The sequence below is a fragment of the Nocardia sp. bgisy134 genome, assembly GCF_057708325.1.
The window spans coordinates 1-227,339 of record NZ_JBYIRW010000012.1 but is presented as its reverse complement, the minus strand read 5'-3'; the positions used below and the strand labels follow the sequence as shown (position 1 = coordinate 227,339).

Here is a 227,339-nt window from a genome sequence, read left to right as displayed (position 1 = left end):
GGCGACCGTCCGGTCGGTTCGGTACTGGGACTGGCTTGTATCACTGTGACGAATGTGACTGGTGGTTCGGCGCGCCTCCACCATTGGTCGAGGGTTTGCGCCCATCATCGGGCCATGAGGATGCTGGCGTTGTTGTCGAAGAACACCGAAACGCTGCCCGGTCTCACCGGGACGGCCCGGGTGGATCGCAACACCCGGCGTCTGCTGCGGCGGGTCGGTCCCGGTGATGTCGTCGTGCTCGACGAGATGGACCTGGACCGGATCACCGCCGATCGGCTGGTCGAGGCGGGTGTGGTTGCCGTGATCAACACCTCGCCCTCGATCTCGGGGCGCTATCCGAATCTGGGTCCGGAGGTGTTGGTGGCCAACGGCATCGTGCTGCTGGACACCGTCAGTTCCGACGCCTTCACCAAGATCAAGGACGGCAGCAAGGTCCGCATCGTCGAGGGCGTGGTCTACGCGGACAAGCTGACCAAGAAGGAGCCGGAGGTCCTGGTCGAGGGCATCGAGCTCACCGAGACCGCGGTCGCGGAGCGGATGATCGAGGCGCGTAACGGCCTGGCCGACCACCTCGAGGCCTTCGCGGGGAACACCATCGAGTTCGTCCGCACCGAGAGCGCGCTGCTCATCGACGGCATCGGCGTTCCCGAGCTGGAACTCGACATGAAGCGCAGACACGTGGTCGTGGTGGCCGACGGTCCCGACCACGTCGACGATCTCAAGCGGCTCAAGCCGTTCATCAAGGAGTACGCGCCGATCATGGTCGGCGTCGGCCGCGGTGCGGACACTCTGCGCAAGCAGGGCTACCGGCCCGACCTCATCGTCGGCGATCCGGAGGAGATCACCTCCGCGACCATGAAGTGCGGCGCCGAGGTCATCCTGCCCGCCGACACCGACGGCCACGCCAAGGGCCTGGAACGGATCCAGGACCTGGGCATCGGCGCGACCACCTTCCCGTCCTCCGGCTCGCCGTCCGATCTCGCGCTGCTGCTCGCCCACCACCACGGCGCCGCGCTGATCGTGACCGCGGGCGCGGCCGCCTCGCTCGACGACTTCTTCGACCGCGGCCGCCGCGACAGCAACCCGGCCACCTTCCTCACCCGGCTCAAGCTCGGCACCAAGCTGATGGACGCCAAGGCCGTCGCCACCCTGTACCGCAACCGGGTGTCGGGAGTGGCGATCGCGCTGGTGGTGCTCGCCGCGCTGATCGCGGTCATCGTGGTGCTGCTGGCCTCGCACTCCGGCACCGAGATGCTCGACTGGGCCGCGGACACCTGGAACCGGTTCGCGGTCTGGTTCAAAGACCTACTCGAAGCCCGTGCGAAGTAGCCGGGGGAGATCATGATTCCACTACGCCAGCACGCCGTCTCCCTGGTGGCCGTCTTCCTGGCGCTCGCGCTCGGCGTGGTGCTCGGCTCGCAGACCCTGGCAGCCGACCTGCTCTCCGCGCTGCGCGCGGACAAGTCCGACCTGCGTGAGCAGGTCGACGCACTCGGCGAACAGCACCGCCGCTCCACCGGCGAGTTCGACGCCGCCGACCGGTTCATCGCGGGCTCGGCGAACCGCATCCTCGGCGGCGCCCTCGACGGTCGTTCGGTGGTGGTCTTCACCACGCCGGACGCGGACGCGGCCGACGTGGAAGCGGTGTCGAGGGGTCTGGCGACGGCGGGTGCGCCGGTGGTGGGCCGGATCGCGCTCACCGACGCCTTCACCGACGCGACCGAAGGCGACCGGTTGCGCACCGCGATCACCAACGTCATCCCCGCGGGCGCGCAGTTGCGCACCGGCGGGGTCGACCAGGGCAGCATGGCGGGCGACCTGCTCGGCACGGTGCTGCTGCTCGATCCGGCCAACGCGCAACCCCGCAGCACCCCGCAGGAGCTCGGCCTGGTGCTGGAGACCCTGCGCGGCAGTGGCTTCCTGGCCTACGGCGACACCCCGGTGCAACCCGCTCAGCTCGCGGTGGTGGTGACCGGCGAGGGCGCGAAAGCCGCTGAGCACGGCCAGGGTTCGAACCTGGCCCGATTCGCGGGCGGACTGCGCGGCCGCGGCGCGGGCATCGTGCTCGCGGGCCGTTCCGGCGCGGCCGAAGGCGCGGGACCGATCGCGTCCGTCCGCTCCGACGCGGCCCTGGCCACCACGGTTACCACCGTCGACAACGTCGATCGGGAGATCGGCAGGGTCACCGCCGTGCTCGGCCTCACCGAACAGCTCAACGGCGGCGCGGGCCGATACGGCACCGGCGACAAGGCGACCTCGCTCACCATGGCCGCGCTGCCGGGCTGAGCGTGGAGGCTGCCCGCTCGGCGCGGCGATCCGCTCGCACCTGCGGCCGCTGCCGAGCGATACGGCTCACAGTCCGCGGCCCGGCGCTCTGACCGGCTCCCGGCGATCGATCAGCAAACGTGCGTGGCGTTCGTTTTACCGGGTGCCGACGTGTTACCGTGAAGACCCGTGGGTCAAACACGGATTCAGGCGCGAACCGCTACCAAACACATCTTCGTCAGCGGTGGTGTCGCCTCCTCATTGGGTAAAGGCCTTACCGCTTCCAGCCTCGGTCAGCTGCTGACGGCGCGCGGTCTGCGCGTCACCATGCAGAAACTCGACCCTTATCTCAACGTCGATCCGGGCACCATGAATCCGTTCCAGCACGGAGAGGTGTTCGTGACGGAGGACGGCGCCGAGACCGATCTCGACGTCGGTCACTACGAGCGGTTCCTCGACCGGGACCTGTCCAGGGACGCGAATGTGACCACGGGGCAAATCTATTCGTCGGTGATCGCCAAGGAGCGCCGCGGCGAGTACCTCGGCGACACGGTGCAGGTGATCCCGCACATCACCGACGAGATCAAGAGCCGCATCCTCGCGATGAGCGGCCCCGATCTGCAGGGTCAGACCCCCGACGTGGTGATCACCGAGATCGGCGGCACCGTCGGCGACATCGAGTCGCAGCCGTTCCTGGAGGCCGCCCGGCAGATCCGCCACGACGTCGGCCGCGACAACGTCTTCTTCCTGCACGTCTCGCTGGTGCCGTACCTGGCGCCCTCGGGTGAGCTGAAGACCAAGCCGACCCAGCACTCGGTGGCCGCGCTGCGCAATATCGGTATCCAGCCCGACGCGCTGATCCTGCGCTGCGACCGCGAGGTGCCGCAGGCGCTCAAGAGCAAGATCGCGCTCATGTGCGACGTCGATGTGGACGCCTGCATCTCCACCCCCGATGCGCCCTCCATCTACGACATCCCGAAGGTGCTGCACCGCGAGGGCCTGGACGCCTACGTGGTGCGCAGGCTCGGCCTGCCGTTCCGCGACGTGGACTGGACCGTGTGGGGCGATCTGCTCGACCGCGTGCACCAGCCGCGCGAGGAGGTCGAGGTCGCGCTGGTCGGCAAGTACGTCGACCTGCCCGACGCGTACCTGTCGGTCACCGAGGCGCTGCGCGCCGGCGGGTTCGCCTCGCGCGCCAAGGTGAAGATCCGCTGGGTGCCCTCCGACGAGTGCGAGACCGAATCCGGCGCTGCGGCCGCGCTGCGCGACGTGGACGCGGTGCTGATCCCCGGCGGCTTCGGCATCCGCGGCATCGAGGGCAAGGTCGGCGCCATCCGCTTCGCCAAGAGCAGGAAGATCCCGCTGCTCGGCCTGTGCCTCGGGCTGCAGTGCGTGGTGATCGAGGCGGCCCGCTCGGTCGGCCTGGCCGAGGCCAACTCGGCCGAGTTCGAACCCGACACCCCGCACCCGGTGATCTCCACCATGGCCGACCAGGAACAGGCCGTGGCGGGCGAGGCCGATCTCGGCGGCACCATGCGCCTCGGCGCGTACCCGGCCACGCTGCAGAAGGGCTCGGTCGTCGCGCACGCCTACGGCGCCGAGCAGGTGTCCGAGCGGCACCGGCACCGCTACGAGGTGAACAACGCCTACCGCGACAAGATCGCCGCCAGCGGTCTGCGGTTCAGCGGCGTCTCGCCCGACGGGCACTTGGTCGAATTCGTCGAGCTGCCCGCCGACGTGCACCCGTTCTTCGTCGCGACCCAGGCGCACCCCGAGCTCAAGAGCCGCCCGACCCGCCCGCATCCGCTGTTCGCGGCGCTCATCGCGGCGGCGCTGAAATACAAGCTGGCCGAACGGCTACCGGTGGACATCCCCGGCGAAGAACTGGCGAGCGCGGACCAGGGAGCGTAATGAGTCACGCAGGGGGAGACGCGCCGGGCCGTCACGAATTCGAGACCGTCGCGAGCAAGACGCTGTACACCGGCGCGATCCTGGCGCTGCGCCAGGATCAGGTCGCGATGCCGGGCGGCAAGGTGGTCGAACGCGAGGTCGTCGAGCACCACGCCGCCGTCGCGGTGGCCGCGATCGATGACGACGACAATGTCGTGCTGATCCGGCAGTACCGGCATCCGCTCGGCACCCGTCTGCTCGAGCTGCCCGCGGGCCTGCTCGACATTCCCGGCGAGGACCCGCTCGCCGCGGCCAAACGGGAGCTCGCCGAGGAGACCGGGCTGGCGGCGCGGGAATGGGCGGTGCTCGTCGACGTGGCGCTCTCACCGGGTTTCACCGACGAGGCGCTGCGGGTCTACCTGGCCAGTGGGCTCTACGAGACCGAGCGGCCGGATCCGGAATTCGAAGAGGCCGACCTGGAGCTGGTCCGCATGCCGGTCACCGAGGCGGTGCGCGCCGCGCTGGCCGGCGAGATCACCAACGCCACCGCGGTGGCGGGCGTGCTGGCCGTCGTCGCGGCACGGGCAGGCGACACGCCGCTACGACCCGCCGATGCGCCGTGGCCTGGGCAACCCACCGCACTGCTGCGGCGTAAAGCCGCGACGCCACAGGAAACCTGACAGGATGCGAGGGTGCTTGCGCGCGAGATCGACTCCTACCTCGACCATCTCGCGGTCGAGCGTGGGGCCGCGCGCAACACCCTCGGCGCCTATCGCCGCGATCTGGATCGCTACCGTGATTTCCTGATCGGCCGCGGCGTCGCCGAATTGGACCGGGTCGCCGAATCCGACGTCGCCGAGTTCACCGTCGCGCTGCGCGCGGGTGGCGAGCAGCATCCGCCGCTGGCCGCGAGCTCGGTGGCGCGTGCGTTGATCGCGGTGCGCGGACTGCACCGCTTCGCGGCGGCCGAGGGACTCACCAGAACCGATGTCGCGCATGCCGTGAAGCCGCCCGCGCCGGGCAGGCGGCTGCCCAAAGCGCTGCCCTACGACAAAGTGCTGCGCCTGCTGGAGGCAGCGGGCGGCGGCACCGGCGAGGAACAGGACGCGGTTGACGGCGGCCCGCGCGGACTCCGCGATCGCGCACTGCTGGAACTGCTCTACTCCACGGGCGCACGTATCTCCGAAATGGTCGGCCTCGACGTCGACGATCTCGACGCCGACGACCGCGCCGTCGTGCTGCGTGGCAAGGGTGGCAAACAACGCATGGTGCCGATCGGCCGGCCCGCGCTGGCCGCGGTGGACGCCTACCTGGTGCGCGGGCGACCGGCCCTGGCCGCCGCGGGCAAGAACGCGGCGGGCGCGCTGTTCCTGAACGCGCGCGGCGGGCGGCTGTCGCGGCAGAGTGCCTGGCAGGTCTTGCAGGACGCGGCCGAGCGCGCTGGTATCGGCGCCGCCGTCTCGCCGCACACGCTGCGGCACTCCTTCGCGACACACCTGCTCGACGGCGGCGCCGATGTTCGTGTCGTGCAAGAACTTCTCGGCCACGCCTCGGTGACGACCACCCAGATCTACACGCTGGTCACCGTGAACACCCTGCGCGAAGTGTGGGCGACCGCCCACCCGCGCGCCCGCTGAGTCTCGCGCGCGTCGGCAACGATTGCTCGTCGCCGACCCGGACAGCGGGTATCGTCCGACATCGAAGTGCTTCCGGCAGCTCGCTCGTGACACCCGCGGCGAGTCGGGGGTGGGAAAGCACCGCGACAGCAATGCGGGTGTCGCGTGTCCGAGCGCGGGTCTCGCGCGGTCAAGCGGTAGCGTCTACCGAGAGCTGGACCGTACGAAAGCGAGGTCGGGCCCGATCGGCCTCGCTAGGCTCGGCGAGGCAACGGGCAGGAACTTCTAAGGAGCAGCGGATCGTGACGACAGCCGGAGCGGCGGAGCCGCCGATGGGTGCTGGGGCGCAGCCGCTTACGGGGCCCCGGTCGGATGGTTACTCGGATAACACAGCGGAGACGCTGTGGGGCGACGGGGCCGAGCCCGTTCCCGAGGGGGCGGAACTGGGACCCACGGGACGCCCGCTACGCCTGGTGCCCGACCCGCCGCCGGTGGCCAGGCACGGCGAGGCGCTCATCGTGGCCATGTGCAACCAGAAGGGCGGGGTCGGCAAGACGACCTCGACCATCAATCTCGGCGCGGCACTGGCCGAATACGGACGCCGCGTGCTGCTGGTCGATCTGGATCCGCAGGGTGCGCTGTCGGCTGGACTCGGCGTCGCTCACCACGATCTCGATCTCACGGTGCACAACCTGCTGGTCGGTAGCCGCACCTCCATCGATGACGTGCTGATGCGGACCAAGGTCGAGAACATGGACCTGCTGCCGAGCAACATCGACCTCTCGGCCGCGGAGATCCAGCTGGTCAACGAGGTCGGCAGGGAGCAGACCCTCGGCCGCGCACTGGAACCCGTGCGCGACCGCTACGACTACATCCTCATCGACTGCCAGCCGTCGCTCGGCCTGCTCACCGTCAACGCGCTGGCCTGCTCCGACGGCGTCATCATTCCGATGGAGTGCGAATACTTCTCGCTGCGCGGGCTCGCGCTGCTCAACGACACCGTGGAGAAGGTGCGCGACCGGCTGAACCCGCGGCTGAGCCTGTACGGCATCGTGGTCACCATGTTCGATGCCCGCCTACTACATTCGCGCCAGGTGATGGCGCGCGTCGTCGAGGTGTTCGGCGAACTGGTCTACGACACCGCCATCGCGCGCACCGTTCGTTTCCCCGACGCCAGTGTCGCCGGTGAACCCATCACCACCTGGGCGCCGAAATCCGGTGGCGCCGAAGCGTATCGGTCGATGGCGCGGGAAGTCATCCACCGGTCCGGCCGGTGATCGGGGCGCCGAACCCCGCGCGAGAGACGACAACCGAGGAGCAGACCGGCCCGCACGTTGTACCGCCGCCGGGCAACTCCGTGACACCGGGCAACTCCACGACGCCGGGCGATGGTGTGGCGCCCGGCGATACCGAGCCGAACGAGCAGGGCGGATCCGTATTCCGGCTCAAGCTCAGCAATTTCGAGGGTCCGTTCGACCTGCTGCTCACCCTGATCAGCTCGCGCAAGCTGGACGTCACCGAGGTCGCGCTGCATCAGGTCACCGACGAGTTCATCGCCTACACCAAGGCCATGACCGCGAGCATGAACGAACAGAGCGGGCTGCGCGCGGACAAGATCCTGGATCAGACCACCGAATTCCTGGTCGTCGCCGCGACCTTGCTGGATCTGAAGGCCGCGCGGCTGCTGCCCTCGGGCGAGGTCACCGACGCCGAGGATCTCGAGCTGCTCGAGGCGCGCGACCTGTTGTTCGCCCGCCTGCTCCAGTACCGCGCGTTCAAGCAGGTCGCCGCGCTGCTCGGGGAACTCGAAGCGGTCGCGCTGCGGCGCTATCCGCGCTCGGTCGGCCTCGAGGAGCGATTCGCCGGTCTGCTGCCCGAGGTTACTCTGGGAGTCGACGCGGCCGGATTCGCCGAGATCGCCGCCGCGGCGTTCCGTCCGCGCCCGACGCCGAAGGTCGGGCTCGACCACCTGCACGCGCACGCCATCTCGGTCGCCGAGCAGGCCGCGCTGGTGCTGGAACGGCTGAAGGCGCGCGGTGCGGGCGGGTGGACGACGTTCGCCGAGCTGGTCGCCGACTGCGAGGTGCCGGTACAGATCGTGGCGCGCTTCCTCGCGCTGCTCGAGCTGTACCGGGGCAAGACCATCGAGTTCGACCAGCCCGATCCGTTGGGCCCGCTCGCGATCAGCTGGATCGGCGACCCCGAGGACGGAACGCCTGCGCCGACCGTGACGATCGAGGAGGACTACGGGTGACGGACGCGACCACCGACACCGCGGCCGAGGACGCGGTGGCAACCGCCGCGGCGAACGTGGCGGAGAACACCACGGCGCCCAGCCGCCGCGACACAGTGGCGGGCTTCACTCCCGAGCCGCTGGACGACGCCGAATTTCGCTCCGCGCTGGAGGCGATGCTGCTCGTCGTGGACGCTCCCGCCCCGGTAGAACAGCTGGCCGCGGCCCTGGACGACACCACCGAACGGGTGGAGGCGGCGCTGCGCGCGATGTCGGCCGAGCTGACCGCGCGCGGCAGCGGCATCGATCTGCGTTTCGTCGGCGACGGGTGGCGCTTCTATACTCGCAGCGAGTACGCACCGTATGTGGAGCGCGTACTGCTCGACGGCGCTCGGACCAAATTGACGAGGGCGGCGTTGGAGACATTGGCGGTGGTGGCCTACCGCCAACCGGTGACCAGGACCAGGGTGAGCGCGGTCCGCGGCGTGAACGTCGACGGTGTGATGCGCACACTGCTCGCCCGCGGGCTGATCGCCGAGGCCGGGGTCGACCCGGAGACGAACGGCACGCAGTACTGCACGACCGAACTGTTCCTGGAACGGATCGGACTTGCCTCGCTGTCCGATCTGCCACCGCTGGCGCCCTTGCTCCCGGGCGTCGACCTGATCGACGAGATCAACGAGAGCCTGGAAACGGATCCCCGTTACACCAGGTTGAGGAAACCCGCCGAGGCCGATTTGGATCTCGGCACCGAGGATTGACAGGACAGATGAATACGCCCGCTCGCCGAGATGGCACACCGGATCGTAAGAAGAACAGCGCCCAGCCCGCCAGAGGCGGCACGGGTCGCGCCGTCGGCGCCCGCGGCGCCAGAGCAGCCCAGCGCGGCGGAACAGCGCGCGGCGCCGCACCGTGGGGGTCGGACGACAGGGGCGGCGCACGGCGCGGCGCGGGGGGTGCGGGCCAGGGCGGTTCCGCCCAGCGCGGCGCGGGCCAGCGCGGTTCCGGCCAGCGTGGATCGGACCAGCACGGATCGAGCCAGGGCGGTTCTGCCCAGCGCGGCTCCGGCCGCGGCGGCTCCGGCCAGGGCGCTCCGGCGCAGCGGTCCTCGTGGGGCCAGGGCCCGGCCAAGGCTCCGGCCGCGCGCAAGTCGAAGAACCCCAAGCCGCAGCGCCAGATCCCCGCGCAGCCGCTGCTGAGCAATGCCAAACCGGCACGCCGCCAGAACGTCGAGCCCGCGCAGACCGAGGGTCCGGCCAAGCTGCCGTGGGGCGAGGGCGAGCGGTTGCAGAAGGTGCTCGCGAAGGCCGGTGTCGCCTCGCGGCGCGCGGCCGAGGAGATGATCGATCAGGGCCGAGTCGAGGTCGACGGTGCGATCGTGCGCGAGCAGGGTCTGCGCATCGACCCGCAGACGGCCGTGGTCCGCGTCGACGGAACGCGCGTCGTGGTCCGCGACGAGCTGGTGCACGTCGCGCTCAACAAGCCCAAGGGCTGGCAGTCCACCATGTCCGACGACCTGGGCAGGCCCTGCGTCGGTGACATCGTCGCCGAGCGCATCGCGGCCGGGCAGCGGCTGTTCCACGTCGGTCGGCTGGACGCCGACACCGAGGGGCTGCTGCTGCTCACCAACGACGGCGATCTCGCGCACCGGCTGATGCACCCGTCGTTCGAGGTGTCCAAGACCTACCTGGCCACCGTGCAGGGAGAGGTCAACAACAAGATCATCGGCAAGCGGCTGCGCGACGGCGTCGAGCTGGAGGACGGCCCCGCCAAGGTGGACCGCTTCCAGGTGCTCGAGCTCGGCGAGGGACGCTCGCTGGTGAAAGTGGTGTTGCACGAGGGGCGCAAGCACATCGTGCGCCGCCTGCTCGACGCGGTCGGCCATCCGGTGACCCGGCTGGTGCGCACCCATATCGGCCCGGTGGCGCTGGGCGATCAACGGCCCGGCACCCTGCGTGTGCTCGGTCGCGATGAAATCGGCAAACTCTACGAGGCGGTGTCGTTGTGAACGGTGTGGAGATTCCGGTCGAGGTTCCCGGCCCGGTGGCGGGCCAGGCTTCGCTGGTGGTCGCCATGGACGGGCCTTCGGGCACCGGTAAGTCCAGCGTCTCCCGGCGCCTCGCCACCCGGCTCGGCGCCCGCTATCTCGACACCGGCGCCATGTACCGCGTCGCCACGCTGCGGGTGCTGCGGACGGGCATCGAGCTCACCGACAGCGCGGCCATCGGCGCCGCTGTCAAGGAGCTGCCGCTGACGATCGGCACCGATCCCAGCCACGAGGTGATCGAGCTCGACGGCGAGGACGTGTCCGCCGAGATCCGCGGCGACGCGGTCACGAAAGCGGTCTCGGCCGTGTCGGCGGTGGCCGAGGTGCGTGAGCTGCTCGTCGCGATGCAGCGCGAGCTCACCGCGTCGGCCCGGCGCATCGTCGTCGAGGGCCGTGACATCGGCACCGTGGTGCTGCCCGCCGCGGACGCCAAGATCTACCTGACCGCCTCCGCGGAGGCGCGCGCCGAACGGCGCAACCAGCAGAACATCCGGGAAGGCCGCGGCGACGACTACGCGGCCGTGCTCGCCGACGTGCAGCGTCGCGACAACCTCGACTCCACCCGCAAGGTGTCCCCGCTGCGTCCCGCCGAGGACGCGATGCTCGTCGACACCAGCGAGCTGAACATGGACGAGGTCATCGACGAGCTGTATCGCGTCGTCGCGCAGCAGATTTCGACTATCGGAGGGGACCGGTGACCGAAGACGTCCTAGCCGGCGACGGCGTATGGAGCGACGAAACCGACTGGGAGATTGCCGATCTCGAAGGTGAACAGGAGGGCGAGGAACATCTCGCCATGCCCACCCTCGCGGTGGTCGGCCGCCCGAACGTCGGCAAGTCCACCCTGGTGAACCGGATCCTCGGCCGCCGCGAGGCCGTCGTCGAGGACATCCCCGGCGTCACCCGCGACCGCATCTCCTACGAGGCGAGCTGGGCGGGCAGGCGATTCATGGTGCAGGACACCGGCGGGTGGGAGCCCGACGCCAAGGGCTTGCAGCAGCACGTGGCCCGTCAGGCCGAGGTGGCCATGGCGACCGCCGACGCGATCCTGCTCGTGGTCGACGCGACCGTCGGGGGGACCGCCACCGACGAGGCCGCGGTCAAGAAGCTGCGCCGGTCGAAGATCCCGGTCATCCTGGTCGCCAACAAGGTCGACGACCAGCGCCTCGAGGCCGAGGCGGCGTCGCTGTGGTCGCTCGGGCTCGGCGAGCCGCGCATGGTCTCCGCCTCGCACGGCCGCGGCACCGGCGACCTGCTCGACGACGTGCTCGAGGTGCTGCCCGAGACCCCGCGCGAGGGCACCGGCGGCGTCGGGCCGCGCCGTGTCTCTCTGGTCGGCAAGCCGAACGTCGGCAAGTCAAGCCTGCTCAACAAGCTGGCCGGCGACGAGCGCTCGGTGGTGCACGATGTCGCGGGCACCACCGTCGATCCGGTCGACTCGCTCGTCGACTTGGGCGGCAAGATCTGGAAATTCGTCGACACCGCGGGCCTGCGTCGCAAGGTCTCCACCGCCAGCGGCACCGAGTTCTACGCCTCGCTGCGCACCAAGTCGGCGCTGGAGGCCTCCGAGGTGGCGATCATGCTGATCGACGCCTCGCAGCCGATCACCGAGCAGGACCTGCGGGTGATCAGCCTGGTCGCCGACTCCGGCCGGGCGCTGGTGCTGGCCTTCAACAAGTGGGACCTGGTCGACGAGGACCGCCGCCTCCAGCTGGAGAAGGAGGTCGACCGCGAACTGGTCCGGGTGCCGTGGGCCCAGCGGGTCAACATCTCCGCCCACACCGGCCGCGCCGTGCAGAAGCTGGTGCCCGCCATGGAGACCGCGCTGGAATCCTGGGACAAGCGCATTGCCACGGGCCGTCTCAACACCTGGCTCAAGGAAGTGGTCGCGGCCACGCCGCCGCCGATGCGCGGCGGCCGCCTGCCCCGCATCCTCTTCGCGACGCAGGCCTCCACCCGTCCGCCCACCTTCGTGCTGTTCACCACCGGATTCCTGGAGGCCGGCTACCGCCGCTTCCTGGAACGCCGCCTGCGCGAGGAATTCGGATTCGACGGGTCGCCGGTGCGCATCTCGGTGCGGGTGCGCGAGAAGCGGGATCGGAAGAAGTAGTTCGGAGCTGACGCGGGCCCCGGGAGGACATCGTCCACCCGGGGCCCGCGAACCTCCCTGGCCTACTCGGTCTGCCCCCGGATCAGAGCGGAATCGGTCAGGCCGACTGCTCGGCGTGCTCGATGAGCCCCGCCACGACCTCGGGGAAGTCGGCGGTGATCTGCGGGCCGATCTCGGGGCCTGCGGTATCCGCCGCGGGGCCGGTGATCTCGGTCCGGTAGATCACCCGAGTCAGCCCCGACGGCAACGACTCCAGACGGTGCACGGTGAGGATGTCGAAACCGTCACCGGTGAAGACGTCGCTCCACAGTTCGCCCGGCACGATCTCCACGAAGCGGAGTTCGACCGTATCCCCGTCCGGGGACGTCATGCGGAAGCTGGTGCCCGGCGCGAAAGGACCATCCAGCTCGAAGGTTTCGATGCCCGGATTCCACTCCGGCCAGCGGTTCGGATCGGACCAGCTGCGCCACAGCGCCTCCGGGCTCACGGCCGTCTCGGCGCTGTGCTCGTACTTCCACATGACCGTTGTTGTATCACCGATGCACCGGTCGAGCCACGAGGACCAGGAGGTCGAGGTGTTCGAGAAATCCGGCGCTCAGCGCTTACCGACACCGCGCGCCTGCGTCGACCCGATGCGGTCGATCGCGGAGTCCAGGTGACACTGAGAACATGGTGGACGGTGGCGACACGAGACGGTGGCGGGGTGTGGCCGCGCTGCGGCCGGGGCGGCTGGTGATCCTCGGGCAGATCGGGACCGCCGCGTTGCACGCCCATCACACGGTGCAGATCATCGTCGCCGACGAGGACATGGTGCTGTCGGACCAATCGGGGGAGCGGGTGGTCTGCCGCGCGGCCGTCGTTCCGCCGGACGTGGCGCACGCGGTCGTGCGCGGTGCTTCACATGGTGCACTGGTGCATTTGGATCCTGAGTCGGCGCCGGGCAGGCGATGGGCAACGCTGGCGCGTCCGCGCGACTCCGCCCACGGATGGGCCTGCGCCGCAGCGGAATTGCGGCTCGACGCGCTCGGCGAATGGCTACGCGCCGGGCAGCGCGTGAGCGATCCGTCACCCGACGAACTATCCACCGGTGCACCGTCGTACGCCCTCACTGCCGAGGCGGCCGCCTTCGTCGACTGGGTGTGCTCGGCGCTCGCCTCGGAATCGGAGGCGGAGGCGGAGTGGGTGCGGGTCGGTGCGGCGGGGGAGACGGTGCGCCATCCAGCGGTCGCCGAGGTGCTGCGGTTGCTGCCGGAGCGAATGTCCACCGGTCCCGTCCGGCTCGCCGAACTGGCCCGTGCCGTACATCTCTCGGAAAGCCGTCTGGCCCACGTCTTCTCGGCCGAACTCGGGCTGCCGTTCCGGCCGTATCTGCGCTGGCTACGGATGCAGCGCGCCGCGGAACTGCTCGCGGCGGGCCTCTCGCTCACCGAGGTGGCGCACGAGGCAGGCTTCGCCGACAGCGCCCACCTGACCCGCGTCTGCCGCAGCATGTTCGGCGCTCCGCCTTCGGAATTCAACAATCTCGCCTGGCGCGGCACCCTCCACCCCCGGCCCGCGCACCCGTGACAGCGGCGCGGCGTCGCCACACAGCTTCCACCCGCCGCGAAGCTCGACCGGTCACTTGCCCGCGATAAACCCGGCGACGTGGGTGATCATCCCCGCGATAATGGCCGAGGTGGAACAAGTCGAGGTCGTCGTCGCCCATCACGAGCGCGCGACCGTGCGCGTTGGCGAGGTGTTCCTGAAGATCGACGCTGATCAGACGCGCACCGACGTCGAGGTCGAGGCGATGGCCATGGCGCCGATCCCGACTCCGGAGGTCTTGTGGCGCAAGCCGCCCGTGCTCGCGCTCGACGCCCTGCCCGGCACGGCACTCGGCCGCCTCGGCGAACCGTCGACAGCGTCGGCGGCGGCGTGGGCCGCGGCGGGTGCCGCCGCACGGATACTGCACGACGCGCCGCTGCCGCCATGGCCCGGTCGCAGCCTCGACGAGATCGCCTCGCAGCTCGACGGCGAATGCGAGTGGCTCGTCGACAACAGTGTCCTTCCCGCCGACGTGGTCACGCGCAACCGCCGGATTGCCGAGGCGGCGCTGCGGCCGTGGACACCGGTGTTCACCCACGGCGACCTGCAGGTCACCCACGTGTTCGTCGACGGTGACGAGATCACCGGCGTGCTCGACTGGTCCGAGGCGGCCCGGGGCGATGCCTTGTACGACCTCGCCACCTTGACGCTCGGGCACCCGGAGCGCCTCGACGACGTCCTCGCCGGCTACGGCACCGACGTCGACCCCGACGTGATCCGCGCGTGGTGGTCGTTGCGCAGCCTGCTGGGGGTCCGCTGGCTGGTCGAGCACGGCTTCGACCCGGCCTCGCCGGGCTGCGAGGTCGACGTGCTGAGAGCCCAGGCGCGGGACCGACAACAACGAGACATCCAGTCGTGCCGCGTTCCCGGCGGTAGCGCGCGATGGTGAAAGACCAACGCGCCGAGTTCATTTCCGTATGCCGAACCCCTTTTACCTGGTGGGATCGGTAGCCTTGGGCGACTTTCGACCACGCGGCGCCGGGGGCGGTCGACTCCACACGGCCAGCGATATCGACTTCGTCGTCGTGACCGACCATCGCCTCGAGAGAGAGTCTCCGGCGATGGTGGCGTTGGCCGAGGCACACGCCCGAACCGTGGCCGCCTTCCCACGGCCGAACTTCGACGGGGTGGTTCTCACATGGGCCGACCTCGCAGCTGGGCCCAGCGGTTGCCCCGAAGTCCCCTGCGCCCAGGAGAGCCGGTTCACACCGGCTGGACGGTCCGGCATCAACCCGGTGACGTTTTGCGAGCTGGCCTGGCACGGGATTGCCGTGCGCGGGCCACAGCCGACCGACCTCGACCTGTGGGCGGACCAGAAAGCCTTGCGCGAGTTCACCGTCGACAACCTCCGCGCCTACTGGCGGCCGTGGTGGCAACAGCATCGACAGCGGCGCCCGATGCCTCTCATCGTGGGGGTCAGTCCGTGGTTCCCGGTCTGGGCCGTTCTCGGCGTGAGCCGACTGCACCACCTTCTCGCCACCGGATCGATGACTTCCAAATCCGGCGCCGGCCGCTACGCCCAGAGGATGTTCGATCCGTGCTGGCAGCGCATCATCGCCGAAAGCCTGCACCTGCGGACCAACGGCGCCGAGGGCCACCGCAGCTACCGCAACCCACTGGCCCGCCGCCGCGACACTCTCGCCTTCCTCGATGCCACCATCGACGCGGCGCTGGCCTTGCCCGCCAAGCCCTGACACCGCCACACCCTGGAGACGCCGGAACGGGGCTCGCACGCGATGCTCTTCTAGAACAACTCCACCGCAGGTGCGTCGGCACGATCTCCGTCCTACACGCGGATCAGTGGTGGATCACCTCACCGAGCCGCGGTAGGACCCGTCGTTTCCAACTGCGCTCCACGGCGTTGCGCACCATCTTCTGTCGACGATCTTCGATGTCGAAACCCGTCTGCGTCAGCAGAAGTCGTGTGCCACGACCCTGCGGATGCAGCGTCCAGTCGACAATCCACCGAGCGGGATACTCGGCCTGCGGATATATCCAGCGGTAGGTCAGCTGCTCGTACGGCCGGGCCGTCAGCACCTCGCAGATGATCTCGTTGATCGATGCGTCCGGGATGGTGAATCGGAAGTGGGTTCCGGCCGAGGCGGCGAACCCGGTCGGTCGAAGCAACCACCGCTGCAGCAGATCCGGCTCCGTCAACGCGCACCATACCGCGTACGGTGGCTGCCGGAAGAAGCTGCCGAGCTCGACTGCGGCGGGATTCAACTGCGGATCAGCGATCACCGGCTCACCACCTCCACCGCGGGGCCGGACTGCCCGGGGCCGCTCAATTCTCCTGGCCTTCCTTGTATTTCGCTTCCATCTCCGCGGCGAGCTGAGGCTTCTCGGCCTCCATCTTCTGGACGTACGCCACCGCGTCGCCGACGGTTCGCAGGCTCGCAAGGTCCTCGTCGGGGACCTTCACGCTGTACTTGTCCTCGAGCTGCACGGCGATCTCCACCAGTGACAACGAGTCGATGTCCAGATCATCGACGAAGGACTTCTCGATCACCACCTCTGCGGCGTCGATACCCGTTACCTCCTCGACGATCTCCGCGATGCCTGCGACGATTTCTTGTTGCGTGGTAGCCACGAAACACCCTCCTCGGTGTGACGACATATACGTAGGTCTCCACCGTCCTCCGCCACCGCTTCGGTTTCCGCTGTCGGTGGCGGACGGCGGTGCCAGTACGCTATGAGCTCCAGTGGGGTGGAGGTTCAACAGGTTGTGACGGACAACACACGATCGCTGGTGAGCATCGGGGAGTTGGCGCGCAGGACCGGGCTCGCAGTGCGAACGATCCGGTTCTACTGCGACGAAGGCATTCTGGAGTCCCAGCGCAGCGCAGGCGGGCATCGGAAGTTCGACGCTGGCAGCGCCACCGAACGACTGCTGTTGGTGCGGCGGTTGCGCGCTCTCGGTCTCGGGCTGGACTCGATCACCGACGTGCTGCAGGAAGAGCGGTCGATGACAGAGGCCATCGCTGCCGAAAGTGAGCGGCTCGATATCGAATTGAGGTCGCTGGCGTGGCGGCGGGCGTCACTGCGGGCTATCGAGACGGTTGCTCCGGCGGAGCGGGGCGAGCGACTCGCGTTGCTGGCTGCCGCGCAGGATGGTGGTGCGGTGCACGAGTACCTCGTACGGTTCTGGCGGCACATTCTCGCACCGCTACCGCGGTGCGACAGCGATCCGTGGGTGTGCTGGAATGTCCCGGAGCCGCCTGCTGATCCGTCCGTCGACGAGGTTGTCGCGTATGCCGAATTGGCCGCTCTTGTCGCCGACCCCCAGATGAATGGTGCTGTGCGGCAGCAATACTGGCGGAATCAGCCGGAGCTGATCCGCGACCCGCGAGCGCTGTACGCCGACGTGGGTGACGTGATGGTGGACGTTGTGCCACTCGTAGCGGAAGGCGTGCGACCGCAGGCCGGAAGCGAACTCGATCGGTTCGTCGACGCCCATGCTCACGCGCGCGGGAAGCGTGATTCCCCGCGTTTCCGCGAACAGTTGCTGATCGACGCCACCGATTCCGACCACCGGATTCACCGTTACTGGGCGCTGACAGAACGGTTCTTCGGACCTCGTGTCACTGTCGGACGAGCCCACGACTGGGTCTACAATGCGCTGGCTCACTCCACCGACCTCGCCGATGCATAGGTGCCCGACCAGTGTTCGGGGGCGAGGCGCAGCAGGTTTGTTCAAGACTTCGAGCGGGCCGATCGGCGAGGGTCGAGGGCGAAGACATTCGACGAGTCCAGGAGTAACCATGGCCCCCATGCCGCCCACCGTTCGCAGCGCCTTCGAAGAGGAACTGCGTGCCGCGAGTGCCGCCACCGATCTCGGCGACATGTGGCGCGCGTTGGAGCGCGCACACATCCTGTCGCAGCCGTGGCCGTGGCCGCACACTCGCTCGCACTGGCACATGCTGCGGCTGGCGCTGCGGTGCCGCGACCGGAAGGAGGCGTTGGGCCAAGTGGTTCGGCTGTCGGGCGCGGGTCTCGGTTCGTCGCTGGGCCGGGTACCGATCGGCAACACCGGCCGCACCGCCGTGGGCATCATGACGCCCATGCCGATTCCCGCCGACCTGGCCGCGATCCTCGAAGCAGGGCGCGGCGAGACCGCCCGCACCTAGCCCCGAATCTCTACTACAGGCCGTCGTTTCGAGCGTAGGATGGCGTCGACCGGAAATACTCGCGACGAGCGAAGGGGAGTCCGGAGAATGCGAACTGTTCAACGTATTCGGAGCCATGTTGGGGCGTTCCGGCGGGCCCGCCGGAACCGCACCGATCTCGTCGGGTGGCTGGGGCGCAGGCCGCAGCTGCTGGTGAGCACGGCGGTCTACGAGACGATGTCGATCTTCGCCAACCGCCTCGACCCGCATCTCAAAGACTTGGCCGAGCTGAAGACCGCGGGCCTGGTGAACTGCGAATTCTGCCTCGATATCGGCTCGGCCATCGCCCAGTCCGCCGGGGTCACCGAGCGGCAGATCACCGAGCTGCCGCGCTATCGGACCAGCGATGCCTATACCGAGCTGGAGAAACTGGTCATCGCCTACGCCGAGGCCGTCACGGCGACGCCCGCGGTCGAACTGGACGACCTGCGCGATCGACTGCTGGTCCATCTCACCAAGGCGCAGCTCGCCGAGCTCGCCGCCGCGATCTCCTGGGAGAACCAGCGCGCCCGGCTCAACCAGGCGCTCGGCGTGCGACCCACCGGCATGGCCGAGGGCATGGCGTGCGCGCTTCCGGAGTCTCGGATCGGCTGAGCGGTCTCGAATCGGCTGAAAGGGACGCTCGAATCGGCAACGAGACGTTCGAATCAGCGACGCTCGAATCGGCTCGGCGGGACGCTCGACTGAACGCAGCGCCGTCCCGGACAAGCTGACCGGCGGACGTCCTGGCATCATCCGACCATGGTCATTCCCAGCGTATTGCCGGAGCGTCCGCCCGCAGGAACCCTTTTTCAGACGGGGTGGCCGGTCCGCCTCGCCGACATCGACAGGGAACACCGGCTCCGCCTCGACGCGATCGCCCGCTACCTGCAGGACATCGCCTTCGAACATCTCGAGGCGGTGGAGGATGGCGACACGCATCGGGGCTGGGTGGTGCGCCGCACGGTGATCGACGTGCTCGAGCCCGTGGTGTGGGGCGAGCGGGTCACCCTGCACCGCTGGTGCTCGGCCCTGTCGAACCGCTGGTGCACCATGCGGGTGCAGATCTTGGGCAGCGAAGGCGGCCACATCGAGACCGAGGCCTTCGTGATCCACTTCGGTATCGAGAGCGGCGTGCCGACCAGGATGAGCGACCGCTTCATGGCGCCGATGCTGGCCGGTACCAGCGAGCATCGCCTGCGTTGGCGGGCCGCCCTCACCGAATCCATGCCCGACGCGGCGTCGGCCGACGTCGAGGTGCTGCCGTTCCCGCTGCGGGTGGCCGACATCGACGTGCTCGACCACGTCAACAACGCGGTATACCTCGGTGCGCTCGAGGAACTGCTGGCCGGGCACGCCGACCTGCTCGCGGCCCCGTACCGGGTGATCATCGAGTACGCCAAGCCGCTCGAATCCGGCGAGCAGGTCCGGGTGGTCGGCCGTCGCGCCGGCGACACCCTGGACGCCTGGCTCGCCGTCGGCGACGAAGCGCGCGCGGTCGCCCGCATCACCCCGCTCTGACCGAGCGGGAGTGACGATGCGGTCTCGGGCTTCGAGGAACCCGTGACCGAGATCCTTAGTTGAGCTAACGTGTCGGGTGGGGATGGCTCATCGTGGAGGCGGACCAATGGCGGACGAAGCACAGGTCGCGCGACAAACCGAGCGGATCGCGCGGTTGTATGCCGAGCATCGGCAGATCCGGGACGCGGCGCCGACCCGGGAGATCAGTGCACTGATCCGGCAGCCGGGAACGCGGCTGCCGCGGATCGTGGAGACCGTCATGACCGGCTACGCCGAGCGCCCCGCGCTCGGGCAGCGAGCGGTGGAGCTGAGCACCGACCCGCGGACCGGCCGCCGGACGACGCGGCTGCTGCCGACCTTCGACACCGTGACCTACGGCGAGGTGTGGGCGCGGGTGGGCGCGGTCGCCGCCCACTGGCATCACGAGATCTCGGTGCGCGCGGGCGATTTCGTCGCCATCCTCGGCTTCACCAGCGCCGAGTACACCGTCCTGGATCTCGCCTGCGTGCATCTCGGCGCCGTCGCGGTGCCGCTGCAATCCGGTGCCTCCGTCGCGCAGTTGCGGCCCATCCTCGCCGAGACAGCACCTCGGGTGCTCGCCACCAGCCTCGACCTGCTCGACCACGCCGTGACCGGTGTGCTCGAAGGTCACCCGCCCGAGCGCCTGATCGTGTTCGACTACCACCCTGGCGACGACGATCACCGGGAGGCGCTGGAATCGGCCCGCCGCCGCCTGTCCGCCTCCTCGATCGTGATCGACACCCTGGACGACATCGTCGCGCGTGGCCGCGGACTCCCGCCCGCGCCGCTGCACGATCCCGACGACGACGAGCTCGCCCTGCTCATCTACACTTCGGGCAGCACCGGAACGCCCAAGGGCGCGATGTACACGGGAGCCTTGGTGACCGCGATGTGGCTGGCCCAGCCGCTGGTCGCGTCGATCAACCTCAACTACATGCCGATGAGTCACGTGGCGGGCCGGATGAGCCTGTACGGGGTGCTCGCCCGCGGCGGCACGGCGTATTTCACCGCGGCGAGCGATATGTCGACGTTGTTCGAGGACATCGCCCTGGTGCGGCCCACCGAGCTGTTCTTCGTGCCGCGCGTGTGCGACATGGTCTTTCAGCGCTATCAGAGCGAGCTCGACCGCAGGGCGGATGGAGACATCCCGTCCGCCGACCTCGAGGAAGCGGTGAGAACCGAACTCCGGGAAGACTTCTTCGGCGGTCGCTACATGACCGCGATGTGCGGCAGTGCGCCGCTGGCCGCCGAGATGAAGACTTTCGTGGAGTCCGTGCTCGACATGGAACTGCACGACGGCTACGGCTCGACCGAGGCGGGCGGCGGACTGGTCATCGACACGATCGTGCGCAGGCCCCCCGTGCTCGACTACAAGCTCGTCGACGTGCCGGAACTCGGCTATTTCCATACCGATTCGCCGCATCCGCGCGGCGAGCTGCTGCTGAAGACGACCGCGATGATCGCCGGGTACTACCGGCGCCCCGAGCTCGATGCCGAGATCTTCGACGACGACGGCTTCTACCGCACCGGCGACATCGTCGCCGAGCTCGGTCCGGATCGCCTAATCTACGTCGATCGCCGCAACAATGTGCTGAAGCTGTCCCAGGGCGAATTCGTGACGGTCGCCAAGCTGGAGGCGGTGTTCGCGGGCAGCCCGCTGGTGCGGCAGATCTTCGTGCACGGCAGCAGCGAGCGCGCCTATCTGCTCGCGGTGATCGTGCCGACCGCTGACGCGCTGGCCCGCTGGGAGGGCGCGGAACTCGCGGCGGCGCTGAGTGAATCGTTGCAGCAGGTCGCCAAGGACGCGGAACTGAACTCCTATGAGATCCCGCGCGATTTCCTCATCGAGACCGAACCGTTCAGCACCGCGAACGGGCTGCTCTCCGGTATCGGAAAGCTGTTGCGCCCCAAGCTGAAGCAGCGATACGGCGAACGCCTGGAACAGCTCTACGCCGATCTCGCCGCCGCCCAGAACGAGGAACTGCTCATGCTGCGCCACGAGGCCGCGACGCGACCGGTGCTGGAGATCGTCGGCCGGGCGACCCGCGCCCTGCTCGGCTGCGCGGGCGCGGACATCCGCCCGGACGCGCACTTCACCGATCTCGGCGGCGATTCGCTGTCGGCCCTGTCGCTGTCGAACCTGCTCGGCGAGGTTTTCGGCGTCGAGGTGCCGGTCGGCGTGGTCACCAGCCCGGCGAACGATCTGCGCGGACTTGCCGAATACATCGACACCGCCCGATCCGGCGCCGCGCAGCGGCCGAGCTTCGTCGACGTGCACGGTGACACCGGCCGGGTCACCGCCGCGCAACTCACGCTGGAAGCGTTCCTCGATCCGGCGACGCTGTCCACCGCGGGGGACCTGCCCCTCGCCACCGGTCCGGCCAGGACGGTGCTGCTCACCGGAGCCAACGGCTACCTCGGCCGCTTCCTCTGTCTGGAATGGCTGGAACGGCTGAATGCCGTTGGCGGCAAACTGATCTGCCTGGTGCGCGGCGCCGACGGGTACGCCGCGCGCAAACGGCTCGACGAGGTCTTCGACACCGGCGACGCCGAACTGCTCGATCGCTTCCACGAGCTGGCCGAACGCGGCCTCGAGGTGCTCGCGGGCGATATCGGCGAACCGAATCTCGGTGTGGACGAGGCGACTTGGCGGCGGCTCGCCGCGGAAGTCGACCTCGTCGTGCATCCCGCCGCGCTGGTCAATCACGTCCTGCCCTACCGGCAGCTGTTCGGCCCCAACGTGGTCGGCACGGCCGAACTGATCCGGCTGGCGCTGACCACGCGCCGCAAGCCGGTCAACTACCTCTCCACGGTGGCGGTCGCCGCGCAGATCGATCCGTCGAAGTTCGCCGAGGACGGCGACATTCGCGAGATGAGCCCGGTCCGGGTGATCGACGAGAGCTACGCCAACGGGTACGGCACCAGCAAATGGGCGGGCGAAGTGCTACTGCGCGAAGCCAATTCCCGGTTCGGGCTGCCGGTCGCGGTCTTCCGCTCGGACATGATCCTGGCGCACAGCCGGTACGCAGGTCAGCTCAACGTGCCCGACATGTTCACCCGGCTGCTGCTCAGCCTGCTCGCCACCGGCATCGCCCCCCGATCCTTCTACCGGACCGACACCGACGGGAAGCGCCCGCGCGCCCACTACGACGGCTTGCCCGCGGATTTCACCGCCGCCACCATCGCCGGGCTCGGCGCCGCGGCCACCGACGGCTTCCACAGCTACGACGTGCTCAACCCGCACGACGACGGGATCTCCCTGGACACCTTCGTCGACTGGCTGATCGAGGCGGGGCACCCGATCCACCGCATCGCCGACTACGACGACTGGCTCACCCGTTTCGAGTCCGCCTTGCGCGCCCTTCCCGAGCGTCAGCGCACCCACACCCTGCTGCCGCTGCTGCACGCGTACCGGCGGCCTGCGCCGCCCCTGCGCGGCGCGGCCCTGCCCGCCGAGAACTTCCGCGCCGCGGTTCGATCGCTCGAACTTCCCGGCGCCGAGGACATCCCGCACCAGTCGCCGGCGCTGATCGAGAAGTACGTCGGCGATCTGCGGCGGCGCGGGCTGCTCTGATGGCGGCGAAAGCCCGAGGCCCCGCGCATCGGAGGTCCGGTGCGCGGGGCCTCGCGGCTCGGGATCAGGCCCCGACGAACTTGTCGCCCGCGATCGAGGTCGACGGCGCGCCGTCGATACCGACCGGGATGTCGCCTTCGAGCGTGGTGCGGTAGAGCACCCGCGTGACGTCGAGGTGCGCGAGGTCGCCCGGGGCGAGGTGGGCGGTGGCCCGGTTGTCCCAGAACGCCAGACTGCCCTTCTCCCAACGGAATCGGACGGTGTAGGCGGGATCGGACAGCTCGTCGAACAGCAGCTTCAGCAGCGCGTCGCTCTGGCGCGGGCTGAGTCCGACGATCCGGGTGGTGAAGCCGGGATTGACGAACAGGATGCGTTCGCCGGTCACCGGATGCACCCGCACCACAGGGTGTTCGGTCACCAGCGGCGCCTTGGCCACCTTCTTCGCGTAGTCGCTGTCCTCCTGCCAGGCGGGCTGCTTGCCGCCGAACCGGTGCTCGGCGCGCAGGCCGTCGACGAAGGTACGGAGCGACTCGGGTAGGCCCGCGTAGGCGGCGGCCAGATTGGTCCAGCTGGTGTCACCGCCGCGCTCGGGTGCGATCTCCGCACGCAGCAGCGAGGCGGCGGGCGGGTTGATCAGCGGCGAGACATCGGTGTGCCAGTGGTTGGTGTAACTGAATTTGCGCACGCCGAACCGCTTTTCGTACAGGCGGCTGTCCACGGCGAGGATCTCCGGGAACTCGGTGGGCGCGTCGTCGTCGTAGGGGTGCGAGGGCGTCACGGAGCCGAAGCGCCGGGAGAACGCGATCTGTTCGGCGTGGCCGATGTGCTGGTCGCGGAAGAACAGCACCTTGTGCGCGTGCAGCGCGGCGGTGAGGTCGGCGACCTGCTGGTCGGTGAGATCGGCGCGCAGATCGACGCCGGTGACCTCGGCGCCGATGTGCCCGGCGACAGGGGCGATGTGGACGGTGGTCGGGGCTTCGCTGACGGTGGTCATGATCGTGTCTTTCGGGAGGTGATCGGCGATGGGCGGCGGTCAGGGCGACAGTTGCTGCTGCCCATGCGCATGTAGTCGACCTCGAGTCGTCGGATCAGCGGCATGGCATCGGTGATTCGCTGCGAGCTCAGGCGGTCGCCCGCGCGGTTTCCCGCGCGAATTGGCTTTCCACCGGCTCCAGCCCGTAGTGCCCGCGCAGCGTGGTCGCCGTGTACTCCGTGCGGAACAGCCCGCGTTCCTGGAGGATCGGCACCACCCGGTCGACGAAGTCGGTGAGTCCGCCGGGCAGGTACGGGGGCATGATGTTGAACCCGTCGGCGGCGCCGTTCTCGAACCAGGTCTGCAGCTCGTCGGCGATCTGCTCCGGGGTCCCGGCGAACGTGCGGTGCCCGCGCCCACCGCCGAGCTTGCCGATGAGCTGGCGCACCGTGAGGTCCTCCTGCTCGGCGAGTTCCTTGACGAGCGTGAATCGGCTCTTGCCGCCCTCGATCTCGCTCTCCTCGGGCAGCGGGGGCAGCGGCGCGTCCAGCGCGTGCGCGGTCAGGTCGACGCCGAGCAGGCTGGACAGCTGGCGCAGCGCGTAGTCGGGGGAGATGAGCTCGGTGAATTCCTGCTCGAGTGCGCGCGCCCGCTCGGGGGTGTCGGCGATGAACGGCACCAGACCGGGCAGCACCTTCAACTCGTCGGCGGAGCGCCCGTACTTGGGCAGCCGCGACTTCAGGTCGCGATAGAACCGCTGTCCTTCCTCGAGCGTGCGCTGTGCGGTGAACACCGCCTCGGCGTACCGGGCGGCGAACTCCTTGCCGCTCTCCGACGAACCGGCCTGCACCAGCAGCGGACGCCCTTGCGGGCTGCGCGGCGAGTTGAGCGGGCCGCGGACGCGGAACCGCTCGCCCGCGTAATCGATGGTGTGCACCCGGTCCGGGTCGGCGAACAACCCGGTTTCCTCGTCGAGCACGATCGCGCCCGATTCCCAGCTGTCCCACAGCTGAACGGCGACGTCGACGAACTCCTGGGCGCGTTCGTAGCGGCGCGCGTGCTCGGGGATGCCGTCGTACCCGAAGTTGAAGGCCTCCTGCTCGTTACCCGAGGTGACGATGTTCCAGCCGGCGCGGCCGCCGCTAAGGTGATCCAGCGAGGCGAAGACGCGGGCCAGGTTGAACGGCTCGTTGTAGGTCGTCGACGCGGTCGCGATGAGCCCGATCCGCTCGGTCGCCGTGGCGATCGCCGACAGCAGGGTCACCGGCTCGAAAACGGCCAGCGTGTTGCGCTTGATCTGCGGACCGACCGCGAGTCCGTCGGCGAAGAATACGGAATCGAGCTTGCCGCGCTCGGCGATGCGCCCGAGCTCCTGGAAGTGCGCGACGTCGAGCACCCGGCGCGCGTCGGTGCGCGGGTGCCGCCACGCGGCTTCGTGATGGCCGACGCCCATCAGGAAGGCATTGAGGTGAAAGGTCTTACGAGGTTCGGACATGGTGGGGTTCTGCGTTCTTTCGGAAGAGCACGATCAGGAGTGGTTGCGCCAGCGGGAGAAGCGGCGCTCGAGTGCGACGAGGATCCAGTTGAAGGTCAGGCCGAGCAGCGAGATGGCGAGGATGCCCGCGTACATGTTCGGGATCTGGAAGTTCTGCTGCGCGGCGGTGATGAGATAGCCGAGTCCCGCGCGCGCGCCGACCATTTCGGCGGCGATGAGCACCAGGATCGAGGACGCCGCGGCCATCCGGACACCGGTGAAGATCGACGGCACCGCAGCGGGCAGCACCACCTTCTGGAACAGCCGCAGCGGTCCGAAGCCGAGCGAGACCGCCGACTTGATCAGCAGCGGGTCGACGGTGCGCACGCCGGTGATGGTGTTCAGCAGGATCGGGAAGAAGCTCGCGTAGAGCACCAGCGCGACCTTCGACGTCTCGCCGATGCCGAGGATCAGCACGAAGACCGGAAGCAGGGCCAGCGCAGCGGTATTGCGGAACAGTTCGAGGATCGGATTCAGGAACTCGGCTACCGGCCGGTACCAGGCGATGCCGATGCCGACCGGGATGGCGACCAGCAGCGCCAAGGTGAAACCGCTGAGCGAGCGGGTCAGGCTGGTGGAGACGTGCTCCCACATCTCGCCGCTGGCCACCAGATCGGCGAACGCCTGCACCACGACCGAGAAGGGCGGCAGGAAGACCTCGTCGACGAGCCCGACCCGCGGCGCGCTCTCCCACAGCGCGAGGAACAGCGCGATGACGATCGTCGGTTTCAGCAGGCGCCAGCCGAGCCGCACGGCGGCGGCGAGCAACCGGGACGCTTGTGCGGGACGCACGCGCGCCGGTCGGGCGGGCGTGGATGTCTTCGGTTCGGCCCTGTGGCCTGCGGTCTTCTCCAAGACCGGCACTGCGCTAGACATGGGCGTGCCTCCTCTCGTTGCCCGCGGAGCCGATCTCCGCGCGTTCGATTCCCTGCGCGCGACTCACTTCGGTCTGCAACAGCTCCCAGATCGCGTGCCGGTATTCGCGGAAACGCTCGCCGGAACGGATGTCGGCTCCGGATTCGCGGTCGATGTCGATCTCGAGGATCGACTTGACCCGCCCCGGCCGCGAGGTCAGCACCGCGACCCGCTGTCCGAGGTAGACCGCCTCGTCGATGCCGTGGGTGATGAACAAGATCGTCTTCCCGGTCGCCTTCCAGATGCGTAACAGCTCGTCCTGCAACGATTCCCGGGTCTGCGCGTCCAACGCGGCGAACGGCTCGTCCATCAGCAGCACCTCGGGGTCGAAGGCGAGGCTGCGCGCGATGGCCACGCGCTGTTTCATGCCGCCGGACAGCTCGTGCGGGTAGCGGTCGCCGAACCCGGCCAGTCCGACCAGTTCCAGGTAGTGCTCGGCCAGTTCCCGGCGCTGCGCCCGGCGCAGTCCCTTGGCCTCGAGCCCGAACTCGATGTTCGTCCGCGCGGTGCGCCACGGCAGCAGCGCGTACTGCTGGAACACGATGCCGCGGTCGAGGCCGGGTTTGGTGATCGGCTTGCCGTCCAGCAGCAGCTGTCCCGAAGTGGGCTTGCTCAACCCGCCGAGCAGATCCAGCAGCGTCGACTTGCCCGACCCGCTGGGGCCGACGAGCACGAGGAACTCGCCCTCGCGCAGGTCGAGCGAGATGTCCTCCAGCGCGGTGAACTGTTCCTGCGAGCCGCGGATCGCGAACTGCTTGCTCACCCCGCTGAGGCGGAGTTTGACTGCGGTGCCGGTCATTTCGCTGCCACCACCTCTCCGGTCGGGCCCGTGGTCGGTCCGTAGGTGCCGTTCGCGTACGGGTTGTCCTTGTTGGTGAACAGGTCCTTCGCCGAGAGCTTGCCCTGGGCCAGGTCGCCGTTGCGGACCAGCCAGTCGATCCAGATCTGCAGCTCCTTCTCCGCGATCACCGCGCCGGGCACCGGAATGCCGGGGCTGCGCCAGTACTTCAGCAGTGCGGTGTTCTCGTTGCGCCCGCGCTTGGTGATGATGGATTCGAAGCGGGCGAGTACCTGGTCGCGCGGCGTCACCTGGAGCCAGCGGGTGGCGCGGGCCGTGCCCTGCACGAAGTCGCGCACCGCCGCCGGGTGCTGCTGGATGTAGTCGTTGCGGAAAACGTAGGTGCCGTAGTCGAACTCGCCGAAGATCGCCTTGTCGGCGAAGAGCGGGTGGATGCCGCCGCGCTCGACCGCGGTCTCCCGGAACACGCCGCCGAGCGCGGCCACGTCGATCTGCTTGTTGCGCAGCGCTTCCTCGGTGTTCACCGGTGGCACCACCACGAGCTCGACCTGCTTGATCTCCTGATCGCTCAGCCCCTCGCGATGCAGCCATTCGCGCGTGACGAACTCGTGGTGCGCGCCGAGGGTGTTGATTCCGACCTTCTTGCCGATCAGATCCCGGGCAGAGGTGATGCCGGAATCGTCGCGCACGAAGTAGCCGGTGTAGGAGAGTTCGTCGGCGCCATAGGAACTCAGCACGGAGGTGACCGGCGCGCCGCCTGACACCAGCTTCACGACGGCGCCGTTGAAGGCGCTGCCGAATTCGATCTGCTTGGTGGCCGCGGCCTGGATGTTGGCGGGCCCGCTGGTGGTGTCGCCTTCCCAGTGCAGCTCGATTTCCGAGAAGTAGCCGAGATCGGCCGCCAATTCGAAGGCCGAGACCTGGCCGGTGGACCCCTGGTAGCGGAGCACGGTTTTGCCGTCGGCGGTGGTGGCGGGTTCGGACGAGCCGCACCCGGCCAGGACCGCCACGGCGGTGGGGATCGCGAAGACGGCGGCGAGCGCGCGGATCACCCGCGGTCGTCGATTCAGGGACAACATCTTTCGGTTCTTTCTGAATGCGCTCACCACCGGACGAGGGCATGCCGGTACGGCAGGTGAGCGTGGGAAGGGCTACCTGATCGAGGGGCGTGGCGCGGCGAAGCGCCACCGTTCAGCGGCGACAGACTCCGTGCGGGACGCGCATGAGATCCACCGTGCGGCGACGCGTCAGCGGCAGGGAGACGATCATTGCCCGCGACGAATAGGGCTCACCCATGGGGAACCTCCCGTGTGTCGGCGGCAAATCGGACGTGCAAGCACTATCGCGTGGCCGACGCGGCGCGACAATGATTCCGCGCAGGTCGCGCCTAATCCTTGGGGTGCGCTCAGAGGTGGTACCGCACGACGGGACTCCACAGCACGAAGCTGTCGATCCCGGCGGCCGCGGTCGCGTCGATCTGGGCCTGGACCTCGGCGGGACCGTAGGTGACGCCCAGGCTGAAGTCCTGTAGCCACGGCACGACCTTCGCGCCGGTGCCCTCGGTGATCCGGCGGAAATCCTCCAGCGAGCGCAGCACGATGTCGTACGGCTGCCCATTCGGGTTCGCGACCCCGTACTCGCCCGAGTTCCAGTGCGAGGGATAGACCATCGGCGCCACGTAGTCGAGGTGCGCGGCCATCATCGGAATGTCCTGGGCGATCTGATCCGGCCGGGTGGCGGCGATGCCGAACACCGCGGCGCTCTGGAAAGCGCCCGCGTCGTGCACCGGATCCCGGCTCTCGCGCAGGAACTCCGCGATCGAGACGATCGGGTCGACCGTCGCGCCGGGAAACGCCATGCTCGACAGGCTGCCGTCCGGACGCCGGATGTAGTCGTACATGATCTCGTCGAACCCGAGCGCCGCCGCTTCGGCCGCGAGATCGATGTTGTACTTGCGCACCTCCGGGTGCGCGAAATTGGTGAAGGCGATCGCCCCGTACTTGCTGGAATACGGCTGGCCCCCGGGATTCTGCACGACCCAATCCGTCCGTCCCGCGTGCCAGGCCCATTCGGCCAGTGTCGGGTCGCGGAACGCCACGATCCGGCCGATCACCCGCAGGCCCATCTCGTGCAACCGGGTCAGCGCGGCGCGCGCGTCGTATATCGCCGTGGCGGCGCCGGATTCCCTGGCCAGCGGCACCTGGGAGTCGTAGCCGACGACGCCGTCCTCGTCCTTGATGTCGAGCTGGACAGTATCGATGCGTCCGGCGCGGGCCAGGTCGAGCACGCCCTCGCGCAGCCCTTCGTGCGACCACGCGTGCGCGGTGACGTGCACCGCCCTGATCCTCGGCAGCTCGACGATCGCCGTGAGGGGCGTTCGCGTCGTGTTGCCCGCGGCGTCGACCGCGACGAGCTCGGCGCCGCTCGGCGCGCGCGGCAGGGTGATCTCGAAGGCGCCGTCGTCACCGGTCGGCGCCGAGACGTCGCCGACCGAGACCCGCTGCGCGCCGATCGCCTTGCCGCGCAGCGTGACCGGCTCGCGGTAGGAGCGCACGGGCTCGGTCCGGTCCAGCTGTACCGTGGGCGGCGTCGAATCCACCGTGAACGACTCGGTGGCGCCGGGATCGGAGCGCAGGAAGCCGAGCGGGCCGCCCACGGGGATCTTCGCGGTGAATTCGTGTGGGCCGTCCGGCAATACACCCGGGCGGTAGACCACGTCGTCGCCCTCGACCACGCCCTCGACCGGTGTGCCGTCGAGCTCGAGACGGACCGCGTTCGGGTCGTGGCCCGCCACGTCGACGCGCAGCGCCAGCTCCGGCGCGGCCGCGGCGCCGACGACGCCGGCGGGCAGCCCCGTCACGGTGAACCGTTCGGCGGCAGGCCGGAACGCCGCGACAAGGACCGCGGCGGCGAGCATCGACCCGACGACGGCCACCGCGATCGCAGCGAGCCGCCGAGCGCGGGTATCCGGAACACGTCTGAGCAACGCGCGCACCAACTTTCGACTCGAGTTGCCCTACTATCCACGGCGGCGCGGCCCGATGTCGGGCATTTCGCCCATAAGTCGCTGATTCGGCACATTGCCCGCGTACGGTGAGCCGATGGCGAGCTTTGGCGCGTTGGCGTATCGATGCGCACTGTCGGTGCTGACGTTCGCGCTGCTGCTCGGGTGCGGCGCGGCCGAATCCACCACGCCCGCCGTGGTTTCCAGCCCGGCCCCCGCCGCACCCACGCCCCCGCCGGTGGACCCGGCCGCCGTCGGCGCGAACGAGCTCGGGCTCGTCCCGGTGCTGATGTACCACCAGGTGACTGCGCACCCCGCCGGCGAATACGACCAGACGCCCGAGGAATTCCGCGCGGAACTCGAGCGGCTGTACCGCGAGGGCTACCGCCCGGTCACCGCCGCGGACTACGTCTCCGGCGCCATCGACATCCCGGCGGGCACGCACCCGGTGGTGCTCACCTTCGACGATTCGCCGGTCAGTCAGCTCACCCTGACCGGCGATGGACGCCCCGCGCCGGACAGCGCCATCGGCATACTCGAGGAATTCGGTGCCGCGCACCCGGATTTCCGCCCGACCGCGACGTTCTACGTGAACAACGAGGCATTCGGCGACGACCGCCGCGCGCTGGCCTGGCTCGCCGGACACGGCTACGACCTCGGCGCGCACACCGCATCGCACGCCAACCTGTCCCGCTTGGACGCGGCCGGAGTGCAGCGCGAATTGGTGCAGAACCTGCGCGCCGTCGCCGCGGCCGCACCGGGTGCCCCGGTACGCACCATGGCCTTGCCGCTGGGCATCTTTCCCGCCGACCGGCGGCTCGCCGCCGCGGGCGAATGGGACGGCACGCCCTACTCCTTCGCGGCCGTCATGCTGGTGGGCGCCGAACCCGCGCCCTCGCCCTACGGTGCGATCGATCCCGCCGGTGTTCCGCGGATCAGGTCAGGGCGCGGAGAGGTTCCGTTCGATTCGGCGCACTGGCTGGACCGGCTCGCCCGGGACCCGAGCCTGCGCTATACGTCCGACGGTGATCCCGGCCGTGTCTCGTTCCCGCGCGGTCTCGCGCCGGAAATCGCTGCGGCGTGGGCGGATCGGGCGCGCGCCTACTGAATGCCCCACCGGCCAAGGCCGCTCAGCGGTGCGTCCGGTACTCGGCGAGCAGTCGTCGCACGCCGTCGACGGGTTCGCCGTGCCAGGGGAAACCGAGCCGGGCGGCGACTTCGGCGGCGACCTCCGCGAACAGGTCGACCGTGGCATCCAGCGCCCGCCGCGCGTCGTCGGCGTCGAAGCGGCCGAAGGTCTCGTGCACCCGCCGCCACAGGTCGGCGGGCAGCCACTCGTCCATGTGGTGGCCGATGTACCAGGTGTAGCGCGGACGGTCCGGGTCGCTCGCCCCGTACCACTCGAGCATGAGGAGCAGGCACTCCTTCATGGTGTTGTCCCGGAACTTCGCCACCCACAGCTCGCCACGGTTCAGGTAGATCGGCACCTGCGTGGCCTCGAAGAGGAATTCGTCGGTGACCGCGGTGAATTCGGCGAGATCGGGCAGCGCGGGCTTCGGGGTTTCCCCGGTGGGCGCAGGCAGCCGCGCGGCGAGGCCCGCGCGGTCCAGATGGACGCGGAAGCCGCGCTGGTACAACTCGTCGAGTCCGTGCTCGATCATGCCGGTGAGGCGTTCCTCGCCCGCGATCGTGACATCCATCTTGCGACCACCCGCGTAGACGACAACCAGGGGAGCGGGCCACGGGTGGTCCATCGCCTCGTCCTCGTTCTCGTCCTCGAAGGACACGGCCAGCAGGACGTCGCCGAAGCGGTGCAGCCAGCTCCGGTCGGCGAAGAATTCCGGCCAGTGCGGAGTGATGATCTCCAGATCGAGATCGGAGTATCGGTCGATTCGGTCGCCGCGGCCGCGCGATCCGGTCTGCACGAGTGCGGTGATCCGGTCGTCCTGCCGTGCCCAGGTGACGACGGCGGCGAGGAGTTCCTCGGCATCCTCCATCGGACGACCGTATCAAGAGCGGAATTCCGGCGGGCCAGATGGGATTCGGGCTGAAGCCGGGACCCTGGTCCCAGCTGACCTGCACGGCGATGGTGGGCGCTTTGGGGGCATTGCGACCCACCCTGCAACCTCGGGGCTACCAAGGCTGTTCCAGCGTAAGCCAATAATTTGCTGCACCAGCCCGTTTCGGGTGAAAGACATCGTGTCGTTACCGAATTTACGCAGACAGAAGGTGTTGCAGGTCGTAATTCCGCCGAGGTCACGCTGTGTTGCGCGGTGCGCGCGAAGCGGTCACGGTCGTGCCACGAGCCGACGCGTTCGACGCCACGACGGGCAAGAGATGGATCGATCGGCTATGACAAGGCACACTTCGCCGTGAGTAATCGCGGATTCGAGGTATCCCTCACCAGTCGTATTTCGTCGCTCCGCCCGCGGGCGGACGCAGGAAGGTCGTGGTCGATGATCCGGGAACGGGTGGACAAGATCGTGCTGTCGGCGATCGACAAGAGCGCGAGAGCGCAGACGCCGCTGGTCGAACGGTACGAAGACTGGCTGCGCGGCGCGTATCCAGACGAGACGCCGGAGCAGGTTCTCGAACGCGTGCGGCGGCACTATCTCCTCGCGGTGACCGCGAGCGGCGCCGCGGTGGGCGTCTGCGCTGCCGTGCCGGGGATCGGCGTGGTCACCGGCCTGGCGGCGATGGGTGTGGAGACGGTCTTCTTCGTCGAGGCGTCGCTGCTCTACGCGCTCACCGCCGCCGCGATCCACGGTGTCGAACCCGATGAGATCGCGCGCGAGACCGCGCTGGTGTCCGGCATCGTGTTCGGACCCGGCGGCGTCCAGTTCGTCGGCAAGAACACCGCGAACGCGGCCAAGAACTGGGCCACCGAGCTCGCGAACCGGATTCCCGGTGTGTCGAGCCTGAACGAGGACGTGCTCGAGCGAATCGTCGTGCCGGCCATCGCCAAACGCAGTGTGCTCGCGTTCGGGCGGGTGATCCCGGCGGGCATCGGCGCGATCGTCGGCGCGACCGGCAACCGGGTGCTGGCCGAGACGGTGATCTCCAACGCGCGCAACGCATTCGGTCCCGCTCGGGCGAGCTGGATGGTGCTCGACGACTCGATGACGGACGCGACGTACCCCGAAGAACCGCTCGTCGACGTCTCTGAGCCGAGCTGAGCGACGCTCCGGGCGCGGAGCGGTCGAAATGCGTGGAAAAGGCTACTGCCGCGTGGTGCCGTACCGTGACTCGCGCGGGGTGGCCGGCCGAGCGCTCGATCCGAACATGACGCGCTGCCACCAGGCGTCGAGCCGACTGGGTTCGGGCCAGATGACGACGGCGGGATCGGGTTCGGACTGCTCGGTTGCGGCGTTGTCGACCATGCGTGCCTCCTCGGCAGGTGGGCCGGGCGCATACGTGGTCGGGCCGCGAGCCATCGCGGCGTGCTCCATTGCACAGGACCGACGGGAGAACCCCTTGGACTTCCTGCCCCCGAACGAGATCACGCGGTCAGGACGTCGACCCACTTCTGATTCCAGGTAGCCACAATTTTAGCGGACGTCAGCATTTCGGGAGGGAAACTTTTCGGAGGCACGTCCCGTACGGCGCCTGGTTTGCGAACGCCGAGAGAGGTGGCACTCCTGATTCCGCCGGTCGGTGGCGCATTACCCGCTCGTGGTGGGAGTGTGGGCTGATGGCTACGAAGGCGGCTGCGCCGAGGCGGGCGCTTCGGTCCTCGGTGGCGCTCGTGTCGGCGCTGGTCCTGCTGCTGGCCGGGCTGGTGGCGTGCGGTGCGCAGCGCGGCGGCGTCGCGGGGTCGCCCGGCGAGGTCGTCTCGGTGACGCCGGTGCTCGGCACGACGACCGAGCAGACGGCCGCGTACCTGGACGAATGGGCGATCGAGACCCCGGTCCGCAACGGCGTCGACGCCTACCGGGTCGTCTATCGCACCTCGGCGCCCGACGGCGCCGACACCACCGCGAGCGGCCTCGTGGTCCTGCCGCGCACCGAGGCGCGCAGGCTGCCGGTCGTCAGCTATGCGCACGGCACGATCGTGCGCAAGGACGAAGCGCCCTCCGCCGACGCCGAGACGGACCGGGCACGCACCGCCCTGTTCGCGGCCGCCGGGTACGCAGCGGTCGCCCCGGACTATCTCGGCCTCGGCGAGGGGCCTGGCGTGCACCCGTACGCGCACGCGCCGACCGAGGCCAGCGCGTCGGTGGATCTGCTGCGCGCCGCGCGGACGGTGGCCGAGCGGGAGGGGCGCGAGCTCGACGACACGCTGCTGGTCACCGGGTTCTCCCAGGGCGGCCAGGCCGCGATGGCCCTGGCCGAGCGGGTGGCCGCCGCGCCGGACCTCGGTTTCACGCTGGCGGGAGTCGCCGCCGTGAGCGGTCCGTACGCCGTCCGCGAGGTGCAGGCGCCCGCCGCGCTGGACGGCCGCATGACCTCGCGCGCCGCGGTGCTGTACATCGCCTACTGGCTCACCGCGATGAATCGGATCTACCACCTCTACGACGAACCGGGCGAGGCGTTCCAGCAGCCCTACGCCGAGCGTGTGGAACAGCTCTTCGACGGTCGTCACGACGTTCTCACGGTCTCCACCGCACTGCCCGCCACCCCGCGCGAACTGCTGACCCCGCGCTTCCAGGCCCTCGCGCTCGACCCGACCGGCGCGGCGCTGCGCGCGATGACCGACAGCGACCGTGCCTGCGACTGGACGCCCCGCGCGCCGGTGCGGCTCTACGTTTCCTCGGCCGACCGCGCCGTGCCCGCGGCGAACGCCGAACTGTGCCTCGCGACACTCGGCGGCGACCGGGCGAGCGTGGTCGATCTCGGGCCCGTCGACCACTCGGCGACCGTTCGCCTCGCGCTGCCCCAGATCCTCGCGTGGTTCGGCGAGCTGGCTCCGGCCGTGTGACGCCCCGCGCGGAATTCCAAATCTCCTGCCGGGCAACGCCGCTGGTGAAAGGCGGGCACGGTGCGCACACGGCGATCGTCGGTATATTGGCCGTCGGGTCGGGGCCCTTCGATAGGAGTGATTCACTGATGCGTCAAAGGTTGACGTTCGGCCTCGGCCTCGCGTCCTTCGTCATGGCGGCGGCCGGGGTGCTGGCGCCGCAGGCGGTCGCGCAGGAGCTGGCGCCCGGCGTCTCGTGCAAGCAATTCAGCTGTCGCAACGACACCGACGACACCTACCGGGTGCGGTCCGTCGTGACGTGTTCGGATGGGGCGGGCCAGGTTTCGGTCGTGACGTACGCGCGGCCGCAGGCGACGACCCCGGTCCTCGCCGGGTGCCCGCACGTCACCGTTCCCGGCAAACTGGAGCATCACCCGCCGGTCATGAACCCGGACGGCCGTGGCTACGACTACCCGCCGCCCACCATCGGGCCGCCCGAGGTCGTGATCACCTACCCGGTGCTGATCGAGCACCGCAGCGCCGAGATCGACAACACTCCGCGGCGGCAGTCGACCGGTTCGGCCGGCTGATCGTTTCTCGAGTCAGGCCCGAGGCGGGCGTCGCCGTCGGCTGCTCGGAGCCGACGGGCTAGGCAGCGATCGCGGCGGTGCCGGTCGCTCAGGGCCCGGATCGCGAGCGGCGCGCCGGGCGACTCGTCCGGCGCGGCGGGCCGCCGATGGTCCGGGCTCCCACTGCACTGCGCCGGTCACACCTGGTAGGCGCGATCGGCGATGGGTGACCGCGGCGACGCCCGCGCCGAGGGCGATCAACAGCGCCAGCACGGCGGCGAACCGGTTCCGGCGCGATCGGCCGCGGTTCCGGCGAGCGGACGCCGGACCGACGGCGCAGTCGAGCGCCCGCATCAATCGGTGCTCCAGACCGGCGGGCGGGGTCCGCGCGTCGAGAACGCTCAACGCCGCCAACGTTTCTCGCACCTGGTCGACCGTCTCGTCGAACTCCGCGGCGCTCACCCGGTCGGCGGCCGCACGTCGTTCTTCGATGAGCCGGCGCTCGACCTCGGTCACGGCATGCAACGCGTACGGGTAGGCCAGCTCGAGCAGGTCCGCCTCGGAGTGTTCCAGCGGGTTCTTCATTGTCATCGCTGCTTGGTGCTTCCGTCGTACGAGCCGAGCGTGGCCCTCGCTGATTGGACGGTATGGACTTCGGTGCCCTCCGGCGCGCGGATGGGGTTTCGGCGACGAATTGTGTGAAATTCTCTCGTTTCACCTCGGGTGGGCGGCCTTCATTGATGAAATAGGTTGGCGATTTTCGGGACTCGGCCTGGGCCCGAGCGGCAGGAGGTGCTCAGGTGAATCGATCCGGACCTACCGGCGCGGTCTCGAACGGGATGCGTGCGGCGCCGCTGCTGCTGATCGCGGCGGTGGTCGCGGTGGTCACCGCCGTCGTACCCGGTGCGGTCGGCGGGCGCGCCGAGGCGGACCCGGGCTGCCCTGCGGTCGCCGGGGTCTTCCTGCCCGGAACCTGGGAGACGAATCCGTGGGCGGACGAGACCGCGCCGGTGGGCATGCTGGCGCCGCTGGCCACCGGGTTGTCGGCCGGTCTCGGCGACTCGTTCGCCTTCCGGTTCCCGGCCTACGAGGCCGCGGCGTTCGATCGAATGCCCTACGGCGACAGCAAGGCGACCGGCGTCGCGGCGGCCTCGCGCGCTGTCACCGACTTCGGGCGTGACTGCCCCGCAACGAGATTCGTCCTCGCCGGATACAGCCAGGGCGCCGACGCGATGGGTGACCTGGCCGCGGAGATCGGCTGCACCGGCGCGCCGATCGCCGCGGACCGTGTGCTCGCGGTGGGCCTGATCGCCGACCCGCGCCAGGGCACCGGAGGCGCGACCCTGATCGGCCCGCCCGTCCCCGGCCAGGGCATCGCGGGCCCGCGTCCGAGCGGCTTCTGCGCGGTGTCGGCCGTGACGGCCCAGATCTGCGCGACCAAAGACCGGTACTGCTCGACCGACGTGGCTGCCCACCCGCTGCTCGCGTCCCTCGGACGGTTGCTCGCCCAACCGAGCGACGCCGACCCGGCGACCGCGAACGACTCGTCGACCGCCGCGCTGAACACCCTGCTCGCCTCCGATTTCGGCGACGTGCGACTGGCGGAGCTGCCCGCCGCGATCGACCGCCTCGGTGGATACGGCGCGGTGGGGACGAACGCCGCCGCCCGGCTCGCGGCCGCGGCGGGCGAGCTGAGCGCGACGCTGCGCCCGCTGCGTGAGCTGGATCGCTGGATGAACGAACATCCCGCGGCGCGAGTCGATCTCGCGGCGGGCGCGGCGGGCTCGCCGGAGCGCCTCGCCGCGGCGGTGCTGGACGGCGTCGCACGATCCGATATCGGCGCCGCGTTGGACGCGCTCGACGTGATCGCGGAGCCAGGTCCCGAATCTTTCCCTGCGCCAGGCGATGTCGTCGCTGTGGTCGTCGACGCGACCGGGCCGCTGCTCGAGCTGGTGCGCACCGAATCCGAGGAGGCGTTGCGCGCGGCGTGGCGGGTGCTCGCCGAGCGGTGGCCCTCGGTGCTGATCGGGCGGATCGCGGCGGTGGCCGCCGACAGCGTCCAGTTCGCCGCGCGGCTGCCCGCGATGGGCGAAGCGCTGGTGCGCCTCGCCACCATGATCGGCGCGGGCGTGGACTTCTCGGCCGTCGTGCGCGAACTGTACGACCTTGTCGCGCGACTCAATTCGGCGTTCGCCCCGCTGGTGTGGACGGTGCGCGACGACCTGCGTGAGGTGTCGCGGCTGCTCGGCCTGATCCCGGACGACAGCGGCGCGGTCCACCTCGCCGCGCAACTGGTGCGGGCGCTCGCCGAGATCGATACCCCCGCGCTGGTCGGTCAGGTGAGTCTGCTGCAAGACGATCTGTGGGGCGTGGTCCAGGCCGTCGGCGCGGGCGCGGCGCCGCTGGACATCGCGGCACGAATGAACGCCGTGATCCCGACATTGTTCGGCTTCGTGACACTGGCCGTGGACGACCTCACCGGCCCCGCGGGCGCGGAACTGCACCGGCTCACGCGCAACGTGCTCGGCGCGGTCGGCGGGCAGGGACCCGATGCCCTGCTCCGATTGATCTCGGAAGCGTTGAGCGCCACCGCCTTCGTCGCCTCGGGCGCACACCAGAGCTACGGACGCTATGTGATCGATGCCGACGGCCGCACCGCAGTCGACTGGCTGGCGCGGTGGTTCCTCGATCGCGCCGGCGCTGGGTGAGGGACCGGCCGCGGTCCGGTACGGAAGGCGCCGTGAGATGCGGCGCGGCGGGTTCGGGCACGCGCCCATCACCTCAGGCGTCGTGTCGCCGCAGCCGCTGCCACCCCGCCCAGATCGCCGTGGCCGACCAAGCGGCGGTGACGAGCAGCCCGGTCCACGGATCGAGCGGGCCGACGGGGTCGAGCACGAGGACCTGGCGACCGGCGCGGTCCGGGAGGAAGGCGACGACGCCGCTGTCGGCACCGACATCGCCGAGGACGAACGACAGCAACAGCACGGTTGGGATGAGAACGCCGATGGCTGCGGCGCGGCTCCGCAGGAGAGTGGCGATTCCGGCCCCGAGCAGAGCCATCAGCGTGAGATACAGGGAGCACCCGACGACCGCGCGCAGGCCCGCCGGATCGTCGAAGGTGAGGCGACTCTCGTCGAGCAGTGGTTGCCCGGCGAAGACGCAGGTGAGCCCGGTCGCCAGGCCGACGAGGAAGGTCGCCCCAGCGATGACGGCCAGGTTGGCCGTATACAGCAGGCCGCGCCGAGGCACGGCGAGCAACCAAACCCGCGTCCCGTTGTTCTCGAGCTGCGCCGCGGCACAGAGCGCGCCGAAGCAGATCGCCACGACCTGCCCGAAGTTGACGCCGTAGAAGGACGTCAGCAGCGGGTCGAAGTCCGGATCGGCGGCCTTCTCGCGACCGAGGGTGGCGCTGCCGACCAGCGAGAAGCCGGCGGTGACCAGATACAGCAGCGCGAGCACGCCGCCGAGCGACGGCAGCGAACGGGTCTTGATCCATTCGGAATGGAGTACGGGCGCGAACGACACGGTCATACCTCCGTGGTGGTGGGTCGGGTGGCGTACTCGGCTTCGCCCGAGGTGAGGGCGAGGTAGGCGTTTTCGAGCGAGGCGTGTTCGTCGGCGAGTTCGAGCACCGGAATGCCTTCGCGGGCAAGCAAAGCCCCGAGTTCCTCGGCCCGGACGCCGGGCACCAGCCAGCGATCGTCGTCGTCCTCGACAGGATCGAGGCCGGAGCGCGTGAGCACCTCGCGCACGCGTGTCCCGGTGGCGGTGCGCACCCGGACGCGGCGCTGCGCGTGGGTGGCGATGAAATCGTCCAGCGTCGTGTCGGCCAGCACCCTGCCGCGGCCGAGGACGAGCAGGTGGTCGGCGAACGACGCCGTCTCGCCCATCAGATGGCTGGAGACCAGCACCGTGCGGCCCTCGCCCGCGAGTCTGCGCAGCGTTTCCCTGATCCAGATGATCCCTTCGGGATCGAGGCCGTTCGATGGCTCGTCCAGCATCAACACCGGTGGATCGCCGAGCAGGGCGGCCGCGATGCCGAGCCGCTGGCGCATCCCGAGCGAGAAGGTCCTGATCCGCCTGCGCGCGGCCTCGGCGAGGCCGACTTCCTCGAGCACGCGCTCGGCGCGGCGCGGTGCGAGGCGGTTGCTCACCGCCAGCGCGAGCAGATGGTCGCGCGCGGTCCGGGCGGGGTGGGCGGCGAAAGGATCGAGGAGCGCGCCCACCAGCGCGAGCGGTTGCCCGGAGTCGACGAACGACTGCCCGCCGAGCGAGGCGGTGCCGGAGGTCGGCCGATCGAGCCCGAGGATCAGGCGCATCGTCGTCGACTTGCCCGCCCCGTTGGGGCCGAGGAAGCCGGTGACGACGCCGGGCCGCACGGTGAACGTGACATCGTCGACCGCCCTGATCCGCCCGTAGTTCTTGCTCAGCTCATGCACGTCGATGCTGGTCACGGCCTCCAGCCTGGTCGCGGAGCGGACGCGAATCTCCCCCTGCGCGTGGGTTCGATATCCCCCGCTCGGGGGAGCGGATCGGGTGCGGGCGGCTGGCACGATGAGGTCATGCTCCGTGCCTTCGCCGCGATGCCGGCCCGCCCGGTGACCTACTCCCGCGGGCTGCACCTGTGCCTGCCCCTGGCATTTGTCGCGGTGTGGTTGTTCATCGACGCCGAACGGCCCTATGTGATCGCCCTGTTCGCCGTTCCGGTCGGATTGATACCGGCGATGCGGCTGGCCGAAGGCATGCAGGCCCGACTGTTCCTGCTGCCCCACGATCGGGACCGGGCGACCATCGCCGCGGCCCCGTCTGCGTCGTGGTCGGACCGCTGGCGCACGGTGCTGTGGCTGGAGGCGCGGCTGGCGCTGAGCACGGTGATGCTCGCTGTGAGCGTGCCGATGATCCTGCTGTGCGCGGACCTCGTTGCCGCAGCGGGCGGCGGTACCCTCGACGCGCTCGTACGGATCGAGCAACCACACTGGTGGTATGTGGTTCTCGTGCCGCTGCCGGTGATCGTCGTTCTCGCTACCCTCGTCGGTCTCGGCGAACTGGTCACGGCGCTGGCAGGTTTGCTGCTCGGTCCTTCGGCGGCGGAGCGGACGAAGGCGTTGGAGCAGCGCACCGAACAGCTGCTCGAACACAATCGTCTCGCCCGCGAACTGCACGACTCGATCGGTCACGCGCTCACCGCCGCCGTGCTCCAGGCCGCGGCGGCGCGCACCGCGGGCGATCCGCAATTCACCGCGCGAGCGCTGACCGCCATCGAGGAAACCGGCCGAGCAGCGCTCGACGATCTCGATCGCGTCCTGCGGGTGCTGCGCGACTCCGAGGCGCCCGGCGGTCCGCGTCCAACCCTGGCCGACGCGCCGCGCCTGTTCGAGTCCGCGAGATCGGCGGGAGCGCGAATCGAGGACCGCACCACCGGCCCGGTGGACCGTGTCCCCGGACCGATCTCGCGCGAGGGCTACCGGATTCTCCAGGAGGCGTTGACCAACGTCTTGCGCCACGCCGGGCCGTCGCCCACCCTGGTCCGGGTCGCCGTCGGCGCCGAGCGGCTCGAGCTCGACGTCACCAACGCGCTGCCCGAACTCCCGTCGCCGAGCGGCGGCGGAGGCGGATTACGTGGCATTCGCGAACGCGCGGAACTTCTCGGCGGCTACGCGTTCACCGGCCCCGCCGACGGTGTCTGGCAGGTTCGCGTCGAGCTGCCGCTGGGCGAGCCGAGGTGAGCCGCGTGCCGATCACAGTGCTACTCGTCGACGACGAGCCACTGGCCCGTGCGGGTCTGCGGGTCATTCTCGACGCCCAGCCCGATATCGAGGTCGTGGGGGAGGCGGGCGACGGGGCGGCCGTCGTCCCGCTCCTCGGGAAGCTGCGGCCGGACGTGATCGCCATGGACGTCCGCATGCCGTTGCTGGACGGCATCGAGGCCACCCGCGCGGTGCTGCGCGCTGTGCCCGCACCGCCGAAAATCCTGATCGTCACGACTTTCGAGAACGACGACTACGTCTATCGTGCCCTTCGAGCGGGCGCGGACGGCTTCCTGCTCAAGCGATCTCGTCCCGCCGAGATCGCCAATGCCGTGCGCACGGTCGCCGGAGGTGACTCGCTGCTGTACCCCGCGGCCCTGCGCGCGCTCGCGGTCGGACGCGACAATGCCCGCGCGCGCGAACTTCTCGACCGCGCCGGACTCACCGAGCGGGAGGCGGCGGTGTTGCGTTCGATGACCAAGGGTCTGTCGAACGCGGAGATCGCCGCGGAGATGTTCATCGGCGCCGAGACCGTGAAGTCTCATGTGAGCGCGGTATTGGGGAAGCTCGGGGTGCGTGACCGCACCCAAGCGGTGATCGTCGCTTACGAATCAGGTTTCGTCACACCCTGATCCGGCGCTGTCGTCGGCCGCTGTCCTTTCAGGCGGCGGAAGCCCCCGGCTGCCAATCGAAATCGACTTCGGTCGGATAGCCGTGTTTGGCCTGATCGAAGCTCGATCTGAGCACCCTGGTGTCTCTGGTCAGCGCGTCCACGATCTGCCAGCCGACCGCGTGGCGATCCTTGTGCAGTTCGGAGCGGATGGTCGCGGACAGCCGCACTTGCGCCGCGTGGCCGGTGCACGACAGGGTGCAGTCGAGCATCGAGCCGTCGGTGGCGGCGTCGACGAGTCCGCGCGCGACCTCCTCGACGATCAGTCCGAGCTCGGCCGCGTCCTCGGCGTCGGCGTCGGCGACCAGTGCGGTCGATTCCACGGTCGTGCGCAGCATCGTCACTCCGATGCGCCCCGCTGGTACTCGCACACTGACCGTCTCTGTGGTCGGTCGAAGCGCCTGCGTCGATGTCATCGTGCTCACCGCCTCGGGAAACTGGGATGTACTTGTCATCGATGACGGAGTACCCACGCGAAGGCTCCTGCCACACTCCGCTTGCCCAGGCTGCCCCTGCATCGTCTGTGCGACCCGCCCGGTCGGCCCGTTTAGTGCCCGCGCGGCGGGGCAGACGGTGAGTGTCGACCGTCCCGATCGAAGGAGTCGCGATGACCGATCTCGCAGCGGATGCCGTACGTGGTGTTTTCTCCCGGGTGGCGAGATTGCGCCACGCTCGGGTCTTGTATCCGAACGGGTTGCGACTGTCCGGGCGGTTGCACGCCGAACCCGAGTACGAGTGGTTGTTCGGGACGGGGGAGCGCGCCGTGCTGGCGCGATTGTCCAAGGGCATCGGCACCCCGGCCGGGCTGCCGGACGTGCTCGGACTCGCGCTGCGGGTGCTCGACCGCGACGAGCATCCGTGGGACTTCGTGCTGGCGACCACCGGCCGCAGCGCGCTCGGCCGCTTCGTGATCACCCCCGCGCGCAGCTGGCGCACGGCCAGGTACGGCTGCCTGATGCCCTATCGCCTCGGCGACTCCGCGCCGACCTGGATCTTCGCCGAGCCCGACGACCGCCAGCCCGAGACGCCGTCCCTCGACCAGCTGGCCGACCACCTGCGTGACGAGCCCGCCACGTTCGTGCTCTGGGCGAGCGCGATCGGCAGCCCGGAGCGCAAGCTCGCCGAGGTGGTGCTGCACCCGGCCGACCCCGGCGACTACCGGACGGACTTCTTCGACCCGATGACCGACCATCCCGACGAGGTGCGCATTCTGCCCGAGGTGATCGGGAGGGTGCGTGAACTCGCCTATGTGGGCAGCCGCAGCGGCCGTGGCGAACAGCCGTGAACGCGGCGCGACCGGCCTGCGGGTCGTTGCGGGTGGCCGCGCCGCTCCGGCTGACCGCGCTGCTGTCGCTGGTCGCGATGGCGGCCGCGTGCGGCAACGATGTCGTGGAGGAGCCGGTCGTGCCGCCCGGCCCGCCGCCGATCCCCGCCGTCACCATGACGATCGAGAACCTCACCTATCCGGGCACGCCGCCGATCACGCCCGGCGCGCAGATCACGGTGGTGAATAACGATCTGGTGATGCACAGCATCACCAGCAAACGGCCCGGGCTGTTCGATTACGACATCGCTCCCGGTCAGACAGTCACCTTCCGCGCGCCGGTCGACGTCGGCTCGCACCCGTTCTTCTGCAGATACCACGGGCTGATGGACGGATGGCTCAGCGTGCGGGAGCCACTGGGCTCCGAACCCGTCCATTGACGAGAGTCGAGCGTCGATCGATATCGGCCAGCGCGCCCGCGCGGGCGAAGGCGTCGTGCCCGAGCCAGCCGTCACCCGACCCTCAGTTCCGCGCGGAAGCCTTGCGCAGCAAGAGCATTCGCTCCCGTTCGTTCTCCGTCAGCCGGGCGGCCGTCTGAAATGCCGTGCGCGCCTGCTCACGACGACCGAGCCGGGCGAGCAGTTCGCCGTGGGTAGCGTGCAGCAAGTGGTAGTCGGCGAGGCGGCCGTCGGCGATCAAGCCGTCCACGATGGACAGTGCGGCGGCTGGTCCGCGGGTCATGGACAGCGCGACGGCGCGGTTGAGTGTCACCACGGGGGAGGGGTGCAGCCTGCCGAGCGCGTCGTAGAGCAGCACGATGTGCTCCCAGTCGGTGTCGGCGACCGAAGCGGCCACCGCGTGGCATTCGGCGATCCCGGCTTGCAGCGCGTAGGGGCCGCGACCGCGCCCCAGGTCGTCGCAGCGCGCCAAAGCGGCTCGCCCGCGGACGATACCGCCGCGATCCCAGCGCCGCCGGTCCTGATCGGCCAACAGCACCGGATCGCCGTGCGCGTCCAGCCGCGCGGGGAAGCGGGCGGCGGTCAGCTCCATCAGCGCGAGCAGGCCGTGCACCTCTGGCTCGCGTGGCACGAGCCCCGCGAGAATACGGCCGAGCCGCAACGCTTCCCGGCTCAGCTCCGGACGCATCCACTCTGATCCCGTTGCGGCGGTGTGCCCTTCGTTGAACATCAGATACAGCACCGCGAGCACGGCGCCGAGCCGCTGTTCGAACTGTGTCCGCGGCGGCAACTCGAAGGGCGCCTTGGCCGCGGCGAGGGTCTTCTTGGCGCGCACGATCCGCTGCTGCACCGTGGCCACCGGAAGCAGACAGGCCCGGGCGACCTCCGCGCTCGACAGCCCGCCGATCACCCGCAACGTCAGCGCGACCTGCGCGGGCTTGGACAGCACCGGGTGACACGCGATGAACACCAGCCGCAGCAGGTCGTCGTCGATGGCGTCGGGGTCCCAAGGCAATTCGGGCTCGTGTCCCTCGGCGCCCTCGGTCGCGAGTTCGCGCGCGATCGCCGCCAGCCGCTCGTCGTACCGCTGTTGCCTGCGCCAGCCGTCGACGGCGCGACGTTTCGCGACCGTGGTGAGCCACGCCGCCGGATTCTTCGGCACCCCGCTGTGCGGCCACCGGGCGAGCGCGTCGGCGAGCGCTTCCTGGGCGAGGTCCTCGGCGGCGCCGAAATCCCCGACCGCGCGCGTCAGCGTCGCGATGATCCGCCCGGCCTCGATCCGCCAGACCGCCGCGACCGAGCGCCGCACCGACTCCACATCGGAATTCGCGCGGCGCTCCGGCCCGGTCTCGGTCATTCGTCAGCCCTTGCGCTGCTCGAGCTCTTCGCGCCACACGGCCTCTTTGCGAATCCACTCGTTGTCCGCGGGGAAGTCCTCCATTTCGTGGACGCGGCGGACTTCCATCTTCGAGCCGGGGCCGAGCGGCGCTCGCTTGGCCCATTCGATCGCTTCCTCCTTGGAGGACACGTCGAGGATCCAGAATCCGCCGAACAGTTCCTTCGTCTCGCCGTACGGTCCATCGGTGACCATCGGCGGATCCTCGTCGTAGTCGACGACGAAGCCCTGTTCGGGTTCGGCGAGTCCCTCGCCGCCCACCACGACGCCCGCCTTCATCAGGGCCTCGTTGTACTTGCCCATGGACTCGATGATCTCCTCGAACGGCACTTTCTCGGCCGCCTCCAGCGCCTCGTCCGTCGAGCGCATGATCAGCATGTACTTCACGAATCACTCCTTCCGTCGGGGCCGTACTTCGACCCTCCCATCGATGACGTCGAACGAGAAGATGCCGGATCGACACCCTCCGCGAATTCTTTTCCGCGGATTCTCGGCGGGCCCGGCGCATCGTCTTTCCCGCGTGCGGCGCCCGCCTCGGTCGAACGTGCCGGGCAGCCATGTTGCGGGCGCTGTACTTTCGACGGAATGAGTGCGTTGTTGGGCCGGACTTTTCGCCGGGTGCAGCAGGTGGATCACGCGGTGACCGGTGCGGTGGCACGGATTCCGATGTCGGCGGTGGACCGGGGCATGGTGCGGTTGACCCGGGCGGCGGATCGCGGTCTGCTGTGGACGGTCGTCGCGGCGGCGCTCGCCACCCGCCAGGGCGCGACGCGCCGGGCCGCGCTGCGCGGCTTGGTGTCCGTGGCCGCGACCAGCGTGACCGTCAACGTGGTGCTCAAGTCGCTGATCGCCCGCCGCAGGCCCGCCGCCCAGTTGCTGCCGCCGCACCGGCGACTTGTCCGGGTGCCGACCTCCTCGTCGTTCCCGTCCGGGCACAGCGCGAGCGCCGTCGCGTTCGCCACGGCCGTCGCGCTGGAGAGCCCGCGCACCGCGGTGGTGGTGGCGCCGCTGGCCGCCACGGTCGCCTACTCCCGTATCCACACCGGTGTGCACTGGGGCTCGGATGTGGTCGTCGGCGCGGCCGTCGGCGCCGGGGTGGCGATGGCTTCGCGCCGCTGGTGGCCGGTGCGCGAGTCCGACGAGGCGGCGGCCACCGCGGTGCGCGAGGTGCCGATGCTAGTCGAGGGCAAAGGGCTTGTCGTGCTGGTGAATCCGGTCTCGGGCGATCCCTACTACGATCCGACCGACGACATCGCCGCGGCGCTGCCCGCGGCGACGGTGCTGCGCACCGAGCCGGGCCGCGACTGCGTCGAGCAGTTCGAGGAGATCCTGGCCGCGCGCACCGAGCGGGCGTCGGCGGTGGGCGCCGCGGGCGGTGACGGAACGATCGCCGCGGCGGCGGCCGTCGCGCTGCGGTACGACCTGCCGCTGGTCGTCGTCCCCACCGGCACCCTGAACCATTTCGCCCGTGACCTCGGGGTCTACGACCTGCGCGAGGTGGTCGACGCGACCGGCGCGGGCGAAGCGGTCTCGGTCGACATCGCGAGCGTGGAACTGGAGACGGAAGACGGCGCGCGCACCCACTATCTGATCAACACCGCCAGCCTCGGCGCCTACCCGGACCTGGTGCGGCTGCGCGAGAAATGGCAACCGCGGTGGGGTAAATGGCCCGCGTTCGCCGCCGCCCTCGTGGTCGTGCTGCGCCGCGCGCAGCCGGTCCGGATCCGGCTGAACGAGACCTGGCACGACGTGTGGTTCCTGTTCATCGGCAACGGCGCCTACCATCCGCGCGGTGCGGTGCCCGCGTTCCGCGCTCGACTCGACGACGGCCTGCTCGACGTGCGCTGGCTGCGCGCCGATCTGCGGTTCTCTCGTACCAGGGCGGTGCTCGCCCTGCTGCTGGCCGCGATCGGGCGCAGCAAGGTCTACAACGAACTACAGGTGCCCGAGCTGATCGTGCAGGTGCGCGATCCGGAAGCGGTGGCGGCCGACGGCGAAGTGCTCGGCGAGGCGCGCAGGCTGCGCTTCTCGGTGGCGGGCCAGGTCGCCGCCTACCGCCGCGACGAGGACAACCCCCGGTGGGCGGAGCGCCCGCGGCCACATCACCGCAGACCGTTCCGCTGGGGAGCGTGATTCGCACCGGCGACAATCGCCGCGGGGTCGGCACTGTGCGCTCCAGACTGCCGAGCCGGTCGCCGTTTCCGTTGCCCGTCAGGCGTTCACGGCTTCGGCCAGACGCGGTAGCTGCCGCAGCGGGTTGTGCCGTTCCACTTCCATGCGCTGATCGGCATCGAAGATCTCGCTGAGCCCGGGGGCGGGGTCGTGGTCGCCGGTCTGCGGGAGGGTGGCCGCGCTGAACGGCCAGTCCGAGCCGAAGACGATGTGGTCGCGGCTCGTCACGGCGAGCACGCTGGCCATCGCGGCGGGGAAGCCGCTCAGCGCGGTGTCGAAGTAGAAACGCGAGATCTGGTGCTGGATATCGAGAATGGAGGGCTTGGGCAGGTCCTGCGGCCACAGCTCGCCGAGCACCGTCTGCGAGGCGACGCTGATGCGGTGCGACAGGAACGGCACGGTGCCGCCCGCGTGGGAGAGCTGGAACCGGATGTCCGGGTAGCGCTGGGTCGTGCCGGTGACCATCATCATGGTCGCCGCGCGGGTGGTGTCGAAGGTGAACTCCTCCATGAAATCCGGAAGGGGGAGTTCGGGTTTCGCGTCGGCGGGGATGGCGGCCGGGTGCACGAAGACGAAGGCGCGGCGCTGGTTCAGCGCGATCATCAACGGTTCGAACCGGGGATCGCCGAGATAGACACCGTCGTAGGCCGAGAGCAGCACCACGCCGTCGAGGCGCAGGGTGTCGAGGGCGTGGATCGCCTCGTCGATCGAGGCCGCGATGTCCGGCATCGGCAGCACGGCGAAGGCGCCGAAGCGGGAGGGGTGGGTCCTGATCAGCTGGGCTGCGTAGTCGTTGCAGTAGCGGGCCAGGTCGTTGGCCTCCGCGCCGCGCAGGAACGAGACGCCGGGATCGGAGACCGACAGCGCCTGCGCCTGGATCCCGTAGTAGTCCATGAAAGCGATGGCCTCGTCGGGCGACCACGTGGGCGTCGGGTAGCCGCCGATGGTGAAGTGGCCGTGGGCGAGCAGCGCCGCCCGATAGTCCGGCGGCAGGACATGCGCGTGCAGATCGATGCGATAGGTACCGCTCGGCGCGGGCTGCCTGCGCGCGGGTACGGCTTCGGCGCGCGCGGGCGAGAAGCCCGGCGCGGCGGCGAGCGCGGCGACGCCGGCCGCTGCGCTACCGAGAGCGCGCCGACGGGAGAAGGATGGCACTACCACGGGCCTCACTTCCTCGTGAGTTCGAGCGCGATGTCGACGATCATGTCTTCCTGGCCGCCGACCAGGCCCCGCCGTCCCGCCTCGGTGAGCAGCGTGCGGACATCGACACCGTAAGTGGCCGAGGCGTTTTCGGCGTGCCGCAGGAAGCTGGAGTACACCCCGGCATAACCGAGGGCGAGCGTCTCCCTGTCGACCTGCACGGGCCGGTCCATGAGCGGGCGGACGAGGTCGTCGGCGGCGTCGGTGAGCGCGTCGAGATCCGCGCCGTGCTTCCAACCGGTGAGGTCGGCGACCGCGACGAAGGCCTCCAGCGGCGTATTGCCCGCACCCGCGCCGAGCCCGGCCAGCGAGGCGTCGACCCGGGTGACGCCCTCCTCGACGGCGATGACGCTGTTGGCGACGGCCAGCGAAAGATTCTGGTGCGCGTGAATGCCGATCTCGGTGTCCGGATCGAGCACGGCGCGGTAGGCGCGCACCCGCTGGCGCACACCGCTCATGGTGAGCCGCCCACCGGAATCGGTGACGTAGACGCAGTGCGCGCCGTAGGACTCCATCAGCCGCGCCTGCTGGGCCAGCCCGGCCGGGCTGTTCAGGTGGCTCATCATCAGGAAGCCGGAGACGTCCATGCCGAGCTCGCGGGCGTAGGCGATGTGCTGCGCGGCGATGTCGGCCTCGGTGCAATGGGTCGCCACCCGCACCGACCGCACGCCGAGCTCGTAGGCGCGGCGCAGATCCTCGATGGTGCCGATGCCGGGCAGCAACAGGGTGGTCAGCCGGGCGGTGGTGAGCGCTTCGGCCGCGGCGGCGAGCCATTCCCAGTCGGTGTTGCTGCCCGGTCCGTAAGTGAGGCTGCCGCCGGACAGGCCGTCGCCGTGCGCGACCTCGATCGCGTCGACGCCCGCCGCGTCGAGGGCGGCGGCGACGGTGGCGACCGTTCGCGGGGTGATGCGGTGGCGCAGCGCGTGCATGCCGTCCCGCAGCGTGACGTCCTGGAGGAAAACCTGGGTCATCGCACTGCCTCCCTGACTCGGGCGATCTGTTCGGCGACGCGCAGCGCCGCGGAGGTCATGATGTCGAGATTCCCGGCATAGGCGGGCAGATAGTGGGCGGCGCCCTCGACTTCGAGGAACACCGACACCTGGTGCGTCACCGGACGGTCGCCGACCAGCGTGCGCACGGGCGCGTCCGGCGGCAGCGGCGTGATCTGGATGTCCTGCTTCAGCCGGTAGCCGGGGACGTACGCCGCGACGGACGCGACCATGTCCCGGATCGATTGCCGCACCGCGTCTTCGGCGTTCCGGTCCGGATCGTCGATGAGCGCGAGCACCGTGTCGCGCATGATCAGCGGCGGTTCGGCCGGGTTGAGCACGATGATGGCCCTGCCCCGTTCGGCGCCGCCGACCGCGGCGATCGCCGCGCTGGTGGTCTCGGTGAATTCGTCGATGTTCGCGCGGGTTCCCGGCCCCGCCGACTTCGAGGCGATGGACGCGACGATCTCGGCGTAGGGGACCGGCGTGACGCGGGAGATGGCGGCGACGATCGGAATGGTGGCCTGCCCACCGCAGGTGACCATGTTGACGTTGCCCGCGTCGAGGTGGGCGTCGAGATTGACGGCGGGGACGACGAACGGCCCGATCGCGGCGGGGGTGAGGTCGATCAGCCGTTTGCCGTGCGGGGCGAGGGCTTCGGCGTTGGCGAGATGCGCGCGCGCCGAGGTGGCGTCGAAGACGATGTCGATCTCGGCGAAATCGGGCATGGCGATGAGGCCATGCACACCGTCGGCGGTGGTGGGCACCCCGAGACGCGCCGCCCGAGCCAGACCGTCGGAGGCGGGATCGATGCCGACCATCGCGGCCATCTCCAGGGTGTCCGAGAGGCGCAGCACCTTGATCATCAGATCGGTGCCGATATTGCCCGAGCCGATGACGGCTACCTTGGTGCGGGTCATGCGGTTTCCTCTCTGATGAAGTCGACGGTGCCGAGGGTTCTGGTGCCGCAGCTGATTTCGGAGTGGACGTGCGCGCCGGGACGTAAGGGCGCCATCGGTCCGAGCGCGCCGGAGAGCACGATCTCGCCCGCGCGCAGCGGATCCCCCAGGGCGCGCGCGGTCTGGGCCAGCCACGCCAACGCGTTCAGCGGGTCGCCCAGACACGCGGAACCGGTTCCGGTGGAGACGATCTCACCGTCTACACGCATGCTCATGTCGACTTCCCACGGCTCGAAATCGGCAACGGAGAGCTGTCGCTCGCCGAGCACGAACCATCCGCTGGACGCGTTGTCGGCGACGGTATCGCCGAAGGTGATGTCCCACCGCGCGATTCGGCTGTCGACGATCTCCAGCGCGGCGACGGCGTAGTCCACCGCGTCGCGCACGCTGACGGCGTCGAGGTCGTCGGCGTCGAGATCGGCGGCCAGCACGAAGGCCAGTTCCGCCTCGATCTTGGGTTGCAGCAGGCGCGGGCGGTCGGCCGCCGGAGTGCGAACGTCCATGTCGGCGAACAACACTCCGAAGTCCGGCTGATCGACGCCCAGCTGCCGCTGCACGGCGGGCGCGGTGAGACCGATCTTGCGGCCCACCACGCGCGCGCCGGATTCGACGCGCCGGCGGACGCCGAGCCGCTGGACCGCGTACGCCGCGTCGATGTCGTCGCTGCCGATGAGGTCGCGCACGGGCGCGGCGGGCGCTCCGGTGCGCGCGGCCTCGGCGAGCCGTTCGGCGGCGGCCAGGACCGCGGGGCTCTCGGTCACGGTCGAGGTCATCGGGACTCCTCGTAGTCGGGGGTGGTCACGTGCTCCACGGTGAGCTCGGGTTCGGGCGTCCGGCCTGGGCCGGTGCGCAGGTCCAGCCTGCGCACCAGTTCCGCGACCAGCGCGGTGGTGTGGCCGCGCCGGGCGGTTCCGAAGACGAAGCGGTCGGGCCGCAGTACCAGCACGTCGCCGTGGCGGACACCGGCCTTCCCGAACCAGCGCGACAGTTCGCCGGTGTGGTCTTCGATATCGGCCACCTGGTCGTTGTCGCCCCGCCCGTCACCGGGGCTGCCCTGGGGACGGCCGCCGAGGGGATAGACGGTGACGAAATGGCTGTCGAGACCGTCGAGCACGACCAGGTCGTCGGCGGTGCACGCCGCACGGGGGTCGACGCCGTGGCCGAGCACCGCGAAGCCGAGTCCGAGGACGTCGTCGAGGCGGCGGTGCCTGCCGTCGTAGGTGCGCACCTCCGGTTGCGGAGCGAGGGTGCCTTCGACCCCGCGAAGACCGCGCCGAGGCAGACCCAGATAGGCGTCGCGGCGGAACCGGGGTTCCGGCTTCATCTTCGCCCCGCGGATCCAGCCGCCGAGCCCCGGCACCCGCAACGCGGCGGTGAGCGCGATGTCACGGACGCGGGCCGCCACCGGATTGTTCACGGAGACGAGGTTCTTCATCCACACCGACATGGTGATCATCGCTGTGGCATGCGGGCGGCGCTCGGATTCGTAGCTGTCCAGGATCGCCGGGTCGGCGCCGTGGCGCAGGATCGCGGTCAGCTTCCAGGACAGGTTGTCCGCGTCGCGCACACCGGAATTCATGCCCTGACCGATGAATTGGGGCGTCATGTGCGCGGCGTCGCCGGCCAGCAGGATGCGTCCGTCGCGCCAGCGGTCCGCGACGACCGCGTTGAAGGTGTACACGAGTTTGCGCAGGACCTCGACCTCATCGGGGTTCACGAAACGCGAGATGTGCGCCCGGACGTTGCCGGGGTCCTCCATCTCCTCCTTGGTCTGGGTCTCGCGGAGCATGAACTCGAAACGGTGGTGCCCGCCGGGCTGCGGACAGGACACGATCGGCAGTTCGGGCTCGCAGACGAAGTTGAAGTACGGCAGGTGCCGGAACGCGTCCACACCGTCCTTGGCTTTCAGATCCACCACCAGCCAGCGCTCCGGGAAGCTGGTGCCGGTCATCTCGATGCCCAAGCGTGTGCGCACCACGCTGCGGCCGCCGTCGCAGCCGACGAGGTACCGCGCACGCACCTGCTCGGAAGTCGTGGGGTCGGGCTCGGTCTGCTTTTTGCCGTAGCCGGTGCCCGCGCTGGCGGCGTGCTCGACGCCGACACCCGAGGCGTCCTGGTCGAAGTCGACGACCTCGCGGCCGCGTCGCACGGTGACGTGCGGGTAGCGCGCGAGCGCGCGTTCGAGGCTGTTCTCCAGGTAAGGCTGGTAGAGGAAGTTCACCACCGGCCAGCCGAGGGGCCGCTCGACCTGGTTGAACTGCGCGAGCAGCTTCCCATCGGAGCGCACCCATTGGACCGTGGAATCGAGGTTCATGTCGGCGGCCAATTCGTCTGCCGCACCGGCGGTCTGGAAGATGCGCATGCCCTCGTCGTCGGTGTAGACCGCGCGGGCGAGGCCGTAGTACTCCGGTTCCCGCTCCAGCACCAGCACGCGCACGCCGCGGCGGCCGAGCAGGTTGGCCAGGGTCAGTCCGGTCGGCCCGAGTCCGACGACCACGACGTCGTAGTCGAATTCGTTCATCGCGGCAGTCCTTCCGAGAGTTGCGGCACGGTGATCTCCGGCGTGCGCACCGTCTCGACGGCGCAGCGGAACTGGGCGAGCTTGTCCACCACTGTCTGCCCGACCGTGCTGTGGCCCCAGAGGCTGATGCCCTGATAGGTGCTCGGTTCCCAGGTCGACTCGAGTTCGGGCGTGATGACGATCGGATTCCAGCCGACCTCGAGTTCGAAACCGGACGGTGTCACCGAGTAGTAGGACAGCTCACGGTCGTTGGTATGCTGGCCGACCGACCACGCCATGCGGAACCCGAGATCGGTGACGCGCTGGAAGGAGGCGAGCATGTCGTCCAAGGTCGCGGACTGAATGTTGATGTGCTGCACTCGCGTTCGGATCGGATCGATCTTCACGCCGCGAATGTTGGCGATCGCGATCGAATGGTGGCGCTCGTTGACCCGCAGGAAGCGGATCTTCATCGTCAGTCCGGAGATGTTCTCGTCGATGTAATCGGACAGGCGCGAATCGAAGACGGTGTGGTAGTAGCCGCGCATCGCCTCCGGCTCCCTGGAGACGATCGCGACGTGCCCCATGCCCGCCTCGCCGGTGATCCACCCGGAACTCAGCATGCGCAGCGGCTCCGGCGTGGTCACCGCGGTGGTGAAGATCTCGGTGACAATGCCTTTCGGCCCGGGGAAGCGCCAGAGCCGCTCGACGCCGCGCAGAGCCGCCTGCTCGGGCGTGCCCTCCTCGATCGGGACGCCGCGGTCGGCGATCCGGGCGACGATCCGGTCGAACGTCTCGTGATCGTCGACCTGCCAGCCCAGCGCCGTCACGTCCTCGGCAGGGCCGCGCTCGATGAGAAAGCGACAGGACCGGTCGTCGAGCCGGAAGCGCAGCGAATCGGTGTCCAGTCGGTCGACGTGCATCCCGATCGCCAAGGCGCCGAAGCGATCCCAGTCGGTGAGGCGCTGCGACTGGACCACGATGTAGCCCAGGTGCACCGCGCCGAAGACCGAACCGTCGGTGTTCGGCCGCGGGAAGCCGGTCACGGCGTCGCCTCCAGAAACGCGGTCGCCAGCCCGTTGAACAGGTCGGCGCGCTCCCACTGCACCCAGTGGCCGGTCCGCGCGGCCAGGAACAGATCGCAGTTGGGCATGCGATCGGCCAGCATGCGCCCGCCCTCGGGCCGGTTGACCTGGTCTTCGGCGCCCCAGATCACCAGCGTCGGGTTGGTCACGCCGCCGAGCCGGGCGTCCCGGGTGAAATCCATCCGCCACAGCGTCCGCAGCGCGGTGGGGCCGGACGGCCTGCGCAGCGGCGGATTCGCGACGACCTCGGGATCCAGGCTGTCCCGGTACCGCTGGTCGATCAGCTCCTCGGTGATCGCGCTGGCGTCGTAGACCAGGTGCTCGCGCACGAAGGTGGCCAGCTTCTCCCGGCTCGGGCCGTCGCCGCCGTAGTAGGCGAGCAGCGACTGCAAGCCCTTCGTCGGCAGCGCCCGCGTGGTGCCGACGCCGCCGGGGCCCATCAGGATCAGCTTGCCGACCTTCTCCGGCCGGTCCATCGCCAGCCGCAGCGCGGCGGCGCCGCCGTAGGAGTTGCCGACCAGGTGCGCGCTCGGCAGGTCGAGCGTGTCGAGCAATCCGCCGAGCGCGGACGCGAGATCGCCGAACGGATCGGACTGGTCGAGCCGCTTGCTCGACCGTCCGTACCCGGGCATGTCGGGGACGACGACCCGGAAACGACGCGCCAGCGTCTCGATGTTGCGCGAGTAGTTCGAGAGTCCGGACGCGCCGGGGCCGCCGCCGTGCAGCAGCACGACGGCGGGGCCCGCCCCGAACTCGGTGAAGAAGATGTCGCGGCCGCCGACCCGAACCGTCCGCTCGGCGCCGACCCCCTTGTCGATGCTTGTCACAGCTACCTCCAGCAGTTCATATGATGAAATCATCAGTTACGAGGAAATGTTTTGTCAAGAGAAAATGATGAGAACATCAGAAAAGATGATGACCTCAATGGGAGGTTGGACACGCTGCGGCACGGCGGCGGTGCGATACCGGATCGTCTCTGATTGTTTCGTCAGATACGATTCTCAGGTCGATTCCGAGTGGGAGAAGGACCGATGACCGCCGAACCCGTAGCGCGCAACCGCATCGACCGGCGCCGTGAGCGCACCCGCAACGCTCTGCTCGGCGCGGCGCAGAAGTTCCTCGCGGAGGGTCGTTCCGCGGTCAGCATCCAGGAGATCACCGACGCCGCCGACGTCGGATTCGGTTCCTTCTACAACCATTTCGAGTCCAAGGAGCAGCTGTTCGACGAGGCGGTGCGCTCGGCGCTCCAGGTCTACAGCGAGATGCGCGACGCGATCGTGGCGCTGTACGACGATCCGGCCGAGGTGTTCGCCGTCAGCTTCCGGATGACCGGGCGGTTGCAGCGGCAGGTCCCCGAGATCGTCCGGGTCGTGCTGAACTCCGGCATGTCGATCATGTTGCGGGACGAGGGTCTCGCGCCGCGCGCCCGCCGCGACATCATCGCGGCTCAGGAGGCGGGCCGCTTCGAGCCGATGGACCCCGACCTGGCCGTGATGGCCGCGGGTGGGTCGTTGCTCGGCCTGCTGCAACTGCTGGACGCCCAGCCGGACGCCGACGGCGACGCACTCTCGGACGACATGGCCTTCCATGTGCTGCGCATGTTCGGCATGAACAAGCGAGCGGCGCAGAAGCTCACCTCGACCGAGTTGCCTCCGCTGCCGCAGATCTGAGGGGCGCGGTCAGGGCCGGAAGGCTCGGAGGGTGAGGTCGACGAGCGAGTCGGCGTACTCGGGGGTGAGCGGGCCCGAACGGTGCAGCCAGCGCTGGAAGAGCGGGCCGTAGAGCACCTCCAGCACCAAGTCGAGATCGGCGTCCGCGGCGAGCTGGCCGGCCTGCTGGGCGCTGCGTAAACGGGCCTTCTTGACGTCGTCCATGGGGCCCGCCAGCTTCTCGCGATACTGGGCGGCGAGCTCGGGATCGTTGGCGATCTCGGTGTTCAGCGCGCGGATCGGCCGCTCGAAGTCGGGGTCGGCGAACTCGGCGACCGTCGCGCGCAGGACGAGCTTGAGATCGGCCGCGATATCGCCGGTGTCGGGTAGGGCCATGCCTTGCCCGTCGGCGTCCTCGCCGAGCGCGAGGAACGAGTCGAAGATGACCGCGCCCTTCGACGGCCACCACCGGTAGATCGTCTGTTTGCCGACGCCCGCCCGCGCCGCGATGGCCTCGATCGAGACCTTGGCGTACCCGACTTCGGAGATCAGCGCACGGGTCGCCGCGAGGATCGCCTGCCGTGAACGTTCGCTGCGCCGTGAGCGATCCGGCTTCTCCGCGTTGGACATGACCCGAGACTAGCAGGACAACGAGACGGAACGGTTCGTATTGACAATCGGCCGTCGCCGGTGCACTCTTTAGCGAAACGAGACGGTTCGTCTCGCAGAGAGAAGGGTGACTTTCCATGACGACCGCAAGAGTGTGGTTCATCACCGGCGCTTCGCGGGGCCTGGGCAAGGCGTTCACCGAGGCGGCGCTCGCCGCCGGAGACCACGTGGTGGCCGCCGCCCGCAATATCGAGCCGCTCGCCGCGCTGGCCGCCGACTATCCGGACGAGCTGTTCCCGCTGTCGCTGGACGTTTCCGATCGCAAAGCCGTGTTCGCCGGGGTCGAGCGCGCGATGGCGGTCTTCGGCAGGCTCGACATCGTGGTCAACAACGCGGGCGGGCTGCTGTACGGCATGGTCGAGGAGGCCACCGAGGAGCAGATCCGCGCCCACCTGGACGTGAATTTCCTCGGCGCGGTGTGGGTGGTGCAGGCCGTGCTCCCGCACCTGCGCGCGCAGGGATCCGGTCGCATCCTGCAGGTCACCTCGATGGGCACCAGCGGAGGCATGGCATCCGTCGGCCTCTACGGCGCGGGCAAGGCGGCGCTGGACTCGGTCAGCGAGGCGCTCGCGCGGGAGGTCGAGCGATTCGGCATCAAGGTGACCATCGTGCAGATGGGCGGCTACGCCACGGAGCTGTTCACCGCGGGCATCACCGCGACCGAATCCCTTCCGCACTACGAGGGACTGCGGGCCGAACTCGCCGAGATGTGGGGCGACGACGCGGGTCCCGATCCGAGCACCGCCGCCCCCGTGATCATGGAGCTGGCCGACCTGCCCGACCCGCCCCGCCGCCTCATCGTCGGCGGCCAGTCCTACGACATGGTCCAAGACCTCGACCGGGTGCGCGGCGAGCTGTACCGGGAGTGGGAGCAGCTCAGCCGGATGGCGGCGGGCTGAGTTTCGGCTACGTCAGTCCGCCCGCGGCCGCGACGACCCAGGCGAGTTCGGTCTTGAAGATGTCGCTGTGGGCGCCGGAGGGTGGGCCGCCCGCGGTGACCACATTGGAAGCGTCCAGGTTCAGGATGTGGTGCGTCTGGAACGGATAGGCGGTGCCCGGGCCCTCGAGCACCATCCGGTCGGAGTCGAAGGCGCCGTGCGAACCCATGGCCCGGTACCGGAAGAGCTTGTCCTCGGCCTCGGCCGCGTCGTCACGTGCGGCGAGCGAGGCGAGCGGGTACATGACGCCGAGCGCCGAGTCGTGACTCGAAAAGCACACCGACAGTGGGCCGTCCAGCCTGGCGAGGCGGCCCGCGAGCGCGCCGCCACCGTCGCGGAACGGCAGGGCGTCGGTGAAGGCAAACCGGGAGAACGCGCCCTGCAACAGGGTGACCGACTTGACCGGTGACCCGTCGGCGTCGCCGAGTCCGTCGAGCGCGTAGGCGACGACGCGGCCGCCGAAGCTGTGGCCGACGAGGTGCACCCGCACACCGCTGTCGCCCGCCGCGAGTTTCGTGACGACCGGGCCGAGCCCGGTGCGACCGACCACGCCCGCGCGGTTCTTCATCTGCCAGTAGCTCAGCTGCCGCAGTGCCTCCTTCGCGCCGTGGAGGCCGCGGGACACGAAGTCGCTGAATGCATTTGCCGCACCCCCGCCGGACTCGAATTGCACGCCGGTGTCGGCGAGCTTGTCGGCGAACTCGGTGAACAGGTCCTCCGGATCGCGGTCGGTGTCGAGCATGCCCGGCTCGTCCACCGGGTTCTCGCCGTCGTCGAATCCCTCCGAAGTGACCGAGTACAAGGAGCGCAGCTGGGTGAACAGCTGTGTGGCCGTCTCGTGCGTCGGCGGCCCGGCGAGCAGCTCGGCGATCGTGTCGAGTTGGGCCGCACCGTCGGGGAAGACGCTCTTCAGGTCGGCGAGGATCTCGGGTTCGAGGGTGGGCGCACCCGCGGGCACGGACGCCGTCGTCCCGAGCGCCGCGGCGCCACCGCCCTCGGTCGGCCGCGGGGTCGGCTCCAGGTCGGGAATCGGCTCGTCGCGCCACAGCTGGGAGGGCCAGAGTATTCCGACGAAACCCACCTTGTGCTCGGTGCCGAGGTGGGCGGAGAGCAGGTCGAACCAGCGCTGGTAGAGCCGAATCGCGGTGTCTTGACCGTTGTTCCAGCCGTGCGAGAACATCACCAGGTCGGTGATGCCGAGCGCCGCGCGCTCCTGGGCCAGCGTGGCGACCAGCTGCTGGTCGGGGTCGCCGTCCTTGTCGAAGATCAGCCGCCAGAACGGGCGGCCCGCGATGATATCGGTCATTGTCGCAGTCCTTCCGGGAGTTTCACACTGACTGCAGGGCGCGCATGAGATCGACGAGTCCGCCGCCCTGGAACGCGCGATCGCGGTTGAGCGAGGTCGCCGACTCGACGAAGATACGCTTGACGGCTTCGGGATCGCCGATGAACTCGCGCTGCACCGAGAGGAACGCCGCGACCGCGCCGGAGACGTGCGGGGCGGCCATGCTGGTGCCGGTGTTCTCGACATAGATCGCCATGCCGTCGACGCCGTGCTCGAGCGTGCGCTCGACCGGCAACAGCATCTCGCCCGCGGCGGCCGAGGCGATCCGCTCGCCGGGCGCGACGAGATCGGGTTTGCACCGCCCGTCCGCGGTCGGTCCGCGCGACGAGAAGTACGAGATGCCATACGAATGCGGCGCGTCCTTGTGCGTGGAACCGACGGTGATGGCGCGCTCGGCGTTGCCGGGGTCGTTGATGGTCATCGCCGCGCTGAATTTCTTCACGTCCGACATCTTCGGATCGAGCGTGATGTAGGCGGAGTTGCCCGCGGCGACCACCACGACGACGCCGGAGCGCACGAGCTTGTCCACCTCGAGGCACAGCGGGCTGCGTCCGCAGCCGAACCACTCGGGATCGAATTCGTAACCGAGACTGAGGTTCACGCCGTGGATGCGGGACAGCTTCCCGCCTGCGGCGTTGACCTCACGGACGTGGGCGAGCGCCTCGATCACCCGCGTGGTGCGTGCGACGAGATTGCCGCCGCCGCCGAGTACCTTGAGGCTCACCAGCTTCGCACGCGGAGCGACGCCTGCGAGGGTCGCCGGGCTGCCGACCGGTCGGGGTTTCACGATCGGCAGGCCCGGTTCGGCCACGTTGAACCGGCGCTCGGTGACGAGGATCTGGTCGGGGTTACCGTCCCAGAGCTGGAGTCCGCCCGCGATGATGCCTGCGACGTGGGTGCCGTGCCCGCTCTCGTCGTGCAGCGGGTCGCCGTGCGGATCGGTGAAATCCTTGTGCAGGCCGAGCAGCGCCGGGTCGTCGAGCGTGTGGTAGCCCTGAAAGTGTGGATGGTCGCCTTGGATGCCGGAATCGATGACGGCCCAGACGATTCCGTCGCCGTAGCTGTTGAACGATCGCTGCGCGGCCGTGGCCTTGATCGTCCTGGCGGAGGTATCGATCTGCGCGCGGATCTCGAAGTCGGGCCAGATGCGGTAGATCGCGCGGTCGGGCCAGTCGATACCGACGGCGTCGGCCGCGACAAGTCCTTCGATCTGGGTCGTGGTGAGCTCGCCGACCGCGTACTCGTCGGCGAGCCCACGCGGTACGCCGTCGGCGTCGACGTACTGCCACAGCTGCTCGACACGGGCGATCGCCGACCGCGCCCCGCCGCGGAAACGCAGGTTCAACTCGATCATCACGGGAATCGGCTCGCGCGAACGTTCGGGGCGTCCGTCGCGCTTGGCGAACTGTTCCCGCAACGGTGGCGTGAGCACTCCCGCGAGAAGCAGGTCGGAGCTCGGCTCGGCGACGCCGAGCTCGCGTTCGGGCACCTCGCGCGACCGTGTGCAGGCGGCGGGGAACGCCTCCTCGCCCGCCGCGGTCAGGCGCATGGCGTCGACGAGCCCCCGTGCGGTGAGCTCGGCCAGCGCCTCGGTGACCCGGTGATGCCAGGCGGGCTTGTCCGCCTCGTACAGCCGCGCCTGCGCATCGAATCGCGACGCGAACCGGGCGGCGACCATCGTCAGCACCGCCTGCTCGCTGATCTTGACGTACAGCGAGGAGAGCTCGCCGAGGGCGCAGAGCACACGGTCGGTCCAGAGCGAGTCGTCGCTCATGACGCGCCGCGGTCGCCTGGGGAACGCATGTCTTCTTTATCCGCCAAGCGGCCGCGTCTGTCACGAGTAGTGCACTACTTCTCTTCCCCGGCGGCCGGGCGGTGTGGCCGCGTACCGGGCGCCTAGGGCAGCTGGGGGCCGGTCAGGCCGATGCTGCCCGCGAGGTCGGCGAGAGTGGCGTCGAAGAGGGCGTCGGGATCGGTGACGGGCATCGGGTAGTTGCCGAACACCTCGAGGGTGACGTGGCCGTACAACCGTGCCCACAGTGTCATCATCAGGTAGGCCACCCCCAGGTCGAGTTTCTCGGCGGGGAACTTCTGACCCGATTCGGCGAGCATGGCGAGCAGTTCGGTCTGGAACTCGATCAGATCCTCGCGCAGCGCGCCGGGGATCGTGTCGGTCGAGGGGGTCACCAGGTCGTAGGTGGTGAGCAGCCTGCCCGCCGCGCCGAGGAAGACGCGGCCGAATGGTTCGTCGAATTGCCGCATCCCGCCGGGGTTTTCGCCGGTCGGCGAGGCGAACACCAGGGTGAACTCGTGCGGGTGGGTGAGGGCCCAGCGCCGAAAACCCTTGCAGATGGCGAACAACTGCACCACGCCGTCGTCGGGGAGTTCGGCCACCTGCCCGGCGAGATCGTCCGCCAGGTCCACGCAGATGTCCCGGCGCAGCGCCGCGACCAGGTCCTCGCGGGAGGCGTAATAGCGATACAGCGCGGGCGCGGTGATGCCGAGATCGCGCGCGATGGCGCGCAGGGTCAGCGCCTCGGGACCGTGTTCGGCCAGCACCGTCCTGGCCACTCGCCGGATGTCCGCGTCGTTCACCGCGGGCATCCGGCCCCGTCGTGCGGGTTGTGTCATTCGTATGCGACCTGCCAGCTCTTGATGCCGTTCAACCAGCCCGAGCGTAGCCGCACCGGCTCGGAAATCTCTCGCAGGTTCGGCATCACGTCGGCGATGGCGTTGAAGATCAGGTCGAGTTGCAGCCGCGCCAGGTTCGCGCCGACGCAGAAGTGCGTGCCGGTGCCGCCGAAACCCACGTGTGGGTTGGGGTTTCGGGTGACGTCGAATTCGAACGGCTTGGTGAAGCGCTCCTCGTCGAAATTGGCCGAGGCGTAGAAGAGGCCGACGCGCTGGCCCTGGCGCACGGCTTGGCCGCCGATCTCGGTGTCCTGCAACGCCGTGCGCTGGAAGGCGATCACCGGCGTCGCCCACCGGACGATCTCGTCGGGCGCGGTGCGCGGCCGCTCGGCCTTGTACAGTTCCCACTGCTCGGGGAAGTCGATGAACGCCTTCATGCCGTGGGTGGTGGCGTTGCGGGTCGTCTCGTTGCCAGCGACCGCCAAAAGGATGACGAACCAGGCGAATTCGTCCGATCCGAGCGCCTCCCCGTCGAGGTCGGCGGTGACCAGCTGGCTGACGATGTCGTCGGCCGGGCACTTGCGGCGCTCCTCGGCGAGATTCCAGGAGTAGCCCATGATCTCCGCGGTGGCCAGCTTGTGGTTGCCGTCGAAATCGGGATCGTCGTAGCCCATCATCTGATTGGACCAGTCGAACAGCTTGCCGCGGTCGGACTGTGGCACGCCGAGCAGCTCGGCGATGGCCTGCAACGGCAGCTCGCAGGCCACCTGCTGGACGAAGTCACCGCCGCCGGTCTTCTTGGCCTCGTGGACGATTCGCTCCGCGCGTTCGTGCAACGCGTCGCGCAGGCTCTGCACCGCGCGTGGCGTGAAGCCGCGCGAGATGATCCGGCGCAGCTTGTCGTGGATGGGCGGATCGGTGTTGACCAGCATGGCGCGCTGGATGTCGATCTCGTCGCGGGTGATGTCGCCGTTGAAGCGGATCACCGCGGTGTTGGCGTTGGTGGAGAAGACCTCGGAGTTCTTGGAGATCTCCTTGATGTGGTCGAGCTTGCTGACCACCCAGTACCCGCCGTCGTCGAAGCCGCTGACGCCCGTGGGCTGGTCGACCCACCAGACCGGAGCGGTCCGGCGGAGTTCGGCCCACTCCTCGACGGGGAGGCGGGTGGCGAGCAGGTCGGGATCGGTGAAGTCGAAATCGTGTGAGATGGACGGCGCGGACACGGTACCTCCTTTGGAACACGTTCCACAGGAGTGAACCACACCACACCTATTTTGTGAACACCATTTAGTAAATCGGGTTCACCGAGTTGTGCGCGTCAGTCCGACGGTGGTCCGGCCAGGATCGCCGTGACGACGTCCACGAGTTCGGTCATCACCTGCTCGGGGCTGAGCTGGACTCCCGAGATCGCGAGCAGGTCCTGGGTTTGGTGCACGTCGCCGAGGACCTGGAAGGTCAATGTCATGGCTTGGGCGAGCCGGAAGCGGATGGTGTGGCGGGGGAGGTCGGGGAAGGCGCGGCCGAGCAAGGTCATGAAGCGGACGGCCTGATCGGCGAATCCCTCGGCGACGGTCGACAGTGCCGGATGGCCGCTGCCGAGGATGCCCGCGATGAACTTGACCCAGGATCCGCCCTCGCCGGTCGCCATCTCCCACACGGGCAGCACGAACGCCTCGGCCAAGCCGCGGGCGGTGACCGCGCCCGAGTGCTCCACGTCGTCGAGCAGGGCGGCGCGCCGGGCCGCGACCGCATCGCTTCGCTGCCGGATCAACGCCTCGATCAGGGCTTCCTTGGAGCCGAAGTGATAGTGCACCGCAGCGACATTCGCGCCCGCGGCGGACATCACCGCACGCAAGGACACCGCGTCGATGCCGCGTTCGGCGAACAGTCGCTCGGCGGCCAGTATCAGGCGCTGGTCGGTCGGCATGGCTAGTTCCGCTTCGCTGATCCGAAGCTCGGCACGGTCCGCTGCGCTGGTCACCTGCTGCATTGTAATCACCGTTCGCCCAGCGTAAACGCAATCTCTATCAACCGATGCAATCACTTGATAGAGTGCGGTGCGTGAGCACGCCGACCGTCCCCGCCCACGACTTCGCGGCACTGACCAGCCTGGTGACCGGCGATCCCTCCGACACCGTTCCGGTGGCGGAGGTCTTCACCGGAACCGTGGTGGCGGACCTGCCGCAGTCCTCGCCCGCCCACGTCGCCGCGGCGTTCGTCCGCGCCCGCGCCGCCCAGGCCGAATGGGCGCGCCTGCCGGTGCGGCGTCGCCTCGCCGTGTTCGAACGCTTCCACCGCCTGGTCCTGGAGAATCACCGGACGATCACCGACTTGATCCAGATCGAGACGGGCAAGGCGCGCCGGATGGCTTTCGAAGAGCTGTGCGATATTCCGATGGTCATCAGCCACTATCTGAAGCGCGCGCCGCGACTGCTGCGACCGGTGTGGCATCCCGGCGCCATCCCGCTGGTCAGCTCGTCGACCGAGGTCCGCAAGCCGCGCGGCGTGGTCGGCGTCATCGCGCCGTGGAACTTTCCGTTCGCCATCGGCTACTGCGATGCCATCCCCGCGCTGATGGCCGGGAACGGAATCGTGCTCAAACCCGACAACCGAACCCCGCTCAGCCCGGCGTTCGGGCTGCGGCTGCTGCTCGAGGCCGGGCTTCCCGAGGGGCTGGTCCAGCTCGTGTGCGGCGAGGGTCCGGTGGTGGGGCCCGCGGTGGTGGACGGCGCCGATTTCGTGATGTTCACCGGCTCCGAGGCGACCGGGCGGCTGGTGGCGAGACAGGCGGGGGAGCGCCTCGTCGAATCGTGCCTGGAGCTGGGCGGCAAGAATCCGATGATCGTGCTGGCCGATGCCGACCTGCCCGCGGCGGTGCACAGCGCGATCAACGGCGTCTTCGCCAACACCGGTCAGCTGTGCCTGCACATCGAGCGGATCTACATTCACGAATCGGTATATGCCGCTTTCCGTGACGAGTTCACCGCGCGCGTCTCGGCGCTGCGGGTCGGGCCGGGTTACGACTTCGCTGCCGACATGGGCGCGGTGATCTCGGCCGATCAGTGCGCCCGCGTGGCGGCGCAGGTCGAGCAAGCCGAGGCCGCAGGGGCGCGCGTGCTCACCGGCGGCCGAGCGCTTCCGGAACTGGGCCCGACCTTCTACGCGCCGACGGTGCTGGAGGGTGTCACCGGTGAGATGGACGTCTTCGGCGCGGAGACGTTCGGTCCCGTCGTCGCGCTGTACCCCTTCGCGACGGTCGACGAGGCGGTCGAGCTCGCAAACGACACGCGCTATGGGCTGAGCGCGAGCGTGTGGGGGCGCGACCTGCCCGCGGCGCGCGCGGTCGGTGCTCGCCTCGCCGCGGGACACGTGAACGTCAACGACTGCGCCGCGCTCGCCTACGCCGGAAAGAGCGCGCCCTCCGGCGGTTTCAAGGCGTCGGGGATGGGCGTGCGCAACGGGGACGAGGGCCTGTTGAAGTTCACCGAATCGACCAACGTGGCCACCTTGAAGCGCCAGGTACTCGGACCGAAGCCGGGTCAGCCGTACGACGAATACCTCGACCGCACCCTCACCACGCTGTCGCTGCTGCGCCGCTTCCGCATCCGGTGATCGCGAATCCGTGGCGGGAGCAGTCGCAATAACGAAACGAAACCGGCTGAGTGTCAGCCGGTTTCGCCAGTTGGTTGTTCAGTTGCCGAGCCGGTCGGCCGCCAAGGCACGCACGGCCTTCTTGTCGGGTTTGCCGAGTCCGGTGAGCGGCAGTTCGTCGATGACGAGGACGTGCTTGGGCACCTGGACCGAACCCTTGCGCTGCCGGACGGTCTCCTGGATCTCGGCGATCATCGTCTCGACGGCGGTCGAATCGCTGTGCGCGGCAGGGTCGAGCACGACGACCGCGGTGACCGCCTCGCCCCAGCGCGGGTCGGGCACGCCGACGACCGCGACGTGCGAGACCAAGGGGTGTTCGGCGACGACGTCTTCGACTTCGCGGGGAAAGACGTTGAATCCGCCGGTGACCACCATGTCCTTGCTGCGCCCGACGATGTGCAGGAAGCCGTCCGCGTCCTGGCGGGCGAGATCACCAGTGCGCAGCCAGCCGTCGCGGAAGGTCTCCGCGGTCGCCTCGGGCTTGTTCAGGTAGCCGGCGGCGACCAGCGGCCCGGAGACGCAGATCTCGCCGACCTCGTCGGGCGCGACCACCTTGTCGTCGCCATCGAGCAGCGCGACGCGCAGCGCGGCCGAGGGACGTCCGCAGGAGGTGAGGCGCTGCGAATCGTGTTCGCGCTTCCCGAGATAGCTGATGGCCATCGGCGCCTCGGACTGCCCGAAGTACTGCGCGAAGATCGGCCCGAAACGCTCGATCGCCTGCGTCAACCGGGTCGGGTCGATGGCCGAGGCGCCGTAGTACACCGTCTCCAGCGAGGACAGGTCGCGGGTCGCGAGATCCGGATGGTCGAGCAGCGCGTAGAGCATCGACGGCACCAGCATGGTCGCGGTGATCCGGTGCTCCTCGATGGCGCGCAGCACCTCGCCCGGCTCGAAGCGGGGGAGCACCACGCACTGCCCGCCGAGCAGGACCACGGGGAGGAAGAAGGCGGCGCCCGCGTGCGACAGCGGCGTGCAGATCAGGAACTTCGGTCGTTGCGGCCATTCCCATTCCGACAGCTGGATCTGGGTCATCGTCGCCATGGTGAGCGCGGATCCGATGACGCCCTTGGGTTTTCCGGTGGTGCCGCCGGTGTAGCTGATCGAGACCACGTCGTCCGGCGACAGGTCGGTGGCCTCGATCGGCTCCAAATCGACCGCCGCGGCGGCCGCCGTCAGATCGATGCCGACGTCGGCCAGCTCCGGCGGCACCGCGCCGAGCACGAGGACGCGATTCAGCCGCGGCACCCGGTCGACGAGTTCGCGGGCGCGCTGGACGAAAGCGGGTACCGGATCGAGTACCAGGGTGGTGATCTCCGCGTCGTCCAAGACGTAGGCGTGGTCGTCCAGTCCGCCCATCGGATGCAGCGCGGTGCGCCGATAGCCGCGGACTTGTCCCGCGGCGATGGTGAACAACACCTCGGGCCGGTTCATGGCCAGAACACCGACAGGCGTGCCGGTGCCGACGCCGTTGGCCGCGAACGCGGCGGCGTAGCGGCTGATCGCATCGAGCACGTCGGCGCCGGTGAGGACGGTGTCGCCGAGGGTGAGCACCGGATCGTGCCGGTGCCTGCGAAGACCGGCCAGCAGGCTGTGACCGTTGTGCACCGGCAGTCGCAGGTGAGTGTCGTGATCGATTGTCGTCATGGATGTTTCAGCTCCGAAGGCTCGTCGTTGACCATTGTTCGGCCCGGCTCAGGCCGGCGCGGCGTAGAGGGTGACGACGCACGCGCCGCCGAGACCGAGGTTGTGCGCCAAAGCGATCCGCGCGTCCGGTACCTGCCGCTCGGCGGCGAGTCCGCGCAACTGCCAGGAGAGTTCGGCCGTCTGCGCCAGTCCGGTCGCGCCGAGCGGGTGTCCCTTGGAAATGAGCCCGCCGGACGGATTGACCACCCAGTCGCCGCCGTAGGTGGTGGCGCCGGATTCCACCAGCGCGCCCGATTCGCCCTCCCCGCACAGGCCGAGCGCCTCGTAGGTGATGAGTTCGTTGATCGAGAAGCAGTCGTGCAGTTCGATCACGTCGACCTCGTCGATGGCGATCCCCGCGGTGTCGAGGGCGCGCCGGGACGCGATGCGGGTCATCGGAGCTCCGACGACATCGATCATCGACGCGGTGGAGAACGCGGTCTCGTCGTCGGTGACCAGTTCCTGCGCGAGGATCTCCACGGCCTGCGCCTCCAGCCCGTGCTCGCGCACCACGTCCTCGCTCACCAGCACGGCCGCCGCGGCGCCGTCCGACATCGGCGAGCACTGCGAACGGGTGAGCGGGCCGTGCACCGGCGCGTCGCCGAGCACCTGCTCCAGGGTGTAGGCATTCTGGAACTGCGCCAAGGGATTACGCGTCGAGTGCGCGTGATTCTTCACCGCGACGGCGGCCAGCTGTTCGGGCGTCGTGCCGTAGCGCTTGCCGTGCTCGAGCGCGGCGTTGCCGAAGAACTGCGTGGTCATCGGCGCGCGGCCGAAGTCGTACTGGGCGGCCATGACTCGCAGGTGCGCGTCGACGGTGGTGGTCTTCGGTGGTGTCGCGGGCCCGGCCATGGCTTCCTTGGTCATCTGCTCGAATCCGACGGCGAGCGCCGCGTCCGCGAGCCCCGCGCCGACCCATTCGCGCGCCAGCATGAGCGCGGTGGAGCCGGTGGCGCAGTTGTTGTTGACGTTGACCACCGGAATGCCGGTCATGCCGGCGTCGTAGAGGGCGCGCTGTCCCGCCGCGGAGGGCTGGAACACATAGCCGACCGCGGCGCGCTGGACCCGGTCGTAACCGAGCCCGGCATCGCCGAGCGCGTCGCGCACCGCCGCGCCGACCATCTCCGGATAGGTCCACGCCATGGACCCGATCTTGACGAACGGCGTCATGCCGACGCCGACGACGAACACCCGTCGCATCCTCGCACTCCTGTCTCGGTTCATCGCCGCTCTCGCAGCGGTTTCGCACGCCTCGCACGGGTTGTGGCCGCTGCGAGGCGTGTGGAAGGTCTGCACGGAATCCGGTTCACGTGGTGGGCCGTTCGGCGCCGACGACCCAGAGCGCGTGGAACTGGGAGGCGCCGCCCATGGCGTGGCCGATGGCCAGCCGGGCGTCGGGGACCTGATGCTCGCCCGCCAGGCCGCGGACCTGAAGGGCGGCCTCGAGGAAGCGGATCAGCCCGGTCGCCCCGGTGGGGTTGCCGGACAGTACGCCGCCGGACGGGTTGATCGGCAGCGCCCCGCCGAAACGGGTGGTGCCGTCGTCGACGAGCTTCCAGCCCTGGTGCAGCGGGGCGAGGCCGATGTTCTCCAGCCACATCGGTTCGTACCAGCTGTACGGGATGTACAGCTCGGCGACGTCGACTTCCCTTGCGGGGTCGGCGATTCCGGCTTGCCGGTAGGCGTCGGCAGCGCATTCGGCGCCCGCACGCGGGTTGACCTCGTCGCGCCCGGCGAAGTGCCCGGTCTCGGTGCGGAACGCCATGCCGTGGATCCACGCGGGCGGGCGGGCCGGACTCCCGACCTCCGATTCCGCGGACAGCACGATCGCCGCGGCGCCGTCGGAGGAGGGGCAGGACTCCAGATAGCGGATCGGGTCCCACAGCATGCGGGACTCCTTGACCTTCTCCACGGTGATGTCGGGCATGTGCACGTGCGCGTACGGGTTGCGGATCGCGTTGCGCCGGTGGTTGACCGCCACCTGCCAGCCGATGTGCTCGGGCGCACCGGACCGGCGGATGTACTCGCGGATGACGGGCGCGAAATGACCGCCCGCGCCCGCGCCCAGTTTGGCGCTGAACGGCAGACCGCGCGAGAGGGCCCAGGTGAAATTGCCTTCGGACTCTTTGGAATACGCCGCGACCAGCACGCGCCTCGCCAACCCAGCCTCGATCAGGTGCGCGCCGTAGATGGCCGCGTGCCCGCCGACGCTGCCGCCGGTGAAGACCCTGGTCACCGGGAGCCCGCGGGCGCCGAGCGCGTCGGCGAGATAGAGCTCCGGATTCATCACCCCGTCGAACAGATCCGGTGTCTTGGACAGCACGACGGCGTCGACATCGCCCAGTTCGAGCTCCGCGTCGGCCATCGCGGCCGCGACCGCTTCGCGCACCAGCGCGCCGATGGTCACCTCGCGGCGCTTGGCCTGCTTGCCCTGACCGATGCCGATGACGGCGACGGGTTCACTCATGCCGGGTCTCCTTCCAGCAGGCAGACCAGATTCTGTTGCAGCGCTTGACCGTTCGTGGCATGTGCGAGAGCGCGTCGCGCCAGCCCCGAGCGAATCCCCTTGGCGGCCTCGGCGATTCGGATCAGGCCCGTCGCGGTGGTCGGCCTGCCCGCCAGCGGCCCACCCGACGGATTGATCGCCGTCGCCGCGCCGAGGCCGAGCTCGCGAACCAAGAGGGGTTCCTGCGCGGAGTATTCGACGTGCAGCTCGGCGATCTCGACCCGGCCCGCGTCGAAGCCCGCGGCCTTCGCCGCGCGGACGGCCGCGAGTCCGGCGGAGGGAGCCCTGGTCAGATCCCGCGACCCCGGATAGTGCCCGTCCATCCGGTGGTCGATGCCGCGCACCCAGGCCGGACGCTCGCACAGCGATCTCGCCACGTCGCCCGCGGCGAGTACGACCACGGCCGCCGCGTCGCCGACCGGTGACACGTCGTGGCGGCGCAGAGGCGCTGCCACATACGGTTCGGCGAGCAACTCGTCGATCTCGTAGTCGCCCGAGACCTGCGCGTGCGGATTCTTCGTGGCATCCGCCAGGCTGCGCGCGACGATCCGTGCCATCTCGCGTTCGGTCGTCAGCTCGGACTGGAGCAGCGCGCAGGCCTGGATGCCCGCGATCGCGTCGCGGTGCGGTCGCAGCGGCGTGAGGTAATACGGATCCAGCTGGGCGGGCACGACTTGGTCGAGGTCGCGTGGCAGGGACCCGCGGCCGATCCCGTACACCAGGGCGATATCGCCGTGCCCGAGCTGAAGCCACGACCACGCCTCGTAGAACGCCCACGCCGCGTCCATCTCCACGTGGGACTCCACGATCGGCGGCCACGCGCCGACGGCGTCGAGCGAGTCGATGTAGGCGAAGGTGCGTCCCTCGTGGAAGTCGTGGCTGCCGGAACACACGAAATCGACCCGGTCGCGGTCGAGCGGGATTCCGGCGAGCGCCTCGCGGATCACCGGAAGCAGAATGCCCGCCATGTCGTCGCGCCGGTTCGCGGCGAGGCACGCGGACTGTGCCGAGCCCACGATGGCGACCTCACGCATGCGGAACCTCCTGGCTGGGCGACACGGGGCGGTAGTGGCGAATGCTCATCCAGGACGGCTCGAGATCGGCGCCCTCGCGCCAGACCGGTTCGACCTCCATGCCGATGTGGACCTCGGCGATCTCGACCTCGCGAATCAGGTGCATCAGCCGGGTGTCGGCGCCGTGCGGCTGGATGTAGGCCACCACGTAGGGCGGATCGATCTCCTGCCCGGGGAAGGGGAAGCTGACGACGCAGAAGGTGGAGACGACTCCGCGCCCGTCGAGTGGGGTGGGTTCGCCGAGCTCGACGAGGCAGCGTGCGCAGAATTCCGGCGCGGGCAGGTAGACGTGGCGGCACGACGGGCAGGTGGCCGCCAGCAGCTTGCGCTGGGACAGGCCGCGCAGGAACCGCGAGCGCCCGACGCCCGCGACGAACGTGTATTCCATCCGCAGCGGGGTCGGCATCAGCGAAACCGGTTCCGGCAGTGGGCTATTCATCGCCTTCCTCCGGCTCGAAACAGCGCAGGTCGGACAGCACGCCGTGGCGTTCGTCCGCCCACCGCGCCCGTACTCGCAGGCCGCGCCGGATTCGCGCCGGATCGCCGCCGACGTCGAGGGCGTGGAAGAACGTGCCCTCCGTGCCGTCGACGGCGATCAACGCCCAGGCGAAGTCGCCGTCGACCGGATCGCCGGGGCGGCCACGCACCCAGGTCCACGACTCGACGGAGCCGACCGGGGCGACCTCGACGAGCTCGCTGAGCTCCCCGCCGGTCACCGGATCGAACTCGGGCGGCGGGCAGACCACCGTGCCGCGCTCGGTCCGCGCGCCGAACAACCGCCGCTCGCGCAGACCGGCGAGGAAGGTTCCGACGACCGGTCCCACCGTTCGCTCGAACGGGAACTCGATCTCATACGGGGCGCGCAGGCCCTCGTCGACATCAGCGGACATCGGCAGCTCCTTTCACGGCTGGAGTCTGCCTCAATCACTTGATTGAATCAAGTGCTTGAGGGCGCGGTCCGCGAGCGTCGCGGACTCACGGTGTGCGAGCGAGCAGCTCCGCCGCGCCCGAGCAGAGCTCGTCGATCACCTGGGCCGCCGGGGTGACCGCGGTGATCGCGCCGACCCCTTGACCCGCATCGATCGGTGCGGTCCGCGGATCGTCGGCGGCGACAGCGGCCGCCAGCGCGGCTCGCGCCTGCTCGTCCGTGCGCAGCGCGTCCTCGCGACCGGCCCACCGCGCGGTGAAGTCGTTGCGCAACACCCGCGCCGGGAATCGGGCGGGCCAGGGCAGTCCCATCGCCACGTCGAACGCCGTGGTGACGACGGTGTCCGTGCCGTCGGCCGCGAGCAGCGCGCGGCGGCCCGCCTCCGACAGCGACGACTCCGCGCAGGCGGCCAAGCGCGTGCCGAGCCATACGCCGCCGGCCCCCGTGGCGAGCACGGCGGCGAGACTCGCGGGCGATCCGATGCCGCCCGCGGCCAGGACCGGCGCCGAGACGGCGTCGAGCACCGCGTCAAGCAGTGGCAGCGTCGCCATTTCCACCGCGCCGTGGCCGCCGCCCTCGGCGCCACGCGCGACCACCACGTCGATACCGGAGTCTTCGGCCCGGCGCGCCTCGGTCGCGTTGTAAACCTGTGTGGCCGTGCGGATTCCGCTGTCGCGCACGCGGGCGATCCAGGACGGATCGGTCCCGAAACTCACCGAGATCAGGGCGGGAGCCGCCGCGATGGCCACGTCCAGCAATTCGGGATCGGCGGTCACGACCCACTCGACGAGGCCGATGCCGAATCGCCCGGCGAGCGCCGTCGTGTGCCGGAGTTCCTCGCGCAGGGCCGCCGCCGATCCGGCACTCCCCATGCCGATCATCCCCAGCCCGCCCGCCGAGGTCACCGCGGCGGCCAACCGCCCGCCCGCGACGCCGCCCATCGGCGCGTTGACCACCGGCACGCGCAAGCCCATCGCTCGCGACCACTCGGTGCTCAGGCGTGACGCTGCTCGATCATCCGAAGAAAACGGTTCCCGTTGCGACGACATCCGTCCATGATGTCAGCGCCGATCCGTCCGCCCGGTCGGCTCGCGCAGCCGGGTCTCTCCGAGTGGGAGCGCACGCGCGGGCGGCGGTCGAGGACGTCGGAGCTATCTCACAGCGGATCGATGTCGAGCGGCCGCCGGGTCTGCCACGGTGGCGGGGTGAGCATGGCGGTGAGTTGGGCGTGGGTCAGTTCGGCGCGGAGTCCGGGGTCGGTCCGCAGATGGTCGAGGGCGGAGAACAGCGAGTTCGGGCTGACGCCCCACATGATCGGCGCGACCTTCCACGGGCCGTTCGGGCTGTCCTTCGGGGGCCGCAGGTGGGTCGGGGTCCTTCCCGGCGTCGGCCGGGTGGTCACCGCGGCGCGCGGGCAGCGGATCGCGATGGTCTCGGTGCCCTTCGCGTCGAACCCGGCCTCGAAATCGATCGCCTCCCAGGGAAATTCCCAATCGAAGTTGCGGGTGGTGACGCGAATGGTGTGCGGGGACAGGCAGAGCCGCGCGGCCCGCCGATACCGGATTCCGAGGCAGGCGAGGACGAGGACCGAGACGAGCAGCGCGATCCCGAAGAACATCGGTTCGAGCGCTCGTTCGAGGACGCCGATCCACAGCGCCGCGACCGCCAGCGCGGTGAGCGCGGCGAGCACCGGCGCGACACGGGTCGGCAGGTATCGCAGCACGAAGGTGGACGCCCCGTCGCCCTGGTGCACCCAAGGGCGATCCTCGATGCTGGTGACGCGATAGATCGCCCCGGTCATCGCGGCCAGCAGCAGCAGGAGCGCGGCGACGCGCACGACGAAGTCGTTGTCGGCCACCATTCCCGCGACCGAGGCCGCCGCCGCGCCGACGAGCGCGGCCGAGGACGCCAACAACCATGCGACGGCCCGGGATTCGGGCCAAACCCACCGCCAGAGGTACCCGGGCGGTGAACCGGCAGTACCGGGAACAACAGGTGTGCTCATCGCGTTCCGTTCAGGGTCCAATCACTCGCGCCGAACCTCGGTGTCCGGCGCCGTCCTGAAAAGTAACCGCATTCTCGGGGTGAACCGGTAATCAACACGGCTCGCGTTTCGCCGGGGAACAACACGCGCACACCGAGACCCGGGAAGACCGGTCGGTTTCTGGCAAAGTGCATGGGTATGAGCGATCAGGACACCGAACTGATCTACCTCGTAGAGATCTCCCGCCCCGGCCGGACGCAGGAGCTGTGGTGGCGCGTCGGCAACGTGGGCACACCGGCGCAGACGTCGGCGGCGCTCGCCGAACTCGCCAGGCGGGTCTGCCGGGATCTCCTCTCGCCGGAGCCGCGGCGTTGCGATCGCGCGCGGCGCTGCTGGTATCACTGCCGGGTGTCCTGGCCCGACGGAGTCGTGCTCGACGAAGTCGAGGGGCGCGTGCAGGCGTTCTTGCTCGCCGTCGAATTGTGGCGGGTATCGGCGATCGCGGGGTCGGCCACCAAAGAGGTCGGCGGGTAGATTTTCGCGGTCGCGCGATTTTCGCACACGCAATACCGCGCCCGACTATCCTTGACGGGTCAGTTTCTCCAACACGGCTCGATACCTGTCCTCTCGGGGTGGCAGCAGCCGCCCCCTAGAAGCTAGGGAGAGAACCGCATGGATATTCAGGACATTCACCGGAAATTCGATGCGATGGACATCGACGGCGATGGTTACATCGACCGCGAGGAGTTCATTCAGCACTACGGCGACCAGGTTCGGGACATCGACATCCTGATGTCCCGGTTCGACGAGGTCGACATCGACGGCGACGGCAGGATCAGCAGGGATGAATTCCTGACCGCCGCTCGCGCGCCGCTCTGAGCAGACCCGGCGTCGACGGAGCGCCCGCTGCGCGCCGCGATCGCAACCCGCGAGGGCCCCTCTGGCCGAGGGGTCCTCGCGGCATGCCGCCATCGCGGTAACGGTCATCGCGACTCTGCCGATCTATGGTGAAACCCCCTGCTGGACAGAGGATTCCCATGGGCGTGTGGCAGAGTCTCGAGGTCCCCGGATATGGTCGGTTGACCGTTCGCGACGACGCGGAGGTCCGCTCGATCGACGCGCCGGGGGAGGTCTTCGACGACGCGATCGTTCTCGAGTTCGAGTCGAACGCGGCTCTGCCGCCCGACTTTCAGGTGCATTTCCTGCAATTCGCCGCGCACGAATTACGTGTGCACGGCGCGAACGGTGATTCCTCCGCCTATGGCGACCCGGTGTGGTCGGTCGATTCCGGTCGATTGTCCTGGCACGTCGACACTTTGCCGCCCCAGGGAACCGGAAGCAATGCGGCGGCCATCAGGCCGTGGTACGACGCGGGCGCGAATCATTCGGCCGATGGCGCGACGCTGACGATGGCGGACCGGCCCGGATTCCGCGTGCCCACCGCCGTCGAGTCCATCTTCGATCGACTGGAGTCGCACCCGGCGAATCAGGCCGAGATATCCCGCTGCGGCGCCCCGGTATCGGCGGACTGCATTCAGCATTTCGACACCTACGTCGTCGGTGTGCGGCCCGCGGGCGCGGGCGCTGCGGCTACCCGGTAAGGCCCAAGGCGCCCCACGTCGTGGCGAGAACCTGCCGACGGCGGTCCTGCGGCCACGGCGCGCCCTCGTCGAACGCGCCGACGACGAGGCCGTCCACGACGACGTTGAGCAGATCGGCCGCGTGCTCGAGCTCCGCGACTCCCGCCTCGCGCAACATGTTTCGGAGCCGGGCGTCCCACCAGGCGTTGAACGCGTCCAGTTCCGCGCGCAGGACCGGTTCGGTGGGGGCGGCGACGATCAGCGCGAGCCAGAACCGGTGCGTCGCTTCGTCGGCGGTGAGCACCGCCCACTCGATGAGGGCGCGCGCGGCCGTCGCGCCGCGGTGGCCCGCCATGGCGTTCTCGGCCTGCTCGCGACGCGCTTCGATCTCGCGCCGCACCGCGACGCGCAGCATCTCGTCCCGGCCGCCGACGTAGTGCGTCACCACCGAGGTGGACGCGCCGACGCGTTCGGCCACCGAGCGGATGGTCACCGCCGCGAATCCCGAGTCGACGGCGAGGGCGACGACGGCGTCGCCGATCGCGGACAGGCGGGCGGTGCGATCGACCGTGCGGGGCATGGCCGCAGTCTAGCATTTGTGCAACACTTGTTTTGCAACAAGCGTTTCATATAAGGAGTTGGCGATGGAGCAGGCGACCGTCGCGGTCATCGGCGCCGGATTCGCGGGGCTGACCGCGGCACGCGCTTTGCACGCGCACGGCATCGACGTACGCGTCCTGGAAGCGGCCGATCGAGTCGGCGGACGGGCGCAGACCGAGCGTTCGGCGGCGGGTACGCCGGTGGATCTCGGCGGCCATTGGATCGGCCACCACCACGCCCGAATGATCTCGCTGGCAGAGGGATTCGGCATGACTCTGTTCCCGACTCCGGAGATCGGCGAAGCTGTCGTCCTCGAAGGCGGGCGACGGATACGGATCGGCCCGCTCACCATGGCCGCGGCCGCGGCGGCGCTGCTGCTGCTGGAGTTGCTGGCGCGCACGGGTGCAGGCCCCAGGTGGGACGACGTCACGGTGGCGGACTGGGTGGCCGGGATTCTCGGCGGTCGCGCGCGTCGCCTGGTCGAGGCGGTCCTGCCCGAGGCGACGGCCTGCGACCTCGACCGCATCTCCGTCGGCGCGCTCGCCGTCGGTATTCGCTCGGCGGGCGGGCTGCGGACCTTGCTCGGCACGGCGGGTGGCGCACAGGAATCGCTGCTCTCGGGCGGGGCGGGCGGGCTGGCCGAAAAGCTGGCCGCCGAGCTGGGCTCCGCCGTCCATCTCGGCAGGCCCGCGACCGCGATCACCCGGTCGGCCGACGGCGTGACCATCGCCACCCCGGCGGGTTCGGTGCGCGCGGCGCGGGCGATCGTCGCCGTGCCCGCGCCGGTCGCCGCCGGAATACGACACCATCCACCGCTGCCACGCGAGCGCGCATACGTCCAGGACAACCTCAGGATGGGCACGATCTACAAGGCGATCGCCGTCTACGACAGGCCGTTCTGGCGCGAACGCGGGCTCAGCGGCGCGATCGTCGCCCTCGACGGGCCGGTGCCTGCGGCCTTCGACGTTTCACCGCCCGGCGGCCCCGGCCATCTGTGCGTGCTGATTCCCGGCCGTGCCGCCGAAGCGCTCGACCGGCTCACCGCCGCCGAGCGGCGCGACACGGTGCTGGCCGCGGTGGCGGGTCAGCTCGGGTACGCGACGATGAATCCGCTGAGCTGGCACGAGAAGTCCTGGCACCTCGATCCCCATGTCGGCGGCGGTTACACGGCGATTCCGCGCCCCGGCGCGCTCGACGCGCTCGCCGACTCGGCGCTGCCGACCGGGCCGATCCATTGGGCGGGCAGCGAAACCGCGTCGCGGTGGAGCGGTTACCTGGAAGGCGCGGTCGTCTCCGGTGAACGCGCCGCCGACGAGGTCCTCGCGGCATTGGGCTCGACTTGCCTTGGAGTGCACTCCAAGTCGTAGCGTGAGGGCGCAGGCTTGCCGAAGCTTGCCGACACACGAGGAGATCACAAGATGGAGCTCGGCTTTCACATACCGATCTTCGACATCGACGGTGGGACCACCGCCATCGCCGGTGAATTGGCCAGGGTGGGCGCGGCGGCCGAAGCGTCGGGCGCGACCTGGTTGTCTTTCATGGATCACTATTTCCAGATCGAGCCGACCGGCCGTCCCGCGGAAGCGAACATGCTGGAGGGCTACACCACGCTCGGTTTCCTTGCCGCGCACACCTCGACGATCGACCTCGCCCTGCTCGTCACGGGCGTGACGTACCGGCATCCCGGTCTGCTCGCGAAGATCGTCACCACGCTCGATGTGCTGTCGGGCGGGCGGGCCGTGCTCGGGATCGGGGCCGCCTGGTTCGAGCGCGAGCACCGCGGGCTCGGCGTGGCGTTCCCCTCGGTCGCCGAACGGTTCGAGCGACTCGAGGAGGCTCTGCGCATCTGCGGACAGATGTGGGATCCGGCGAACAACGGACCGTTCGAGGGCAAGCACTACCAGCTGGCCGAGACACTGTGTTCGCCGCAGCCGATCAACCGTCCCAAGGTGATGATCGGCGGCGGCGGGGAACGCAAGACGCTGCGACTGGTCGCGCAGTACGCCGATGCGTGCAACCTGTTCGGCACGCCCCAGGATGTCGAACACAAGCTCGACGTCTTGCGCAGGCACTGCGACGAGGTCGGTCGCGACTACGACGAGATCCGCAAGACGATCATGGCGAACAGTCCGCGGCCGACCCTCGACACCCGCGACGAATTCGTCCGGGCGATGGCCGATTACGCCAAGCTCGGCGTGCAGGCCGTCATGGTCATCCCGACGACCGGATCGCCTGCCGCGTGGATCGACGATTTCGCGCCGGCCGTTTCGCAACTGGCCGACCTCGGCTAGGACGTACCTTCGCCTTCGTTCCGGCCACGCGCGTTCCGGGGCCGCCTCGATCAGTGGTTCGTCGCGCCTCCCGGCGCATCGTCCTCGATGCGCCGGGAGCCGTGCTCACCGTTCGATCACGCCGACGGCGCGGGGCTGAAGACGCCGAAATGGTTGCCGGAGGTGTCCAGCAGATCGGCCGACACCAGACCGTCCGAGGTGGTGGCGGGCGGGGTCAGCACCTTGGCGCCCAGTGCCTCGGCGGCGGCCACGGTGGCCGCGACGTCCTCGACCATGACCAGGAAAGTAGCGTGATTGGCCGCGCTGTCCGGGGTGTGCGCGACGCCGCCGCTCGGCGCGTCGTTGCCGGGGTAGTGGATCAGTTCGTAGCCCTCGTCGTCGCTCCCGTAGGGGGCGAAGGACCAGCCGAACAGCTCGCCGTAGAACTTCTTGATCTGCTCGGGCTTGTCGCTGCCGACCTGGAACCAGGTCACCGTGTTGTACGGGGGAGTGCTCATCTATCGTCTCCGAATCTCGGGTCGTTGCCTTGCCCGATCACGATCTCCCGCCGCAGCGACAACCCCCTGTCGGTGTTTTCGAAACGGTTTCAGAGCGCGACGACCCGAAGCCCGTCGTCCGGAATGTCCCAGGCCGAGCCGTCGAACGGCCGGTGCGGTGCGGGCAGTTCGGTCGCCGCCGCCGACGCGATCCGGTCCAGCCGGAAACAGCGCGGACGGTCGCGCATCCGGCACCAGGCCGCCAGATACCAGCCATTGATCCCGCTCACCAATGCGAACGGCTCGACGTCGCGTTCGGTGCGCGCGCCGAACCGGTCGAGATAGCCGATCCGCACCACCCTGCCGACCTCGATGGCCCGTTCGATCACCGCCGGAATCCGGTGATCCTGTTCCGCGTCAACGGAATCCAGCAATCGGATGCGGGCGGCGAGATCTCGGGCGGCGACCGCGTTGCGTTCCGGCAGCACCGCGACGATCTTGCGCAATGCGCTGTGACCCGCCCGCTCGAACGGGCCACCGCGATGGCGGGCCAGCGCGACCGCGAGCGCGACGGTCTCCGCGGGCGTGAAATTCAACGGCGGCAGGGACATGCTCTTGTCCAGTGCGTACCCGCCGCGCCTGCCGACATCGGCGTAGATGGGGATACCGGCCTGCTGTAGCGCGCAGATGTCGCGTTCGATCGTCCGTACGCTCACCTCGTATCGCTCGGCCAGCTCGCGCGCGCTGCGCAGACGCGGCGAGATCGCCCGCAGTTCCTCGACTATCGCGTACAACCGATCCGTGCGGTTCACGCCGTCACCGTAGCGCCGCCCACCGACACATTCCGGCCGCAGGCCGAGCGCGCCTCGTCAGGCCCACCGCGCCGATGCGGGATCGATGCCGTTGGCGCGCGCATTGGCGTCGATGACGTCGCGCAGCCAGGCGCTCAGGCCGGTCGCCATGCGGTCGTAGTGGGCGGCGAACCCCGGATCGGTGGCGAACGTGCGCCCCAGGCAGACGTGCATCGCGTGGGTGCAGTCGAAGTACGCGCCGATCGAGGCCCGATGCCGCTCCGCCAGCGCGTTGGCCCAGTCGCTTCCTGGAACCACCCCGGCGCGGTGTGCCGCGGCGAGCTCCGCGTCGAGGGCCGCGACGTTGTCGGCGATCTGCTGCCACTGCGCGGCGGTGCGGCCCGCCGCGCGTTCGGCGTACTGCGCCCACTGCGTAGTGTCGCCCCACCGGTCGCGTGCCTGTCCGGGCCACGACGGCTGCCAGTGCGGGCCGAACAACGCCACCTGTTCCTCATCCGACAGCAGGATGCCGGACGTCCTGGCTTCGATCACCCGATCCAGCGCGTCGCCCATCCGGTGCAGCTGGGCGACGCGCTCACGCAGCTGGGCGCGCTGCCTGCGCAGCGAGGCCATCGCCTCGGCCGACGGCGCGTCCAGCAGCTCCGCGATGTCGGTCAGCGGCACACCGAGCTCGCGGTAGACGAGCACCCGGCGAATACGGGCCAGGTCCGCCGCGGAGTAGCGCCGGTAACCGGCGTCGGTGCGCTCGGACGGCTGGACCAGCCCGATGGAATCCCAGTGGTGCAGGGCACGGACCGTGACGCCCGCCAGCGCGGCGACGGCGCCGACCGTGAGCCCGTCGGCCGGGTCGGCGTCGTCGCGAGGTCGGTGCGTCACACCGGCCAGTCTGGCAGTCACGCGGTGTCAGCCCTCGTCGGCCACGGCCGGGTCACGCTTCCGGCGCTTCGATTCCGATGGACCGCAGCATGTCGGCCTCCGGGCTGTTCGGATCGTAGGGCCGGGCCGCCGTCATGATCACCCTGGTGTGCTCCAGGGTGCGGATCTCCAGCTCCACCGAGTTCCACGGCATCGATTGCGGTCCGGTCGTGCAGCCTGGCAGCAATTCCGCACAGGCGGACGCGATCTCGTCGAGCTGGCTCAGCACGCACGAGAAGCTCACGCTCAGTGCCGAATTCACCGGGGTGTCCTCGTTCGGGACGAGCAGGACGTCCTGGAACGCCCAGCGCCGCAGGTGGGTGACACGGCCGGGAACCGAGAACAGATCGAAGAACCCGAGTCCTCTGGTCCAGAAGTCGACCGACGCGGCCAGATCCGGCGTCGGCACGGTGACGAACATCGGCATTCCGTAGATGCCGCGGAAGAGCTCCGGTGGCGCGGCGTCCAGGGCGGGGATCGGGACGGGGCCGATATCGAAGGCGGGGAATGTGTCGGTCATGACGTCATCGTCGAGCCTTACGCAACGTCAGGGTCAAGTCGCCGCGGTGTCGTGCCTCGATGGGGGTCGCCATCGAGGCACGACGGATCGGCGTATCACTGCTCGGCGATCGTCACCGTTTCCAGGTCGAGGTCACGGAAGGGCGTGACGGTCACGTTCCGCAGGCGCTCCGACCAGCCGGTCTGCACGCCGGGGATCACCAGCGGAACGGCGGGCATGTCCTGCAGGACAAGGCGTTCGGCTTCCTGGTAGAGAGCCCACGAGTCCTGCTCGTTCGCGGTGGCGTCCGCGCGGGCGAGCAGCGCGTCGACCTGCTGGTTGCTGTAGCGGCCGGTGTTGGACGAGCCGCTGGTCCGGTACAGGGGATTCAGGAAGTTCTCGATCGAGGGATAGTCGGCGACCCAGCCGGTGCGGTAGATCGTCTGCATCTGGTGCGCATTGATCTGCCGCCGGAACTCGCCGAGCGTCGGCACCGGCCGGAACCGGCATTCGCGGCCGAGGGCGGCGGTGATCGACGAGCACACCGCGGTGAGCCACTTCTCGTTGGCCGAGTCGACATTGGACGCGATCTCGATCGGACCCTGGAATCCCGTGCTGTCGAACAACTCCCGCGCCTGCTGCGGCCGGTGCTGGCACAGTGTTCCGCACTGGCCGGTGGTCCCGCCGCGCACGGTGGGCGGCACGAGTCCGTCGGCCGGGGCGCGATCGCCGGTGAACACCGTGTCGATGACGTGCTGCCGGTCGATCGACATCGAAATCGCCTGGCGTACGCGCGGATCGGCGAAACGCGGGTCGTACAGCGGGAACGTCGTCGGTCTGGATGGATTCGGCGACGGCATTGCGGGGCGCCGCGGTGCGCGGGTCGTAGTCGACCAAGCCCTTGAACATCGTCCGAAGGATCTTCGATCCACCGGCGTCGGTGGTGTCGCCGGGAACCAGCGGGTTCTCCGGCTCGGTCGTGTTGAGTCTGAGGAGACCGGCGTCTCGGCCGGGGGAGTTCGTGTCCGCGCCGCAACCCACCGCGCCGAGAGCCGTGAGACAAGCGGTGAGAACGCTGAGCACTAGTCGGGATTTTCGCATCGGGTACTGCCTTTCCTGCGTGAAGCCGGGCGCGCGATCGATGCGTGTCGTCGATGACGCCCGTGTTCAGTGCAGCAGCGCCGTGCATTGACCGTAATACGCTGTGCGGCAGGACAATCAAATCCGGTCAATTGTTCAAGACTGCGTCGCGGTGAAGCCGATCCACATCGCGCACCACCAACATGACTGGGAGACGAGGGCGGTCACCGCGCCGCGCAGGACGAGCGCGACGCCGAGCCGCGGGCCCGCCGCGACCATGCGCCGTTCGAGCGCCATCGCCTGTATCCCGTTGACCAGAAGAATCGCGACCAGAGCCAGTTTCACCCTGGTCGCGAAGACCTCGAATTGGGGCTCGAGCAGCATCCCGCTGCCGACCAACCCCGCGAGGCCGACCCAGATCGGCAGATGCAACCGGCCGATGTCGCGCAGCATCTGCACCGTACTCACTCGCCCGGTCAGCCACAGCAGGGCCGAATAGTCGCCGACCAGCACCGCGCCGAGCCCGACGACCAGTGCCGCCAGGTGGACGAACAGCGCGAGGCGATGCAGTTCCGGACTCACCTGCACGCGGGTCGACACCCAGATCGCGACCGAAAGAAATCCGCCCGCCGACAGCGCCGCGAGCGCGAGCGCCACCGCGCCGCCGCTGCGAGTCGCCGCGGCCGCTTTCCCGACGTCGGTGGACATGACGCCCCGTCCTCTCTTCAGGCAGACCACATGTCAGCCAGTGGACCAGGCGTCGCGTTTGACCTCGCTCGTTCAGTCAACCGTCCGTCAATCAACCCAAGCCGTCGAGGAATTCGCGAACATCCTCGGCGTCGGGGACGTGCAGCGCCCGCCAACCCGCCAAGGCCCGTCGAGCATGGTGACGGGCGCGGCCGGTGTCGCCGAGATCGTGGTGGGTGCGTGCCAAGCCCTCTTCCGCTCTGCGCCTGCTCGGGTCGGTTGCCGTGGTCCTCGGCCAGCCGCAGCGCGGCGGTGTGGTCGGCCAGTGTGCGGCGCGGATCGCCTGCCGCCCTGGCGGTTTCGCCGAGGCCGTTGATCGCGGCCGCGCGATCGTGGTGGTCGCCGAGCTCGGCGTACAGTTCCGCGGCCCGGAGGTGGTGGTCGAAGGCAGGGCCGGTTCGGCCGTCGCGGCGGTGCAGCAGGCCGATGTGGTTGAGCACCAGGGCTTCCCCGCGCCGGTTGCCCAGCTCGCGGTGCATGGCGAGGGCGCGGCTCAGGTGGTCGGCGGCCGGCTCGGGCTCGCCGCAGTGATCGAGGACGACGCCGAGGTTGCCGAGCACATGTGCCTCGCCGACCCGGTTGCCCGCCGCGTGGGTGAGTTCGAGCGCGCGGCCGAAAAGTTCTCTGGCCGCGGCGAAGTCGCGGCGACGGGAGGAGACGTTGCCCAGGGTGTTGTAGGCGCGGGCCTCCTCGTAGGCGATGCCGGTCGACCGGCACAGCTCAGCGGCCTGCCGGGCCCGACCGCGGCGTTGTTCGACGCGGCTCAGCAGCTGTGCGGCCTCACGCCCAATCTGATCAAGACGATCGGCAACAGCCCGGCCGCGCTGCGCGGTTACGTCGAACTGGCGAAAGCGTTGCGCGACAGCGCTGTCACCGAGAGCACGAGGGCCAGGATCGCGGTGCTCGTCGCCCAGATCGTCGAGGTGGTCGCGCAGGTCGCGCTGGGCGTCTTCGGGCGATTACGTGGCGCTGGTCGGGCGGGTCGCCAACGACTGGCCGCTCGTCCGCCACGACATCCGGACGGACGAGGCCTGAACCGCGGCTTTCCCGCCCTGTCACAGTTTTCCGCCCGGCGTCGTCAGAGAGGTACCGGGCGGCCACCCATCGAAAGCAGATCCGAAAGGAACACCGACCATGAACACACACGTCGCGACCCCGACCGCGCTGCCCGGCGCGACCCCGGCACACCACGTGCGGAGCCTGATCGACTCCGTGGCGGGCCGCACCGCGGCATCGCGAACCAAGTTCGCCGTCTTCGCCGCGACCACCGGCCTGGTGCTGACCGAGTCGGTCGTGGGCGCGTACTGGGATCTGGCCCGCATCCCGTACGTCGAGGAGACCTTCGCCGGGCTGCGCTACCCCATGTACTTCGCGACGATCCTTGGCGCGGCCAAGGTGGCCGCGGTCGCCGCCGTCGTGACGCCGGGATTCCCGCGACTGAAGGAATGGGCCTACGCCGGACTGTTCTTCGTCTACGCCGGTGCGGCCGCCTCGCATCTCGCGGTCGGCGATCCGACCGCCAAAGTGGTGTCCCCGCTGGTCTTCGCGGGACTCACGCTGGTCTCGTGGGCATTGCGCGCCCCGGCCCAGCGCGACCCGAAGCCGTTGCCCCTCGCGTTGAAGTTCCGCCGCGCGTAATTCCGGTGGGCGCGGGCAAAGGCGACCGCGCCCCCACCTCTTTGTATACGACTGAAAGTTAGGAAAAGACCATGTCTTTCGAAGTTCTCCGAGACGCGGTGCGTGGCCGGGTGCTGCTGCCCGGTGACGAGGGATTCGACGCAGCCGCCCGGCCGTGGAATGTGACGGTCACCCAGCCGGTGGCCGCGGTGGTGGAGGCCGCCGACGCCGCCGACGTGGCCGCCGTCGTCACCCATGCGGCGCGAGCGGCCCTCCCGGTGGTGGCGCAGCCGACCGGACACGGTGCGGCAGGCGGGATTCCGGAGGCGATCCTGCTGCGCACCGGGCGGCTCGACGGCATCGAGATCGACGCAGGACAGCGGATCGCGAAGGTCGGCGCGGGCGCGCAATGGGGTGCGGTGCAGGCCGCGGCCGGTACGCACGGGCTCACCGGACTCGCGGGCAGCAACCCAGTGGTCGGGGTGACCGGCTACACGCTCGGCGGCGGTCTGAGCTGGTTCGGGCGCAAGCACGGCTGGGCGTCGGATGCGGTGCGCGCCTTCGACATCGTCGACGCGACCGGCGCCGTGGCACGGGTGACGGCCGAGGACGATCCGGAGCTGTTCTGGGCGCTGCGCGGCGGCGGCGGTGATTTCGCCGTGGTGACCGGCATGGAGTTCGACCTGTTCCCGGCGCCCGGACTCTACGGCGGCCGGGTGATGTGGCCGGCCGCCCGCACCGCCGAGGTGTTCGAGCTGTTCCAGCGGCTGACCTCGGACGCGCCCGCCGAATTGACACTGTGGTTCCACCGTTTCCAGTTCCCGGACGCGCCGCCGATGGTCGCGCTGGATGCCGCCTACCTCGGCGATCCGGAGGCGGGCCGGGAATTGCTCGCCGCGCTGGACACGATCGTCGGCGCCATCACGGACACGCGGGGTGCGCTGGCGATGGCCGATCTCGGCGCCATCACCGCCGAACCCACCGACCCGAGTCCCTCGCTGTCCCGCGGCGAACTGCTGACCGCCCTCGACGACGCGGTCGTCAAGACCGTGCTGGAAGGCCCGGTCGCCCCGCTGGTCGACATCCAGATCCGCCACCTCGGCGGCGCTTTGGCCGCAACCCGTCCCGGCGGCGGCGCGCGCGGTCCCGTCGCCGAGCCTTACCTGCTGTATCTGCTCGGCCTCGGCCTCCCGCACCTGGCCGACGCGGTCAAGGGCCGCCGCGGCGAGATCGTCGACGCGCTCGGCGGCAGCATCAGCGGCCGCAAGCCCTACACCTTCCTCACGCCGGAGGAGACCGCGGCGAGCGCGTTCGACGCGGGCACGCTGGCGCGGCTCGGGGAGATCAAGCGGGCGCGAGATCCGCAGGGAGTGATCCGGTCGAACTACCCGGTGCTGGGATAGGAATCGGCCGCACCGCCGAGCCGGGCGCAGACAGGCCGCGGACCCTCGGGTCCCGCGCCCTGCGTTCGCCCGGCCGTTCGGTCTTAAGGTGAATCGCATGCTCAACCCGACCTTCGGCGACGTCCAAGACGCCGCGGATCGCGTCACCGGGGCCGTCCGGCCGCTCACTGTCATCGCCGCCGACCGGGACCTGGTGCCGGGAGCGCAGGCCTACCTCGCCCTCGAATTTCTCCAGCACACCGGCTCGTTCAAGGCGCGCGCCGCGGTCAATCTGGTTGCCGCGCTCGTGCATTCGCGTGCCGTGCCCTCGGCAGGCATAGTGGCCGCGACCGGCCGCAACGCTGATCTCGGGTTCGCCTGGGCCGCACAGCAATTCGGCGTTCCAGCCACCGTGTTCCTGGCGGCTGACGCGCCGGAGGCGAAGGTGGCCCGGCTGCGCGGCTACGGCGCGGAGGTCCGTGTCGGCGGAGCAGGCCAGGCCGACGCGCAGCGGGCGGCGCGCACCTTCATGGCGCGGACCGGCGCGATCGACGCCTACACCCACGACGACCTGCTCACCTCCGCGGGCGCAGGCACGATCCTGCTCGAACTCGCCGCCGCCGTCCCCGATCTGGACACCGTGGTGGTCGCGGTGGGCGTGGGCGGCATGTTCTCCGGCATCACCGCCGCCGCCGACCGCCTCGGCATCCGCGTCGTCGGAGCCGAACCCGACGGCAGCAGGGCGCTGCACGCCGCGCTCGCCGCGGGCGCGGTGCTCGAGGTCGACATCGATTCCGTCGCAGCCGATTCCCTCGGCGCGCTCCGGATCTGCGGTGCGGCGTTGGCGTGGGCCCGAGCCGCCGACGTGCACTCCATAGTCGTCGACGACCCCGCCATCATCGCCACCCGCCGCCTGCTCTGGGACCGCCACCGCATCGCCGTCGAACACGGCGCGGCCACCGGCCTGGCGGCCGTGCGCGCGGGCGGCTACCGCCCGCACCCCGGCGAACGCATCGCCTTCGTCCTCTGCGGCGCCAACACCGACCCCGCCGACCTCATGTCGGCGATGTGATGGCCTCAGCCTGTGCGGGCCGGTGCGGCCACAGCACCACCAGCGCCAGTACCGCTGCGGCCGGCACGCCGAGTGGAGCAGGGCATCTTGCCGGGGTAGTCCCACGTCACAGAAAGGCATTGGGCAAGAATCCATTACGCTCTTCGTCGGTTCATGCCGAAGTCGACAGGATGGCTGGGCACCCCACCGGGAGGAATAGACGTGAGCATCGAGCAGGACCGGGGACTGGGAGTGGGAGCTGGGCAGCCGCGCTTCGATCGGAAGAGTGTGATGCGTGCTGCCGCTGCGTTCGCGGCGACACTCACCGTGCTGTTGTCCGGCTGCTCCAGCGGAAACTCCGATACGGCAACAGCTCCCACGACGACCACCCAGGTGCCCGCAGCGCCCGCTGCCGCGGCGACCCCCACCACCAGTGCGAAACCGGCCGATACCGCCGAATATCGTCAAGACGATGACGGATTCGGACGGGCAGGCTATTTCTTCACCTCGCCCAGCGGCGCGTTCTCCTGCGCCATCTTCGACGCATCGGTGAGCGCCTACGGCGTGCCCGTCGGAGCGGCCTGTCAGGGCCGTGCCGCCACGCCCGCCGGAGCGCAGGACTGCGCGCAACCCGAAGGGCTGCAAGCTCCCGTCCCGGGGTTGGGAGTGGGTCCGTCGGGGACGAACTTCTTCTGCATCGCGGGTTCACCGCTGTTCACGACCACCAGCACGGTGCTGCCCTACGGCTCGTCGCTGACCGCCAACGGCTACACCTGCCATTCCGCCCAGAATGGCGTGAGCTGCTCCGAGAACCTGAACGGCAAGGGATTCCGAGTCTCACGCGAATCGAGCGCTCTCACCCTCGACGGCGCACAGCGGCAGAGCGCGTCGGTCACGGTGCCCGATGTGCGCGGTGAGCGGCCCGCCGCGGCGGAGAATCTGCTGACGAATGCCGGTCTGACGGCGAAGGTCATGGGCGGCACCGGCCGTGGACCGCGCGGCGGCCAGTGCGTTGTCGCCGAACAGGAGCCCGCGGCGGGCACGAAGGTCGCGACCGGGGCACTGATCATGCTGACGACCCGTGAGATCGGCTACGAGTACGGGATCTGCTGAATTCTTCGTCGGCGTGTCACTGCGACAGCTCCGGCGAGCGCGGCGGTCGTCTCGAACACCGGGAAGCGTTGCGGGCCAACCGGAACGCAGCGGGTCAGGGGGGACCGCGAGCGGGCGTCAGCGATGCATCTGGGATGCGGCGGCCTCGGCGCTGAGGTCGGACAGCGAGAGCGGATGGGCCGGGGGACGATCGAGGATCGTCGTGCGGTGGACGCGCAGGTCCCCGTCGACGTGGAGGAGTTCGCCGGTCGGCACGAGCTGCCAGCCGGGATCGTCGTCCATCGGCTCGCTGGCTACCACCACGGTCGGGGTCTGCGCCGGATCTGTCGAATGGACTCGAACGGTTCCCTTGGTGCCCCGGTGCGCAAGGTGTTCGCCGGGTTCGCGTTCCAGCACGTAGAGGTCGTGCGTGGCGGGGTAGCGCAGCGCCCACAGTTCGGTGGCGGTGGTCAGCAGCAGGTTGATCGCGAAGATCGGCAGCTGGTCGGCGACCCAGCGCGCGGCGTCGGTGATTCCGGCGGTGATGTCTCCGCTGTGCGCGTCGATATGTTCGGTGATCAGCGCGAAGAAGCGTTCCGAATCGGTGTCGCCTTTCACCAGCTCGCGATACCGGCCCAGTTCCTCGTCGAGCCGGGAAAGCTCCTCGATGACGCCGTTGTGCGCGAAGATCCGCCCCTGCTCGGTGAACGGGTGGGTGTTGTTCGGAGTGAGCGCGCCGGTGGACGCGTGCCGGACATGAGCCAAGAAGGTCGCCGACTCGCGGTGCTTGGCCTCCACCGCGAACTGGCGGTCCTCGTACGCGGCCAGCGGCTGTTTCTCGATCCGCGGTCGCCCCGCGATGTCGAAGGTGCCGAGCCCGGTGCCGTCCGGATTCGTCTCGCTCTGGTGATCGAGGCTGTCCGACGCGTCGAGCAGCCAGAACGTCGCCATGACCCGCCGTGGTGCTGCTGTCATCCCGAAAAGTCGACACATGCTGGCCTCATCCCTGCGCCGGTCGCATCGAATGATCGTGCCCGTGACGAGTCGAGCCTAGCGCGCGGACGCGAGCTGGAATTCGAGAAGGCAGCGTTGGCCGGTCAGATCGGTCACTGTTCCTCGGCCGCTATATCGAGTGACTGCCGCAGGAACGACGAACGCCGGGCAGAGCCGATGCTCCGCCCGGCGTCCCAGGACCGAAGGGCCTAGCGCTGGGCCAGTCCGACCAGACGCTGGCGCAACCAGGTCAGCGGAGTGGCGCCTCCGGGGGCGATCCGGTAGGACGGATAGCTCTGGTGGGCGCCGGAGGCGAGGAAGTCGTCGATCTGTCGCTTGCGTTCCTCGTAGGCCGAGTTGTTGAGCTGGTCGTGCAGGAGTCCGAAGCCGCCCGCGGCGAGGGCGTCATCGATGAGCTGGCCTGCCTGCTGCTGGTAGTTGCCGAACAGGGCGGGGTCCGGATTGGAGACCTGGGCGAAGAATCCGGCGATCCGGGCGGCGAAGTCACCGTCCGGCGTCGCGCAGTACAGGTCGCCGGGGGCGCAGAAGGTGTAGGTATGCGGGGTGAGCCAGCCGAACCCGCCCAGGCGCGGCCCGCCCGCTCCCGCGCCCGGCACCGGGGGGCCGATGAGGGTGTCGGTGGGGGAGCGCCGGGGATCGGCGATCAGCCCGACGAGATCGACCCGGTCGGGCGTCACCACGCCGAGTCCGGTACCGATCTCGGCGGCGAGATCGCCGGCGGCGTCCGCGCCTTGGCTGTAGCCGAGCAGTGCGAATCGCGTCGTCGCGCAGCGCTGGGCCGTGTCCGCGATGAGCGCGCGGGCGCCGTCGACGGCTTCGCGCTTGGACCGGCCGTACACCTCGCCTTCCCAGGGGAAAGCGGTCGCGGTGTAGGCGACGTAGTCGGTCCAGGCATCGCCGGGCAGATCGTCGGCGACGGCGGCCAACATCCCCTTGCCCGGTTCGGATTTCGAGGTCTCCCAGGTGCCCGGAATCGCTACGACGTAAACGTCCGGGCAGTTCGGTGGCTCCGCCTGTGCGGTGGTGGCGGCGCCGTAGGACAGAACGGCGGCGACTGTCGCCGCCGCGCAGGCTGCAGTGTTCGTCCATCGTGGAAACATGGCGTACTCCGTGTGTTCGCTGCGGGCGAGGACGATGGCGCTCGGTGCGAGCGCCGGGTGTCGTTGTCTTTCAGGTAGGCACGAGTTCGTCGGAAAACGTCCGGGGCGGACAGACATATTGTGGCGGAAAATTTCGGTTGTGCACGGCGATGCTTCACGATTGCCGGACCGTGTCGATGCGAACGCCCGTGGCTCGGCGGCAGGCCCCACCACGCGACACGCCGTGCGAGCTCGCCCTCCGTCCCGTGGTGGCGCACGGCTGAGGCCGAGCGAGGGCGGCCGGGTTTGGGGCAGACTGGGCGCGGGAATCGATCACTGCGGTGAGCGATTTCCGGACCGACCCGAAGCATGACCGTGAACAGGAGCGCAGGCGATGACCGACGGCGTCCGCACGATCGAGCGTGCGAGGCCGGTCGAGCCTGTGTCGCAGCGGAGTTTCCCGCTGCGGGGGCGTTCGGTGCCGATCGCCGCCGGTCCTCGCGCCGTGATCTTGGTGGCCTGTTGCCTAGTCGTGGCCCAGCTGGCGCTGCGGGGGTGGATCGCGGGTCGCGGCTACTTCTATTGGGACGATCTCGTCCTGGTCGGGCGCGCGGGCCGTTACGAGCTGCTGTCCGCGGATCTGCTGCTCTACGACCACGACGGTCATTTCATGCCGCTGGCGTTCGTGACGGCGTGGGTCGTGACCAGAGCGGCGCCCCTGGCGTGGGCGGGTCCGGTGATCACGCTGATCGTCCTGCAACTCGCGGCCTCGCTCGCGGTGTTGCGGATGCTGATCGCCGTGGCGGGCCCGCGTCGCGCGATCCTGGCGCCGTTCGTGCTCTATCTGGCATGTCCGCTGACGCTGCCCGCGTTCGCGTGGTGGTCGGCGGCGCTGAACGCGGTGCCGTTGCAGTTCGCCCTCGCCTGGGTGGCAGGCGACGCGGTGCTGCTGGTGCGGACCGGGCGTCGCCGGTACGCGGTGTCCGGGATCGTCGTCCTGGTCGTGGCGCTGCTGTTCTTCGAGAAGTCCGTGGTGGTTCCGTTCGTGGCGTTCGCCGCCGCGGCCTTGACGCATCACGTGGACGGTCACCGCGGTGTCGTCGGCGCGGTCGCCAGGCGCGGCGCCCCGCTGTGGATCGGTTCCGGTGTGGTGCTGGCGGCCTGGCTCGGCGTCTACCTCAGCGTCGTGGACGTCGGGGCCCACGGCGGCGGGCACGATGTGGGGGAGCTTTTGCGCAGCGCCACATCGCTGGGTGTCGTGCCCGCGTTGTCGGGCGGGCCGTGGGTGTGGGAACGGTGGCTGCCCGCCACTCCCTGGGCGGCGCCGCCGGGCTGGGCGGTCGCCGCGGCGTGGGTCGTCCTCGGCGCGCTGGCGGTGATCGCGCTGTCGGCGCGTCGGCGGGTGGCGGCGGTCCTGGTGACGGTCGCGGTCTACGTGGTGGTGGCGCAGTTGCCGCTGGCGCTGATCCGCAGCGGTCCGCACACCGCCACCGAGATCATGCAATCCCTGCGGTATCTGGCCGACGTCGCGGTGGTGATGGCCCTGGCCGGGGCGCTGGTGCTCCGTGCGCGTCCTCGCGAATCGAACCCGCGTTGTTCGTCGGCGTGGGCGGGACGGCGGCGGGTGGCCGCGCCCGCGCTGGTGGGGCTCACGGTGGTGTTCGTGGTGAGCAGCCTGTGGTCCTCGGCGACGTTCGCGCGGTCGTGGGCCGTGAGCCCGACCCGGACCTACCTCACCAATGTCACCGCCGCGCTCGGCGCGCAGGACACACCGATGCTGGAGCAGGAGGTGCCATGGGAAGTCCTGGCCCCCTACGCCTATCCGCGGAATCTCGCCGATCGGGTGCTCGCGCCCGTCGCGCGGCCCGGCGCGTTCGCCGACTCGACTCCCCGGCTGCGCATGATCACCGATACGGGCGAGATCGTGGACGCGGTCGTCTGGTGGAACCGGCACATCCGTCCCGGTCCCGACCCCGCCTGCGACTACCGCATCGCGGGCTCGACGCCGGCCGAACTCCCGCTGGACGGCCCCATGCTCGACAACAACTGGACCGCGCAGCTGAACTATCTCGCCGATCGAGACGGCCGCATCACGGTCGGCCTCGAGCACGGCCGACCGGTCGTCGTCCCGGTCGAAGCCGGGGTGCACACCGTGTACGTGCGCGTCGTCGGCGGCGGATCGAGCCTCCGAATAGGTTCCTACACAACGGGTCTCGCACTGTGCGTCGGCGTGGGCCCGGTCGGTGTGGCGTCGTACGACTACTGAAATCGATGACGGCTGTCGATTGCGGCCGCCGCGTTCTCACGGGATCGACGGCGGTTCGGCGTGGTCGCCGCCGGAATCGGGAGAGAACGGGAATGATGGGGAATCGTGCCCGAGAATCCGAAGGTCTCCGATCTCAAGCCGCGTAGTCGTGACGTCACCGACGGCTTGGAGAGGTCCGCCGCGCGCGGGATGCTGCGAGCGGTCGGCATGGGTGATGCGGACTGGGAGAAGCCCCAGGTGGGGGTGGCGTCCTCGTGGAACGAGATCACCCCGTGCAATCTGTCGCTGGAACGGCTCGCCAGGGGGTGCAAGGACGGCGTGTTCGCCGGTGGCGGCTTTCCGATGCAGTTCGGCACCATCTCGGTGTCCGACGGCATCTCCATGGGACACGAGGGGATGCATTTCTCCCTGGTGTCGCGGGAGGTGATCGCCGACAGTGTCGAGACCGTGATGCAGGCCGAGCGGCTCGACGGTTCGGTGCTGCTGGCCGGCTGCGACAAGTCGCTGCCCGGGATGCTGATGGCGGCGGCCCGGCTGAACCTGGCGAGCGTGTTCCTGTACGCGGGGTCGATCCTGCCGGGGATCGCGAAACTCTCCGACGGCAGCGAGCGCGAGGTGACGATCATCGACGCGTTCGAAGCGGTCGGCGCGTGTGCCCGCGGGCTGATGAGCCGCGAGGACGTGGACGCCATCGAGCGCGCGATCTGTCCCGGCGAGGGCGCCTGCGGCGGCATGTACACCGCCAACACCATGGCCAGCGCGGCCGAGGCACTCGGTATGTCGCTGCCGGGCAGCGCGGCCCCGCCCGCGACCGACCGCCGCCGTGACGGTTACGCCCGGCGCAGCGGCGAGGCGGTGGTGGAGTTGATCCGGCAGGGGATCACTCCCGCCGACATCCTCACCAAACCCGCGTTCGAGAACGCGATCGCGGTCGTCATGGCCTTCGGCGGCTCCACCAATGCCGTGCTGCACCTGCTGGCCATCGCGCACGAGGCGAACGTCGACCTGACGCTGGACGATTTCGCCCGCATCGGCCGCCGGGTGCCGCACTTGGCCGACGTCAAGCCTTTCGGCAGGCACGTGATGACCGACGTGGACCGGATCGGCGGCGTGCCGGTGATGATGAAGGCGCTGCTCGACGCCGGATTGCTGCACGGCGACTGCTTGACGGTGACGGGGCGGACGGTGGCGGAGAACCTGGCCGAGATCACGCCGCCGGATCCCGACGGCAAGGTGATCCGCGCGATGGCCGCGCCGATCCATCCCACCGGCGGCATCACCATCCTCAGGGGAACACTCGCGCCCGAGGGCGCCGTGGTCAAGTCGGCGGGCTTCGATTCCGATGTATTCACCGGCACAGCAAGGGTTTTCGACCGCGAACGGTCCGCGATGGACGCACTGGAGGACGGCACGATCACGGCGGGGGACGTGGTCGTCATCCGGTACGAGGGCCCCAAGGGCGGTCCGGGAATGCGCGAGATGCTGGCCATCACCGCCGCCATCAAGGGCGCGGGCCTCGGCAAGGACGTACTGCTGCTGACCGACGGACGGTTCTCGGGCGGCACCACGGGTCTGTGCGTCGGGCACGTCGCCCCGGAAGCCGTCGACGGCGGGCCCATCGCGTTCGTGCGCGACGGTGACCGCATCCGCCTCGACGTCGCCGCGGGCACCCTCGACGTCCAGGTCGACGACAGCGAACTCGCGCGCCGCCGCGACGGCTGGAAACCGTTGCCGCCCCGCTATACCCGCGGTGTGCTGGCGAAGTACACGAAGCTGGTCGGCTCGGCCTCGGGCGGCGCGGTCTGCGACTGACGGGTCAGCCCGCGGGGCCGCGGCTCACGCGGCCCGATAGCGGCCGCGGAAGACGGTGCGGTCCAGGGACCTGCGTCCCGGGTGGATCCGTTCCTCGGCGGCGTAGCCGATGGACATGAGCAGGGCGATGGCGAGGTCGGCGCGGTCCTCGATGCCGATCGTCTTCTTCACCCTGTCCTCGTCCCAGCCGTTCATCGGCGAGGTGGCCAGCCCGAGTTCGGTGGCGGCCAGCATGACGTACGTCGCGGCGATCATGGCGTCCTTCACCGCGTATTCGCGGTCGAGACCGCGTTCGGTCAGGCCCTGCTGGAACTCGGTGGCGGCGGCGGAGAATCCGGTGATGAACTCGTCGCTCCACGCCCCGTTGCGGCGCGCCTGTTCGTAGACATCGGATCTGTCCGCCCGCCACGCGTGCGGCTCGGCGACGAACACGAGCACGACCGGCGCTTCCTGCGGCTGCGGCTGACCGCCGGTGGCCCAGGTCAGGCCCTCCCGCCCCGCGGTATCGGCGACCACCACGATGGACCGGTCCTGCAGGTTCCAGCTCGACGGCGCTTGCATCGCCAAGTCGAGAAGGGTGTCGAGGTGGGCGGCGGGCACTGGATCGGGCAGGTAATGGCGGACGGTGCGGCGGGTGCGGATCGCGTCGGCGACCGAAAGCGTCTTGATCATGACACTAACTATTGAAGAGTGACTCTCCATTGGGAAGAGGGCACTAATTGGTGCGCTACTCTCCTGGGTGTGACGATCGTGGAATCATCGGGTCTGCCCGCCGATGTGTACTCCGCCAAGTGCCCCACCCGCCAGGTCCTCGACCACATCGCGGGCAAGTGGACGGTGCTGGTGATCGACGCCCTCCTCCAGCAGGGCGCCATGCGCTACACCGACCTGTCGCGCCGCATCGGCGGCGTCTCTCAGAAGATGCTGACCCAAACCTTGCGCAGCCTGGAGAGCGACGGATTCCTCACCCGCACAGTGCATCCCACGATTCCCCCGCGTGTCGAATACGAGCTCACCGACCTCGGCCGCAGCCTGGCCGAGCCGGTCACCGCCCTGCGCCAGTGGGCCGAGCGGAACATCAACGACATCGAACGGGCCCGCCGGATGGTCACGCGGCAGTCCGCAGCGCAGTGAGGCCAGGCGCGGCCACGCCGCATCGGCCCAACTCCGGCCGTGGGTGGCGCGCTAGCTGCTCAGGTGGTGTTGCCGCGCGAGGGACTCGATCAGTTCGAGTGGGGTGGGTAGCGGGATCACGCCTTCCTCGCCGGGCGCGCTGAGGCGTGAGGCGGCGACCCGCTCGTGGAGGTGTTCCATCCGCATGTCGAGCCGGTTCGCGGCGTCCGCGGCGTCGGTGAGTTCGGCGAGCAATTCCTCCGGAATGTCGCCGCCGTATTTGTAGTAGATCTTGTGTTCGAGACTGGCCCAGAAATCCATGGCGATGGTCCGGATCTGGAGTTCCGCGGGCACGTACTCGACGCGGTCGCTCATGAACACCGGCAGCTCGAGCAGAATGTGCAGGCTCTTGTAGCCGTTGGGCTTCGGGTTGGCGATGTAGTCGCGCACCTCGGTGACGGTGACGTCGGACTGGCTGGTGAGCATGTCCGCGATCCGATAGGTGTCTTGGATGAAGCTGCAGGTGATGCGCACACCGGCGATGTCGACGATGTTCTTCCTGATGTCGGGCAGCGTGACCGGTATGTCCTTGCGCTGCAGCTTGTGCAGAATGCTCTCCGGGGACTTCAGCCGCGACCGGACGTGCTCGATCGGGCTGTACTTGTGGATGTAGGTGAATTCGTCTTTCAAGATATTGATCTTGGTCATCAACTCGGATATGACGAATTGGTACGACATCATGAAGCGGGAGAATTCGGTGCGAAAATGAGCCAGGTCGTCGTCACGCACAATGTTCGGTGAATCCATCACATCCGCATCCCGCTGATTCGAAGCTGTCGTCTCTCTCCGACAGTCTGCCACCGAGGGCTGAGACGTAGCTGAGCGGCCACCGCGCCTCAGGCGGCGGAATCGTCCCGGGGTGCCGCGGCGAAGATCGGCAGCGGTCGCGCGCAGATCTCGCGGGCTTCGTCGGCGGGCAGGCCGAACATCCGGAGCAGGTCCTCGGTCACCTGGTCGGCGGCCTCGGCGTCGTCGCGTTCGGGGCGGTCGTGAAGCAGCTGGCCGAGGCACAGGGCGGCGCCGGTCACGATGGTCATGGCCAGTTCCGGGTCGCCGACGTGGAAGCGGCCCGCGCGGACCGCCGCCTCGATGTCGCGACGGGCTCGCGGTGCGAGCCCCCTGCTCGACCTCGCGAGATTGAGTCCGTCGTTGAGCAGGACCTTGCTGAGGGTGGGGTTGAGCCGGTGCAGGCGGCCGGTGAGCCGGAAGCTCTGCGCGAACACCTGGGCCGGGTCGTCCATGTCCTCGCACAGCACGTCGAGCAGTGCGCCGTGCTGGTCCAGCGCCTCCTCGATGGCAGCCTGGTACAGCTCCTCCCTGCTGTGGAAGTGGTTGTAGAACGACCCCATGCCGACGTCGGCCGCCTGCGTGATCTCGAGGATCGGCACGTTGAGCTTCCCCTCCGCCAGCAATGCCTGCGCCGCGCTCACGAGCGCCGCGCGGGTTCGCGCCTTGCGCCGCTCGAGGCGGTTGGGTTCCGAGCCGGTCTGCGCGGTCATCGCTGTTCCTCCCTGACGTCTTCGCACGCCATCGTAGCGGTCCGGTCAGTATTGACGAATTTGTCAGAACCTCTTGACTGACTACTCGTTCGTGAGTGACGATATCGTCAGTAAGTGGAAGGGAGTGGTCGATGAGCGGCCATCACGATGTGCACAGAGGGCTGCACAGCGCGCGCGGCGCGTTGGCGGGCGAGCATCCGGGCCGCGCGGGCAACCCGGTGGTGAAGGTGCTCGATCTGGCGTGGCTGGAATTCGCGAAGCCGGACCTGGAGCGCGCCGAAACCTTCGCGCACGCATTCGGTTTCACGACCGCGGGCCGGACGGCCGACGAGGTGCGGTTGCGCGGCACCGACCCCGGCTCGCCCTGCGTGCTCGTCCGCCGCGGTCCCCGGTCGCGCTTCATCGGTCCAGCATTTCTGGCCGCCGACTCCGCTGACCTGCTGCGGCTTGCGCAGGCCATGGACGCGCGGGTGACTCCGCTGCCGGAGTCGCTGGGCGGGCTCGGGGTCGAGCTGGTCGACCCGAGCGGGTTGCGCGTCCGGGTCGTCGCCGAGACGCACGAGCTGCCCGCGCTGTCGCCGCAGCGGCCGCACGCGTTCAATCTCGGCCACGAGGTGGTGCGCATCAACGGCACGCAGCGTCCGCCGCGAATCCCCGCGCGAGTGCAGCGGCTCGGGCACGTCGTCGTGCAGACGACCAAGTACCGGGAAACGCTGGACTGGTACCTGCGCAACCTCGGCATGATCGTCAGCGACTTCCTCTACTACCCGGGCCAGCGGGAGCGTGGGCCGGTGATGAGCTTCATCCGCTGCGACCGTGGCGCCACTCCGGCCGATCACCACACGCTCGCGCTCACGCTGGGACCGTCCAACCGGTACGTGCACTCGGCGTACCAGGTCGCCGATCTGGACGCGCTCGCCGCGGGCGGCGAATACCTGCGCGAACGCGGCTACCACCGGTCGTGGGGGATCGGCCGCCACATCCAGGGCAGCCAGATCTTCGACTACTGGCGCGATCCGGACGGCTTCATGGTCGAGCACTTCAGCGACGGCGACATGTTCGACTCCACCCTGGAGCCGGGTTGGGCGCCGATGAGCGCCTCCGGTCTCGCGCAGTGGGGTCCGCCCGCCACCAAGGACTTCCTCGGCCTCGCGCCCGGAGCCGAATCGCTGCGGGAACTGCGCGCGATCGCCGACGCGCTGTGTGAGGACAACGAATTCGATCTCCGCCGCCTGCGCGGCCTGTTGAAGGGAGCCAAGTCATGACCCTTTCCGTCCTTCGCACCGCCGACGCCTGGTGGGTGCGGACGCGCCGAGACGATGTGCTGGAGCGGGGTGCGGCCCGCATCGAGACCGCCGCGACGACCACGCGGGAGCTGCTCGCCGACCGTGACGCCATCGCCGCGGCCGCCGCCAGTACAGATGTCGTTGCGGTGGAGAGCCTTTCGCTGATCTCACCGGTGACCGCACCGTGCCGGGTGGTGGCGCAGATGACGAACTTCGCCTCGCACGTGAAGGACTCCGGCCTGGACCCGGAGACCGTGCCGCTGACGTTCTTCCGCAAGACCTCCGGATCGATCAGCGGCCCCCACGACGACGTCGTCCGGCCCGCCCACGTGCGCCTGCTCGACTACGAAGTGGAGATCGGCCTCGTCTTCGGCCGCGAAATGCCGGTCGGCTCGCCGATCGACGCGGAGCGCCTCGCCGACTATATCGCGGGCCTCGTGGTCACCAACGATATCTCCGCCCGTGATGTCCAGCTGCCGAAAACCCAGTTCTACGAGGCGAAGTCGTATCCGACGTTCACTCCGGTCGGACCGGCGCTGGTGCTGCTCGACGCCGACGAACTGAAGCGGTTCACCGACCTGCGGCTGCGGCTGTGGGTCAACGGTGAAGTCCGTCAAGATATGACGGTCGCCGACATGATCTACCGGCCGGTCGAGACGCTGCGCGAACTGACGCGCTTCCAGCGGATGGACTCCGGTGATCTGCTGCTGACCGGAACGCCGATCGGCACGGCCATCAGCGCCCCGCCCAAGGCGGTGCAGTTCGTCGCGAACCTGCTGCCGTCCGCGGTCAAGTGGAAGCTGTTCTTCCAAGGCCAGGCCAAGAATCCGAAGTACCTGAAGGACGGCGATGTGGTCGAGGCCGCGATCGGCACCGACGACGGCGCCATCGATCTCGGCCGCCAGCGCACTGTCGTGAGGTACGCCCGGTGACCGAGACAACGCTCGAGGCCGCGGCCGAAGACCTGCTCTGGCCCCGCTACGCCGGGCCGGAGGACTTGGCCGCCATCGAATCCGTTCCCTTGGAGCAGCGCGGTCTGCCCGAATCGACCTACGCTCTGCTCGTCCGCGCCGCGACCCGGTGGCCGGAGCGCAACGCGCTGACGGTGCTGCCCGAGGCCGCGCGCTGGCGGGAACCGTTGCGGCGCAGCTACGCCGAACTGCTCGCCGACGTGCACCGGTACGCGAACCTGCTGCACGAACTCGGCGTGCGCCGCGGCGGCGCGGTCGCGCTCATCGCGCCCAATTGCGCCGAGCTGATTCCCGCCACCCTCGCCGCGCAGCTGGCGGGCATCGCCGCGCCGATCAATGGTGGCCTCTCGCGTGATCACATCGCCAAGTTGCTCGGCCGCTCCGGTGCACGGATCCTGATCGTCGCCGGGCCCGAACTCGCCGCCGACAGTTGGGCATCCGCCCGTCACCTGGCCGCGCGAGGCCTCGTGGACGCGCTGCTGGTGCTGCGCCCCACCGCTGCGGCGCACGAGGCGCCCGAGCTGCCCGCGATCGCCGGTATCCGGGTCGGCTACCTCGATCTCCTTGCCGGAGAACAAGATTCGTCCCGATTCGTCGGTATCCCGCCCGTGCCCTCGGATCTGGCCGCGCTGTTCCACACCGGTGGCACCACGGGCGTGCCGAAGCTGGCCGCGCACCGGCACTCCGGTGAGGTCGCCAACGCGTGGATGATCGCCGCCAACTCCCTGCTGGACGAGGACGCGGTCGTCTTCGCCGCGCTGCCGCTGTTCCACGTCAACGCCCTGGTCGTCACGCTGCTCGCGCCGATGTTCCGCGGTCAGTCGGTGGTGTGGGCCGGACCGCTCGGCTACCGCGACTTCACCCTCTACGCGGAGTTCTGGAACATCGTGGCGCACTACGAGATCGCCGCCATGAGCGCGGTGCCGACCGTGTACGCCGTGCTCGCGCAGTGCCCGATCGGCGCGGACATCTCCAGCCTGCGCTACGCGATGGTCGGCGCGTCGCCGCTGCCGACCGCGGTGCGCGAGAACTTCCAGGCACACACCGGCGTGACCCTCGTAGAGGGCTACGGCCTCACCGAAGCGACCTGCGCGTCGGCGCGCAGCTTCCCGGATGCGCCGCGACCGGGCGCGGTGGGACAGCGGATGCCTTATCAACGCGTCGAGATCGTGCGCATCACCGGGGACGGGTCGTGGGTGAGGCTGCCCGCGGGAGCGGCCGGTGTGCTGGTGATCAGCGGCCCAACGGTTTTCGCCGGGTACGTGACCGGCCGGGACCAGCACGGCCACGTCACCGACGGGCTGGGCACGCTGGTCGACGGCTGGCTGGACACCGGCGATCTGGCCCACATCGACCAGGACGGCTTCATCCACCTGCACGGTCGCGCCAAGGACCTGATCATCCGCGGCGGCCACAACATCGACCCCTCGACCATCGAGGACGCCCTGCTGGCTCACCCGCAGGTCGCGGCGGCCGGTGCGGTCGGCCGCCCGGATGTACACGCCGGTGAAGTCCCGGTCGCGTATGTCGTCATCACCGCAGGTGCGGACGTCACCGGATCGGAGTTGGTGGAGTGGACCGCCGACCGGGTACACGAGCGGGCCGCCGCACCCAAGACGGTCACCGTCCTCGACGCGCTGCCGGTCACCGACGTCGGCAAGCCCTACAAGCTCGGTCTGCGCGCCGACGCGACCCGCCGCGAACTGCTCGAGGCCCTCGCAGGGATCGCCGGACTGCGCGGCGTCACGGCCGAGGTCGCGGACGGCGCGGTCGTCGCGACGGTCGAACTCGAATCCGCCGCGGACGAGCAGGACGTCGAGACCGTCCTCGGCCGCTACGCGATCAGCTGGAAAGTGGTGGTGCAATGACAATCGTCTCCACGGTACTCGCGGGCCTGCTGGCGGCAGAGTTCCTGTTCTTCGGGGCTGCCAAGCTGCTCGCGCTCGCCCCGATGCGCGAACGCGCCGAGCATCTCGGCTTCACGACGACCGCCTACCGGGGAATCGGCGCACTCGAAATCGCCGCCGCCGGTGGCGTGCTGCTCGGTTTCGTTCTGCCGTGGACCGGTATCGCGGCGGGCACGGGGCTGACGCTGCTGATGGCGGGCGCAGTCGTCACCCATCTCCGCAACGGCGACGGCGTACCCGAGATCGCGCCCGCGGCCGCGACCGCGCTCGTCGCCGTCGGCTACGTGGTCACTCTCGCCGGGGTTTCCCCGTGACCGCGCGCACGATTCCGGTCGTGCTCGTCGGCGCGGGCCCGACCGGGCTCACCGCGGCCACCTTGCTGGCGCAGTACGGGATCGAGTCGCTGATCCTGGAACGGTGGGAGGGCGTGTATCCACAGCCGCGCGGGGTCCACCTCGACGGCGAGATCCGCCGGATCGTCGGCCGGCTCGGCGTCGGCGAGGAATTCGACGCGATCTCCCGGCCCGCGCTGGGTTTGCGGCTGCTCGATCCCGATCGGCGGGTGCTGGCGCAATTCGATCGCGACCCGGCCGGTGGTCGCAACGGGCACCCGGAGGCGAACCTGTTCGACCAGCCGGAACTGGAAGCGATCCTGCGCGCCAACCTGCGCCGCTACCCGGAGGCGACCCTGCGGAGCAACGCCGAAGTCGCCGCCGTGACCGAGGAAAGCGGCGGCGTCCGAGTCGATTTCACCGACCGGGCGACGGGGCGAACCGAATCGGTGCGCGCCGGATACCTGCTCGGCTGCGACGGGGCCAACAGTCTCGTCCGCGGCGCGATCGGCGCGCGGATGCGGGATCTGCGATTCGCGCAGCGTTGGCTCGTCGTCGACATCGCCACGACGGCGGACCTCGGCCACTGGGAAGGCGTCCACCAGGTCTGCGACCCGACGCGCGCAGCCACCTACATGCGCATCGGAAAGACCCGCTACCGGTGGGAATTTCGCCTTCGCCCCGGCGAGACCGCCGCCGATTTCCGCGATCTGTCCCCGCTGCGACCGCTCATCGCGCCGTGGGTCGACACCGCCGCGTTCGAGCGCCTCGAGCTGGTGCGGGTCGCCGAATACACCTTCCGCGCCCAGCTCGCCGATCACTGGCGCGCGGGACGGGTGTTCCTGCTCGGCGACGCCGCTCACCTGACACCGCCGTTCATCGGCCAAGGCATGGGCGCCGGTCTGCGCGACGCCGCGAATCTCACCTGGAAACTGGCCGGGGTGCTGCGCGGTGAGCTCCCGGAAGGCGTGCTCGACACCTACGAGACCGAGCGAAAACCGCACGCGCGCGCGATGATCCGGCTGGCCCAGCTCACGGGCATGGCCATGACCGCAGGCGGCGAGCTCGGCAACCGGCTGCGCGGCCTGATCGCACCGCGGCTACCTCGCGTGCCCGGCCTCGCCCGCACGGTCACCAGCGGCGAATCCCCGCCGCTGCGCCGTTCCGATCTGGTGGTCGCGCCGCTGCTGCGGCGCGGCCTCGCCGGTCGGCTGCCGCCGAACGATCGCCTCCCCGACGGGCGCCGGGTCGACGACCTCATCGCGGGACGCTTCGCGATCCTCACGACGGCCGACCTGCCGCAGGCCGACAAGAACCGGATCGAGCGCCGCGGCGGTGTCGTGCTTCGCGCGGTGCCGGGGACGGCTCTGCACCGCTGGCTTCGGCACCGCCGGCTTCGGCACGGCCGCGCGTCGGCGGCCCTGGTCCGGCCGGACGGAGCCGTGCAGAGCTGGGGAGCGAACGCGTCCGCCCTGTGCGCGGCGGCGCCGCGATTCGCGCCCGACGATCGAGCCTGAGCGCGCGAAGGGTAGCTGACTATTACTACGTTTTTGAGGAAATCATCACTTCTCGTGTTATCGTGCCAGTAGTGCGTCAGTCGCTCCGTCGCTCGCTGGCTCGGTGAGAGGATCCGCATGTCTCGGTATCTGTTCGCGCTCGGGCGGGTCGTAGTCCATCGCCGCTGGTGGGTGCTGGTGATCTGGATCGTGCTGCTGGTCGGTGCGGTCTGCTTCGCCGCCGGGACCGGCGGCAAGACGAACGACAACTTCGCCGTCCCCGGCACCGAATCGCAGGATGCCGTGTCGTTGCTGCACCAGCGGATGCCGGCGTTCAGTGGCGCGCATATGCAGGTGGTCTTCGCCACGCCCGGTCTGGCCAAGGTGACCGACCAGCAGGTCGCCGGTCAGATCGAGCAGGTGATGGCGGGGTTGCGCGGGCTGCCGCAGGTCGCGGCGGTCGTCGACCCGTTCCAGGCCAAGGCGGTGTCGCCGGATCAGCGCGTCGCGCTGGGCAGCGTGCAGTTCTCGGTGTCGGCGGGGGAGGTCGCCGAGGACACACTCGAAGGGGTGGACCGCGTCGCCGATCCCGCGCGGGAAGCGGGACTCGACGTGGAGTTCTCCGGTGCGGTCTATCCGGGCTTAACCGCCGAAATACCGCATACGCCAGAGCTTCTCGGCGTCATCGCGGCGTTGATCATTCTGCTGATCACCTTCGGCGCGGCGGTCGCGGCGGGCCTGCCCATCGTCACCGCGCTGGTCGGCGTCGGTATCGGACTCACCGGAATTCTCGGGGTCGCCGCGTTCGTCGACGTGCCCTCGGCGGCGACGTCGCTGGCTTTGATGCTCGGCCTCTCCTGCGGCATCGACTACGCGCTGTTCGTTCTGTCGCGGCACCGGCACCATATCGTGCTGGGAATGGCCGCGGCGGAATCGGTTCCACTCGCCGTCGGGACCGCGGGCAGTTCGGTGGTGTTCGCGGCGGTCACCGTGATCATCGCGCTGTGCGGGCTGACGGTGGCGAACATCCCGTTCCTCACCGTCATGGGTCTGACCGCGGCGGGCGCGGTGCTGGTGGCCATGCTCGTCGCGCTGACGCTGCTGCCCGCCCTGCTCATGTTCGCCGGGGACACCGTCGCCCGGTTCATCTCGCCGCCGCTGCACCCGGGACGGCCGGAGGAGATCGCGCGCATCGCCGCCTACGAGCCCGAGCGCACATTCGGGCACTCGTGGGGACGATTCGTCACGAGATTCCGTATCCCGCTGCTGATTCTCGGCGTCGCGCTGCTCGTCGCCCTGGCGATCCCCGTCTCCCGCATGGAACTCGGGTTGCCCAGTGGCGCGACGCAACCGGACTCGAGCACCGCCCACAAGGCCTACGACCTGGTCGAGAAGTCGTTCGGCCCCGGCTTCAACGGGCCGCTGCTGGTGGTGACCGACCTGTCGCGAGCCACCGGCCCGGACGCGGCGCAAACGCTCATGGGCAGGCTGCGACAGGAACCCGGCGTGGCCGCGGTGCAGCCCGCGGGCACCGGGGACGGTCTGATGCTGATCCAGGTCGTCCCCAAGACCGGCCCCGACGACCCGGCCACCGCCGATCTGGTGAACCGGCTGCGCGACGACCGCGCCGCGATCGAAAGCGGCACCGGGGCAACGTATCTGGTCGGCGGCACCACCGCCGCGAATATCGACACCTCGAACCGGCTCGCCGAAGCGCTGCCGATCTTCCTCGCGGTCGTGGTCGGCCTGGCGCTGGTGCTGCTGACGATCGCGTTCCGCACGATCCTGGTCCCGCTGTCCTCGATCGCGGGCTTCATCCTCTCGGTCTTCGCCGCCCTCGGAGCACAGGTCGCCGTATTCCAATGGGGCTGGGGCGCGGAACTTTTCGGCGTCACCAAGGCGCAGACGCTGAGCTTCCTCCCGATCATCACCCTCGCCATCATCTTCGGCCTGTCCAGCGACTACCAGATCTTCGTCGTCTCCAGGATCAAGGAGGAACACACCCGCACCGCCGACGCGGTCACCTCGGTGCAGAACGGCGTCGCGCACTCCGCCCGCGTCGTCACCGCCGCCGCGCTGATCATGTTCGCTGTGTTCGTCGCCTTCGCCACCGTCGACAACCCCATCGTCAAACCGCTGGCGTTCACCCTCGCCGTCGGCGTCCTGCTCGACGCCTTCGTCGTCCGGCTGACCCTGGTGCCCGCCGTCATGGCCCTCGTCGGCAACCGCATGTGGTACCACCCGCGCTGGTTCGCCCGCTACGTCCCCGATCTCGACATCGAAGGCGCCGAACTCGAACATCGAATGGCTTCCCGGCCCGAATCCGAGGCGTCGCCCGCGCGGCGATAGGGGAGAGCGATCGCCCATTCCTCGCTGTATCGGCCGGGCTGCACTCGAGCACGAAATGCGGACGGGCCGACGGTGATTCTTCGAAGGCGCGAACGTTCACACCGTCGCGTTCGTCTCCGACGTTCGGTCCGGGTTCTGGGTGAACGCGGCGCGATACGCGCTGGGGGTCAGCCCAGTCCGTCGCGAAAGATGTTGGCGCAGAGAGTCTGTCGTGGCGAGGCCACTGAGGCGGGCAACCTGGTCCATCGGTAAGTCGGTCGTTTCCAGGAGCTCCTGGGCCCGGATGACGCGCTGATGGAGCAGCCATTGGAGCGGGCTCAGGCCGGTTTCCGCATGGAACTTGCGGGTCAAGGTGCGAACACTGGTGCGGGCATGGTTCGCGAGGGCGGCGCGGGTGAGTGGCTCGTGCAGGCGGGCGAGCGCCCAGCTACGGGTTGCCGCCAGGGAGATGCCGGTCTCGGGCGGGAGGGGTGTCCGAATGAACTGAGCTTGTCCGCCCGGCCGCACCGGCGCCGCCACCATGAGCCGGGCCGCCGAGTTGGCTGTCGCGGCGCCGTAGTCGCTGCGCACCAGATGCAGGCACAGATCGATGCCCGCGGACAGTCCGGCGGAGGTCAGGATGTTGCCGTCTTCGACGTACAGCACGTCGGGGCGCAGGTCCACCGCGGGGAAGCGGCTGGAGAACTCGTCGGACTTCGCCCAATAGGTGGTGGCCCGGCGTCCGTCGAGCAGCCCGGCCTCGGCGAGTACGAAAGCTCCGGTGCAGATCGAGGCGATCCGCTTGCCCTCGGCGGCGGAGCGGCGCAACACCGCGAGGATGCGCGGGTCGATGTCGTCGCGGGCGCCGGTGCCGGTGACGATGACGGTGTCGGCGTCGTCGACCGCGTCCAGGCCGTGGGCGACGGTGATCTCCAGGCTGCCGTTGGTGGCGACCGGCCCGGGACGGGCGGCGCAGACGCGCACCTGATAGCCGGGGACGCCGTCGACCAGCGTCTCGCCCAGCACCAACTCGGGGATGGACAGGTCGAACGTCGTGGCTGGCGGGACGGCGACAACAGCTACCCGGTGCATGGCCCGAACCTCCGGATGTTTGGCATGTGGGCCACTATCGTACGGATCTCCTGCGGCGGAAGCTGAATGGCGCGTCGGCGCGGCTGTTGCGCCTGCGGCCGTTCACACCACCGCGAATCAGGAGAGCTGGGATGTCCTTGCACGTCGTCATCGGAGCCGGAGCCACCGGCTCGGCCACTGCCCGTTTGCTGGCCGACACCGGCGAGCGGGTCCGGCTCGTCACCCGCAGCGGTAGCGGGCCGGTGCACGAGCGGATCGAGCGAGTTGCCGCCGATGCCACCGACACCGCGCGGCTCACCGAGCTGACGCGCGGCGCGGCCACCCTGTTCAACTGCGCCATGCCGCCCTACGATCGCTGGCCGACCGACTTTCCTCCCTTGGCCGCCGCCCTGCTGGCAACGGCCGAGCGCACCGGCGCCGACTACGTCATGCTCGGCAACACCTACGGCTATGGCCCGGTGGACGGCCCCGTGACAGAGGATCTCGCCTTGGCGGCAACCAGCGCGAAAGGCCGTGTCCGGGCTCGGATTTGGCACGACGCGCGCGCGGCCTACGAGGCAGGCCGGGTGCGGGTGACCGAGATCAGGGCCAGCGACTTCCTGGGCGCACGCGCCTACTCGCCGTTCACTCTCATGGTGGGTGCGCACGTGCTGGCAGGTTCGCCCGCCTTCTACCCCGGGGACCTCGATGCCCCGCACAGTTGGACCTACACCGGTGACGCGGCGCGCACGCTCGTCGCCGCAGCGAGCCACGAACAATCCTGGGGCCGCGCCTGGCTCGTGCCGTCCAGCGCTGAGGAGTCGGTGCGCGAACTGGCGACACACCTGGCCGCGGCGGCAGGCGCGCCCGAGCCGCGCCTGAATCGCATGACGAGGGCCGAGCTCGAGGAAATCGGCAGGACGGACTCGATCATGGCGGAGTTCCCGGAGATGCTGTACCTGTACGACCGGCCCAACATCCTCGACGCGTCATCGACAGCGACGACATTGAATGTCACACCGACCCCGATCGACGTGGTCCTGGCCGAGATGGCGGTCCCGGAGCGATGAGGTGAGCTCGGGCGGCCGCTGCTCGCCGCACGCCATTTGCCATCCATTCGCCGGTGGGTGAGCGATACGCTGGAGCGGGGAGGTTGGCGGAAAGGAGCTGATGTGGGGCAATCGCGAGGAGCGGCCGCACCACACGTAGCCCGCCGTGTGATCGCCCTGGGCTGATCCCGAGCTACCGATGTACGAGCCGATCGACCTGGTCGATTCAGCCGAACGGACCCGCACCGTGCTCGCCACCGCCGTGGCACGGTTCTCCGAAGCCTGGGCGTCAGGGGCACCGCCCGACCTGTCGGCGTATCTACCGCGTGAGCCGGCCGCGCGGCGGACGGTACTGATCGAACTGATCAAGATCGATCTCGAATACCGCTGGCTGCGTCATCACTATCCCAAACGACTGGCCGATTACCGCACGGAATTCACCGAGCTGCGCGAGGGGCCGCTCCCGGCCGAGCTCGTCTACGAGGAATTCCACGCCCGGCGCCGCGGCGGGGAGGCGCCCGAGACGGCGGCCGCCGTCACCGCTGCCACAGCCGCCGCGGCCGATTCCGAGCTCGCGCAGATCGCCGACGACTACCACAGCACGATGATCGCCCGCCCCGGCGCCCAGGTGTTGCTCGACTCCATCGACGTCGGCGACCGGGTCGACGATTTCGACCTCCTGATGCGGATCGGCGCGGGCGCCTTCGCCCAGGTGTATCTGGCCAGGCAGCAATCCATGCAGCGACTGGTCGCGGTGAAGATCTCCCACAACCACGGCATCGAGCCGCAGACCCTCGCCCAGCTCGACCACGAATACATCGTGCGCATCTTCGACCAGCGACTGATCGGCGACGGCGAGCTGAAGCTGCTCTACATGCAGTATCTCCCGGGCGGAACGCTGCTCGACGTGCTGCGCTTGCGGCGCGCGACGCCCGAGGGGCAGCACAGCGGGCAGCTGCTGCTCGACGCGGTCGACGCCGTGCTCGCCGACAAGGGCGAGGTGCGGCCCGCCGATTCGGCTGTTCGCGAACGGACCGCCGCGCTGACCTGGCCCGAGACCGTCGCCTGGCTGGGCCGCCGCCTCGCGGACGCGTTGCAGCACGCGTCCGAACGCGGGGTGTTGCATCGCGACATCAAACCCGCGAACGTGCTGCTCAGCGCCGAAGGCATCCCGAAACTGGCCGATTTCAACGTCAGCTTCAGCAAACGCGTCAAGGGCGCGAGCCCGCTGGCGTACTTCGGCGGATCGCTGGCGTACATGTCGCCCGAACAGCTCGAGGCCTGTCATCCCGAGCTGCCCGCGTCCGCCGCCGATCTCGACACGCGAAGCGACATCTTCGCGCTGGCCGTCATGCTGTGGGAACTGCTGACCGGACGGCGGCCTTTCGCGGACGAAACATCCGCGGGCGAGTCGGAGACGTCGCTGGCCCGCATGCTCGAACTGCGGCGCAGGCCCATCGACTCGAAGTTCCTGTCCGATCTACCGCCGGACTGCCCCCCGGCGCTCTGCCAGGTGCTGCTGAAGTGCCTGTCGCCCGACCCCGCGGATCGCTACTCGTGCGGTTCGGAATTGGCCCAGCAGCTCGACCTGTGCCTCGAGGCGAGGGCTCGCGACCTCGTCTATCCGCCACCGAACAGTTGGCGGGCGCGGCTTTCTCGGTGGCCGACCCCGATCCTCTGGTTGTCTTCGCTGATCGGTATCGGCCTGGCGACGATCTATCTGGCGACACACGTTCAGAAACTGATCAGAGAGCGAGTGCCCGACGCTGTCAACACGCAGATGGACAGGGGCGTGATCGCTTGCATCCTCGGCGTCTTGCCGTTGGCCGTCGTCATCTACGTGTACATATCGCGTGATCTGCTCGCGGTTCTGCGTGGCTTGCGCGAGGGCAGGCGCTACGACGAGTCGACGCTCGCGCGGGTGCGGTCGCGAACGTTGCTGTGGGGCGACCTGTGTGCGCTGAACACCCTTCTCGCCGCGGTTATCGCCACCGTGACCGGCGTGATGTTGCTGCGCGCGTTCACCGACGTTTCGCTGCGGCTACAGATCCACGCGGCGATGACCGTGCTGGTGGCGGGCACCATCTCCGTCGCCTACACGTTCTTCCTCTCCACCTTCTACATCGTGCGCTGCGTCTATCCCATCCATCTGCGCCATGGCCGCACAACGGAGCGCGACTCGGCCGATCTGCACTGGCTGCGCCGAAGAACCACGGTCTATCTCGCGATCACCGCATCTGTGCCGGTGGTCGGCGTGCTGGCGGGATTCGGTGCCCTCGAATCGGGCGAGCTCGCGCTCGTTCGCGATTCGGTGCTGGGGTTGTGCGCGGGCGGCGGGCTCGCCTTCGTCGCCGCGTACTGGCTTTTCAGGACGCTCGACGCCGACCTGCGGGCGCTGGACCGGGTGATCGCCGTGCAGCCCCGATCCGTGGAAGCGATCGCCCGTCAGTGAACCGCGTCGCCCGCCGAATCGTCGGCGGGAGTATGCGGATTCGGGATGTCGATGACGGCGAGGAAGGCGGTCGCCGCGGGCGTGCGGCTGAAGCGGTTCCAGACGACGTATTCGACGCGGGCAGGCGCGTCGTCGACCTCGACGGTGACCACACCGGTGAGCTGCGGCACGTAGGCGGCGGGGAGCATGGCCACGCACAGGTCCTGCCCGACGAGCCGGGCGATGTAGTCGGCGGTGGTCACTTCGAAGGCGACGTCACGGTGCAGGCCCGCGGCCGCGAAAGCTTGGTCGGATTGGGCGCGTCCGGCGGTCCCGGCGGGCAGGTCGACGAAGATCTCGGACGACAGTCTGCGCAGGTCGACCGTCGGTTCGCCGACGAGCGGATGGTCCGGCGCGACCACGGCGACGAGCCGGTCACGGGCGAGTTCGCGGGCGGCGACACCGCGGGGTCGCGCGGTGGTCGGCAACCCGAGGAAGGCCACGTCGATGGCTCCCTGCTCGACCTGATCGACGAGATCCTCGCTCGCGCCCACCCGCAGGCCGATGCGCACGTGCGGGTGCAGCTTGCGGAATTCGCGCAGCGCGCCGGGGACGTCGACGGCGGCGACGGTGGGGATCAGGCCGACGGCGAGCCGCCCGCGCACCTCGCCGACGGCCGCGGCGACCTCGGCGGCCGCGCGCTCGGCGGCGTCCAGGCACTGGCGGGCGGCCGGGAGGAAAGCCGCGCCTGCCGGAGTCAGCCGCACTCGGCGGCTGGTGCGCTCGAACAGTCGTGCGCCGAGTTCCCTTTCCAGGCGGCCGATTTGGTGACTGAGGGCGGACTGGACGACCAGGCACCGTGCGGCGGCGCGGGTGAAGCTGTTCGTCTCGGCGACGGCGACGACATAGCGCAACTGCTGAAGCTCCATGGATCAATCGTGAATCACGATCTATGGAGTGACAAACATGTGTTGGATTCATCAATCGATCTCGGCTGAGATCGTGAGTATGAAAAGTCCAGCAGCGCAGCGGGTTCCCGATCCACCCACCCGGGAAAGGACGTCTCGATGAAGATCGCCGTCGACGGAGCCGCGGACGAGAGGCCGATGAGATGAAGCGTGCACTCGGTACGGCGGCCGCGCTGGTCTGCCTCGGAGGGACCGTGCTGGCACCCGCGCACCGGGCGGTGGCGGACAGCCCGGTGTTCCCCGCCACGATCGCCCTGCCTGCCGGATTCCGTCCGGAGGGCATCGCGATCGGTGCGCTGCCGGTGGCCTATTTCGGTTCCATGGCCGATGGTTCCATCTATCGCGTCGACTTGGTGACCGGGCACGGTGACCTGCTGAGCCGCGGCCCGGGGACGCAGGCGCTGGGCCTGCGGCTCGATCACCGCAGTCGCCTGTTCGTCGCGGGCGGCACCGGCGGTGACGTCCGAATCGTGGACGCCTGGACGGGCGCGGTGCTGGCGAACTACCAACTGGCAACCCCGCCGGACACTTTCGTCAACGATGTGGTGTTCACGCCGTCGGGCGCGTGGTTCACCGACTCGCGCGCGCCCGTGCTGTATCACTTGCCCATCGGGCCGGACGGTAAGTTGCCCGCGCCCGAGGAGGTGGTTCGGCTCCCGCTGACCGGTGACCTCACCTACGTGCCGAACGCGTTCAACGCCAACGGCATCGCGCGCACGCCCGATGGCACCGGCCTGATCGTCGTGCAGTCGGTGACCGGACGTCTGTTCCGCGTCGACCCCGCGACAGGCGAGGCGCGCCACGTCGACCTCGGTGGCGAGGAGCTGCCCGACGGCGACGGACTGCTCCTGGACGGCAGCACACTGTATGTCGTCCAGAACCGGCGCAATGCGATCGCCGTGATCGCCCTCGATCCCGAGGGCACGAAGGGCACGCTGGTACGGCGAATCATCGACCCGCGCTTCGACGTACCGGCCACTGTCGCCGCGTTCGCGGGTCGGTTGTACCTGCCGAACGCTCGCTTCGACACCCCGCCCGAGCCGACCACGCCCTACACCGCTGTCGCGGTAGACTGCCTCGCTGAGATGGTGTCCGGATCCCGTGCGGCTCAGCGCAATACGTACCGGCTGGTGGGAACGACATCGATGTCGCGGTCGGCGCCGAACGCGGCCACGCTGGTCATCATGCGCTGAATGCGCCGGTTCAGTTCGGCATCGTCGCCGCCGCTGCCGTAGAAGGCGTGCGGGTCGCGCAGCGCCTCCAGGGGGAACAGTTCCTCGACCACCGCGGTGATGTCCGGGGCGGTGTCGGTGACCGCCTCGAGGACGCGATTCTGCACGTAGCCGAAGGTGGCCTGGGTGGCGATGGCGACCTCGGTGTGGCGGTTGCGCCAATGATCGAGCCATTCGCCGTACGGCAGTTCCGGCGGCCTGCGCAGGAACGCGACATTGGCCAGCCCCGGGGTGCGCTCGCCGATCGGCACCGGAGGCGGCGGCAGCGGCGTCCTGACCTCGACCCGCCACCCCTCGCACCGTTCGGCGACGCCTCCGAGCGTGGCGAGCACGGCGGCGCGGTCGCAGCCGGTCGAGGACGAGAGGGCGAGGACCGCGTCGATCGGCGCGTCGAAGGTCGTCAACCGGAGCATCGCCCCGGCCACGTCGGCGTCGGCGATGTTCAGCCGCACGGATTCGACGCCCGCCGCGACCAACTGCCGCGTCAGCGCCGCGTCCCGCAGATCGCCGACACCCCAGAGCGCGAAGATCAGATCCTCCGGCACCGCACCACCACCTTGTAGAACAGGTTCCAGTACGGCGAGTGTAGGCGGCGCGAGGGCTCAGCGCGGCAGCAGGGTGATGCGGGCGTTCTCGGCCGGGCTGAGACCGGTGTGGTAACGGCGTGGCGGTTCGATGGGCCCGGACGCGGCCTGGATGCGACGCTGCTCGAGCACGGTGCGGAACAGGATGCGGGCTTCCACGAGGGCGAACTGCGCGCCAAGGCACCGATGCGCGCCCGCGCCGAAGGTCAGCCAGGTCTGGCCGTTCGGTCGCTCGTCGAGAAAGCGTTCGGGGCGGAAGACCATCGGATCCGGGTAATGCCTGGGTGATTCGTGAATGAGCAGGATCGGCACGATGACGATGGCGCCCTTGGGAATACGGATTCCGTTGAGCACGGTGTCGCGGAGGGCGCGCCGCCCGGTGAACGGGGAGACCGGGCGCAACCGCATCGTCTCGGCGACCACGGCGTCGAGGTATGCGTCGAGCCGCTCCCCGTCGCCCGCGTCGGCCGCCGCGTCCAGTTCGGCCATGGCCTGCGGGTGGCCCGCCAGCATGGCGGCGATCCAGCCGAGGGTGATGGCGGTGGTCTCGTAGGCGCCCAGCAGGACGCCGCGCATGTTGCGGGCCAGCGCGGCGTCGTCGTGCTGATCGAGTTCGGTGCCGACGTACCGGGACAGCACGTCTTTCCGGTCGCTCCGATCGCCGGGTTCGGCGCGGCGCGCGGCGATCTCCTCGATGATCACGGCGTCGACCTCGGCTTGGCGGCGACGCAGCGGCGGGTAGGGCAGCGTGTAGCCGCCGATCAGCGGCGTGAGCAAGGTGACGGCGAGGAAACCGCGACTTTCGATCTCCCCGAACCATTGGCTCACGGCCTGCTTCAGCCGATCCCGGCGGGCGGGCGCCACATCGCCGAAGACGACCGCGAGCAGCACGCCGATGGCAAGGTCGTAGCCCGCCTTCAGGAACTCGAACGGCTCACCGACCGGCCAGCGCGGCAGTTCGCGCTGGACCACCTCCACCATGAGCTCTTCGTAGGATCGAAGCGCCTTGCTCTGGAACGGCGGAGCGAACAGCCGTCGTTCGCGGCGGTGCTCGTCGCCGTCGAGGAAGATCAACGTCTGCTTGCCGAACATCGCGTCGTGGCTGGAGAACCGGCTCAGCACTTGGCCGACCGAGAAGTCGTCGTGGTTGGCGAAAAGCTCTCGCACATCGTCCATGTCGTGGGTGACCAGCATGTCCGGGAATCCCGGCGGCGAGAAGACGAACCGTTCCCCGAGCTGAAGCAAGGGGGAACGGTGGGTGCCGGGCCGCATCAGTCCACCGATCTGCCCGAGGTGGCGGGTACGTAGCAAGGGGAGATCACGCAGCGATACCGGAGTGTGCGACACGCAGCCATCCTGATCGCTGTCCCGGCGAGATGCAAACATGAAATAGTCGCGGGCGCAAAGAGAGTCGAGCATTCGGTGCCCCCATTTCTGGGGGCTCGGCGCGCTGGATTCGATCTTGATAGCCCCGGCACGGGGTGCCACGACGGCTATATTGTGGGCGCTGTCGGTCACAACGCACCGCCCGTCGCTCCTCGTCCATCCAGGGGTAGCGGGATCGGTTGGATCTCGGGTCACATCACCGTTAGAGGAAGTTAGTTCGTGCTAAACACTTTCGTCGAGACACTCGTCGCTCAGGCCGAGAACCGGCCGGGCGATGTGGTGTATCGATTTTTGGACAGCGGTGATGTCGACGGTGTCGTCCGCGCAATGTCGTACGCCGAGCTGGGTATCCGCGCGCGGGCCATCGGCGCCGCGCTCCAGGACTCGACGCCGCGGCGCGCGTTGTTGCTGTACCCGGCGGGACCGGAGTTCGCCGAGGCGTTCTTCGGGTGCCTGGCGGCAGGCGTTGTCGCCGTCCCCGCGCCGCTGCCCGAATGGGAGAACCGGTCGCTGCGCAGGCTGCGGCGGATGGTGGCGCACGCCGAGGTCGATGTGGTGCTGGCGCCGCGGCGGGTCGTCGCCGACGCGGCCGCGCTCTGCGCGGAGATTCCCGAACTGGCGGGCGTGCGATGGCTGGGAACCGACGAGATCGAGGGCGATCTCGCAACGCGGTGGCGGGAGCCGGATCTCGGCCCGGATTCGGTCGCGTTCATCCAGTACACCTCCGGCTCGACCAGCGCGCCGCGCGGCGTACTGCTCACCCACGGAAATCTGCTGCACAACCAGGCGGCGATCGCCACGGGACTCGGACACGACCGGGCGTTGGCCGAGTCGTGGGACGGGGCGCTGTTCGCCAGCTGGCTGCCGATGTACCACGACATGGGGCTCATCGCGCCGCTGCTGCACACGGTCTATCTCGGCGGGAATTCGGTGCTGATGTCGCCGCTGCACTTCCTGCAACGTCCGGAACGGTGGCTACAGGCGATCTCCACCTACCGCGCCCACACCAGCGGCGGCCCCAACTTCGCCTACGAGCTGTGTGTGCGCCGCGTCGCGCCGGAGCAGATCGATCGGCTCGACCTGAGCCGGTGGCGGGTGGCGTTCAACGGTTCCGAACCGGTGCGGGCCGCGACGGTGCGGCGGTTCACCGACACCTTCGGCAGGGCCGGGTTCCGCGCCGAAACGCACCAGCCGGTCTACGGGTTGGCCGAGGCCACCCTGATCGTGACCGCGCCCGCCACCGCCACGCCGCCGTCGTTCCTCGACGCCGCGAGCCGTGCCACCGACGGACACCCCACGCGCGCAACCGAGTTGGTCGGCGTCGGGCACGCATCCGAGGGGATCTCGATCGCGGTCGTCGACCCCGAGAGCGGCGCCGAACGCGCCGCCGGGGCGGAAGGCGAGATCTGGGTCGCAGGCGACAGCGTGGCCGCCGGATATTTCCGCGACGACCAGGCCACCGCCGAGGTGTTCGGGGCGCGGCTGCCCGGAGACGACCGTCGCTTCCTGCGCACCGGTGATCTGGGATTCCTCTCCGGCGGAGAGCTTTTCGTCACCGGCCGACGCAAGGATCTGCTGATCGTCGACGGCCGCAACCACTATCCGCAGGACATCGAGGAGACCGTCGAAGCGGCGCACGACGCCGTCCGTGCCGGATGCGTCGCCGCCTTCTCCGTGGACGTCGGGGTGGACGGGGAACAGCCTGTGGTGGTGGCCGAGGTGCGCGGCGAGGATCCCGGCGAGCAGGCCGCGATCGAGGGCTCCGTCCGCGCCGCGGTGGCGGCCGACCACGGGATCGGCCTCGCGGCGGTGCTGCTGATCCGGCCGGGAACCATCTTCAAGACCAGCAGCGGGAAGATTCAGCGTTCGGCGTGCCGGGCGGCCTATCTGTCCGGCGAATTGCTCGCGCTGCTCGCGGGCCCGGTGCGATCGCCGGAGGACGAGCTGGACGACTACGACGCGGAGCCCGAGACCGTGCGGCCGGAGACCGCCGAGCCCGCGGCGGGGTCCGCGGCGCAGCCCTCCGCGGAGGCGATCCGATCCTGGCTGGTGACGGCGATCGCCCGGCAGGCCGCGCTGGATCCGGAACGCATCGACGCGCATCGTCCGATGGTCGAATTCGGTTTGGGCTCGGCCGATCTGGTCGAGATGGTGGTCGACCTGTCGGATTTCGTCGGGCGCTTCCTCGACACCAACCTGCTGTTCGACCATCCCACGATCGACGGGGTGGCCACGGCACTGGCCCCCGACCCGTCGCACGATCCGGCTGCGGCGAGTGCCGCCGAGGCCGAGGCCGCTCCCGGCGACGACGCGGACGACGACGCGATCGCGATCCTCTCGATGTCCTGCCGTTTCCCGGGCGCCGCGGATTCGCCCGAGGCGCTGTGGCGGCTGTTGGACGGCAACGGTGACGCGCTCACCGAGGTGCCCGCGGGCCGCTGGGACATCGACGGACTGTACGACCCGGACATCTCCGCGCCCGGCAAGGCGTACACCTTCCGCGGCGGATACGTCGACGGCATCGACCGTTTCGACGCCGCGTTCTTCGGCATCGGCCCGCGCGAGGCCGCCGTGATGGATCCGCAGCAGCGCGTCATGTTGCAGCTCGGGTGGGAGGCGATCGAGCGGTCGGGTCGCGATCCGCGCACCCTCCACGGCAGCGCGACCGGCGTCTATCTCGGCGTGTACAGCACCGGCTATCTGGCCGACGTCGCGCCGGAACAGCTGAACGGCCAAGTCGGAACCGGACTCTCGCCGAGCGTCGCGTCCGGCCGGATCGCCTACACGCTAGGGCTGCACGGCCCGGCGGTCACCCTGGACACGGCCTGCTCCTCGTCGATCGTCGCGGTGCACCTGGCGATGCAGGCACTGCGCGCGGGGGAGTGCGACCTCGCCTTGGCGGGCGGCGCCACGCTGTTGATGTCGCCGACCGCCCACATCGAACTGAGCAGGCTCGGTGTGCTGTCGCCGACGGGCCGGTGTGCGCCGTTCTCCACCGACGCCGACGGCACGGTGTGGGCCGAGGGCGCCGGTCTGCTGCTGTTGAAGCGTCTCGGGGACGCCCGCCGCGACGGAGACCGGGTGCTCGCGGTCATTCGCGGTTCCGCCGTCAACCAGGACGGCCGCAGCCAGGGTCTGAGCGCGCCGAACGGCGCGGCCCAGGAACAGGTGCTGCGCTCGGCGCTGCGAGTCTCGGGTCTGGCGCCGCACGATATCGACTATGTCGAAGCGCACGGCACGGGGACGGCGCTCGGCGACCCGATCGAGGCGCGCGCCTTGGCGCGAGTGTTCGGACCCGGCCGCGATCCGCAGCGGCCGCTCGGCATCGGATCGCTGAAATCCAATGTGGGGCACACCCAGGCCGCCGCGGGCGTGGGCAGCATCGTCAAACTCGTGCTGGCGCTGCACCACGAACGCATCCCGGCCACACTGAATGTGGGAGTGCCGTCGCCGCAGGTCGATTGGGCGAGCAGCGGTCTGGCGGTGCAGGCCGAGCCGATGCCGTGGCGGCGCGGCGACCGGCCGCGCCGTGCCGGGGTGAGCGCCTTCGGGCTCAGCGGCACCAACGCGCACCTGATCCTCGAGGAGGCGCCACCCGAGCCCACGGCCGCGCCGGAGCCGGCGAGCGAGGACCGAAGGGTGGCGCTGCTGCCGATTTCGGCCCGCAGTCAGGCATCGCTGCACGGTCAGGCCGAACGGCTGCTCGATCTGGTGCTGGCCGAGCCGAGCTTGCGGCCGGGACCGGTCGCTCGCGCACTGGCATTGCAGCGCACCCAGTTCGAGCGTCGTGCCGTCGTGGTGGCGGGCGACCGGGACGAGATGGTCGGCGCGCTGGGCGATCTGGTGGACGGCCGGTCGTCGGCGAACGCCGTCGTCGGCTCCGGCCCGGTGCTCACCAACGCCAAGACCGCGTTCGTCTTCCCCGGACAGGGCACACAGTGGATCGGCATGGCGCGCGACATGCTCGCAGGCTCCGCGGAGTTCCGCGCCGAATTCGAACAGTGCGACAAGGCTTACGGCACACATATCGGCTGGTCGCTGGTGGACCGGCTGAACACCATGACTGCCGCCGACCTCGCCGACTTCCCCGTCGTGCAGCCGCTGCTGTTCGCGACCATGGCCGCGCTCGCGGCCACCTGGCGGGCCGCGGGCGTCACCCCGGACGCGGTCGTCGGCCACAGCCAGGGCGAGATCGCCGCCGCCTACTGCGCCGGTGTCATCGAATTGAGCGATGCCGCACGGATCGTCGTCACGCGCAGCCGCCTGATGCAGGGCATTACCGAACCGGGCGCGATGGCGATGATCGGCCTGCCCGAGGCCGAGGTGCGCGGGCGGCTGGCGGATGTCGACGGCCGGGTGTCGATCGCGGCGGTGAACGTGCCGCGTTCGACGATCGTGGCGGGCGAGCAGGCGGCGGTGGAGGAACTGCTCGCCGAGCTGGACCGCGCGGGAATCTACACCCGGCTCGGCGCGGCCGGTCCCGGATTCGCGGGGCACTGCGGGCTGATCGAGTCCATCCGCGATCCACTGACCGCCGCGCTGGCCGACCTTACCGCGGATTCGCCCGCCACGCAGTGGTATTCGACGGTCTCGGGCGAGCCGATGACGGCCGAACCGATCGAACCCGGCTACTGGTACCGGAACGCGCGGGAGACCGTGCGGTTCGCGGCCACGATCGAGCGCATGATCGCCGACGGGTTCCGCTACTTCGTCGAACTCGGCGTGCACCCCTCGCTGACCGCGGCCGTGCAGGCCGTGTCGGAGGAGCTCGGGCGCGAGGTGGTGGCCGTCGGTTCGCTGGTGCGTGACCAGGACGGACCCACCTGCCTGGCCAGGGCGCAGGCCGAACTGTACGTCGCGGGCCACGAACTCGACTGGACCCGGCTGGTTCCCGACCACGGGCGGGTCCACCTGCCCACCTATGCCTTCGACGAACGGCGCTTCTGGACCGACCCCGTCCACCGCGACTCCGGGTCGCTCGGGCTCCAGGATGTCGCCCATCCCATTCTGGGCGCCGGTGTGCCGCAGCCGGATTCGGACGGCCTCACGCTGACCGGACGGCTTTCGCGCACGCAGCAGCCGTGGGTGGTCGATCACGCCGGACCGAACGCGGTGCTCGTTCCCGGCGCGGCGCTGGTCGAACTGGCCGTTCGCGCCGGTGACGAGGTGGGCAGCCCGGTGCTGCGTGAGCTGGTGTTGCGCGCGCCGATGCTCGTGCCCGAGCGCGGAGCTTTGCAGATCCAGACAGTCGTCGGCGGCGCGGACGACCGAGACCGCCGTACCGTGCGCGTCTACGCCCGCGCCGAGCACGACCCGGACGCCCAGTGGACGCTCCACGCCGACGGGGCGCTGGCCGCGGAATCCGAACCTGTTCCCGCACAAGTCGATTTCTCGGCGTGGCCGCCCGCGGACGCGGTTCGCGTCGACGTCGACGACCTGTACGCGACGCTGTTCGCGCGCGGGCATCACTACGGTCCGCTGTTCCGGGCGATGCGAGCGGCGTGGCGACGCGATGACGACATCTTCGTCGAGGTCGAACTCGCCGAAGCCGCCCACGGCGATGCCGCGAGATTCGGCATCCATCCGGCGCTGCTGGACGCCGCGTTGCACGCCACCGCACTGTTCGCCGCCGACGGCGCGAATGCCCTGCTGCCTTTCGTGTGGACCGATGTCACGCTGTGGGCCTCCGCCGCCACCGCGCTGCGCGTCCGGCTCACCCGGTCGGGATCCGACGCCGTCAGCGTGTTCGCGACCGACCGCACCGGACAGCCCGTGGTGTCGGTGGGTTCGGTGCTGTCGCGGCCGGTGGCCGCCGCGCAGTGGGACGCCGCCGCGCTCGCGCCCGCGTACCGTCGGCTGTTCCGGATGGAGTGGTCGGAGCTCCCGCTGCCCGTCCCGGACCGGACGCTCACGGTGGGCGAGTGGAATCCCGCCGCCCGCGAGGTCCGCGATGTGATCGTGCTGCGGGCGTCCGAAGGCGATGCACCGAGCCAGGTGCACGACGCCGCCCAGCAGACCCTGGCCGCGCTCCAAACGCTGTTGGCCGACCATCGATTCGAGCGGTCGAGGCTGGTCGTGCGCACCCACCGAGCGGTGACGCTGCTCGGCGAGGACAGCCCGGACCCGGCGGGCGCGGTCGTGTGGGGACTGGTGCGCTCCGCGCAGTCGGAGAATCCCGGCCGGATCACGCTGATCGATGCGGCCGACGGTGACGTGGACGTCGTCGCGCTCCTCGCCGCGGAAGAACCGCAGCTCGCCGTGCGAAACGGAGTGGCATTCGCGCCGCGGCTGACTCGGCTGCCCGAGGCGGCATGGCGCGCGCCGGAAGGCCGGGTGTCGCTCGGGGACGGGGCCGTGCTCATCACCGGCGCGCCCGGCAGGCTCGGTTCCGCGCTGGCCCGGCACCTGGCCGACGCCTACGATGCCAGAGATCTGGTGCTGGTCAGCCGCCGCGGTATCGACGGCCCCGGTGGCGTCGCGCTGCGGGACGAGCTGGAAAGCCGCGGTGTGCGTGTGCGATTCGCGCGCTGCGACATCGCCGACCGGTCGGCGCTGGCGCGGTTGCTCGACGGGCTGCCGCTGGCCGGTGTGGTGCACGCGGCGTGCGTCCTGGACGACAGCACGTTCGGCGCGTTGACCGCCGAGCAGCTCGACGCCGTGCTACGGCCGAAAGTCGATGCGGCACACCATCTGCACGAGCTGACCGCCGACCGGGAGCTGTCCATGTTCGTGCTGTTCTCCGCTGCGGGCGGCCTGTTCGGCACGCCAGGCCAAGCCAATTACGCGGCGGCCAACGCCTATCTCGACGCGCTGGCGCTGCGTCGCCGCGCACGCGGACTCCCAGCCCAGTCGCTGGCCTGGGGCGCGTGGGAGGTCGACATGCACGACCAGATGGCGCAGGCCGACATCCGGCGGATCGCGCGCGCGGGCGTCCGCGCGTTCTCGGTGCCCGAGGGCATGGCCTGTTTCGACGCCGCCCTGCGAGTCGGTGACCCGCTGCTGGTGCCCTTGCTGCTCGACACCGGCGTGCTGCGCCGTGCGCCCGCGGTCCCGCCGCTACTGCGCGGGCTCGTGCGCCGCGCGCCCCGGCGGGCGGTGGCCGACCGCGCGACCGTCGACGCGGCGGCGGGTTCGCGCTTCGCCGAACGAGTGCGGGCCGTGCCGCGCGCCGAGGCCAGCGCGCTGGCCCTCGCCGCCCTCGTCGAGTGGACCGGGGAGGTGCTCGGCCACGCGGGCAGCGAAACGGTCGCGGCCGAGCAGACCTTCCAGAGCCTCGGTCTCGACTCCCTGATGGCGGTGGAACTGCGCAACAAGGTGCGCGAGCACACCGGAATCTCGGTGCCGCTCGGCACGATCCTCGCCGAGCAGAGTCTCGCCGACCTCGCCGATCATCTCGTCGGCGAGGTGGTGCGGCAGGCCGACGCCGGGGGCTCCGCCGCGGTCGCCGCCGAGGCTCCCGAGGTGGAGGTGCTGCCGGTCACCCGGGACATGATGCGCCTGCTGCGCACCGAGCAACTCGGCATCCCGAGCGCCGCGCAGACGGGCGGCGTCGCCGTGCGGCTGACCGCGCGGGTCACCAGGCCGCGGCTGGACGAGGCGCTGGCGCGGCTGGCCCGCAGGCATGCGGCGTTGCGCACCACCATCCGGTCGAGTGACGAGCACGGGCGGCAGCTGGAGATCCGTCGGGAGCCGGGCACATCGGCCGGTTGGCGCGACCTGAAACGGCTCGACGACACCGTGGTGCAGCAGCGTTTCGCGGAGCTGATGGCGCGGCCGTTCGATCTGGCGACGGGCCCGCTGTGGCGCTTCGAACTGCTGAACGCCGAATCCGGCGGTCAGGCACTGCTTTTCGGCGCGCACCACAGCATGAGCGATGTGCAGTCGATGCTGCTGGTCGCCGGTGAACTCGCCGCGGAACTGTCCGGCGCGGAGCTCGACGACGTCGTCACCAACCGTGACATGCATCAGCTGCTCGCCGCGCAGTCGAGCGGGCGCGACGACGCCGACGCCGAGAGTGCGAAAACGCGGTGGCGCGAGGCGTTCTCGGGCTCGCGCAGGCTCGACCTGACCATTGCGCATCCGCGTCCGGCCGCCCGCAGCTACGGCGCGGGGTCGGTGGCGCTCGACCTGCCCGCAGAATTGCACGACCGGGTCGCGGACCGCGCCCGCGACCTCGGCATCACCCCGGCCGCGGTGTTCCTCGGCGCGCTGACCATCCTGCTGGCCCGTCGTCAGCGGGTCGATCGGTTCGCGCTCGCGGTTCCGGTGGACACCCGCATGCACGCCGACGCGACTACCGCAGTCGGGTATTTCGGTGTGCCTGTGCCGTTCCCGGCGGCCGCGTCGGCCGGTGATCTCGTCGCCGACGTGCTGCGGCGCACCGGCGAGCGACTGCGGAATCTGCTCGCGCCCGGCGCGGGCTTCGCCGAGGTGCTCGCCGCGCTGGCCGCCGAGGGCCTCTACCGCGACAACGCGCCGATGATCGAGGTGTACTTCAACTACCTGCGCGCCAACTCCGCCGTCGCGCCGGCAGCGGTCGTTCCGGTGAGCACGGGCTACTCCGATCTGGACCTCATGGTCGCGGTGCTGCCCGATACCGGACAGGTGTGGTTCACCTACAACAGCGACATCATCGATGCGGGCGCCTGCGCCGAGTTCGGCGCCGAATACCTCGCGACGGTCGCCGCCGTCGTCGCCGACCCCGGGGCTTCGGCCCGACCGGAAACCGCTGGGCAGCAGCCGGTTCCCGGACTCCGCGCGGCGGTGGGCGCGACGTTCGCGCTCGGCAGGCTGCCCGAGCTGATGGCGGCGGCGTCGTCCGATGCCACGCCGATCACCGTCGCGGAGGCGCCCTACCATCATGTGCTGTCCTGCCTGCGCGACCCTTCGGGTGTGTTCGCGCAGCCGTCGACGGAATTGGGCATCGTGCTGCTGCGCGCGGCGGATCTGGAACGCTTCGGCGCGCTCGCCGACGACCAGCTCGCCGAGCTGGCCGCCGCGTTCCCCGCTGCCGTGCTCGAGGTGGCCGAACGCACGCACCGGCCGGTGATCGTGGGCATCCTGCCCTCGGCCCGCGCGGAGGAACGGTGGCTCGAATGGGAGCGGCTGGTCGCCGAACGCCTGCACGACAAGCCCGGCGTGGCGGTACTGGATGCGCAGGAGTGGACGCGCCGTCATCCGGTCGACCAGCCCTTCGACGATCGAACCGAGGTCCTGGCGCATCTGCCCTTCACGCCCGAATTCCAGGCGGCAGTGGCACTCACCGTCGTCGCGACCGCGGCCGACGCGACGGAGCCCGCGCCGAAGGTGATCGCCGTGGACGGCGACGACACCCTGTGGAGCGGAACGGCTGGCGAGATCGGTTCCGCCGCTGTGGCTTTCGACGAGCCACGCCGTGTGCTGGCGCGGCGGCTGCTGCACTGGCGCGACGCGGGAACGCTGCTGGTGCTGCTGACCAACAACGACGCCGATATCGTCGACGCGATCCTGGACCGGCCTGACAGCCCGCTGCGCCGTGAGCATTTCGCGGCCGTCTCCGCGGGGTGGGACGGCAAGCCGGAGCGGCTGGAGGAGGTCGCGAACACCCTGGGGCTCGGTCTCGACAGCTTCTGCTATCTCGACGACAACCCGGTCGAAGTGGCGCGTATGCGCGCGCGGCTGCCCGAGGTGCTGTCGGTGACATGTCCTCCCGGCGCGGAACTGGAGTCGTTCCTCACGCGGCTGTGGCCGGTGGTTCCGATCGCATCGACGGCCGAGGACCGCGCGCGGGCCGATTTCTACCGCCAGGATCGGGAGCGCGACAAGGCCCGCGCCACCGCGGAATTCGCCGCATTCCTCGCGGGGCTGAACCTCGAGGTCGCCATCGAGCCGCTGACCGAGGCCACCGCGGTGCGCGCCGAACAGCTCGTGCGGCGGACCAATCAGTTCACCCTCGCCACGGTCACTCACGAGGATCTCGACGGGTGGCGCGACGAGGGCGAGGTGTGGACGGCGACGGCGCGCGATCGCTTCGGCGACTACGGCCTGATCTCGGTGCTCGCGCTGCGGGCGGACGCGGACGTCCTCTGGATTCGCGGCTGGCAGCTCAGCTGCCGCGCCCTCGGCCGCGGCGTCGAGGAGCGGCTACTGAATTGGGTCGCCGATCGGGCCGACGCCCTCGGCTGCTCGACGGTGCGGATGTCGGTCGAGGGCTCGGGCCGCAACGAACCCGCCCGCCGACTGGCCACGCGGCTGGGCGGCAGAGCCTCGGAGGATGCGCGGCTGGAAGTCACCGCGACACCGGATCGTCTGCGGGAGTTCAGGTCCTGGGAAACCACGGCAGCCCATGGAGAAGAGGAGATGACTCGGTGACCGGTGCTGACGAACGGACGGCGGCCCGCAACCCGGCCGTCGACCGTCGCGTGCGCGGCGAAGCCCTCGAACGAGCCACCACCGGACTGGATGTCGCCGCCCTGCTGGCGCGCACGGGCGGCAACGGCGCTGCGCCGAGAGGCGAACCCCAGCACGGTGCGCGATCCATGGATGCCGAGGCAACCGGAGGAAACGGCGCGGCACAGCCGGACGAGTCCGGACCCGCCGCACCACCGAGGGACGCCGACGCTTTGGTCACGGCCGTGACCGCCGTGGCGAATCGGTTCACCGCGACGCCACTCGACGCCGACGCCGACTTCTTCGACGCGGGCGGCACCTCCCTCGCGGCGGTGGAATTCGTCGCGGCGCTGGCGCGCGAGCTGGATGTCCACCTGGATCTCGACACGGTGTTCTTCGACGCACGGCCCCGCAGGCTGGCGCAGCGCTGGCTGGCGGACCACCCGGAATCCGCACCGCCGCAGCCGAACGCGGAACCCGAGGCCGACACCGCCGACCTCGCACAGCTGTTCGCCGACCTCGTGGGCGCCGATCGGTTGCCGCTCGTCGCGGCGCCGGAACGGGTCGCACCGCGCCGCATCCTGCTGACCGGGGCCACTGGATTTCTGGGCAGTCATCTGCTGCTCGATCTCTTGCGCCACAGCCGAGCCCACGTGGTGTGCCTGGTCCGCGCCGACGACGACCACGACGCCACCCGACGGCTGGAAGACGCCGTCCGGCGCTTCGCGCTGCCGTGGTCGCGGGAGATACTGCGGCGCGTGACCCCGCTGGCGGGCGACCTGCGCAAGCCCCGGCTCGGTCTGTCCGACGAGCAATGGAAAACCCTCGCCGCGGACGTGGATTCCATCGTCAATGCCGGTGCCGCGGTGGACTTCCTGCGCGGCTACCCGTCGCTGCGCAGGACCAACGTGCTCGGCCCGCTGACCCTCGCGGAACTGGCCTGCACCGACCGGCCCAAACCGCTGCACCACATCTCGTCGCTGGCGGTGTTCAACGGAACGGACGCGGCCACCCTGGGTGAGGACGACCCGACCGCGCACGTCGCCGCGCTGCCCATCGGATACGACCGATCCAAATGGGCCGCCGAGGCCGCGTTGCGCCGCGCGGGCGAACACGGACTCGTGGTGACCATCCTTCGTCCCGGCGGCATCGGCAGCCACCCGGAGACCGGCGCACACAATCCGCGTGACCTCAACGCCGGAATCACCGCGGCGCTGATGCGATTTCGCACCGCGCCGGGCTTCCGGTACCTCAACGCCGCGCCGGTGGACTGGGTCAGCCGGGTGACCGCGGAGATCGTCGGCACGCCGAGCGCCTGGGGTCACACCTATCACCTCACGGGTGCGCCCACCTCGCTCGATCAGGTGGTCGCCGAAACCACGCTGGGCGGCATGGGTCTTCGCGTGCAGCACTGGGAGCAGTGGTGCGACGACGTGGTCCGCGCGATCCGCGAAGAACCGGTACCGGAACTGGAGTCGCTGGCGCAGGTTTTGCAAAGCCCCGTCGCCCGGCGTCAGCTGGCGGCGATGGTGACCGCGCCGCCCGCCTCGGCCACCCGGACCGAGGCGTTCGTCTCCGCCAACGGCCTGCCCGCGCCCGCGGCGTCCGGCCCGGCGGCCCGCAGCCGGATGCTCGCGGCCATGGCGGGCGTCGGCCCGCAGCCGGGTGACGAGCCCTATCTGCGATTCGACGAAACACTCGCCGGGACAGTCGGTCCGGTCGGCGAGACCGCCGACCTCCCGTGCGATCTGCGGCTGACACTGTCCGTCGCGAGCGGCGCGCAGGTGTTCACCGCACGCACGCTCGACGTCACCGGCGAGCTCACCTGCGCTCGGTTGCACGACGAGCCGCTCACCGTCGAAGGCACGGCGACCGTCCGGCCGCACGACGGGATTCCGCTGCGTCACGAGGTGCGGCATCCGCTCATGCACTACCGCCTGACCCTGCGTGATTCTTCCGGCGGCGCGTGGTGGCTGGAGGGATACAAGTTCGCCGCGGCGCGCAGGCGTTTCGTCCGGCAGCTCGGCACGCAGGTTCTCGAGATCGGCCGCGCCGGGGAACCCGCGTCGTACCGCGGCGAAGTCGCCGTGCCCATGCACACCTACTTGCCCGACCAGATCGACGGCATCCGGATCGATCCACGACTGCCCGAACGGCAGCGGCGCCTGGCGAAACTGCTGTGGCTCAGCTGGTTCGGCGGCCAGCTCGGCAAAGGGTTGATGGAACCGATGCTCCGGGTCGGAATCGACCTGCTGGATCTGCGCCGGGCCGCGCGTAAGGAGCACCGCCGATGAACCTGCGATCCACCGCGACGGAAACCGGTGCCGCGGAGACGATTTCCTTCCGCACGGCCGACGGCGTCGACCTCGGCCTGCGCCGTGTCGGTCCTGCGGACGGTCCCGCGGTGCTGCTGGTGCACGGGCACGGGGTGTCGTCGGAGATGTTCGCGCTCTCCGAGATCCGGAACGTCACCGATGTCCTGGCCGACGCCGGTTACCAGTCGTGGCTGCTCGACTGGCGCGGCAGTTGCCGCCTGCCGTACAACGAATCCGGCCCGCCCTACACCTTCGACGATGTCGCGCTCTACGACCTGCCCGCGGCGGTCGCGCAGATCAGGGCCCGAATCGGCGACCGTCCGCTGTTCGTCGTCGCGCACTGCATCGGTGCGCTGGCCCTCTCGCTGAGCATGACGGCCGGACTGCTGCCCGGACTCGCGGGCGTGGTCGCGCAGGGCGTTTTCCTCACGCCCAAGGTCAGCACGTCGGCGCGGCTGCGCGTGCTGCTCGGCAGTGAGCTGCTCGGCTCGCGGGTCGGCCACATCGAATCCGACTTCCGCAAGGTGGGGCTCTGGTCCCGGCGCACCTTGCTCTACGCCGCGCTGTCCCGCAAAGGCGACTGCCCCGACCCGACCTGCCGCATGGTGCAGCACGGCTGGGGGATGGGCGCCAAGCTGTTCGAGCACGACCATCTGGATTCGCGCACGCACGATCGGCTGGCCGAATTGTTCGGCGCGATACCGCTTTCGGTGTTGCCGCACCTGCGGCAGATGGAACTCGCGCACGCGGTGGTGCGGTGGAACGTCGACGACGAGCGCTACGCGGCGCTGCCGGAGAACGCGCTCGACCACGCCGATCGCATCGACTGCCCCGTGCTGCTGCTGTCCGGCAGCCGTAACGAGGCGTGGCTCGATTCCAACAAGCTGTGTTACGAGGTGCTTTCGGCGCGCAATCCGGGAACCGATGTCCGCTACACCGAGATTCCCTCCTACGGCCACCTCGACACGTTCATCGGGCGTGGCGCGGCGCTGGACGTGTTCGGGCACATCGTCGATTTCCTCGACGAGACGTCAGCTCGGTTGGCGTAGTGGCAGACCGGCGCTGCGGTAGATGGCATCGATGACGGACATGGTGGCGACGGCGTCGCCCGGCGCGGTGGCCACCGGCTCGCCGCGCAGCACCGCGGCGGCGAAGGCGTCGAGTTGATAGTCGTAGGAGGTCCGATGCGCGAAACGCCGCACCCGCCTGCCGCGCTCCGAGCGGACCGCGAGCAGATGTCCCAGATGCGGCAGCACCGGATTGATCAGCCGCATCCGGCCGCGGTCCCCGACGACGGTGGCGCCGACGCGCAGCACGTCGGCCGACCACATCGAGCACCGGATGTGGCCGGTGTGCCCGGAAGGGAAGCGCAGGTCGGCGGTCATCGCCCGGTCGATCCGGGATTCGCGCAGCTTCGCCCGCGCCGTGACCACTTCCGGGTCCTCCCCGCCCAGCACGCGGGCCATGTGCACGGCGTAGCAGCCCGCGTCCATCAGGGCGCCGCCCGCGAGGGCGTAGTCGTAGCGGATGTCGGAGAACTTCGGCAGCGGAAAGCACAGCGCGGCCTCCACGCGCCGCAGTGTTCCGAGTTCGCCGGACGCGATGATCTCCTCGGCGGCCGACATCAGCGGGTGATAGCGGTAGTGGAAGGCCTCCATCACGACGCGATCGGAATCGCTTGCCAGCGCGGCGATCTCACGCGCCTCGGCGGCGTTGGCCGTGAACGGCTTCTCGCACAGCACATGTTTTCCCGCCGCCACGGCGGCCCGGGTCCAGCGGCCGTGCAAGCCGTTCGGCAGCGGAATGTAGACCGCGTCGAGATCGGGCGCCTCGATCAGCGCCCGATAGCTGTCATAGATATGCGGAATACCGTGCTTGCGCGCGAATTGCTCCGCGCGCGACCGATCCCGCGCGGCCACCGCGGCGACGACGACCTCCGAGCTGCGCGCTGCCGGCGCGATCAGGGACGCGGGCGCGATGCGGGCCGCGCCGAGGATGCCGATGCGGAGCCCGGAGCGCAGGTGGTCGGTCACCAGCAGACATTAACATCGGCCGCACCGCGACCGGTCCGCCGCGACGGCCGGGCGAATTCCGAATGCGGACGAACGACAGCAGATCACGAGCGAAAGTCGAGAGTATGCGTATCGCATTGTTGACGGCGGGAACCCGGGGCGATCATCAGCCGTATCTGGCACTGGCGGACGAATTCCGTTCGCGCGGGCACGATGTCGAGATGACCGCCACCGAGAACTACGCCGACGTGGTGCGGCGGTCGGGCTTCGAGCCGCACGTCATCCCGTTCAACTCCGCGGAACTGCTGGAGTCGCCCGCCGCCAAACGCGCCCTGTCCTCCGGTAAGACGCTGCCGTTCGTCCGGATCATGCTGGACACGGTCAAGATCATGGCGGGCGAGCGCGGGGAACGGATGCACGAGGCGCTCAGCGGCGCGTGCGAGTCGGCGGATGTGATCGTCTCGTGCGCCTCGACCCTGCCCTGGGCGATGGAACGCGGGGAGAAGTACGGACAGACCGTGGTGGGCTGTCTGCCGTATCCGCTCGAGCGCACCACGGAGTTCCCGTCGTCGTTCATGGTCAAGCACATGATTTCGTCGCCGCGACTGCGGTTGGCCAGCTACTCGGGCTTCGAGATGGCCTACGGCCTGGCGTATCGCCGGGTGGATCGGCGGGTGCGCGCGATGATGGAGTTGCCGGGCAAGCCACGGAATCCGTTCCGGCGCATGCGCGAGGACGGTATTCCGCTGGTGCACATGGTGAGTCCGGTGCTGTTGCCGAAACCCGGCGACTGGCCGGACCGGTCGACCGTGGTCGGTGCGCCGATTCTGCCCGCCCGGCTGCGCGAGGCGTGGGGCGAGGCGGTGGTCGATCCGGCGTTGTCCGCGTGGCTCGACGAGGGCGAGCCGCCGATCTACTTCTGCATGACCGGGATGCCGATCCTCGATCCCACCGGATGCTGCGAGCTGATCGCCGCCGTCTGCCGCAGGCTGGGGGCCCGCGCCCTGGTGACCGTGCGCGGGGAGGGGTTTCCGCGCGGCATCGGGTACGACCGGCGATTGTTCGTGCTGGATTCCTTCGACTACGACCGCGTCCTGCCGCGGTGCCGCGCGGTCGTGCACCACGGCGGCAGCGGCAACACCCACGATGTGCTGCGCGCGGGCCTGCCCGCGGTGGTGATCGGCGTGCACAGCGACCAGTTCTTCTACGGCTGGCGCATTTCGGCGCTCGGCATCGGGGCCGATTTCCCGTATCCGTCGCTGACCGAGGACCGGCTGCACGACGCGCTGGTCCGGGCGTTGACACCCGAGGCGGGCAGGCGGGCGGCAGAACTCGGGCGCGCGGTCTCCGCCGAGAACGGGGTCCGCGCCACGGCGGACGCGGTGGAACGCCTGGTCGTCTCGGCATCGGCTTGAGCTGTGGGCGATTCCGTGCACGTCGCGATCTTCACCGACTTCCACCCGGCCACCCTGGGCGGCGTCCAAACCGCGATGCGGTCGCTCTGCGGCGGCCTGCGGCGGCTCGGCCATCGGGTGACCGTATTCTGCCCTCCCGCACCGGGTTCCGTGACATCGGACGCCGATACGGTGGTGCTCGCCGCGCTGCCGGTCGCGATGTCGAACGGGCTGCCGGTCGTCCTGCCGACCCGGGCCACTCGGCGCACGATCGATGCCGCTTTCGCCGAGCGCGGTCCGATCGACATCGTGCACGCGCTGACGACCTACGGCTGCGGTATCTCCGGCGCACGCGCCGCGCGCAGGCACGGCATTCCGGTCGTCCAGACCATGCAGAGCCGTGACGACACGGTCATCGCGCAGTATTCGCCCGCGCCGTATCTGTCCGCGTTGACCATGCGTTGGGTGCACGGTTGGTTCGTGCCGTTGCGCGGGCGACCGCCGTCCGTCGGTGACGGCCGGATCGCCCGGCTCGCCTGGCGTCCGCTGATCGCGCAGGCACAGGCGGCCGATCGGGTGATCGTGCCGACCCGGCACTTCGCCCGTCGCGTCGCCGCGCACGGCGTGGACCGGCCGATTCACGTGGTGTCCAACGGAATCGACGACGAACTGCTCGACCGCGTCCGCGGCGGGGACGACGAGGCGACGAACACGGAAACACCGCTGCGGGCCCTGTGGTGCGGTCGCCTGTCGCCGGAGAAGCGTCCGCTCGAGGCGATCGAGGTGGCGCGCCTGGTCGAGGACTGCACGCTGGACGTCTACGGCGGCGGCCCGCTGGCCGACCGGGCCCGCTCGGCGGTCACCGAGGCGGATCTCGGCGGACGTGTGCGTCTGCACGGCGAGGTCGGCCAGGCCGACTGCCTGCGCGCCATGCGCGATCACGACCTGCTGCTGCTCACCTCCGACTGCGATACCCAGGGCATGGTGCTGCTCGAGGCGATGGCGATGGGCCTGCCTGTTGTGTACTGCGATCCCGAACTCTCCGAAACCGTGCCCGCCGAGGGCGGCGTTCGCGCCCCCGATCGGTCGGTGGAATCGTTCGCCGCGGTGCTGAAAGACCTCGCGCGCAATCGAATCCGTCTCCAAGCCGTGCGCCGGACGCTCGCGGAGCACGCCGACGAGCCGCGCCAATCGCGGCACATCGCGGCGATCCTGTCGGTCTACGCCGAAGCGCTCGCCACACCGGATGCCAGCGGGAGAGTCGTCGGTTCTCCGCGATGCCTCGGGCGGAATCGATGACGGCCCGGACTCAGGCTCAGGACGCGAGGATCCTGGCCTTCTCGGCTTCGAACTCGGCGTCGGTCAGCACGCCCTGCGCGCGGAGCCCGGCGAGCTCTTTCAACGCGGTGATCCGTTCCGTGCTCGCGCTGCCGCCGGGGGCGGGCTGCGGTGCGGCGGGCGGTTCCGCATAGCGTGGGGGCGGGGCGTACTGCTCCTGTTCCTGCGCCGCCCAGCGCTCTCCCTGGCGTCGGGAAACGCGATTGGAGACGGCGGTCGCGGTTCCGGAGATGATAGCGGTGCGGGCGACGCCGCGCAGCAGTCCGGGCATGACAATTCTCCTCAACGATTTTCCGTTTCGAGGGCATCGAGAGACGCCAATATGCTTTGCACCGGAATGCGTCCGGAGGCCACGAGTTCGGCGCCGTTGCGACGCAACGCAGACGCGAAAGGCGCTGCCCAGGTGTTCTCGTAAACCAGGATCGCGGCCGAACGTCCCGGTTCGAGCGCGGCACCGGCTTCCGTGCGGTCGGCGTCGTCGAGCAGGCCCGATCCCGCCTCCGCGAACAGGGTTATATCGATCTCGCCTTCGAATCCCACGTCGGCGATATCGATTCCGGTCAGCGAACCGTCGAGGTCCTTCCGGATGAACGCCAGATCGAGCACCCGGACGATGCCGCGTTCGACGAGGTCGCGCAGGAGGGGCAGCGCCGAACCGTCCGGAGGTCGGTCGGGAGGAAATTCGATCACGAGATAGTCGATGGGGCCGATCATGTCGATATCGGAGCCGGTCACTGTAACCCCTCTTTCTGTGCCGAGAAAGAGACAAATCGCCTGACATTCTTACCGAACGAGCTGTCGAAGCATGGCTTTTTGTGCGACGGGTGGCGTTGATTCCGAGAAGAATCTACGCTCTGCCGACGTCGCCGATGTTAGTGTCGATCATAGCGCACGCCCTGATCGGCGGCGGCTGTGAAAAATGCGGTCGGGGCGGGCCCGAGGGTTCCGCTCTTTGTTTCGATGTGACGTGCACCGGTCTCGTCCCGAAAGGGAAAGGCCGAAGTCGGCGAATTGCCGTCGCACCCCCGAATCCGTTCCTGGAGTGAGGGATTCCGATGAACTCCAAACCGCCCGAGGATCTACCCGCCGGTGCGCTCAGCGCGGACGAACGCGCCGAACTCGAACGGCTACGCGCCGAGGTGGCAGCGATGCGCGCGGAGGGTCGCGGCGCGCCGCCGGTCGCTCGACCGCCGCGGCATTCGTGGCGGTGGACCGCGGTGGCGGTGCTGACGGTGCTGGTCGCCGTTCTCGCGATCACGACGGTGATGTCGCGGTACGTGCGGAGCCAGATTCTCGACACCGATCGGTACCTGACCACGGTGGCGCCGCTGGGAACGGATCCGGCACTGCAGAACGAGATCGGGAACACGATCACCGACGAGATCTTCGCGCGCGTCGATATCGAGGGGCTGACCGCGGACGCGCTGGCCGCACTGACCGAAGCGGTCCCGGCGACCGAGGAACGGCCGCGGCTCGATCGCGCGATCGAGGGGCTGGCGCCGGTGATCGCCGTCCAGGCGCGCAACTTCGTCAACGAGACGGTGCTGACGTTCGTGCGTAGCGAGAAGTTCGAGGACCTATGGCTGCAAGCCAATCGCGCGGCCCACACGGCGCTGGTCGCGGTGGTGACCGGGCAGGTCGGACCGTCTTCGGTGACCGTCGACGAGAACGGAACGGTGACCGTCTCGCTCGGCACGGTGCTCGACAACGTGAAAGCGCGGCTGCTCGACCGCGGCTTCACCTTCGTCGAGAAGATCCCGCCGGTCGACAAGCAGTTCGTCTTGTTCAGGTCCCCGGAGCTGGTCCGGGCGCAGCGGGCCGTCGACGCGCTCGACAATGCGGCGAACGTGCTGCCCTGGTTGACGATCGCGGCCGCGGTGTCCGCGATCGCCGTGGCGCCGCCGGGCCGCCGTCGCCGTGCCCTGGTCTTCGTCGGGCTCGCGCTGGTGGTGGGCATGCTGATCCTGGCGATCGCGCTGCTCCTCGCCCGAGCGCTGTATCTGGACCGGATGCCGCCCGACGTGCTGTCGCCGGACGCGGCCACCGCGATCGTCGACACGGTGCTGGTGCCGCTGCGCACCGCGCTGCGCGGGGTGGCCGTGCTCGGCATCGTGATCGCGATCGCCGCCTACCTCACCGGAGGCGCGGGCTCGGCCGTCGCCGTCCGCCGCGGCTTCGGGCAGGGCCTGGACGCGGTGCAGCGGCTCCGGCGTTCGCGCCCACCGAATCCGGTGGAGGTGTGGGCGTTCCGTGCGCGCGTGGCGCTGCGATGGGCGATCGTCGGCGTCGCCGCGCTCCTGCTGATCTTCTGGCGCTACCCCACCGGACTGGTGGTGGTGTGGATCGTGCTCGGCGCCCTGCTGGCGTTGCTCGCGCTGGAGATCCTGATTCGTCCCGCGCGCGGCCAGGAGGAGGCCGTCCCGCCCGGGCCCGAGGACGGTACAGGGACCCCGGCCCCGGCAGGCGCTTGACCCCGCGACCGGCGGCCGCCGTCGGACCACAGAATCGTGTGCACCGAGAATTGCTGGCGCCAGGCCGAAAGAGCCCGGACCTGTTCGTCCTGCACGAGGAAGCATCGGCGACCGTGATGCGGTGCCCTGGCGAACGACCTCGCTCGGCCATACTGAAGTTGTTGCTGATGAATTGCTAGTTAACTTTCTCGATGCCGGTTCGTTGCACGGAAATGCCGCCGCTTGGAAGTATTTTCCCGATAGTCTCTCCTCGAATCTCGAGAACGGCCAGGCCAGTCGGTGTCGCTTTCGGGCGGCGCCACATCGAAGAAGGGGCGTTTTCCATGAACTTCGGGAAGAGTCGCGAACATCGGGAGTTTGCCGCGGTATCGCGCAGGTCCGCTCTCGGCCTGGGGATCACCGCCGTCCCGATCCTGGGAATGGCCGGGTGCGGCGACGCCGAGGACAGCGGCGCGACGGCGACGTCCGCGGGCGCGGGCGCCGTGGACACGAAGGCCATCGCCACCGACGCCTACGTCTTCGGTTACCCCCTGGTCCTCATGGACGTCACCCGGGAGAACGGCGCTCCGCCCAACCGGTTCCAGCACGGCGACCCGCCGACCCCGGAGAACAAGCAGGTGGTGCGCCTCAACCTCGACACGCTCTACTCGCAGGCATGGCTCGACGTCCGCGCCGAACCGATGATCCTGCGGGTACCCGCGATAGAGCCCGGCCGGTACTGGCTCATGCAGATCATGGACGCGTGGTCCAACACCGTGCACGATCCCAGCAGCGTCGACCCGCAGGTCACGCCGGGCACGGCGACGCCTCCGTTCACCTACGCCGTCACCGGGCCCGGCTGGTCGGGACCGCTGCCCGACGGAGTGACCCGGCTCGCCGTGCCCACCGGCACCGCCTGGCTGCTCGGCCGGCTCCAATTCGACGGCGCCGCCGACGTCGACCGGGTTCGCGAGTTGCAACGGCAGCTGGAGCTGGTGCCGCTGAGCGCATGGGTGAAGGACCCGACCGCGGCCCACGGCGACCCCGGCGCGCAACCCGCACGCGCGGCCGACCCCGCCGCGATCGTCGCCGGGATGGACGGACCCACCTTCTTCGACCGGATGGGCAAGGTCATGGCGCTCAACCCGCCCGCGCCCGAGGACGCCGACGCCGTGCGGCGATTCGCCACCATAGGCATCGCCCCCGGCGGCAGCCCGGCCGACGTTTCGCCCGACGTGCTGAACGCCGCGGCCGACGACGCGAAGAAGCGGATCCCGACCTACCGCAACCCGTACGCCGAGGACATCAACGGCTGGACCTTCGATCCGACCGTCGGCGCTTACGGCACCAACTACGACCTGCGCGCGACCGTGGCCATGCACGGGCTCGGCGCCAACCTCGCCAAAGACGCCATCTACCCGACCGTCGACGCTGTCGCCGACGACGACGGAGTGCCGCGGCGCTTCCGAATCCGTTTCGCCGAAGGACAATTGCCGCCGGTCGATGCTTTCTGGTCACTGACCGCCTACGATGCGGCAAGTCACTTCGTGGAGAACCCGGCGGGCATCTATGCCGTCGGTCATCAGGTCCCGGTCGTTCGGGGCGCCGACGGCTCGGTCGAGCTGGTCGTGCAGAGCGCAGATCCCGGCGCGGCCGTACCGCAGGGCAACTGGCTGCCCATCCCCGCCGCCGGAGCGTTCTCTCTCACCATGCGCCTCTACGCCCCGAAACACGAAGCGGTCGAGGGTGTTTGGCAGATGCCGAAGCTCGAACGGGTCGACTGACCGCGAGTCAGCGTCCGCTGGTGACCAGGGTCGTCCTGGCCCGCTGCGGGCCGACCGCCGCGCCGACCGGGATGCGCGCGGAGGGCGTGGCGCCGCGCAGACGCGCACGGCGGACCGCGCTCTCGGCCTCGATGACGATCGGAACGATCAGCGACCAGCCGAGGCAGGCGAGCCACTGGCCGCCCGTCAGCGACGTCGTCATGAGCAGGTCTTGCAGGAACCCGATCTCCACGGCGAACACCGTGACGACGACCGGGATCGTCAGGATCTTCAGTGCGCCGAGAATCGGTGGCGTCAGGCCGGATTCGGGATCGCGGCGCATGACCAGCCCGCTCAGGATAGAGCCGAACGACAGCACGACGAACGCCGTGGTCATCGGGACGTTCGCCGTAGTGGTGCTCATCTCGCCGGGCGCGAGGAGCATCGCGGCGAGTGTCACGGCGAACTGCAGGACACCGTAGGCCAGCCACTGCAGGAACGAATTCCGGTTGGCGATCGGCCGCGCGGGGTCGCGGGGTGGCTTGTTCATCAGGTTCGGCGGCGGCGGATCGAGCATGATCACCGCGACCGGGAACAGGGTGATGAAGAAGTGCTGGAAGAGCACCATCAGCGGGGTCAGCGCGACGCCGTCGTTGATGTCGAAGATGCTCGCGACCAGGAAGAGCAGCACCAGCGAGAACAGCTTGGACATCTGATAGCGGATGTAGGACACGATTTTGTCGTAGATGCTGCGGCCCAGGCGGATCGCGGTGATCAGGGTGCCGAAATTGTCGTCGGTGAGCACCATCTTGCCCGCCTGTTTGGTGACCTCGCTGCCCGATCCCATGGCCACGCCGATGTCCGCCTTCTTCAGCGCGGCGGCGTCGTTGACGGCGTCGCCGGTCATCGCCACGACCGCGCCGCCGCGCTGCATGATGTCGGCGAGGCGCAGCTTGTCCTGAGGGGTGACGCGCCCGAACACGTGCAGGTTCGGCAGGGCGGCCGCCAGCTCCCCGTCGGTCATGGCCTGGAGTTCGGCGCCGCCGATCGCACCGGGTCCGAGCCCGAGTTCGGCGCCGATCGCGGACGCGGTGATCGCGTGGTCGCCGGTGATCATCCGGACGTCGATGCCCGCTTCGTGGGCCGTGCGCACCGCGTCGATCGCCTCGGGGCGCAGCGGGTCGATGATGCCGACCATGCCGACGAAGGTGAGGTCGTCGACGAACGCCATCGGATCGGCCGCGACGGCCTCCTCGTGCCCGTCCAGCACCCGCGCCGCGAAGGCCAGTACGCGCAAACCCTTTTCGGACATGGCGCGATTCGCGGCCACGATCTCGTCGCGCATGTCGTCGATCGGTACCGGTCGCCGCCCCGGCCGGTACGCGGTCGCGCACCGGTCGAGGACGACGTCGGGCCCGCCCTTGACCAATTCGACGAACCGGGTGAGCTCGTCGACTTCGAGATGGTGGAACGTGGCCATGAACTTGTACGCCGAATCGAACGGCACTTCGGCGACACGGGGATACGTCCCGCGCGTGAGCGGGGCGTCGACGCCGAGCTTGGCCGCCAGCACCACCAGCGCGGCCTCGGTCGGATCGCCGACGATCTCTCCGGCGTCGGAGACGGTGGCGTCGCTGTCGAGGCACAGCCCGTAGGCCAGCAGCGTGAAGTCCGGAACACCCTCACCCGCGATCTGGGTGATCTTCCCCGATTTGTCGTAGCCCTGGCCCTCGACGAGGTACTGCCTGCCGTGGAAGTACAACGACCGCACGGTCATCTGGTTCATGGTCAGCGTGCCGGTCTTGTCGGAGTTGATCGCGCTGGTGGCGCCGAGCGTCTCGACATCGGTGAGGTTCTTGACGACAGCCTTCGCGTCGGCCAGCTGGCGCGCACCGAACGCCAGCATCGCCTGGACGAAGGTGGGCAGGCCGGTCGGAATCGCGGACACGCCCATCGAGATGCCGAGTAGCAGCAGGGTCGTGACGCTCTGCCCGCGGATCACCCCGATGATCACGATGATCGCCACCGCGGTCCAGGCGATCACGCCGAGCACTTTGGTGAGCGCGTTCAATTCCCGCTGCAGCGGAGACTTGCTCGGCGCGACGGCCGAGAGCATCGAGGCGATCCGGCCCATCTCGGTGTCCTGGCCGGTCTCGGTGACCACCATGCCTGCCGTGCCACGGGTGACCGAGGTGTTCTGGAAGACCATATTGGTGCGGTCACCGAGGGAGACATCGGTGGTGCCGAGTGTCTGGGAGTCTTTGGCGACGGGTGCGCTCTCACCCGTCAGCGCCGCTTCCTGCGTCTCCAGCGTCGCGGACCTCAGCAGCCGTCCGTCCGCGGGGACGATGTCGCCCGCCTCGAGTTCGACGATGTCGCCCGGCACGAGTTCGGTGGCGTCGAGCTGGGTCAGCGCTCCGTCGCGAATCACGCGCGCCTGCGGCGTCTGCATCTTGGCCAGGGCGTCCACGCTGGCTCGCGCCTTGACCTCCTGCTGGGTGCCGAGCACGATATTGAGCCCGACCAGCGCACCGACGACGATCGCCGTCGGTATCTCACCGATGATCACGCTGACCACGGCCACCACGACCAGCATGAGGTTCATCGGATCCTTCAGCTGGGAGAGCGCGATCGCCCAGACCGACGGCGCGGGCTCGGAGGCGATCTCGTTGAGGCCGTACCGTTCGCGACGTCGCGTGATCTCCCTCGCCGTGAGACCGGACCGCTCATCCGAACCGAAGGCGGACAGCGCGACGGACGCGTCGAGCGCGTACCAGACCGGAGGGTCCCCGGTGCCGGCCGGATGCGCCGGGCTCGGCGCCGATTCCATCGAAGCCATGGCGCTCGTCCTTTCCTGGCCGGGACTCTCAGAAGGGGGTCGGAATCCAGTGCAGGGGCAGCGTCGGTGGCTGGTAGCCCGCCGGGCTCTGCCGTTCCGGCAACGTGATCTTCGGGTGGTCCGGGTGCTCGTAGGGGATCTGGCTCAGCAGGTGGCTGATGATGTTGAGCCGCCCACGCTTCTTGTCGTCGTTGTTCGCGACATACCATGGCGCCCAACCGGTGTCGGTGTAGCGGAACATCTCGTCGCGCGCTCGCGAGTAGTCGTACCAGCGGCTGTAGGACTCCAGGTCCAGGTCGGACAGCTTCCAGAATTTGCGCGGGTCGTCGATCCGGCTCTGCAGCCGCAATGTCTGCTGCTCCTCGCTCAGCTCGAGCCAGTACTTCAGCAGGATGACGCCGGATTCGACGATCGATTTCTCGACCGTCGGGATGGCCTCGAGGAAGCGCTGGGCCTCCTCTTCGGTGCAGGATCCCATCACGCGTTCGACACCGGCGCGGTTGTACCAGCTGCGGTCGAAGATGACGACTTCCCCGCCCGCGGGAAGATGGGGCAGGTAGCGCTGCACGTACATCTGCGATTTCTCGCGTTCCGTCGGCGCGGGCAGCGCGACCACGCGGAACACCCGCGGGCTGACCCGCTCGGTGATCGCCTTGATGACACCGCCTTTCCCCGCGGTGTCGCGCCCCTCGAACAGGACACAGATCTTCGCCCCCGACGACTTCACCCACGACTGCAACGCGACGAGTTCGGCGTGCAGCGGCGCGAGATGACGGTAGTACTCCTTTTTCGTCATCGGTGGTGGCGGCGCCGGAGCGGAGGGCTCGATCAACTCACCCGAGGCGTCGGTTCGTTCGCTCGGCGCGTGTTTGCCCGCCCCACCCTTCTTGCCTTTGGTTTTGCCGTGTCCGGCCTTCTTTCCCATGATGCGCAGGCCCGGTTCAGATGCGGTCGGGCTGCCACGTCGTCACGGCCCAGATCACGACGACATTCAAGGTGATGATCACGATCGACCACCACGGGTAGTAGGGCAGCCACAGGAAGTTCGCCAGGATGGACAGCGCCGCGAGGAAGACCGCGACCACGCGCGCCCACATGGCTCCGGCCATCAGCGCGGCTGCCGCGATCACCACCAGAATCCCTAGAATCAGGTGGATCCAGCCCCAACTGGTGGCGCTGAACTGATAGGCGTAGTTGGGCCCGGTCACCAGAATGTCGTCCTTGGCAATGGCCGAGATTCCCTCGAAGATCGAGAGAATGCCGACGGCCAACAGCAAGATCGCGGCGCCGATCGACGTCCCCGCCGCCACCGCCTGCTTCACGGAATGCTCATCAGTTGCTGACATCGCGAGTCACCTCTAATCATTCGGGACGATTTCGATCGATCAATCGCCGCATCGCTCGAACCGGATGGGCCAGTAGGAGAACAGCCGAACGGCGCCGTTGGCCGAGAGTGTCGATGGATCGGCGCAGTAGAACGATGGTTTATGCCAAGGGCGAGCGGGCTGCGTCGCTCGGTCCGAGGTCGGCTTCGACGCCCGGAGTTCAGCGAGGCGTGACGCCCGCATCGCGGCCGCTGGCACCGATGACGGCACTCGCCTCACGTCGTCAGCATATCTCCAGCGACACTATCGCCGTAGTCGAATCGCGGCCGCACGGGCCCGTCGCAACCTCCCGGTGACCTGCCCGATCAGGGGGAAATGCCGGGTGGTGGTCCCACCGCCCGGTGCGCCGCTCGGGTGTGCGGCGAACACGCGTTACGGCGAGATCGGTTGGAAGGGGCGAATTTCGTCGTGCCCGGGACGGACGACACCGGCCGAGGATTCCGGGACTTCGTTCCACGCGCCCGAGAGATCGCGCAGCGGCTCGGAGACCACGAACCGCGCCTCCTCGCTGAGCAGGGCGAGCGACTCGACCTCCGGATGCAGCGCGCGCACCTTCGCTATCTCGGTCGAGTAGAACAGCGTCCGCGTGTGCCGTTCGCTGGAGTACCGGAAGAACCACATCGACTCGCCGTCGGTGGTGGCGACGCTCATCTGCACGGGGTGGGTCACGTTGTGCGCGCGCCCGACCTCTTCGACGAGACCGACGGCACGGGCGACCGCGCCGAACGGATCGTCGGTGAGACCGAAGGTGAGCGCGAGGAAGAACAGGAGTTCGGAGTCGGTGGACCCCTCGATATCGGTGAACAGGGCCGGATCCACCGCGGTCAGCAGATCCCGCTTCATCGCACGGAAACCGTTGAGCGCTCCGTTGTGCATCCACAGCCACCCGTCGTGCCGGAAGGGGTGGCAGTTGCTGCGCTGCACGGCGGTCCCGGTCGACGCGCGCACGTGGGCGAAGAACAGCGGCGTCCGCACGGCGCCCGCGATCTCGCGCAGGTTCTGGTCGTTCCATGCGGGTTCGATGTTCTTGAACACCGCCGGCCGCGAACCCTCGCCGTACCAGCCGATCCCGAAGCCGTCACCGTTCGTCGTCGTCGCGCCGAGCCGGGAGTGCATGCTCTGGTCGATCAGCGAATGCACCGGCCGGAACAGCAGGTCCTCGGCCAGGATCGGTTTCCCCGAGTAAGCCATCCACCTGCACATATATCGATTGAAGCAGACCGGTGCAAGACTCGGATCGAAACTCGCATTCCGTCGACCGGTGGCCGCTCGCCTCAGTGGGTGAGCACGACCTTGACGATCACGACGGTCGCGGCGACCGCGGTCAGCAGGACGGCGCCTTGCACGGAGGACCGCGTCGGGCGCTCGCCCTTCAGCCGGGCGATGACGAACACGATGCCCCCGATGCGGGCCAGCACGGTGAGTTCCGCGAAGATCTGCGCGGTCTTCGGCTCCAGCCACCCCAGCCACCCGGTGGCGAGGATCGCGCACGGCAGCACGGCGGAACTGAGAATGGGGATCGAATTGCGCAATTCACGCACCTGTTCCGCCCAAGTCAGTGGACTTCGTTGCCGCACCGTGTGTCCGACGGCTTCGGCGAAGGCATGGGCGACGAACGTCGACAGCGCGGTGCCGAGAACGACCAGAATGCCGAGGTGCTTTTCCGCCGCGACGAACGGCACGAGCGCGGCCAGCACCAGCACATTGCCGTAGATGTAGGCGCTGATGCGGCTGGCCGCGTTGTCGCGATCCAACGGTCTGCTGCGGGAGAACAGCGGACCGTGCAGCAGCGTGCGCGTGTCGACGCCCATCGGATCAGGTGGGCTGGACGGGGCCGGATTGCCGGGGCAGAAGTGCCGCGGTGATCAGTCCGGCGACACCGAGGGCGGCCAGCGTGATCATCGCGGCGGCGTAGGCGTGACCGGTCAGTCCGGCGGCCAGGATGGTGCCCGCGATGGCGGTGCCCAGCGAGGAGCCGAGGTTCGACACGCTGCGCGACAAGCCGGAGATCTCGCCCTGCTGCTCCTCGCCGAAGCTGGACTGAACGATATTGACCGCCGGGGTGAGCATCACGCCCAATCCCACGCCGATCAGCAGCAATCCGGGGACGAATGCCCACAGGCTCTCCGAGCGCCCGGTCATCGCGATCAGCACGACGATGCCAACGACGGTGATCAGAAAACCGGCCATGATCAGCGTGCGCTGGGCGCGCCTTCGGGCCAGCCGCGCGGCGGCCAGCGACGACACCAGCAGTCCCAGGGTGGCCGCGGTGAAGATCACGCCGGTCTCGATCGCGTTGTAGCCCCGGACAACCTGGAGATACGCCGCGACGACGAACGACGTTCCCATCAGCAGCAGCCATTGCAGGTTCTGCGTCACCAGACCGAGGTTCGAGGTGCGGTTACGGAACAAGCTGGTCGAGATCAGCGGCTCCCGACCCGATCGCTCCCGCGCGCGAATCCACAGGAAGAACCACACCAGCACCGCCGCGCCCGCCGCGAGCAGGGTGACCATCAGCCGAATATCGTCGTCGGCGGCCAGGATTCCCATGACGAGCAGCACCAGCCCGATCGCCGAGAGCGCCGAGCCGGGAATGTCGAACGACTTCGTCGGGTCCGCGGGGAGCGGGTCGACGACGCGCAGGCTGAGCAGCACGATCACCGCGACCACCAGCGCTTGGAACCCGAACGCCGCGCGCCAGCCGAGACCCGAGGTGATGAGTCCGCCGAGCAACGGGCCTGCGGCTGCGCCGATCCCGCCCAAGGCCATGATCACACCGAATGCCCTTGCGCGGGAGGTGGTTTCGGTGAAGAACAGGGTGGTCAGGATATAGACCGGCGGGATCAGCATCGCGGTGCCGACGCCCTCCAGGATCGAGTTGCCCAGGATCAGCACGCCGAGTCCGGGCGCGAGCGCGCTCAGCACCGCGCCGATGCCGTACACGATCAGGCCCACGATGAAACAGCGTTTGCGCCCGTATCGGTCGGTCAGCTTCCCTCCGGGGATCATCAGCGCGGCCATGACCAACAGGAAGGTGGTGATGACGATCTGCACGCCCTGCACCGTGGTGTTCAGATCCCGGCTGATGTCGTTGATCATCACGTTCATGTTCGAACCAGCGAAGCTGCAGATGAACTGCGCGAGCGCCAGCGGAACGAGTACCGCGCGCGGTGGGCTGGAGACGCCTGTGTCGGTCATCGGCTCATCGATCTATCCGGATGGTTCCGGTCGCGCCTCGGCGCGGTCGAGTTGCTCGTCGAGAGCCATGGCGGCGGCGACCAGGGCCAAGTGGGTGAACGCCTGGGGGAAGTTGCCGAGCTGCTCACCGGAGGGGCCGATCTCCTCGGCGAACAGCCCGACGTGATTGGCGTAGGTGAGCATCTTGTCGAAGGCGTAGCGGGCCTGCGCGACACGACCCGCGCGGGCCAGTGCTTCCACGTACAAGAAGCTGCACAGATTGAAGGTGCCCTCGACCCCGCGCAGACCGTCCGGAGACGCCTCGGGGTCGTACCGGTAGACCAGGCTGTCGCTGACCAGTTCCTGGTCCATGGCGTCCAGCGTGCTCAGCCACGCGGGGTCCCGCGGTGACAGGAAACCCATGCGCGGCATCAGCAGCAGTGACGCGTCCAGCACATCGGTGGCGTAGTGCTGGACGAACGCCTGCCGCTTCGTGCTCCAGCCGCGCTCGACGATCTGCGTGAACACCTCGTCCCGCGCGCGCGTCCACCGCGCCACATCCGCGGGCCGCGAGTATTTGGTGGCCAAGCGAATGCCGCGATCGAACGCCACCCAGGTCATCAGCCTGCTGTAGGTGAACTCCTGCCTGCCGCCGCGGGTTTCCCAGATGCCCTCGTCGTGCCGGTCCCAGTTGTCGGCGAGCCAGTCGGTCAGTTTCGCGTACGCGCGCCACCCTTCGATGCCGCCGATATCGGGAGCCTGCGACAGCGCGTCGGCGGCCTCACCGTAGATATCGAGCTGGATCTGGTCGGCCGCCGCGTTGCCGACCCGGACCGGGGCGGAACCTCGGTAGCCCTCCAGGTGGGTGAGCACCTCCTCCTCGAGCAGCGGGTCGCCATCGATCCGGTACATGATCTGCAGCGGCTCACCCGAGGCGGTGCCGCCCGCGTCGAGACGGTCACGCAGCCAACGCCGGAACGCGTAGGCCTCCTCGGTGAAGCCGAGATCGATCAGCGCCCGCACCGACAGGGAGGCGTCCCGGATCCAGGTGTAGCGGTAGTCCCAGTTGCGCTCGCCGCCCACCTGCTCCGGCAGCCCCATGGTGGCCGCGGCGATCGGCGCACCGGTCGGCGCGTAGGTGAGCAGCTTCAACGTGATCGCCGAGCGGTTGACCATATCCCGCCAGCGGCCCAGATAGGTGGACGAACGCAACCAGGACTGCCAGAAGTTCCGGCACCGTTCGAAGTCGGCGAGGATGTCGTCACGACCGGGATGCTCGGGCGCGGGGCCCTCGCTCGCCGTGCTGGTCAACACCACCACGGCGGTCTCGCCTTGGGAGAGCGTGAAATGTGCCGTGATGTCACCGTTCTCGGCCCGCAGCGTCACCGGTTCGGTGGTCCGCAGGTGCAGGTCCGTGCCGGGGCCGTGGAAGACCACCGCGCGGTCGTCGATCTGCTCGAGGGTGTGCGCGGCGCGACCGTAGTCGAATCGCGGCTTGCAGGTCAGCGTGAAGGACAGAGTCCCTCGCACCACCCGGGCCACCCGCACCAGCCGATGCCGATCGGTGGGCGTGGTACCCCGGATCGGATCCATGAAGTCGCCGACCTCACCGACCCCGTCCGGTCCGAGGAACCGGGTGACGAGAATGGCCGTATCCGGCATGTACAGCTGGCGAATCGACACATCGTCGTCGGTGGAATCCACGGCAAGTCGGCAGAAGCCGCCGCGCTCGCTGTCCAGCAGGGAAGCGAAGACGCTCGGCGAATCGAACCGCGGCGTGCACCACCAGTCGATCGTGCCTGCCGAGGACACCAGGGCGGCGGTTTGCAGGTCGCCGACGATGCCGTGCTCGGCGATCGGTGGGTATTTGTTCACGAGCGCTCCTTCACTCCCGTGCAAGTCGGTGATCGGTGGACCGGCGAGGGGCGAATTCCATTTCTGGAACGGATATTTCGCCTCTTTCCGGGTCACCGCCTCTTACACGGAGGGGGTTTGTCCCAGCGCCCGAGCCTTGAGCTGTTCGAATTCCGCCGCGGTGATCACGCCGGAGTCGTGCAGCGACTTCGCTTCGGCGATCTGCTCGGTGGGAGACTTGCCCGCCGCGACCTGCCGGATGTACTCGTCGGTGCTCTGCTTGGCCTCGAGTTGCATCTGCCGCGCCCGCTCGGCCATGCCGCGACCACGGACGATCAGGTAGACGAACGCACTGAGGTAGGGCAGCAGTATCAGCACGATCACCCACAGGGTCTTGCCGAGGCCCGAGACGGTGTGGTCGCGGAACAGATCGACCAAGATCTGGAACAGGACGATCAAGTACGCCACGAAGGCGAACACGATGATCGTGTACCACAACAGGTCCCAGAACGAATCCAACATGGTGAATCCTCCTCCGAGTGTGCGACCCCCGCTTCTTTGTCCGACCGGGCGGCGCCCGTCTGCGCCGGAGCGGGACGATCCACCGCTGATATCGGCCCGCCTCGCATCGCCTACGTGCACATCCGTTCACCGATGATATCCGGCGGACAATGCGGATGCGGCCACTCTCAGCAACCGAATCCGGTGGGGATCGTGGTAAACGACGTCACTGCTTTTCGCTGACGCGCTTCGGTGCGCGCCGATGCCATCTGCCAGGGGCGTCTCGTTCGTCTCGAAAATCGTAGGATGCCGCGTCGATCGGTGCCCGGCAACCCACCCTGCCTCGTGCCAGCACAGTAGCAAACACTCGGACACAGCGAAACCCGCTTATTTCACTGCGGCGGGAAGAGTGGCGTCGGGCGGCCGCGACGACGTCGCAGTGTCCCCACTGTCACGGTGCCGCATCATTGCCGCGACGGTGCCTCCGCGGCGCCGCCCCGTGGTCGCCGAGACCGTAAGGTCGGTCCTGCCAAGAGAGTTCTGCGAGAAGGAGGAGTTAGGAAATGCCCAAGTATCTGTGGCGAGTCGGCTACTCCGATGAGGGGGCTCGCGGTGTGCTGGCGCAGGGCGGCAGCGCCCGCCGGGCGGCTATCACGGAAATGGTCGAAAGCGTGGGCGGCCATGTGGACGTCTGCTATTTCGCTTTCGGGGACGACGATCTGTTCGTGATCGGTGATGTCCCGGACGAGGTTTCGGCCGCGGCGCTCGCCATCCGCACCGCGGCCTCGGGTGCGGCGATGTCGCACACCGTGACTCTGCTGACCCCCGAGCAGGTCGACGAAGCCGTCGCGCGGGAGGTCACCTATCGGCCTCCGGTGGAGGCGCCTTAGCGCGTGGAACGACTCGGCCGAACCGCCGCGCGGCCTCGGCCGAGTCGTTCGATCGTCACTTCGGCGGCGGAACGACCGGGGTGACGAGCATTCGGCCCGCGGTGCCGACGGTTTCCTCGAGGGTTCGCTTGCTCATCCCGAGCAGCACCTGGTTGTTGCGCTGCTGCCAGAGAATCTGCGTGGTGTTCCACGCGGTGTCCCGCGCGCGGGCGATGCTGAAGCTGGACAGAATGTGCTTGAGCGCCTCGGCGTCCTTGGTGGTCAGCTTCAGCAGCGCGGGCTCGTATTCCGCCCTGACCTCGGCCTCGATCTTGCTCAGCAGCTCGTTGACTTTGAGGTAGTCGGCATGCACCGGTTTGGTGTCCGGCGTGGTGCCGCGCTCCTTACACGTCTCGACCACCGCGGTCGCCAAATCGTGGTTGATATGGGCGTTCATGCCCGCCAGCGCGAACTGCAACGGCCACACGGTGCGGTTGGCGCGGGCATCGAAGACCGGCCGCCAGACCGGGTTGGGCCGCTTGCCGAGCTTGGCGGCATCGACCGCGTCGAAATACAGCCGAGCGAAGATCACATCGAGGCGTTCCACGAATGCGGAGTCCGTGAAGAATCCTTCGGTGATCTGTTGTCCCACCAATTCGGTGACGCGCAGATACATGTTGTTGAAGCTCGCGACTCCGTCGCGCGGATCGAGTTCGTCCTTGATAGCGCGCATCCGCCGGATGACCTCTTCGACGGGCCCGGGAATCTGGGTAACCTTCATGCTGTCCTCCTCCGCAGGATCGTTTCGTCTGTCAGCGACATTGTCTGGACGCTGTATCGACAGCGTCTCGTAAAGCACTGCTACAGTGTCGATTTCGCTGCTTCGTAGAACTCGGAACCGCACCGTTCACGTGCCACTGAATGGCCGGAATCGCACGTATGCGGGCCCTCGGCATCGAAGTCTTTCCTCGAGCAGCCGCGAGAATTGCGGCTCTTGCCGAGCGGGGAATATTGGTGGCCACGTGTCTGCGTACACCGCCGCCCTGTTCGACGGCCGAATTCACGTACTTCCCGAATATACTGGCAAGCCACCACGCTCACCGGACAACGAAGAATTCTCCGGCGGCCGCCGAAAGACCGGGCTCGACGGCCCGGATGAACGCGAGTTCGCGTATCCGGTGTCCGGGCCTCAGTGGTCGGCCGCTGCCGCCCAGGCGATCGCTTCGTCTCGGTTCGCGACGGGGAAGCGTTTGAATTCTCCCGGTGTCATCCAGCCGAACAGCGAGGTGACGGTGATCATCCAGTCGAGGTCGGTGACCAGCGCGATCCGCTTCCAGCGAGTGAGGTGCTCGACTCCGAGCTTCAGATCCTCCCACGCCGCCTCGGGCGTCATGCCTTCGAATCGTTCGAACACCAAGACGATTCGGATCTCGTCGCCGCGACCCCAGACTTCGCGGATGGCGGGCATCAGTATCTTTTCGTAGTCGGATGCCTCGAGCCGTCCCGTTGCTTCGAACCCGATGACGCCGTCCGGCAATCCTCCGATCGGTTCCAGCATGATCACGACCGTAGCACCCATATCGAATCACTCGCAGGTGCTTACTCGAAATGCGATTTCGCACGTCGAGTGCTCGAGGCGTTATTCGCGCGGGTCGATCGAATCGCTGCGGGGTGCCTGCCTGCGGTGCGCGTCATTGTGGGGGAGATTCGGGCCCGAGTTCTTCCTCGGCTGAGGTCGACTCGGCGGCGTCCAGCGGACCTGGAATCGTTCGACGCCGGGGTACTTTTCTCCCAGCGAGATCGCCTCGAATCCGGTTGCGAGGTAAAAGGTCAGGGCGTCTCGGTCGGTTTCGGCGAGCAGGCTGTGCCCAGGCGCCCGTGACCGAATCTCGGCAAGCAGGTGCCGACCGATGCCGGTGCGGCGGTGAGGTTCTCGTGTAGCGATATGCAGCAGTACCGCGTGGTCCTCGGACACCACGTAGCCCGCCACGCCCATCAGTTCGTTGTCGAGGACCACCGCGATGAGGTGGGCGGCATGGTCGGCCCGGTAGCGCCGCGCTGCGGCGTCCAGTCGTGAACGGTCGCCGCCGATGGCTGCGAAGAGAAGATCGGCCACGTCGGGGTCGGTGGGATCCGCCGAAATGGTCCGGAGGGTCATCGACGTCTCAGGTTCGCGCTGTGGTGCAACTCGCGGTCGCGGGAACGCCGAGGCGCTGCAGCAGCAGGGTGGCCGGGCACCAGCCGACGGCGCTGTAGAGCAGCAGGTTCGCGCCGACGAAGCCGGTCAGGACGAGCCACCAAGGCGAGACCGCCGCGGCGAGCAGGGTGCTGACGAGAACGAAGACGCCGGCCAGTAGCGGGACGGCGCGTCCGATGGTCCAACCGTCGTGGCGGGGTAGAGTCGGCACAGGTCATCGAATCCAATCATGTTGTGTGCCTTCGCATTATGCGATCAGGCAAGAGAAAGAAAGAGCTTTTCGAGTTCGGCTTCGGTCATCGGTTCGGAGCCGTCGGCGGTGTCTCCGGTGAGGCATTCGCGCAGGCCGGTCGCGACGATCTTGAAGCCGGCGCGGTCGAGCGCTCGGGAGACGGCGGCGAGCTGGGTGACCACGTCCTTGCAGTCGCGGCCCTGCTCGATCATGGAGATCACGCCGGTGAGCTGACCCTGCGCGCGGCGCAGGCGGTTGAGCACCTGGGCGATAGTCTCTTCGTTGCCGACCATGATGGGTTCCTTTCCTCGAATACTTCAACCCATGATACCCCTGGGGGTATTCCCGGGCTCGGTGTGAACCGAGCCCGGGAAGGCGGGGTCAGTGGTGGGCGAAGCTGATCGAGGGGAGGGCTTTGCGCAGCCAGGCGGGGGACCACCAGGCGGCGTGGCCGGTCAGCCGCAGCAGCACCGGCAGCAGCACCAGGCGCACCGCGAACGCGTCCAGCAGCACGGCGACGCCCAGGATGATGCCCATCTCCTTCGGTGGCAGCGGGTCGGCGAGGGCGAAGGTGAAGAACACCGCGACCATGACCGCGGCGGCGGCGAAGATCACCCGTCCGGAATGCGCCATGCCGTCGACCTGAGCGAGCTTCGGATCGCCGGAGCGTTCGTAGTGCTCCTTGGCGGTGGCCAGCAGGAACACCGTGTAGTCCATGGCGATGGCGAAGATCATGGCGAAGAAGAACACCGGTCCCCACCCGTCCAGGAATCCCTGCGGGGTGAAGCCGAGCAGACCCGCGCCGTGTCCGTCCTGGAAGATCAGCTTCGCGACACCGAACGCCGCGGCGGTGGACAGCAGGCTGACCGCGGTGCCCAGCGCGGCGATCAACGGCGCTTGCAGGGCGATCAGCAGCAGTGCGAATCCCAGCACCAGGATGATGCCGACGATCATGGGCAGGTAGTCGTTCAGCGCCTGTTGTAGATCCAGGTTCTCCGCTGGTGCGCCGCCGACCAGTGCGCCAGAAGGCAGGGTGTCCCGCAGATCGTCGAGGATCCCGCCCATGCGCGCATCCGACGGATCGACATCGGGCAGCGCCTGCATCATCACCAGACCGCTCTCATCGAGCGCGGGCTGAGCCGGGGTGACCATGCTGATCCCGTCCACGGTCACAGCAGCCGAGGCGAGCTGGGTGGCTTCGTCGGCGGGTCCGATGATCTGCAGCATTCCCGGTGCACCCTCGCCCATTTGCGCCTGGACGAGTTCATAGCCCTGGCGGACGGACGCGTCGGCGGGGACGACCTGGATCGATGGCATCGCCACCTTCAGGCCGAACACGGGCGCCGACAGCCCGATCAACACGGCCAGCGCGCCGATCGCGAACGGCCACGGCTTGTCGTGCAGCAGTCGGCCCCAGGAGGCGAACTTCGGAGAACGGTGTTGCTGGCGCTTGGCGTGTGGCAGCGCACCGGCATTGACCTTGCCGCCCAGGGATCCCAGCGCGGCCGGCAGCAGCGTCGTGGTGGCCAGCAGGACGAACGCCACCGCGAACATGATCCCGACGGCCATCGTCCGGACCGCTGGGGCGGGCACGATCAGTACCGCGGAGAGGCTGACCAGGACCGTCAGTCCGGACAGCACAACGGCTTTGCCCGCGGTGTCCATGGTTTCGGCCACGGCGGCCCTGGCGGTGGGCGCGGTGGTGAGCGCGTCGCGGAAGCGGGCGACGATGAACAGCGCGTAGTCGATGCCCAGCGCGAGGGCGAACATCATGGCGAAGTTCATGGCCCACACCGAGATCGGCGTGATCTGGTTGAGCAGCACCAGTCCGCCGGCCGAGGCGACCAGTCCCGCGAGAGTCAGCAACAGCGGCAGTCCGGCCGCGACGAGCGAGCCGAAGGCCAGCACCATGATCGCCAGGGTGACCGGCCAGGAGAACATTTCTGCCTTGATCATGGCGTCGTGGTTTGCCTTGTTGAAGTCGCTCCACAGCGCGGACGCGCCGGTGGGGTAGACCTCGATTCCGTCGCCGGACAGGGCGGTCAGCGTGTCCTTGTGATCATCGACGGCTTTGACCATGTCGTCGGTGGAGGCGTTGGCGCCCGCGATGAGGATGCCGGTGTGCCCGTCGCGGCTGATCGACATCCCGGGCTGCGGGGCGATGACCTCTCCGAAGCGCGAATCATCAGCGAACACCTGTGTGATCTCGCTCAGGACATGCTGCACCTGCGAGCTATCGATCGTCGCGGTGTCCGAGTGCACGACAACCTGGACCGCGGCCGAGGAGTTTCCGCCGAAGTGCTGCTGCGCCAGTTCGCGCACCTGCACCGATTCCGAGCCGTTGGCCTGCCAGCCCGCCCCGGCGAGCGAGGTGAACACGCTCGGCGCGGCGGCGCCGAGAACGATCAACACGAGCAGCCATACCCCGAACACGATCCGGGCGCGCCCGGCCATCGCGGCCCCGATTCGGCCGAGCATCCCGGCGGACCCGCCGGGTGGCGAACTGTTTCTAGCGGGGGAAAGCGTCGGTGAGTCGGTCATCACAATTCTCCTTCCATACCCCGGGGGGTATTCTGATGCTCGTAGTCAAGATACCCCTGGGGGTATACGAGAGTGAAGGGTGGCCTGCCGCACAGTGGGGCGAGGCCAGTCCGGAAGGAGCGAGATGAAGGTTGTGATCGTCGGTGGAGTGGCCGGTGGCATGTCGGCCGCCACCCGCTTGCGGCGGTTGATGGAATCGGCGGAAATCGTCGTTCTCGAGCGCGGCGATCATGTGTCGTTCGCGAACTGCGGCCTGCCCTACTACGTCGGCGGGGTGATCCCGAAACGCGAATCGCTGCTGTTGCAGACACCCGAGTCGCTCGCGGCGAGGTTCCGCCTGGACGTGCGCGTGCGGCACGAGGTGATCGCCCTCGACTCGGAGAATCGCACCGTCACCGTGCGTGCGCTGGATTCGGGTCGCGAATACGTCGAACCGTTCGACGAGTTGGTGCTGAGCACCGGCGCCGCGCCGATCGTGCCGCCGCTGCCGGGCGTCGAGCGCGCTCTGGTGGTGCGCGATGTCGCCGACGTCGATCGCTTGGCCGCGGCTGCGGCCGATGCGCAGTCCGCGGTCGTGGTCGGCGCGGGCTTCATCGGAGTGGAGATGGCTGAAAACCTCGTACGCAAGGGGATTTCGACCACCGTGGTCGGGCGCGGCCCGCAGGTGCTGGCTCCGCTGGATGTCGAGATGGCCGCGCCGGTCGCCGCCGAAATGCGCGACAACGGGATTCGATTGGAGCTGGGTGTGGAGCCGGTCGGCATCGACGCCGAGGCGGTGACCCTCTCCGATCGGCGTGTGATCCCGGCCGATCTGGTCGTCATGGCGATCGGAGTACGACCGGAGAGCGCTCTTGCCCGCGATGCCGGATTGGCGATCGGCTCGGGTGGCGGCATCGTGGTCGACGATCGGCTGCGCACGTCGGCCCCGCACATCTATGCCGTCGGCGATGTGGTGGAGAAGCTGGACGCGGTGACAGGACAGTCGATGCTGGTCCCGCTGGCGAATGCGGCGAATCGGCAAGGGCGGCTGGTCGCCGATGCGATCACGGGCCTGACGGTTGCGGACCCGCCCGCTCGAGGCACCGCGATCATCGGCGTATTCGATGTGCGAGCGGCAAGGACCGGATGGAGCGAGACTCGATTGCAGGCCGCGGGGCGTCCTTTCCGTGTTCTCCATTCGCATCCGCTCGCCCACGCCGGGTACTACCCGGGAGCCCGCGCGATGTCGATGAAGCTGCTCATCGATCCCGAAACGGACGCGATACTCGGTGCGCAGGCGGTCGGCGGTGAAGGCGTCGACAAGCGTATCGACGTGCTCGCCACCGCGATGGCAGGCGGAATCCCGGCCTCCCGATTGATGGACCTGGAGCTGGCGTACGCACCGCAGTTCGGTTCGGCCAAGGATCCGGTGAACATGCTTGGTTACATGGCCGACAACCTGCGCATCGGCGCGCTTCGCACGGTGCAGTGGCACGAAATCGACGAGGTGATCGCTGCGGGATCGCACCTGGTCGACGTGCGATCGCCGGAGGAGTTCGCCGCGGGTTCCATCCCCGGCGCACGCAATATCCCCTTGGATGAACTGCGTGAAAGGGTGGACGAGATCCCGCAAGGCTCCGTTCTGGTTTTCTGTCAGGTGGGGCAACGCGGCAACAGTGCGACGCGAGTGCTGACCCAGCGCGGTAGGCAGGCGGTCAACCTGGATGGCGGATATCGGACCTGGCGAGATGCGATCGCCGGACAATCCAGGTAACTCTGCCGCGAAATCCGTATACACAGAAAGGGAAAAGGGACATGTGTCAACGAATCATCTGCCATAGGTGCGGCAAGCCCGGCTACGAGGGATGTGGAAGTCACGTCGAGCAGGTGCTCGGCGATGTACCTGAGGCGCAGCGCTGTTCCTGTGACGTCCAGCCGCGCCCCCGCAAGCGCTGGTTCTGAGGACCGCCGGCTGATCGATCCGTAGGCGACGAACACGCTGCCGACTCGCGCGATCAGCCAACCCGGTGGGGCGTGGTCGAGGTCTGGGCTACGGGCCCGGTCGGCCTTGTCGCGGGCTTGCCATCGACGTTGCCGTGGGAGCGGCGTCGTGGCCGATGAGGCCGAGAAGTTCATACGGCCGGTGACGATTCCGGAAGAGGAGCGGAAGTTGACTGATTCCCACCTGTACGTTGCTCGAGGTGGCAGGCCATGAACGCCGAACGAAGACGCCCATGCGAAGGTGATGTGTACCTGCGGATTTGGCTGGCCGGGATGGCCTTCGACTACACGGCCGACATGGCGGCGGTACGCAATTCGATCCTCGATTGGAGGCAAACGAACTGTTGCACGATCGAATTGATACAAAACGCTGTCGAGGACTGTCGGCTGTTGCCGCGACTGCCTTGCGAACGACTGTTTCTCGGGCGGTGACTGGCCGCGCCGAGGTAGCGGCTGGTCGCCGGGCGGAGTCGCTCCGCTACCTGCTGCCCGAGGCAGGCCGGTACTGCGCGGCCTGATTCGCGCCGGCACACCGTCTCCGCGCGGGGCCCGGTCATCAGGCGCCGGAGCGTGATCCGGGTGCGCGCCTAGGGCGACGTGCCCTCTCCCGCAGGCGAATCCAGTCCACCGCGGGGGTGGGCGCGGGCGTGCCCGGTCGCGTTCTCGGCACACGCACCCGCAGCGCGCCCGGCGCTATCGTGCAGCGGACCGGCGTGGTGAGCAGCAGCGATTCCCCGTCGACTCCGACGGGGATGGTGTCGGTGTCGGCTTCGACGATCACCTCGCGGGTGGTCTGCTGGACGAGTTGCCGGAATCGGCCGACGCGCAGCAGATCGATGGCTTGACGGGTGCTGGCCACCGAGAGGGCGACCGCCCCGAGCAGGCCGCGGTCGATCCGGGCGCGGCGGCTCAGTCCGGCGAGATCCCCGCTGCCATACGGATTGTTGCTGACCAGGACGGCCTGCGGCCCGTCGACGACGGTGTCGCCGATATGCGCGACGAGCCGCGAACCCGTTTGTCCGGCAAGCAGATCCGGGAGCGTCTGGAGTGTGGTCGCGGTCTTGTCGTCGCGGTAGGCGGGGCTGCGTACGAGTTCGGCGTAGACGCCGAAGGAGGCGTTGTTGACGAAGGGGCGGCCATTGATGGCGCCCAGGTCCACTCGCAAGTCGACGCCGTCGGTGAGCGCGTCGAGCGAGGCGCCGGGATCGGCGCGGTCCAGACCGAGATCCATGGCGAAGTGGTTGCGCGTTCCCGCGCTGATCACCAGGAACGGCACGTCGGATTCGGCGGCGACGCCCGCGACGAGCGCCTGCGTTCCGTCACCGCCCGCGACGCCGAGCAGATCCGCGCCGCGCGCGACGGCGTCGCGTGCCGCGGCAACGACGTCAATGGTCTCCGGCCCTTCGAGCAGCAGGACCTCGGCGCCGAGTTCCTCGGCTCTGCGCCGCAGGTCGAATCGCGCGACCTTGCCTCCGCCGGAATGCGGATTCATGATCAGGAACGGGTGATTCGGCGGCGCGGCCGGATATTCGGGCATCCGCGTGTCGCGCTCGTGCTCGCGCAGCGCGATACGCGCGCAGATCAGCGCCAGCGCCGCCAGGCCGCACGTCAGCAGCACCACCCATAGCAGCTGGGCGCGAACGAACAGGACGAACACGACGATCGGCGCTAGCACCGCCACCACCGCTCCGGCCGCCCGCAGCACCCCGCGCCGGGACAGGAACCAATAGAGCGCCGCGACCGTCACCACCGCGCCGCCGATGCCGACCATCACCAACCCCGCGGTCCCGAGCAGTCCGGCGAACAGCACCGGGACGAGCACGGCGCAGCACACCGACACGAAAGCGGCTCGCGCCGACCACCGTCGCATGCGCACATCGCCGGCCGCCGCATCGTTGCCGTATTCGTCCTTGTTCACGGTCGCCTCATTCCTGTGGGTGGATGCGGTCCTGGCGTTCGAGGAAGTCCGCGACCGCGGCGTCCACGGTGGGGTAGAAGTGGGTGGCGTCGAATCGGTCACCCACGCCGAATCGGAGGAGCCGATCCTTGATCGGCCCCTTCATCTCCGCGAAGGCCAGCCGGATTCCTTGGCCTTCCAGGTACCTGTCCAGGTCGACGAGTTCGTCCACGGCGGTGGTGTCGAGGCCGGTGATCGGTTCCGCGGCGATGACGACCCACTCGACCGGAGTCGGGGCTTTGGACACCACCCCGCGGACGTACTCGTCGAAGATCTCGCCATTCGCGAAGAACAGGGGAGCATCGAACCGGACCAGGACCAACCCCGGGATTCGCTGTCCGTCGGGGTGGCGTTCGATGTCGTGGTAGCCGGGGCGGTCAGCCGTGCGCACCAATTCGGTGCGGTAGGGCTGCCACGCGCGCGCGACCACGGCGACGAACGACAATCCGATCGCGACCAGAATCCCTTGCAGTACACCCGCGAACACCACCCCGAGGAAAGCCGCGACCGCGAGCCAGAATTCCACGGTGCTCATATGCCACATCCGGACCATGCCGCCCACGTCGATGAGCGCGGTGGCCGCGACGATGACCACGGCCGCGAGCGCCGCGTCGGGCAGGTACGCGGTGAGACCGGGCGCGACGAGGACGAACGCCAAGACCGCCAGCGCGCCGACGACTCCTGTCAACTGGGTGTGAGCTCCGCTCTGTTCGGCGACCGGAGTGCGGGAACCGCTCGCCGACACCGGAAACCCGCCGAACAACCCGCCCGCGATATTCGACACGCCGATGGCCTTCATCTCGGTGCTGCCGTTCACGTCCTCGCCGTGGCGGGAGGCGAATGTCCGTGACAGCACACCGGTGTCGGCGAACGCGATCAGCGCGATCCCGGCGGCGGGCCCGATCAGGCGCACGACGTCGTGCCAGTCGACGCCACCGATCGAGGGCAGCGGCAACCCTTCGGGAAGGGCGCCGACCATGGGGATGTCGTCCGTGAGATCCGCCGCGGCGCACAGTGCGATGGCTCCCGCCACGGCCACCAGCACGCCGGGAATTACGGGCAGCCACATCCTGATGGCCACGATGATCGCGATGGCGCCGACGCCGATACCGGCCGCCACCGGATCGACCCTGCCGTCGAACACCGCCCTGGCGGTCTCGGCGACCTCCGCGAGCACACCCGTGGCGTCGACGGAGAATCCGAGCAGTTTGGGCAGCTGCCCCACGACGACGATGAGCGCGATCGCGTTGAGATATCCGAGCCGGATGGGCTTGGACAGCAATTCGGTCACGAAGCCGAGCCGCAGGAATCCGCCGATCAACAGAATGAGGCCCATGAGAACGCCCAGGACACCGGCCAGGGCGAGCGCGTCGTCCTGATCGCCCGCCACGGCCAGCGGCAGAACGGCGGCCGCGATGAGCGGGGCCAGCGAGGAGTCCGGGCCGAGAACCAGGATCCGGGACGGACCCACTACCGCGTAGGCGAGCAGCGGGACGATGGTGGCGTAGAGACCGGCGTAGGCGGGCAGGCCCGCGGCCTCGGCGTATCCCATTCCGGCGGGGATCAGCAGCGCGGTCAGGACGAGTCCGGCGGTGATGTCCGTGCGCAGCCAGTCCCGCCGGTACCGCAGGGCGGTCGCGATACCGGGCAACCGGCCGAGGGCATCTGTCCAGGACATCGATCGGCCTCAGCCGTCACGTGCGCGCAAGGGTCCACCGTCCCGGTGAGGGGATTTCCTGCTCACGATTCTCCTCCGAGGCGCTTCACAGCTGTGGCTGCCAGGCGGTCACCGCCCAGATGACCACCACGCTCAGCGCGATGACGAGCAGCGACCACCACGGGTAATAGGGCAGCGACAGGAAGTTCGCGATGATCACCAGCACGGCGATGGCCACCGCGGCGTAGCGGCCCCATGTCCGGCCGAAGAGCAGTCCGAAGGCGCAGAGCACGCCGACGGCGCCGAGGATCAGATGGATCCAACCCCAGGTGGTCAAGTCGAACGCGTAGATGTAGTCGACGCCCGCGACGTAGATCTCGTCCTTGGCGATGGCCGAGACTCCCTCGAGCACCGAGACCGTGGCGAGTACGAGCAGCATGATCGCCGCCGTGATCGAGATCCCCGTGGCGACGCTCTGCCGCTGGAAGGGTTCGGCGGGCGGGGGACTCTGGACACCCGATGGGTTCGTCATGGTGGACTCCTCATCGCTATCGGACCGGATCCGCCGATTGTCGCCCCGCGAGCGGGCGCGAATCCTCACCTGTTCCGGGTGAAGTGAGCGACCGACACAGCGACTCCCCGCTGGGAACGCTCACGGCGACGTGACCCGGTACGGCGCGATCAGGGTGGTTATCAGTCGACGCGCCGTGGCAACCGCGTGGTCGGCGTTCCGTCGAACCGGTAGTTCCGATCTTTTCGGGTATGCGTCTGTCGAGTCTGGATCGAAAGAAACGAGCAGCGAACGGCCGCGCTCCGAGCGGCCACCGATACCGATACCAGTCAGCAGGGGTTGCTATGACCAGTGAGATGCAGAAGGCAAAACAACCGGTCGTCTCCGTGGTGGCCGGTCCGTACGGACATCCGTTCCACCCGATCCTGGTCACCGTGCCGATCGGGGCGTGGGTGGCGAGCGTGGTGTTCGATATCGCCTCGCGGGTGGTGGACGACCCGCAGTTCCTCGCCCGCGGCGCGACGTGGCTGATCGCGATCGGAGTGCTCGGCGCACTGGTCGCGGCGGTGGTGGGTCTGCTGGACTTGCTCGCGATACCGACCGGCACCACGGCGTTTCGCATCGGTTTGTTGCACATGAGCCTCAATCTGACGGTGACCGCCGCCTTCGTCGTCGGCTTCTTCTGGCGCACTGCCGGTAGCGGTCCGCAGGGCGCCGTGTCCTGGGGCCAGCTGGTGCTGTCGATCGTCGCCCTGGCTGTGCTTGGCGTCTCCGGCTATCTCGGCGGGCAGCTCGCCTATCACTACGGTGTCCGGGTCGCGGACGAAACCACCCAGGCGAGCGGCTTCCGACACTGATCCGCGACAAGGAAGAACCGGAGGTCAGGCGGGGGTGATGTCGGGTTCGATCAGCAGTTGATCGCGGCCCTGCCGGGCGGCGCGGCCGAGAATCGCCGCGAGCCGCTCGTCGGGGGCGAAGCACCCGAACCGAATGAGATACCGGTGAGGTCAGGCCGCGCCCGAAGGAGTTCGTTCGGCTTCTGCGATGTGTAATCGACGACGAGGTGGGCGTAACATGCTGAATCTCGACCGGCGAGTTCGTAGATTGGTGTCGAGTCTCTGCGCGTCCGGTTCATCGCGCAGGTGTCGGTGGGTTTCGAATTGGGAGTGGGGTATCTGGTATGGCGCGCAAGGTAGTCGTCACGGTCGTCGATGATTTCGACGGTCACTCGCAGGCGGCGGAGACGGTGTCGTTCGCGGTGGACGGTGTCGAGTACGAGATCGACCTATCGGAGGAGAACGCCGCGCGATTGCGAGAGTCGTTCGCGCAATGGGTTCCTCATAGCCGACGGGTGGGTAAAGCGGGTCGGCGCAGCAGGAGTATCGAGACCGCGGCCACCGATGGTCCTCGTCCCGGTGTGGTGCGGGAGTGGGCCAGGGCGAACGGATTCGACGTTCCCCGGCGAGGGCGCGTGCCCGCCGATGTCGTGGCCGCGTACCAAAAGGCCGCGTCCTAGGCGCGGCAATCGCGGATCAGGGTCCGTCCTCCCGAAGGTCGAAACGGGAGGACGGACCACTTCCCCGTCAGGCCGCGGGAACGCCGCCACGTTCTCGGGCCGCTACGACCATATCGGGTAATGGGCGAACGGGGGGCGTTTGACGCGAACTTTGTGTCGTCGCTTGGCTTGTGGTGGTCATACGTCGGTTGTTTTCCGCGGCGCACGCATTTCTCCGCGCGAAACCCACTCGGCGGCACCGTCGTCAACTGCTCGCCGCGGTGGACACGTCGATCGGCACCCCGGTCTCCCGCTCGGAGACGTCCCACAGTTTGGCGATGGCGCTGTTCATTCCGATTCTGCGGAAGATCGGTTTGCGCACCGGCGGTCCATTGTTGACGAACATCGGACCGTAGAAATCACCGCCGTTCGCGGCCGGGTCCGTCGCCGCACGCAGTTGCGGCAGCGCCCCATCGGATGCGGACATCCCCGTGTGCACAGCGGCCCACTGGCTGAACCGCTGTGTCAGGCCGCCGCCGGATTCCCGCACGCTGACCGCTTGCAGGTTGGTGTTCGACAAGCCGGGATGCGCGAGGAGGCTCGCCGCGCCCACGCCTGCCCGCTCGAACTCCTGCTGCAATCCCAGGCCGAAGTGGAAGTTGGCGAGCTTGGCCTGACCATATGCGCGCCACGGTCCGTAGCGACCTTCCAGGTGGGGGTTGGCCGGATCGACGGCGCGACCCATGTGATGCGCTGTGCTCGTCACGGTCACGACCCGGGCTCGGGCAGTGCGCAGCAGCGCAGGCATCAGCAGCGCGGTCAGCGTCCAATGCCCCAAATGGTCCACACCGAACTGCATTTCGAAGCCGTCGACGGTCTTCGCCTCGCCGGTCGCCATCACCCCGGCGTTGTTGATCAGCAGATCGATGCGCTGATGTGCGCCGAGGATCTTCTCGCTCGCCGCGCGGACGGATGCCTGCGCGGAGAGATCGAGGGCGATCAACTCGAGGGAGGCGTCCGGCGCCATCGCGCGGATGTTCTCGACCGCGGCCGCGGCCTTGTCCTGATTGCGCACCGCCATCACCACGTGTGCGCCCTTGGCCGCCAGTTGCCGCGCCGTCTCCAGCCCGAGCCCGCTGTTGGCCCCGGTCACCACCGCCGTCCGGCCGCGCTGATCGGGGATTTGGGAAGCGTTCCAGAACATCGCGAACCTCCTGGTGGAATGTTCGGTCGTCAGCGAAATCTACCAAATCGAGGGCGCGCGGAACCGGCATCGGGCCGTAATCACCGGCCAGCGGGTATCGGGGTGAACTAGGCTAGCCAGGCGCGCTCGTCACCGGCGAAGCGATTGACGGGACCCGGGGTGGCGACCGCCCGGAAATAGGCCGCGGAGATCGCGTCGGCCAGCACGGCATTGCGACGATCCAGATCGTCCTGCCAGGCGATGATTTCCGGCAGCAGCCGGTCGAGTTCCGCGCGCGTCGCGCGTTCGTCGACCGTGGTCACCTCGCCGCCCGCGACGACGACGCGCCCCGCCACGAGGACCGTGTCGATCGACGATCCGTTCTCGGAGTAGACCAGCTGATTGTCGAGCTTCTGGCGCGGGGTGAAGGCCATGGTGTCGAGATCGAAGAGCACCAGGTCGGCTTGCTTGCCCACCTCGATCGTTCCGATGACGCGATCGAGCACCGCGCTGCGGGCTCCGCCGATGGTCGCCGCGGTGAGCACCTCGTCGACTCGCGGCCAGCGGCGGAAATCGGGATCGGTCACCTTGTGCAACAGCGCCGCCGTTTTCACCACGTCGAGCATGCGCGGCGAGTCGCTGCTGGAGCAGCCGTCGGTGCCGAGCGCGACGTTGACCCCGGCGTCGTGCAGCAGCCGCCACGCCGCGATGCCCGAGCCGAGTTTCAGGTTGGAGACGGGGTTGTGCGCGAGGGAGGTGCGGGCATCTGCGACGAGTTCGATATCGGACTCGGTCACCCAGATGCCGTGGGCCAAAGTGGTATTGGCGGTCAGTGCGCCGATCCTGTGCAGATACTCGACCAGTGTTCCGCCGTAGTGTTCGGGTCCGGTGATCATCTGGGTCTTGGTCTCGAGCACGTGGATGTGGCACTCGGCGTCGTTGGTCCGCGCCAACTGGGTCGCCCCGGCGATCAGCTCGGGGCTACAGCGCTGCGGCGCGGACGGCGCGGTCATGAACCGCAGCCGTCCGTCGCCGCGGCCGTGCAGAGTGTCGAACGCGCGGCGGCAGAAATCGAGGTACTCGTCGTCGGCGAGAGCGGGCAGCGACCTGAGGTGCCGCACCATCGCCGAATCCAGCAGATCGTCCAGAAAGGGGATGGTGTCGACGAAGGGCCGGGTGATGACGTGCCCGGAGATGTTGGCCCGGATGCCGACTTCGTCGTAGGCGTCGAACACCGCCGCGAGCTGCGCCCACTCCTGATTCGGATTCTCGATCACGTCGTCGACGATGGTGGTGACGCCGGCTTTGAGCGATTCGATCGCGAACAGCGTGCTGCGCAACCGCACCAGCTCCGGGGCGACGCGGCTGTCACCGAGGATCGGATAGCTCATGGTGAGCCACAGTTCGAGCGGCAGATTGTCGTAGCGCCCCTTGAACAGCGTCTCCCATGAGTGGGTGTGCGCGTTGACGAGCCCGGGAACGACCAAGCGGTCGCACCCGTCGATGACGGTGTCGCCGTCGGCCGGGGTCAGGCCGGCGCCGATCTCGGCGATGCGATCGCCTTCGATCCGGATGCTGCGCACGACCGGTGTGCTGCCGGAGATGCCGTCCATGGTCAGCACGTGTGCGTCTTCGATGAGGATTCCCACGCTCTTCCTCTATCACGGTGGGTCACCGACGAGGCGGAGCCCACCTCGATCGAAGTCAGGCCAATTTCTTATTTGCGGGAATGAAACTATTCGGAGTTATTGATTGTCCGCGTCCCGATGCCGATGCATTGTGAAAATCCCGATCTCGTACTCGATCTGCCTATCGGTCCGAAAGGTCGAGGTCGGGGAGCCTGCGACGCGGTGAGTTGCCGTGACATAGCCATCAAGATCGCGAACAATGCCGTCCATGACGGTGGTGGCGAGCGGCGGATTGACGAATCTGCAGGATAATCGCGCACTCAACGCGACACCGCGCGGAGGATTTCGACCCGACATCGAGGGGTTGCGGGCAGTCGCCGTACTGGCCGTTGTGCTTTTCCATGCGAACATGCCCGGGGTTCGGGGCGGATTCGTCGGCGTGGATGTCTTTTTCGTCATTTCCGGCTTCCTCGTCACCGGAATCCTCTTCCGCGAGGCGGCCGCCGACGGCGCTGTCGGACTGGTCCGGTTCTACGGCGCGCGGGTCCGCCGTCTGCTGCCCGCGGCGGGTGTCGTGCTGATCGCCACCGCGATCGGCGCGGCCGTACTGCTGCCGCCGCTACAGGCCCGCCAAGTCCTCGGCGATGGGATCGCCGGCGCCTTGTACGCCGGGAACTATCGGCTCGCGTTGCGCGGCAACGACTACCTCGCAGGCGATACGCTGCCGTCGCCGTTTCAGCACTTCTGGTCGCTCGGTGTGGAGGAGCAGTTCTATCTCTTGTGGCCCGTGCTGATCGCCGCCACGGCTTGGTTCGCGCGACGGCGCCGGATCGGATCGACCGGTCCGTTCCCGTACATGGTCGTTCTCGCGGTTGTCGCCGCGCTCTCCTTCGCGATCTCGCTGATCCTGACCCGCACGCTGCCCTCGTGGGCCTTCTTCTCGCTGCCGACGCGAGCCTGGGAGCTGGGCGCGGGCGGCATGATCGCGCTGTCGGCCGGCGTGTGGTCCCGATTGCCGAAATCGGTCGCCGCCCTTGCCGGATGGATCGGACTGGTCCTCATCGTCGCGGCGTGTTCCCAGCTGAACGAGACGACACCGTATCCGGGCACCGCGGCCGTGCTGCCCGTTCTCGGTACCGCCCTGGTGATCGTATCCGGTTGCGCTGACGCGCGATTCGGAGTCGGGCGCGGACTGGCGCTGCGTGGAATGCGAGCGATCGGCCGCGTGTCGTACTCCTGGTATCTGTGGCACTGGCCGGTATTGCTGCTGGCGCCGCGCGTGCTCGGGCACCAGCTCGGACTGGGTGGCTCGATGGGCGCGCTCATGATGGCAGGCGGGCTCGCGATGCTCACGTTGTGGCTGGTCGAGAATCCGGCCCGCTTCGCCGCCCCGTTGCGAAGCTCGGCCGCACGCAGCCTCGCCTGCGGCGGCGCGATCACGGCGGTCGTCAGTTGTGTGGCACTGACGCTGCTCGTGCTCGTTCCCGCCCCGGTCGGCCGTGGCGCGGCAGCCCCGGCTCTCACGCTCGCCACGCCCGCCGCATCGGCCACTCCCGGCGTCGACCCGCGCGACGCGGTGGTCCGGCAGCTGATTGCGGAGACCCAGGACGCGGTCGCCGCATCGGCCGAAATCCAGGCTGTCCCTTCGAATCTCACGCCCTCGCTCGCCGACGCGCCTGGCGACAAGGCAGGCGTGTTCACCGACGGCTGCGTGCGATCGTGGCGTGACGTGGGACAGGCCGAGTGCGCCTCCGGCGATCCGGACTCGGCCACGACGGTGGCCCTGGTCGGCGATTCGCATGCGGCGATGTGGCATCCGGCGTTCGAGCCGATCGCCGCGGCACGGCACTGGCGGCTGGAAACCATGGCCAAGGTCACCTGCCCGTTGCTCGACCTGCCCATCACCAGCCCGTATCTGGGCCGGGAGTACACCGAATGCGAACAGTGGCGCGGCCAGATCCTGACCCGGCTACAGGCCGAACGCCCCCGTTTGGTCGTGCTGAGCATGTCCAGGCGCTACGGCGCCGACTTCGGCTTCGTCTCCTACGACCAGGCCTGGGTCGACAGCCTCAACCGCTTGGTCGGCCGGCTGCGCGCGACCGGTGCGGCGGTCCTCGTTCTCGGGTCGGTCCCCGATCCGCGCACCACCGTGCCCGCGTGCCTGTCCGAACATCTCGACAATGCCGGGGCCTGCACGCCGACGCGGCCGGTCGCGGTCGACGATGCGGGTATCGCGGCCGAGCAAGCGGCGGCCACCGCCGGTGGCGGCCGGTACGCCGATCTGACCTCGCTGTTCTGCACCGCCGCCCGCTGCCCGCTCGTGATCGGCGACAACCTGGTGTACCGCGATGACAATCACCTCACCGTCGGTTACGCCAGAACGCTCGGACCGGTCATCGCCGCACTCGCCGACCGTGCGCTCGCCGAGGATTGAGCCGGGCTGGTCATCGCCTTCCTGCCTTCTTCGATTTCGTTGCGAACGAACGTGATTCGGCGAGACGATCCCGGAGGAACTCGGTGATCTCCGCACGCGCGGCCTTGGCCTGCGGCACCAGGCCCGGCATGCTCAGGAAAGCGTGCGGCGCGCCTGGATGTTCGGTGAGCCGCGCGGGCGTGCCGGACGACAGCAGCCGTTCGGCGTAACGACGACCGTGATCGGCCAGCGGGTCGACGGTCGGCACCACCACGAGTGCCGGGGCCAGCCCGCTCAGGTCGTCGGCGAGCAGCGGCGACACCGCCCGCGCGTCCGATCCCGGCGGCACGGCCAAGCGCTGGAACAGCCGCAGCTGCGCCGCGTCGAGGGTCGGAGTGTCCGCGTACCGGGTGATCGAGGGATGGTCGAACGCCGTCTCGGTCACGTCCGTCACGGGATTGACCAGCACCTGCGCGCGCAGGTGCTGGCCGGAAGCTTTGGCCCGGATCGCAGCCACCGCGGCGATCAATCCGCCGGTGCTCTCACCGAAGACCACGGTCCGCGTCGGGTCCACTCCCCATTCGTGGGCGTGCCGCACCACGTGCCGCAGCACCTCCCACCCGTCGTCGACGGCCGCCGACAGGGGAGTGCCCGGGGCGAGGAGACGATGCTCGACCGAGACGACGACCGCGGGCAGCGAGGCGGCGAGATGGCTGTTGGCCCAGTCGCACTGGACCGCCGTGCCGACGAACCCGCCGCCGTGTACGTGCAGCACGAGCGGCAGCGCACCGCCGTCTTCGGTCGACGGCCGGTACTCACGGACCCGAATCTCACGATCGGGCAGCGTCACCTCACGCCACCGGATCGCGACGCCGCCTGCCGGGCGTCCGGTGATCACCCTGCCGAGACGAGACGACCGCCTGCGGTTCTCCGCGTCGCGGTAGGCGATCAATTCGTCGGCCGTCATCGTCGACCAGTCCGGCGCCTTACGCGCGGCGTGCAGCAACCGGATACCCAGCGGCAGTCGTTCGGTGCCGGTGACGTCGTTCATTTCTCCTCCATGGGACTGTCCCGCTTGCAGATTCGACTGCCAGCATGGCCAGCGCACCGCGGGGGTGTCTTGGAGAAATGTTCCGTTCGGGTGGTCAGGCGGACGAGCGCTGGTTCGCCTGTGCTTGCCCGGCGCCGGTCCACGCGACGTCGTCGACGGCGAGCCCCGGCGCGACCGCGACGGCCCGTGGCGTCACCCCGGCGAAGGCCATGACGTCCCGGTGCAGATGGGATTGGTCGACATAGCCGCTTTCCACCGCCACCACGGCCGCGCTGTGACCCGCGGCGAGCAGGTGCGCCGCGTGGTCGAAGCGGATCAGCTTCGCGGCGCTCTTGGGAGTGAGACCGATCTGGGATCGGAACCGGGTCCACAACCGTTTACGACTCCAGCCGACCTCGTCCGCCAGCCGGTCGACCCGAATTCGCCCACGGCTCGATGCCATTCGCTCCCAGGCGAAGTCGATCTCCGGATCGACCGCGGGGCCCGTCCCATGGCGCCGAGCGAGCGCGGCCTCCACGATCGCGAACCGGTCCTCCCACGACCGGGTAGCAGCCAGGCGCTCCTGGATCCGCACGGTGTCGGGCCCCCAGAGCTCCTCGAGGTCGACCACCGCCCCGCCCAGCTCCGAGGACGCGCCGAGCGCCGCGTGCGCGACCACCGGCGACAGCCGTACCTGGAGGCAGTCGATATTCCGTCCGGACCCCCGAACGCCGCCGAGCGAGAGACCGGTGACGACAGTGCCTCGCGCCCGCCCGCCACCGGCGTCGTCGACGAGCAGCCCATCACCGAAATCGATGAACATCGTGAGCGCCGGGTACGGGATCACCTGAATATCGATGAGACTCGCAGTCCGACCGCGAAACGCGGCCATGCTGACTCCGGCGATCCGGCTCGGCCGTGCCGGGAGCGCGATGTCCCATACGGCCGCGGCGTCACGAACCGGCTCGACAGGTGGCATGTCGCCATCGTACGAGGCGCGCGAGAGGTGGTGTGCCGGAGCGACTCCGGTCCCGGTGAGCCGGTCGGGTCAGATGCGGCGCGTGCGCCGGACTTCACGAGGAGAGAGCTTCCACCAGCGGCGGGCGGCCCGCGAGAACGACGGCTGCTCGACGAAACCGACGATGCCCGCGATATGACCGAGTGGCAGGTCGGTGCCGAGCAACAGTCTGAGCGCGGTTTCGCGACGAGTGTCGTCGAGGAGTTGACCGAAGGTGACACCGGCCTGCTCCAAGTGTCGCTGGAGCGAGCGGGGGTGCATCATCAGCAACCGGGCGATCCCTGCCAGCTCGACCGTGCCCGTGCCGAGCGACTCCCTGATCGCGGTTCGGGTGCGGGACACGATGTCCGTCTTGCCGGTCGACGTCTGCTCGGCGAGGAACGCGATGGCGAGCTGACGAATCGTGTCGTTGACGCCCACGAGTTCTTGATTCGGCAGTGCCGCGGGGAGACGGAGTATGGCGGCCGGGTGGGGCTGCCGAGTTCGGACCGGCGCTCCGAAGTAGTCCGCGTAGTCGCGGGGCGAGACCGGGGACTCGTACGGGAGATGGACGCCTAGCAAACCGTACGGTCCGCCGTTGAGGTAGGTGATGGCGCGGTGGGTGAAGCCGATACCGAGGTCGACGGCCTGCACCGGACCTGCCGCAGTGGCCGGGCCGTAGTAGAGCCCGACCACGCCAGGACGATGCTGAGGGTCCTCACCCATGGACACCGTGAGAAACCGGCCGTACGAGGAGAGGTATCGCGACAGGCAGTCGAGAGCGTCGCCGATGGTCGGCGAGTTCGTCATCGCGACGGCGAGCGTCCCCAGAACGGACACAGATTGACGTCCGGCGACCCGAAGACCGAAGTCGGGGCACCGCAACTGCTCCGCGGCAACCTCGAGCAACGCCGCGGCCACCTTTCCTGGAACCAGGTCGTCGTCCATGTCGAGGGACTTCGGCGACAGGCCGACCGCGAGCGCCAGCGAGTCCGCGTCGCCCCCGAGCTCGGCGACGACGCTCCTGAAGCCGCGCAGACTGGCGGAGCGAATATGACTCACGGTGAGATTGTCGCACTCAGACAAAAAAGAGTCGTGCTCGGATAACTTCTTGCCGATCCCGCCCGGCACACTCCGATGTGTCGGCGCAACCCGCCCGGCGGCACAACGCGGCCGTCCTTCGCCGCGCGGCCGTCCCGACGAACTCTCGGGCGACCCGCGCGGGAACGCGCCGGACAGACAGGAACACGACGAGCATGAGCGACCGCTCCCTGGTGGACTACCAGGTCGAAGACCACATCGCGATCGTCGCCATGAACAACCCCGGCAGGGGCAACTCTTACACCATCGAGATGTCGGCGCGCCGCGACCCGAAGTTTCCCGGCCGGGTGCCCGATGACCTCCCGACCTGGTTGCCCCGGCTCTCCTGACGCGAATCCCGATCACCGACCACTCGTCACTCAGAACGAAAGTATCGATCATGACTTTGCCTCCCGCCCTTCGTATTCCGCTCGCGCTCCCGGTCGTCGCGTCGCCGCTGTTCATCGTGTCCGGCCCGGAACTCGTCAGCGCCCAGTGCAAAGCCGGCGTCATCGGCTCGTTCCCCGCGCTCAACGCCCGCCCCGCGTCGGCCCTGCGCGACTGGCTCGCCCAGCTCACCGAGGACCTGGCCGCGCACACCGCCGCGAACCCGCACGCGCCTGCCGCCCCGTTCGCCGTCAACCAGATCGTCCACAAGTCCAACGACCGGCTCGAATCCGACCTTCAGGCGTGCGTGGACTTCCAGGTCCCCATCGTGATCACCTCGCTCGGCGCACGTCCCGAGGTCAACGACGCGATTCATTCCTACGGCGGAATCGTTCTACACGATGTCATCAGTAATGCCTACGCGCACAAGGCGATCGAGAAGGGCGCGGACGGACTCATCGCGGTCGCGGCGGGCGCGGGCGGGCACGCGGGAACGACCTCGCCGTTCCCGCTCATTCGCGAGATCCGCGAGTGGTTCGACGGTCCGCTCCTGCTCTCCGGCGCGCTCTCGCACGGCGCGTCGATCCTGGCGGCGCAGGCCGCGGGCGCCGACCTCGCCTACGTCGGCTCCGCGTTCATCGCGACGCACGAGGCCAATGCGGCGGCCGGGTACAAGCAGATGCTCGTCGACAGCACCGCCGCCGACATCGTCTACTCCAACCTGTTCACCGGCGTGCACGGCAACTACCTGCGCGGCAGCATCGTCGCCGCCGGATTGGACCCGAAAAACCTCCCCGAATCCGACCCGTCGAAGATGAATTTCGGTTCCGGCGGCAACACCGGGGCGAAGGCGTGGCGTGACATCTGGGGCTCCGGACAGGGCGTCGGCACCCTCGAGGAGGTCACCTCGGTCGCCGAGCTCGTGGCGCGCCTGCGCACTGAGTACGACGAGGCCCTCGCCACCGGGGTGTGGGACGGCACGTCGATGCGTCACCTCGCCGCCGCGCCGTCCGCGTAGCACCTCATCCGTGGCCCCGGAGCCCGAGGACGGCCAGCCGAACCCGGTTGGTGGCACCGGTTTTGGTCATCAGGTTGGGATGTGGGTCTTGACCGTGGTGATGCCGACGTGCAGTCGCTCGGCGATCTCGGCATTCGACAGGCCGTCGGCGACCAGTTCCAGCACCTCGGCGTGTGCCTGGCCTGGGCCGGCTTGCGACACCGGAGGAGATCGCGGCGTTCGCCCTCACCCTGGCCGCGCCGGAGCACCAGTACCTCACCGGGGCGCAACTGGTCATAGACGGCGGGAAGACAGCGCACGCGTGATCGCCTGTCCCGCAAGCCTGTCGCAGCAGACTCCTGATCGTCAGCGGGACAGGGCGGTCTCGCGCCGCACATGGGACAGTTTTGCGCATGGCATAGAGCCCGGTGACGAGCCCGTCATCGATGCGCACCGCCACGACGGTGTCGATCTCGCCGTCGCGCCGAAGTATCAGTGCCGGATAGCCGTTGACCTGTGCCAGCTGCTTGGCCGCCGCCGCGAGCCTGCCGAGCCCGGCGGACAGCACGCTGGCCACGTTGTCTGCTCCCACGATGGGCGAGAGCGTGGCCCGTTCGATGCCGCCACCGTCGCCCAGGAACACCACATCCGGCGCGAGGATATCGAGCAGGTTCTGCAGATCACCCGTGTCGATCGCGCGCTGGAACGCGTCGAGCGCATCGCGCGTCTCGGTGGCGGAGACGATTCCGCGGGGTCGGCGCGCAGCGACGTGTGCCCGTGCCCGGTAAGCGATCTGGCGTGCCGCGGCCGGGCTCTTGTCCACGGCTACGGCGATCTCCTCGTACCCCACGTCGAACACTTCACGCAGCACGAACACCGCCCGCTCGGTGGGTGTGAGCGTCTCGAGCACCAGCAGCATCGCCATGGAGACGCTGTCGGCCAATTCGACGTCCTCGGCCACATCGGGCGTGGTGAGCAGCGGTTCGGGCAGCCACGGTCCGACGTAGGACTCCTTGCGTCTGCCGAGAGTGCGCAGCCGGTCCAGCGCCTGGCGGGTGGTGATCCGCACCAGGTACGCGCGCTGATCCTGGACCGTGTCCACCTCGACCCCCGCCCACCGCAGCCAGGTCTCCTGCAGGACGTCCTCGGCGTCGGCGGCCGAGCCGAGCATCTGGTAGGCGACGGTGAACAGCAGGTTGCGGTGGGCGACGAACGCCGCGGTCGCCGAGTCACTGTTGCTGTCGCCGGGCACGCTCCGCGATGTACCGACCATGGGGTGACTCCTGTTCGCTCTCCAGTAGTTCACCCATCAGACGCCGGGCTCGGCCGTTCCGTAACACCGAAATGTCGTGGCGCACGTCACATCGGCGCGCTGTTACGCGGCCCCGGGAGCCGTCGTCTGGTGTTCGTTCAGTGCGAAAGCACCCGACACCACCAGTGAGGACCACGTCATGGAACCCCGTTTCACCCTGAACGACAACGAACTCGGCGCCAAGATCGGCAAGCGGTTCGCGAACACCAGCCTGGCCATCGCGCAGTCGACCCTGCCGAAGTCCACGCTCGAATTGGTGGAGCTGCGCGCCAGCCAGATCAACGGCTGCGGGTGGTGCACCGACGTGCACACCAAGGAGCTGGCGGAAGCCGGTGAACCCGCGGTCCGGATCAACCTGGTCGCCGCCTGGCGCGAGGCCGCCGTGTTCACCGAGGCCGAGCGGGCCGCGCTGGCGCTGGCCGAGGAGGGCACCCGGCTCGCGGACGCCCACCGTGGCGTATCCGACGACACGTGGGCCCAAGTGCGTAAGCACTATGACGACGACCAGATCGCCGCGCTGGTCTATCTGGTCGCCATGATCAACGCCGCCAACCGGCTCGGCGTGATCGTGCGAATGCAGGGCGGTTCGTACGAGCCCGGCATGTTCGCCGGCATCACCGACTGATCCTCAGGCGAATCCCGGTCCGGCCCAAAATCATTCGATCCGGGCCGGGGCAGGTGACGCCGGGCGCGGCCATCGGTCCGTGCCGGTGTTATCGCCACGGCGACAGCCTCCGTGCTGGCCGGATTCGCCGGACCCGCTACCGCCGTTCCCACCGACCCGGCCGTCGACGAGAACGGCGTGATCGACGCGCCGGACGGCGTGATCACCGGCATGGGTATGGGGCCGGGCGCCAGTTGGGTGGAGGCGTGGATCGTTGCAAATAGCCACACTCGCAACGAGTTCGGGCAACCCACAGAAGCGTATGGGTGTCCACACCCGCGATCACCCGGGGCGTACCGCGTGCTGTCGTTTGTCATAGCTCCGGCCGTCCCGTCGTGCGGGCAAGCCGGGCGACGGGTGCGATTTCGCTGCACATGCCTCCAGCGGCTGGGGCGACGGCACCGGGTTCAGGCGTTCGATCGCGTCCAGGACATCCGATCCCGCGGGCAGGTGCAGGGGGCCGGGTCTGGGCCGCGATGCCCAGCGGCAGCCGAAGCCGGAGTCCGACATGGGGAGCAGTATCCGTCGCCCGGCTCGACGGGGGACGACTCCGAGATCGATGAACCTCGGCGCGCTCGACGGCATCAGCGGTTCGATCAGAAAGGTCCACTGTGTATCTCGCTGATCACTGATGACGGGCGGACAGGTATCCGCGAGTAGCCCCAGGACTCGACGTCCGAGTGCGGAGGGGAGGTCCAGCGCGCCGATTCGCGGTCCGCACACCACGGTCGCGCGGTCGGCGGTCAGCTCGACCGGCAGACCGTATCGGTGCCGCAGCAGGTGAGCGATATCGACTGGCGTGTAACAAGATTCGAACATCAGATGGTGTTCTTCTGCACGACGTGATCTCCCCATCGGTGGTGCGGAACGCCCGGATCGGGGCGATGGTGCAACCTCATCACCGCCGTATTGCTGAGCAATGGCCGTTCTGTTCCTTTCGCGTTGCCAGCAGCGCGCTGGGGGCGACGACCGGGGTTCGGTTGTGGGGGAACGTGATTCGGCCGACAGGTGCCGCGTCGATCTGATGGGGTTTGTAACGACCGGGGAGCATCCGACGACTCTCGCAGGGGATTTCTTTACCGATCATTCCGGTTTGCCGGAACCCTTGCGCGCCTGTCCTATTCGGGGCCGGGCGGCATATTCAGAGGAGAGGCTGTGCGGATCGTGCAGATGTTGAGGATGGGCCGCCGGTGGCGTGCGGGCACCGGATTGGTGCTGAGCGTCGTCGCGCCGGTGCTGATCGTGACCGCGTGCACAGCGGACGAGCAGGACTCCGCCAAGCCGGGTTCGGGGACCGCGACGGCGACCTCGGTCAGCCCTTCGAAGACCACGACCCCGGCCACCAGCACTACGGTGCCGGGCAGCCCTGGTGTCGGGCAGGCGGGCGGTGGCGAAGGGTCGGGTTCTGGGCAGGCGGGGGCCGGTCGGCCGGTCGCTCCCGGGGGCACCGACAACTGTGGAACCGTCGTCGTCTGTGGTGTGGCGCCAGAATCTCAGCCGGTGGAGGGTGGTACGGACACCTGCGGTGCGACCTTGTGCGGTGAGCCGAGCTACCCACCTCCGGCGCCGGGCGGTACCGACTACTGCGGGCCCGAACCTTGCGGCGTCTATGTGAAGTGCACGGACAAGATCAACTACGCCGGAGATCCCCGCTCCAACAACGAGATCAACAATATCGGCGTGCGAGACGGCGTGTGTCCGGAGCCGATCCGCCCCACGACCACCAGCGCCGCTCCGCCGACCACGGCCACGACCACGCCGACACCCGCGCCCACGACCACGTCGTCGCCGGAAGCGACCACAACCACGACCACGACAACGGCTGCGCAGTAGCCGACCGAGCCACCCTCGGAGGCGGGTTGGTCGCCGAGGTGGCGAACCCGGCCGGAGCGGTAGCCACTGGAGGCTGCCGTCACGGAATGGCGGCGGCCGGGTGTGCATCCCCTCTGGGACGCATCGGCACCCGGTTATCGCCAGACCGCCGGTCCAGAAGTCCCGGGCGGCGTCCTGCTCGGCCACGACGGTGGGCGGACCCGACAGCGGAGATCTCGATGACGGCGGGCTCGAACTACCGCGAAGGCGAGTAGCGGACTACGCGCGAGGTCCGAACTCGTGTGCGTCACGCTCGGATAGTCCAGTTCATGCGTTTCGGCCGGTGACAGGTGGGCCCGCTGGCCCGTACCGTCGCGTCGAGCCCAACGTGTCGTTACTGCGGACGCAGGACCAGCACGGTGATTTCGCTCGGTGCGAAGACCCGCAGTTGCGGACCCCAGAAGCCGGTTCCCCGGCTGGTGTAGAGCTGGGTGTCGCCGTGGCGGCTCAGTCCCGCGACGACGGGCTGGTCGAGCCGGACGAGATAGTGGAAGGGCCAGATCTGGCCGCCGTGGGTGTGGCCGGAGATCTGGAGTGCGACACCGGCGGCCGCGGCGTCGGTGATCTGCTTGGGTTGGTGGGCGAGCAGGACGACCGGCGCGCCCGGGTCCGCGCCCGCGAGCGCGGCGGGAAGGTCCGGGCCGTGACCGGGCAGGCCGACACCCGTCGGGTCATCGATACCCGCGATCACCAGTTGATCGTCGCCGCGGCGCACTGTCACGTGCTCGTTGTGCAGCGGTTGCCAGCCGAGCGAACCCATGTGGTCGATCCAGCCTTGCGCGTCGCCGAAGTACTCGTGGTTGCCGGTGATGTAGAACCGGCCGAGCTCGGCCTCGACCTTGCCGAGCGGATCGACCTGCGCGCGCCGCTTCGCCACCGAGCCGTCCGCGAGATCACCCGCGTGACAGGCGATATCGGGACGTTGCGCGTTGACCACCTCGACCACGCGCTCCGACCAGCGCAATCGGTCGAGCGCGGCGAAATGGGTGTCGGTGACGACTACCAAACGCAGGCCGTCCAGCGCCGCACCGAGTCCGGGGATGGCGACCTCCACGGTGCGAACTCGCGGCACCCGCCGCGCTTCGACCACGCCCCACACCACGAGCACGGTCGCCGCGGCGAGTACGCCCGCGGCGGCGATCCGGGAGCGAGCCGGATCGCCGACACCGGCCACGGCGAGCCCCAAGCGGGCCACGTTACCGAGCACCGACCAGCTGAACACCACCCACATCACGCCGAGCAGCGTGTCGCCGACGATCGAAGCGGCATCCGACTGCGCGGGTCCGTGACCGAGATACATCGATGCGGGCAGACAGCAGAACGCCAGCGCGAACAACGCCGAGCCCAGCCAGAACAGCGAGCCGGTTCCCTGGGTGGGCGCTGCCACCAACGTCCACCACGGCAGCAAGATCAGTACAGCGGGAATCGCCAGGAACATGACCAGGCGGGATACATATCTCAAGAGGGCTCGTCCTCGCGCGCGGGTGTAGCGCGCGGTCCCTCACCCGGCGCCATGAACACCTCCGACGATAGCAGCGGTTATCCCACGCCGAGGCGCTCGGCGGCGACGGCGAGATCCTTGTCACCGCGACCCGACAGGCACAGCACGACGAGCGAGTCCGCGAGAACCTCTCCTCGGTCGGCCATCTCCAGCAGATGCCCGACGGCGTGGGCCGATTCGAGCGCGGCGAGAATGCCTTCGGTGTGACTGAGCGCCTGCATTCCGCGCAGTGCGACGGCGTCGGTGGCCGCGCGATAACTCACCCGGCCGCTTCGACGCCGATCAGCCGCACCCGCGGATCGTCGGGAAGCATCTCGTGCCGGAACCCGCTCGCCGCCACGTCGTGATCAATCCTCATCAACACCAACGCTTTCACCGCCACAAACCCGACGGCTCAGGCTGTTCGGCTCGCACTAGCGCCCGGCAACGAGCGAGTTAACAGACCCGATCTTTTGGATGGCCGAGGTTTTCGCGCAACGATGCGTCCAGTTTTCGCCACAGCTCTCCCACGCGGCCGCGACCACTCGGGGCGGGTGGGTAACGCCTCAGGACGCTCACCACGATGCGGCTGGCCAAACTTGTTGCCTTCTCGATGTATTCGTCTCCCACGCTGCGGTCGTCACCGGCGTCGAGTTCGAGTGCTCGAGCCGCGTGGGCGGCCGACATGAGGATGTGTCCGCCTTGAGTCGCCTTCGCCAGCGGGTGCAGGTACGCGGCTCCTCCCGCATGACCGGCGGCTCGCGCCGCGTCGACGGCGGCTTCATGGTGCGTCTCCCCGGCTGCCCGTGCGGCCCGGTGCGCGTCCAGTGCGGTCACGCGGAGCGCCTTCGTTCGCTTGCCCCCAGCGGCGAATCGGCGTGCCTCGTCGAGCACGGCCCGGGGGCGTGGATCATCCGGGCAGTCGCGCTCGAAGATCGCCAGAACAGGCTCCGCGCAGGCCACGGCATAACCCGTGACTTCGCGTAGTTCGGCCATGCTGAGTTCGATCGTCAGATTCTCGTCAGCCGCATTCATGCTGTCGACAGTATCGTTGAACATTCGTTTGGGGCTTTGCGGTGATATCGGCAGGACAGTGCGAGCAAACCTTCAAAGTCGCTCGGGTCGATGGTTTTGCAGGAACATCGGCCACGGTCTCGCCGTCGTGGATCAGCCGATGCGCGTCAGTGCCAGAATGCTGGAAACAACCTGTCACGCATTGATATCCGGCTCGTCGGTGGCGAGAACAGTTCTTGACAAGGCATAGTCGGATAGCTTTCTTGGACTCGATCATCGACGGTCGCTGCCCGCGCCCACCCTCTTGCAGTCGACTCGCGCGCGAAGGTCACCGCCGCCTCCCGGGAAGCGACGAAGTGTAGAGGCGCCCCGAGGCCGAAATCGACTGTCAGATGGCACAGCACATTGCTTTCCTAACTCCGAATACGGCCTCGGTGACACTCACGGCCTCGGCTGCGGCGAGCTCCCATGAAATCGACGCCGGATTCGGCGGTTGCAGCGCCCGCTGTCGAGTGCGCTGCAACCGCCGATCCTCCTATCGGCCGGTGAACCGCGCCGGCCGCCGCTCCAGGAACGACAACATGCCTTCCTGGGCATCGTCACTGGTGACCAGGCGCCGCAACTCGTCACGGATGGCTTCGCCCGCGACGACCTCGCCGTCGCTTATCGCGCGCCGGGCCGAAGCCATCGTCGCTCGGATGCCGAGCGGCGCTTGCTCACTGATCCGTTCCGCCAGCTCCACTGCCCGATCGAGGTGACGGCCGGGCTCGACGACCTCTTGCACGAGTCCAAGGCGCAGAGCCTCGTTCGCGTCGAACGGATCGCCGGTGAGCAGCCAGCGCATCGCATTGCCCCACCCGGCCTCGCGCGGCAGCCGGAAAGTGGCGCCACCGAGGGGAAAGATCCCGCGCTGCACCTCCATCTGCGCGAACTGGGTGTCGGCGGAGGCAATACGGATGTCCGCGGCCAGCATCAGTTCGATCCCGATGGTCATGGACCATCCGTGCACGGCCGCCACCACCGGTGTGGTGCGCGCCGGTCCGGTGGTGGACACCGGATTCAGCTCGTCCTCGGCCCAATCGACGCTGCTTTCCGTGATCTGCGGTATCACATCGGCCAGATCGAGCCCGCCGGTGAAGTTCGCGCCGTGACCGTACAGCACACCGCAACGCAGCTCGTCGTCCGTTTCCAGTACGTAATAGGCATTGCCGAGAGCACGCAGTAATTCCATATCGAATGCGTTGCGCTTGGCTGGGCGGTTCAATCCCATCAACAAGACATGACCCGACCGTTCGACGGTGAGTACCTCACTGGGCCGCAGATTTTCGATCATGCCTGAGCCTGTGCCTTCATATGATTCTCCATTCATGACATCGACGACGACCGAGCAGCGGTCGAAATGCGTTGTGCTGTGGTGCACCGACCGGTTTTCCGGTCAGGGACGGACGAGGACTTTGAGTGCTGTGCGGGTGACCATGGCGCGGTAGGCCTCGGCGATTTCGTCGAGGCCGGTTTCGCGGTCGAAGACCTTGCCGGGCTCGACGCTGCCGTCGAGGACGCCAGGCAGCAGGGCGTCGATGTAGGCCCGGACTGGTGCGGGCCCTCCGGTGAGAGTGATGTTCGGACCGAACAGGGTGCCGAAACCCACTGCGGCGTCCTTGTATTGGGGGACACCGACCCGACTGATCACACCGCCGGGGCGGACGATGCCGACGGCCTGCTGATAGGCGGGCATGTGACCGACTGCTTCGACGACGACGTGGGTGCCATCCCCGCCAGTGAGCTCACGGACGGCGGCGATGCCTTCCTCGCCGCGCTCGGCCACGACGTCGGTGGCGCCGAATTCGTGGCCCAGGTCGGTGCGGTCCTTGTGGCGGCCCATCAGAATGATGCGCCGGGCGCCGAATTGGGTGGCGGACAGAACGGCCATGAGCCCGACAGCGCCGTCGCCGATGACGGTGACCGTCGTCTCGGCGGTGACGCGGGCCGCGCGGACGGCATGGTAGCCGGTGCCGTAGACGTCGGACAGCGTCAGCAGCGACGGGATGAGTGGTGAGTTCTCCTCGGCGGGAACGGGAACGAGCGTGCCGTCGGCGAAGGGGACCCGCACCGCCTCGGCCTGTCCGCCGCCGACGCCGCCCGCATTCCAATAGCCGCCGTGCCTGCACGAGGTCTGCAAGCCTTCGCGGCAGAAATCGCAGGTGCCGTCCGACCATACGAACGGCGCGATCACCAGGTCACCCTTTTTCACGGTGCGTACGTCGCGGCCGGTGTCCTCGACCACGCCGACGAACTCGTGGCCCATCGAACTGCCATGGGGCGTCGGCTTCATGGAGTGGTAGGGGTGCAGATCCGTCCCGCATACGCAGGCACGTACCACGCGGACGACGGCGTCCGTGCTGCCGCGGATCACCGGGTCGGGGACATCGATGACGCGGACGTCACCGGGTCCGTACAAATAGGCTGCTCGCATGAACATCCTCCTGTAATCGGGGTCTGGGTGTTCGGTGAGACTCGGAGCCTGGGCCCGCCTCGGCCAAGGCGGGCGCAGGCTGTCGTCTCAGCGGTACGTCACCGCGCCGACGAGGGTGGGCAGCTGTGACCGTGCCGCATCGGCTTCGTCGAGGCGGATGTCCGACAGGCGCACCCGTTCGAAGAACGTCTCAGGCCTGATGGCCGAAGAGGAGCGGGCGCTCGTCACCGGCGGGCATGACAGCGGTCGGCTCGTGTCCGCGCTCACCGAAATACAGCAGCTCCCATACGGTTTGCCCGCTGCGAGTGCTGGTCTGGCCGTCGCTGGTCTCGGTCAGTTCGACGTCGCCGAGGAAACGGTGATAGGCGCCGTGTGCGCCGAAGTCGAGCCGGAAGATGTCTTTGCGGTACCGGAAGGTCACGGCGTAGGTGGCGCCGTCTTGCTCGATGGAATACCGCACACGTTTGTCGACGGGCACACCGCTGTCGGGATGGATCGAGCGATCGTCGGCGATCACGTCGACGCCGTCGTCGCCCACCCGCGCCGCCACGATCTCCCCTGATTTGACGATCAACAGCACCGGAACCGTCGCGCCACCGTATTCGGCGTCGACGACGAACATCAACGTCACGATGGTGTACTCGCCGAGCAGGGCGCGGCCCCAATACCAGTGGTCGAGCACCTTCCGTGGCGCGATGTTGCCCCAGTTGTGGTCGTGGTAACCGAGACCGGACAACCGCGCCGCGCTGCCGTCGATCGTCAGGGCCGCCTCGACCGAGCCGCGTGCGACGACCGGCAACCACGCGATGTAGTGCTCCTCGTGTTCGCCGAAGTACAAGAACCCCGATTCGGGCCGCCACGGCGGCACCTGCGGCGTGAGCGTGAGATCCACGCTGACTTCGTCGATTTCGACGTGGATCACATAGCCGCGCTGATCCCCGCGAAAGATGTTGGCGCCGATCCGCACATCACAGGTGTTCGTGGCGGCCGAGAACTCCGACGGCTGGCCGACATAGGTCTTCTCGAGCCGGCTGCCGTCCGCGCGCGTGAGCGTCAGCAACACGAACGGCGTCAGCGGCGCCTTCGGTGACATGTATGGGGGCTTGGTGTGGAACTCGATCGTCAGGACCGAGCCATCCTCCAGATGACCGTCGAAATACCACCATTCGAAGGTCCCGTCGGCTGCGCGGGTGCGCAGCCCGTCCTCCCGGGGCGCGACCACGCCCGGGACGACGTTCGCCCGCCGGTAGTGATTCTCGGTCCTGCCCACTACGGATTTCATTTCCACTCCTTACGCCGAGCGGCCGCCGAGACAGCGGCCGCAGCTGCGACGGCGTCGATCACGCCGCGCCGTTCTTGACCGCGACCACCGACAGCGGCGACACCACCGGCGGCTGGGCGAGCAGGTCGCTGCCCTCGCCCACGATCAGTGCCGCGGCCGCGCCTGCCATGTGGGTCTTCTGCTCCTCGGGCGAGGCGAACACATCGACGAGGAAGAACGTCGACGGCTCCGTCGCCGATCGCCCGGCCAGCCACACGGTCGTTCCGGCCTCGGCTTCGATGAGCGGAAGGGCGCGCTCGAGGAGGCCCGCGAAGGCATCCGCCTTGTCCGCGGCGGTGGTGAAGGTGACCATCATTGCTGTGCTCGTTGTCATGGCGGTGACGCTATTGGCGGCAACGGTAAGGATTGCGACAAAGTGGCTAAACTTTGCGACATGAAGATCGGTGTGGCCGCGATCGCCGGGGGCTGGGACTCCGGGCTGACCACAGTCCTGGACGTACTGCGGACCGCCGAAGCCGCCCGAGAAAGAGTCGACCGGAACATCCCGGCGATCTCCGTGTGCACTATCGCGGCAGGAACGGAGCCGATTCCCACCCAGGGCGGGCTGCTGGTCCCGATCGATTTCACCTTCGACGACGCCCGGATGGACGACCTCGATGTACTCGTCATCCCCGCCCTCGGCGCCAACAGCCCACCCGGCGTGATCGACGCGTTGATGCGCCCCGACGTCTCCCGGCTGCGCACTCGGCTGCGGGACTGGGCCGACGAAGGCCGTCAACTCGCTGCCGCCTGCACCGGCACCCTGCTGCTCGCGGAGGCGGGCATCCTCACCGGACGCAGCGCCACGACCAGCTGGTGGCTGGCCACCGAATTCCAGCGTCGCTACCCGCGAGTCGACCTCGACATGACGCGAATGGTGGTGCAGGACGGGCACATCACCACGGCGGGCGCCGCGTTCGCGCACATCGATCTCGCGATCACCCTCGTCGGCAGGTCCAGCCCGCAACTCGCCGATTTCACCGCCGCCACCCTGCTCATCGACCAGCGCCCTGCCCGCAGTATCGAATCCGCCCTCGGTTATCTCTCGTCCGTCGACCGGCTCGTCACCGACTTCGAGACCTGGGCCCGGCTACACCTGGCCGAACCCATGTCCATCGCCGACGGCGCCGCGGCCATCGGAACCACCCGTCGCACCTTGGAACGCCGCGTCCGTCAGCAACTGGGCATCACGCCCAACGCCCTCGTTCAGCAGATGCGCGCCGAACGGGCTCGGCACCTCCAACGCACCACCAAGCTGACCCTCGCGAAGATCGCCCCGATGGTCGGCTACCAGAGCAGCGCCGCGCTGCGCAACGCACTCAACACCACCGAAAGTCGCGAGAACGACTGAGAGTCTGCTCGTGTCACGCGAAACTTTCTTCGCGGTGGGTGTCCGAGAATGGTCCGTGGCTTCGACGTCTCGGACGATCGCCGCCCGGCCGATTCCGACGACACGCTCGTCCTGCTGATCCTGTGCTGCCACCCGGCGCTGTCGCCGACCGCGCAGGTGGCGTTGACGCTGCGCGCCGTCGGCGGCCTCGGCACGGCCGAAATCGCCCGAGCGTTCTTGGTTTCCGAGGCGACCATGACCAAGCGCATCGGCCGGGCCAAGCAGGCGATCAAGGCGAGCGGCGCTGCTTTCGCCCCGCCCGCGGCCGCTGAGCGCGACGCGCGATTGGCCGCGGTGTTGCACGTCTTGTATCTCGTCTTCACCGAGGGATACGCGCCGACTTCCGGCCCGGATCTGCACCGGGTCGAGCTGTCCGCCGAGGCCATCCGCCTGACGCGGCTCGTGCACCGGCTGCTGCCCGACGACGGCGAGGTCGCCGGCTTGCTGGCCCTCATGCTGTTGACCGATGCGCGTCGGCCCGCCCGCACCGGGCCCTGCGGCGAACTCGTCCCGATGGCCGAGCAGGACCGATCTCGCTGGGATCACGCGATGATCGAGGAGGGCATCGCGCTGATCACCGAGGCGCTGACCAGGGGTACGCCGGGTCCGTATCGGTTGCAGGCCGCGATCGCTGCGGTGCACGACGAGGCCCCGGCCTATGCGGAGACCGACTGGCCGCAGATCATGCTGCTCTACGAGAGGCTGCTGCGGCTGGTCGACAATCCGATCATCGCGCTGAACCACGCCGTGGCCGTCGCCATGGCGGTCGGCCCGCGAGCGGGTCTGCGGCTGCTGGACGACCTCGCGGCCGACGAGCGACTCCGCGCCGACCATCGGGTGCCCGCCGTGCGCGCCCACCTGCTGGAGCTTCTCGGCGAGAAAGCGACCGCGCGCGAGTTCTACCTGCGCGCGGCCCGGCAGACCACCAGCCTTCCCACCCAGCGCTACCTGTACGCCCGCGCCGCCGCCCTGCCCGCCGACTGAGCGGCCGACTCGGGGATGCGCGCGGCTACCTGGTCACCCTTGGGCCGGCCGGGTGCCGACCGGCTCGATGTCGCGCACGATGTCGATGGCTCTGCCGAGGGTGTCCAGGCGGGCGTCGAGGGTGTCACCGGCGGGGTAGAGCCGCACGGTGGTCACTCCGGCGTCGCGCCAGACCCGCAGTCGATCGCGCACCACCGGCTCGGTGCCGATCAAGGTGGTCGCCAAAACCATCTCATCGCTGATCAGGGCCGCGGCACCGTCGCGATCGCCGGCTTGCCAGCGTTCGCGCACCTCGGCGGCGACCTCGGCCCAGCCCTGGCGGCTGTAGGCGCGGTTGTAGAAGTTGGTCGACTTCGAGCCCATGCCGCCGAGGCTGAAAGCCAGTTCCTTCTTACGGCCGGCGACCATGGCCGCCAGCGCCTGTTCGTCGGCCGCGAACGCGACCTCAGCGCCTTGGCAGATGTCGAGATCTGTTCGGGTGCGGCCGGATCGGGCCAGGCCCTGGTCCAAGTGGGCGAAGTAGGCGTCGGCCGCACCTTCGGGGACAAAGCTGGTGCCGAGCCAGCCGTCGGCGATCTCACCGGTCAGGCGCAGCATGGCGGGGGAGAGCGTGGCCAGGTAGAGGGGGATCGTGTGCAGTGCGCGGGTGGACAATCGCATCGGCACCGCGTCGCCGCCGGGCAAAGGGATCTGGAATTCGTTGCCCACGTAGGAGATCTTCTCCCCGTGCAGGGCGGAGCGGACGATATCGACGGTTTCCCGGATGCGGGCCAGCGGCCGCGCATACGGCACGCCGTGCAGACCTTCCATCACCTGCGGTCCGGAGGCGCCCAGACCGAGCAGGAACCGGCCGCCGGACAGGTTCGACAGAGTGATGGCGGCTTGCGCGATGGCTACCGGGGTGCGGGTGCCGACTTGAATGATGCCGGATCCCAAGAGGATTCGGCTGGTTCGGGCCGCGTAATAGCCCAGCGCGGACGGGGCGTCGGAACCCCACGCCTCGGCGACCCAGCAGATGTCGAGGCCGAGTTTCTCGCCCTCGACGACGAAATCGGCTTGTTCTCGCCAGTCGCCGCCGGACGCTTCGATGGTGGTCGCGGTGCGCATCATGCCTCGGCTCGCTGCTTGATCTCGGCGAGGTTGGCGCGCATACCGGATTCGAATTCGCGCAGGCGCACGAAGACGATCTTCTGCTCTCTGTCCGGCATTCGTTCGATCGCTCGGGACAGTCCGGACGGGGCCGGTCCCAGTTGCGCCCATTGCGACAACGCGGTGCCGCCGTTCTCGGGTCGCAACCGAAATCGCCAGATCGCCGACGGGTTCGCCGGATCGTCGATGGCCCAGGCGAACACGTGTGGCGGTTCGTATTCGACGACATGGGAGGTGGTCTCCCATTCCCCGAATGCGGCGTGGCTGTTACGTCCCCGGAATCGCGCGCCCACGACGGGCCCGGTCGCGCCGTCGAGCCAGTGCACCGACTGCAACTCGGCACTCAGGTGCGGCATGAGGTCGATATCGGAGACCAGATCCCAGACGCGTTCGGGCGGCGCGTCGATCCAGATATCCACCTCGACGCTGGGCTTGTCGGCGTATCGCGCGCCCGTCCACTCCATGCCGTCCGGCCTCCTCGTCCTCGACGGGACCCGCAACCCGGGCCTCTCACCTCAACAGTTGCGTAATTAGATGGCCGAAGTCAAGCCTCGTGGTCCGGTTCGAACCGCCGTCGTACCTCGGGATGTCGTGCGAGTTGCTCGGGATATCCGGGACCGGTGTGCATGGTGGTCTCCTCGGCGCGCAGTGAGTGCCCGCACTCGGCGCAGACGACTTCGGCGTGGGTGTCGTGCCCGCACGATTCGTGGTGCAGCGTGATCGGGGCGCCTTCCTCGCCTGCCAGCCAGCGATCGCCCCAGCGGGTGATCGCCGCGATCACGCCGAAGAAGTCGCGCCCCTTCTCGGTGAGGACGTACTCGTAGCGTTTCGGCTCGTCCGTGTAGGCGCGCTTGATCAGCAGTCCCTCCTCGAGGAGTTTGCCCAGCCGTTCGGTGAGAGTGTTGCGCGGAATTCCGAGCGCGCGCTGAATCTGATCGAACCGGTGGATGCCATAGAACGCCTCGCGCAAGACCAGGAGCGTCCACGAGTCGCCGACGATGTCCGCGGTGCGCGCGATCGAACACGGCCAGTGCGCGAAGGAGAGTCGCTTCATCCCACCACCTGGCCTGACGCACCGAGGACCGCGTAGACCGCCGTGCGGACTCGGTCGGCGACGACCTCCGGGGAGGAGGAGTCGTACTTGCCGTCGAGGTGCAAGAAGGCCAAGCCGTGGACCAGCGCCCAGACGGCCGTTGCCATCCCCTCCGGCTCGGCAGCTGGAAAGGCCTGCTGCACAATATATTTGACGTACTCGTTGATCGCCGCCGCCGCGGCTACCCGTTCGGGACTCGTCGGATCGCAAGGCTCGGCGAACATCACGCGGAACAGTCCCGGACGCGACAGCGCGAACTGGACGTAGGCGATCGCGATCGCGGCGAGGTCCTCGGCGGTGGTCGGCGCGGCATTCGCCGCGGCCAGATGCGCCGCCATGTCGCGATAGCCCACCGCGGCGACGGCGGACAGCAGGGCGGTGCGGTCGGCGAAATGACGGTATGGCGCCGCGGTGGACACGCCGGCGCGCCGTGCTGCGGCGCGAAGCGACAGCTCGCCCGCGCCGCCTTCCTCGAGCAGCTCCACGGTCGCGCGGATCAGCGCGTTGGGTAGATCGCCGTGGTGATACGACGTGGTCGACGTTGCCATGGGTCCAACCTAACAAGTGTTGACATCGCTTACACCTTTCTCTAGTGTAAGCACCGCGCTCATTATGTGAGCACTGCAAACATTCGTGATCGGAGGGAGTTCCCCATGGCGAGCGGTTCAGAGTCGGACGGGTTGTTCTCGCCTCTCCGGCTGCGGTCCGGCCAGGTATTGCGCAACAGGATCGCCAAGGCGGCCATGGAAGAGGGGATGGCCGGGCGAGCGCAGCTGCCCGACGATCGCCTGATCGCGCTGTATCGACGGTGGGGCGCAGGAGGCGCGGGCCTGTTGATCACGGGAAACGTGATGGTGCACGCCGAAGCGCTGACCGGACCGGGCGGCATCGTCCTGGACGCCGACTCGCCGCTGGAGCCGTTCGTGGCGTGGGCGCAGGCCGGTAAGACCGTGGGCGCGGCGATGTGGATGCAGATCAGCCACCCCGGTCGGCAGGTCCAGGCGCGGATGCCCGGAGTCGTCTGGGGGCCTTCGGATATCGCGGTCGATGTGGGCCGCCATTCCAAGCGGTTCGGCCGACCTGTGGCGATGACCCCTGAGCAGATCGACGCCACCATCGCTCGGTTCGTCACCACCGCGGAGCGGGCCGAGCTGGCCGGGTTCGACGGGGTCGAGGTCCACGCCGCGCATGGCTATCTGCTGTCGCAGTTTCTGTCTCCGCTGGTCAACACTCGCACCGACGAGTGGGGAGGCTCGCTGGAAAACCGCGCGCGGCTGCTGCTCGAGATCGTGCGTGCCGTCCGCGACGTGGTGTCGCCGAGTTTCGCCGTCGCGGTGAAACTGAATTCCGCGGACTTCCAGCGCGGTGGCTTCGAGGCCGACGACGCGCACAAGGTGATCGCGATGCTCGCGTCGCTGGGCGTGGACCTCGTCGAGGTGTCCGGCGGCAGTTACGAAAGTCCTGCCATGTCCGGTCGCCCGGCCGATGGGCGCACCGCAGCCCGGGAGGCGTACTTCCTGGAACTGGCCACAGAGCTGGCCGAAACCAGTGCGATACCCCTGATGCTGACAGGCGGGATCTCCCGCCCGGATACCGCTGAGCGAGTGCTGGCGAACAACGTCGCCGTGATCGGCATGGGAACGGCGCTCGCGGCGACTCCCGATCTGCCCAACCGCTGGCGCGAGGGTTTGGCGGCTGCCGGGACCTTGAAACCGGTGACCTGGTCGGACAAGCCGCTTGCGTCCCTCGCCGAAATGGCGCGTGTCCGCTACCAGATGCGCCGGATGGCCGCTGGGAAGAACCCCGCGCTCGGTGTCGGCCCGGTGTTCGCGCTGATCGCGGATCAGCGGGTGCAAGGTCGCGCACTACGTCGTTACTCGCGATGGCTCACGTCGAAGGAACGGCACGAGGCCCGGAAGCCGAGCGCGGCGGCGCTCTGAGCCACGCGTCGGCGATCCGGGCCGCGGCCAAGCCCAACGGCACGTCGCCGTTCGCCGGTTGCCGGATGACCGGGTTGCCCAATCGGGAGGAATTGCCCCAAGACACCATCCGGGCGCGCTCCTCATTTCAAGCAATTCTTTCGGCCTGAACCGCCTCCGGTCCTCCCTCCGGAGGCGTCGCTGAACCCATGGCCTGGATCACAACCCTCGCATTGTTGACAGCGCTTACATCCGCGGCTAACCTCATGTTTGCACTGCAAACATGAGAGCGAGGGAGAGACACCGATGTCATCGACCCATCAGGACACCGTCGAGGTCGACCTGGGTGGCCGCACGGTCACAGTTCCGAAAGGTGGCCTGTACGACCGGTATCGGATGAACACCGATCTCGACGAAGTCGTGCGCGATCCCCGCGTCGGCAGCGTCGACTTCTTCCGGCGGTTGCCCAAGGCGAAGGTCGACTCGCCGATCGGCCCCACGCTCACTCCGAACTTCTACTACCGCATCTCGACGGCCCGGCTCACGATGCTCGCCCGCTCCCGCGCGATCCGTGCTCGCCTGCCGAGAGAGTTGGCGCCGCTGGAGATCGCGCCCGGCCTGGGACTGGTCTCGGTCATGTTCTTTCGCTACGACGTGTGCGACATCGACTTCTACACCGAAGCCGCCGTCGGCATCGCCGTCAGGCCGGCGCGGCACGGCGGACTCGGATTCGTCGACCTGGTCTCCGCTCTGAAGAACGACCACATCAATTCGTACGTGCTGTCCCTGCCGGTCAGCTCCGATATCGCCCAGGTGCGCGGCCACGACGGCTACGGCTTCCCCAAGTGGGTCACCGAGCTCGATGTCGAGATCGATGCCGGTCGAACCGTCGCACGCGTGGCCAACGACGCAGGCGAGACAGACCTCTCGCTCTCGGTCGCCACACCCGCTCAGACCGCGTATCCGACCGGCGAGCGTGTCTCGACACTCACCTCGTACACGTCGATCAACGGTGCGTGGCACTCGACCCTGAGCCAGACGAACGTGCTGTCGGCCGGAAGTGCGCTCCTGCCGAGCAAACTCGACCTCCAGATCGGACGTGGCCGCTTGGCCGACGACCTGCGATCGCTCCAGCCGATGAAAACCGTTCGGCTCGACGTCATGACCGAAGGTCAACTCGCCCTGCACATGCCGGTCCCCACCTCGGTCCCGAGCCGGAACTAGGAACACACGGGGGGTCAGGAAACACCAAGCAACCGAAGGAGAGTGCGATGACCGTGATCGAGCCCGTCCGCGGCTCCGGCCTGCCGTCGTCAGTGAACCCGGCCCGCATCGAGCGACTGACCACACGAGTCACCGCCGCAGCAGACGCCGTACGAGTCACCACCACCGCCCCGTACACCGGCGGCCCGCTGGCCGACCTGCCGGTCTCGACGCCCGCGGACGTCGAGACGGCGTTCACGCGGGCCCGTGCCGCCCAGAGGGCCTGGGCCGCCACGTCCATGCGTGAGCGAATGAAGATCATGCTGCGTTTCCACGACCTCGTACTCGAGCATCAGAACGAGGTACTGGACCTGATGCAGGCCGAAAGCGGCAAGACCCGACGCGACGCGTTCCTCGAAGTCACCGACATCGCGATCACCGCTCGGTACTACGCGCGCAGCGCAGGCAAGCTTCTCGCGCCCACGCGCCGCCGCGGCGCGATCCCGCTGCTGACCCACACCACGGAACTGCGCCACCCCAAGGGCGTCGTTGCCGTCATCTCACCGTGGAACTATCCGTTGAGTATGGCCGCCGGCGACGCGATTCCGGCGCTCATGGCAGGCAACGCCGTCGTCCAGAAGCCGGACACCCAGACCGCGCTCACCGCGCTGTGGGCACTCGATCTGATGCAGCAAGCCGGGTTGCCTGCCGGTGTGTGGCAGATGGTGGTGGGCCGGGGCAGTTCCATCGGCGGCGCGCTGATGGACAACGCCGACTACATGATGTTCACCGGCTCCACCGCCAGCGGACGCCAGATCGCACGCGACGCAGGCGAACGCCTCATCGGGTCATCGCTCGAACTCGGCGGCAAGAACGCCATGCTCGTCCTCGACGACGCCGACATCGATCGCGCCGCCGACGGCGCGATCGCCGCGTGCTTCCCCTCGACCGGCCAGCTCTGTGTCTCCATCGAGCGCATGTACGTCGCCGAGGCCATCCACGACGAATTCGTCGCCGCGTTCGTCGCCCGTACCAAGAAACTCCAGATCGGTGCCGCGTACGACTACAGCCGCGACGTCGGCAGCCTCACCAACCAGACCCAATTGGACACCGTCACAACGCATGTCGAGGACGCCGTCGCCAAGGGCGCGACCGTCCTCGCCGGCGGCAAGGCGCGACCCGATCTCGGGCCGCTGTTCTACGAACCGACCATCCTCGCCGACGTCACCCCCGACATGACGCTGTACGCGCACGAGACCTTCGGCCCGGTCGTCTCGATCTACCCGTACCGCGACGTCGACGATGCGATCGCCCGGGCCAACGCCACGCCGTACGGTCTGAATGCCAGCGTCTGGACCCGCGACGGCGCCAAGGGGCGGGCCGTCGCTGCCCGCCTGCACGCAGGCACGGTCAACGTCAACGACGCCTTCGCCGCCGCGTGGGGAAGCATCGACTCGCCGATGGGCGGCATGGGTGACTCGGGACTCGGTCGTCGCCACGGCGCCGACGGCATCCTCAAATACACCGAGCCGCAAACCGTTGCCCACCAACGCATCCTGGGATTCAACGCGCCGAAAGGCGTCTCGCATCGAGCCTGGGCCGGATTCCTGACCGTCGCGCTGAAAGTCCTGAAGAGAGTCGGCGCTCGCTGAGGCGCCCGCCACATCCTGTTGTTTCCGAAGGAGAACAGACCCGATGACCGCACGCATCGTGCTGCGCTGGCACCGTCACCGGCTCGTCCAGGAACGCACCGGATCCAAGATCCACGGCTTCGAGGTCCGCGGCCGCCGCAGGAACGCCACTCTCGTCTCCGGCACCGAAGTGCTGTTCCTTCCCGCCGATTTTCCCACCCTCGACTCCGTCACCGTCTACAACGGCTGGTTCCCCGCCCTGGCCCGCCCCATCGCGGCGATGTCGGCGATCACCGCGGCCGCGACGCGAATCCCTCTCGGCCGCACGGTGCTCGACGTCGTCACTCGCCCCATGATCGGTCCCCCCGGCGGTCCCGACGCCGCCGAACGCGCACGCACCTGCTCGCACGTCGTCGCGGTCGCCTCCTCCGATGCCGCCCCACCGGCCGAAGTCCACGTCGAAGGCCCGAGCGCGTACAGCTTGACCGGGGAGCTCATGGCCTGGGCCGCACAACATCTCGCCACCACGCCACCCCGCACTGCCGGAGTCGTCGGACCCGTCGAAGCTTTCGGCTTCGACACCCTCCGCGACGGTTGCGCCGAAATCGGACTCACCCCGGTCTGATGCGCGGACCCGATCGGACGGGATGTCGCGAGGTGTGTCCCAGATCTCCGTTTGTGGCAGTCGCCGCCGGGCGTATGGCAAGATCGCCCGGTTCGTAGATCTGTGCACAGGAGGCCTTCGATTGGATCTGCGCTTGGGACCCAAAAGATCTCACCGGATCCGGCGTGCCGCCTTGGCGCTCGCGGTCGGGGCCGGTGTGCTCGGTGCCCCGGTGTCGGCGTCGGCGGAGGACGGTATCGACTCCTACGACGATCGCCTTGCCCAGACGGCGGACACCCCGGCGCTGCAATGGTCCGACTGCAAGGACGGCTTCCAGTGCGCGTCCGCGAAGGTGCCGCTGGATTACAATCAGCCGCACCGTGACCCGATCGAGCTGGCGGTGATCAAACTGCCCGCTACCGATCCGAGTCACCGCATCGGCACCCTGTTCGTCAACTTCGGCGGCCCCGGCCCGTCCGGGGTGGATCGCCTACGGGAACGGGCGCGGTGGCCGTGGCTGTTCTCCGATGAGCTGCGGTCGCGGTTCGATGTGGTCTCCTGGGACACCCGAGCGGTGGCACGCAGCGCGGCGGCGCGCTGTTTTCCGACGGTGGACGAGCAAACGGCATTCCTCGGCTCCATGGCCGAGATGCCTACCACCGCAGCCGAAGAGGGCCCTTTCTACGATTGGTCGAAGGAGTTCGCCGACCGCTGCGAGCAGCAGGCCGGACCGATCCTGCAGCACGCCTCGACCGCCAACACCGCGCGGGATCTGGAACTGTTGCGCCGCGCCGTCGGCGATCCGCAGCTCACCTATCACGGCATTTCCTACGGCACACAGCTCGGCGCGATCTATGCGAACATGTTCCCCGACCGGGTGCGGGCGATGGTGTTCGACGGATCGATGGACTTCGAGGGCAACGTCAACGGCCACGACGGGCAGGGCGCCACCGTTCCGCTGGACACCCGGCAGGGCGTAGCAGACGGCATCGCCGCTACCTTCGAAGCATTCCTGCAGCAGTGTTCCGCGGCGGGGCCGCGCTGCGCGTTCTCGTCCGGTGATCCGAGGATCAAGTGGGCGGTGCTCGCGGAGCGTGCTCGACTGGCACCCATCAAGGTGGAGGGTCAGGCGTGGACGTATTCGGCGATCGTCAATGCCGCAGCCAGTCTTTCGCAGCCGTCCACCTTCCCGGACCTCGCGGTGCTGCTCCAGAAGTTGTTCGACGCGGGCACCACCGTCGCGGGACTGCTACCGGTCGCGCGCGGCGCGTCCTACTTGGGTAACCGCACCGAGGCGTACCACGCGATTCAGTGCACCGACAGCGTCGTCCCGACCGACACCGGCGTCTACAGTCGCGTGGCGGTATCGGAAGATCTGCGGGTGCCGTATTTCGGGCGGGTCGCGGTATTCGGCACCGCGGGCTGTGCCTTCTGGCGCGGCCACGACGCCGACCGATACACCGGACCGTGGAACCGGCGGACCGCCGCGCCGATCCTGGTGCTCAACAGTAGATTCGACCCCGCGACCCCATTGCCCGGCGCTTACGCAGGCGCCGCCCAACTGGCCCACGCCCAAGTGGTGGTGATCGAAGGCGCGGGCCACAGCAGCATGTACGTGCCGAGCACTTGCGCCGAGCGGACCAAACGGGAGTACCTGTTCACCGGCGGGCTGCCACCGGCGGGCACCAGCTGCGTCGCGGACAAGTCGCCCTTCGACTGACCGGCGCCTGCCATCGGTTCGGGGCCGTCGAGCAGGACACACGGCAGTTCGGCCTGCACCGGGGTGAGGTCGTGCACGTACAGTTGAGGTCACGAACTGTCATCAGTCTCGAGCATCTTTGCGCAGGTCAGCACGGCAACGACCGACGATCGGAAGGAGCCCGGCGATGTCGTTTACCGAAGAAGAGATCGACTACCTGCGGACCCAGCGGCTCGCCAGGGTTGCCACCGTCGACCCCGACGGGCAGCCCGACGTGGTCCCGGTGGGCTACGAGTTCGACGGCACGCACATCTACATCGGCGGCCACGACCCGGTGCGGAGCCGCAAGTACCGCAATGTCGAACGCGGCAACCCGAAGGTCGCCGTCGTCATCGACGACCTGGTGTCGACGGATCCGTGGATCCCGCGCTACCTGCGCGTCTACGGAACCGCTGAACTCGTGCAGCGCCAAGGCCAGTTCGGTCCCGGCCCTTACATGCGGATCACGCCCACCGTTTCGTGGAGCTTCAACCTCGCAGGCCGCCCGTTCACCTACGAGGACGTGCGGGTGCAGCGCACCGTCCACACCGCGACCGCCTGACCGCTGACCTCGACGAAAGTGAGAACCCGATGAGCTTCGGCACCCCTTCGGGCACCCGCGGCGCCCGCCAGCCCTCCGGCCGGATCGCTGTGTGGATGAACAAGTTGATGGCAAAACGCCTGCGCCGCAAGGGCGGTGGCAAATTCATGGGCATGGACGCCCTGGTCCTCACGACACTCGGCCGCAAAACCGGCGCCGAGCGCTCCACGCCGGTGGCCTGGTTCCCCGGCGACAACGGCGCCTACCTCATCGTGGCCTCGGCGGCAGGCGCCGCCGCCAACCCCGCCTGGTACTACAACATCGCCGCGAACCCCGACAAGGTCCGCATCGACGTCGGGGGCCGCACCCTCGAAGTGACCGCCGAACAACTCCATGGCGCCGAACACGAGCACGCATGGCGCCAGATCACCACTACCGCACCTCGATTCGCCGGATACCAGGAAAAGACCGACCGCGAGATCCCGGTCATTCGCCTCACGCCCCGATCCAGCTGATCCATCCACCGGCTGTGGCCGGCAACCTCGTGACCGACGTGCTGCGCGGTGCGACCGAGTCGACGACGAGATCCGAGTGCTCGGCTCGAATTTCGACCTCGTCGGGATCCGACACGCGAAAAGGCAATCCTGGTCTACGAATTCGAGTTCGCGCGGATGACCGGGACCGAGCGTTCGAGGCTGTAGGCGTGCACAGCGGTGAGGACCGCGTGCTGATCGGCGACGAGGACAGCCACGGCTGAGTTGCGCAGCAGCTCGTTGACGGCGGCGCGGGAGTCGGTGCCGAAGAGCACCGCGCCGTGGTAGCGGTGTTCGACAGGATTGTGATGCCCGACGCCAGGGGAGACGTCGCTCAGGCGGGTCCACGGCAGAAAGACGTAGGAGCGCAGGTCGCGCGCCCCTGCGTCGAGCAGGGACGGCGCCATGCGGCCGTGCACGAACTCGCGGAAGGCGGACGTACGCACTCCGCGTCGACGGCGCAGCAGCAGCGCCACGTGGTGGTGACAGGTGTCGTCGAAACCCGTTGTCCACCAACGGCCGCCGCCGGGAGCCGTGGGCTGGGTGAGCACACGAGCGAAGACGTTCTGCTCGTCGAGATACACCTCGCGGGCGTGGGCTGCCGTTGCCGGGACGGCGATCGCGCTGCGGAACCGGATCTCCGCGCACCCGTCGAGGCGCCACTGCGGCGGGATGGCGGTGCCGACTCCCGTGCTCGCAGGCCAGTAACCGTGATCGTCGGTGGAGAAGTGTCGCTGGTTGTATTCGATCAGGTGCGGAAGTTTCCTGACCTTCTCGGCGTGGCGGGTCGACCAATACGAGGTTGCGACGTCGCGGGGCAGGTCGCCGCGCAGCATCACGGGCGCGAGCATCGACGTGGTGCGGAGGGGCTTGGTCATCGTCGACTCCTTGGTGGGACGAACGGCCGGGATTGTGTTCACGCGATTCGTGCGGCGGTTTCGGTTCACGTCAGCGAATCGGGCGCCGACGGGGGAGGGGTGGTGTGGGTCGGGGTCACGGTGATGTCTTTCTCGGCGGGGAGAGGGGCAGCGGGGACGGGTTCGTCCGGAAAGCGAGGGCACGCAGTGTGCCCGCAGTCGGCATGAGCGCTGCGTGCCCGGATGAGGAAGGCCGTCTCGATTCAACGTTGTGATGAGATTATCAACACAGCGTTGACTGAGGTCAAGGCGGCATCTAAAGTCGGGACTCGCCGTGGTCGTCGTCACTTGCCGTGACGACAGTGGCTCCGATCACTTCGTGGAGACGGCTTCGAAAGGACAAATCTGCCGTGAGAGCTCCGAGTTCGCGCGTACTCGTCGTATGCGGTGCGCTGCTGGCGGGGGTGGCCTGCGTGGTCGAGTTCGCACTCGTCGAACGCTTCACGCGACTCCCGATCGAGATGCTCGCCGCCGACCCGCCCGATCTGTACGTCGAGTCCGGCCGCAAGCTCGCCTTCGCCGCGACCTACGCTCCGTTCGGCCTCACGGCAGTGGCGCTGACAGCTTTCGGCATGGCAGCCGTACTTCATCGGCAAAGGCGACCGGCGGCCGCCGGTACGGAGCGCGCGAACGCGGGGTGCTCGGTGTTCGCCCTGTCGCCGCAGCCGCAGGAGGGTGTCTCGACAACCGCCGCTGTCAGCGCGGTGACCGGCGCTTCAGCGCTGGTACACCGCTTGCATGTAAATCGAGACAAGGGTGTCGAGGAGCCGGTCCTCCGCCACGGCGGGACCCTGACTGCCGAAGGTGGCGAACAGATTTCGTTCGACCATCCAGCTCAGCGAGGTCGCCAGATCCCGTGCCGGAATCCCCTCGGGCGCGGCGCCGCGACGGCGTTCGGCCTCGATCGCCACCACCCCGTCCTCGATGAACTGCTCCATCACCTGAGACCACAATTCCTGGACCGCGGCGCTGCTGGACAGCGCGGCCGCGCTCGCCGCGGCGGCGGAGCGGTGTGCGGCGAAAGTGGCGACGAACGCGCCGATCGCCGCGCGCCACCCCTGCTCCTCCCCGCGATCCAGAGACAGCAGCGCCTCGCCGCGGCGTTCCCTGGCTTCCTGGACGAGCTTGTCGAGCAGGGACAGCACCACCTGCTCCTTGGAGGCGAAATAGAAGTAGAAGGTCGGCCGCGAGATCCCGGCGCTCCTGGCCAGATCGTCCACCGAGATTTCCGACAGGGGCCGCTCGGCGAGCAGGCGCTCCGCCCCGGCCAGGATCGCGCGCTCGCGGTCGTCACCGCTGATACCGCGCGTCCTACGTCCCCGCGTGGACGGGCTCGGCGTCGGCTCGAGTGCTGAATCCATGGCGGCCAGCTTACTGGCGCCCACTCACCCGGCCCCGCGCAACGAAACCCGCCCGAGGCTCGATTCGGCCAGCCGGGGCGTGTCTCGAAGTGCGGCCCGGATACGGCCTCGGCGTTCCCACCGATTCGACGGGTTGTTTCGGCGCGGACCGGCGCATCACGGCACGAACTCGAATCGCCGTGAAAACTGTGCTCAATCGCCGCGCCGCTGCGCGAACGCCCCCGAATGACGAGCAGCGCTGTGCCGCAACGGCTTTGCCCGTGTGTTCTCGTCGTCGCGCCGCTGACGGCGCCGGGCGGCAGAGAGCCTCTTGACGCTCGAGAGTTTGGAACCACCGCCAGGAGGCATTACCCCTGCGAACGAGCTCGACAAGGAGGTTCGGATGTCGACTGCAGTATGGGTAATCATTGTCGTCATCGCCATTGTCGTCGTCGCGGCTGTTGTCGCGTTCCTGGTGTGGCCTATGTTGCGCAGGCAGCGACTACGTCGCACGTTCGGGCCCGAGTACGACCGGACGATCGAGGAAAGCGAAGACCGCAAGGCCGCCGAGCGCGAACTCAGTGAACGCGAGCGCAGGCACGCGAAACTGCGGTTACGTGAACTGTCGGACGACGAGAAGCGGGTCTACACCACCCGCTGGGTAGAGGTGCAGGAGCGTTTCATCGACGACCCCTCAGGGGCGTTGACCGAGGCCGACCGCCTCGTCACCACGATCATGTCCGAGCGTGGCTACCCCACGGAGAACTACGAGCAGCAGATCGCCGATCTGTCCGTAGAGCACGCCGCTCCGCTGGGTCACTATCGCGCCGCGCACGAGATCGTGACGCGACCCGCGGAATCCGAGGTGTCCACCGAGGACCGTCGCACCGCCATCGTGCACTACCGAGAACTGTTTCAAGACCTGGTCGGCGTGGGCGGCCAGGAGAACAAGGACGTGAAATCATGAGCACCGAGTCCGAGCGGCGACTGCCCGGAGACGGGACGGCGAGAACTGGGGAAACCGGCTCGAAGTCCCAGGATGACAAGTACGGCGCGGGAGCGCCGGAGGCAGGCCGCCGCCAGGGGGCCGACGCGGAGAGGGTCGGTGAATCCGCAGAGGCACGGAACGACACTGAGCGGACCGCGGACCCCGAAGCACGGCGCACCGGCGATACGGTCGAGGCGGACCGTCCCGCTCGCGCGCCGGAGTCCGCGCGTGCGGACACCGCGGCAGGGGAGTCCGCCACCGAACGCGTCGAGTACGCCGGGTCGCGCACCGCCGCGACGTCCGAGCAGGCGACCGCCGCAGGCGGCCAGCCCGTACCGCTGCTCCCCGAAGCCGATTCCGATCGCCTGCGCACGCAGTGGCGGGAGGTCCAGGTCACCTTCGTCGACGATCCGAAAACCGCTGTCGCCCGCGCCGACGACCTGGTCAGCGGCACCATGGACCAGATGATCGCCACCTGCCAGCAGCGCAAGCACGACCTCGACGAGCGGCGCGGCGACACGTCGGACACCGAAGACCTCCGGCAGGCGCTGCGCGGCTACAAGGAGTTCTTCGACCAGTTGCTGTCGACGGGCGCCTAGCCGGACGGGCGACTCCACATCGGTCACCAGGAAGTGATCGGTGTTGTGGATCTCGACGAACTGCTGCGGGCCCTGCGCGGTCGGCGGGATGCCGAACGGGAGCGCTTCACGCGCCCCGCGGAAGCCTGCGGCCTGGGGTCATGCGGCGGGGTCGATGAGGATCTTGCCTTCCACCTGGCCGTCGGCGAGTCGGTCGAGTGATGCGCCTAAGTGGTCGAGTCCCACTGGTGTCTCGGCGAATTCGTTTCCCAGCAGCGGGCTGGTGGCGAGGATTTGCAATGCGGCAGGCAGGTCGTTGTCGCAGACGTGCGCGAGTGTGGTGTCGAGGGTGATCTCGCGAAAGATCATCGAGTGCAGGTCGAGCGCGGGCTTCTCCTTGGGAATCCCGATGGCTTGCACCCGGCCGCCATCGACAACCATCTCGAGCGCTGCCGCCAGTTGTCCCGGCGCGCCGCTCGCCTCGATGACAACATCGGGTTTGCGGCCTCGGAGAGCGTCGGTGACTTCGGCGGCGATGGTCTGCGATGGTGGGAGGCAGCGGTCGGCTCCCAGCCGCGCCGCGCGTTCGAGGCGGCTACCGGGGAAGTCGATGACGGTGATGTCGAAGTCGCCGAGGTGTGCGAGGCCTGCGAGGACGAACGAGCCGATGGCTCCGGCGCCGATGACGACGATACGGTCGCCGTCGCGTGCCCCGGCTCGTCGGGCTGCGTGGATGCCGACCGCGAGTGGTTGCGCGAGTCCGGCATGGTCCAGGGGCACACCACTGGGCAACTGGCGCAACGCTTTCGAGGGCACCGCCACGTATTCGGCCATGCCGCCGTCGACGTTGAGTCCTAACGTCTTGTACCGCGCGCATTGGTTCGTTCGGCCTTCACGGCATCTCCGGCAGGTCCCGCACCAGACTCCGGCGCCACTGGCGACGAGGCTGCCCGGCGGGAGCTCGGAGTCCGGGTCGGCTTCGACGATCTCACCGACGAACTCGTGGCCTGGAATGATGGGCCCGAGGTGGCCGCTGTGTTGGTGGCGGCGTTCGACGGGATAGATTCTCGGACCGGCCACCCATTCGGAAGCGTCTGTCCCGCAGATACCCGAACGCAACACTCGGACGAGCGCCTCACCTTCACCAGGCGTCGGGATGTCTACTTCTTCGAGCCGAATGTCGCGGGCGCCGTAGTACACAGCGGCTTTCATCGTCGGTGGCACAGGAGTTTTCCTCTCGGTTGGTTCGGCACCGGGCCGGTCGGCGCCGTGGCGTGCCGACCGGCCCGGGAACGGGACTCACACCGTGGTTGGCGCGCCGTCTCGCGGATCGGTGATGCGTTCGGAGACAACGCTGTCGGTGGTCGCTCCGGTGCGGGGCAGCATCATCGCGACCAGTGCGGCGAGGGCGAAGAACCCGGCGCACACGAGGAGCCCACCGCTGAATCCGATGGTGGTGGCAAGGCCGGCGAGCGCGAACGGCGCCAACGCGGACACCCCGCGGCCGACGTTGAAACAGAATCCGGCGCCTGTGGCCCGAGCCCTCGTCGGGAACAGTTCGCCCAGGTAGGAGCCGAACAGGCCGAAGAATGCGGTGAACACGCCGAACAGCGGACCCAGCCACAGCAGCGTGCTCTGATGGGTGGTGACCGCGTAGACCGGCAATGTCAGCGAGACCCCGAGCAAGGTCAGGATGATCGTCCGGTGACGGCCGATGTGGTCGGCGAGGAAGCCGAATCCGTTGTATCCGGCGAACATTCCCAGGTTCAGGATCGTCATGAACACCGCTACCGAGCTCGATGGCAGATCACGCTCGGTGGTGAGGTAGGTGGGCAACCAGGTCGTGGCACCCCAGTAGCCGAACAGCGCCAGGGCCGCCATGAGGGTACCCAGCAGTGTCCTGCGGCGCAGCGACGAGCCGAGGACGTCGCGGACCGAGACGACATCGCCTGTGTTGTCGGCCTTGTGGGCTGCCCAGCGGGCGGATTCGGTGAAAAAGATGAGGACCACGAGGACCGGGAGCGCGACGGCGGCGCCTGCCACCAGGAACATCAGGCGCCAGTCGGGCAGGAACTGGCCGGAAATGGTGGCTGCCATCGCGCCACCGGCAGGGAAGGCACTGATCACGAACGCCGCCGCACGACCCCGGCTCTTCTCCGGCCAGGTCTCGACCACATACGCCGAGACCACACTCCACACCGCGCCGAGCCCGATGCCGGCGAGGAACCGCAGCAGCAGGAACATTTCATAGTTCGGCACGACGGCGATCGCCGCGGTGAAGACGCCGAAGGTGACCAGCGAGGCGATGAGCGCCTTCTTGCGCCCGAAGTTGTCGGCCACGTATCCGCCCAGGACACTGCTGACGCCGATGCCGATCAGCGTGGCGGTGGCCAGTAGTCCACCTTGGGTGGCCGAAAGGCCCATGTCCTTGCGTATCGTCGGTAGCGCCATGGACAGCAGAACTATCTCCAGGGCATCGAACAGGTAGGCGAGGAAACACCCGCTGAGCACGATCCAACGAGTACGTCGCATCGTCGCACCTCCATTGTGAGCCGCTGCGGCGAATGCCCTTGCAGCAGTGAAACTTCGATCGCGGGGAACGGGGTTCCCCGCAGGGGCAGGTCCGGTATCGAGTCGCGGCACGTCAGTGGAGAACTGGACGGTGAGTGACTGCGGCACCGATCGATTCGGGCCTCGGAGGCTCCGGTCGGCTGAGTGTCCGGGCTGTGGAATTGCCCGGCGGAATTGTCGATTGCCGTGGTGGACAGCCGATTACGGGCGGCTGCGCTTTCCCGCGGCAACGGTGCGGTTCGGCACCGAAGTGCTAACGACCGTCGTGGGTGGCGAGAATCAGGTCGAAAGCGATGCTCGCCCAGCCTGTTTCGGGATGTGACCCGTCTGGGGCGGGGCCGTCGAGGTGGTGGATTGCTTCGACCACAAGGTCTTGCTTCACCCCGAAGACCGCGTCACAGCCGAGGTACGGGTCGCCCGCGACGAAGATGTGCGTGATCAGGGTCCGGAACCCGGAGGCGGTGACCATGAAATGGAGGTGAGCAGGCCGCATCGGGCCGCGGGCGGTCGCCGCCAGCAGGTCTCCGACCGGACCGTCGTGCGGGATCGGGTACGGCGCGGGCAGCACCGACCAGAATCGGTACTCGCCGTTCTCACCCGACCGCAGCCATCCGCGGCCTGCCGAGCGGCCGTCGGGGTACTGGACGTCGTAGAAGCCGTCCTGGTCGGCTTCCCATACCTCGATGCGCGCTCCGTCGATCGGTTCTCCGGTGACCGACCGAACCTGGCCTGACACATAGCAGCGGATCCCGGACGCGCCGCGAGCGATGTCGCCACCGAGCGGTACTTCGGGGGCCGTGTCGACGAAGAAGGGACCGAACACCGTCGATTCGGTGGCGCCGGGTGCGGATGGTTCGTTGATGGCGACGGTCAGCATGGACAGGCCGAGCACGTCGGACAACAGAATGAACTCCTGGCGGTGCTCGTCGGTGATATGCCCGGCGCGGGTGAGGAACTCGATCGCCGTCTCCCACTCGCGTTCGCTGAGCCGGACGTCTCGGGCGAAGGCGTGCAGGTGCCGTACGAGGCTATGCATCACCTCACGCAGCCGGGGATCGGGCGTGGCGTCGAAGCTGGCGAGAACTTCTTCGGTGACGGCTTGTTCCCGGTCGGCGGCGACGATGTGGTCGGTGGTCATGGCGTGTGCCTTGCTAGGTCGGATCCGGCCCATGCCGCGTGCAGAATCGCGCGGAGACCGGCTGGTGTGACAGGGGTGGGGTTGTCGGCCGGGGCAATCGCCAGGATGTCTTCGATCACGGCCTCGATATCGGCTTCGGTCATGCCGAGGTCGCGCAACCCGGCCGGGACGCCGAGCTTCTCGCCCACTTCGCGCAGCCCGTCGACGAAGCCGGATCGGCCGAGTGCACGGCTGATCCGGTCGGCGGCCTCGGGTGCGTTCGGGGCGTTGTAGGCCAGCACATGCGGCAGGACGATCGCGTGTGTTTGCGCGTGGGGCAGATCGAACGCGCCGCCGAGGACGTGGCAGATCTTGTGGTGCAGCCCCGAGCCGGCCACGGCGAATGCCGATCCAGCGAGGTAGGCGCCGAGTAGTAGCTCGGTGCGGGTAGCGGGGTCTGTCGGCGTGGTGGCAATCGTCGCCAAGCCGTTGGCGAGGTGGCGGATGCCGTCTTCCGCGACAGCGCTCGACACCGGATTGCGCCCGGGCGCCCAGAACGCTTCGACGCAGTGCGCCACCGCGTTGAGGCCGCTGGCGGCGGAGAGCTCTACGGGCAGTGACAACGTCAGCTCGGGGTCGTAGACCACTGTCTTCGGCAGGACCCGTCGATCGGTCCCCGTGGTCTTGCGGCCCTTGTCGGTCATTCCCCACACGGGCGTGACCTCCGACCCCGCATAGGTTGTCGGTACGGCGATGATCGGCAGAGCGGTGGTCAGCGCGACGGCCTTGGCTGTTCCTGTCGTAGAGCCGCCTCCGACGGACAGCACCAGGTCGGCCTCGGCCGCTGCTTCACGAGCGAGCTCGGCGACGTCCACCGGAACATGTGGGCGCACACCAGAAAAGGTCTCGATGAGCCGGTCGGCGAAGGGGGCGCACAGCCGCGTCGCGGTTTCGCCTTCCGGGCCGGAGGAGATGAGGAGAATACGTTCGGCTCCGAGAAGGTCGACCTCGCCGAGCAGTTCGGTGCGCGCGGCGCCTGCGCCGAAGACGACGCGACCGGGTAGTCCGTCGTAGGTGAAGGTCGTCATCGGATGTCTCCCGGGATGACCGTCGGCTGGTAGGCGAGGAGCAGCCAGCCGGCGCCTTCGCGCACCCACACCGCCAGTGCGCGGTTGGCCAGCTGCTTGCGCACTCCGCCCGCGGTGATATCGGCGTGCATCTCACCGAGGACGACAGCGGTGTCGTCCGCGACGACGATTCGTGTCACCGGGTGATCGATGCGGTGATAGACGTAGTGGCCCGAGCGGAGCTTGTCGAGGTAGCTGTCGAGGGTGTCGACATCGGCGTTGGAGTGGGTGTAGACGAGGGACGGGTGGGCCAGTGCGGCGAACCGTTCGATGTCTCCTGCCAGCACCGCGGCGTAGCGTTCGTCCTCGAGCGACCGAATGGTCGACTCGATCTCCGCTGTGGCGGTGGTGGTTTCGCCGCTCATCGGCTTGCTCCTGTCTGCTGAGGGGTGGAGAGGGTTCCGCGAAGTGGCGCACGACTGCGGCGGCGCAGCGCGGTGAGAATTCGGGCCATGTCCGCCTGGCCCAGCCCGTCGGCGATGGCGTCGTCGAGCACGGCGAGCGCGGCTTCGGATCCCGGCAGGGTGAGCCCGTGTCGATGGGCGAGGTCGAGGGCGAGGCCGAGGTCCTTACGGATGAGCGACACCGGCGCCGCGACGGGTGCGGCGTCCGGCGCCAGATACGCCTGCTGTTTGTAGCCGACGTAGGGGGCGCCCGCTGCGCTGTTGCGCAGGATGTCGTAGAAGGTCGCCAGATCGAGATCGCCCGCTTCGGCAAGTAGAAGTCCTTCTGCGACAGCCTGACTCAGTCCGGCGAGCACCGCGTTGACCGCGAGCTTGGCCGCCGACCCCGAACCGACCGGGCCTGCGTGGAACTGGGCCGCGGTCATCGCGGCCAGCACTGGGCGAACCCGCTCGTACTGTTCGGGGGTAGCGCCGACCATCGTTGTGATGGCAGCGGTTTCGGCCATCGACACACTGCCCGACACCGGCGCGTCGATCAGTTCCAGCTGCGGTCGGCCTGCCAGTTCGCGCACGACTTCGGGGCCGACAGTGCCCATCACGATGTGCAGGTGGCCGGCGGCCACCTCGCGCAAGCCGTCGACGACCAGTGCGCGCGTGGATTCGCCATCGGGCAGCATGCTGATCGACAGAGGCACCACGGCGAGTTCGTCGACCGAATAGAGAACGGTTACTCCCTCTGGGGCTCGCTCGACCGCGGGATCGTAGGCGAGAACGGTGTGGCCCGCCCGTGCCAGGTGCGCGGCCATCGGCCGGCCCATCCGTCCCAGTCCCGCGAATCCGATCAGCACGGCTGCCCCTCACCGGCCTCCGACGAGTGCGAATCGGCGAACCGGCGAACTCGACGAGCAGTCGCCGAAGGCGGAGGCGGACAGGTCGAGCGAAGTCGTGGAATCGGGGAGGACACGAGTCTCCTAGGTCGTCGATGACGGGAACGGGCCGTAGGGGCCACCAATGTGTTCAGTATAATGGAACAGCTCCGCGTGAGTGTCAACTGTCACGGAACACATGATTGAATAGCGGAACGCTATTTGTTCCTGCCACTTTGTGTCGTGACCAGGTCAACCGCTGATGGTTGCGGGAATGCCGGGCCGTGCTGACCGTCGGCCCTCGCTGTTCACCGCGTGCGGCCGGTACTGTTCACTGAGAGTTGATACTCGGGTGTGTATGTGGACAGGGGTGCGCTGATGCAGGACAGGATCGGGTCGGTATTGCGGCAGGCGCGCCTCGAGCGTGGCCTGAGTCTGCGGGGGCTGGCGGCGGCAGCGGGAATCTCGGCCAGCCAGCTCTCCCAGATCGAGACCGGCAAGTCCCAGCCGTCGGTGAGCACGTTGTACGCGCTGGTCACCCACCTCGATGTCTCACTCGACGAGCTGCTGGGCATCGGACACGGCCGTGCCGAAGGCTCCCCGACCCCCGTCGCGGGCTCGGGATCATCCGAGCGCTCAGGCCCCAGCCAGCCGTCCAGCGTTGTTCAGCGCGCCGCGGACAACCCTGTTCTGGAGATGGCGAACGGAGTTCGGTGGGAGAAGCTGGCCGTCGATCCGCATGGCGCTGTCGATGCCCTGCTGGTGACCTACGAGCCGGGGGCCGCCAGCTCGGTCGACCGAATGCTGATGCGCCACCAGGGAACCGAGTACGCCTACCTGTTCTCCGGTGAGTTGACGCTGCTGCTGGACTTCGACCGCTACTCGATCGCCGCCGGTGACTCGCTGTGCTTCGACTCCACCAGACCGCACCTGTATGTCAACGAGGGCGACGAGCCCGCGCGGGGAGTGTGGTTCGTGTCCGGTCGCCACGATCTGGTCCACACGCGCGCATGGGTCGCTTCGCAACTCGGTGAGACCGAATCATCGCCCCGCGTGGCGAATGCCGTCGACGTGCTGGACCTGCTCGGAGCCGGGCCGGCTCGTATCGAGCAGGACCGCCAGGACATGAGTTCGGAAACCCGCCGGAGCGAGTGAGTCTGGCCGCGAGAGGCTCGGTGGGCGTCAGGTGTTGGACCGAATCCGGGTCAGATCCAGCTCGATCGCGGCACTTGTCTCGAGTAGGGCCGGTATCAGCGTGGCGTGGACCTCGCCGAGGGAGTAGCGGGCCGCTTGGGTGGAAATGTTCACCGCCGCAACGACGGTGCCGGTCTGGTCGCGGATGGGTGCGGCCATCGACCGCAGCCCCTGCTCGAGTTCTTGGTCGACGACGCAGTAACCGTCGGCGCGTACCCGCGCCAGTTCTTCGCGAAGCTGCCGTTGCGTCGTGATCGTCGCCTCGGTGAGCGGTATGAGCTCGGCCTCGGCCAGGTGCCGGTCGAGCGCCTCGGGTTCGAGCCCGGCCAGCAGGACACGACCCATCGAGGTGGCGAATGCCGGAAAGCGGGTGCCGATGTCGATCGACACGGTCATGATGCGGCTGACGGGTACCCGTGCGACGTAGACGATGTCGGTCCCGTCCAGAATCGACACCGAGGTCGACTCGCGCACCCGCTCTGCCAGGGTTTCCAGGTGCGGGCCTGCGACATCGGGCAGGGAGAGGCTGGACAGAAAGCTGTAGCCGAGCTCGAGCACCTTGGGGGTGAGCCAGAACTGCGACCCGTCGGTGCGCAGGTAGCCGAGCTCGATCAAGGTCAGCAGGAAGCGCCGCGCCGTCGCACGTGTGAGGCCCGTGTCTTTGGCGACCTCGCTCAGCGTGCGCCGGGGATGCCTGGCGTTGAACGATCGGATGACGGCCAAGCCGCGTCCGAGGGACTGCACGTATTCCGGCGACGGTTCTGTCATGGCTGCCGAATCCTCCTATGTGTTCGCTATGCGAACTATAGTGCGTAGAACGAACGCGCGGTCTATCATCGCTGCCGTGATGGACAAAGTCTTTGCGACGGCGGCCGAAGCCGTCGCTGATATTCACGACGGTGCGTCGCTGGCGGTCGGCGGATTCGGGCTGGTCGGCGTCCCCCAGGCGCTGATCGATGCCGTGCTCGCGCAAGGCGCCACGAATCTGGAGGTCGTCAGCAACAACTGCGGGACAGCCGGTGTCGGTTTGGGCGTGCTGCTGGAGGCTCGCCGGATCCGCCGCACTACGAGCTCCTATGTCGGCGCGAACGCCGAGTTCGCACGCCAGTTCCTGTCCGGCGAGCTCGAGGTGGAGCTGACGCCGCAGGGGACGCTGGCCGAGCGGATGCGGGCCGGCGGCGTAGGCATTCCGGCGTTCTACACGCCCGCTGGTGTGGGCACGCAAGTCGCGGACGGTGGCCTTCCGCTGCGTTATGACGGTGGCGGTGGGATCGCCCTCGCGAGTTCTCCGAAGGAAACCCGGGACTTCGGCGGGGTTCCCTATGTGCTGGAACATGCGATCGTCACCGACTTCGCACTCGTTCACGCCTGGAAAGGCGACCGTCACGGCAATCTCGTGTATCGCCGCAGCGCCCGAAACTTCAATCCGCCTGCGGCCGCGGCAGGCCGCATCACCATCGCTCAGGTGGAGACGCTGGTGGAGCCGGGGGAGCTGGACCCGGACGATGTGCACACGCAGGGCATCCACGTGCAGCGCGTGGTCCACGTCGGAAAGGTCGAGGTCGGCATCGAGAACAGGACGGTAAGGGCATGAAACGGACACGGCAGGAGCTGGCGGCGCGCGTGGCTGCCGAGTTGCGCGACGGCCAGTATGTGAACCTCGGCATCGGCATGCCGACCTTGGTTCCGAACTACCTACCCGACGATGTCACGGTCGTCTTGCATTCGGAGAACGGAGTTCTCGGCGTCGGGCCCTACCCGACCGAAGCCGAACTCGATCCCGAGCTGATCAACGCCGGGAAGGAGACGATCACGGTGGTGCCGGGTGCATCGTATTTCGACTCCGCGCAGTCCTTCGGGATGATCCGTGGCGGCTGCGTCGATGTCGCCGTTCTCGGCGCCATGCAGGTCAGCGCGCGGGGAGACCTGGCGAACTGGATGATTCCGGGCAAGCTGGTCAAGGGCATGGGAGGCGCGATGGACCTGGTCCACGGCGCACAACGGGTCATCGTGATGATGGAACACGTCTCCCGCGGCGGCGAACCGAAGATTGTCGACCGATGCACTCTGCCGCTGACCGGAATGCGCTGCGTGCACCGAATCATCACCGACATGGCGGTGATGGATGTCGGACCCGACGGGCTCGTGCTGGTCGAGACCGCGCCGGGAGTCAGTGAATCCGAGGTGCGAGAGGCCACGGGAGCGGACTTCCGGGTCGCGGCAGACGTCGAACCGGTCTGTTGACATCGGTCGGTCGGTTCGGGCTCGCACCGCGCGTTGCCGTGCCGGGCTGCGGTGACCGCAACACGTGATGCCCACACCGAAGGGGGGTGTGGGCATCACGCAGGGGGTGGGGAGTCGCTTCGTCCATCGCGGCGGTGGGGCATGTTGTCGCTCGTCATTCCGGCTTGCCGTAAAGGGTGAGGGTGTGGTCGATGCAGCGGGCGATGAATGCGCCGTCGAGGGGGCTGTCGCCGACCAATAGCCGGAAATACAAAGGGGCGGAGAGGGTTTCGAGAAACTCGCGGGGGTCGGCGTCGTCGGGTAGTTCGCCGCGGTCGACGGCTCGGCGAATGACGTGGGCGGTCCGTTCGAATCGCTCGTTCCAGAAGCTGTGGCGTGCCGCGGCGACGTCCGGGTCGGTGGACAGGGCGATGGTGGTGCCCAGCAGCCGCGCGATGCCGGGGCGGGAGATCAGATGCGAGATCTGCTCGGCGAGCTGTTGGAGATCACCGCGCAGCGTGCCGGTGTCGGGGGCGGGGTTGCCCACGGCCGCCAGCTCGGTGACCGCCTCGGCGATCAGGGCCGTGCGGGTGCCCCAGCGCCGGTAGATCGTTGTCTCGGCGACACCGGCCCGGGCGGCGACGTCGCCGATGGTCAAGCCCTCGATGCCGTGTTCGGCGACCTGGTCGAGGGTCGCGGCGAGCACAGCTTCCCGCACCCGGGCGGAGCGTCCCCCGGTCCGCTTGCGCGGAGCCGGGGGCGCTACCGGTTGCTCGTTCTCGGGATCACGTCCGCGCTGGTTCATGGCCCTGTTCTACTCGACGGCGCGCGTTGCGCGCCGAACGGTGCGGGCGTGCGAGTAGGAGGTTGTGTGCCGATCGGTCGGATCAGCGCAGGTACGTGGTGATCCAGTTGCCGAACTCGCAGGCCAGATGCCACCGGTGTTCGGCGATGTACAGACTCGGAACCGCGGCGGGGAAGGCGACTTTGAGCTGGCTGCGGAACCCGCCGCCGGGTTCGTCGCGGAACTGGTGGCAGACGCTGCCGATGAGTTCTCCGCTGGCGAGCGAGGCGGTTCCGGCGACAACCAGCGGGTAGGCCGGGTCGGCGGGCACCGCCACCCGCGCCCGGTCGGTGTAGTCGACGAAGAAGCGGCTGGCCAGCATCGCGCCGCCGGTCACCTCGATGACTTCCTGCCGACCGTCGGGGCCGGTGACGATGATGTAGTGGTCCGGGCACGCATCGGTCCAGGTGGCGCGGTCGTCGGTGTCTTTGGCCTTGGTGAACCAGTCGACGAACCCCTCGGCGCTGCCGCGGTCGCTGACGATCTCGGTGACCGACACAGCCCATCGCCCACCCGAGGCGGCGAGCGCGGCCCGCGTGGCGGCATCGGAGGCGGCGAGCTCGCCGGCGAGCAGCTCCCGCAGCGCATCCGGGCCGAGCAGGGCACGGGCTCGCGACAGCGCCGACCGTGCGGCGGGGATGTCGCCGACCGAGACCGTGTAGCGCCCGATGAGCGACTCCAACTCGCCACGCAGCACGCCGACGTAGTCCTTCGACAGCCGCGCCGCCGCGACGGCAATGCGCTGGCGTTCCCACTCGGCGACCCTGGACTGGTCGACGAGCGCACCGTCGATGAACGTCCGCAACCCAGTTCCGGTCACCGGCGAACCGGGGGAGGCGACCGCAGGCCCCGCGCCGACGTAGGCCGCGGCCGCTGTGGCGGCGGCCGTTGCTCCGGCCGCGCGGACGATGAAGTTTCTTCTGGTCAGCATTGACCAATTCCCTTCGCGTACTTGCTTATCCGTGCACGTAATCGACGGACGGACCAGTGACAGAATTAACGCCAGTCGAACTTGCGTTAATGAAGCATGGGCGATGTGCGTGGCCCTGTCAACGGCTACGCGGCAGCAAAGGCTATTAGAACTTGCGTTAGTACGGCGCGTGCTGCATTCTTAACGCAATTGAGACTAGCTTTAACTCTGATGGTGACCTTCTCCGCCTTGCGGTGAGCGTCGCGGCGCGATCGCCGCCTCGGCGAAGGGGAACCACTGTTCGAGAAGCTGTTCATCGATGTCGGATCACCGGCGCAGGAGAGGCAGGAACCACCGTGGTCGAGTCCATCGAGATCCGTGCGATCGTGGGTGCGGACAGGGTCTCGCGCGAACAGGTGCGGGCGTGGGAAGCACTTCGGGCCGCAGCGGTGCTCGCGAAGTTCGCCGCGCGCCTAGGGCCGCGCGGCACGGCCGAGATCATGCCGGACCATACGATCGACGAACTGCTCGCCGCCCCTCTCGATGTGCAGCGATCCGCGCTGACGGCACTGAAGATTCGGTTGGGTCATGCCGGTGTCTACGCGATGCTCAGGCGCGAGTTGGCGGTTTCCGAGCGGATGGTCCGGGTCGGTGTCGCTATGAGCAGAGGGAGGACCAAGCATTCCATCACCCGCCTCGAAGTTCCGGGCTACTCCGCTGAGCGGTTCGCCGCGTGGTTCGACAACCTGACCGCGACCAACGCCGAAACCGACATGGTCGACGCCTGCCCGGACCACTACCTGCTGCGCGGGCTGCCCGACGGCCATCAGGAAGTCGTCGAAACCACCGGCGGATCACCGGCGGTGTCGCGGTTCGTCGTCGACTACGGCAGGACCGAAACCCTGACCATCCCGATCGATCCCGGCTATCCGATCCAGATCGCGGGCCAAGCCCTCCTCGACGACGGTCTGGTCATCGGCGGGGTCCGCCACCAGTTCCGCGACCGCGACGGCACACTCGATGCCCTGCTGACCGTGCAGTTCCCGGGCACCTCGCCCGCCAGACTCATTCGCCAACACCAGTGGCATCTGGCCTGCGAGTTCAGCAATTGGATGATCGCGGCGGCCCCGGTCGCGGCCACATCGTGACGACTGCGACGGCAAACCGGGCTGAAGTGATGCGCGAAAGGTTCGGCGGCGCAGACGAACCGCTCGCCTTCGCCGCCGTGTTCGCCATCGCGGTGGTGTAGACGCCCGACCACCGCCGTGTTGCCCGCGGTTCAAACCACGCGCGGGGCAGTCACTGGCGCTGTCATGCGGCTCGGTTGCCACCGGCGAGGCGCTGCTGCTTTGGGCTTATTCGGGTGCGTAGAGCTTGGGCTCGAACAACGCCTCGGCTCCCGCGCGGGTGAAAAGCTTCCGTTGCAGCGAACGCGGGATCGCGACTGCTTCGGCGTCGCGGATCGCGCTGACCAAGTGGAACTCCACACCGGCACCGAAAAGGTCACTGCCGAAAGCCAGTTCGATGAGGAACAGCACCCTCGCGGTCTCTACCTCGGTCAGCGTCGCGCGCTCGCGTACCGCGCGACGAAGCCTTTCGGTCTCATCGTCGAACCGGTCACGGTCGGGAAACCCTAATGCCCGCACCGGGATCGGTGCCCTGCCTGACACTCCGGTCCAGCTGGCCAGTGCGGCGTCCACGAAGTCGTGTTCCCTCAGCGTCAGCTTCGACATATCGAATTCCAACGGTGCCTCCCCTGATGGCGTAGTCATCGACTGCCACCAGGTTTACCTGGAGTCCCTCCGATCCCACCAGGAACCCGGGAAAGGACCGAGTGGGGGATCTGTGGTCTGGTCGGCGGCGCCGAACCGAGCCGAGATGAATCGGTAGGCTCCGCGCTATGTTGGGGCGCGTGGTTTGTCGAGGGCGGGGTTCGGTCGTGGCGGCGGTTGTTTCGCTGTCGGTGTTGGCGGCGGTGTCAGCGTGTGCGGTGATCGACGGTAGCCAGAAGGAAGCGAGCCCCCCGGCGCCGACGGCCGTCACGGACACGGTGCGGAGAATTGGGGATCTGGCGGATGCGTGTTTATCGAAGCGGGGCTTCTTTCCGGCACTGGACGCTTACGGTGGGCCTGGGCCGCATCCCATTGCGGTGTTCGACGAAAATGCCAGGGGAGGGGTAAGTCCCATCCTGAACACACCGCTGCAGCCACCCGAGTGGATGAACGAGTTCGATCCCAAGCGCTATCAGCTCATCGCGTGCCTCGGGCGCGGACATGACAACGGGGAGTACGTGGGGGACTGCGCATTCGCCGGTGGGGTCGAGGTGCCACAGTATCGGGGTCTGTACAACGCTGTCGTATACGAGGCCAAGACAGGACGCGAGGTCGGCCGCGAATTGATTCGTGGGGACCATACATCCGGATGTGGGATTCTCGAGGTCGTGGATCGTGAGAATCCGAAGCTCTACACGGGTCCTACCCTCATCGAATTGCAGAACGTCCTGGGCAAGTACGTGAGCTAGCTGTTGCGGGTCATGACGTTGGTGACGGCCTGGCGACCTGACAAAGCGAAGACCTGGCGCTAACCGATCGGCAGCACGCTCAGGATCGGGTCGTAGATCCAGTTCAGCATGCGCTCGGCGTCGTCCTTTGCGGTGACGGCGTTGCCGGGTGAGCTGTGCAGGACCACACCGATCAGCGGTATTCCCGCCCGGACCGTCTCGAACAGCAGGCAGGTTCCCGCGGCGTCGGTCCATCCGGTTTTGATGCCGATGGTGCCGGGATAGTCGCCCAGCAGCAGGTTCGTGGTCTGCCAGAGGTGATCGCGGTTGCCCGGGCCTGCGGGCAGGTGATAGCTCTGCGAGCTGACGATCTCGCGGAACGCCGGCAGGCGCATCGCGCGCAGTCCGAGGGTCACCAGGTCCGCCGGTGTGGAGTAGGTGGAGTGGTCGGTGGGGACGGGCAGTCCGCTGGGGTCGGTGAAATATGTTCCCGCCAGGCCCATTCCACGCGCGGTGTCGTTCATTCTGGCGATGAAGCCGTCTTGGCCGGGCCCGTAGGTCTCGGCAAGGGTATAGGCGGCGTCGCAGCCCGACGGCAGCATCAACGCGTAGAGAAGCTGTCGCGCGGTGAGCACCTCGCCGGGGACCAGGCCTGCGGTGCTTCCGTCGTGCCTGATGCAGTAGGCGATGGCTTCTTGCGGCACGGCAATAGTCCGGTCGAGGTCGCCGGCGTCGACCACGACCAGTGCCGTCATCACCTTGGTGATGCTGGCTATCGGGATCGGGGTGTTCGCCTGTCGCGACCAGAGCGCCGTGCCAGTGAATCCTTCTGCCAGCTGCGCTCCCGTCGCCTGCACCCCGCCCGGCTCAGAAACCAGCCAGGGCAACTGAATATGGGGGACGCTCGAGGCGGGGGCGGCCGTGACGCCATGGCTGACTGCCACGACCAGCGCCCCGGCGATGACAGCCTGCAATAATCGGGCAAATTTGCGCATGGCCCACATTGTGCCGTTGAACCTCGTCGACCAGCGGTATTTAACCGCCCGGATTTTCGCGCGGCTCCGGCGACAGCGTGCAATCGGTTGCTTCCGGGATGCTCCGAGCCCAACGTTTTTGCGTGTGAGCGGCATGAGTGGATTTCCGGGGCGGCTCCGAAGGGCCGAAATTTCCCTCTCGAACCGGTCGATGTGGGCATCATCGCGAGTTCGCATCCGATGGTATTGCGGCGAAAAAGTTTCGCCGAATATCGGCTGTGAACCGCCGGTCAGCACACCGCCGTGCGGACCGCCTCGATGCATGGGTCCCGACCCTCTACTTCTGGTGATCCGCCATGGTGCCGCAGCTCACGACAGGTAGTGCCGTTCCCACGCGACCGCGTCGAGTCGCTGCCAGTCGTTCTCCAGCCAGTCCCAGATCAGCTGCCCGACCTCGCGCGCGTCGTGCACCGTCGTAGCGGCGAGGTATTCGGCGTCGGCGACTCCGGAGTGCACCTCGATCAGGTAGTCGGTGTCGCTGTTGCGGTAGGTCTGAATGAACGCCGCCCCGTTGGCTCTTGCCACCGTCATGAAGGGACCGCCACGGGTGTAGAGCAGGTTACCCAGCCAGTAGTTCAGGTGATCGTAGGTGAGTGTCGTCAACTCTCTGGCGCCGACTGTGACGTTCAGGCTTCGATGCACGACCGGCGCCTCCGCCGGCAGGGTGTCGGGCCAGGGAGCGCCGAGTTCCTCGTCAGTCTTCATCCGGGTACCCCCAATCGAAATCCACCCGGGCGTGCGGCACGAGGGCGGTCACCCGGCGAGTCAGCTTCTGCTCGAAGTCCTCCGACCAGAGATAGAACCTGCTGAAGATGACTGGATAGTCGGAGTCCGCCCGGACGAACAGACTCTCCCCGACCTCTCCCAGAGTGATGAACACTTCGCGGCTCAAGCCTTCGCTCTCGAGCACGTCGGTCAGCAGTGCGGTGACGCCCGCACGTTCGCGCTCGTCCCTCAGCTCCCGAATCGTCAAGGAGACATCAATATTCACGGACACGGAGTCGACCGTAGCGCCGATCACCGACAACGCGACTACTGCTCAACCGAGCGGGTGACGTTCCGCGCGCAGCGGTGAGGACGGCTGGACTCGATCGGTACCCCCGCAGGTCGCTCCGGACCGGGGCAACGGAGCGACGCGGGGACCGCAAAGGCCGACGAGGAACTGCACTACTCCGCCGCCGACACCGGGGTAATCGCCTCACCTACTTACCCGTGTTCTCCACCCACCGCCGCAATCCGTCCGGCCAACGCAACATCAGGACACCAATGGCCGCGACGACGATGCCGCGTGGCGCCTCGTAGATGAATCCGGTCAGCCCTTGGGTGGCGGGAATCGGAAGGAAGAAGCCGACTCCGGCGAGCAGGGTGAGCACCGCGATCCAGCGGGGCACCGTGTTGTTGCGCAGCATGCTCGCACCCAGCAGCCCCATCCCGGCGAGCAGGAGGAGAGCGCCGATGATGTTGAACAACGCGAACGCGGTCGTGTCGATCATGTTGTCGTTGTCGGCGATCAGGTGCGCGGTGGCGGAGTCGGCCGCGAACGGGTAGGCGACGAACAACTCGACGGTGAGATGACCGGTTGCGGTGACGACGTTGGCGACCAGATAGCAGACCGTGCCGATGAATCCGGCCGTGCCGAGTCTCGGCCGCATCCACGCGTACATCCCGGGCAGGCCGAGGATCAGCAGTACGGTTCCTATGCCGAGCAGGATCTGCGCGATCGGCGCGCCGGGGCTGGTGAGCGCCTCGACCGAATGGCTCTTGCGCGCGACGATCGGATGCAGTGTGCCGCCCGCGATGCACAGGGGTCCTGCGATGGCCAGTGCGGCACCGCTCATCCGCAGTACAGTCTCGCGAGAGGGGCCGATGGTCCGATTGTCGCCGGTGGTCGGGGTTGGTAGGAGTGCTTGCGTGTGTGTCATGAGCCAAGGGTCGACGAGGGCGCTGGTGTGACGCTGGTGCGCGGCAGGTCAGACGACGACCGACCGGCCATCTCGGTACTCGGGCCGCTGGAAGTGCGCGGCCAGGACGGCGCTCGCGTCACCATCCCGGCGCGTAAACACGCCGAGCTCCTGGTCATTCTCGCGGCGGAGCGCACCGCCCGCAGCGCGCCCTATCTCTGCGAATTGCTCTGGCGAGGAAGCCCGCCGGAGAGCGCCCTGGTGACGCTACAGGGCTATGTGTCACGGCTGCGCCGCACGCTGCGGCCACTCTCCGAATTCCGGATCGAGACCAGCCCGAACGGCTACGTGCTGCGGTGCGGCGGATCCGGCACGGACCTCGACCTGCTCGACGTGCTGTCCAGGGACGCCCGCGCGGCACACACCGACGGTGACGTCGGACGGACCGTCGATCTGCTGGAACGCGCCTTACGTCTGTGGCGCGGCGACGCGCTCTCCGATGTCGACGACGTCGCCGAACTCGCTCCCGAACGCGCGCGTCTGGCCGAGCTGCGATCGGAACTCGTCGAAATGTGTGCCGAGGGATTGATCGTGCTCGGCCGCGCCCGGCACGCGGTCACACTGCTCACCGACGAATGCGAGCGGCATCCGCAGCGGGAAGGCACGGCACGGCTGTTGGCGCTGGCGCTGCGCGACTGCGGACGGATCTCGGAGGCGCTCGACGTTCTCGTTCGATTGCGGCGATCGCTGCGGGAAGATCTCGGCCTCGATCCCGCGCCCGACACCGTCCGGGTCGAGAACGAGATCCGCAATCCCGGGACGCCGACGGCGGCACCGGCGGTGGGACGGTCGGCCCTCGTCGGACGTGACGACGTCGCCGCTGTCGTCGACCGTGCTCGGAACCGGTCGCGGCAGGGACTGGCCGTCGTGACCGTGCGCGGCGCATCCGGCATCGGCAAGACGGCCGTCGTCGAGGACGCCGTACGACGCCACGGCGACGCGCCCTTCTTCACCGCGGGGATCAGCGGGGCGAGCGCTTCGGCGTTGGCGACGGTGATGCCGTGGCTGGATCAGGCCGCGCTGGCCAGGCGCGCCGTGCCCGACGTCCCGACACCGCGTGCGCTCGCCGCGCTGTTCGCCGACGTGGCACGAGAGACCGGACACTTGGTCGCGGTCATCGATGACGTGCAGTGGGCCGATCCCGATTCGGTTCGGATGATCGCGGCGGCCATGCGGGTGCTGCGTGCCCACCCCGTCCTGCTCTTTCTCACGGTTCGCCCAGAGCCGCTTTCTGCCGAGGTGGACGCCGCGGTGCGCTTGCTCCAGTCCTCAGGCACCCATATCGTGGTGGACCTGCCGCCGCTGTCCGATGCGGCGGTGGACGAGTTGATGCGCGCCGATCTCGGTTCGGTCGGTCCCGAAGTGCGCGCCCAGATCATCGAATTGAGCGCCGGCAGCCCGTTCGTCGCGGCGCAACTGTGCGATCTCGTTCGAGCGGGGCGCCCCTTGGACGTCAGGGGGTCCGCCCCCGAGATCACGACGGCGAAGCTGGCCGCTGTTTCGGCCTCGGCGCGTGCGCTCGCCGAGGTGCTGGCCGTGATCGGCGCGTGCGCGTCGATCGGACTGGTCGCCGCCGCAGACGGTGGGCCACGGTTCGACGATCGGATCGGTGAACTCGTCGCCGCACGGGTCGTCTCGCTCGAAGACGGCACCGTCGCCTTCGAACACGAACTCGTGCGCGATGCCGTACTCGCCACGATCGGTGAGGTGCGAACGGCACTGTTGCACAGGCGGATCGCGGACGCGCTGGCCGACCTGCAACCGGGCGCACTCGCGGCACAGGCACGGCATCGCAGCGCCGCCGCACTCGGTGCGCTGGATTCCTCTGCCGCGCATGCCTGTTCAGTCGCGGCGCGGGACGCACTACGGCGGGACGCGCCCACCGAATGCGCCGAACTCGCCGCGCGCGGACTCCGGCACGCGGATCCCGGTGACGTGGAGTTGCTGATCGCGTTCGATTGGCTTGCGGGACAGGCACATCACCGTCTCGGCCACTACGACGCGGCCGCCGAGAGTTTCGACCGGGCCGGTCGGCGATGCGGTGACCGCGGCGACTGGTCTGGTCTGGCACGGACCGCACTGCTGGCCGCGCCGCGTGGCGTAGCCGGTTACTTCTCCGGATACGGTGTGGTGCATGCGGGTTCGTCGGCGCTGCGGGCGCAGGCACTGGCGCATCGCCTCGATCTCGATGCCGAGCTGGTCGCCGAAGCGGAAGCGATCGAGGCTGCGGACCGCGCAATCCACGGTCTACCAGGGCATTTCGATGCTCTGACCGAAGCGCGGGCGCGCAGCGCACCCGGCAGCCGATCGTGGCCCCAGGTGCTGCTCGCCGAGTTTCTGTGCACCTGGGGCCCGACAACAGTCGCCGACCGGCGCAAGATCGCCGAGGAACTCGAGGAACTCGCGGGTCACGACCGCCCGGCGCGCGCGACGGCGGTCCATCTGCGCCGCGTCTGCGCCCTCGAGGCCGGCGATATGCGGCTGGTCCGCCGGCTTTCGGCCGAGTTCGCCCGGTTCGCCGCCGCCGGCGACATCGACCTCGCGGCCACCCAGCTGTGGTGGCAGGTGATGCTCGCCGTGCTGCGTGGCGACTACCAGCAGTCGCAGGCGCTGATGACACGCTTCGCCGACGATCTCGGCGCGGTCGACGACCACGCCCGACTGCTCGCCGAGGTCTCGGCGCTGACGAGCAATTCGATCGAGCTGTGGCATCGCGGGCGTCTCGGCGAGCTACTCGCCGAAGTGGACCGTATGGCTCAGGACTTCGACGAGGACTTCGCGCTCGTGGTCGCGATGGCCGCGGCGGAGATCGGTGACCACGAGCGCGCGTTGTCGTCGATCGAGTCCATCATCGCCCTGCCGGGGAGGTTGCACGGCCCGCGCCTGGTCGTGCGTGTGCCACTGCTGGTCGAGGCGCTGCTCGCGGTCGGTCAGCGCGCGCCGCGGCAGCGCGACCGGGTGGTCGAGCTCACCGCCGAACTCGAACCGTTCACCCAGGGGTGGGGCGAGACATTGATCGTGCAATGGCCGGGGCTGGTGTGCCTCGGGCCGTCCGGGCTCTACCGCGGCACCGCACGCGGAATTCTCGGACTCGCTGGCGCGCGCGACGAGGTGGTCGCCGCGCGGCACCGGGCGCGCGTACTCGGTGCGCGGCCTTACGAGTTGCGTGCGGCGGACCGCCTGACGCGGTGGCCGTTCGACTGAGCCGTTCACCGGCACCTCGATCATCACCAAGGGCGCGGCGCCGACTTTGACCGGCCACCGGCACAACGGAAGCTCGGAGTTCGCGTGCCGTTTGGGGATTTTGCGGGAAAACGGAGGGTGCTGCTGAATCCCTTCCCTTCTCAACATATAGCCCACCGGGGGCCTTGCGGCAAGACCCGGGGTGTGCCGCAGAATTGCCGACCTGAGCCAGAACCTGCGGACATTTGGGAGTAACGCGTGACCGACATCGACGTGATCATCGTGGGCGCCGGCCCGGCCGGGCTGACGCTGGCCGCCGAATTGAGCCTGGCCGGTGTGCGGCCGCTGGTGCTGGAGAAGCATCGGGAGCCCCGAGACGTCCCGAAGGCCAGCGGTATCGCCGGTCGGATTCTGGACGTGCTGCACTACCGCGGCATTCTGGATCGCTTCGAGGCGGCCAGCAGCGACCCACACGTGACCGCCCGATTCCCTTTCGGCGGAACGCATCTGGACTTCACGCAGCTGGCGGATCCGCCGATGCGGGCGGTGCCGCTTCCGCAGCGGGAGATCGAACGACTACTCGGTGAACGCGCCCGCGAACTCGGCGCCGAGATCCGCCGCGGACACGAGGTGGTCGGGGTGAGCCAGGACGTGGCCACGGTGACCGCGGAGGTGCGCGGGCCGGACGGACCGTACCGGCTGACCGCCCGCTACCTGGTGGGCTGCGACGGCGGCCGCAGCCGTATCCGCGACCTGGCGGGTATCGGGTTCCCCGGCACCACCTATCCGGAGGTCAACCGGGTCGCTCAGGTCTCCGTGGGCGATTCGGTCACCGTGCACGACAACGGCGACATCGATGTCCCCGGGCTGGGCCGGCTTCCCTTCGGGTTCAACCGAACCGACCGCGGTATGTTCGCGTTCGCGCCCAACCCCGGGGGTCTGTTCCTGCAAACCGTCGAGGACGAGACCGCCGACTACGACGATGACGAGCCGCTGACCCTGACCGAGCTCGCGGACAGTGTGCGCCGCGTGCTCGGCGTGGATCTCCCCATGTCGGATCCGAAGCGCCTGTCGCGCTTCACCTTCAAGGATCGGCAGGCCGAACGGTACCGAGACGGGCGGGTCCTGCTCGCAGGCGATGCGGCGCACCTGCTGCCCGCCACCGGCACCGCGCTCAATGTCGGCATGCTCGATTCGGTCAACCTGGCTTGGAAGCTGGCCGCCGACGTCCAGGGCTGGGCTCCGGCCGGACTGCTGGACACCTATCACGACGAACGCCACTTCGCCGGTGCGCGGGCACGGCTGCAGACCCGGGCGCAGGTGGCGCTGCGGCGCGGACACGACGAGGCCGCGGACTCGCTGCGCGAGGTCTTCCAGGAATTGCTCAGCGACGAACCGGCTCTGCGCCGCATCGGAGCGCTGGTCGGCGGCACCGACATCCGCTACCCGATGCCCGGCGAGCACATACTGACCGGCGTCTTCGCGGCCGATCTCACCCTGCACACCGATCGGGGCACGACGAGCGTCGCCGAACTCATGCACGCCGGGCGGCCTGTCTTCCTCGACCTGGCCGACAGCCCGGAGCTCCGCGAGATCGGCCGGGAATGGGCGCACCGCATCGACATTCACACGGCCAAGACCGATGATCAACCGGCCGACGCCCTGCTGATCCGCCCGGACGGCCACATCGCTTGGGCCGTGACGATCGGCGAACCGGCCGATACCGCCGCACCCACGCTGCGCGAAGCGCTGTCGCACTGGTTCGGCTCAGCGGCCGTCGCGTAGTCCCGCGCGTCCCATCGCATGCGGCTCGACCGGAGGCGTTAGCGCCACGAGGATGGTGTCGCCGGTCAGCGCGCTCCGATGCCAGGCGAACGGAGATCGGCCTGAATCGTCGTTTGTCGGCTTGCTCACAGGCTGCGGTATCGATGGCGGGGAAACCGCCGATCCATGGGAGGGTAGACGAGTGAGATCAGGCTTATCGGTGTGATTCGCTGGCTCACCTACAGAAAAGATGAAGTAAGCAAATGGCTCAAGGCAGTGTGAAGTGGTTTAACAGCGAAAAGGGCTTCGGCTTCATCGCGCAAGACGGTGGCGGCCCCGACGTCTTCGTTCATTTCTCCGCCGTGTCCGGCTCGGGATTCAAGTCCCTGGAAGAAGGACAGCGCGTGGAGTTCGAGATCGGTCAGGGCCAGAAGGGCCCGCAGGCGCAGGACGTCCGCACGATCTGAGCGACGCAGTAGATGAGCCCCGCATCCCTCGGATGCGGGGCTTCTGCCTTTCCAGCGGCAAGAGCGGCTTCCACGTTTGTTCGGGCTCGGCCGTCACGCTCATCCCGGGCGTACGACGCCTCAGAAGGCGGCTTCGTCGAGCTCCATGATCGAGGTGTCGATCTCGGAAATGACGGCCCAATCGGCGCTCAGTCGCGGCAGCACTGTCTTGGCGAAGGACGACGCGACCGCGATCTTGCCTTCGTAGAAGGCGCGGTCGGCGCCGCCATCGCCGGAATCCAGCACCGTGATTGCGATTTCGGCGGCGACGAGCAGACGCCATCCGACCAGCAGGTCGCCGACAGCGAGGAGGAAACGCACCGACTCCAGGCCGATCTTGTACAGCTCGGTGGGGTTCTCCTGCGCGTCGAGCAGGTGCTGGGTGAGCCGGCCCGCCATATCCTGCACGTCCTCCAGGGCGGTGGCGAGCAGGATCTTCTCGGCCTTCAGCCGGTCGTTGTCGGCGGTGGATTCGGCTGTTTCCCTGACCTTGCCCGCAACATGGGCCAGTGCCACGCCGCGGTCGCGGGCGATCTTGCGGAAGAAGAAGTCCTGCGCCTGGATGGCGGTGGTGCCCTCGTAGAGCGAGTCGATCTTCGCGTCGCGGATGTACTGCTCGACCGGGTAGTCCTGCAGGAAGCCCGAACCACCGAAGGTCTGCAGCGACTCGGTCAGGTACTGGTAGGCCCGCTCGGAACCGACACCCTTGACGATCGGCAGCAGCAGATCGTTGACCCGCGCGGCGAGTTCGGCATCTACGCCGGAGACATGGTGGGCGACAACGGGATCCTGGTGGGCAGCGGTGTACAGGTAGATCGAGCGCAGGCCCTCGGCGTAGGCCTTCTGCATCATCAGTGAGCGACGCACATCGGGATGGTGGGTGATAGTCACCCGCGGGGCGGATTTGGCCGCGATCTCGGTGAGGTCGCTGCCCTGCACGCGCTGTTTGGCGTACTCCAGCGCATTGAGGTACCCGGTCGACAGGGTCGCGATGGCCTTGGTGCCGACCATCATCCGGGCTTGTTCGATGACGTCGAACATCTGCGCGATGCCGTTGTGTACCTCGCCGACCAGCCAGCCCTTCGCCGGGATGCCGTGACCGCCGAAGGTCAATTCGCAAGTGGCAGAAGCTTTCAGGCCCATCTTGTGCTCGACGTTGGTGACGAACGCACCGTTGCGTTCACCGGGTTCGCCTGTCTGGGAATCGAAGAGGTACTTCGGCACGATGAACAGGCTCAGCCCCTTGGTACCGGGATCGGCGCCCTCGGGGCGTGCCAGCACCTGGTGGAGGATGTTCTCGAACAGGTCGTCGGAGTCGGCGGAGGTGATGAAGCGCTTGACCCCCTCGATGTGCCAGGAGCCGTCCTCCTGCTCGACCGCCTTGGTGCGGCCCGCGCCCACGTCGGAACCGGCGTCGGGTTCTGTCAGCACCATGGTCGCGCCCCATTGCCGTTGTACCGCCAGCGCGGCCCAATGGCGTTGTTCTTCGGTGCCGATGCCGTTGATGATGTCGGCCATGCCAGGTCCGCCCGTGTACATGAACGCGGCAGGCTGCGCCCCGAGGACGAATTCGCTGATAGCCCAATCCAGCATCCGCGGTGCGGGAACGCCGCCGACCACCTCGGCTTTGCCAACGCGCCACCACTCGCCGTCGTACCATGCGCGCACCGATCGCTTGAACGCGTCGGGCAATCGCACCGAATGCGTCGCCGGATCGAAGACCGGCGGATTGCGGTCGGTCTCGGCGAAGGAATCGGCGACCGGCCCCTCCGCCAGCCGCGCGGCTTCGGTCAGCATCGACCGCACAGTCTCGCCGTCCAGGTCGCCGAACGCGCCGGTCCGCAAGATCTCCTCGAGGCCGAGTACCTCGAACAGGTTGAACTCCAGGTCCCTGACATTGCTCTTGTAGTGCCCCATCGGCCCTGTCCTTCCGACGATTCTCGGTCCGGTTGCCGAGACGTGTCGGGCGCATGTGATCACGCCCAGCCGAAATTCTGGCAGGCGGGAAGCTCGCGAGGGAGTCGTAAGTTACTGATCATTAAGGAGTATCTGTTGCGTCTGATGTGCGAACTAAAGGAGTACCTCTTGATATTCGGGAGAGGAAGTTAATGATAAATTACAGCTAGGCGGGTGGTCTGGGTGCATGTTCGGCGAAAGGGGAGAAGAACGCGATCCGGTCGACGAGGACTTCGAGCAGATCCCCGCGTCGAGTGGACCGTGGATTGCGCCCGGGTCGGCGGGGACAGTCGACATCGCCTTATCGGTACTCGTGCGACCGGCCCCTGCCGAGCTGACACGCGGTCGGGTGTGGCGCCCACCATGATGGCGAGCATGAGTTCGGGAGCGCCGATACCGGTGTGGAACGGTTTCTTCGGCATCCAGATCCGCCGCGGCCCTGGTCGCTGCGTCGGCGGGCGAATGGCAGGGCTGGAGTGAGGTGGTGGAGTTCGCTCCGTGCACCGCGACCCGCATCGGTGAGGTATTGGGTTGCTGCGTGGGCGATCTCGACACCCGATGGCGGACAAGGTGGTGATCGAGCTGGGTTACGAGCACCTGTGGCGGCACGACCTCTGGCACACCCGGCTGCCCTGGTTCGGACAAGCGATCCCCGAATCCTCATCACAACACCGCCCACCACCCGACCCTGACCAACGCGCCCGCCACCCCATCTGACCAGCCGATTAGCTCTCCCGACACACACTGTTGTAATCTCTTCAAGCGCCCCAACGGGCGCACCACGGGCTGTGGCGCAGTTTGGTAGCGCACTTGACTGGGGGTCAAGTGGTCGCAGGTTCAAATCCTGTCAGCCCGACACCGAAAAACCCCTTCCGATCAGCGTCGGAAGGGGTTTTCTGTCACTCGACCATCCGAAGCCTTGGGACCATTTTGGGACCGTCGGGCCCATCGTCCGTGAAGTCCTGCCCTTGTCGGTCCAGTAGCTCCGGGATCTGTGGTCCGCTGTTCGGCATCACGAGGAACCGCGACAACAGCTCGCCGTCGTTCTGTAACGCCTGAATGTCGGGATGGAGGTATCGCTGAGTGATTCGCGGGTCGGTATGTCCTGCGATGCGCTGAAGCCGGTGCAGCGGTACGCCCGCGTCAGCGAACCAGGTGAGGCCGGTGTGCCGCAGATCGTGACGACGCAGATGCTGGTGACCGAGCCGGGTCACCACCTCGTCCCAGTGGGTGGCGTTGCGGAGAACTGCGGTAGCGATCCGGCCGCCGCGCGGACCGACGAACAGCCGCGCGTCCAGCAGGGCTTCCCGTCGCTCGTCTTCGTTCGCATCGCGGAGCGCCGGATCGGTGGCGACCCGCTCCTTAGCCGCCTCGATCCGGCGGAGGATCATCGGACGGATCTCCGCGATCAGCGGAATCGAGCGAGCGCGTTTGCCCTTCGTGCGCTTGTCGAGCATTCCACCCGGCCCCGGAGTCGTCTGACGGCGCAGCGTCCAGATCCATTTCTCGGTATCGATGTCACGGATGCGGCAGCCGGACACCTCACCGATTCGCACAGCGGTGCAGGCCGCGAACAGCACCACATCACCCCACCCCTGGAAACGGCCGACCGACGCCTCCACGAGCGCGGCAGCCAACTGCTGCAACGCTTCCCAGTTCAGCAACGCCAACGCTCGCGGATCATCGATGTCGTCCTCGTGCTTGACGAGCTGGTTCTGCCAGCCGACGACCTTCACTCGGTTTCGATCGATCACCTCGTCGCGCACCGCCTGATCGAGCACACGGCTCAATACCGCAAGGGTGTTCTTGATCGTCGACTCACCGCACCCGGACTCGATCCACTTCGTCACGGCCCTGTCCACAACGCCGGTTGTCACCATCGTGATCGGCAGATGCCCGAGTGTCTTCTTCACCCGCAGCCGCCAGCCCGCCCGGTACGGGTCCAGCGTCTTCGGCTCGACTCCGCGCAGCGCCGTGTCCCAGTTGGCGTCTCCGTACTCGGCCAGAGTGGATGTCGCGGTCCTCGGATCGACACCACGCGCGGCAGCCTGTTCGATTCGCTCGATCCATGCCCGTGCCTCGTCCTCGGTAGCGAAGGATTCCGATTTCGAGTCACGTCGCTTGGTAACCGGGTCGGTCCACCGCATCCGAGCCCGGCAACGCCCGGCCTTTCCCCGGACCTCGATATCGCCGCGCATCGGCACACCGATCGGCATCACGCCTATCCGATCACCCATCACGCGGCTCTCGGATCCACACGCCGACTGTTCAGGTAGTCCAAAAGATCAGCGCCGCTGTACCGGGTGGTGCGGTCGGAGATCGTGACAAACGGCGGACCCTGGGTCGGGCTGGCGGTACGCCAGCGCCGCAAGCTCGACGCATCCACCTTCAGGACCGCCGCCACCTCTTCGGTCGTATACCAGCATGACGGCTGGATAACCTGCTCATTACTGCCCATCACCGCGACCTCCTGCGCTGCCGAATCCGGGGTTCGTGGTGGACAATCCATTGCGAGAGCACATTGCGGCCCCCAAATACTTCCCCCTCCGAACCGGCGACATACCGAACTGATCGCTTACCTTCGCAATTGTCATTGCTGACTCACCTCTCCGATCATTTCCACGCTTTGCCCGATCACGCGGCTCACCCAGGCGGTGTAGCGACGTGACTACCTGTCTCGCTGGGGATTGCCTGTCCACGAACACCCCTTTTCCTTCCATTCCCGGCACCACGTCCACGACGTCCAATACGGGTGGAGCGGTCACCAGGTATCGCTGATATCTGTGTCTCGGTGGCCGGATCGCCGGGCACCGGGGGTCTATCAACGCTCCCTACCTGCCGAGTCGTCAACTGTCTTCTCGCCCAACGCTTCTGACGCCATCCCGGCCGCCATTTGACCCCCGGGCCACCGCTGCCCCCGACATCGCGCCAGCGGCCGATCCTGGGGGCGCGATCAACCACCCACACCACCGGCCGCCCCCGTTCGCGTGCGGCAGTTGCCATCGCCGCGCGACGCACGGAGACGACGACCGGCGGCGGGATGGAGAAATCCCCGCTCATGCCACCCGCCCGTCCAGACCTGCGGTTGCCGTGGCGGTGTCGTCGCCTGGGTCGGGTTCGGTGAGTGGGGCCAGTGGCCGGACCCGGTCGAGTTCGATGTCGGTGTCGACGGTGTCGATGGTCGCGAGTTCGCCGGGGTCGGTGGTGATCAGCGCGTTCTCGGTGGGTGAGGCCAGCGACCCGAACACCGCTCGGTCGGTGCCCCCGACCGCGAGCAGGCCGCTGCCGCGTGCCGCGGAGAGCAGGAATTGTTGTTCGCCTTCGGAGAGCCGGAACGCGGCGGCGACTTCGTCGATGGCTTGGGGGGCTTGGCGCAGCAGGATCTGGGTGGCGGCGTTGGAGACGATCGCGCGCCCGAGTTCGGTGGACAGGACATCGGCGCTGTCCTGGGTGGCGACGGTGAGTCCGGCCCAGTGTTTGCGGAAGCTCTTCGCGGCCTTGAACAGGAATTCGGCTGCGGCGGGTTGGCGCATGAGCAGCCACGCCTCGTCCACGGTGATCATCCGGGGCCGTCGATCGGCCGGGCTCGACACTCGACGCCAGGTCGCGTCCAGCACGAGCAGGGTCCCGATCGTCTTTAACTCCTCGGGTAGCTCGCGCAGGGAGAACACGATCAGTCCGCCCTCGGGGTCGGTGGTGGTGGGCCCGTCGAACAACCCGGCATAGGCCCCGCCGCCGACGAACGGGTGCAGCGCGGCGGCCAACTCCCCGGCAGCCGGTGTGGCGAGGCGTGCGAGTTGGTCACGCAGTCCGCTCAGCGTCGGCGCGGGCCGGGTCCAGGTGGCGGGGTCCTCGGTGATCCCGACAGCGGCGTAGGTCGCGGCCAAGGCCGTGTCCAATGCTGCCCGCTGCGTGGGGTTCTGGTCGCCGAGCAGGACTTGGATGAGGGTGTGGCAGAACAGTTTCCGTCGTGTGAGGGCGTCGGTGGGGGCGGTGCGGTGACCGTCGGGGCGGGTGTGGATTTCCAGGTCGAACGGGTTGAGCCGCCCACCGGCAGTGCCGAGCCGGATGTGGATGCCGCCGACCGCCTCGGCGAGGCGGCGGTATTCGTCCTCGGGGTCGATGACGACCTGCTCGATGCCGCGATACAGCGACCGCAGGATCTCGGTCTTGACCAGATACGACTTGCCCGCTCCACTACGGCCCAGCACAACGAGGTTGTGGTTGTGAGCCTCGGGACCGAACCGGTCCACGAACAGCAACCCCGAGGCGGCGTCACGTCCGTAGAGAACGCCCTGCGGGCGGGCCGCCTGGGCAGGGTCGGCAGCAGGCAGCTGCGGGGAGTCGAAAGGGAATGCCGCGGCGAGGGCGCTCGTGTCGAAGGTCCGCTGCACCCGGATCAGATCGAGCCCGAGCGGCAGGGTGGTGGCCCAGGCTTGAGAGGCTCGGTAGGACAGTGTGCAGGTGTCCACGAGCAGGCTCGCCGCCAGGGCGCGGACGGCGGCTACCTCGTCGGCCAGTTCGGTTTCCGAGTCGGCGTGCACGGTGAGGTACACCCCGACCCGGAACAACCTGGCCTCGGCGCGGGCGACGCGGGCCGAGAGGTCGGCGGCGTCTTCGACCGCGACATCGACCTGCGGATCGGTCAGGCGGCCTCGGCTGAGGTCGTGCATGCGGGAGGACTCCAGGCGTGCCTGTTGGCGGCGCAGCCGGGTGGCGGCGGTCGCCGGGTCGACAGGCTCGATGTGCACCGCGACCTCGACCCGGCCGGGATGCGAGAGCAACGGCGCGAGCCAGCCAGCGGTCACTTCTCGCGGGTAGCCGGTGACCGCGAGGGTCGCGGTCCAGTCCGAACTGATCTCGAGATGCCGGGTGCCGATCGTGAGTGATTCCGGCGCGAACCGGTCGAGGCCCTCGCCGGTGAACGGGTCCGGTGTCCGAGCTGCGGGATCGGTGGTGATGATCTCGTCGGCTGCGGCGATGTTGGCAGCGGCCGAGACGAGGCCCTCCGGGTTGGTGCAGCTGATCAGCACGGCGTTAGCCGCCTCGCTATCGAGGGCGGTGACTGAGATACCCAAGGGGGACAGGACATCGGCGGCCTCGTTCATGCGGCGCAGGAGCCGGGACTCGGCCGCACGGCGCGCACCAGCGGACAACGCCCGCCGTGCCCGGCTCCTGCCGGGCAACTTGGCACGCAGCCCGGTGGCGGCCAGGCTCTCGGTGACTTCCCGCCAGATCAGCAGCACTTGGCGGTGGGTCGGGTCCTCGCGTGCGGTCAGCTCGGCGAGGTGGTCGGCGTGGTCGAGCGCGGCAGCGGCGAGGTCGGGTGACATCTGCTCGGCGGCGGTGTGCAGGCCGGTGATGTGCTCGGTCAGGTCCAGGCGAGCCGAGCGCACCAGGATTTGTACCGGTTGGCGCAGGGTGTGTAGCCAGCCTGCGAGTTGCCCGACGAGGTTGTCCTGTTCGGCCGGGGTGCGCAGCGAGAGGTTGAGGGTTCCGGCGACCGCGATGACGGCGAGGCCGTCGGCGCCGAGGTCGATCACCCCGACCCCGCCGCTGCCGCTGTTCGACACCGACTCGGGCAGGCGTATCTGATTCGCGGACAGCTCGGTGGGGACGGGTGGGAGGTGTCGGGTTCGATTGGCGCGGATGGAGATCCAGCGTGGTGTCTCGGCGCGGGTGCTTGCGCGTGATCGGGCGAGGTGGCGTGGGCGGAAGCGGTGGCGGATCGCGGCCACGAGCAGCAGGTCGGCCGACAGCCCGTCGCGGCGGGTGAGCACCGCGACGGCGACCACGACGAACACCGGGGCCGCGACGGTGACGAACACCGCCGGAGCGATGACCGTTCTGGTCGCGGCCCAGGCCGAGTACAGCAGCAGGGCCGTCGTGGCGAGGACGGCGAGCTGGCGGGCGGTGAACGGCCCCAGGATGCGGTCGGAGCGGTCGACGTCGGCGGGGATGCGCACGATGGTGCTCATCGCAGGGTGCCTCCTCTCGGTGCGCGTGGCGCGCGGCGGCGCACGGGCAGATCGGGCATGGGCAGATGCAGCTGCCGCCCCGCCGGGCGCGCCGGGGCGGGCGTGGGTGGCTGCGGTGGGTTCGGCGGCGGCGGAACAGGTTTGACCCGGGTGACCGGGAACGGCAGCGGGTACTGGCCGCTACGGGTCGGCCGAAGACGCGCGTAGGGATCGGCCGGGGTGGGTTCGGTGAAATCGAAGGCGAGTTGTTCGGGCCGCCGCCGGGGGCTGGGGCGTTGTGGTGGCGGGGCCGGTGCCGGGGGTGTGGGCCGGACCCGGCGCACCGGGATCGGCAACGGGTACTGGCCGCCTTTCCCCGGGCGGATTCCCTGGTAGGGGTTCGGTGGGGTGAAGTTGAACGCGAGCTGGCGTCCGCGTGGTGTTCGCGTTGTGCTGGTGGGGGTGGTGCTGGTGGAGGCGGCGGGGGCCGGGTTGGGTTGTCGCGGGACTCGGTGCACGCCTTGCAGGGGCAGCATGAGTTGCCCGGTGCGGGTGGCCCGTACCCGCGCATACGGGTTCGGCGGCCCGGCGTTGGAGGCGGTGCGAGGTGCTCGTGGTAACCGGGTGGGCTGTGGACCTCGCCGAGCCGGTGTCGCCGTGGCGGCGGTCCGTGCACTGCTCGACGTGGCCCCTTTGAGCAGGCCGAGGGTTTTGTAGGCGATGAAGCCCCGCGCGATCGACCCGGCGAAGCTGCGGCCTTGGCCGATCTCGAGGACCGACAGCAGCCACATCGGGGTCTTGATCAACACGAACATCAACGCCAAAGCGACGGTGAGGTCGGCGATCTCGTTGGCGTCCGGGCCGAAGAGGTGCCATCCGCCCGGGGCGAGCAACACCCGAAGCACGGTCACCAAGATCAGTGACTGCGCGACCTGGATCGCCAGGCAGGCGGCGAACGAACGCCACCACCAGCGGGCAACGCCGTCGATGCCGGGCAGTGCGTGACACATCAACGCCAGCGGTGCCGCCACGATCAGCACGATCGTGATCGAGACACGGATGACGTAGCTGATGAGCAGCACGAGCAGCATCACCACCAACGCCAGGTGCAGCAGCAGGAAAAAGCCCCGGCTCTGGTGGGGGGTCACCGCGAGCTCGGCCAGGGCATCGGCCGCCGACCCCGAATCGACACCGTCACCGGCGACCGCACCTGCGAGGGCGTTGGCGAAACCGATTGCCGCCGTGGCGATCATCATGCTCAGTCCCCCGGTGACGAACCCGACCACCAGGCGGGGCGCGAGTTCGCGGATCGACCATTGCGTCTGCAGGGTCTCGCGCGTCATCAACAGCACCCCGGCCGCCATCACCACCAGGACGTAGAGGGCGGTGACGAGCTGCCACGACTGGTTCCACAGCACCCCGATCTCCGGTATCTGCCCTGGTTCGGGAGTGGTGAGCAGGGTTTCAGACAGCAGCTCGAGCAAGGGGTTGAGCGCGGACTCGACGATCCGCTGGAAGAACCCGTCGATCGCGTTCTCCACGCAGCCGTTGATGTTGGTGACCCCACACTCGGCCGACCCCGACCCCGACCCCGACCCCGGCGTCGGGTTCGTCGTGCCGGGCGTGGTCGGGGTGGGCGAGGCCGGGGTCGCGGTGGTGGTGGAGGGCGGGGTCACCCACCGGCTCGGCGGAGTCGTCGTGGTCGGTGGTGCGGTCGTCGGGGCGGGTGTGGCCGGTGCCGGGGTCACCGGCACGGTCGGTGTCGGGGGCTGGGCGGAGGCACCGGCAGCGCCGGTGACGGCGATCAGGACCGCGGCGAGCACCGCCGCTGCTGCGGCGGCAGCGGTGCGCGCGGTTCGTGAGTGCTGGACGGGGACGGGTGCGGGTGGGGCCTGTGCCGAGGTGTTCACGGTCAGGCTCCGATGATGGACCGGAGAACGGTGACAATGACCGGTGCCAGCATCGCCAGCGCGTAGCCGAGGCAGGCGGCGCGGAACGCGGTCTTGGCCTTCTCGATCTCGCTGGGATCGCCGCCGCCGAGCAAATAGCGGGCACCGGCGATGGTCAGGAACAAGGTCGCCAGCCCGGCGAGGATCCCCACGATCCAGTTGCGCGCGTTGTCGATCACCTCACCCAGCGACGAGGCGATCGCCAGCACTTCCGCGTGCGGCGGTGCGGCCGACGCCGATCCGGCCACGAGCACCAGCAGCGCCACGGTGATGCCCAGCGCCGCGAGAATCGTCGGCCACCGTCGCCGCAACACCGGCCGCCGGGCCGGGGCCTGTGGCGCCTCGCTGAGATTCCTGTGGTGCGCGTTCATGCCGCAGCCTCCTGCCCGTCCTCGGTGCTCGACTGCGCCGCCGCAGAGTGCGGGTTCGGCCAGCGACCTCGCCGCGGTGACCGGGCGGGCGGCGCGAGCGCGGTGACCGCCTCGGCTTCGACCGTGCTGGTTCGCTCGGGGTCGAGGTCTCGGGCGCGCTCGCTCAGCCATGCCAGCAGCGCGCGCTCGGCGCGGGGGCGCGCCTTGCGTAGCTTCCACAGCGACACCCCGCGCTCGGCCGCCAGCGCGGTCAGCGATCGCCCTTCCCATCGCGAGGCCGCGATGAGTTCGGCCGCCTCTTCGGAGATCACTCCAGCGGCCACGGCCTGGGCCAGGACTGTCTCGGGGTGGGCGGGGCCGGGCCCGACCGCCCGCACCCCCTTCCCCC

Annotated in this window: 207 protein-coding genes and 1 tRNA gene; 91 read left to right on the top strand and 117 right to left on the bottom strand. The window is 68.7% G+C overall.

The annotated features are described in order from the left end of the window. Window positions 1-114: 114 nt before the first annotated feature. From steA to der, 11 genes are all read left to right on the top strand, one after another. Window positions 115-1,329: a putative cytokinetic ring protein SteA gene (steA, locus tag AC3ERS_RS22310; protein WP_431969996.1), complete on the top strand. Its 1,215-nt coding sequence runs from the start codon at window positions 115-117 to the stop codon at window positions 1,327-1,329. 12 nt (window positions 1,330-1,341) lie between these two features. Further along, complete coding sequence (locus tag AC3ERS_RS22305) at window positions 1,342-2,286, top strand: copper transporter (RefSeq protein WP_431969995.1); 945 nt, start codon at window positions 1,342-1,344, stop codon at window positions 2,284-2,286. A gap of 168 nt (window positions 2,287-2,454) precedes the next feature. After that, window positions 2,455-4,176 carry a CTP synthase gene (pyrG, locus tag AC3ERS_RS22300; RefSeq protein WP_431969994.1) on the top strand — a complete coding sequence of 574 codons (1,722 nt, stop codon included), beginning with the start codon at window positions 2,455-2,457 and terminating at the stop codon, window positions 4,174-4,176. Further along, window positions 4,176-4,835 (top strand): NUDIX domain-containing protein, encoded by a 660-nt coding sequence (locus AC3ERS_RS22295; RefSeq protein ID WP_431969993.1) that lies wholly within the window; start codon window positions 4,176-4,178, stop codon window positions 4,833-4,835. Before pyrG ends, AC3ERS_RS22295 begins: the two co-directional genes overlap by 1 nt. A 12-nt stretch (window positions 4,836-4,847) precedes the next feature. After that, the gene (gene xerD / locus AC3ERS_RS22290) at window positions 4,848-5,792 is read left to right on the top strand and encodes a site-specific tyrosine recombinase XerD (protein WP_431969992.1); all 945 of its coding nucleotides are present in this window, start codon (window positions 4,848-4,850) and stop codon (window positions 5,790-5,792) included. 281 nt (window positions 5,793-6,073) lie between these two features. Further along, entirely contained in the window at window positions 6,074-7,048 is a 975-nt protein-coding gene (locus AC3ERS_RS22285; RefSeq protein WP_431969991.1) for a ParA family protein, read from the top strand. 116 nt (window positions 7,049-7,164) lie between these two features. Beyond that, a complete protein-coding gene (locus AC3ERS_RS22280; protein ID WP_431970021.1) occupies window positions 7,165-8,025 on the top strand; it encodes a segregation and condensation protein A in 861 nt (286 codons plus the stop codon). A gap of 56 nt (window positions 8,026-8,081) precedes the next feature. Next, on the top strand, window positions 8,082-8,765 hold the full coding sequence (gene scpB / locus AC3ERS_RS22275) for an SMC-Scp complex subunit ScpB (protein WP_431970020.1): 684 nt from the start codon (window positions 8,082-8,084) through the stop codon (window positions 8,763-8,765). Window positions 8,766-8,773: 8 nt separating this feature from the next. Then, window positions 8,774-10,012: a pseudouridine synthase gene (locus AC3ERS_RS22270; RefSeq protein WP_431969990.1), complete on the top strand. Its 1,239-nt coding sequence runs from the start codon at window positions 8,774-8,776 to the stop codon at window positions 10,010-10,012. Between the two features lie 65 nt (window positions 10,013-10,077). Continuing rightward, window positions 10,078-10,749, top strand: a complete 672-nt coding sequence (gene cmk, locus AC3ERS_RS22265; protein WP_431970019.1) for a (d)CMP kinase — start codon at window positions 10,078-10,080, stop codon at window positions 10,747-10,749. Next, window positions 10,746-12,161, top strand: a complete 1,416-nt coding sequence (der, locus tag AC3ERS_RS22260) for a ribosome biogenesis GTPase Der (RefSeq protein WP_431969989.1) — start codon at window positions 10,746-10,748, stop codon at window positions 12,159-12,161. The genes cmk and der overlap by 4 nt, the downstream gene beginning before the upstream one ends. A gap of 97 nt (window positions 12,162-12,258) precedes the next feature. Here der and AC3ERS_RS22255 read toward each other — a convergent pair whose 3' ends face one another. Beyond that, window positions 12,259-12,681 (bottom strand): SRPBCC family protein, encoded by a 423-nt coding sequence (locus tag AC3ERS_RS22255; RefSeq protein ID WP_431969988.1) that lies wholly within the window; start codon window positions 12,679-12,681, stop codon window positions 12,259-12,261. A 149-nt stretch (window positions 12,682-12,830) separates the two neighbouring features. Here AC3ERS_RS22255 and AC3ERS_RS22250 point away from each other — a divergent pair, with 149 nt between their 5' ends. The 3 genes from AC3ERS_RS22250 to AC3ERS_RS22240 all read left to right on the top strand — a co-directional run bounded on the left by AC3ERS_RS22250 (window position 12,831) and on the right by AC3ERS_RS22240 (window position 15,439). Further along, window positions 12,831-13,727, top strand: a complete 897-nt coding sequence (locus AC3ERS_RS22250) for a helix-turn-helix transcriptional regulator (protein ID WP_431969987.1) — start codon at window positions 12,831-12,833, stop codon at window positions 13,725-13,727. 100 nt (window positions 13,728-13,827) lie between these two features. Then, window positions 13,828-14,634, top strand: coding sequence for a phosphotransferase family protein (locus AC3ERS_RS22245; RefSeq protein ID WP_431969986.1), 807 nt, complete (start codon window positions 13,828-13,830; stop codon window positions 14,632-14,634). Between the two features lie 346 nt (window positions 14,635-14,980). Next, complete coding sequence (locus AC3ERS_RS22240; protein WP_431969985.1) at window positions 14,981-15,439, top strand: hypothetical protein; 459 nt, start codon at window positions 14,981-14,983, stop codon at window positions 15,437-15,439. 103 nt (window positions 15,440-15,542) lie between these two features. Here AC3ERS_RS22240 and AC3ERS_RS22235 read toward each other — a convergent pair whose 3' ends face one another. Both AC3ERS_RS22235 and acpM read right to left on the bottom strand, forming a co-directional pair. Beyond that, complete coding sequence (locus tag AC3ERS_RS22235; protein WP_431969984.1) at window positions 15,543-15,986, bottom strand: SRPBCC family protein; 444 nt, start codon at window positions 15,984-15,986, stop codon at window positions 15,543-15,545. A gap of 43 nt (window positions 15,987-16,029) precedes the next feature. Next, window positions 16,030-16,335 carry a meromycolate extension acyl carrier protein AcpM gene (acpM, locus tag AC3ERS_RS22230; RefSeq protein ID WP_431969983.1) on the bottom strand — a complete coding sequence of 102 codons (306 nt, stop codon included), beginning with the start codon at window positions 16,333-16,335 and terminating at the stop codon, window positions 16,030-16,032. A gap of 135 nt (window positions 16,336-16,470) precedes the next feature. Between acpM and AC3ERS_RS22225 the strand changes: the two genes are divergently transcribed. From AC3ERS_RS22225 to car, 5 genes are all read left to right on the top strand, one after another. Next, window positions 16,471-17,397, top strand: a complete 927-nt coding sequence (locus AC3ERS_RS22225) for a MerR family transcriptional regulator (RefSeq protein ID WP_431969982.1) — start codon at window positions 16,471-16,473, stop codon at window positions 17,395-17,397. 109 nt (window positions 17,398-17,506) lie between these two features. Beyond that, window positions 17,507-17,872, top strand: coding sequence for a DUF3703 domain-containing protein (locus AC3ERS_RS22220; RefSeq protein ID WP_431969981.1), 366 nt, complete (start codon window positions 17,507-17,509; stop codon window positions 17,870-17,872). An 87-nt stretch (window positions 17,873-17,959) separates the two neighbouring features. Beyond that, on the top strand, window positions 17,960-18,505 hold the full coding sequence (locus AC3ERS_RS22215) for a carboxymuconolactone decarboxylase family protein (protein ID WP_431969980.1): 546 nt from the start codon (window positions 17,960-17,962) through the stop codon (window positions 18,503-18,505). A 147-nt stretch (window positions 18,506-18,652) separates the two neighbouring features. Continuing rightward, window positions 18,653-19,411, top strand: coding sequence for an acyl-[acyl-carrier-protein] thioesterase (locus AC3ERS_RS22210; RefSeq protein WP_431969979.1), 759 nt, complete (start codon window positions 18,653-18,655; stop codon window positions 19,409-19,411). 106 nt (window positions 19,412-19,517) lie between these two features. Continuing rightward, on the top strand, window positions 19,518-23,006 hold the full coding sequence (gene car / locus AC3ERS_RS22205; RefSeq protein WP_431969978.1) for a carboxylic acid reductase: 3,489 nt from the start codon (window positions 19,518-19,520) through the stop codon (window positions 23,004-23,006). A gap of 64 nt (window positions 23,007-23,070) precedes the next feature. Here car and AC3ERS_RS22200 read toward each other — a convergent pair whose 3' ends face one another. The 6 genes from AC3ERS_RS22200 to AC3ERS_RS22175 form a co-directional block, all read right to left on the bottom strand. After that, complete coding sequence (locus AC3ERS_RS22200) at window positions 23,071-24,000, bottom strand: TauD/TfdA dioxygenase family protein (RefSeq protein ID WP_431969977.1); 930 nt, start codon at window positions 23,998-24,000, stop codon at window positions 23,071-23,073. Between the two features lie 127 nt (window positions 24,001-24,127). After that, window positions 24,128-25,474, bottom strand: coding sequence for an LLM class flavin-dependent oxidoreductase (locus AC3ERS_RS22195; RefSeq protein ID WP_431969976.1), 1,347 nt, complete (start codon window positions 25,472-25,474; stop codon window positions 24,128-24,130). Between the two features lie 33 nt (window positions 25,475-25,507). Beyond that, a complete protein-coding gene (locus tag AC3ERS_RS22190) occupies window positions 25,508-26,389 on the bottom strand; it encodes an ABC transporter permease (RefSeq protein ID WP_431969975.1) in 882 nt (293 codons plus the stop codon). Continuing rightward, window positions 26,382-27,227, bottom strand: coding sequence for an ABC transporter ATP-binding protein (locus tag AC3ERS_RS22185; RefSeq protein ID WP_431969974.1), 846 nt, complete (start codon window positions 27,225-27,227; stop codon window positions 26,382-26,384). The genes AC3ERS_RS22190 and AC3ERS_RS22185 overlap by 8 nt, the downstream gene beginning before the upstream one ends. Next, window positions 27,224-28,306: an ABC transporter substrate-binding protein gene (locus AC3ERS_RS22180; RefSeq protein WP_431969973.1), complete on the bottom strand. Its 1,083-nt coding sequence runs from the start codon at window positions 28,304-28,306 to the stop codon at window positions 27,224-27,226. Before AC3ERS_RS22180 ends, AC3ERS_RS22185 begins: the two co-directional genes overlap by 4 nt. 326 nt (window positions 28,307-28,632) lie before the next feature. Next, window positions 28,633-30,213, bottom strand: coding sequence for a putative glycoside hydrolase (locus AC3ERS_RS22175; RefSeq protein WP_431969972.1), 1,581 nt, complete (start codon window positions 30,211-30,213; stop codon window positions 28,633-28,635). 115 nt (window positions 30,214-30,328) lie between these two features. Between AC3ERS_RS22175 and AC3ERS_RS22170 the strand changes: the two genes are divergently transcribed. Continuing rightward, the gene (locus tag AC3ERS_RS22170; protein WP_431969971.1) at window positions 30,329-31,339 is read left to right on the top strand and encodes a polysaccharide deacetylase family protein; all 1,011 of its coding nucleotides are present in this window, start codon (window positions 30,329-30,331) and stop codon (window positions 31,337-31,339) included. A gap of 22 nt (window positions 31,340-31,361) precedes the next feature. Here the strand turns inward: AC3ERS_RS22170 and AC3ERS_RS22165 are convergent, their stop codons facing one another. Beyond that, window positions 31,362-32,228: an aminoglycoside 6-adenylyltransferase gene (locus tag AC3ERS_RS22165; protein ID WP_431969970.1), complete on the bottom strand. Its 867-nt coding sequence runs from the start codon at window positions 32,226-32,228 to the stop codon at window positions 31,362-31,364. A gap of 459 nt (window positions 32,229-32,687) precedes the next feature. Between AC3ERS_RS22165 and AC3ERS_RS22160 the strand changes: the two genes are divergently transcribed. Then, a complete protein-coding gene (locus AC3ERS_RS22160) occupies window positions 32,688-33,407 on the top strand; it encodes a hypothetical protein (RefSeq protein WP_431969969.1) in 720 nt (239 codons plus the stop codon). 42 nt (window positions 33,408-33,449) lie between these two features. Here the strand turns inward: AC3ERS_RS22160 and AC3ERS_RS22155 are convergent, their stop codons facing one another. Further along, window positions 33,450-33,611: a hypothetical protein gene (locus AC3ERS_RS22155; protein WP_431969968.1), complete on the bottom strand. Its 162-nt coding sequence runs from the start codon at window positions 33,609-33,611 to the stop codon at window positions 33,450-33,452. Between the two features lie 311 nt (window positions 33,612-33,922). Here AC3ERS_RS22155 and AC3ERS_RS22150 point away from each other — a divergent pair, with 311 nt between their 5' ends. Then, window positions 33,923-35,149 carry a lipase family protein gene (locus tag AC3ERS_RS22150; RefSeq protein WP_431969967.1) on the top strand — a complete coding sequence of 409 codons (1,227 nt, stop codon included), beginning with the start codon at window positions 33,923-33,925 and terminating at the stop codon, window positions 35,147-35,149. Window positions 35,150-35,277: 128 nt separating this feature from the next. Further along, window positions 35,278-35,718 carry a hypothetical protein gene (locus AC3ERS_RS22145; RefSeq protein ID WP_431969966.1) on the top strand — a complete coding sequence of 147 codons (441 nt, stop codon included), beginning with the start codon at window positions 35,278-35,280 and terminating at the stop codon, window positions 35,716-35,718. A gap of 12 nt (window positions 35,719-35,730) precedes the next feature. Here AC3ERS_RS22145 and AC3ERS_RS22140 read toward each other — a convergent pair whose 3' ends face one another. Next, the gene (locus AC3ERS_RS22140; protein WP_431969965.1) at window positions 35,731-36,288 is read right to left on the bottom strand and encodes an RskA family anti-sigma factor; all 558 of its coding nucleotides are present in this window, start codon (window positions 36,286-36,288) and stop codon (window positions 35,731-35,733) included. Between the two features lie 209 nt (window positions 36,289-36,497). Between AC3ERS_RS22140 and AC3ERS_RS22135 the strand changes: the two genes are divergently transcribed. Beyond that, window positions 36,498-38,405: a cutinase family protein gene (locus tag AC3ERS_RS22135; protein WP_431969964.1), complete on the top strand. Its 1,908-nt coding sequence runs from the start codon at window positions 36,498-36,500 to the stop codon at window positions 38,403-38,405. 73 nt (window positions 38,406-38,478) lie between these two features. Here the strand turns inward: AC3ERS_RS22135 and AC3ERS_RS22130 are convergent, their stop codons facing one another. Together AC3ERS_RS22130 and AC3ERS_RS22125 are read right to left on the bottom strand one after the other, a co-directional pair. Next, window positions 38,479-39,228 carry a hypothetical protein gene (locus AC3ERS_RS22130; protein WP_431969963.1) on the bottom strand — a complete coding sequence of 250 codons (750 nt, stop codon included), beginning with the start codon at window positions 39,226-39,228 and terminating at the stop codon, window positions 38,479-38,481. Further along, entirely contained in the window at window positions 39,225-40,151 is a 927-nt protein-coding gene (locus AC3ERS_RS22125; RefSeq protein ID WP_431969962.1) for an ABC transporter ATP-binding protein, read from the bottom strand. Before AC3ERS_RS22125 ends, AC3ERS_RS22130 begins: the two co-directional genes overlap by 4 nt. A gap of 108 nt (window positions 40,152-40,259) precedes the next feature. Here AC3ERS_RS22125 and AC3ERS_RS22120 point away from each other — a divergent pair, with 108 nt between their 5' ends. Together AC3ERS_RS22120 and AC3ERS_RS22115 are read left to right on the top strand one after the other, a co-directional pair. Then, on the top strand, window positions 40,260-41,423 hold the full coding sequence (locus tag AC3ERS_RS22120) for a sensor histidine kinase (protein ID WP_431969961.1): 1,164 nt from the start codon (window positions 40,260-40,262) through the stop codon (window positions 41,421-41,423). A gap of 5 nt (window positions 41,424-41,428) precedes the next feature. Further along, the gene (locus tag AC3ERS_RS22115) at window positions 41,429-42,076 is read left to right on the top strand and encodes a response regulator transcription factor (protein WP_431969960.1); all 648 of its coding nucleotides are present in this window, start codon (window positions 41,429-41,431) and stop codon (window positions 42,074-42,076) included. Between the two features lie 28 nt (window positions 42,077-42,104). Here the strand turns inward: AC3ERS_RS22115 and AC3ERS_RS22110 are convergent, their stop codons facing one another. Further along, window positions 42,105-42,452: a hypothetical protein gene (locus tag AC3ERS_RS22110; protein WP_431969959.1), complete on the bottom strand. Its 348-nt coding sequence runs from the start codon at window positions 42,450-42,452 to the stop codon at window positions 42,105-42,107. Window positions 42,453-42,721: 269 nt separating this feature from the next. Between AC3ERS_RS22110 and AC3ERS_RS22105 the strand changes: the two genes are divergently transcribed. Continuing rightward, window positions 42,722-43,399 (top strand): phosphodiesterase, encoded by a 678-nt coding sequence (locus tag AC3ERS_RS22105; RefSeq protein ID WP_431969958.1) that lies wholly within the window; start codon window positions 42,722-42,724, stop codon window positions 43,397-43,399. A gap of 26 nt (window positions 43,400-43,425) precedes the next feature. Continuing rightward, entirely contained in the window at window positions 43,426-43,818 is a 393-nt protein-coding gene (locus tag AC3ERS_RS22100) for a cupredoxin domain-containing protein (RefSeq protein WP_431969957.1), read from the top strand. An 82-nt stretch (window positions 43,819-43,900) separates the two neighbouring features. On the opposite strand, the gene AC3ERS_RS22095 is transcribed toward AC3ERS_RS22100, so the two are convergent. Together AC3ERS_RS22095 and AC3ERS_RS22090 are read right to left on the bottom strand one after the other, a co-directional pair. After that, entirely contained in the window at window positions 43,901-45,193 is a 1,293-nt protein-coding gene (locus tag AC3ERS_RS22095) for an RNA polymerase sigma factor (RefSeq protein WP_431969956.1), read from the bottom strand. Between the two features lie 3 nt (window positions 45,194-45,196). After that, entirely contained in the window at window positions 45,197-45,619 is a 423-nt protein-coding gene (locus AC3ERS_RS22090; protein ID WP_431969955.1) for a YciI family protein, read from the bottom strand. A gap of 198 nt (window positions 45,620-45,817) precedes the next feature. Between AC3ERS_RS22090 and AC3ERS_RS22085 the strand changes: the two genes are divergently transcribed. After that, complete coding sequence (locus tag AC3ERS_RS22085) at window positions 45,818-47,365, top strand: bifunctional phosphatase PAP2/diacylglycerol kinase family protein (protein WP_431969954.1); 1,548 nt, start codon at window positions 45,818-45,820, stop codon at window positions 47,363-47,365. Window positions 47,366-47,443: 78 nt separating this feature from the next. On the opposite strand, the gene AC3ERS_RS22080 is transcribed toward AC3ERS_RS22085, so the two are convergent. From AC3ERS_RS22080 to AC3ERS_RS22050, 7 genes are read right to left on the bottom strand one after another with little or no spacing between them, the layout of a single operon-like run. Continuing rightward, window positions 47,444-48,565 carry an amidohydrolase family protein gene (locus AC3ERS_RS22080; protein WP_431969953.1) on the bottom strand — a complete coding sequence of 374 codons (1,122 nt, stop codon included), beginning with the start codon at window positions 48,563-48,565 and terminating at the stop codon, window positions 47,444-47,446. Between the two features lie 5 nt (window positions 48,566-48,570). Next, entirely contained in the window at window positions 48,571-49,575 is a 1,005-nt protein-coding gene (gene dmpG, locus AC3ERS_RS22075; RefSeq protein WP_431969952.1) for a 4-hydroxy-2-oxovalerate aldolase, read from the bottom strand. Then, window positions 49,572-50,513 carry an acetaldehyde dehydrogenase (acetylating) gene (locus AC3ERS_RS22070; protein WP_431969951.1) on the bottom strand — a complete coding sequence of 314 codons (942 nt, stop codon included), beginning with the start codon at window positions 50,511-50,513 and terminating at the stop codon, window positions 49,572-49,574. Before AC3ERS_RS22070 ends, dmpG begins: the two co-directional genes overlap by 4 nt. After that, the gene (locus tag AC3ERS_RS22065; RefSeq protein WP_431969950.1) at window positions 50,510-51,325 is read right to left on the bottom strand and encodes a 2-keto-4-pentenoate hydratase; all 816 of its coding nucleotides are present in this window, start codon (window positions 51,323-51,325) and stop codon (window positions 50,510-50,512) included. The genes AC3ERS_RS22070 and AC3ERS_RS22065 overlap by 4 nt, the downstream gene beginning before the upstream one ends. Continuing rightward, the gene (gene mhpA / locus AC3ERS_RS22060) at window positions 51,322-53,073 is read right to left on the bottom strand and encodes a bifunctional 3-(3-hydroxy-phenyl)propionate/3-hydroxycinnamic acid hydroxylase MhpA (protein WP_431969949.1); all 1,752 of its coding nucleotides are present in this window, start codon (window positions 53,071-53,073) and stop codon (window positions 51,322-51,324) included. Before mhpA (AC3ERS_RS22060) ends, AC3ERS_RS22065 begins: the two co-directional genes overlap by 4 nt. Beyond that, on the bottom strand, window positions 53,070-54,098 hold the full coding sequence (locus AC3ERS_RS22055; RefSeq protein ID WP_431969948.1) for a VOC family protein: 1,029 nt from the start codon (window positions 54,096-54,098) through the stop codon (window positions 53,070-53,072). The genes mhpA (AC3ERS_RS22060) and AC3ERS_RS22055 overlap by 4 nt, the downstream gene beginning before the upstream one ends. After that, complete coding sequence (locus AC3ERS_RS22050) at window positions 54,095-54,964, bottom strand: alpha/beta fold hydrolase (protein WP_431969947.1); 870 nt, start codon at window positions 54,962-54,964, stop codon at window positions 54,095-54,097. The genes AC3ERS_RS22055 and AC3ERS_RS22050 overlap by 4 nt, the downstream gene beginning before the upstream one ends. 204 nt (window positions 54,965-55,168) lie before the next feature. On the opposite strand from AC3ERS_RS22050, the gene AC3ERS_RS22045 reads away from it, so the two are divergent. Then, window positions 55,169-55,807 carry a TetR/AcrR family transcriptional regulator gene (locus AC3ERS_RS22045; RefSeq protein WP_431969946.1) on the top strand — a complete coding sequence of 213 codons (639 nt, stop codon included), beginning with the start codon at window positions 55,169-55,171 and terminating at the stop codon, window positions 55,805-55,807. Between the two features lie 9 nt (window positions 55,808-55,816). Here AC3ERS_RS22045 and AC3ERS_RS22040 read toward each other — a convergent pair whose 3' ends face one another. Then, a complete protein-coding gene (locus AC3ERS_RS22040) occupies window positions 55,817-56,416 on the bottom strand; it encodes a TetR/AcrR family transcriptional regulator (protein ID WP_431969945.1) in 600 nt (199 codons plus the stop codon). A gap of 116 nt (window positions 56,417-56,532) precedes the next feature. Here AC3ERS_RS22040 and AC3ERS_RS22035 point away from each other — a divergent pair, with 116 nt between their 5' ends. Next, window positions 56,533-57,354, top strand: coding sequence for an SDR family NAD(P)-dependent oxidoreductase (locus tag AC3ERS_RS22035; protein WP_431969944.1), 822 nt, complete (start codon window positions 56,533-56,535; stop codon window positions 57,352-57,354). 7 nt (window positions 57,355-57,361) lie between these two features. Here the strand turns inward: AC3ERS_RS22035 and AC3ERS_RS22030 are convergent, their stop codons facing one another. From AC3ERS_RS22030 to AC3ERS_RS22010, 5 genes are all read right to left on the bottom strand, one after another. Further along, on the bottom strand, window positions 57,362-58,699 hold the full coding sequence (locus AC3ERS_RS22030) for a serine-threonine protein kinase (RefSeq protein WP_431969943.1): 1,338 nt from the start codon (window positions 58,697-58,699) through the stop codon (window positions 57,362-57,364). Window positions 58,700-58,721: 22 nt separating this feature from the next. Next, on the bottom strand, window positions 58,722-60,512 hold the full coding sequence (locus AC3ERS_RS22025) for a S8 family peptidase (protein ID WP_431969942.1): 1,791 nt from the start codon (window positions 60,510-60,512) through the stop codon (window positions 58,722-58,724). Window positions 60,513-60,634: 122 nt separating this feature from the next. Next, the gene (locus AC3ERS_RS22020; RefSeq protein ID WP_431969941.1) at window positions 60,635-61,369 is read right to left on the bottom strand and encodes a TetR/AcrR family transcriptional regulator; all 735 of its coding nucleotides are present in this window, start codon (window positions 61,367-61,369) and stop codon (window positions 60,635-60,637) included. Then, the gene (locus AC3ERS_RS22015) at window positions 61,366-62,592 is read right to left on the bottom strand and encodes a cytochrome P450 (protein ID WP_431969940.1); all 1,227 of its coding nucleotides are present in this window, start codon (window positions 62,590-62,592) and stop codon (window positions 61,366-61,368) included. Before AC3ERS_RS22015 ends, AC3ERS_RS22020 begins: the two co-directional genes overlap by 4 nt. 95 nt (window positions 62,593-62,687) lie before the next feature. After that, entirely contained in the window at window positions 62,688-63,350 is a 663-nt protein-coding gene (locus AC3ERS_RS22010) for a TetR/AcrR family transcriptional regulator (protein ID WP_431969939.1), read from the bottom strand. 80 nt (window positions 63,351-63,430) lie between these two features. Between AC3ERS_RS22010 and AC3ERS_RS22005 the strand changes: the two genes are divergently transcribed. Continuing rightward, window positions 63,431-64,981: a succinic semialdehyde dehydrogenase gene (locus AC3ERS_RS22005; protein WP_431969938.1), complete on the top strand. Its 1,551-nt coding sequence runs from the start codon at window positions 63,431-63,433 to the stop codon at window positions 64,979-64,981. 78 nt (window positions 64,982-65,059) lie between these two features. Here the strand turns inward: AC3ERS_RS22005 and fadD8 are convergent, their stop codons facing one another. The 8 genes from fadD8 to AC3ERS_RS21965 all read right to left on the bottom strand — a co-directional run bounded on the left by fadD8 (window position 65,060) and on the right by AC3ERS_RS21965 (window position 73,215). After that, window positions 65,060-66,664, bottom strand: a complete 1,605-nt coding sequence (fadD8, locus tag AC3ERS_RS22000; RefSeq protein ID WP_431969937.1) for a fatty-acid--CoA ligase FadD8 — start codon at window positions 66,662-66,664, stop codon at window positions 65,060-65,062. 48 nt (window positions 66,665-66,712) lie between these two features. After that, window positions 66,713-67,903 carry a thiolase C-terminal domain-containing protein gene (locus AC3ERS_RS21995; protein ID WP_431969936.1) on the bottom strand — a complete coding sequence of 397 codons (1,191 nt, stop codon included), beginning with the start codon at window positions 67,901-67,903 and terminating at the stop codon, window positions 66,713-66,715. A 106-nt stretch (window positions 67,904-68,009) separates the two neighbouring features. Continuing rightward, window positions 68,010-69,170: a thiolase domain-containing protein gene (locus AC3ERS_RS21990; RefSeq protein WP_431969935.1), complete on the bottom strand. Its 1,161-nt coding sequence runs from the start codon at window positions 69,168-69,170 to the stop codon at window positions 68,010-68,012. Then, window positions 69,167-70,243, bottom strand: a complete 1,077-nt coding sequence (locus AC3ERS_RS21985; RefSeq protein ID WP_431969934.1) for a lipid-transfer protein — start codon at window positions 70,241-70,243, stop codon at window positions 69,167-69,169. Before AC3ERS_RS21985 ends, AC3ERS_RS21990 begins: the two co-directional genes overlap by 4 nt. Continuing rightward, window positions 70,236-70,721, bottom strand: coding sequence for a Zn-ribbon domain-containing OB-fold protein (locus tag AC3ERS_RS21980; RefSeq protein ID WP_431969933.1), 486 nt, complete (start codon window positions 70,719-70,721; stop codon window positions 70,236-70,238). The genes AC3ERS_RS21985 and AC3ERS_RS21980 overlap by 8 nt, the downstream gene beginning before the upstream one ends. Continuing rightward, window positions 70,714-71,172 carry a Zn-ribbon domain-containing OB-fold protein gene (locus AC3ERS_RS21975; protein ID WP_431969932.1) on the bottom strand — a complete coding sequence of 153 codons (459 nt, stop codon included), beginning with the start codon at window positions 71,170-71,172 and terminating at the stop codon, window positions 70,714-70,716. Before AC3ERS_RS21975 ends, AC3ERS_RS21980 begins: the two co-directional genes overlap by 8 nt. Window positions 71,173-71,257: 85 nt before the next feature. Next, the gene (locus AC3ERS_RS21970) at window positions 71,258-72,184 is read right to left on the bottom strand and encodes an NAD(P)H-dependent flavin oxidoreductase (protein ID WP_431969931.1); all 927 of its coding nucleotides are present in this window, start codon (window positions 72,182-72,184) and stop codon (window positions 71,258-71,260) included. Between the two features lie 182 nt (window positions 72,185-72,366). Beyond that, window positions 72,367-73,215 carry a hypothetical protein gene (locus AC3ERS_RS21965; RefSeq protein WP_431969930.1) on the bottom strand — a complete coding sequence of 283 codons (849 nt, stop codon included), beginning with the start codon at window positions 73,213-73,215 and terminating at the stop codon, window positions 72,367-72,369. 177 nt (window positions 73,216-73,392) lie between these two features. Between AC3ERS_RS21965 and AC3ERS_RS21960 the strand changes: the two genes are divergently transcribed. The 3 genes from AC3ERS_RS21960 (at window position 73,393) to AC3ERS_RS21950 (ending at window position 74,795) form a co-directional block, all read left to right on the top strand. Further along, window positions 73,393-73,728, top strand: coding sequence for a hypothetical protein (locus AC3ERS_RS21960; protein ID WP_431969929.1), 336 nt, complete (start codon window positions 73,393-73,395; stop codon window positions 73,726-73,728). A 138-nt stretch (window positions 73,729-73,866) separates the two neighbouring features. Then, window positions 73,867-74,073 (top strand): EF-hand domain-containing protein, encoded by a 207-nt coding sequence (locus AC3ERS_RS21955; protein ID WP_431969928.1) that lies wholly within the window; start codon window positions 73,867-73,869, stop codon window positions 74,071-74,073. Window positions 74,074-74,231: 158 nt separating this feature from the next. Further along, window positions 74,232-74,795, top strand: a complete 564-nt coding sequence (locus AC3ERS_RS21950; RefSeq protein WP_431969927.1) for a hypothetical protein — start codon at window positions 74,232-74,234, stop codon at window positions 74,793-74,795. Here the strand turns inward: AC3ERS_RS21950 and AC3ERS_RS21945 are convergent. Then, complete coding sequence (locus AC3ERS_RS21945; RefSeq protein WP_431969926.1) at window positions 74,785-75,354, bottom strand: TetR/AcrR family transcriptional regulator; 570 nt, start codon at window positions 75,352-75,354, stop codon at window positions 74,785-74,787. The genes AC3ERS_RS21950 and AC3ERS_RS21945 overlap by 11 nt on opposite strands. A gap of 64 nt (window positions 75,355-75,418) precedes the next feature. On the opposite strand from AC3ERS_RS21945, the gene AC3ERS_RS21940 reads away from it, so the two are divergent. Together AC3ERS_RS21940 and AC3ERS_RS21935 are read left to right on the top strand one after the other, a co-directional pair. Then, window positions 75,419-76,741, top strand: a complete 1,323-nt coding sequence (locus tag AC3ERS_RS21940; protein WP_431969925.1) for a flavin monoamine oxidase family protein — start codon at window positions 75,419-75,421, stop codon at window positions 76,739-76,741. A 51-nt stretch (window positions 76,742-76,792) separates the two neighbouring features. Then, entirely contained in the window at window positions 76,793-77,665 is an 873-nt protein-coding gene (locus AC3ERS_RS21935; RefSeq protein ID WP_431969924.1) for an LLM class F420-dependent oxidoreductase, read from the top strand. Window positions 77,666-77,781: 116 nt separating this feature from the next. On the opposite strand, the gene AC3ERS_RS21930 is transcribed toward AC3ERS_RS21935, so the two are convergent. The 7 genes from AC3ERS_RS21930 to AC3ERS_RS21900 all read right to left on the bottom strand — a co-directional run bounded on the left by AC3ERS_RS21930 (window position 77,782) and on the right by AC3ERS_RS21900 (window position 82,895). Then, window positions 77,782-78,162 (bottom strand): VOC family protein, encoded by a 381-nt coding sequence (locus AC3ERS_RS21930; protein WP_431969923.1) that lies wholly within the window; start codon window positions 78,160-78,162, stop codon window positions 77,782-77,784. 89 nt (window positions 78,163-78,251) lie between these two features. Next, window positions 78,252-78,953 carry a helix-turn-helix transcriptional regulator gene (locus tag AC3ERS_RS21925; RefSeq protein WP_431969922.1) on the bottom strand — a complete coding sequence of 234 codons (702 nt, stop codon included), beginning with the start codon at window positions 78,951-78,953 and terminating at the stop codon, window positions 78,252-78,254. 57 nt (window positions 78,954-79,010) lie between these two features. Next, complete coding sequence (locus AC3ERS_RS21920; protein ID WP_431969921.1) at window positions 79,011-79,829, bottom strand: MerR family transcriptional regulator; 819 nt, start codon at window positions 79,827-79,829, stop codon at window positions 79,011-79,013. Window positions 79,830-79,881: 52 nt separating this feature from the next. After that, complete coding sequence (locus AC3ERS_RS21915; RefSeq protein WP_431969920.1) at window positions 79,882-80,388, bottom strand: VOC family protein; 507 nt, start codon at window positions 80,386-80,388, stop codon at window positions 79,882-79,884. Window positions 80,389-80,483: 95 nt separating this feature from the next. Next, the gene (locus tag AC3ERS_RS21910; RefSeq protein WP_431969919.1) at window positions 80,484-81,227 is read right to left on the bottom strand and encodes a peptide ABC transporter substrate-binding protein; all 744 of its coding nucleotides are present in this window, start codon (window positions 81,225-81,227) and stop codon (window positions 80,484-80,486) included. 376 nt (window positions 81,228-81,603) lie between these two features. Continuing rightward, the gene (locus AC3ERS_RS21905) at window positions 81,604-82,155 is read right to left on the bottom strand and encodes a hypothetical protein (RefSeq protein WP_431969918.1); all 552 of its coding nucleotides are present in this window, start codon (window positions 82,153-82,155) and stop codon (window positions 81,604-81,606) included. Between the two features lie 17 nt (window positions 82,156-82,172). Then, window positions 82,173-82,895 (bottom strand): tetratricopeptide repeat protein, encoded by a 723-nt coding sequence (locus AC3ERS_RS21900; protein ID WP_431970018.1) that lies wholly within the window; start codon window positions 82,893-82,895, stop codon window positions 82,173-82,175. Window positions 82,896-83,328: 433 nt separating this feature from the next. On the opposite strand from AC3ERS_RS21900, the gene AC3ERS_RS21895 reads away from it, so the two are divergent. From AC3ERS_RS21895 to AC3ERS_RS21880, 4 genes are all read left to right on the top strand, one after another. Further along, window positions 83,329-83,832, top strand: a complete 504-nt coding sequence (locus AC3ERS_RS21895) for a DoxX family protein (RefSeq protein WP_431969917.1) — start codon at window positions 83,329-83,331, stop codon at window positions 83,830-83,832. Window positions 83,833-83,903: 71 nt separating this feature from the next. Beyond that, window positions 83,904-85,214: an FAD-binding oxidoreductase gene (locus AC3ERS_RS21890; protein WP_431969916.1), complete on the top strand. Its 1,311-nt coding sequence runs from the start codon at window positions 83,904-83,906 to the stop codon at window positions 85,212-85,214. Window positions 85,215-85,311: 97 nt separating this feature from the next. After that, window positions 85,312-86,265, top strand: coding sequence for a pyridoxal-phosphate dependent enzyme (locus AC3ERS_RS21885; protein ID WP_431969915.1), 954 nt, complete (start codon window positions 85,312-85,314; stop codon window positions 86,263-86,265). A 201-nt stretch (window positions 86,266-86,466) separates the two neighbouring features. Continuing rightward, on the top strand, window positions 86,467-87,357 hold the full coding sequence (locus AC3ERS_RS21880; RefSeq protein WP_431969914.1) for a PASTA domain-containing protein: 891 nt from the start codon (window positions 86,467-86,469) through the stop codon (window positions 87,355-87,357). Between the two features lie 117 nt (window positions 87,358-87,474). Here the strand turns inward: AC3ERS_RS21880 and AC3ERS_RS21875 are convergent, their stop codons facing one another. Both AC3ERS_RS21875 and AC3ERS_RS21870 read right to left on the bottom strand, forming a co-directional pair. Then, the gene (locus AC3ERS_RS21875; protein WP_431969913.1) at window positions 87,475-88,329 is read right to left on the bottom strand and encodes a class II glutamine amidotransferase; all 855 of its coding nucleotides are present in this window, start codon (window positions 88,327-88,329) and stop codon (window positions 87,475-87,477) included. A 209-nt stretch (window positions 88,330-88,538) separates the two neighbouring features. Further along, window positions 88,539-89,450 carry a cutinase family protein gene (locus AC3ERS_RS21870; protein ID WP_431969912.1) on the bottom strand — a complete coding sequence of 304 codons (912 nt, stop codon included), beginning with the start codon at window positions 89,448-89,450 and terminating at the stop codon, window positions 88,539-88,541. A gap of 373 nt (window positions 89,451-89,823) precedes the next feature. On the opposite strand from AC3ERS_RS21870, the gene AC3ERS_RS21865 reads away from it, so the two are divergent. After that, the gene (locus tag AC3ERS_RS21865; protein WP_431969911.1) at window positions 89,824-91,695 is read left to right on the top strand and encodes a hypothetical protein; all 1,872 of its coding nucleotides are present in this window, start codon (window positions 89,824-89,826) and stop codon (window positions 91,693-91,695) included. A gap of 105 nt (window positions 91,696-91,800) precedes the next feature. After that, window positions 91,801-93,507, top strand: a complete 1,707-nt coding sequence (gene ilvD, locus AC3ERS_RS21860) for a dihydroxy-acid dehydratase (RefSeq protein ID WP_431969910.1) — start codon at window positions 91,801-91,803, stop codon at window positions 93,505-93,507. Window positions 93,508-93,531: 24 nt separating this feature from the next. Here ilvD and AC3ERS_RS21855 read toward each other — a convergent pair whose 3' ends face one another. After that, window positions 93,532-94,179: a nitroreductase family protein gene (locus tag AC3ERS_RS21855; protein WP_431969909.1), complete on the bottom strand. Its 648-nt coding sequence runs from the start codon at window positions 94,177-94,179 to the stop codon at window positions 93,532-93,534. A gap of 78 nt (window positions 94,180-94,257) precedes the next feature. On the opposite strand from AC3ERS_RS21855, the gene AC3ERS_RS21850 reads away from it, so the two are divergent. Further along, window positions 94,258-94,641, top strand: coding sequence for a winged helix-turn-helix transcriptional regulator (locus tag AC3ERS_RS21850; protein WP_431970017.1), 384 nt, complete (start codon window positions 94,258-94,260; stop codon window positions 94,639-94,641). A 51-nt stretch (window positions 94,642-94,692) separates the two neighbouring features. Here AC3ERS_RS21850 and AC3ERS_RS21845 read toward each other — a convergent pair whose 3' ends face one another. Together AC3ERS_RS21845 and AC3ERS_RS21840 are read right to left on the bottom strand one after the other, a co-directional pair. Continuing rightward, window positions 94,693-95,427 (bottom strand): GTP pyrophosphokinase, encoded by a 735-nt coding sequence (locus AC3ERS_RS21845; protein ID WP_431969908.1) that lies wholly within the window; start codon window positions 95,425-95,427, stop codon window positions 94,693-94,695. A gap of 89 nt (window positions 95,428-95,516) precedes the next feature. Continuing rightward, entirely contained in the window at window positions 95,517-96,179 is a 663-nt protein-coding gene (locus tag AC3ERS_RS21840; RefSeq protein WP_431969907.1) for a TetR/AcrR family transcriptional regulator, read from the bottom strand. Window positions 96,180-96,310: 131 nt separating this feature from the next. On the opposite strand from AC3ERS_RS21840, the gene AC3ERS_RS21835 reads away from it, so the two are divergent. The 6 genes from AC3ERS_RS21835 (at window position 96,311) to AC3ERS_RS21810 (ending at window position 104,520) form a co-directional block, all read left to right on the top strand. Beyond that, a complete protein-coding gene (locus AC3ERS_RS21835) occupies window positions 96,311-97,444 on the top strand; it encodes a VOC family protein (RefSeq protein WP_431969906.1) in 1,134 nt (377 codons plus the stop codon). After that, complete coding sequence (locus AC3ERS_RS21830; RefSeq protein ID WP_431969905.1) at window positions 97,441-98,397, top strand: fumarylacetoacetate hydrolase family protein; 957 nt, start codon at window positions 97,441-97,443, stop codon at window positions 98,395-98,397. Before AC3ERS_RS21835 ends, AC3ERS_RS21830 begins: the two co-directional genes overlap by 4 nt. Beyond that, complete coding sequence (locus AC3ERS_RS21825; RefSeq protein WP_431969904.1) at window positions 98,394-100,304, top strand: acyl-CoA synthetase; 1,911 nt, start codon at window positions 98,394-98,396, stop codon at window positions 100,302-100,304. The genes AC3ERS_RS21830 and AC3ERS_RS21825 overlap by 4 nt, the downstream gene beginning before the upstream one ends. Then, window positions 100,301-100,657, top strand: coding sequence for a DoxX family protein (locus tag AC3ERS_RS21820; protein WP_431969903.1), 357 nt, complete (start codon window positions 100,301-100,303; stop codon window positions 100,655-100,657). The genes AC3ERS_RS21825 and AC3ERS_RS21820 overlap by 4 nt, the downstream gene beginning before the upstream one ends. Then, a complete protein-coding gene (gene mhpA / locus AC3ERS_RS21815; protein ID WP_431969902.1) occupies window positions 100,654-102,192 on the top strand; it encodes a bifunctional 3-(3-hydroxy-phenyl)propionate/3-hydroxycinnamic acid hydroxylase MhpA in 1,539 nt (512 codons plus the stop codon). Before AC3ERS_RS21820 ends, mhpA (AC3ERS_RS21815) begins: the two co-directional genes overlap by 4 nt. Window positions 102,193-102,309: 117 nt before the next feature. Continuing rightward, on the top strand, window positions 102,310-104,520 hold the full coding sequence (locus AC3ERS_RS21810; RefSeq protein ID WP_431969901.1) for an MMPL family transporter: 2,211 nt from the start codon (window positions 102,310-102,312) through the stop codon (window positions 104,518-104,520). 96 nt (window positions 104,521-104,616) lie between these two features. On the opposite strand, the gene AC3ERS_RS21805 is transcribed toward AC3ERS_RS21810, so the two are convergent. Next, the gene (locus AC3ERS_RS21805; RefSeq protein ID WP_431969900.1) at window positions 104,617-105,591 is read right to left on the bottom strand and encodes a GlxA family transcriptional regulator; all 975 of its coding nucleotides are present in this window, start codon (window positions 105,589-105,591) and stop codon (window positions 104,617-104,619) included. A 131-nt stretch (window positions 105,592-105,722) separates the two neighbouring features. Here AC3ERS_RS21805 and AC3ERS_RS21800 point away from each other — a divergent pair, with 131 nt between their 5' ends. Together AC3ERS_RS21800 and AC3ERS_RS21795 are read left to right on the top strand one after the other, a co-directional pair. Beyond that, window positions 105,723-106,640 (top strand): NAD-dependent epimerase/dehydratase family protein, encoded by a 918-nt coding sequence (locus tag AC3ERS_RS21800; RefSeq protein WP_431969899.1) that lies wholly within the window; start codon window positions 105,723-105,725, stop codon window positions 106,638-106,640. A 178-nt stretch (window positions 106,641-106,818) separates the two neighbouring features. Beyond that, window positions 106,819-109,071: a serine/threonine-protein kinase gene (locus tag AC3ERS_RS21795; protein WP_431969898.1), complete on the top strand. Its 2,253-nt coding sequence runs from the start codon at window positions 106,819-106,821 to the stop codon at window positions 109,069-109,071. Here the strand turns inward: AC3ERS_RS21795 and AC3ERS_RS21790 are convergent. Beyond that, on the bottom strand, window positions 109,065-109,979 hold the full coding sequence (locus tag AC3ERS_RS21790; RefSeq protein ID WP_431969897.1) for a LysR family transcriptional regulator: 915 nt from the start codon (window positions 109,977-109,979) through the stop codon (window positions 109,065-109,067). The genes AC3ERS_RS21795 and AC3ERS_RS21790 overlap by 7 nt on opposite strands. 182 nt (window positions 109,980-110,161) lie before the next feature. Between AC3ERS_RS21790 and AC3ERS_RS21785 the strand changes: the two genes are divergently transcribed. Beyond that, a complete protein-coding gene (locus AC3ERS_RS21785; protein WP_431969896.1) occupies window positions 110,162-111,211 on the top strand; it encodes an SMP-30/gluconolactonase/LRE family protein in 1,050 nt (349 codons plus the stop codon). Here AC3ERS_RS21785 and AC3ERS_RS21780 read toward each other — a convergent pair. Continuing rightward, complete coding sequence (locus AC3ERS_RS21780) at window positions 111,127-111,795, bottom strand: hypothetical protein (RefSeq protein WP_431969895.1); 669 nt, start codon at window positions 111,793-111,795, stop codon at window positions 111,127-111,129. The genes AC3ERS_RS21785 and AC3ERS_RS21780 overlap by 85 nt on opposite strands. Window positions 111,796-111,852: 57 nt before the next feature. Beyond that, window positions 111,853-113,181, bottom strand: a complete 1,329-nt coding sequence (locus AC3ERS_RS21775; RefSeq protein ID WP_431969894.1) for a cytochrome P450 — start codon at window positions 113,179-113,181, stop codon at window positions 111,853-111,855. A gap of 258 nt (window positions 113,182-113,439) precedes the next feature. Here AC3ERS_RS21775 and AC3ERS_RS21770 point away from each other — a divergent pair, with 258 nt between their 5' ends. From AC3ERS_RS21770 to AC3ERS_RS21760, 3 genes are read left to right on the top strand one after another with little or no spacing between them, the layout of a single operon-like run. Then, on the top strand, window positions 113,440-123,570 hold the full coding sequence (locus AC3ERS_RS21770) for an HAD-IIIC family phosphatase (protein ID WP_431969893.1): 10,131 nt from the start codon (window positions 113,440-113,442) through the stop codon (window positions 123,568-123,570). After that, window positions 123,567-125,882 carry a thioester reductase domain-containing protein gene (locus tag AC3ERS_RS21765; protein ID WP_431969892.1) on the top strand — a complete coding sequence of 772 codons (2,316 nt, stop codon included), beginning with the start codon at window positions 123,567-123,569 and terminating at the stop codon, window positions 125,880-125,882. Before AC3ERS_RS21770 ends, AC3ERS_RS21765 begins: the two co-directional genes overlap by 4 nt. Further along, the gene (locus AC3ERS_RS21760) at window positions 125,879-126,952 is read left to right on the top strand and encodes an alpha/beta hydrolase (protein ID WP_431969891.1); all 1,074 of its coding nucleotides are present in this window, start codon (window positions 125,879-125,881) and stop codon (window positions 126,950-126,952) included. Before AC3ERS_RS21765 ends, AC3ERS_RS21760 begins: the two co-directional genes overlap by 4 nt. Here AC3ERS_RS21760 and AC3ERS_RS21755 read toward each other — a convergent pair. Then, entirely contained in the window at window positions 126,935-127,936 is a 1,002-nt protein-coding gene (locus tag AC3ERS_RS21755; protein WP_431969890.1) for a Gfo/Idh/MocA family protein, read from the bottom strand. The genes AC3ERS_RS21760 and AC3ERS_RS21755 overlap by 18 nt on opposite strands. Window positions 127,937-128,040: 104 nt before the next feature. On the opposite strand from AC3ERS_RS21755, the gene AC3ERS_RS21750 reads away from it, so the two are divergent. Together AC3ERS_RS21750 and AC3ERS_RS21745 are read left to right on the top strand one after the other, a co-directional pair. Continuing rightward, window positions 128,041-129,330: a glycosyltransferase gene (locus AC3ERS_RS21750; RefSeq protein WP_431969889.1), complete on the top strand. Its 1,290-nt coding sequence runs from the start codon at window positions 128,041-128,043 to the stop codon at window positions 129,328-129,330. A 3-nt stretch (window positions 129,331-129,333) separates the two neighbouring features. Continuing rightward, a complete protein-coding gene (locus tag AC3ERS_RS21745) occupies window positions 129,334-130,608 on the top strand; it encodes a glycosyltransferase (protein WP_431969888.1) in 1,275 nt (424 codons plus the stop codon). Window positions 130,609-130,624: 16 nt separating this feature from the next. Here the strand turns inward: AC3ERS_RS21745 and AC3ERS_RS21740 are convergent, their stop codons facing one another. Together AC3ERS_RS21740 and AC3ERS_RS21735 are read right to left on the bottom strand one after the other, a co-directional pair. Then, window positions 130,625-130,918: an SHOCT domain-containing protein gene (locus AC3ERS_RS21740; RefSeq protein WP_431969887.1), complete on the bottom strand. Its 294-nt coding sequence runs from the start codon at window positions 130,916-130,918 to the stop codon at window positions 130,625-130,627. 11 nt (window positions 130,919-130,929) lie between these two features. After that, window positions 130,930-131,382 carry a DUF6325 family protein gene (locus AC3ERS_RS21735; RefSeq protein WP_431969886.1) on the bottom strand — a complete coding sequence of 151 codons (453 nt, stop codon included), beginning with the start codon at window positions 131,380-131,382 and terminating at the stop codon, window positions 130,930-130,932. Between the two features lie 320 nt (window positions 131,383-131,702). Here AC3ERS_RS21735 and AC3ERS_RS21730 point away from each other — a divergent pair, with 320 nt between their 5' ends. Both AC3ERS_RS21730 and AC3ERS_RS21725 read left to right on the top strand, forming a co-directional pair. Then, the gene (locus AC3ERS_RS21730; protein ID WP_431969885.1) at window positions 131,703-133,118 is read left to right on the top strand and encodes a hypothetical protein; all 1,416 of its coding nucleotides are present in this window, start codon (window positions 131,703-131,705) and stop codon (window positions 133,116-133,118) included. A gap of 323 nt (window positions 133,119-133,441) precedes the next feature. Further along, window positions 133,442-134,881, top strand: a complete 1,440-nt coding sequence (locus tag AC3ERS_RS21725) for a DUF1254 domain-containing protein (protein WP_431969884.1) — start codon at window positions 133,442-133,444, stop codon at window positions 134,879-134,881. A 7-nt stretch (window positions 134,882-134,888) separates the two neighbouring features. On the opposite strand, the gene AC3ERS_RS21720 is transcribed toward AC3ERS_RS21725, so the two are convergent. The 8 genes from AC3ERS_RS21720 to AC3ERS_RS21685 form a co-directional block, all read right to left on the bottom strand. Further along, window positions 134,889-137,699, bottom strand: a complete 2,811-nt coding sequence (locus AC3ERS_RS21720) for a cation-translocating P-type ATPase (RefSeq protein ID WP_431969883.1) — start codon at window positions 137,697-137,699, stop codon at window positions 134,889-134,891. A 28-nt stretch (window positions 137,700-137,727) separates the two neighbouring features. Continuing rightward, window positions 137,728-138,624: a polyphosphate kinase 2 gene (gene ppk2, locus AC3ERS_RS21715; RefSeq protein ID WP_431969882.1), complete on the bottom strand. Its 897-nt coding sequence runs from the start codon at window positions 138,622-138,624 to the stop codon at window positions 137,728-137,730. 16 nt (window positions 138,625-138,640) lie between these two features. Further along, window positions 138,641-139,045 (bottom strand): DUF7144 family membrane protein, encoded by a 405-nt coding sequence (locus AC3ERS_RS21710; protein WP_431969881.1) that lies wholly within the window; start codon window positions 139,043-139,045, stop codon window positions 138,641-138,643. A 411-nt stretch (window positions 139,046-139,456) separates the two neighbouring features. Further along, window positions 139,457-140,275, bottom strand: coding sequence for a class II glutamine amidotransferase (locus AC3ERS_RS21705; protein WP_431969880.1), 819 nt, complete (start codon window positions 140,273-140,275; stop codon window positions 139,457-139,459). Window positions 140,276-140,358: 83 nt separating this feature from the next. Continuing rightward, on the bottom strand, window positions 140,359-140,895 hold the full coding sequence (locus AC3ERS_RS21700) for a hypothetical protein (RefSeq protein WP_431969879.1): 537 nt from the start codon (window positions 140,893-140,895) through the stop codon (window positions 140,359-140,361). 4 nt (window positions 140,896-140,899) lie between these two features. Next, a complete protein-coding gene (locus tag AC3ERS_RS21695) occupies window positions 140,900-142,282 on the bottom strand; it encodes an MFS transporter (RefSeq protein ID WP_431969878.1) in 1,383 nt (460 codons plus the stop codon). 12 nt (window positions 142,283-142,294) lie between these two features. Then, entirely contained in the window at window positions 142,295-144,136 is a 1,842-nt protein-coding gene (locus tag AC3ERS_RS21690; RefSeq protein WP_431969877.1) for a glycoside hydrolase family 15 protein, read from the bottom strand. Between the two features lie 102 nt (window positions 144,137-144,238). Further along, the gene (locus tag AC3ERS_RS21685) at window positions 144,239-144,634 is read right to left on the bottom strand and encodes an SHOCT domain-containing protein (protein WP_431970016.1); all 396 of its coding nucleotides are present in this window, start codon (window positions 144,632-144,634) and stop codon (window positions 144,239-144,241) included. Window positions 144,635-145,179: 545 nt separating this feature from the next. On the opposite strand from AC3ERS_RS21685, the gene AC3ERS_RS21680 reads away from it, so the two are divergent. Next, window positions 145,180-145,506, top strand: a complete 327-nt coding sequence (locus AC3ERS_RS21680; protein WP_431969876.1) for a GYD domain-containing protein — start codon at window positions 145,180-145,182, stop codon at window positions 145,504-145,506. Window positions 145,507-145,561: 55 nt separating this feature from the next. On the opposite strand, the gene AC3ERS_RS21675 is transcribed toward AC3ERS_RS21680, so the two are convergent. From AC3ERS_RS21675 to AC3ERS_RS21650, 6 genes are all read right to left on the bottom strand, one after another. Continuing rightward, entirely contained in the window at window positions 145,562-146,266 is a 705-nt protein-coding gene (locus AC3ERS_RS21675) for a DUF5995 family protein (RefSeq protein ID WP_431969875.1), read from the bottom strand. Between the two features lie 408 nt (window positions 146,267-146,674). Further along, window positions 146,675-147,043, bottom strand: coding sequence for a SpoIIAA family protein (locus AC3ERS_RS21670; RefSeq protein ID WP_431969874.1), 369 nt, complete (start codon window positions 147,041-147,043; stop codon window positions 146,675-146,677). A gap of 81 nt (window positions 147,044-147,124) precedes the next feature. Continuing rightward, a complete protein-coding gene (locus AC3ERS_RS21665; protein WP_431969873.1) occupies window positions 147,125-147,643 on the bottom strand; it encodes a GNAT family N-acetyltransferase in 519 nt (172 codons plus the stop codon). 7 nt (window positions 147,644-147,650) lie between these two features. After that, window positions 147,651-147,893 (bottom strand): YgaP family membrane protein, encoded by a 243-nt coding sequence (locus tag AC3ERS_RS21660; RefSeq protein WP_431969872.1) that lies wholly within the window; start codon window positions 147,891-147,893, stop codon window positions 147,651-147,653. Between the two features lie 44 nt (window positions 147,894-147,937). Then, complete coding sequence (locus tag AC3ERS_RS21655) at window positions 147,938-148,207, bottom strand: metal-sensitive transcriptional regulator (RefSeq protein WP_431969871.1); 270 nt, start codon at window positions 148,205-148,207, stop codon at window positions 147,938-147,940. A gap of 88 nt (window positions 148,208-148,295) precedes the next feature. Next, window positions 148,296-150,455 (bottom strand): MMPL family transporter, encoded by a 2,160-nt coding sequence (locus AC3ERS_RS21650; protein WP_431969870.1) that lies wholly within the window; start codon window positions 150,453-150,455, stop codon window positions 148,296-148,298. A 124-nt stretch (window positions 150,456-150,579) separates the two neighbouring features. On the opposite strand from AC3ERS_RS21650, the gene AC3ERS_RS21645 reads away from it, so the two are divergent. Both AC3ERS_RS21645 and AC3ERS_RS21640 read left to right on the top strand, forming a co-directional pair. After that, on the top strand, window positions 150,580-152,208 hold the full coding sequence (locus tag AC3ERS_RS21645; RefSeq protein ID WP_431969869.1) for an FAD-dependent oxidoreductase: 1,629 nt from the start codon (window positions 150,580-150,582) through the stop codon (window positions 152,206-152,208). A 41-nt stretch (window positions 152,209-152,249) separates the two neighbouring features. Next, the gene (locus tag AC3ERS_RS21640; protein ID WP_488186272.1) at window positions 152,250-152,396 is read left to right on the top strand and encodes a hypothetical protein; all 147 of its coding nucleotides are present in this window, start codon (window positions 152,250-152,252) and stop codon (window positions 152,394-152,396) included. 595 nt (window positions 152,397-152,991) lie between these two features. Here the strand turns inward: AC3ERS_RS21640 and AC3ERS_RS21635 are convergent. From AC3ERS_RS21635 to AC3ERS_RS21625, 3 genes are all read right to left on the bottom strand, one after another. Next, complete coding sequence (locus tag AC3ERS_RS21635; RefSeq protein ID WP_431970015.1) at window positions 152,992-154,305, bottom strand: diacylglycerol/lipid kinase family protein; 1,314 nt, start codon at window positions 154,303-154,305, stop codon at window positions 152,992-152,994. A gap of 55 nt (window positions 154,306-154,360) precedes the next feature. Next, window positions 154,361-156,070 carry a SulP family inorganic anion transporter gene (locus AC3ERS_RS21630; protein ID WP_431969868.1) on the bottom strand — a complete coding sequence of 570 codons (1,710 nt, stop codon included), beginning with the start codon at window positions 156,068-156,070 and terminating at the stop codon, window positions 154,361-154,363. 85 nt (window positions 156,071-156,155) lie between these two features. After that, complete coding sequence (locus AC3ERS_RS21625; protein WP_431969867.1) at window positions 156,156-156,581, bottom strand: DUF7144 family membrane protein; 426 nt, start codon at window positions 156,579-156,581, stop codon at window positions 156,156-156,158. Between the two features lie 323 nt (window positions 156,582-156,904). Here AC3ERS_RS21625 and AC3ERS_RS21620 point away from each other — a divergent pair, with 323 nt between their 5' ends. Together AC3ERS_RS21620 and AC3ERS_RS21615 are read left to right on the top strand one after the other, a co-directional pair. Then, window positions 156,905-157,417 (top strand): DUF2231 domain-containing protein, encoded by a 513-nt coding sequence (locus AC3ERS_RS21620; RefSeq protein WP_431969866.1) that lies wholly within the window; start codon window positions 156,905-156,907, stop codon window positions 157,415-157,417. 323 nt (window positions 157,418-157,740) lie between these two features. Further along, entirely contained in the window at window positions 157,741-158,076 is a 336-nt protein-coding gene (locus tag AC3ERS_RS21615; RefSeq protein WP_431969865.1) for a histone-like nucleoid-structuring protein Lsr2, read from the top strand. A 244-nt stretch (window positions 158,077-158,320) separates the two neighbouring features. On the opposite strand, the gene AC3ERS_RS21610 is transcribed toward AC3ERS_RS21615, so the two are convergent. Then, window positions 158,321-159,259 carry an oxidoreductase gene (locus AC3ERS_RS21610; protein ID WP_431969864.1) on the bottom strand — a complete coding sequence of 313 codons (939 nt, stop codon included), beginning with the start codon at window positions 159,257-159,259 and terminating at the stop codon, window positions 158,321-158,323. Between the two features lie 107 nt (window positions 159,260-159,366). Continuing rightward, on the bottom strand, window positions 159,367-160,887 hold the full coding sequence (locus AC3ERS_RS21605) for an amidohydrolase family protein (protein WP_431969863.1): 1,521 nt from the start codon (window positions 160,885-160,887) through the stop codon (window positions 159,367-159,369). Between the two features lie 247 nt (window positions 160,888-161,134). Between AC3ERS_RS21605 and AC3ERS_RS21600 the strand changes: the two genes are divergently transcribed. Beyond that, window positions 161,135-163,300, top strand: coding sequence for an acyltransferase family protein (locus tag AC3ERS_RS21600; RefSeq protein WP_431969862.1), 2,166 nt, complete (start codon window positions 161,135-161,137; stop codon window positions 163,298-163,300). Window positions 163,301-163,310: 10 nt separating this feature from the next. Here the strand turns inward: AC3ERS_RS21600 and AC3ERS_RS21595 are convergent, their stop codons facing one another. The 3 genes from AC3ERS_RS21595 to AC3ERS_RS21585 all read right to left on the bottom strand — a co-directional run bounded on the left by AC3ERS_RS21595 (window position 163,311) and on the right by AC3ERS_RS21585 (window position 166,368). After that, window positions 163,311-164,330 carry an alpha/beta hydrolase gene (locus AC3ERS_RS21595; RefSeq protein WP_431969861.1) on the bottom strand — a complete coding sequence of 340 codons (1,020 nt, stop codon included), beginning with the start codon at window positions 164,328-164,330 and terminating at the stop codon, window positions 163,311-163,313. A 94-nt stretch (window positions 164,331-164,424) separates the two neighbouring features. Continuing rightward, on the bottom strand, window positions 164,425-165,288 hold the full coding sequence (locus AC3ERS_RS21590) for a helix-turn-helix domain-containing protein (RefSeq protein WP_431969860.1): 864 nt from the start codon (window positions 165,286-165,288) through the stop codon (window positions 164,425-164,427). 69 nt (window positions 165,289-165,357) lie between these two features. Then, window positions 165,358-166,368, bottom strand: a complete 1,011-nt coding sequence (locus AC3ERS_RS21585) for an AraC family transcriptional regulator (RefSeq protein ID WP_431969859.1) — start codon at window positions 166,366-166,368, stop codon at window positions 165,358-165,360. A 194-nt stretch (window positions 166,369-166,562) separates the two neighbouring features. On the opposite strand from AC3ERS_RS21585, the gene AC3ERS_RS21580 reads away from it, so the two are divergent. After that, complete coding sequence (locus tag AC3ERS_RS21580) at window positions 166,563-166,736, top strand: hypothetical protein (RefSeq protein WP_431969858.1); 174 nt, start codon at window positions 166,563-166,565, stop codon at window positions 166,734-166,736. A 50-nt stretch (window positions 166,737-166,786) separates the two neighbouring features. Next, complete coding sequence (locus AC3ERS_RS21575) at window positions 166,787-167,791, top strand: NAD(P)H-dependent flavin oxidoreductase (protein ID WP_431969857.1); 1,005 nt, start codon at window positions 166,787-166,789, stop codon at window positions 167,789-167,791. A 4-nt stretch (window positions 167,792-167,795) separates the two neighbouring features. Here AC3ERS_RS21575 and AC3ERS_RS21570 read toward each other — a convergent pair whose 3' ends face one another. Next, window positions 167,796-169,043, bottom strand: a complete 1,248-nt coding sequence (locus AC3ERS_RS21570; protein ID WP_431969856.1) for an RNA polymerase sigma-70 factor — start codon at window positions 169,041-169,043, stop codon at window positions 167,796-167,798. Window positions 169,044-169,221: 178 nt separating this feature from the next. On the opposite strand from AC3ERS_RS21570, the gene AC3ERS_RS21565 reads away from it, so the two are divergent. Continuing rightward, window positions 169,222-169,707, top strand: a complete 486-nt coding sequence (locus tag AC3ERS_RS21565) for a carboxymuconolactone decarboxylase family protein (protein WP_431969855.1) — start codon at window positions 169,222-169,224, stop codon at window positions 169,705-169,707. A gap of 1,157 nt (window positions 169,708-170,864) precedes the next feature. On the opposite strand, the gene AC3ERS_RS21560 is transcribed toward AC3ERS_RS21565, so the two are convergent. From AC3ERS_RS21560 to AC3ERS_RS21520, 9 genes are all read right to left on the bottom strand, one after another. Further along, window positions 170,865-171,089: a hypothetical protein gene (locus AC3ERS_RS21560; protein ID WP_488186852.1), complete on the bottom strand. Its 225-nt coding sequence runs from the start codon at window positions 171,087-171,089 to the stop codon at window positions 170,865-170,867. Between the two features lie 291 nt (window positions 171,090-171,380). After that, window positions 171,381-171,662 carry a hypothetical protein gene (locus tag AC3ERS_RS21555; RefSeq protein ID WP_488186851.1) on the bottom strand — a complete coding sequence of 94 codons (282 nt, stop codon included), beginning with the start codon at window positions 171,660-171,662 and terminating at the stop codon, window positions 171,381-171,383. A 290-nt stretch (window positions 171,663-171,952) separates the two neighbouring features. Then, window positions 171,953-173,080 (bottom strand): metallophosphoesterase, encoded by a 1,128-nt coding sequence (locus AC3ERS_RS21550; RefSeq protein ID WP_431969853.1) that lies wholly within the window; start codon window positions 173,078-173,080, stop codon window positions 171,953-171,955. 77 nt (window positions 173,081-173,157) lie between these two features. After that, the gene (locus AC3ERS_RS21545) at window positions 173,158-173,382 is read right to left on the bottom strand and encodes a hypothetical protein (protein ID WP_431969852.1); all 225 of its coding nucleotides are present in this window, start codon (window positions 173,380-173,382) and stop codon (window positions 173,158-173,160) included. A gap of 172 nt (window positions 173,383-173,554) precedes the next feature. Then, complete coding sequence (locus AC3ERS_RS21540) at window positions 173,555-174,157, bottom strand: putative immunity protein (protein ID WP_431969851.1); 603 nt, start codon at window positions 174,155-174,157, stop codon at window positions 173,555-173,557. Window positions 174,158-174,647: 490 nt separating this feature from the next. Next, entirely contained in the window at window positions 174,648-175,433 is a 786-nt protein-coding gene (locus AC3ERS_RS21535; protein WP_431970014.1) for a crotonase/enoyl-CoA hydratase family protein, read from the bottom strand. Window positions 175,434-175,547: 114 nt separating this feature from the next. Beyond that, the gene (locus AC3ERS_RS21530; protein ID WP_431969850.1) at window positions 175,548-176,585 is read right to left on the bottom strand and encodes a zinc-binding dehydrogenase; all 1,038 of its coding nucleotides are present in this window, start codon (window positions 176,583-176,585) and stop codon (window positions 175,548-175,550) included. Window positions 176,586-176,775: 190 nt separating this feature from the next. Further along, window positions 176,776-177,867 carry a lipocalin-like domain-containing protein gene (locus AC3ERS_RS21525; RefSeq protein WP_431969849.1) on the bottom strand — a complete coding sequence of 364 codons (1,092 nt, stop codon included), beginning with the start codon at window positions 177,865-177,867 and terminating at the stop codon, window positions 176,776-176,778. Window positions 177,868-177,925: 58 nt separating this feature from the next. Beyond that, window positions 177,926-178,240, bottom strand: a complete 315-nt coding sequence (locus tag AC3ERS_RS21520; protein ID WP_431969848.1) for a putative quinol monooxygenase — start codon at window positions 178,238-178,240, stop codon at window positions 177,926-177,928. Window positions 178,241-178,300: 60 nt separating this feature from the next. Between AC3ERS_RS21520 and AC3ERS_RS21515 the strand changes: the two genes are divergently transcribed. Continuing rightward, window positions 178,301-179,257: a GlxA family transcriptional regulator gene (locus tag AC3ERS_RS21515; RefSeq protein ID WP_431969847.1), complete on the top strand. Its 957-nt coding sequence runs from the start codon at window positions 178,301-178,303 to the stop codon at window positions 179,255-179,257. A 48-nt stretch (window positions 179,258-179,305) separates the two neighbouring features. Beyond that, window positions 179,306-180,280, top strand: a complete 975-nt coding sequence (locus AC3ERS_RS21510; RefSeq protein ID WP_431969846.1) for an RNA polymerase sigma factor — start codon at window positions 179,306-179,308, stop codon at window positions 180,278-180,280. 33 nt (window positions 180,281-180,313) lie between these two features. Here the strand turns inward: AC3ERS_RS21510 and AC3ERS_RS21505 are convergent, their stop codons facing one another. From AC3ERS_RS21505 to AC3ERS_RS21490, 4 genes are all read right to left on the bottom strand, one after another. Continuing rightward, window positions 180,314-181,387 (bottom strand): LLM class flavin-dependent oxidoreductase, encoded by a 1,074-nt coding sequence (locus AC3ERS_RS21505; RefSeq protein WP_431970013.1) that lies wholly within the window; start codon window positions 181,385-181,387, stop codon window positions 180,314-180,316. Continuing rightward, entirely contained in the window at window positions 181,387-181,893 is a 507-nt protein-coding gene (locus AC3ERS_RS21500; RefSeq protein ID WP_431969845.1) for an SRPBCC family protein, read from the bottom strand. The genes AC3ERS_RS21505 and AC3ERS_RS21500 overlap by 1 nt, the downstream gene beginning before the upstream one ends. 80 nt (window positions 181,894-181,973) lie before the next feature. Next, complete coding sequence (locus AC3ERS_RS21495; protein WP_431969844.1) at window positions 181,974-182,483, bottom strand: winged helix-turn-helix transcriptional regulator; 510 nt, start codon at window positions 182,481-182,483, stop codon at window positions 181,974-181,976. After that, window positions 182,480-183,070, bottom strand: a complete 591-nt coding sequence (locus AC3ERS_RS21490; RefSeq protein ID WP_431969843.1) for a TetR/AcrR family transcriptional regulator — start codon at window positions 183,068-183,070, stop codon at window positions 182,480-182,482. Before AC3ERS_RS21490 ends, AC3ERS_RS21495 begins: the two co-directional genes overlap by 4 nt. 105 nt (window positions 183,071-183,175) lie before the next feature. Here AC3ERS_RS21490 and AC3ERS_RS21485 point away from each other — a divergent pair, with 105 nt between their 5' ends. The 7 genes from AC3ERS_RS21485 (at window position 183,176) to AC3ERS_RS21455 (ending at window position 190,673) form a co-directional block, all read left to right on the top strand. After that, on the top strand, window positions 183,176-184,462 hold the full coding sequence (locus AC3ERS_RS21485) for an NADH:flavin oxidoreductase/NADH oxidase family protein (RefSeq protein WP_431969842.1): 1,287 nt from the start codon (window positions 183,176-183,178) through the stop codon (window positions 184,460-184,462). Window positions 184,463-184,747: 285 nt separating this feature from the next. Beyond that, window positions 184,748-185,665, top strand: a complete 918-nt coding sequence (locus tag AC3ERS_RS21480) for an acetoacetate decarboxylase family protein (RefSeq protein ID WP_431969841.1) — start codon at window positions 184,748-184,750, stop codon at window positions 185,663-185,665. 47 nt (window positions 185,666-185,712) lie between these two features. Then, the gene (locus AC3ERS_RS21475; protein WP_431969840.1) at window positions 185,713-187,296 is read left to right on the top strand and encodes a succinic semialdehyde dehydrogenase; all 1,584 of its coding nucleotides are present in this window, start codon (window positions 185,713-185,715) and stop codon (window positions 187,294-187,296) included. A 43-nt stretch (window positions 187,297-187,339) separates the two neighbouring features. Beyond that, on the top strand, window positions 187,340-187,900 hold the full coding sequence (locus AC3ERS_RS21470) for a saccharopine dehydrogenase family protein (protein ID WP_431969839.1): 561 nt from the start codon (window positions 187,340-187,342) through the stop codon (window positions 187,898-187,900). 133 nt (window positions 187,901-188,033) lie between these two features. Further along, complete coding sequence (locus tag AC3ERS_RS21465; RefSeq protein WP_431969838.1) at window positions 188,034-189,599, top strand: alpha/beta hydrolase; 1,566 nt, start codon at window positions 188,034-188,036, stop codon at window positions 189,597-189,599. Between the two features lie 166 nt (window positions 189,600-189,765). Continuing rightward, window positions 189,766-190,179: a PPOX class F420-dependent oxidoreductase gene (locus AC3ERS_RS21460; RefSeq protein WP_431969837.1), complete on the top strand. Its 414-nt coding sequence runs from the start codon at window positions 189,766-189,768 to the stop codon at window positions 190,177-190,179. A 29-nt stretch (window positions 190,180-190,208) separates the two neighbouring features. Then, complete coding sequence (locus tag AC3ERS_RS21455; protein ID WP_431969836.1) at window positions 190,209-190,673, top strand: nitroreductase/quinone reductase family protein; 465 nt, start codon at window positions 190,209-190,211, stop codon at window positions 190,671-190,673. 134 nt (window positions 190,674-190,807) lie between these two features. On the opposite strand, the gene AC3ERS_RS21450 is transcribed toward AC3ERS_RS21455, so the two are convergent. Both AC3ERS_RS21450 and AC3ERS_RS21445 read right to left on the bottom strand, forming a co-directional pair. Continuing rightward, window positions 190,808-191,569 (bottom strand): hypothetical protein, encoded by a 762-nt coding sequence (locus tag AC3ERS_RS21450; RefSeq protein ID WP_431969835.1) that lies wholly within the window; start codon window positions 191,567-191,569, stop codon window positions 190,808-190,810. A 755-nt stretch (window positions 191,570-192,324) separates the two neighbouring features. Further along, a complete protein-coding gene (locus AC3ERS_RS21445; RefSeq protein ID WP_431969834.1) occupies window positions 192,325-192,969 on the bottom strand; it encodes a TetR/AcrR family transcriptional regulator in 645 nt (214 codons plus the stop codon). A 382-nt stretch (window positions 192,970-193,351) separates the two neighbouring features. On the opposite strand from AC3ERS_RS21445, the gene AC3ERS_RS21440 reads away from it, so the two are divergent. After that, a complete protein-coding gene (locus AC3ERS_RS21440) occupies window positions 193,352-193,915 on the top strand; it encodes a hypothetical protein (protein WP_431969833.1) in 564 nt (187 codons plus the stop codon). Further along, a complete protein-coding gene (locus AC3ERS_RS21435; protein WP_431969832.1) occupies window positions 193,912-194,535 on the top strand; it encodes a prolipoprotein diacylglyceryl transferase in 624 nt (207 codons plus the stop codon). Before AC3ERS_RS21440 ends, AC3ERS_RS21435 begins: the two co-directional genes overlap by 4 nt. A 138-nt stretch (window positions 194,536-194,673) precedes the next feature. Here the strand turns inward: AC3ERS_RS21435 and AC3ERS_RS21430 are convergent, their stop codons facing one another. The 6 genes from AC3ERS_RS21430 to AC3ERS_RS21405 form a co-directional block, all read right to left on the bottom strand. Then, on the bottom strand, window positions 194,674-195,726 hold the full coding sequence (locus tag AC3ERS_RS21430) for a zinc-dependent alcohol dehydrogenase (RefSeq protein ID WP_431970012.1): 1,053 nt from the start codon (window positions 195,724-195,726) through the stop codon (window positions 194,674-194,676). An 87-nt stretch (window positions 195,727-195,813) separates the two neighbouring features. Continuing rightward, entirely contained in the window at window positions 195,814-197,046 is a 1,233-nt protein-coding gene (locus AC3ERS_RS21425; protein WP_431969831.1) for an MFS transporter, read from the bottom strand. A 292-nt stretch (window positions 197,047-197,338) separates the two neighbouring features. After that, entirely contained in the window at window positions 197,339-198,223 is an 885-nt protein-coding gene (locus AC3ERS_RS21420) for a dioxygenase family protein (protein WP_431969830.1), read from the bottom strand. Next, window positions 198,220-199,290 carry a maleylacetate reductase gene (locus tag AC3ERS_RS21415; RefSeq protein ID WP_431969829.1) on the bottom strand — a complete coding sequence of 357 codons (1,071 nt, stop codon included), beginning with the start codon at window positions 199,288-199,290 and terminating at the stop codon, window positions 198,220-198,222. The genes AC3ERS_RS21420 and AC3ERS_RS21415 overlap by 4 nt, the downstream gene beginning before the upstream one ends. After that, window positions 199,287-199,694, bottom strand: a complete 408-nt coding sequence (locus AC3ERS_RS21410) for a nuclear transport factor 2 family protein (protein WP_431969828.1) — start codon at window positions 199,692-199,694, stop codon at window positions 199,287-199,289. The genes AC3ERS_RS21415 and AC3ERS_RS21410 overlap by 4 nt, the downstream gene beginning before the upstream one ends. Further along, a complete protein-coding gene (locus tag AC3ERS_RS21405; protein ID WP_431969827.1) occupies window positions 199,691-200,581 on the bottom strand; it encodes an NAD(P)-dependent oxidoreductase in 891 nt (296 codons plus the stop codon). The genes AC3ERS_RS21410 and AC3ERS_RS21405 overlap by 4 nt, the downstream gene beginning before the upstream one ends. A gap of 396 nt (window positions 200,582-200,977) precedes the next feature. Between AC3ERS_RS21405 and AC3ERS_RS21400 the strand changes: the two genes are divergently transcribed. Beyond that, window positions 200,978-201,754 carry a helix-turn-helix domain-containing protein gene (locus AC3ERS_RS21400; protein ID WP_431969826.1) on the top strand — a complete coding sequence of 259 codons (777 nt, stop codon included), beginning with the start codon at window positions 200,978-200,980 and terminating at the stop codon, window positions 201,752-201,754. Window positions 201,755-201,781: 27 nt separating this feature from the next. Here AC3ERS_RS21400 and AC3ERS_RS21395 read toward each other — a convergent pair whose 3' ends face one another. Continuing rightward, entirely contained in the window at window positions 201,782-202,561 is a 780-nt protein-coding gene (locus AC3ERS_RS21395) for an IclR family transcriptional regulator domain-containing protein (protein WP_431969825.1), read from the bottom strand. 79 nt (window positions 202,562-202,640) lie between these two features. Between AC3ERS_RS21395 and AC3ERS_RS21390 the strand changes: the two genes are divergently transcribed. Continuing rightward, on the top strand, window positions 202,641-203,387 hold the full coding sequence (locus AC3ERS_RS21390; protein ID WP_431970011.1) for a CoA transferase subunit A: 747 nt from the start codon (window positions 202,641-202,643) through the stop codon (window positions 203,385-203,387). Beyond that, on the top strand, window positions 203,384-204,037 hold the full coding sequence (locus AC3ERS_RS21385; protein ID WP_431969824.1) for a CoA transferase subunit B: 654 nt from the start codon (window positions 203,384-203,386) through the stop codon (window positions 204,035-204,037). The genes AC3ERS_RS21390 and AC3ERS_RS21385 overlap by 4 nt, the downstream gene beginning before the upstream one ends. 154 nt (window positions 204,038-204,191) lie before the next feature. Here AC3ERS_RS21385 and AC3ERS_RS21380 read toward each other — a convergent pair whose 3' ends face one another. Both AC3ERS_RS21380 and AC3ERS_RS21375 read right to left on the bottom strand, forming a co-directional pair. Beyond that, window positions 204,192-204,821, bottom strand: a complete 630-nt coding sequence (locus AC3ERS_RS21380; protein WP_431969823.1) for a TetR/AcrR family transcriptional regulator — start codon at window positions 204,819-204,821, stop codon at window positions 204,192-204,194. Window positions 204,822-204,903: 82 nt separating this feature from the next. Further along, window positions 204,904-205,791, bottom strand: a complete 888-nt coding sequence (locus AC3ERS_RS21375; protein WP_431969822.1) for a hypothetical protein — start codon at window positions 205,789-205,791, stop codon at window positions 204,904-204,906. 335 nt (window positions 205,792-206,126) lie between these two features. On the opposite strand from AC3ERS_RS21375, the gene AC3ERS_RS21370 reads away from it, so the two are divergent. Beyond that, window positions 206,127-206,918 (top strand): hypothetical protein, encoded by a 792-nt coding sequence (locus AC3ERS_RS21370; RefSeq protein WP_431969821.1) that lies wholly within the window; start codon window positions 206,127-206,129, stop codon window positions 206,916-206,918. 207 nt (window positions 206,919-207,125) lie between these two features. Here AC3ERS_RS21370 and AC3ERS_RS21365 read toward each other — a convergent pair whose 3' ends face one another. Next, window positions 207,126-207,542: a hypothetical protein gene (locus AC3ERS_RS21365; protein ID WP_488186850.1), complete on the bottom strand. Its 417-nt coding sequence runs from the start codon at window positions 207,540-207,542 to the stop codon at window positions 207,126-207,128. Window positions 207,543-207,709: 167 nt separating this feature from the next. On the opposite strand from AC3ERS_RS21365, the gene AC3ERS_RS21360 reads away from it, so the two are divergent. Further along, window positions 207,710-208,291 (top strand): hypothetical protein, encoded by a 582-nt coding sequence (locus tag AC3ERS_RS21360; RefSeq protein WP_431969819.1) that lies wholly within the window; start codon window positions 207,710-207,712, stop codon window positions 208,289-208,291. 59 nt (window positions 208,292-208,350) lie between these two features. On the opposite strand, the gene AC3ERS_RS21355 is transcribed toward AC3ERS_RS21360, so the two are convergent. From AC3ERS_RS21355 to AC3ERS_RS21340, 4 genes are all read right to left on the bottom strand, one after another. Beyond that, window positions 208,351-209,265, bottom strand: coding sequence for a D-alanyl-D-alanine carboxypeptidase family protein (locus AC3ERS_RS21355; RefSeq protein WP_431970010.1), 915 nt, complete (start codon window positions 209,263-209,265; stop codon window positions 208,351-208,353). 348 nt (window positions 209,266-209,613) lie between these two features. Next, entirely contained in the window at window positions 209,614-210,009 is a 396-nt protein-coding gene (locus AC3ERS_RS21350) for a hypothetical protein (RefSeq protein WP_431969818.1), read from the bottom strand. Then, window positions 209,999-210,295 carry a hypothetical protein gene (locus tag AC3ERS_RS21345; RefSeq protein WP_431969817.1) on the bottom strand — a complete coding sequence of 99 codons (297 nt, stop codon included), beginning with the start codon at window positions 210,293-210,295 and terminating at the stop codon, window positions 209,999-210,001. Before AC3ERS_RS21345 ends, AC3ERS_RS21350 begins: the two co-directional genes overlap by 11 nt. A 211-nt stretch (window positions 210,296-210,506) precedes the next feature. Further along, on the bottom strand, window positions 210,507-211,142 hold the full coding sequence (locus tag AC3ERS_RS21340; RefSeq protein WP_431969816.1) for a hypothetical protein: 636 nt from the start codon (window positions 211,140-211,142) through the stop codon (window positions 210,507-210,509). A gap of 111 nt (window positions 211,143-211,253) precedes the next feature. Between AC3ERS_RS21340 and AC3ERS_RS21335 the strand changes: the two genes are divergently transcribed. From AC3ERS_RS21335 to AC3ERS_RS21325, 3 genes are all read left to right on the top strand, one after another. Then, the gene (locus tag AC3ERS_RS21335) at window positions 211,254-214,469 is read left to right on the top strand and encodes an ATP-binding protein (RefSeq protein ID WP_431969815.1); all 3,216 of its coding nucleotides are present in this window, start codon (window positions 211,254-211,256) and stop codon (window positions 214,467-214,469) included. A gap of 237 nt (window positions 214,470-214,706) precedes the next feature. Next, window positions 214,707-216,233: an FAD-dependent monooxygenase gene (locus AC3ERS_RS21330; protein ID WP_431969814.1), complete on the top strand. Its 1,527-nt coding sequence runs from the start codon at window positions 214,707-214,709 to the stop codon at window positions 216,231-216,233. Between the two features lie 242 nt (window positions 216,234-216,475). Then, window positions 216,476-216,679, top strand: a complete 204-nt coding sequence (locus AC3ERS_RS21325; protein ID WP_068067736.1) for a cold-shock protein — start codon at window positions 216,476-216,478, stop codon at window positions 216,677-216,679. A gap of 120 nt (window positions 216,680-216,799) precedes the next feature. Here AC3ERS_RS21325 and AC3ERS_RS21320 read toward each other — a convergent pair whose 3' ends face one another. Next, window positions 216,800-218,635, bottom strand: coding sequence for an acyl-CoA dehydrogenase (locus AC3ERS_RS21320; RefSeq protein WP_431969813.1), 1,836 nt, complete (start codon window positions 218,633-218,635; stop codon window positions 216,800-216,802). 597 nt (window positions 218,636-219,232) lie between these two features. Between AC3ERS_RS21320 and AC3ERS_RS21315 the strand changes: the two genes are divergently transcribed. Then, entirely contained in the window at window positions 219,233-219,391 is a 159-nt protein-coding gene (locus AC3ERS_RS21315) for a hypothetical protein (RefSeq protein WP_431969812.1), read from the top strand. Between the two features lie 65 nt (window positions 219,392-219,456). After that, window positions 219,457-219,530: transfer RNA gene (locus tag AC3ERS_RS21310), tRNA-Pro, on the top strand. 43 nt (window positions 219,531-219,573) lie between these two features. Here AC3ERS_RS21310 and AC3ERS_RS21305 read toward each other — a convergent pair. The 4 genes from AC3ERS_RS21305 to AC3ERS_RS21290 form a co-directional block, all read right to left on the bottom strand. Further along, window positions 219,574-220,911, bottom strand: coding sequence for a site-specific integrase (locus AC3ERS_RS21305; RefSeq protein ID WP_431969811.1), 1,338 nt, complete (start codon window positions 220,909-220,911; stop codon window positions 219,574-219,576). Beyond that, window positions 220,911-221,132: a helix-turn-helix domain-containing protein gene (locus AC3ERS_RS21300; protein WP_431950284.1), complete on the bottom strand. Its 222-nt coding sequence runs from the start codon at window positions 221,130-221,132 to the stop codon at window positions 220,911-220,913. The genes AC3ERS_RS21305 and AC3ERS_RS21300 overlap by 1 nt, the downstream gene beginning before the upstream one ends. Window positions 221,133-221,730: 598 nt before the next feature. Further along, window positions 221,731-224,652 (bottom strand): TraG/VirB4 family ATPase, encoded by a 2,922-nt coding sequence (locus AC3ERS_RS21295; RefSeq protein ID WP_431969810.1) that lies wholly within the window; start codon window positions 224,650-224,652, stop codon window positions 221,731-221,733. Further along, entirely contained in the window at window positions 224,649-226,172 is a 1,524-nt protein-coding gene (locus AC3ERS_RS21290) for a TrbL/VirB6 family protein (protein ID WP_431969809.1), read from the bottom strand. The genes AC3ERS_RS21295 and AC3ERS_RS21290 overlap by 4 nt, the downstream gene beginning before the upstream one ends. 10 nt (window positions 226,173-226,182) lie before the next feature. Between AC3ERS_RS21290 and AC3ERS_RS21285 the strand changes: the two genes are divergently transcribed. Next, window positions 226,183-226,557, top strand: a complete 375-nt coding sequence (locus tag AC3ERS_RS21285) for a hypothetical protein (protein WP_431969808.1) — start codon at window positions 226,183-226,185, stop codon at window positions 226,555-226,557. Here the strand turns inward: AC3ERS_RS21285 and AC3ERS_RS21280 are convergent. Together AC3ERS_RS21280 and AC3ERS_RS21275 are read right to left on the bottom strand one after the other, a co-directional pair. Next, window positions 226,544-226,951: a pilin gene (locus AC3ERS_RS21280; protein ID WP_431969807.1), complete on the bottom strand. Its 408-nt coding sequence runs from the start codon at window positions 226,949-226,951 to the stop codon at window positions 226,544-226,546. The two genes, AC3ERS_RS21285 and AC3ERS_RS21280, sit on opposite strands and share 14 nt — an antisense overlap. Beyond that, window positions 226,948-227,339, bottom strand: a 392-nt coding sequence (locus AC3ERS_RS21275; protein ID WP_431969806.1) for a hypothetical protein, incomplete at its 5' end; no start/stop codon positions are given. The genes AC3ERS_RS21280 and AC3ERS_RS21275, both read right to left, overlap by 4 nt.

Excerpts from the sequence above, each read along its gene's own strand:
- AC3ERS_RS22215 (WP_431969980.1), top strand. The coding sequence starts at position 17,960 with ATGCGAACTGTTCAACGTATTCGGAGCCATGTTGGGGCGTTCCGGCGG.
- AC3ERS_RS22145 (WP_431969966.1), top strand. The coding sequence starts at position 35,278 with ATGCGTCAAAGGTTGACGTTCGGCCTCGGCCTCGCGTCCTTCGTCATG.
- car (WP_431969978.1), top strand. The coding sequence starts at position 19,518 with ATGGCGGACGAAGCACAGGTCGCGCGACAAACCGAGCGGATCGCGCGG.
- AC3ERS_RS22180 (WP_431969973.1), bottom strand. The coding sequence starts at position 28,306 with ATGTTGTCCCTGAATCGACGACCGCGGGTGATCCGCGCGCTCGCCGCC.
- AC3ERS_RS21575 (WP_431969857.1), top strand. The coding sequence starts at position 166,787 with ATGACTTTGCCTCCCGCCCTTCGTATTCCGCTCGCGCTCCCGGTCGTC.
- AC3ERS_RS22040 (WP_431969945.1), bottom strand. The coding sequence starts at position 56,416 with ATGTCCAACGCGGAGAAGCCGGATCGCTCACGGCGCAGCGAACGTTCA.
- AC3ERS_RS21445 (WP_431969834.1), bottom strand. The coding sequence starts at position 192,969 with ATGGATTCAGCACTCGAGCCGACGCCGAGCCCGTCCACGCGGGGACGT.
- AC3ERS_RS21725 (WP_431969884.1), top strand. The coding sequence starts at position 133,442 with ATGAACTTCGGGAAGAGTCGCGAACATCGGGAGTTTGCCGCGGTATCG.
- AC3ERS_RS21865 (WP_431969911.1), top strand. The coding sequence starts at position 89,824 with ATGACCGACGGCGTCCGCACGATCGAGCGTGCGAGGCCGGTCGAGCCT.
- AC3ERS_RS21800 (WP_431969899.1), top strand. The coding sequence starts at position 105,723 with ATGTCCTTGCACGTCGTCATCGGAGCCGGAGCCACCGGCTCGGCCACT.
- AC3ERS_RS21515 (WP_431969847.1), top strand. The coding sequence starts at position 178,301 with ATGAAGATCGGTGTGGCCGCGATCGCCGGGGGCTGGGACTCCGGGCTG.
- AC3ERS_RS21675 (WP_431969875.1), bottom strand. The coding sequence starts at position 146,266 with ATGAAGGTTACCCAGATTCCCGGGCCCGTCGAAGAGGTCATCCGGCGG.
- AC3ERS_RS22030 (WP_431969943.1), bottom strand. The coding sequence starts at position 58,699 with ATGACCGATATCATCGCGGGCCGCCCGTTCTGGCGGCTGATCTTCGAC.
- AC3ERS_RS22110 (WP_431969959.1), bottom strand. The coding sequence starts at position 42,452 with ATGCTGCGCACGACCGTGGAATCGACCGCACTGGTCGCCGACGCCGAC.
- AC3ERS_RS22020 (WP_431969941.1), bottom strand. The coding sequence starts at position 61,369 with ATGACACAACCCGCACGACGGGGCCGGATGCCCGCGGTGAACGACGCG.
- AC3ERS_RS21995 (WP_431969936.1), bottom strand. The coding sequence starts at position 67,903 with ATGCGACGGGTGTTCGTCGTCGGCGTCGGCATGACGCCGTTCGTCAAG.
- AC3ERS_RS21510 (WP_431969846.1), top strand. The coding sequence starts at position 179,306 with ATGGTCCGTGGCTTCGACGTCTCGGACGATCGCCGCCCGGCCGATTCC.
- AC3ERS_RS21305 (WP_431969811.1), bottom strand. The coding sequence starts at position 220,911 with ATGGGTGATCGGATAGGCGTGATGCCGATCGGTGTGCCGATGCGCGGC.
- AC3ERS_RS21450 (WP_431969835.1), bottom strand. The coding sequence starts at position 191,569 with ATGACCAAGCCCCTCCGCACCACGTCGATGCTCGCGCCCGTGATGCTG.
- AC3ERS_RS21885 (WP_431969915.1), top strand. The coding sequence starts at position 85,312 with ATGCTCAACCCGACCTTCGGCGACGTCCAAGACGCCGCGGATCGCGTC.
- AC3ERS_RS21915 (WP_431969920.1), bottom strand. The coding sequence starts at position 80,388 with ATGACCGACACATTCCCCGCCTTCGATATCGGCCCCGTCCCGATCCCC.
- AC3ERS_RS21500 (WP_431969845.1), bottom strand. The coding sequence starts at position 181,893 with ATGGAGTGGACGGGCGCGCGATACGCCGACAAGCCCAGCGTCGAGGTG.
- fadD8 (WP_431969937.1), bottom strand. The coding sequence starts at position 66,664 with ATGACGACAATCGATCACGACACTCACCTGCGACTGCCGGTGCACAAC.
- AC3ERS_RS21325 (WP_068067736.1), top strand. The coding sequence starts at position 216,476 with ATGGCTCAAGGCAGTGTGAAGTGGTTTAACAGCGAAAAGGGCTTCGGC.
- AC3ERS_RS21670 (WP_431969874.1), bottom strand. The coding sequence starts at position 147,043 with ATGCTGGAACCGATCGGAGGATTGCCGGACGGCGTCATCGGGTTCGAA.
- AC3ERS_RS21525 (WP_431969849.1), bottom strand. The coding sequence starts at position 177,867 with ATGAAATCCGTAGTGGGCAGGACCGAGAATCACTACCGGCGGGCGAAC.
- AC3ERS_RS21835 (WP_431969906.1), top strand. The coding sequence starts at position 96,311 with ATGAGCGGCCATCACGATGTGCACAGAGGGCTGCACAGCGCGCGCGGC.
- AC3ERS_RS21375 (WP_431969822.1), bottom strand. The coding sequence starts at position 205,791 with ATGCTGACCAGAAGAAACTTCATCGTCCGCGCGGCCGGAGCAACGGCC.
- AC3ERS_RS22045 (WP_431969946.1), top strand. The coding sequence starts at position 55,169 with ATGACCGCCGAACCCGTAGCGCGCAACCGCATCGACCGGCGCCGTGAG.
- AC3ERS_RS21875 (WP_431969913.1), bottom strand. The coding sequence starts at position 88,329 with ATGTGTCGACTTTTCGGGATGACAGCAGCACCACGGCGGGTCATGGCG.
- AC3ERS_RS21975 (WP_431969932.1), bottom strand. The coding sequence starts at position 71,172 with ATGTCCGCTGATGTCGACGAGGGCCTGCGCGCCCCGTATGAGATCGAG.
- AC3ERS_RS21285 (WP_431969808.1), top strand. The coding sequence starts at position 226,183 with ATGTTGGTGACCCCACACTCGGCCGACCCCGACCCCGACCCCGACCCC.
- AC3ERS_RS22170 (WP_431969971.1), top strand. The coding sequence starts at position 30,329 with ATGGCGAGCTTTGGCGCGTTGGCGTATCGATGCGCACTGTCGGTGCTG.
- AC3ERS_RS21460 (WP_431969837.1), top strand. The coding sequence starts at position 189,766 with ATGTCGTTTACCGAAGAAGAGATCGACTACCTGCGGACCCAGCGGCTC.
- AC3ERS_RS21520 (WP_431969848.1), bottom strand. The coding sequence starts at position 178,240 with ATGACAACGAGCACAGCAATGATGGTCACCTTCACCACCGCCGCGGAC.
- AC3ERS_RS21750 (WP_431969889.1), top strand. The coding sequence starts at position 128,041 with ATGCGTATCGCATTGTTGACGGCGGGAACCCGGGGCGATCATCAGCCG.
- AC3ERS_RS21580 (WP_431969858.1), top strand. The coding sequence starts at position 166,563 with ATGAGCGACCGCTCCCTGGTGGACTACCAGGTCGAAGACCACATCGCG.
- AC3ERS_RS21340 (WP_431969816.1), bottom strand. The coding sequence starts at position 211,142 with ATGAGCGGTGCCGCACTGGCCATCGCAGGACCCCTGTGCATCGCGGGC.
- AC3ERS_RS21455 (WP_431969836.1), top strand. The coding sequence starts at position 190,209 with ATGAGCTTCGGCACCCCTTCGGGCACCCGCGGCGCCCGCCAGCCCTCC.
- AC3ERS_RS21485 (WP_431969842.1), top strand. The coding sequence starts at position 183,176 with ATGGCGAGCGGTTCAGAGTCGGACGGGTTGTTCTCGCCTCTCCGGCTG.
- AC3ERS_RS21495 (WP_431969844.1), bottom strand. The coding sequence starts at position 182,483 with ATGAAGCGACTCTCCTTCGCGCACTGGCCGTGTTCGATCGCGCGCACC.
- AC3ERS_RS21790 (WP_431969897.1), bottom strand. The coding sequence starts at position 109,979 with ATGGAGCTTCAGCAGTTGCGCTATGTCGTCGCCGTCGCCGAGACGAAC.
- AC3ERS_RS22220 (WP_431969981.1), top strand. The coding sequence starts at position 17,507 with ATGGCCCCCATGCCGCCCACCGTTCGCAGCGCCTTCGAAGAGGAACTG.
- AC3ERS_RS21565 (WP_431969855.1), top strand. The coding sequence starts at position 169,222 with ATGGAACCCCGTTTCACCCTGAACGACAACGAACTCGGCGCCAAGATC.
- AC3ERS_RS21680 (WP_431969876.1), top strand. The coding sequence starts at position 145,180 with ATGCCCAAGTATCTGTGGCGAGTCGGCTACTCCGATGAGGGGGCTCGC.
- AC3ERS_RS21980 (WP_431969933.1), bottom strand. The coding sequence starts at position 70,721 with ATGAATAGCCCACTGCCGGAACCGGTTTCGCTGATGCCGACCCCGCTG.
- AC3ERS_RS21905 (WP_431969918.1), bottom strand. The coding sequence starts at position 82,155 with ATGTCCACCGACGTCGGGAAAGCGGCCGCGGCGACTCGCAGCGGCGGC.
- AC3ERS_RS21985 (WP_431969934.1), bottom strand. The coding sequence starts at position 70,243 with ATGCGTGAGGTCGCCATCGTGGGCTCGGCACAGTCCGCGTGCCTCGCC.
- AC3ERS_RS21470 (WP_431969839.1), top strand. The coding sequence starts at position 187,340 with ATGACCGCACGCATCGTGCTGCGCTGGCACCGTCACCGGCTCGTCCAG.
- AC3ERS_RS21640 (WP_488186272.1), top strand. The coding sequence starts at position 152,250 with ATGTGTCAACGAATCATCTGCCATAGGTGCGGCAAGCCCGGCTACGAG.
- AC3ERS_RS21295 (WP_431969810.1), bottom strand. The coding sequence starts at position 224,652 with ATGAGCACCATCGTGCGCATCCCCGCCGACGTCGACCGCTCCGACCGC.
- AC3ERS_RS21590 (WP_431969860.1), bottom strand. The coding sequence starts at position 165,288 with ATGCCACCTGTCGAGCCGGTTCGTGACGCCGCGGCCGTATGGGACATC.
- AC3ERS_RS21490 (WP_431969843.1), bottom strand. The coding sequence starts at position 183,070 with ATGGCAACGTCGACCACGTCGTATCACCACGGCGATCTACCCAACGCG.
- AC3ERS_RS22250 (WP_431969987.1), top strand. The coding sequence starts at position 12,831 with ATGGTGGACGGTGGCGACACGAGACGGTGGCGGGGTGTGGCCGCGCTG.
- steA (WP_431969996.1), top strand. The coding sequence starts at position 115 with ATGAGGATGCTGGCGTTGTTGTCGAAGAACACCGAAACGCTGCCCGGT.
- AC3ERS_RS21300 (WP_431950284.1), bottom strand. The coding sequence starts at position 221,132 with ATGGGCAGTAATGAGCAGGTTATCCAGCCGTCATGCTGGTATACGACC.
- AC3ERS_RS21740 (WP_431969887.1), bottom strand. The coding sequence starts at position 130,918 with ATGCCCGGACTGCTGCGCGGCGTCGCCCGCACCGCTATCATCTCCGGA.
- AC3ERS_RS22025 (WP_431969942.1), bottom strand. The coding sequence starts at position 60,512 with ATGAGCGACGACTCGCTCTGGACCGACCGTGTGCTCTGCGCCCTCGGC.
- AC3ERS_RS22120 (WP_431969961.1), top strand. The coding sequence starts at position 40,260 with ATGCTCCGTGCCTTCGCCGCGATGCCGGCCCGCCCGGTGACCTACTCC.
- AC3ERS_RS21890 (WP_431969916.1), top strand. The coding sequence starts at position 83,904 with ATGTCTTTCGAAGTTCTCCGAGACGCGGTGCGTGGCCGGGTGCTGCTG.
- AC3ERS_RS21665 (WP_431969873.1), bottom strand. The coding sequence starts at position 147,643 with ATGACCCTCCGGACCATTTCGGCGGATCCCACCGACCCCGACGTGGCC.
- AC3ERS_RS22165 (WP_431969970.1), bottom strand. The coding sequence starts at position 32,228 with ATGGAGGATGCCGAGGAACTCCTCGCCGCCGTCGTCACCTGGGCACGG.
- AC3ERS_RS22270 (WP_431969990.1), top strand. The coding sequence starts at position 8,774 with ATGAATACGCCCGCTCGCCGAGATGGCACACCGGATCGTAAGAAGAAC.
- AC3ERS_RS22095 (WP_431969956.1), bottom strand. The coding sequence starts at position 45,193 with ATGACCGAGACCGGGCCGGAGCGCCGCGCGAATTCCGATGTGGAGTCG.
- AC3ERS_RS21410 (WP_431969828.1), bottom strand. The coding sequence starts at position 199,694 with ATGAGCGGCGAAACCACCACCGCCACAGCGGAGATCGAGTCGACCATT.
- AC3ERS_RS21820 (WP_431969903.1), top strand. The coding sequence starts at position 100,301 with ATGACAATCGTCTCCACGGTACTCGCGGGCCTGCTGGCGGCAGAGTTC.
- AC3ERS_RS21940 (WP_431969925.1), top strand. The coding sequence starts at position 75,419 with ATGGAGCAGGCGACCGTCGCGGTCATCGGCGCCGGATTCGCGGGGCTG.
- AC3ERS_RS21700 (WP_431969879.1), bottom strand. The coding sequence starts at position 140,895 with ATGGGCGTCGACACGCGCACGCTGCTGCACGGTCCGCTGTTCTCCCGC.
- AC3ERS_RS21320 (WP_431969813.1), bottom strand. The coding sequence starts at position 218,635 with ATGGGGCACTACAAGAGCAATGTCAGGGACCTGGAGTTCAACCTGTTC.
- AC3ERS_RS22200 (WP_431969977.1), bottom strand. The coding sequence starts at position 24,000 with ATGACCACCGTCAGCGAAGCCCCGACCACCGTCCACATCGCCCCTGTC.
- AC3ERS_RS21530 (WP_431969850.1), bottom strand. The coding sequence starts at position 176,585 with ATGCGAGCAGCCTATTTGTACGGACCCGGTGACGTCCGCGTCATCGAT.
- AC3ERS_RS21415 (WP_431969829.1), bottom strand. The coding sequence starts at position 199,290 with ATGACGACCTTCACCTACGACGGACTACCCGGTCGCGTCGTCTTCGGC.
- AC3ERS_RS21610 (WP_431969864.1), bottom strand. The coding sequence starts at position 159,259 with ATGTTCTGGAACGCTTCCCAAATCCCCGATCAGCGCGGCCGGACGGCG.
- AC3ERS_RS22255 (WP_431969988.1), bottom strand. The coding sequence starts at position 12,681 with ATGTGGAAGTACGAGCACAGCGCCGAGACGGCCGTGAGCCCGGAGGCG.
- AC3ERS_RS21695 (WP_431969878.1), bottom strand. The coding sequence starts at position 142,282 with ATGACCGACACAGGCGTCTCCAGCCCACCGCGCGCGGTACTCGTTCCG.
- AC3ERS_RS21710 (WP_431969881.1), bottom strand. The coding sequence starts at position 139,045 with ATGTCAGCAACTGATGAGCATTCCGTGAAGCAGGCGGTGGCGGCGGGG.
- AC3ERS_RS22295 (WP_431969993.1), top strand. The coding sequence starts at position 4,176 with ATGAGTCACGCAGGGGGAGACGCGCCGGGCCGTCACGAATTCGAGACC.
- AC3ERS_RS21600 (WP_431969862.1), top strand. The coding sequence starts at position 161,135 with ATGACGGTGGTGGCGAGCGGCGGATTGACGAATCTGCAGGATAATCGC.
- AC3ERS_RS22185 (WP_431969974.1), bottom strand. The coding sequence starts at position 27,227 with ATGACCGGCACCGCAGTCAAACTCCGCCTCAGCGGGGTGAGCAAGCAG.
- AC3ERS_RS22085 (WP_431969954.1), top strand. The coding sequence starts at position 45,818 with ATGAGTGCGTTGTTGGGCCGGACTTTTCGCCGGGTGCAGCAGGTGGAT.
- AC3ERS_RS21425 (WP_431969831.1), bottom strand. The coding sequence starts at position 197,046 with ATGCGACGTACTCGTTGGATCGTGCTCAGCGGGTGTTTCCTCGCCTAC.
- AC3ERS_RS21810 (WP_431969901.1), top strand. The coding sequence starts at position 102,310 with ATGTCTCGGTATCTGTTCGCGCTCGGGCGGGTCGTAGTCCATCGCCGC.
- AC3ERS_RS21380 (WP_431969823.1), bottom strand. The coding sequence starts at position 204,821 with ATGAACCAGCGCGGACGTGATCCCGAGAACGAGCAACCGGTAGCGCCC.
- AC3ERS_RS21635 (WP_431970015.1), bottom strand. The coding sequence starts at position 154,305 with ATGCGACGGTGGTCGGCGCGAGCCGCTTTCGTGTCGGTGTGCTGCGCC.
- AC3ERS_RS21440 (WP_431969833.1), top strand. The coding sequence starts at position 193,352 with ATGTCGACTGCAGTATGGGTAATCATTGTCGTCATCGCCATTGTCGTC.
- AC3ERS_RS21655 (WP_431969871.1), bottom strand. The coding sequence starts at position 148,207 with ATGGTCGGCAACGAAGAGACTATCGCCCAGGTGCTCAACCGCCTGCGC.
- mhpA (WP_431969949.1), bottom strand. The coding sequence starts at position 53,073 with ATGAACGAATTCGACTACGACGTCGTGGTCGTCGGACTCGGGCCGACC.
- AC3ERS_RS21760 (WP_431969891.1), top strand. The coding sequence starts at position 125,879 with ATGAACCTGCGATCCACCGCGACGGAAACCGGTGCCGCGGAGACGATT.
- AC3ERS_RS21960 (WP_431969929.1), top strand. The coding sequence starts at position 73,393 with ATGAGCGATCAGGACACCGAACTGATCTACCTCGTAGAGATCTCCCGC.
- AC3ERS_RS22130 (WP_431969963.1), bottom strand. The coding sequence starts at position 39,228 with ATGACCGTGTCGTTCGCGCCCGTACTCCATTCCGAATGGATCAAGACC.
- ppk2 (WP_431969882.1), bottom strand. The coding sequence starts at position 138,624 with ATGGGAAAGAAGGCCGGACACGGCAAAACCAAAGGCAAGAAGGGTGGG.
- AC3ERS_RS21280 (WP_431969807.1), bottom strand. The coding sequence starts at position 226,951 with ATGAACGCGCACCACAGGAATCTCAGCGAGGCGCCACAGGCCCCGGCC.
- AC3ERS_RS21845 (WP_431969908.1), bottom strand. The coding sequence starts at position 95,427 with ATGGATTCACCGAACATTGTGCGTGACGACGACCTGGCTCATTTTCGC.
- dmpG (WP_431969952.1), bottom strand. The coding sequence starts at position 49,575 with ATGACCCAGGTTTTCCTCCAGGACGTCACGCTGCGGGACGGCATGCAC.
- AC3ERS_RS21830 (WP_431969905.1), top strand. The coding sequence starts at position 97,441 with ATGACCCTTTCCGTCCTTCGCACCGCCGACGCCTGGTGGGTGCGGACG.
- AC3ERS_RS21505 (WP_431970013.1), bottom strand. The coding sequence starts at position 181,387 with ATGCGCACCGCGACCACCATCGAAGCGTCCGGCGGCGACTGGCGAGAA.
- AC3ERS_RS21705 (WP_431969880.1), bottom strand. The coding sequence starts at position 140,275 with ATGGCTTACTCGGGGAAACCGATCCTGGCCGAGGACCTGCTGTTCCGG.
- AC3ERS_RS21475 (WP_431969840.1), top strand. The coding sequence starts at position 185,713 with ATGACCGTGATCGAGCCCGTCCGCGGCTCCGGCCTGCCGTCGTCAGTG.
- AC3ERS_RS21965 (WP_431969930.1), bottom strand. The coding sequence starts at position 73,215 with ATGAGCACACCTGTTGTTCCCGGTACTGCCGGTTCACCGCCCGGGTAC.
- AC3ERS_RS22305 (WP_431969995.1), top strand. The coding sequence starts at position 1,342 with ATGATTCCACTACGCCAGCACGCCGTCTCCCTGGTGGCCGTCTTCCTG.
- AC3ERS_RS22245 (WP_431969986.1), top strand. The coding sequence starts at position 13,828 with ATGGCCGAGGTGGAACAAGTCGAGGTCGTCGTCGCCCATCACGAGCGC.
- AC3ERS_RS22070 (WP_431969951.1), bottom strand. The coding sequence starts at position 50,513 with ATGACCCGCACCAAGGTAGCCGTCATCGGCTCGGGCAATATCGGCACC.
- AC3ERS_RS21870 (WP_431969912.1), bottom strand. The coding sequence starts at position 89,450 with ATGTTTCCACGATGGACGAACACTGCAGCCTGCGCGGCGGCGACAGTC.
- AC3ERS_RS21955 (WP_431969928.1), top strand. The coding sequence starts at position 73,867 with ATGGATATTCAGGACATTCACCGGAAATTCGATGCGATGGACATCGAC.
- AC3ERS_RS21365 (WP_488186850.1), bottom strand. The coding sequence starts at position 207,542 with ATGACTACGCCATCAGGGGAGGCACCGTTGGAATTCGATATGTCGAAG.
- AC3ERS_RS21950 (WP_431969927.1), top strand. The coding sequence starts at position 74,232 with ATGGGCGTGTGGCAGAGTCTCGAGGTCCCCGGATATGGTCGGTTGACC.
- AC3ERS_RS22150 (WP_431969967.1), top strand. The coding sequence starts at position 33,923 with ATGGCTACGAAGGCGGCTGCGCCGAGGCGGGCGCTTCGGTCCTCGGTG.
- AC3ERS_RS21945 (WP_431969926.1), bottom strand. The coding sequence starts at position 75,354 with ATGCCCCGCACGGTCGATCGCACCGCCCGCCTGTCCGCGATCGGCGAC.
- AC3ERS_RS21540 (WP_431969851.1), bottom strand. The coding sequence starts at position 174,157 with ATGTTCAACGATACTGTCGACAGCATGAATGCGGCTGACGAGAATCTG.
- AC3ERS_RS21895 (WP_431969917.1), top strand. The coding sequence starts at position 83,329 with ATGAACACACACGTCGCGACCCCGACCGCGCTGCCCGGCGCGACCCCG.
- AC3ERS_RS21720 (WP_431969883.1), bottom strand. The coding sequence starts at position 137,699 with ATGGCTTCGATGGAATCGGCGCCGAGCCCGGCGCATCCGGCCGGCACC.
- AC3ERS_RS21385 (WP_431969824.1), top strand. The coding sequence starts at position 203,384 with ATGAAACGGACACGGCAGGAGCTGGCGGCGCGCGTGGCTGCCGAGTTG.
- AC3ERS_RS21355 (WP_431970010.1), bottom strand. The coding sequence starts at position 209,265 with ATGCGCAAATTTGCCCGATTATTGCAGGCTGTCATCGCCGGGGCGCTG.
- AC3ERS_RS22160 (WP_431969969.1), top strand. The coding sequence starts at position 32,688 with ATGATCCGGGAACGGGTGGACAAGATCGTGCTGTCGGCGATCGACAAG.
- AC3ERS_RS21805 (WP_431969900.1), bottom strand. The coding sequence starts at position 105,591 with ATGCACCGGGTAGCTGTTGTCGCCGTCCCGCCAGCCACGACGTTCGAC.
- AC3ERS_RS21650 (WP_431969870.1), bottom strand. The coding sequence starts at position 150,455 with ATGACCGACTCACCGACGCTTTCCCCCGCTAGAAACAGTTCGCCACCC.
- AC3ERS_RS21625 (WP_431969867.1), bottom strand. The coding sequence starts at position 156,581 with ATGACGAACCCATCGGGTGTCCAGAGTCCCCCGCCCGCCGAACCCTTC.
- AC3ERS_RS22105 (WP_431969958.1), top strand. The coding sequence starts at position 42,722 with ATGACCGATCTCGCAGCGGATGCCGTACGTGGTGTTTTCTCCCGGGTG.
- AC3ERS_RS21615 (WP_431969865.1), top strand. The coding sequence starts at position 157,741 with ATGGCGCGCAAGGTAGTCGTCACGGTCGTCGATGATTTCGACGGTCAC.
- AC3ERS_RS21435 (WP_431969832.1), top strand. The coding sequence starts at position 193,912 with ATGAGCACCGAGTCCGAGCGGCGACTGCCCGGAGACGGGACGGCGAGA.
- AC3ERS_RS22190 (WP_431969975.1), bottom strand. The coding sequence starts at position 26,389 with ATGTCTAGCGCAGTGCCGGTCTTGGAGAAGACCGCAGGCCACAGGGCC.
- AC3ERS_RS21400 (WP_431969826.1), top strand. The coding sequence starts at position 200,978 with ATGCAGGACAGGATCGGGTCGGTATTGCGGCAGGCGCGCCTCGAGCGT.
- AC3ERS_RS21645 (WP_431969869.1), top strand. The coding sequence starts at position 150,580 with ATGAAGGTTGTGATCGTCGGTGGAGTGGCCGGTGGCATGTCGGCCGCC.
- AC3ERS_RS22210 (WP_431969979.1), top strand. The coding sequence starts at position 18,653 with ATGGTCATTCCCAGCGTATTGCCGGAGCGTCCGCCCGCAGGAACCCTT.
- AC3ERS_RS21420 (WP_431969830.1), bottom strand. The coding sequence starts at position 198,223 with ATGACCACCGACCACATCGTCGCCGCCGACCGGGAACAAGCCGTCACC.
- AC3ERS_RS21910 (WP_431969919.1), bottom strand. The coding sequence starts at position 81,227 with ATGCCGTCGCCGAATCCATCCAGACCGACGACGTTCCCGCTGTACGAC.
- AC3ERS_RS21430 (WP_431970012.1), bottom strand. The coding sequence starts at position 195,726 with ATGAAAGCCGCTGTGTACTACGGCGCCCGCGACATTCGGCTCGAAGAA.
- AC3ERS_RS21990 (WP_431969935.1), bottom strand. The coding sequence starts at position 69,170 with ATGAGTGAACCCGTCGCCGTCATCGGCATCGGTCAGGGCAAGCAGGCC.
- AC3ERS_RS21315 (WP_431969812.1), top strand. The coding sequence starts at position 219,233 with ATGGCGGACAAGGTGGTGATCGAGCTGGGTTACGAGCACCTGTGGCGG.
- AC3ERS_RS21395 (WP_431969825.1), bottom strand. The coding sequence starts at position 202,561 with ATGACAGAACCGTCGCCGGAATACGTGCAGTCCCTCGGACGCGGCTTG.
- AC3ERS_RS22035 (WP_431969944.1), top strand. The coding sequence starts at position 56,533 with ATGACGACCGCAAGAGTGTGGTTCATCACCGGCGCTTCGCGGGGCCTG.
- AC3ERS_RS21480 (WP_431969841.1), top strand. The coding sequence starts at position 184,748 with ATGTCATCGACCCATCAGGACACCGTCGAGGTCGACCTGGGTGGCCGC.
- AC3ERS_RS21595 (WP_431969861.1), bottom strand. The coding sequence starts at position 164,330 with ATGAACGACGTCACCGGCACCGAACGACTGCCGCTGGGTATCCGGTTG.
- cmk (WP_431970019.1), top strand. The coding sequence starts at position 10,078 with ATGGACGGGCCTTCGGGCACCGGTAAGTCCAGCGTCTCCCGGCGCCTC.
- AC3ERS_RS21390 (WP_431970011.1), top strand. The coding sequence starts at position 202,641 with ATGGACAAAGTCTTTGCGACGGCGGCCGAAGCCGTCGCTGATATTCAC.
- AC3ERS_RS22065 (WP_431969950.1), bottom strand. The coding sequence starts at position 51,325 with ATGACCTCGACCGTGACCGAGAGCCCCGCGGTCCTGGCCGCCGCCGAA.
- AC3ERS_RS21620 (WP_431969866.1), top strand. The coding sequence starts at position 156,905 with ATGACCAGTGAGATGCAGAAGGCAAAACAACCGGTCGTCTCCGTGGTG.
- AC3ERS_RS21350 (WP_431969818.1), bottom strand. The coding sequence starts at position 210,009 with ATGAAGACTGACGAGGAACTCGGCGCTCCCTGGCCCGACACCCTGCCG.
- AC3ERS_RS21785 (WP_431969896.1), top strand. The coding sequence starts at position 110,162 with ATGAAGCGTGCACTCGGTACGGCGGCCGCGCTGGTCTGCCTCGGAGGG.
- AC3ERS_RS21630 (WP_431969868.1), bottom strand. The coding sequence starts at position 156,070 with ATGTCCTGGACAGATGCCCTCGGCCGGTTGCCCGGTATCGCGACCGCC.
- AC3ERS_RS21795 (WP_431969898.1), top strand. The coding sequence starts at position 106,819 with ATGTACGAGCCGATCGACCTGGTCGATTCAGCCGAACGGACCCGCACC.
- AC3ERS_RS22155 (WP_431969968.1), bottom strand. The coding sequence starts at position 33,611 with ATGGTCGACAACGCCGCAACCGAGCAGTCCGAACCCGATCCCGCCGTC.
- AC3ERS_RS21930 (WP_431969923.1), bottom strand. The coding sequence starts at position 78,162 with ATGAGCACTCCCCCGTACAACACGGTGACCTGGTTCCAGGTCGGCAGC.
- AC3ERS_RS21840 (WP_431969907.1), bottom strand. The coding sequence starts at position 96,179 with ATGACCGCGCAGACCGGCTCGGAACCCAACCGCCTCGAGCGGCGCAAG.
- AC3ERS_RS21570 (WP_431969856.1), bottom strand. The coding sequence starts at position 169,043 with ATGGTCGGTACATCGCGGAGCGTGCCCGGCGACAGCAACAGTGACTCG.
- AC3ERS_RS21970 (WP_431969931.1), bottom strand. The coding sequence starts at position 72,184 with ATGGGCTTGCGCGTGCCGGTGGTCAACGCGCCGATGGGCGGCGTCGCG.
- AC3ERS_RS22140 (WP_431969965.1), bottom strand. The coding sequence starts at position 36,288 with ATGACAATGAAGAACCCGCTGGAACACTCCGAGGCGGACCTGCTCGAG.
- AC3ERS_RS21855 (WP_431969909.1), bottom strand. The coding sequence starts at position 94,179 with ATGATCAAGACGCTTTCGGTCGCCGACGCGATCCGCACCCGCCGCACC.
- AC3ERS_RS21730 (WP_431969885.1), top strand. The coding sequence starts at position 131,703 with ATGAACTCCAAACCGCCCGAGGATCTACCCGCCGGTGCGCTCAGCGCG.
- AC3ERS_RS21935 (WP_431969924.1), top strand. The coding sequence starts at position 76,793 with ATGGAGCTCGGCTTTCACATACCGATCTTCGACATCGACGGTGGGACC.
- AC3ERS_RS22195 (WP_431969976.1), bottom strand. The coding sequence starts at position 25,474 with ATGTCCGAACCTCGTAAGACCTTTCACCTCAATGCCTTCCTGATGGGC.